Here is a 217608-nt window from a genome sequence, read left to right on the forward strand (position 1 = left end):
GTGGCGCCGGTTGGGCAAGATGACCCTGATCAAGCGCATCAATCTCTATCGCGACATGCGCAAGGTGAACCAGGCGGCCGCCAAGAACATGGTGCAGGCCGGCTTCGTGGTCCGCGACAACCTGCGCAACCGCAGCACCATCCAGCGCGCCTACTTGCAGGCGCTGGGCCGTGCGCGCAAAAGCGTGCTGCTGGCCAATCCGTATTTCGCGCCGGGCCGCAAGTTCCGCCACGCGCTGGCCAACGCTGCCGAGCGCGGCGTCGATGTCACGCTGTTGATCGGCGTGGGCGAAATCTGGCTGCAGGATGCCGTGGCCCATTCGTTCTATCCGAAGCTGCTGGCCGCCGGGGTCAAGATCGTGGAATACCGCAAGACGCAGCTGCACGCCAAGGTAGCGGTGATCGACGACGACTGGGCTACCGTGGGCTCGAGCAATGTCGATGGCCTGTCGCTGTTTTTGAACCAGGAAGCGAACGTGGTAATCAAGGACGCCGCCTTTGCGCAAAGCCTGCGTGAACATATCGAGGCCGCTGTCGCCGATGGCGTGCCGATTCATTATGCCGACTTCGAGCACGTCGGCCGTTTTCGCCGCATCGGTTACGAGATCGCGTTCGTGTTCTACCGGACCGTGATGCGCCTGTTCTCGGTAGGAAAATATGCATGAGTGACACTGTACGACTCGACAAGTGGCTGTGGGCCGCGCGCTTCTTCAAAACACGTACCCTGGCTACCGACGCCATCGACAGCGGTAAAGTCAAAGTCAACGGCGACAAGGTCAAGCCGGCACGCAACGTGCACATCGGCGACCAGCTCGACATCGACAACGGCTCGGACCGCTGGGAAGTCGATGTGATGAATTTGTCCGACGTGCGCGCTGCCGCGCCGATCGCGCGCAACCTGTACGAAGAAACCGACGCCAGCGTGCAACGGCGGGCGCTGGTGGCGGAAAACCGCCGCCTGTTCCGCGAGCCGACCGCCGACTTCAAGGGCCGCCCGACCAAGCGCGACCGCCGCCAGATGGGCAAACTCTGAGCATTCCCTCCTGAGCCAACGTCCGCTGGCTTTTTTGCGCCATGCTGCGCCGCAGCAATAGAACCTCGACTCTAAACGTAGCGTTTGACTTTTGTCACGCGCTGGATAATAGTACGAGCGTTCGCAATTCTTTTCACACGGAGTAAATTTAAGTGGCGCAGAATACTTTGCTCCACGCACGAATTCACTTTGGGATCCTTTCTTATTAATACCTCAACTAAATTTATGCGCAAGGGCGAACTGACACGGGCGGCGATACTCGACGTGGCGCTGGACCTGGCCAGCCGGGACGGCCTCGAAGGCCTGACCATCGGCCTGCTCGCTGACAAGATGAACATGAGCAAGTCCGGCGTGTTCGCGCATTTCGGCTCGCGTGAAGATTTGCAGTTGGAAGTACTGAAGCTGTATCACCACCGTTTTGAGCAGGAAGTGTTTTTCCCCAGCGTGAAGGAACCACGCGGCATCGCACGCTTGCGTGCCATGTACGCGCGCTGGGTCAAGCGCGTGAGCGTGGAGGTGGCCTCGGGCTGTATCTATATCAGCGGTGCGGTCGAGTACGACGACCGCCCGGGTCCGATCCGCGAAGAGTTGATGGCCATGGTCGGCGCCTGGCAGGCCGCGCTGCTGCGCTGCGTGCAGCAATGCATCGAAGTCGGCGACTTGAAAGCCGGCAGCGATGCCCAGCAGATGGTCTACGAGATGTACGGCCTGATCCTGGCGCTGCACCACGATGCGCGCTTCCTGCGCATCCCCGGCAGCCTGGAGCGGGCCGGCAACGGTTTTGAACGTTTGATCGTGTCGTACAAGAATTAGAAGTTCGCAATATCGCAACGCAAGCCACCATTTTTGCAGTCAATAAAAGTCATCAGGAGAAAACCATGGGTCAATACGTCGCGCCAATCCGGGATATGCAATTCGTGCTGCACGAACTGCTCAACGTGCAGGAAGAACTGAAAGCGCTGCCGGACTACGCCGAAATCGATGCCGACATCATCAACCAGGTACTGGAAGAGGGCGGCAAGTTCACGTCGGAAGTGCTGTTCCCGCTGAACCATTCGGGCGACCGCGAAGGCTGCAAGCTCGACGTGGCGACCAACTCCGTGACCACGCCTAAAGGTTTCAAGGAAGCCTACAAGCAGTACGTCGAGGGCGGCTGGGCGGCGCTGGCGTGCGATCCGGAATACGGCGGCCAGGGTCTGCCGGTGCTGCTGAACAATTCGTTCTACGAAATGCTGAACTCGGCCAACCAGGCCTGGACCATGTACCCGGGCCTGTCGCACGGCGCTTACGAGTGCCTCAAGGAACACGGCACCGACGAACAGAAATCGACCTACCTGCCGAAGCTGGTATCGGGTGAATGGACCGGCACCATGTGCCTGACCGAACCGCACTGCGGCACCGACCTGGGCATGCTGCGCTCGAAAGCGCTGCCACAGGAAGACGGCTCGTGGCTGATCACCGGCAACAAGATCTTCATCTCGGCCGGCGAACACGACATGGCTGAAAACATTGTGCACCTGGTGCTGGCCCGCGTGCCGGACGCTCCGGAAGGCTCGAAAGGCATTTCGCTGTTCCTGGTGCCGAAGTTCCTGCCCAATGCAGACGGCACCGTCGGCGCGCGCAACCCGATCACCTGCGGCGCCATCGAAGAAAAAATGGGCATCCACGGCAACTCCACCTGCCAGATGAACCTGGACGGCGCAAAAGGCTGGATCATCGGCCAGCCGAACAAGGGCCTGAACGCCATGTTCGTGTTCATGAATGCGGCCCGCCTGGGCGTGGGCATGCAGTCGCTGGGCCTGACCGAAGTGGCGTATCAAAACGCCCTGGTCTACGCCAAGGACCGCATCCAGATGCGTTCGCTGTCGGGCGTGAAAGCACCGGACAAGCCAGCCGATCCGATCATCGTGCACCCTGACGTGCGCCGCATGCTGCTCACCGCCAAGGCGTACGCCGAAGGTGGCCGTGCGTTCACGTCGTACGTGGCGCTGCAGATCGACCGCGAACTGCACCACCCGGACGCCGACGTGCGCAAGGAAGCTGCCGACGAAGTCGCGCTGCTGACCCCGATCGTCAAGGCCTTCATCACCGATAACGGCTGGATCGCCACCTCGGAAGCGATGCAGGTGTTCGGCGGCCACGGCTACATCGCCGAATGGGGCATGGAGCAGTACGTGCGCGACGCCCGCATCAACATGATCTATGAAGGCACCAACACCATCCAGTCGCTGGACCTGCTGGGCCGCAAGATTCTGGGCGACAACGGCGCCAAGCTGCGCAAGTTCGGCGAGAAGATCAAGAACTTCGTCGAAGAAAACGGCACCGATGAAGCGATGAGCGAATTCATTACCCCGCTGGGCGACCTCGGCGACAAGGTCACCAAGCTGACCATGGAAATCGGCATGAAAGCCTTCCAGAACCCGGACGAAGTCGGTGCTGCCTGCGTACCGTACCTGCGCGTGGTCGGTCACCTGGTGTACAGTTACCTGTTCGCGCAAATGGCCAAGATCGCACTGGCCAAGGAAGACAGCGGCGACAACTTCTACAAGGCAAAACTGGCCACGACGCGCTTCTACTTCGCCCGTCTGCAGCCAGAGACCGCCACCCTGATCCGCCAGGCTCGCTCGGGTTCCGCCAACCTGATGGCTCTCGACGCCGACCTGTTCTAAGAGACTAGAGGATAAGACATGACCAATTTCATCGTTAAAAAAGTAGCCGTGCTGGGCGCCGGCGTGATGGGCGCGCAAATCGCCGCCCACTGCGTCAACGCCAAAGTGCCTGTCGTGCTGTTCGACCTGCCGGCCAAGGAAGGCCCGAAAAACGGCATCGTCCTCAAGGCCATCGAAGGCCTGAAGAAACTGTCGCCGGCACCCCTGGGCAACAAGGACCACGCCGCGCTGATCGAAGTGGCCAACTACGAAGACGACCTGGCCAAGCTGGAAGAGTGCGACCTGATCATCGAAGCGATCGCCGAGCGCATGGATTGGAAGCATGACCTGTACAAGAAGGTCGCACCGCACATCGGCGCCAACGCCATCTTTGCCTCGAACACGTCTGGCCTGTCGATCACCACGCTGTCCGAAGGTTTCGACGCCGACCTGAAATCGCGCTACTGCGGCGTGCACTTCTTCAATCCGCCGCGCTATATGCACCTGGTCGAGATCATTCCGACCGAGTCCACCCGCCCTGAAATCGCCGACCAGCTCGAAGGTTTCCTGACCACTACGCTGGGCAAGGGCGTGGTTCGCGCCAAGGACACGCCGAACTTCATCGCCAACCGCGTGGGCGTGTTCGGCATCCTGGCCATCGTCCACGAAGCCGAGAAATTCGGTTTGTCGGTGGACGTGGTCGATGACCTGACCGGCGCCAAGCTCGGCCGCGCCAAGTCGGGCACGTTCCGTACCGCCGACGTCGTGGGCCTCGACACCATGGGCCACGTGATCAAGACCATGCAGGACAACCTGCCAAACGATCCGTTCGCATCCGTGTACAAAACCCCGGAAGTGCTGGCCAAGCTGGTGGAAAAGGGCGCCCTGGGCCAGAAGTCCGGCGCCGGTTTCTACAAAAAAGTCGGCAAGGACATCCTGCGCCTGGATTTTGCCACCGGTGAATACGTGCCCGGCGGCGGCAAGGCTGCCGACATCATCGGCCGCATCCTGAAGGAAAAAGATCCGGTCAAGAAAATGAAAGCGCTGCGCGAATCGACCAATCCGCAGGGCCAGTTCCTGTGGGCGATCTTCCGCGACGCCTTCCACTACATCGCCGTGCACCTCGACACCGTGGCCGACAATGCCCGCGACATCGACTTCGCCATGCGCTGGGGCTTCGGCTGGACCGTCGGTCCGTTCGAGACCTGGCAGGCTTCGGGCTGGTCGCAAGTGGCGCAGTGGGTCAAGCAAGACATCGACGCCGGCCAGGCTTTGAGCACCGCACCGCTGCCGGCCTGGGTATTCGAAGGCCCGGTCGCCGACAAGGGCGGCGTGCACACGCCGGAAGGTTCATGGTCGGCTGCATCGCAATCGTTCGTGCCACGCTCCAACCTGGCGGTGTACGAGCGCCAGGCGTTCCGTGCACCGGTGGTTGGCGCTGGCGCCATCGATGGCCGCACGGCCGGCACCACGTTCCACGAGGACGACTCGGTGCGCATCTGGCACATGGACGACGAAGTGCTGGTCATTTCGCTCAAGACCAAGATGCACGTGATCAGCCCGGACGTGATCACCGGCTTTAACAAGGCACTGGCTGAAGCGGAGAAAAACTTCAAGGGCCTGGTGATCTGGAATGCGGACGCAGCCGAAGGCGGCGCCTTCTCGGCCGGCGCCGACCTGCAATCGGCACTGCCTGCGTTCATGCAGGGCGGCGCCAAGGCGGTCGATCCGATCATCAAGGACTTGCAGGATGCGTTCATGTCGCTCAAGTACGCCAACGTGCCGGTGGTCGCTGCGGTCGCTGGCCTGGCGCTGGGCGGCGGTTGCGAGCTGGTGCTGCATGCATCGAAGCGCGTGGCCTCGATCGAGTCGTACATCGGCCTGGTGGAAGTGGGCGTGGGCCTGATTCCTGCCGGCGGCGGCCTGAAGGAAGCGGCAGCGCGCGCTTACAAAGAGGCTAAAGGCAACGACATCCTGCAATTCCTGAAAACCGGTTTCACCAATGCGGCGACTGCCAACGTGTCGAAGTCGGCACTGGAAGCGCAGGCCATGGGATACCTGAAGGAAGACGACGTGATCGTGTTCAACGCCTACGAGCTGCTGCACGTGGCCAAGGTGGAAGCGCGCGCCATGTTCGACAAGGGCTACCGTCCACCGGTGAAGGCGCCGATCCAGGTCACCGGCCGTTACGGCTGGGCCACCATCAAGGCGCAGCTGGTCAATATGCGCGACGGCGGCTTCATTTCGGCGCACGACTTCAAGCTGGGCGACATGATCGCCGAGATCGTCTCTGGCGGCGACATCGACCAGGGTTCGTTCGTCAGCGAGCAGTGGATACTGGATCGCGAACGCAAGGCCTTCCTCGAGCTGTTGAATCATCCAAAGACGCAAGAACGGATCATGGGCATGCTGCAGACCGGCAAGCCGGTACGCAACTAATCTAGGAAGAACATAATGACCAAACAACTTCAAGACGCATACATCGTCTCTGCCACCCGCACCCCGATCGGCAAGGCGCCGCGCGGCATGTTCAACAAAACCCGCCCGGACGACCTGCTGGTGCGCGTGATCCAGTCGGCGCTGGCGCAAGCGCCGGGCCTCGATCCGGCCCTGATCACCGACGCCATCATCGGTTGCTCGTTCCCGGAAGCGGAGCAGGGCTTCAACATCGCGCGCCAGGCCGTGCTGCTGGCCGGCCTGCCGAAAACCGTCGGCGGCGTCACCATCAACCGTTACTGCGCCTCGGGCATCACCGCCCTGGCCATGGCAGCCGACCGCATCCGCGTGGGTGAAGCGGACGCCATGATTGCCGGCGGCGTGGAATCGATGTCGATGGTGCCGATGATGGGCAACAAGCCATCGATGAACATGAATATGTTCTCGGACGAAAACGTGGGCATGGCCTACGGCATGGGCCTGACCGCTGAAAAAGTGGCAACCCAGTGGAAAGTCTCGCGTGAAGCGCAGGACGCGTTCGCCGTGGAATCGCACCGCCGGGCTATTGCTGCGCAGCAGGCCGGTTTCTTCAAGGATGAAACCACCCCGGTCGAGATCATCACCCGCACGCCTAACCTGGCCACCGGCGAAATCGACATCAAGACCCGCACCGTCGATACCGACGAAGGCGCCCGCGCCGATTCCACCGTGGAATCGCTGGCCAAGCTGAAACCGGTGTTCGCTGCCAAGGGTTCGGTTACCGCCGCCAACAGCTCGCAGATGTCCGACGGCGCCGGCGCGCTGCTGGTCGTGTCCGAGCGCTTCCTGCGCGAGCACAACCTGACGCCGCTGGCGAAATTCTCGTCGTTCGCGGTCAAGGGCGTGCCGCCGGAAATCATGGGTATCGGTCCGAAGTTCGCGATTCCCGACGCCTGCAAGGCAGCCGGCATCACCCAGGACCAGCTGGACTGGATCGAGCTGAACGAAGCGTTTGCAGCGCAAGCACTGGCTGTGATCGGCGACCTGGGCCTGGATCCGGCCAAGGTCAACCCGATGGGCGGCGCGATTGCCCTCGGTCACCCGCTGGGCGCCACCGGCGCCATCCGCGCCGCTACCGTGGTGCACGCACTGCGTCGTAACAACCTGAAGTACGGCATGGTCACGATGTGCGTGGGCGCCGGCATGGGCGCGGCAGGTATCATCGAACGCGTGTAACCCCAAGCATCTTTTAGCGATACGCACCCCTTACCACTTGGGGTCGGACCCTGTAAAGGGTCCGACCCCGGCTGGCGGTGCGGGTCAGGACAGGGCGCCGCAAGGCGCCCTCATCACATGGAGACAAAGATGGACATACTGAGCACCAAGCAAGACGGCATCCTGACCCTGGAATTCAACCGCCCCGAGCGCAAGAACGCGATCACCGCCGCCATGTACCAGGCCATGGCCGACGCCATCATCGACGCCGAAGCCGACGTAGCGGTGCGCGCCATCCTGATCACCGGCAAGCCCGAAATCTTCACGGCCGGCAACGACCTCGAAGACTTCATGAAAAACGCGCCCACCAGCGGCGACCTGGAAGACCGCGCGGTCTATAAATTCATGCTGGCGCTGTCCGGCGCGACCAAGCCGGTCGTCGCTGCCGTTTCGGGCGCTGCCGTGGGCATCGGCACCACGCTGCTGATGCACTGCGACCTGGTGTACGCGGCCGACAACGCCAGGTTCTCGATGCCGTTCGCGCAGCTGGGCCTGTGCCCGGAATTCGGCTCGAGCCTGTTGTTCACGCAAATTGCCGGCTACCCGCGCGCGGCCGAAAAGCTGATGTTGGGCGAAGCGTTCCTGGCGCCCGAGGCGCTGGAAATGGGACTGGTGTCGAAAGTGGTGCCAGCCGATGAACTGCTGGCCTTTGCCCAGGGCCAGGCCGCCAAGCTGGTGGCCCTGCCAGCGAGCTCGATCCGCACCACCAAGCAGTTGATGAAAGCCAGCCGCAACAACGCGATTGCCGACACCATCGCGGCCGAGAACAAGCATTTCGGCGCGATGCTGTTGTCACCGGAAGCGCGCGAGGCGTTTACGGCATTCTTCGAGAAGCGCAAGCCGGACTTTACCAAGTTTGCTTGAGGCAGCCAGCTGTGTGCGGAGCTCCCGTCGTTGAGTGTCACATAAGTTGAGATTTTCTCGCATAAGATGAGATTAGAATTTCCTCAATGAACTTCTTGGACCTCTGCGACAAATATATCGACGAACATGACCGGGCGCCACTAACCACGCCTCCTCGGAGTAAAGATAATGCGCTCGTGATCATTAGGGGCACTCCGGCGACCGCGCGGCTTGACCGGCTAACGCGATAGGCGTGGCTCGTGAGCAGCTTCAGGTCCATCCTGGACGTCGCGGCGCCGGCCACCCACTGGTGCTTCCTGCGCGATGCGCTCGCCACGGCGGCGCGGGCCTGCGGCCGCCGCAGGCCTGGCCGGCTAGCAGCGGCAGGATCAGGAGGGTGCCTGCGGCGCCGGCTAATAACTGGTTTGTCTCAACACCAAATGCCGGACACCGAGGCGACCGCCCGGGCCTACGAACGCTGCGGGCCGAGGCTGTGAGCACCTCCAAGGCGAGACGGCGCCGGCTGCGCGTTCGGCGCTACATTACCAAGCGCTGGACAGAGCGGGCTTGGCCCGATCGCAGCCGCAGAACGACCAGTGCGCCGGCGGTGCCTGCCACCAAGTGGAGGCACCGGATTTGCATGAATACGGCTTCAATCCAATCACCATGCTGGCAAAAAACCTCCAGGTCAGGGCAGCCTTTCACGGCCACCATCACCGGGATCGTGCATATCCTGGAGACGTCTGGCACGGCGTTGCCATGCGACAGATCGTCCTCTATGAATGGGACTGATCTTTGGGACTTGCGGCGATTCGGATATAGGTTCAAGCACTAAGGATCGGCTCTGCATATGATCGAGCAATCACAATTCTTCTACCCTAATGGTTGATTAAAGAAAAAGTGATCGCTTGCTCATATTTTGGAGCTTTAAAAAATAATAAGTTAAAATATGATCGGTCGATCACATTGAGGCAGATATGTCTAGTTTAAATTATCAGATTGTGACTTCAACAGTTCAGCTTGGCGCAATCGCGCGCGCCGCTCGAAAAAAGCAGGGTCTTACCCAGCTGGACGTGGCTGGACTTGCTGGTAAAAGCAATCGCTTCCTTATTGACTTGGAGCGGGGCAAAGAGACGTTGCAGATGCAGATGGTGATCGATGTGCTGGCCCTTCTTGGACTTGAGCTCGTGATCAAGGAGAAATCGTGAGTTCGAAAGAAGCATCTGGTAAGCGCATCCCCGACGCTCTCTGGGTGCACGGCCCAGACGGGCAGGTCGGTACGCTTCACAACACTGATCCCCTGTCGTTTAGCAGCGGCAGCTTCAAGATATGGGAAGTAGCCGTCGAGCCTAACGGTCTCTGCCATTTGCCCTGGTAGAAAAGCAGCGCCGTTTTTTCCTGTGCACCGGCGATGGAAATGCGGAACGCATCGTTGTCATCATCGCTCGCGCCCAGTATATTTTGCGGTGTAACGGTCGCCTGCAGAATACGTGCGACCTCGCCTTCATCCAGCGCGGTGGCCTGTACCCGGCCCGGGCCGGCGGGTACTATCCCGGCCGGCATGAGCTGTAATGCGCCGACGCAGTCACGGCCAATCTCGGCGAGCAGATCGAAGGCGCCGGTCGATGCGGTGTGGTATCGGCGTGCCACCCGCTCACGAATCTCTTTGCTGCTGGCAGCAGATTTTCGAACCAGGCCTCTACGGCTGGTCCGGAATAAGGCAGGTTTCCCGGCCTGAATGGCAGAGATCGGGAGAGCGGTCGGCCACCCTGGTGCTGGACCCATTCATCTGCGTACTGCAAGGTTTCGCCATGTGACGTCCACGTGCCTACGAAGAACCCGTTCATCCACAGGCCAGATGACTGCGAGTGAGATTTGCGGCCCATTGGTCACCAGGGCAAAGTGTTGCTGCCGGCGTCAGAAGGCGCAGCATTCCCGGGGCGCCTGAGCACCAACTCCACGCCCAGCACACTCAGCAGGGCTAGTACACGCTCGGCACTGGCGCTGCTGGCGTTCAGTTCCAGATAAGACAGTTTCTGTTGTGTCAGTCCCATGCGGGAGGCGACCTCGGTTTGCGACAAGCCCGATTCCTTGCGAAATGCCTGTAGCACGCCAGGCAATTGGTCGGCAGTGCGAATAGGAAATTCTGTACTCATACTTATATTCCTTGGTAATCTCAATTTACCAAAATATATTGGTAAATTGAGATTGCCAACATAATCCGGTAAAGTCAGACTACCAAGAAATTCAAGTACCAAGAACACCCGATCCGGTTGCCGATTTCATCGTCACGTCATATAAAAATCCTAAGCTTGCCAGCTCATAAATGATCGGAGCAAGCATGACTTCATCGATTTCGCGTCGCAGTTTTCTGGCCCAGGGTGGGGCATTGGTCGGCAGTTCGGCATTGGGCAGCTCGCTGCTGCTGGCCGGGTGCGGCGGCAGCAGCAACAGCCAAGCGGCCATCGGGGTCAGTGACAAGGAACGGCCCAAAATGCCGTCGGGAATCCAGTTCGGCGATATTACCGATAACCGGGCGATCATCTGGAGCCGCAGCGACCGCAACGCGCAGATGATCGTCGAATACGATACCAGTGAGCGTTTCAACAACGCCAGCCGCATTGTCGGTCCCGTTGCCAGCGACGCCACCGATTTCACCACCCGTGTCGATTTGAACGGCTTGCCCACCGGCCAATCGGTCTTCGTGCGGGTGCGCTACGTGGATCCCGAGAATTCGAGAATCGAAAGCGAAACCATCGCGGGACAATTTCGGACCACGCCGGCTCCCGATGCAACCCGCGCCGTGCGCTTTCACTGGAGCGGCGACCAGTGCGGCCAGGGCTGGGGTATCAACACCGATTTCGGCGGCATGAAAATCTATGAGGCGATGCGCTTGCGCGACCCGGACTTTTTCATCCACAACGGCGACACGATTTATGCCGACGGCCCGATCCTGGCCCAGGCCACGGCGGAAAACGGCCAGGTGTGGCGCAACCTGGTCACGGAAGAGGTGAGCAAGGTCGCGGAAACGCTCAAGGAATTCCGTGGCCGCCATGCCTACAATATGCTCGATGCGAACTTTCGCAAGTTTGCCACCCAGGTGCCGCAGGTCTGGCAATGGGACGATCACGAGGTGACCAATAACTACAGCGCGTCCAAGGATTTGTCGGCCGATGCGCGCTACACCGAAAAAAGCATCGCCACCCTCACCACCCGTGGCCGGCGCGCCTTCCTCGAATATGCGCCCATGCGCTATTACAAGCAAAGCGAACCACAGCGTATTTATCGCACCATCTCGCACGGTCCGCTGCTGGACGTGTTCATGGTGGACATGCGCAGCTACCGGGGGCCGAACAGCACCAACCTGCAAACCGCGGAAGACGCCAGCTCGGCCTTCATGGGGCGCGACCAGGTGGAGTGGCTGATCGCCGCGCTGAAAGCCTCGACCGCGACCTGGAAAGTCATCTCGGCCGACATGCCCATCGGCCTGAACGTCGGCGACGGCAAGAACGCCCAGGGTGAGGCGTTATGGGAAGCGCTGGCCAACGGCAACGACGGCGTGCCGCTCGGGCGCGAACTGGAAATGGCCCGCCTGCTCAGCAGTATCAAGGCAGTGCCCAACGTGGTCTGGATAACCACCGACGTCCACTACTGCGCCGCCCATTACTACGATCCGGCCCAGGCCCGGTACACCAACTTTTCGCCGTTCTGGGAATTCGTCGCCGGCCCGATGAATGCCGGCGCCTTCGGTCCGGGCGTGCTCGACAAAACCTTTGGCCCCACCGCAGTATTTTCGAAAGCGCCGCTGATCCAGAACTCGTCGCCGTTTGCCGGGTACCAGTTCTTCGGTGAGGTCAATATCGACCCACGCACCAAGGCGATGAAGGTCGAGCTGTTCAACCTCGACGGCGTTTCGCAATTTGCCCAGACGCTGCCGGCGGTGGGTGTGTAAAGCGTCGGCCGTCTGCTAAGGCTCGGCGGCTTCGCCCAGCGCAGCCTGGGCATGGGCAGACGCTGAAATAGCCGCTGGAAAGCCTGCATAAAATGCCAGGTGCGTGATGGCAGCGGCCAGTTCCTTGCGCGTGACACCATGCTCGATGGCGCGGTGCAGGTGGGCGGGCAGTTCGTCCATGTGGTTGAGTGCAACCAGGCAGGCGATGGTGATCAGGCTGCGATCGCGCGGCGCCAGGTCGGGGTCGGCCCAGACTTGCGAAAACAGCGGCTGCTCGACCAGGTCCGCCAGCTTGGGCGTGAAAGGCCGGGCAGCGGCGCGGGGGCTGGTGAAATCGATGGCTGGCATGGATTACTCCTGGAAGTATGAAACGCGGCCGCAGCACGGCTGCAACCGCCAAGCTGAAGTGTTGCCGGTCAGGCCGCGCGTGCTGCGCGGGCGATGCTCTCGGCAAACAGCGGGGTTTCGCGGCGGTTATGGTCGCCCGACGACTCCTGGCGGTCGGCGCACGCTTTTTCCCACGAAATGCCGTGCTCCTTGATAAAGGCCAGGAATTCCTCGGTCGGGTGCGACACCACGCCGTTGGTGTACTCGCAGCGGTGGTCGTCGATCTTCTTCACGCTCAAATCCCAGATCACCTGTACCTTGGTGCGGCCGTTGGGCGTGAACACGTCCGAGGTGGACACCATGCGGCAGTGCGATGCTTCGGTGATCTCGCCCACGTAGTGCTGCACTACCAGGCCGGTGCCGATCATCTCGACGTTGATCGACATGCGGCGGCCGTCGTCGGTAAAGGTGGCGCCGGCGGCGATGTGGTCGGGCGGGGCGCAGCGCTGGTACTCGGCGTCGGGCAGCGTGAACAGCCACTTGGCGATATCGACTTTCTCGAACGGCACGTCGATGATGTGGCTGAATGCGGATTGCGACAGAATCAGGTCGGAACGGATGGTGGTCATGGCAAAACTCCTATAGTCAGTGAGGCTCGCGGCAGCTGGAAATGTGCTGCAAGCGTGTAGTGAGAATAGCGAGATCGCCGCGTGGCGAAAACTGTCCAGGAGAGTCGGTTCGGGGCCAACTTTTGGCAAAACCAGCGCACTTGTCCCTGCGCACGATTGAGTCCCTGCATTTATGCAAGTAAATGAAATGTATTCCATAATACAATCAATATGAAACTTGGTTCATATAACCTAACTTTGACCATCATGAAAATACCGTTTGCAATGATCAAACTGGCCGCCGTTGCATCCGCACTGGTGGCAGTCTCCACCGCACAGGCGACCACCAACAGCTCTGCTCCGCAGGACTGGCGGCTGGTGCCGGGTCAGTTCTTCAATGGCGTGGCCGGTGCGATGGACGGCGTCGGCCGGCTGAGCATTACCACTTCCGGCGGCGTGTCCCTGTGCTCCGGCTCGCTCCTGTCGGGCGGCCAGTACATGGTCACGTCGGCCCATTGCGTGACCGATCTGAAGTCGGTCAACGTGTCGTTTGGCTGGGCTGGCGGCAGCGTCAGCGAGACGCGTAAGGTGTTGCCCTCTGGCGTGTATGTGCATCCCAAGTGGACCGGCGACAACGTCGATAGCGGCGCCGATATCGCGCTCATCAAGCTCGATCATGCCGTCACCGACATCAAGGGCTACAACCTGAGTACGAGCAACGATGTGGGCAAGGAGTTCCTGCTGGCCGGCTATGGCCGCTCCGGCCTGGGCGGCAGCACTACCCAGCCCGATTCGGGTGACCGCTTGTGGGGCCACTACGGCTACAACACCTACGACGTGGACAGCAAAACCTTCAACCAGGTCAGCGACAAGGCGGTGCCCGGTTTTGGCTACGATGCGGCCTTCTACGCGCCAGGCGTGACCTATCGCAGCGATTACGATGACGGTACCGCCGCCCACAATACCCTGGGCCGCATCGCCGACGCTACCGGCCACGCCTGGACCAGCGGCACCGGGCTGGGCGCGCGCGAAGCGATGGGCACGGACGGCGATTCCGGCGGTGGCGAGTTCGTCTGGAGTGGCAAGGAGTGGCTGCTGTCGGGAGTGCACGAGTGGAACTTGCCGGGGGATTTTTCTTGCGTCGATTACAAGCTGACCGGCTGCGATGCGCGCCCCACCAACGACTTCAGCTACGGCGATCTGTCCGGCTCCACCGCGACGTTTTCGCACGTCGCCTGGATCCGCTCCATCACGGCCGTGCCGGAGGCCGATACCTCGGCGCTGATGTTTGCCGGTCTGGCGCTGATGGGCACGATCGCGCGCCGTCGTCGTCAGGCTGCCTGACCGGGCGCGCGCCGCCTGGACAGGATGAACCGCTCCAGGTCGCGGCTGGCATGTTCGATATGCCGCTTGAGCAGGCTTGCTGCGCCGCGCACGTCGCCGGCGCGGCACAGCCCGACCAGTTCTTCGTGCTCCTGCTGGGCCTGGCGAATGCTGTCGGCGCTGAGCGACAATTGCATGCGCGTATAACGGTCGGTTTGCTGCAGCAGGGTGGCAACGATGGCGGCCGTCCTCGGCTGGTCGGCGCGTGACAGCAGCACGTCGTGCAAACGCGTGTTGAGTTCGCCCCAGCGGGTGGTGTGCTGGGCCAGCAATTCCACCTTGTAGTCGGCCAGGATGGCGTCGAGCCGGGCGTAGTCGTCCGGCGTGAGCTTTGGCGCCGACTTCTTCAACAGCAGGGGTTCCAGCACGCTGCGCAGCATGAACAGCTCGCTGATCTCGTCGATCGACAAGCCCGCCACCACCGCGCCCTTGTGGGCGACGATCCTGACCAGCCCTTCGCCCTCGAGCTGCACCAGCGCCTCGCGCAGCGGGATCCGGCTGATGCCGAACTCGGCGGCAAGCGCATCCTGGCGTAAGGAACAACCTTCGGCCAGCTCGCCCGACATGATCTTGCGGCGCAGCGCGTCTGCCGCCTGGTCGGCAACGGTGGTCACCGCCAGGCTTGCCTGTTTCACGCAGCCACTTCCCGGCTCCAGTCGGCGTACCAGTCGCGGAACAGCGTGTATTGCGTTTCGGCGTAGCGGCGCTGGCTGGCGCTCAGGGCGTCGGTCTCGTTGAAGTGCAGCGTGTACTCGGTGTCGCCGTTGAGCACCATCAGGTACTTGTAGAACAGCACCAGGTCGGTGCCCTCGTCGAACGACGACAGCACCAGCAGCGCCGCTTCCAGTTCGCGGGCCTGGCGGCGCGCTACGGCGTTGCCGGCGGCGGCCTGGCGCGACAGGTCCACCAGTTGCAGCACTTCGCGCGGCAGCGCATTGCCGATGCCGGTAATGGCGCCGGTGGCGCCGCAGTTGACGAAGCCGTGCACCACCTGGGTGTCCACGCCCACCATCAGGGTGACGTTATCGTCCTGGCTGGTGATGTGTTCGGCCGCATAACGCAGGTCGGCGGCGCCGCCGAATTCCTTGAAGCCGATCAGGTTGGGATGCTGGGCGCGCAGTTCGAAGAACAGGTCGGCGCGGGTGGCAAAGCCGTAATACGGGCTGTTGTAGATCACGGCCGGCAGGGCAGGCGCAGCCTGCAAAATGGCCGAGAAGTGGGCCTTTTGCGCCGCCGGCGACGACCCGCGCGACAGCAGGCGCGGAATCACCATCAGGCCTTGCGCGCCGACGTTGGCGGCGTGCGCGGCATGCGACACCGCCTCTTTCGAATTGACCGCGCCGGTGCCGACGATGGTCGGCACCCCGGCCGCCACCAGGCGCGCCACGCCTTGCTGGCGCTGCGCTTCGGTCAGCAGCGGCCAGTCGCCCATCGAACCGCAATACACCACGGCGCTCATGCCGGCATCGACCAGCTCGCGGCCCTTGCGCACCAGGGCGTCGAAGTCGGGCGTGCGGTAGGCGTTACAGGGAGTCATCAGGGCCGGGATGGTGCCGGTGAAAATATTGTCGCTCATGGGGTTTCCTTCAGTTCAAGAGGGGCGGAGGGCATGGGCGACAGCATACTGCGGTTTTGGATATTTTATACAATCTGACCGGGGGTTATGCCGATTTCGTCGTCGAAGGTGCGCAGTTCCAGCGCGCCTGTCGCACGCAGCATGGCGATGCCGGCAGCGATGCGCGCAGGGGCGCCGGCTACAATCGCCGCCACCGGCTCGCCCAGCATGGCGCGCAGCAGCAACGGCGCCAGCACCGTGTCGATGAACTGGTCGGCAACATTCATCGCCATGGCCATGGCCGCAGCACCAGGCTCGTGCAGCGCGATCACCTGCGCGACGCGCCGCACGCCCGACTGCCAGAACAGCTTGTCCGCGCGGGCGCCGTCACCGAGCCGGGGCAGCTCGGTTACCAGCAGGCGCAGCAGCGCCAGCGCGTCGGGCGCCAGCGCATCCTCGACGACCTGCATGCCAACCGCAGCGAGCCGCTCATCGAGGCTGCGGTCTTCGGCAACCGTGTCTTGCGCCGGTGACCCCGTCAGCAGGCGATCGATCACTGCCGAAAACAGCGCCGCCTTGTTGGCGTAGCGGGCATAAATGCTGGCCTTGCCCGCGCCGGCGTCGAGCGCAACCTGGTCGCAACTGGTGCCGTCATAGCCGCGCTCGAGGAACAGCCGGGTGGCAGCCGCCAGCAGGCGCGCTTCCACGTCGCCTGCGCTATCGGCTGGCGGCCTGCCGCGCCGCCTGGGCATTTGTCCTGCTTCCACCATACCGCTTCTTTCCCATTTCAATCGAATCCGCTTTACAAATGACGTGTTGATGATTAATCTAGACTTGTCAGTTCATTTAAATCATCCGGTGTACGCCGGTCCGTAACATAGCATGCCCGGGAGGCATTTTGTCCGATACCACCATCCATCCATTTCACCTGGCCATCCCCGATGCCGCCCTGGCCGACCTGCAGGCGCGGCTTGCCCTCACGCGGTGGCCAGATGCCGAGACGGTGGCCGACGCCAGCCAGGGGCCGCAACTGGCCAAGCTGCGCGCCCTGGTCGCACGCTGGCAGGACGGCTACGACTGGCGCCGGTGCGAGGCGCTGCTCAACAGTTTCAACCAGCACCACACCGAGATCGACGGCGTGGACATCCACTTCCTGCACGTGCGTTCGCCCGAGGCTGGCGCCATGCCACTGCTGCTCACGCACGGCTGGCCCGGTTCGGTACTGGAATTTCGCGACATGATCGGCCCGCTCACCGACCCGGTGGCCTACGGCGGCCAGGCCAGCGATGCGTTTCACCTAGTGATTCCATCGCTGCCCGGCTTCGGCTTTTCCGGCAAGCCCGCGGAGGCCGGCTGGAACGTCAACCGCATTGCCGACGCCTGGATCGCACTGATGGCCCGCCTGGGCTACGACCGGTATGCGGCGCAGGGCGGCGACTGGGGCGGCGCGGTGACGACCACCATCGGCTACAAGGCGCCGCCGGGCCTGGCTGGCATCCACCTGAACATGCTGATGTTCCAGCCCACCGACCAGGAGCGGGCCGAGGCCACGCCGCACGAGCAGGCCATGCTCGACGATGCGCAGCGCTACGACCAGCAGTTTTCCGGTTACTTCAAGGTGCAGGCCACGCGGCCGCAATCGGTGGGTTTTGCGCTGGCCGATTCGCCGGTGGGACTGGCAGCGTGGATTTACGCCTTGTTCCAGGATGTGTCCGACAATGACGGCGACGTGGAGAGCGTGTTCGCGCTCGACGCAATCATCGACGACATCATGCTCTACTGGCTGCCCAATACCGGCGCCAGTTCCGCGCGGCTGTACTGGGAAACCATGCAGGCCATGCGCCACGGCGGCATGCCGGCGGCGCCGATGACCACGCCGGCCGGCATCAGCATGTTCCCCGGGGAGCAGGTGCGCGTGTCGCAGCGCTGGGCGCAGCGGCGCTTTGCCAATCTCGTGCATTTCAATGAACTCGACCGTGGCGGGCACTTTGCGGCCATGGAGCAGCCGGCGCTGCTGGTCGAGGAGGTGCGGACCACGTTCCGCAAGGTGCGGTAGCCGTCAGCGAGCGGTGGGCGGGCTGTCATCGGCCTGCGCTATCAGATCGATAAATGCCCGCAACGTGGCCGGCATCAACCGGCTCGGGAAATACAGTCGCGGCCCGTCGAACTGCTGCCACCAGTCCGGCAGCACCGGCACCAGTTCGCCGCTGGCGAAATGCGGTGCGAGCCAGTTGCCGAAGGTGCAGATCATGCCGTGGCCGGCGCGCGCCAGGCTGATCGCCGCCGGCGCCGCTTCCACGCCGATGGTCAGCCGGCTCGGTGGATCGATGGTCACGCGTTCGCCGGCGTGCTCGAATTCCCACGCGGTGAGGGCGCCGCTGGAAAAGCGCATGCGGATGCAATCGTGGTCCAGCAAGTCGCGCGGATGGGCCGGGTGGCCGCGCCGCGCCAGGTAGGCCGGCGCGGCGGCCAAGGCCAGCTGCTGGTAACGGGGCCCGATCGGCACGGCAATCATGTCCTGGGCCAGGCGTTCGCCGTAGCGGATGCCGGCCGTGCAACCATCGGCAATGGCGTCGACAAACCGGTCATCCACCACCACTTCAACCTGGACGGCAGGGTAGGCCGCAAGAAACCGGTCGATCAATGGCGGCAGGATATCGACCATCACGGCGCCGGCCACGTTCAGTTTCAGCAAACCCTGGACTTCGCGCCCGGCATCGACCACGTCGTGCAGGGCGGCGCGGGTTGCGGCAAACAGGGGCGTGAGGCGCGCTGCGAGGGCCTGCCCGGCCTCGGTGGGCACCACGCTGCGCGTATTGCGGGTGAGCAGCGGCACGCCCAGCATGGTTTCGATGCGGGCAATGGTGTCGCTCACGTTCGACGGCGACATGCCCAGCCGCGTGGCGGCAGCCCGAAACCCGCCCGCCTTGCAGACGGCCAGGAACACGGCCAGGTCATCGAGTGACGGTTCGCGATTGTTCTTCATGCGCGACAGTCTACGCGAACCTGGCAGCAAGTTAAGCTGGCACGGCCGCCGGCATCGCGCGCCGCTCCATCAGCACCGACACCCCCAGCACCACAATCCCGCCCAGCGCCAGCATGGCGCCCACCAGCCCGGTCGATTGCAGGCCCAGGCCGTGGGCGATCGCCATGCCGCCGAACCAGGCGCCAGCTGCGTTGGCGCAGTTGAAGGCGGAGTGGTTCAGTGCTGCGGTGACGGTCTGGGCGTCGCCTGCCACGTCCATCAGGCGGGTTTGCACCGCTGGCGCCACGGCGATGCCGCAGCCGATCAGGAACAGGTTGATTGCCACCGCCCAGACGTTGGCGCTGGTGTAGTAAAAGGCGGTGAGCGCCACCACGTTCCACACCAGCGCACCGAAAATGGTCCACAGGCGCGAGCGGTCGGCCAGCCAGCCGCCCACCAGGTTACCGAGTGTCATGCCGACGCCGATCAGGGCCAGCAGCACCGCCACCATGTTGGGCGAGACCTTGGTAATTTCCAGCAGCGTTGGCGTGACGTACGTGTACACCGCGAACAGGCCGCCAAAGCCCACCGACACCATCAGCAACGTCACCCACACCTGGGCGCGGCGAAACACGCCGAGCTCGCGGCGCACGCTGGCGTCGCCGGCGGCGATGAAGGGCACGTAGCGGCGCACCATCAGCGCAGTGACCACGCCCAGCACGCCGACGACCAGGAACGCCGAGCGCCAGCCGAAGGCCTGGCTCAGCCAGGTGGCCAGCGGCACGCCGAAGATGTTGGCAATGGTCAGACCCAGCAGCACACGCGAGACGGCCTGGCCGCGTTTTTCCGGCACCGCCATGGCGGCGGCTACCAGCGCGGCCACGCCGAAATAGGCGCCGTGCGGAATGCCGGCCACGAAGCGCGCCAGCAGCAGCGAGCCGTAGGCCGGTGCGGCGGCGCTAAGCAGGTTGCCGGCCGCGTACAGCGCCATCAGCATCACCAGCATGGCTTTTTTCGGCATGCGTGCCAGGAAGATGGCGATCAGCGGTGCGCCGAATACCACGCCCAGCGCGTAAGCGCTGATCATGTGGCCCATGTGCGGCAGGTCGGTGTGCAGGTCGGCAGCGACGATCGGCAAGATGCTCATCGAGGCGAATTCGCCGGTGCCAATGGCCAGGCCGCCGATGGCCAGGGCGAAGTTGGCCATGCCGGCGCCATGCGGCGCGGCAATCGGAACCGGGGGGAGGGAGGTGCTGGAAACAGGGTCGGAATGCATCGGGAGTGGCTCGAAAATCAGTGGCAAAAAGGGTCCACCTTAGCATGTCTGGCCAACTTTCGTTGGTCACGGCCCGGACTGCGTAGTGCTACTTAGATGCTGAGAGCAAAAAAAACGGCAGGCGTTATGCACGCCTGCCGTTGATCGATGTGAAACTGGTATTGCTTAGAACTTGTAGCGCAGACCGATCGAAACCATGTTGGCTTTCAGGTTGTCATCGCTGTCTTCGAACTTGGCGATCTTGCCGAAGTATTCGTACTCAGCTACAACGCTGAAGTTGGCGTTGATCGCGTATGCAGCGCCAACCGACAGGTAAGCGGAGGTACGGTTGGCTTTGTCGTTGACGTTGAAGCCACCGGCCGAAGCGTTGGCTTTCACGTCGGAACGGACTGCACCGGCTTTACCGATCAGCGAGAACTGCGCGTCCAGCGGCACGGTGCCGGTGGCAGCGAAATACACGGCGGTTGGCTCGAACGAAGCGCGTGCGCCGAAGCCCGAGCGTTCCAGCTTGCCCATATCGACGTAGCCGCCTTCGAGGCCGAAGTTCTGGTTGAAGTTGTAGCCTCCGAACAGCTTGAAGCCCGTGTCGTGGTCTTTGGTCGAACCGATCGACAGTTTTTGTTCTGCACGGCCGACGCTGCCGCCGACGTAAGCGCCTTGCGATTGAGCGGCGGCGGTGCCGGCCAGTGCTGCCAGCATGGCGAACAAGATGGTATTTTTCATATTTACTCTCAAAAGTGGGTCAAATCACGAAGTGGTTTAGTTGGTATTTCGTGAACGCAATATTATATATATAAATCAATGCTTGCGCCGGAATTGCTTCAATCTGGTGCGCAATCGTGCGCGTTCCTGGTGCGCTCGGCATGCCTGGTCATGTTTCTGATAACATTTCTATCGAGTAAATTATTGAAAGGTAGTGATGCATTCCTTCATCAAAAGTGCAGTGACCGCCGTGGCGCTCTCTATCCTGGGCGCCATGCCCGCGCAGGCCCAGGAACGCCCGCTGTGTGTCGAGCAAGCTTGCCTGGGCATGACCCTGGCCGAGGCCGCATCGCTCAAGCTGGCGCCGGCCGGCATGCTGGCCTTCAAACTCGACGATCAGCATGGGCAAAGTTATGGCCTCGACGGCGCCGGCCAGCGCGTCAGGTTCGCCGACCAGGGCGATATGGATGGCGATGTAATCCGGCAGTTCACGGCACGGGTGAAAACCATCTGCCGCTTCGAGAGCGCCGGCGCGCGCCTCAAGGTGGGCGACGACCAGCACGTGCTGGTGTTCAATCCGGTGATGCGCAACGGCAAGGGCCAGCTGGTGCTGACCGAAATCGCGCGCATGCTGCCCAAGAAAATGACCAGCGAGCAGGTACAGCAAGCGGTGGCACAGGCGCAAAAGCAGTATGGCGGCGCCTACACTGCGCAATGGACCAAGACGGTTACCCGGCCCAACGTGGCCTTGTACGACGAAATGATCATGGCCCGCTCCATCGTGCTGCGCATTCCCACCGAGAATGTGGCGGACGCCCTGATGGCGCAACCGGGCTGCGCCGGAAAATAAGGCCGCAGGTGGGCATCGTCCGTGCGTCTGTGCGTGTGTGTTGCCACAGACGCCGGGCGATAATTTCTGCATGATGGCAACGTCAGCCAACCAGCCAGCAGGATACCACCATGGATTTTCCCACCCGTCATCTGAAGCAACCATTGCCCTACGATCCCTCCTACGAAGTACTGGAGGAGGACGAGGCCGAAACCATCGCCGGCTTGCAGGAGCAGATGCGCGATATTGCCGGCACCGTCCACCAGGACAGCGGCCACGCGCCGCGCGGCGTGCACGCCAAGAGCCACGGCTTGCTGCGCGGCACCCTGCGCGTGCTCGACAACCTGCCACCCGATTACTCGCAAGGACTGTTTGCCGCCAGCGGCGACTACCCGGTCGTGATGCGCCTGTCCACCACGCCGGGCGACCTGCTCGACGATAAGGTATCGACCCCGCGCGGCATGGCCATCAAGGTGATCGGCGTGCCCGGTGAGCGCCTGGCCGACGGCCAGGGCGACGTCACCCAGGATTTCATCATGGTCAACGGCCCGACCTTCCAGGCGCCCACGGCCAAGAAGTTTCTCGGCAGCGTCAAGCTGCTTGCCGCCACCACCGACAAGGCGCCCGGTTTGAAAAAAGCCTTGTCGGCCGCTTTGCAGGGCGCCGAAAAAGTGATCGAAGCGGTGGGCGGCGAAAGCGCCACCCTGGTCAGCCTGGGCGGCCACCCGCAAACCCACATCCTGGGAGAAACCTTCTTCAGCCAGGTGCCTATCCTGTTCGGCCGCTACATGGCCAAGCTGCAACTGGTGCCGGTCTCGCCCGAACTGGCCATGCTCAAGGACCAGACGGTCGATCTCGACCACAAGCCCAACGGCTTGCGCGGTGCGGTGGTCGACTTCATGACCGAGCACGCGGCCGAGTGGGAATTGCGGGTGCAACTGTGCACCGACCTCGACGAGACGCCGATCGAAGACCCGACCGTGGAATGGACCACGCCGTGGGTGGCGGTGGCGCGCATCGCAGCCCCGGCCCAGGCCGGCTGGACGCACGGCCTGTCGGTGCTGGTGGATGACGGCATGCAGTTCAGCCCGTGGCATTGCATCGCCGCGCACCGTCCGCTCGGTTCCATCATGCGCGTGCGCCGCGCCGTGTACGCAGCCTCGGCCCGCTTCCGCGCCGAACGCAACGGCACGCCGTTAGCCGAACCGCACCATCTCGATCACTGGAAAGAGCACTGAGCTAGGCTAGCTTCAGTACGGCATCGACCAGTTGCTGGCGGTCCAGTGGACTGTCCGGCAGCACGATGTCCGGCTGCAGCAGGTCGGGCAACAGCGCGGCCGATGGGCGGTTGAAAATCAGGCGCGGCACGCCCAGCGCCAGGCCGGTATTGGGCAGGACAAAATTCTGCGTGCCGCCGCTCTGGCGCACGCGCGCCACGCCCGCTGCGCCCACCAGTTTGCCGAAGCCGAAATCCTGCATCACGTTGGCCAGCAGGATGGCCGACGAATACGTGTTCGATCCCACCAGCAGGTAGCTGGCGCCCTTGAAACGCAGCGCTTCGGACAGCGCTGGTTGCACCCACTTGTCGATGGTGCCGTCGATTACCGCGCCCAGCGGTTCGCCCGGGCTGGTACGTCCGGCGATCACCTTTTTCTTGTAGCCCGAGGCCCACCGATAGGGTTTGTCGGCGATGTAGCGCAGCAGGCCGTCGATCCAGAAATCGTCGTTGCCGCCGCCGTTGTCGCGCACGTCGATCAGCAGCGTACGTACCCCGTGCTCGCGGATACGGGTGAACGATTGCGCCATGAAGGCCAGGAATTGCTGCTTGTCCGGCCAGGCGAAAGTACCCAGCGTGAGCAGGGCGGCCTGATCCGGCAATAGGCGTAACGCGAACTGATGATCGAATTGCGCTTGCGCTGCAAGGTAAGCAGGCAGGCGCGCAGCCGCAGCAACGCGTAGTGTGCGTCCGTCTGCCGTCGTCAGTTCGAAAACAGTCGGGGCGCCGAACATTTTCCAGTACAGGAACGGCCAGCGCATGGCCAGCAGGCTGGCGCGGAAGGCCGGCGTGTCGCCGTGGCAGCGCGCCAACAACTCTGCCGCCACCCGCTGCGCCGGCATGCCATTGATGGCGTTGACCGCCATGCCGGCCAGCTCGCTGGCGCCGCCGCCCAGTTCGGCACGAATGGTGACGGCGCCGCCAGCGTCCACCACCACTTCGTACGGGAACAAGGCGCCGCCGCCATCGAACAGCGTGCGGCACTGGCCAGCCCCGTCCGGCATGGTGATGGCCAGATGGGCGTCGGCAAACACCGGGTTGAGCGTGGCCAGCAGGCGCCACACCTGGTCGCGCGTGAGCGGTGCGCGCAGCTGCGCAGCAATATCGCGGTACGCTGCCTGCAGCTTTGCGGGATCGGTGGAAAAACCGGGATCGGGGTGGGTGGCGGCAATCGCCTGCTCGATGAAGCGAAGGTCGGCGCGCACCTGGTCGGTCGTGTAGCGAGTGGCTGATGGCTGCGCCCTGACAACGCCAGCGGCGCCCAGCAACAGCGATAAAGCGAGGAAGGAGCGGCGGTGCAGGGGCATGGAATTCCCGATCGTATCAAAGCACCTACTGTAGCTTTGCCACGAGGCCGCCGGGCCCGCCATGCGCCAGGCGGCGGAAATCGCGGCATGAACTGCGCGATTCCGCCCTTCTGCTTAGTACTTGTAGTTCATCCCCACTACGAAAGTCCGGCCCGAATGCACATACAGCAGCGTGTCGTTGCGCTGGCTGTCGCGGCCGTAGCGCAGCGGCGTGTCGTTGAGGTTCTGGCCCTCGAAGCTCAGGCGCAGTTGCGGCGTGAGGTTGTACGACATGCTGAAGTCCACGTTGGTCGAACCATCGACGGTGGTGAAATCGTGGCCCTGCACGTCGCCGAGCACGTTGAGCAGGTAGGCCGAACGGTGCGCAGCGGACACCCTGGCGCTGAACTTCTTGTCCTCGTAGAACAAGGTCAGGTTGTGCGCTTTTGGCGACAGCCCGGTGAAGTTGGCGCGCTTGGTCAGCTGCTCGTTGGCTGGCGTGTTCGGATTGTCCACCCGCGTGATGTAGGTGATCTTCGAATCGACGTAGGTGTAGTTCGCCAGCAGGCCGAAGTTGCTCCAGATGCCGGGCAGGAAGCTGAACGGCGCCTGCAGGTTGAACTCGTAGCCGGTCAGCGGACCGCCCGGGGTGTTCACTTGCCGGTTCACCACCACCGTGGTGTTGGGCAAGGTGGCGCAGGCCGGCGTGCCGCCGGTGATGCTGCAGCCGCCGCCGAGCAGGACCGATTCCGGCAGGCCCAGGCTCGAGAACACGGCGCGGTCCGACACGCCCTGGATGAAGGTGCCGATCTTCTTGTGGAAAGCGCCCACCGAGACCATGGCGTTCTTGTCGTAGTACCACTCGGCCTGCAGGTCGAAGGTCTTGGCGCGGATCGGCGACAGGTTGGGGTTGCCGATGGTGACGGTCTGCACCTGCGTGTTGAGCGTGCTCGACGGCGCCAGGTCGGTGTACTCGGGCCGCGCCAGGGTTTTGCCGGCCGAGAAGCGCAGCATCACGTCCTTGTGCAGGGTGGCCGAGACGTTCAGCGCCGGCAGGTAGTCGTTGTAGCGGTTGCGCCCGCGCACCCGTTCCAGCGCGCCATTGGCGTTGACCAGCGCGAACGAGTTCATCTCGGTGCGCGCGTGGCGCACACCGACGTTGCCGCGCAGCGGGATGTTGAACAGGTCGTAATTAAAATCGGCCATCAGGAAGGCGGCATCGATCTTTTCCTCGACACCGCGGTTGGCCTGGTTCAGGTAGTTGTACTCGGAACCGGGAACGGCAGCGCAATGGCACTCGATGTTGTACACGGACAGAAACTTGTCCAGGTCCACCGCCGCCCACGAGCCCGGCACCCCGGAACCGCCGAGGCCTTTGCCGAAGCCGCTGATCTGGCGCGAGATGGCATCCATGGTCACGCCGGCCGGCAAGGTGAGGCCGTTGCCGCCGGAGCCGATTTCCACGTTGGTCCAGCTGTTGTTGCGGCGCGAGAGGCCGGTGCGCAGGGTGAGGTTGTCGCTGGCTTCGTACGCAGCGGTGACCTGGTTGGTTTTCAGCGTATTGCGGGTGTGCAGGTAGCGGCCCACGAACTGGCCGTGGAAGGTGCCGTCCGCTTCCTGCGGCGCGAACGAGAAGTTGTTCGGGTTGGTCACGTCGATGCCGAAGTTAATCGTCGGCACGTTGCGGTTGTTGCGGAAGTCGAAAGAGTAGCCGTTGGCGTTGGGCGCGTCGAACTGCACCGTGGTGCGTTGCGGCTCGTCCAGGTCCGAGCGCGACCGGCCGCTCAAAAAATCGAGTTTGAGGCGGTCGGTCACGTCGTGGCGGCCCGACAGCACGTATTGCTTGAACGTGGTCGAGTACACGTCGAGCAGGCCCTCGGTGCGGATGTCGACCGCGTTGAAGCGGCCGTAGTCCCAGCTGCCGTTGTCGTTGAAGTGGGCATCGACGATCGAGGTCTGCGGCTTGCCGTTGGACTGGCCCATGCTGCGCCCGAACGAGATCGCCGAGATGTAGTTGTCGTAGCGCTTGTTGTTGAACTTTCCGCCCATGAGGTCGAGGTTCAACTCGGTGGCGCTGCTCGGGCGCCATTGCAGCGCGCCGGTCAGGCCGGTGCGCTCGTACTCGGTGAGCGAGCGGCGAAAGCGCGGAATGCGCGGTGCGAACGCGCCCGAGCCGGGCAGCGGATTGGCCACCGTGCCGCCATAGTTATCGGTGCGGCCCATGACGTCGTTGTAGGCGGTGGGGTTCGACGTGCGCGGCACGCCGAAGCCGCAGCTGGCGGCGGTCACGCCCTTGACTGCATTGTTGGCCGGATTCTGCACGGACGCACCCAGCGGCGAGCAGAAACCGCCGTCGTTGCTGGCGCTGAGCAGCTCCACTGCTTCGTAGCCTTCTTCCTGCGCGGTGCGCTTGGAGTAGGCACCCGAGATCAGCGCGCCGAACTGGCCGTACGATGTCTTCCAGCGGTCCGAGTACAAGGCAGTGACGCGCGGGTCGCGGGTCTTGGAGACCGAGTTGTGCATGCCCTGGGCGCCGATGCTGAAGGTGCGGCCCTTGAAGTCGAACGGCCGGCCGGTGCGCAGGTCGACGGTGGCGCCGAGTGAGCCTTCCTCCACGGCCGCTTCCGACGTCTTGCGCACTTCCAGGCTATTGAACAGTTCCGAGGCGAACACCGAGAAGTCGAAGCCGCGGCCGCGATTGGTGCTGCCGTTGATGTCGGACGCGCCGGTGGCGGTTACGCCCTCGATGCCGTTGATGCGCACCCGGGTAAAACCGGCGTTCAGGCCGCGCACGGTGATCTGCTTGCCTTCGCCGCCGTCGCCGCGCGTGAGCGAGACGCCGGGCACCCGTTGCAGCGATTCGGCCAGGTTGGCGTCGGGGAACTTGGCGATGTCTTCGGCCTTGATCACGTCGACGATGCCGTCGCTGGCGCGCTTGGTGTTGAGGGCGCTGTTCAGGCTGGCGCGAAAGCCGCTCACGACCACGACCTGTTCTTCGGCGCTCTTGCCGTCGGTGGTGGTGGCGGGCGCGGTGGTTTCCTGTGCCTGGGCGCCGATGGCGGCCAGCACGCCGATGACGGCCAGCACGGACGGCTTGAGCGGACTGCGATGGTTGCGGTTCTGCATGCTTATCCTCTTATAGTATGTTTCGTCTCCCCCTTGCGGGTGAACCGATCATATCGAGGCATCCGGACCCGCAACCGCAGCTGCGGGAAACAGTCACGCAGTTGATTTTATTGATACTGCTTTTGGCATGAGCTCCTCCATGGATGAGCCCGGTCGTTGCGCGCTCACGACAGTTGCGCAGCCGGGCCGGTTAGGACGCCAGCTAACATGCCATAAAAGCAATGAAAAATCATGCAGCCGAACAGCTGATTCTCCACGGATAACGACCCGCCTATCGTGCGCCGCGCCAGTACCCAATTGCTACACTTCTGCTTTCCTCAGATAAATAGATCATGACGGCCCTACCCGTTTCCTCCCTGCCGGCAGTACCTTCGCACCGCTTCATCGGCGCCGGTACGCCGATGCGCGACCTGGTGCGCGCCTACCCGTGGCACACCACGGCGCTCGGCGCCATCGACAGCTGGCCGGCGTCGCTGCGCACCTGCGTGGGCGTGGTGCTGCACGCGGCGCAGCCGATGTTTTTGTACTGGGGCGAGGAACTGGTGCAGGTGTATAACGACGCCTTCGTGCCGTGCTTTGGCGCCGACAAGCATCCGGCCGCGCTGGGCCAGAGCGGTCCCGCGTGCTGGGCCGAAGCTTGGCCCACGGTCGGCCCGCAAATCGAGCACGTGCGGCGCGGCGGCGAGCCGCAGCTCTATGCCAACCAGCTGGTGCCCATCGTGCGCAACGGCCGCCTGGAAGACGTGTACTGGAATTACAGCTACACCCCGGTGTTCGACGACCGCGACCGCGTGGGCGGCGTGCTGGTGGTGTGCACCGAAACCACTACCCAGGTGCTGGCTGAACGCCGCCGCCATGCGCTCGACCTGCTGGGCCGGGCCTTGCTGGCCTGCCGCACCGATGCCGACGTGGCTGCCGCCATTGCACGCTGTGCGGCCGACCATCCGCGCGATCTGCGCGGCGTGGAGATGCTGCGCGGGGAGTCATCCGCCACGGTCGTTTCCGACCTCGATGCCGGCCTGGTCGTGGTGCAGGGCGCCGAGCTGCAACCGTGCGCCGAGCTGGCGCTGGTGTTCGACGTCGCGCCGCAGGTGCCGGTGGATGGCGCCTGCCGCCAGTTCCTGGCGCAGTTCACCGCCAGCGTGTGCGCCACGCTCAGCCGGCTGGAGGCCGACCGCGCGCTGGCGCTGGCCATGGCCGAAAGCGACCGCCTGCACGGCGACCTCGATGCCACGGCGCGCATCAAGGATGAATTTTTGGCCGTGCTGGGCCACGAGCTGCGCAACCCGCTGGCGCCCATCGTCACCGCGCTCAAGCTGATGAAGCTCGGTGCCGCCCATGCCGCCGATACCGGCCACCAGCAGGACGTGATCGAGCGCCAGGTCGATCACCTGGTGCGGCTGGTGGACGACTTGCTCGACGTCTCGCGCCTGGCGCGCGGCAAGGTCGAGCTGCGCAAGCAAACCACGCCGCTGGCCGACATCCTCAACCGCGCGATCGAACTGACCGCACCGCTGATCGAGCAAAAGCAGCACCGCCTGCTGGTGGACGTGCCCACCGTGGGCTGGCATGGCGATCCGGCGCGGCTGGCGCAGGTGGTCGCCAACTTGCTCAACAACGCCGCGCGCTACACGCCGCACGGCGGCCACATCACCGTCTCCACGCGGGTGCGCGGGGCCGACCTGCACATCCAGGTGACCGACGACGGCAACGGCATCCCGGCCAGCCTGATGCCGCATATTTTTGACCTGTTCGTCCAGGGCAGCCGCAAACTCGACCGCGCCAAGGGCGGCCTCGGCATCGGGCTGGCGCTGGCGCACAACCTGGTGCGCATGCACGGCGGCGCCATCCAGGCCTACAGCGGCGGCGAAGGGCGCGGCAGCACCTTTACCATCCATCTGCCCGATTCGGTGGTGGTGGAGGCCGAACCGGTAGCGGTGGCGGCACCCGCAGCGCCGGCCGCGCAGGCAGCGTCCGCATCGCAACCGGGCGCCAGCGTGCGCGTGCTGGTGGTGGACGACAACCAGGACGCCGCCGATTCCCTGGCCGAGCTGCTTGGCGCACTCGGCTACGAGGCCAGCGTGGCCTACGATCCGGCCCAGGCGATTGCCGCCGCCAGCGTCGCGATGCCGCAAGTGGCCATCCTCGACATCGGCCTGCCCGGCATGGACGGCTTCGAGCTGGCCGGCCGCCTGCGCGCCTTGCCGCACGGCGCGGCGGTCACCCTGATCGCGCTGTCCGGCTACGGCAGGGCGGACGACAAGGCGCGCAGCAGTGCGGCCGGTTTCAACGCCCACCTGGTCAAGCCGGTCAATCTCGGCGACCTGCAAACCGCGTTGCCCTGAGATGGTATTGTTGCCATAAAGCGTTAACTTCTGCCAGCGGCTTCCAGCGACACGGTGTCCGAGGGATACCCGGTATCGGGGCCGCGCTATTGCGTTCACGCCCCGCCTGGACGAGAATAAGCGCGTGCTCTGGCGTTGCAGCGGCGAAGACCTTCCAGCCGCCGTGCTGCCAGCCTATTGCCGCGACTGACCTCAGCCGCCTGCCTGCCGCCCGAAGGAACCCTTTGACCTCTCCGCTGGAAATCGCCGCCAATGCCGTCATGACGGTTTCTATCTTTCTTGCCGGGCGCAACAATGTGCATTCGTGGTGGCTGGGCATCATCGGCTGCGTCCTGTTTGCCGTGCTGTTCTACGAATCGCGCCTGTACGCCGACGTCACCCTGCAACTGTTCTTCATCGTCACCTGCGTGATCGGCTGGTGGCGCTGGCTGCGCGGCGGTACCGGCGCGCCGCTGCCGATCACGCGCGCCCGGCCGCAGGCCCTGATCTGGATGGGTTCGCTCGGCCTGGCCGCCACCGTCATCTACGGCCTGCTGCTGCAAGCCTACACCAACGCCTACGCGCCGTTCATCGACTCGGGCGTGCTGATGTTCAGCGTGATCGCCCAGTTGCTGCTGATGGGCCGCCGCCTGCAAACCTGGCAATTCTGGCTGCTCGTCAACACCATCGCGGTGCCGCTGTACGCCAGCCGCGAGCTGTACCTGACGTCGGTGCTCTATGGCGTGTACTGGTTCAATGCGCTGGCATCGTGGTTCTTCTGGCGGCGCAAGATGCAGGAGACCGGGCCGCAGCAGCCCGCCTGAGTTTCCGTCCTCACGTCCTCAATTCAACGGCGAGCGCCGCTGCTGGATCGCCTGCCGGAACGCCGTTGGCGTCACGCCCAGCCGTTCGCGGAAGGCGGTGGCGAAGTTGCCGGCGTTGTTGAAGCCGATCAGCAGGGCAATGTCCTGCACGTCGATATCGGTGTCCCTGAGCAGCTCCTCGCCGCGCCGGATGCGCGCCTCGCGGATAAATGAAAACACCGTCATGCCGGTCTGTTCGCGGAAGACCTGCGACAGTTTTTCGCGGTAGGTGCCCACGCTGCGGGCGATTTCGGCCAGGCCCGGCAGCGAGGCCAGGTTGTCGGCGATCAGGCGCTTGACGGCCGCCACGGTCACGGCATCGGGATCGACGCCGTAGGGCGAGGCCGATGCGTGGTGGTCGGCCGGATCGTTGGCGCTCGCCAGCGACGGCGCTGCCGCAGCGCCGGCAGTGGCCGACCCCGAAGCGCCCTGGGCGCGCTGGGCCAGCGCCAGGTGGACCTGGATGCGCGCGGCCAGTTCGCCCGGCGAAAACGGTTTGGACACGTAATCGACGCCGCCGATCGACAAGCCCATGATGCGTTCCTCGTCGGCGTCGGCGCCGCTGAGGAAAATCACCGGGATGTCCTGGGTGGCCGGGTTGGCCTTGAGCAGCCGGCAGGCGGCGTAGCCGTCCATGTCGGGCATGCGCACGTCGAGCAGGATCAGGTCGGGATGGTTGGCCAGCGCCAGGTGATAACCCTGCAGGCCGTTGAACGCCACCGAGACCTTGTACGGCATCTCGCTCAGCAGGTCGACCAGCAGGCGCTGCTCGAATGCCGAGTCGTCGACGATGAGGATCTTGCTCATGGTGCTGTCGGCCATCTGCATGAATCACCTTGAGTGTTGGTAATCTTTTGATATGGAGTGTTGCGCGTCTGTCGTCATTATGCCCATGTTTGGGATTTTTTTTGGCAGATTTCTACGCGCACAAAACCTTCCTCTCCTCCAGCAAAAGCAGGGTTTTTTTAGATCAACAATAATTGAATCAAGTATTGGGAATGGGCAAGTTTTAAGGCCCCCGACCTCAACTTTTCGTTCACTTATCCCTGAAGGAGGTTATATGCGCACCCGTAAAAATGGCCTTGCCGCGCTTGCCACGGTCGTCGCTACCACCCTGACTGTCGCGGCGCCGCTGGCCGATGCAGCCGTGTATTCCAACGGCAGCAAGACCTCGAACTTCGATGTCACGCTCAAGATCATCGCCGACTGCACCATCGCCACCCAGCCGCTGGACTTCGGCCAGAGCCAGGGCGTGCTGGCGACCACGGTCAGCGTCAATACCACGCTCAACGTTACCTGCACCAACACCACGCCGTACAACGTGGGCCTGAGCGCGGGCACCGGCACCGGCTCCACCATCGCTGCCAGAGTGATGAGCGGTACCGGCGCCAACACCAGCACCGTCTCCTACAACCTGTTCCAGGCTTCCGGCGCCACCAACTGGGGCAATACCCAGGGTACCGATACCCTTTCCCGTACCGGTTCGGGCAGTTCGCAAGCGCTGACCGTGTATGGCGCCATCCCGGCCCAGGCCACGCCGCAGCCGGACACCTACAAGTCGACCATCACGGCCACGGTGTATTTCTAAACGATGACCTTGTCCGCGCGCCTTGGGTGCTGGATGAAACTCGGTATGCTCGTGTTGATCGGGATGCTGGGGCTTGAAGCGAGCGCTGCTAATTTGCAGATTTCGCCAGTGATGATTATTTTGCGTGCAGGCCAGGGTGCCACCGGCATCACCATGCAAAACATGGGAGACACTCCCGTGTACGGCCAGGTCAGGGTGTTTTTGTGGGATCAGAACAACATGGAAGATGTGTTGACCCCGACCCAAGAAGTAGTAGCGAGTCCCCCCATATTGCAGATCGGGCCTAAAAGCAGCCAGATCATTCGCCTCGTGCGACGCAGCAGTCAACTCCCCAGCCGCGAGTTGAGCTACCGGATCCTCATCGACGAAATTCCCCGCGAGGGCGAAGGCCCCGCCAGTGGCGTCGATATCCGCCTGCGCTATTCCGTTCCCATGTTTGTCCAGCCTGCCGATGAGCGCATGGCGCCGGCGTTGGCCTGGGCGGTTTACCGCCAGGATGACCACTGGCGGCTCAAGGTGCGCAACAGCGGCGCCTTGCGTGCGCAGATCGGTTCGTTCGAACTGCGCAACGCCGCCGGAAAAAATTTCACGATCGCCGAGGGCCTGTTCGGCTACGTGCTGGCCGGCCGCGAGCGCGAGTGGCGCCTGCCCGTGCCGGGCGACGCCGACCTGCGCGGCACGCTGGCGGTCAAAGCCAATATCAATGCCAAGCCTGCGACTGCCAGCACCGTGGCGGTACTGGAGTAGCCGCGCCATGTGGCGGCGGCTGCCTTGCCTGAAGGTGACGATGACGGTGCTGGCAGTCCTCGCTGGCGGCGCCATGGCCGGCGCGCGCGCGCAAATTCCGGTGGCGCCGCCGCTGCCGGCGCTGGCGCCCGCAGCAGCGCCAGCAGCGGCAACCCCGGCAACCTTGGCAACAGCAGAGGAAGAATTATTTTTGGAGGTGACCTTGAACGGCCAGGAGACCGGTTTGATCTTGCGCTTTACGCACCAGCCCGGCACGGTGCTGGGCAGTACAGGACTGAACAGCACCGTGCAAAACCTGCGCGACCTCGAGCTCGACCCGCAGCGGCTGGGTGTCGCCGACCGCGAGTCCGTCAACCTCGACGACGTGCGCGGACTGCGCTATACCTACGACCCTGCCACCCAGCGCATTGCGCTGCGCCTTGACGACGCGCTGCGCACGCCGGTGGCGCTGAACGCGCGCAGCCTGCGCCAGCCGGGCGAGGCCAGCGTCACGCCTGGCGCCGTGTTCAGCTACGACGCCTTTGCCCGTCGCGGCGACGAGCGCTACCTGTCGGTGGCCAACGAGCTGCGCTATTTCAACGCCAGCGGCGTGTTCAGCACAACCGGCGTGTTCAATAGCAGCAACCTGCTCACGCAATACGTGCGGCTCGACTCATCGTGGGTGCGCTCCGATCCGCACACGCTGGAAACCTGGCAGGTGGGCGACCTGATTTCCTCGTCGCTGACCTGGAGCCGGTCGCTGCGCATGGGCGGCGTGCAGTGGCGCAAGAGTTTCGATTTGCGGCCCGACTTGCTGACCTTCCCGGTGGCCTCGCTGGCGGGCTCGTCGGTGGTGCCGAGCGCGGTCAGCCTGTATGTCAACGGCGTGCGCCAGATGGAGACGGCGGTGCCGTCCGGCCCGTTCGTCATCAACCAGGTGTCGGGCCTGACCGGCGCTGGCCAGGCCACCCTGGTCACGCGCGACACGGCCGGGCGCGCCGTCACCACGGTGGTGCCGCTGTATGTCGATACCCGCCTGCTGGCCGAGGGGCTCACCGATTACTCGGTGGAGCTGGGCGTGCTGCGGCGCGACTACACCAGCAAATCGTTCAGCTACGACAATTCGCCGGCGCTGAGCGGCTCGATGCGGCGCGGCGTAACCGACCGCCTGACCGTGGAAGCGCACGGCGAGGCCGGCAACGGCGTGGTCAACGGCGGCGTGGGCGGCATGTGGCGCATGGGGCAGATCGGCGTACTGACCGGCTCAGTTGCCGGCTCAGTTGCCGGCGCTTCGGGCGGCACCGGCAAGGGCGCCCAGGCCAGCATCGGCTACCAGTACCTGAGCCCTGGCTTCAGCATCGACATGGAATCGCTGCGCGCCAGCCGCCATTACAGCGACCTGGGCACGGCCGACGGCGGGCCCGGCATCCGCGCCAGCAACCGCGTCAATGTCAACCTGGGGTTGTTCGGCGGCCAGACCCTGGGCCTGTCGTTCATCAGCCAGCGCGTAGCGATCACGCCGCCAGCGCGGGTGGCGGCGCTGTCGTACGCGGCCACGCTGGGCGCCGGCCTGTACCTGAGCGTGAGCGCCTACCGCGATTTTCGCGATGCCAACACGCGCGGCGTGTACTTCAGCTTGAGCGGCACGTTCGGCGAGCGCCTGTCGGCCAATGCCAGCAGCAGCCGCCAGAACGGCGTGCAATCGAAAAACCTCACCCTGGGCCGCGCGGTCGACTACGCGGGCGGCTTCGGCTGGGGCTTGCAGTCGCTGGAAAACAACGGCGCCACCTTGCGCCAGGCCCAGGGCACCTACCTGGGCAATTACGGCCAGGTGGGCGCCTTCCTGCAGGAAAGCGGCGGCAAGCGCGAAACCGCGTTCAGCGCGTCCGGCTCGGTGGTGGTCATGGAGGGCAGCGTGCACGCGGCGCGCCAGGTGGGTGCCGGCTTTGCGCTGGTGTCGGCCGGCGTCGGTGGCTTGCCGGTGCTGCAGGAAAACCGGCCGATCGGCACCACCAGCAGCAGCGGCTATTTGCTGGTGCCCAACCTGACGCCGTACCTGTCGAACCAGATCTCGATCGACACCAGCAGCCTGCCGCTGGACGCGCGCATCGCCCGCACCACGCTCACCGTGATCCCGGCGGGGCGCTCGGGCGTGGTGGCCGATTTCCCGGTCGAGACCTATGCCGCCGCCAGCGTGATCCTGCACGACGCCGCCGGTCTGCCGCTGGCGGCCGGGCTGGAAGTGCTGCACGTCGAAAGCGGCACGACCACCGTCACCGGCTTCGACGGCCTGGCCTTCATCGACAACCTGGCCCCGCTCAACCATCTGCAGGCCGTGCTGGAAGGGCGGCGCTGCATCGCCGAATTCGCCTACGTCAAGGAGCCGGGCAACGCCATGCCCACCATCGGACCGGTCGTGTGCCGGAGCGTGCAATGATGGCCGCGCCATGGCGCCGCTGCGCCGCAGGGCTGGTGGCGCCGCTGTTGCTGCTGCTGTTGCTGCTGTGTTGCGGTCAGGCGCGCGCCGACAGTTGCGCCATCACGCCGGCCAATGTGACGTTCCCCAGCGTGAGCTCGATCAGCCCCGGGCCCGTGTATGCGTCGTCGTCCTTCAAGATCACCTGCACCTGGACCGATATCCTCGGTACCCTGCTCACGCCCAACGTGACCATCTGCCTGAACCTGGGCGCCGGCAGCGGCAACGCCACGACCACCAACACCACCATGCGCCAGTTGTCGAGCGGTGCACTGCGCGTCAACTACAACTTGTACACGGACGCCACCTACACGGCAGCCAAGATCTGGGGCGGGGTGGGAGGCACCACTACATCGGGCAATGGCATCGTGCTGACCATGAACAAGAGCGGCGGATTGGGCAGTCTTGACCGGATCGTCGATATCTACGGCAAGCTCGAGGCCGATACCGCCTTGTCCGGCCTGTCGGTGGGGCCGGACAACCTTAACTTCGCTTCCAGTTTCGGCGCCGGCAGCGCGGTGATGAATTACCAGTTCTCGCTGCTGGGATTGCTCGGCTGCCTGGCCCCGCAAACGGTCGCCATTCCGTTCACGGTCAGCGCCCCGGTGATCAACGACTGCAACATCAATATCGGCAACCTGGCGTTTCCACAGTCGCGGCTGCTTACCAGCGCGGTGCGCACCACATCCAGCCTGTCGGTCACGTGCAGCAAGAACACCGCCTACCGCATCACGCTCGGCGCCGGCACCTATGGCGCCAGCACCAGCGCGCGGCGCATGCGCAATACCGGGACGGCGGAGACGGTCGACTACGTGGTGTCCAGTGGGCTCGACGGCGCCAGTTGGGGCGATGGCAGCGGTGGCACGGTGGCAGTGACGGGCACCGGCACCGGGGTGGCGCAGGCGTTGACGGTGTACGGGATGGTGCCGGCGCAGACCACGCCGTCGCCGGGCGACTACAAGGATACCGTGACAGCCACCGTGTCTTTCTGATTGCACCCGAGAAAGCCACCATGGCGGCGTTGCAGCGTCCCGCCCTGCGTTCGTACTGTCTTCGGCGCCGCGCCTTGCCCTGGCGGCTTTCTCAAGCGCTCAGAAGTAGATGGTCCAGTCTTGCCTGGTTGCGGTGCCTGGGGCGGCAGCGGAGATCGCGGTGGCGGCGGCTGGCTGGGTCGGGGTGGTCAGGTGCGGGGCGTTGAGCTGGCAGGCCACGGTGGGCGCCGTGGCGGCGGTAGCGCCGGCTTGCACGGTGCAGGCGTCGGTGACGGTGAAGCTCACTTGCATGGAGGCGGACTTGGTGCCGGCGGTGGCCAGCAGCGGCAACGTGATCAGGGCCAGGCCAAGTGCTTTAACAAGAAGTTTCATTTTCGTCAGATTTGTGGAATCAGCATCAATCGGAAGTGCCTGTTTTTCGGTGCAACCATGAAACTAATTTTAACCTAGATCAACATTCTATCCAATATACACAATTCAGCCACGATCAACTTCTCTTCAAATAGTGGAATTTGGATAGTTTGTAAGCCCTGTTTTTAGCCTATTTTTGAGGGGTGTCACGCGAGTATAAAAAATGGAGTTTTCATAGAGAAACATCCGGGTCATGTATCACAACAGGAGAAGAGAATTGAGACAACAAAATACGCACAATGTCACGCATCATCCACCGCCGGCAAAGTTCACACATTTTCACCTCAAACATGCTAGTCACTAATTCTCACCGAACTCGACTTAGTAACTATCTGGCAGTATTTTCCGATGTAAAACCTGGAACCGAGGAGTAAACAATGAAACATACCGACTTTGGACGCATGCCTTGCCCGATCGCCCGCAGCCTTGGCAAAGTAGGCGAGTGGTGGAGCATCCTGATCCTGCGCGACGCCTTCTATGGCCTGAGCCGCTTCGACGAGTTCGAAAAAAGCCTCAAGATCGCTCCCAATATGCTCACCCGGCGCCTGAACGGCCTGGTCGAGGGCGGCCTGATGGAACGGCGCCAGTACAGCGCCCGGCCGCCGCGCTACGAGTACGTGCTGACCAAGTCCGGACGCGATTTCAAGCCGGTGCTGCTGGCCTTCATCGCCTGGGGCAATGACCACCTGGCCCCGGAAGGCGCCAGCCTGCTGGTGGTGAGCCGCGAAACCGGCAAGCCGGCCGACCAGGTGCTGGTGGACGCCAATAGCGGCCTGGCCATCAACGACGAAGACTATATGTTCGCGCCCGGCCCGGCAGCCACCGACAGCATGCGCATCCGCCTCAACGAGATCAGCAAGCACGCCTCCTGATTGTCGTTCGCAGCAGCGCTAAAACGCCGGCCGGCAACGCCCGGCGTTTTTTTTCGCCCCAAGCTTGTACCGGGGTTGACCCAAGAAAAGAACAATAATTGCAAATTGGAAACTGTGTTGTCTGGAAACTGTGGAATAATGCAGCGACGGGCAGGCATCCAACGCCCCCACAGCAGGAGGAATCACCGAGTGGACATGTTCGTGTGCGACGCAGACCTGGCGCAATGGGAAAACACCTTGCCGGAATTGACCGGCAAGGCGCGCCTGCCGGCGTTGACGGCGCTGGCCTGGCACCTGCGCCAGCGCGATCCCGTGCGCGCCCGCCAGCTCGGCAGCGAGGTCCTGGCCCTGCTGCCGGCGGTGGCGCCGCAGGATGTGCCGGTCCTGCGCGCGCGGCTGCTGCTGGTGGCGGCCGAAGGCGCCTGGGTCGGCGGCGAGCTCGATACCGCCCAGTACCAGGCCGACCAGGCGCTGCAACTGCTGGCCCACGGCGCCGGTGCGCCTGCCGGTGCGCCCGCCCCTGAACCTGCATCGCTGCAGGCCCGCGCCGACGCCTGCTGGGTGCAGGCCTGGGTGGCCAACGACCGCGGCAACAGCATGGCTGCCAGCGGCTGGTTGTCCCAGGCCGCCGCAGCGGCGCACGCTGCACCCGATCCGGTGCGCATCGACATCATCGGTGCCGCCGCCGGCATTTGCGCCGCCTTCACCGACAGCGCCGGCTTGCAGCCGCCGTGGCGCCCGGCCGCAAACGCCGAGCTCGACGCCATGCCCGCCATCGCCGCCGGCTGGATCAGCGATTTCTTCGGTGCCCGCGCCTTCCAGCGCAGCGAATACGGCCGCGCCATCGGCCACCTGATGCGCAGCTTCGACACGGCGCGCTCGAGTGGCCAGGTGCGCCGCGCCATCATCATCGCCACCAATATCGGCAATGCCTTCACCTGCCTGAACGCCCACGAGGCGGCGCTGGACTGGATGCAGCGTGGCCAGGACCTGGCGCGCCCCACCGGCTGGCCGCTGTCGGTCGGCATGTGCCTGATGCAGACCGCCGAAACCTTGCGCCAGCTGGGCCAGCGCGAGGCCGCGCAAACCCTGCTGCGCGAGGCGCTGGCAGTGCTGGCGCCACTGGCCGGGTCGCGCGCCTACGCGGTGGCGCTCGAATACGAGGGCGACCTGGCGCTTGACCTGGGCAACCACGCGGCGGCGCTCGACAGCTTCACCCGGCTGGCTGCGCGCGGCGACGCGCTGGGCCAGGGCGACTTCCAGAGCAGCGCGCGGCGCGGCCAGGCGCACGCGCTGGCACACCTGGGCCGGCCCGGCGAGGCGCTGTTCGTGGCGCAGGGCGCGCTGGTGCTGGCGCGCGCCAAGGGCGACACGCTGGCGCAGATTGCCGCGCTCCAGGTGCTGGCCGACATCCACGCCCTGCCGGCTCGCGCAGGGGCCCCCGCGCTGGCACCGCCCCCCGAAATGGAAGCATCCTGCGGGACAGCGCCCAGCGTGCCGCTGCACTACCTGTTGCTGGCGCTGGACATCGCCGTCACCATCGACGGCTATACCGTACCGGGCGCGCTGCTCGACGCCACCGCGCGCGAATACGCGGCCGTGGGCGATTTCGAGCGCGCCTACGCGATCGCGCTGCGGGCCGGCGCCGCGCGCGACCTCACCCAGAGCCGCGACGCCACCAACCGCGCCATCGCCATGCAGGTGCAATACCAGACCGAGCGCGCCCAGACCGAGGCCGAGCACCATCGCCAGCTGGCGGCCGCCGAGGCGCGCCGCGCCGAAGTCCTGCAACGCACCAGCGCCACCCTGGCGCACCTGGGCGCGGTGGGTCAGGAGATCACCGCCCAGCTGGAATCGGCGGCCGTGTTCCGCGCGCTGGACCGCCACGTCCACGGCCTGCTCGACGCCACCCTGTTCTCCGTGTTCCTGATCGAACCCGACGGCGAATGGCTGGCCAGCGCGTTCAGCGTGGAAGCGGGCCGCCCGCTGGCGCCGCTGCGGGTGGCGCTGAACGACCCCCATGCCGATTCCGCGCGCTGCGTGCGCGAGCGGCGCGAACTGCAGGTCGCGCTGCAAGAGGGCGAAGTCAACGTCAACCTGATTCCGGGTACCTTGCCCACGCTGAGCATGCTGTTTGCGCCGCTGGCCGTGGGCGACCGGGTGCTGGGCGTGATGACGGTGCAGTCGATGCGCGCCAACGCCTACGGCGAACGCGAACGGCTGATCTTCCGCACCCTGTGCGCTTACGGCGCCATCGCCCTCGACAACGCCAACGCCTACCGCCAGGTGGCCGCCACCCAGCAGCAACTGCTGGACCAGAACCTGGAACTCGAACGCGCCTACCAGGCGCTCGAAGAAGTGAGCCTGACCGACCAGCTGACCGGTCTGCGCAACCGCCGTTTCTTCCTGCGCCACGTCGATGCCGACGTTGCCATGAGCTTGCGCGGCTACGACGACCTGCAGCACCGCCCCCGGCCGACTGGCGATGGCGACCGCCAGGCGCCCAACGACCTGGTGTTCTACATGGTCGATCTCGACCACTTCAAGCACGTCAACGACCGTTACGGCCACGCCGCCGGCGACTCGATCCTGGTGCAGATGCAGGCGCGCCTGCGCGAAGTATTCCGCGAATCGGACTACGTGATCCGCTGGGGCGGCGAGGAATTCCTGGTGCTGGCGCGCGCCACTCACCGCGACGACGCCAGCGTGCTGGCCGAACGCATGCGCCGCGCCGTGGGCGAACGCGACTTCGTGCTGCCCGACGGCGAACTGCTGCGCAAGACCTGCTCGATCGGCTTCGCCTGTTTTCCGTTCCTGCCCACGCAACCGCGCCTGCTGTCCTGGCCGCAGGTGGTGGAACTGGCCGACCAGGGGCTGTACATCGCCAAACGTTCGGGCCGCGACGCCTGGGCCGCGCTGCACGCCACCGGCGCGGGCAACGCGGTGGACCTGTTCCCGCGCCTGATGCATGCGCTGCCGCAAGCGCTGGCCGACGGTGTCGTGCGCGTGGTGAGCAACCTGGCCGGCCCGCTGGATCTGGACGGCGAACGGCGCCGCACCGGCCTGTCGATCGACCTGGAGCTGTAGCACAGTTGCTGCAGTTGCGTGGTTGTATACTGCGGGATCGCTTTGCAACCGGTACCACCATGACCATTATTCGCTGCAGCTGGGCCAAACCCGCCAACCCGCTCTATCTCGACTACCACGACACCGAGTGGGGCGTGCCGTGCCACGACGAACTGCGCCTGTTCGAGATGCTCAACCTCGAGGGCGCGCAGGCCGGCCTGTCGTGGGAGACCGTGTTGAACAAGCGCGCCAGCTACCGCGCCGCTTTTGACGGCTGGGACGCCGAAAAAATCGCCGCCTACGGCCCGGACCAGGTGGCCGAACTGCTGGCCAACCCCGGCATCGTACGCAACCGCCTGAAAGTGGCGGCAGCCATCACCAACGCCCAAGCTTACCTGCGCCTGCGCGCCGGCGGCGACAGCCTCGATCGGCTGCTGTGGTCTTACGTCGATGGCCAGCCCATCGTCAACAATACCGGTGAACGCATCATCAAGACCGCGCTGTCGGACCGGCTGTCAAAGGACCTGGCCAAACTGGGCTTCAAGTTTGTCGGTTCGACCATCGTCTATGCGTACATGCAGGGCATCGGCATGGTGGACGACCACGATGCCGACTGCTTCTGCCGGCACCGATGACGGCGCCGATGACAGCACTGATGACGCAACCACATGTGGTACTCGATACCGACTTCGGCGATGGCGCGCGCTTTGCGCAGGCGCGCGCGCAGCATCCCAGGCTGCACTACCTGGCGCTGACGCCGCGCGTGGCCGATGTTGCGGTCAGCGCCGACCCGCAACTGCGCGCGCTCTGGCCGCTCGACGTGCCGGGTGTTCACCGCATCATCCTCGACGACGGCCGCGTCACGCTCGACCTGCTGGCCGGCGCGCTGGACGCGGTGCTGCCTCAGGTGGCGGCCCGTGTCGATGCGTTTCACGTCGGCGTGCTGGCGCCGGGCCACGCGCGTACCTTGGCGCGGCTGGCTGCACCCGGCGCCACGCTGCATGCGCGTGCGCCCGATGAGCTGCTGGTGTGGGCGCTGGCCGCCGCCGGTTTCGCCTGCCGCCGGGTGGATGGCGGTGACGATATCGCTGCCGAGTACCGGGGCCTTCGCTCGCCATTCGTCGGCCTTGCCGCCCCACCGCTGCGCGAGCGCCGTGCGGTGGTCATCGGCGCCGGCCTGGCCGGGGCCAGCGCCTGCCGCCGCCTGTGCGCGGGTGGCTGGGACGTGACCCTGGTCGAGCGCCACGCGCAACCGGCGCAGGAAGCGTCTGGCAACCTGGCCGGCATCTTCATGCCGCTGCTGTCAAAAGACGACAATATTCCCACGCGCCTGTCGCGTGCCGCCTACCTGTTCGCGCTGCGCGAGTGGCGCCGGCTCGGTGGCGTGGGCCAGGCTTTCACCGGCGCCGCTTGCGGTGTGCTGCAACTGGCGCGCGACGCCGGCCACGCCGAGGTCCAGCGCGCGGTGCTCGAGCACTGGCACTACCCGCCGGCGTACGCGCGCTGGGCCGACGCGGCCGAGGCGGGGGCGCTGCTGGGCGGCCTCACGCCGCACGGCGGCTGGGTGTTCGAGCAGGGCGGCTGGGCGCGGCCGTCGTCGTTGTGCGCGGCCATGCTGGACGCGTGCGGTGAGCGCCTGCAGCGCGCATTTTGCAGCGCGGCGATCACCTTGCGCCGCACCGATGCCGGTGAATGGCTGGTGCAAGGCGAGGGTGGCGCGGTGCTGGCGCAAGCGCCCACGGTGATCCTGGCCAACGGCGCCGGCGCGGTCCACATCGCGCAAGCTGCGCAACTGCCGTTGCAGTCGCTGCGCGGCCAGGTGACGCACCTGGCGGTGGCGACCAGCCCTCCGCAGTTGCCGCTGGTGGTGTGCCGCGAAGCGTACGTTACGCCGGTCGCCGACGGCATCGTCTCCGCCGGCGCCACCTACGACAATGACGACGGCCGTGACCTGCGGGCCGGCAGCCAGCAGGAAAACCTGGCGCGGCTGGCCGAGATTGTGCCGGGCGCCCATGTGGCGGCGCTGATCGACACCGCGCCGCTGGCCGGCCGGGTGGGCTTTCGCAGCGCCGCGCCGGACCGCCTGCCGCTGGCCGGCGCGCTGCCCGATGTCGAGTCGGCCGGCCGGCTGGAACACTTGCGCGATGTGCCGCGCCATGCGGGCCTGTATGGACTGCTCGGTTATGCGTCGCGCGGCCTGATCTGGGCGCCGCTGATGGCCGAGCTGCTGGTGTCGCAGCTGGAAGGCGCGCCGGCGCCGCTCGAGGCTGCGCTGGTCGATGCGCTCGACCCGGGCCGCTTCCTGCTCAAGCAGCGGCGCCGCAGCCAGTAGCCGCGCTTTACGGTTGCTGCCGTGCGCTATAATCCCGGTTTGAATCCACGGAGCGCGACGCGATGGATGACGACTTGTCCCAGCACTACCAAGGCTCGCCCGAACTGCTGATGTTCCTGGCATCGACCGTGCACGACATGAAAAATTCGATCAGCGTCTTGAGTGGCACGCTCGAACACTTGCTGGCCACGCCCCCTGCGGCGCAAGCCGCTGCCGCCGCCGCCGAGCCGGCGCAGTACCAGGAACTGGGCCAGATGCTGTACCAGACGCGCCGCCTGAACGACAGCCTGATCCAGTTGCTTGCCTTGTACAAGGAAGTGGGCAAACCAGGCTACCCGTTCGATCCCGCTCCGCGCAGCGTGCGCGAACTGGTCGAGCAGGTGGAAGGGCAGGCGCGCATCCTGCTGCACTCGCGCGGCATCGCCTTCGAGACCGACTTCGCACCCGACGCCATCTGGACCTTCGACGAAGAACTGGTGATCGGGGTGCTGGTCCACGCGATCAACAACGCCATCCGCTACACGCGCGACCGCATCCGCCTGTCGGTGCGGAAGGACGGCGACTTCCTGGAACTGCGGGTGGAAGACAATGGCAGCGGCTTCCCGCAGGCCATGCTGGACGCCGGCGCCAACGCCATGGATACCCGCGAAGTGCGCGTGCGCTTCTCCAGCAACAGCAGCGGCCTGGGGCTGTATTTTTCCAGCGAGGTGGCGCGCATGCACCGCCACCGCCAGCGCACCGGCGCCATCGCCCTGGAAAATGGCGGTAGCCTGGGCGGTGGCTGTTTCGTACTGCGCCTGCCATGACGGCCATGGTGCAGAGCGACGGCGAGATCGATTGGGGCGAGAAGCGCTACCTGATCGTCGACGATTTCGTGGGCATCCGCCAGTTGCTGCGCGAATCGCTGCGCAACCTGGGCGCCAAGCATATCGACCAGGCGGCCAGCGGCGGCGAGGGCATGATGTTGCTGGCCAAAACCCGCTACGACGTGGTGCTGTGCGATTACAACCTGGGCGACGGCAAGAACGGCCAGCAGGTGCTGGAAGAAGCGCGCATCCGCAACCTGATCCTGCCCAGCAGCGTGTGGCTGATGGTCTCCGCCGAAAAAAGCGTGGAGTCGGTGATGGGCGCGGCCGAGCACCAGCCCGATGCCTACATCATCAAGCCGATCACCGAGGGCGTGCTGCTCACGCGCCTGAACCGCGTGTGGCTGAAAAAGCAGATTTTCCGCGAGATCGACCAGGCCTATGCCGACAAGGACTACCTGCGCGCGGCGCGCCTGTGCGAGCAGCAGATTCCCGTCAACCCGCTGCACGAAATCGACCTGCTGCGCATGAAGGCCACCTTGCAGCTCAAGGCCGGCGACCCGATCGGCGCGCGCAAGGTGTACGAGCATGTGCTGCAGGAGCGCGACTACAACTGGGCGCGCTGCGGCCTGGCCAGGATCATGATGCACGACGGCGAGGTGGAAGAAGCGCAGAAGATGTTCCAGGCGGTGATCGCCGACAACCGCTTCTATATCGACGCCTTCGACCAGCTGGCGCGGGCGTTTCAGTTGCAGGGAAAGCACGAGGAAGCGTTCGACGTGCTGCAAAAGGCGGCCAAGCTGTCGCCCAATTCGGTGCCGCGCCAGCGCACCCTGGGCCAGACTGCGCTCCGGCTCGAGAACATCCCGGTGGCGGAAAAAGCGTTCCGCAAGTGTATCGACATCGGCGAATACTCGGTGGCCAAGACAGTTGACGCCTACTTCGGCATGGCGCGCGTGTGCGGCAAGAAGAACGACACCAAGGAAGCGATCCGCCTGCTCAACGCGGCGGTCCACCAGTTCGGCGGCGACCAGGTCACCTTGCGCGCCAAGATCACCGAGGGCCTGGTACACCACGAGACCGGCGACTTTCGCCGCGCGCGCAAATCGGGCGACGAACTCGAAGCGATGCTGGCCGACGAAAGCCGCCACCGGCCCGACACCGCCACCTGCCTCGACATGGCGACCCTGCTGTTCGCGGTGGGCGTGAAAGAGGCGCCGGTGGGACTGCTGTGCTACATTGCGCGCAACAACCATGATAACGTGCCGCTGATGGACGAAGTGCAGAAGATCTTCGACAAGGCGCGCATGGGCGACGAGGGCATCGAACTGATACGCTCTGCGCGCAAGGAAGCGGCCGACATGATGAACAAGGGCGTGCTGCTGTGGAAGTCCGACCGGCTGGGCGAAGCCATCGACTGGATGCGCGTGGCGCGCAACGCGTTGCCGCACAATATGCGCATCCTGTTCAATTCGGCGCAGATCCTGATCTCGCGCCTGCAGCAAACCGGCTACGTGCGCGAACTGGCCGACGAGGCGATCGAGGTGCTCATGCATGTCGACGCCATCGCCCCCGGCCAGCCGCGCTTTGCCCAGTTGATGGAGCAACTGGCGATGCTGGCGCCGGTATCCGGCGTGGTGGCGGCAGTTGCGGCCAGCGAGTACGAGGCCGCCAACGGCGCGGTCCCGGATCGTTAAACCATTTATATTAATAATATTAAAACAGGTGCGGCCATCAAGACCGTGCCACCAGAGAGAGGATGTAAATTTATGCGCGATATCGCAAAAGAAGTCTATACGAAAATGAAGGTCGGCAGCGTAGCCTGGGTAAAACCGGTCGCCGCCAAGGGTGACACCATCGAGAGCTTCCAGGGCGCCCTCGACAGCGCCAAGCTGCTTGAAGAAGAAGGTTTGATCGACGTCCAGAAAGTCCAAAAACAAGCTGACGGGCTGGTCGATGCCATCCGCATTCTGCGCCTGGCATAGCGCTGATAAAGCCTCCATAGCTTCGTTGCAGCTCCTCGCCGTACATTCGTACTGTCTTCGTCGCTGCGTCTCGCTCTGCAGGTTTCTCAGGCGCTTGTAACGTTTACTTCCCGGCGGCTGGCTTGGCTGGTTTCGGCGGTGCGCGCTTGGCGGCGGGTTTCTTGTCCTCCGCTGGCGCCGCTGCTTCTGCCGCCGGTTGCGCTGCATCGGCTGCCGGCTTGGCCGTCGCTGCGGCGGCAAACTTGGCTGCCGTCTCGGCCATCATCGACTCCGACGCCGCGGCAGTCGATACCGCCTGCTTGAACTGATCCTGCAACAGATTCCACCACAGCGCGGCTGCGCCGGCGGTGGGGTCGGTCTGTGGCTTGGCCTGGTCCGGTGCCGGCGCCGCTGCGGCGGCCTTGGGGTCCGGCGCCGGTGGTGGCGCTGGCTGTGCCGCAGCCGGCTTTTGCTTGTCGGCTTCGCGCGCATGCTGGAAGAAGGCCGAGGTGTACGGGGTGGCGTCGAAGATCGACTTGTGATCGGCGCCTGGCGCCGGAGCCTGCGCAGTATTCTGATTGACGGCGGCAGCCAGGCTGGCGCCCACCGACTTGAGCGTGGCGATGGTGTTGCGCTGCACTTCCAGCGCCTGGATGCTACCGCGCAGCATGCTCATGTTCAGGTTGAGCCACGCCTCGACCGCCTTCAGGTCGTTGATCTTCTTGTCCAGTTCTTCGACCGACAGGGTGGGCGTGGTCAGGCCGGGTACGCCCATGCTGCCCCACAGGTTTTTAACGAAGTCCAGTGTGTCGTTCATCACTGCTGCGCCGGGAATGTGCGGCATCTGTGGTTGGGCCATGAAAGTCTCCTGTAGTAGTTGGTTCAGCGTAGCAGATAACGCGTGGCCGATCAAAGTTTTCTGGCAACGTTGCTGCCGCCGGAAGCATTTGGCCGAACACGTTAAACTAGCGCCATGACGATCGCCTCCTTCCTTTCCCAACGCCGCCGCATGGTGCTGTTTTGCGCCGCCACGGTGGTGCTGCACGGACTGGCGATCGACTGGGCCGCCAGCCACCTGGCGGCATCGGCCACCGTCAACGCCAAGCCGGCGGTGGTCACTGCCCAGGTGCGCCTGACGCTGCCGCCGCGCCTGGCCAGTGCGCCGCTGCAGGAGATTGCACCGCTCGATGCCGCCGCCAAGCCGGCGGTCAAGCCGAACGGCAAGCCGAACGGCGAGCCGAAAGCCGATACGCCAGCCAAGCCGGTCTTCGCCCGCCCGCGCCCAGCGCTGCCGGCGCCGACGCAGGCGGGAGCGGCCATCACGGCGGTGGACAGCGCAGCGCCGGCGCCGGCCCTCGATGCCGCCGACCTCGATCTGGCGGTGGCGCCCAACTCTGCTGGGGCTGCGGCCCCGGTCCCGCCCGCAGCCGCGCCAGCGCCGGACAAGGCCACCGGCGACCCCGCACCCGCCGTCGTCGAACCGGCCCCGCAGGGTGGGCGCCGCTACAAGGTGAATCTGCCGCCATCGGCCACGTTCGACATGGACGTGGCGCGGGTGGACGCCGACGGCGCCAAATGGACAGGGTCTGCCGTGATGACATGGCATACTGACGGCAGCCGTTACCGGGCGTCGGTCGAAGCGGGCGTGAGCCTGCTGGTCACCCGCCTGAACCTGCTGGTGCTGCGCAGCGAGGGCGCCATCGACGACTATGGCATCGCGCCCGAGCGGGCTACCGAAAAACGCGCGCGCCGGTCCGAGACCGCCACCCATTTCAATCGTAACGGTAGCAATGGCGCCGGCGCCAACACGATCTCGTTCTCGGCCTCCGACCGCAGCTACCCGCTGCTGGCCGGCGCGCAGGACAAGGCCACGGTGCCATTCCAGCTGGCCGGCATCGGCCGCGCCGACGTCAACCAGCTGGGCGGCGACATCGACATCCAGGTGGGCGAGGACAAGGAAGCGACCTTGTTCCGCTTCCAGCTGGTGGGTGAAGATGAACTGAACACCAGGATGGGCAAGCTGGTCACCTGGCACCTGACGCGGCCACCGAAGCCGGGCACGTATTCGTCGCGGCTCGACATCTGGCTGGCGCCGGGCATGCAGTGGTACCCGGTCCAGATACGCAATACCGAAGCGAGCGGCGCGCTCACCACGCAGACCGTCTCCAAAATAACAATCACCGGACAATGACATGAAAACCAACCCTACCTTTCGCGCGCTGAACTTTGCCGCCATGCTGGCGCTGGGCGGCGCCACCTTCGCGGCTCATGCTGCCGATGCCGAGCACCCGGCCGTCAAGCGTGCCTTCAGCGCGCCGCCGTCGGCAGACCTTGTTTACGCCATCAAGGCCAAACAGCACGGCATCACCATCAACGGCACCGCCACCGTGCAGTGGCGCGCCGGCGACGGCAAGTACTCGGTCGCAGCCGAGAGCCGCGCGCCGATCTTCGGCAAGATCCTGGAAACCCGCAGCGAAGGCGCCATCGACGACTACGGCCTGGCGCCGGTGTCGTTCATGGAAAAGCGCTTCCGCAAGGAGGCCACCACCGCCTCCTTCAAGCGCGACACCAGGACCATCAGCTTCAGCGTGGGCGACGAGACCTATCCGATCAAGGGCGGCGAGCAGGATCGGGTGAGCATCCAGTGGCAGTTGGCGGCGAACGCCCGCGCCACGCCCGAGAAGTTCAAGCCGGGCAGCGAGTGGGCGTATTTCGTCGCCGCGCGCCGCAACGCCGAGCAGTGGGTATTCAAGGTGGTCAAGACCGAAACCATCAGCGTGGGCGGCAGCGACATCAGCGCGCTGCACCTGGTACGCCAGACCGCCGACGACAAGGATTCGCAGGTGGACCTGTGGCTGGCGCCAACGATGGACTGGTACCCGGTGCGCGTGGTGTTCAAGGACGCCGATGGCGACTACGTGGACCAGACACTTGATAAATTCACCAAAAAGTGAGAACGGCTTAACCGGTGATGGCAACTGCTATACTGTCGCCCCCGCGAGGACGCGGTGATTGTTGCGACCAACATGGCAAAGAATGATAGACACTATGACAACCGAGTCCGCGCCCGACCCGGCGCTGGACTCGCAACAGGATGGCCTGCAGGCCCACTTCAAGCCCAATATCTCGGCCGATGAAATCGAGCAGGTCTACCACCTGAAACGCGCGCAGCCGCTGCTGCAAGTGTTTACAGCATTGTTCCACGGCGGTTTCGACGGCGTGCTGGTGCGCCTCCTGGTGCTGCGCGAACTGGCGTCCGACACCGCGTCGGCCAGCTTTACGCGCCCGGACATCAATACCCGTCTGGCCTACCTGCTGCCCGAAAGCCTGGAGACGGTGCTCATGCGCCTGCGTACCAACCAGTTGCTGGCGTGGGATGCGCAGCAGGCCGTCTATCGTGTCACGCCGATGGCGCGCAACGTGCTGTCCGCCATCGACGCGCTGCTGGCCATGGGCAAAGAGGAAGATCCGGCCGACATGGGTTACCTGCTGTCGCAGGTGGCCGGTTCGCAGATGATGGGCGGCGTCACCGTGGAGCAGTTGCACCACCTGCTGGGCCGCCTGGTGGAACTGACCGAGGAATTCGCCGACGCGATTGCGTCCGGCTCCGAGTTCCGCCTGCGCGAGTCGCAGGCAAAATGGCACGTGGCGTGCGACTGGGTGGAGAGGGGTTCCGAGATTCTGCGGGCCATCACCAGCGACGAAAACGCCGACCACGCCACCCACCGGGCGGCGCAGGCGATCGGCCGCGCGCAGTCGTCGCTGCTGAATATGCAGGGCATGTTCTCGCGCGCCCTGAACCAGATCGAGCGCCAGCGCGTGCACCTGGGCCAGTCTGGTCTCTCCACCACCGACATCAAGCGCTGGCTGTTGCAGCACGACGACCTGGCCTCGCTGGCCGTGGGCGCCATCGACCTGCCGGTGGTGCCGCAGTTTATTACCCCGGCCGAGATGATCGACGTGGCCGAAGCCGAACTGCTGTCCGACCGCGCCGCCAGCGCGGTGCAGGGCGGCCTGCCCAGCGGCGAAGACGCGCCCACCACGATCAGCGACGGACCACCGATGCAAAAAGAACTCGACGAATGGCTGGCGCGCCTGGCCGACTTTACCTCGCCCGGGAAATTCCCCGCCAGCGTGGACGGTACGGCGCCTTCGATCCAGGTGCACGAATCGCTGCTGCCGGCGTCGTTCGCCGTGGCCTCGTACCGCGCCTCGATGCTGCCGCTCCTGGGCGACGCCGACGAAGCGCGCCTGCAAGGCGCCACCGGCGACCTGGCGCGCCTGCCCGTCACCTTTACCCCGAGCGACGAAATGGTACAACTGCCCGATCTGCACGTGGCGGCAATGTCTCTCGCTTCGCTTACCCTGTCTTTGAACCCGGAAGGCGACAAGTCCGATGAATGATGATGCACAAATCCTGATCGCGCGCCTGCTCGCGCATCAGACCCTGCGCCGCGACGACCGCCTGGTCAAGCGCGCACTGGCGGACGAACAGTTCCGCATCGAAGTGGACGCGCGCCTGCTGGCCGTGGGCCTGAAATTGCTCGACAACGTGTATGCCGACCACGTGACGGTGGCGCTCACGCGCAATATCGAACCGAAGATTTTCGGCGCCAAGGACGTGTGGCAGAACAATAACTTCGGCCTGTCGCGCGATGGCGTGGCCCTGCTGGTCGTGCTGTGGGCGCAGATCATTCTGCCCAAGCGCGAACGCCAGGAAAACCACCAGCATGCGGACGACAAGCAGAACGACATGTTCGGCACCGAGCGCCCGCTGCCGCGCGCCGAAGACACCTCGATCGGCATCGCCTACAAGGCGCTGCTGGCCGACTTCGGCGACAAGCTCGGTAAAAAGACGCGGCTGGACATGAACCTGTCCATCCTCGCCAAGCTCGGCTTCATCGAGCGCCGTGGCGACGTGGTGCTCGAAGGCCCGCTGCTCGACCTGCTGATGGATACCGACCTGCTCAAGGAACGCATCATCAACGGCGCGCTGGCCGACGTCTTCAAGCGCACACCGCCGCAGGAGATGGCCGTGCCGCGCCGGATTCCGAAGCCGCGCGCGTACGAGGACGACGCCCCCAACGCCGTGGAAACCGTGGAGCCGGAAATGGAAAACCCCGACTACGACGCCGATGGCAATGCCGTGCCGGTCTTCGATGTACCGTTCGAAGAACAGCAAGACGCCCAAGAACCACCCAAGGATTAAGCCATGTTTCATATCAAATCGCTGGAGCTGGTCCACTGGGATTACTGGCAGCGCATCAAGAACATCCCGCTCGACGCCAAGATCATCACCATCGCCGGCCAGAACGGCTCCGGCAAGACCACGCTGCTCGACGCGTTGCGCACCCTGTTCGGCCTCGATTGCTCGATGGGCCGCACCTATAAACACTATGCACGCCACAGCGGCCAGCAGACGGCCTGGCTGCGTGCGGTGGTCGACAACAAGGCGGTCGGCAAGCAGCTGTCCAATCGTCCGTTCCGCAGTTCCGGTTTTTTCAGCGATGACGAAGTCACGCTGTTCTGCCAGATCCAGAAGAACGGCGGCGACTGGAAGCGCCAGTACCTGATGCGACCCGGTAACGTGCAGATCGAAGACATCGGCGACGTTGGCAACGACTGGCTCGGCGTGGAAAACTACCGCAAGCGCCTGGCCAACGCCGGCCTCTCGCCGGCCATGGCCAAGGTGCTGGCCCTGGAGCAGGGCGAGACCGACAAGCTGTGCGAATACGCACCGCGCCAGCTGCTCGACCTGGTGTTCCAGGTGTTCGGCGACAAGGAGGTGCTCGACGCCTACGACGAAGCCAAGCGCCACCAGCGCGACACCGAGGAAGAGCTGAAACGCTTCGAGGCGGAACTCGACGCGTCCAAGACCAACCTGGAAGGCCTGCGCCTGCGCGTGGCCAATTACCACCAGTGGGAAGACCTGAACAAGGAGCGCCGCAACCTGCAAGAGGAAGCGCTGCCGACGCTGGAATACCACGAGGCGCGCGAAAAGCAGGGCAACATCAGCCGCCAGCTGCGCGAAGCTCGCAAACCGCTGCAGCAGGCCGACGCACAGCTGGCCGACAAGCGCCACGCGGTGACCAACTTCGCCCGTGCGCTGACCGAGGCGCAGCAGCACGAGACCGTGCTGGAACAGGAATCGACGTCGCTGCAATCGCGCCTGAACCTGATCAACGGCAAACTCAAACCGCTCGACAGCCTGCTCGAGCAAAAGGCGCGCCTGCAAAAGCTGGCCGCCGATTCCGGCGCCGACCTGGCCGAAGTGGCGCAGCAGCTGCAAGAGAAGGAAATCGAGCTGGCGCGCCAGCGCAACGCCCGCGATGCCGTCGCCGCGAAAATCGCCGGCGAAATGGCCACCATCTCGGCCTTGCAAGGCAAGACCGCGATGCCGGAGCCGGAAGCGCAGCGCAGCATGCGCCGCGCGCTCAACGACGCCGGCATCAGCCACGCCATGCTGTCCGACATCGTCGAAGTGACCGATCCGCGCTGGCAAGGCGCGGTGGAGGGCGTGTTGGGCGGTTACGCGTCGGTGGTGCTGCTCGATAAAGCCGGCGACGCCACGTCGGCGTACCGCCTGGCGGAAAAGGAGCGCTATCGCCACTTCATCGTCACCGACCTGGTGAACGCCCACGCCACCCGCGACGATAGCCTGATGTCGGTGGTGAAGTTCGCCGCCAAAGTGCCTTCGTGGCTGGTCGAGCAGCTCTCGCGCATCACGCGCGTGGACAGCGTCGATGCCGGCGCCAAGCTCGGTAACAACGACGAATGGATCACGCCCGAGGCCTATCACCGCGAACGCCGCGGTGGCCGCTCGCTGTTCGTGGAAGCGTCGCGCTACCGCTTCGGCACGGCCGGCCGTACCCAGCGCATGGAAGCGATCCAGAAAGCGCTGCCGGCACTGGAAGCGCAGGAAGATACGCTGACCTTGGCGGTATCGAAGCTGGCGTCGGAAATCAGCGCGCTGAAAACCCGCCTGGCCGGGGTGGACGCAGCCAAGGAACTGGCGGCGCGCCACGACGAGTTCGAGGAAGCGTCGCGCAACGCGGTACCGCTGCGTGCCGAGCGCACGGAAGTGGGCAGCCGCCTGGGCGAGCTGCAAAACCTGATCAAGACCGCCGTGGTGGCGCGTACACGGGCCGACACCACGTGCCAGAACGCGCGCTTTGCCCTGTCGGAAGCGGAAGCGGGCACGCGCTTGAACCTCAAGCGCCAGATCGAACAGCGCGCCGACCACGCGCGTGCCTTGCTCACGCTGCGCAAGAACTGGCGCCACCTGCCCAAGGGCTGGCGCCGCCTCGAGCGCCGCCTGGCGCTGGTTGCCGAGCACCAGAACACGCACCAGGTCACGCTGCGCCTGCACACGCTCGAAGCCAGTTTGGCCCGCAGCGACTGGGAGCTCGATGCCACCGTGATCGACCAGTACACGCGCCTGAGCGAGCAGCTCGGTGGCCGCCAGTCGGAAACCGACGAGCGCCGCTACCAGAACAACCGCGCCATCGAAGCGACCGGCAACGCGCGCGGGGCCTACATGGAGCGGCTGCGCTACACCATCAAGACCTATTCGAAGAACATCAAGGAGCTCGGCGAACTGGCCGGCATCGAGGTGCACGCCGATCCGGTCAAGCTGGAAAACGACGACGTGCTGCTGTCACAAGCCGGCCTGCACGTGCGCTTCAAGTTCGACGGCAAAGGCATCATCGGCATGAACGACGGCGAAGCGTCGGGCGGCCAGCAGGTGATGAAGTCGCTGGTGCTCCTGATCGCGCTGCTGAAATCGGAAGAGGGCTCCGGCGGCTTCGTGTTCATCGACGAACCGTTTGCCCACCTGGATATCCGCAACATCCAGCTGGTCGGCGAGTTCCTGAAAAACACCGACGCCCAGTACCTGATGACGACGCCGCTCACGCACAACACCGACGTCTACGATCCTTCGGAACTGACGCTCATTACGAGCAAAAAGAAGAAGGACACCCAGTGGGCGCAGCCGATCTTCGTGCTGCAACGGCGCGCGGCGGACGTGGAAGCTGGTAAAGCCGCTAGCAAAGCCGATGGCAAAGCCGGCGCCAAGGCAACCGCCAAGGCCGCCTGATCCCGCACGGGTTTCTACCCTCAACCGAAGGTGGCGTCAGATCTCGACGCCACCTTCATCTTCATCCCCACCCACCGTCCACTCGAGGATATCCCCCGGCTGGCAATCGAGCCGCTCGCAGATCTTTTCCAGCGTCGCAAACCGTATCCCTTTCACCTTGCCCGACTTGAGCAGCGACAGGTTCTGCTCGGTGATGCCCACGTACGCTGCCAGCTCGCGCGATTTGACCTTGCGCCTGGCCAGCATCAGGTCCAGGTTGATCACGATCGCCATCAGATGAAGCCCTCGTTTTCCTGCGCCAGCCGGCCGCCTTCCTGCATCATCCGCGTGACCAGGTAGAACAGGCCGCACACCAGGATCAGCATGGCCTGCTCGCCGGTCAGCCCGATTTGCAGCGGCGACTTGACGCCGGTGATCAGCCACCACCCGAGGGTGCGCAGCGGCGGCTCCACGATCGACAACAAGGTCGCCGCCAGCGTGGCGCCAGCAAACGCCCGCAGGTGCGCCACCGACTGCGGCGTAAACAGGTCCTGGCGGCGGAAGTTGAGCAACAAGCGGTCGAGCCGCCACAAGCCGTAACCGAGAACGAGCACCGGCAGCGCCGCCAACGCCGCGCCCAGCGCGCGCTGGGCGGTCGTCAAGCCCAGCTTGGTGGCGGTACTGACGCCGTTGGCGGTGACGTCGATGGTCATGCTGCCGATGGCCGGCGCGAACGTGGTCCAGGCAAAGAAAAAGAAGGCCGCTTGCACGGCCACGCACAGCCACAGCAGGCAGCGGATCAGGGTAATGTTCATATTGATTGTATTGGGTTAATTATTTATCGTTTTACAGTAAGTAATTGTTGTTGTATATTGAATTGAGTCAATTGTACCGTCAATAAAACAGGAGCAGGCATGCAGCGAGTCGTGGCAGGGATAGTGGCAATCATGGTCGGTTTATCGGGCTGCGCAATGCAGGTGGGCGAGCGTGATGTGCTGCGCGCCGACCGGCCCGAAGACCCGCCGCCCAGGACGCGGCTCGATAGCGCCAGCGCACCGGCGTGGCAAGTGGACGCGGTATCGCTGCCGGTGGCAGACGCACAATTGGGCGGCGTCGAAGCCACGCGCGCCGTTACCGGCTTGACCGTGCTGTACTTCGGCGGCAATGCCTTTCACCTCGACCGCCATGGCGCTGGCGTACTGGGTGCGTTCGAGTCCTGCACCGGCCAGGTGGCCGAGGTGACCATATTCGACTATCGCGGCTATGGCCGCAGCACCGGCACGCCCACCATCGCCACGCTCAAGGACGATGCGCTGCGGGTGTTCGATCATGTCAACGCGCGCCAGCCGGGCAGGGTGGTGGTGCATGGCCAGTCGCTGGGCAGTTTCGTCGCCGCCTACGTGGCGCAGCAACGGCCGGCCGTGCGTGCGCTGGTGCTCGAATCGACCACCACCAATGTGCGCGACTGGGGCAATGCGAGGATGCCGTGGTACGTGTGGCCGTTCGTGCGCCTGGAAATCGATCCGGCCTTGCAGGGTATCGACAACGTCGCCACGGTGGCGGGGTACGCGGGACCGGCGCTGGTGCTGGAAGGGGAAGAGGACAGGATCACGCCGCCACGGCTGGCCAGGCAGGTGTATGCAGCGCTGCCGTCGCCGTCGAAGCAGCTGTTGATGGTGGCGGGCGCCGGGCATAACGATGTACTGACCAACGCCGCCGTGCCGCCCGCCTACTGCGCTTTTCTGGGCCGGTTGCCGGCCCGATGAGTTGAATGATTTACTTGATATCGAAGATATTGATCGGCTTTGGCAGCGGCGTCTGGCTCTTGTGCCAGCGTACCAGCAGCACGCTGTAGGTCAGGTAAAAGCCGGCCAGCAGGCCGAAGACCACGGTGGTGACCGGGCTGCCGAGGAAGTCCGGGTCGAGCGCGATACCGTCGTGCATATGCAGGTAAGCCTCGAACAGGCGGTAGATCAGGCGGCTGACGAACAGCATGATGATCAACAGCGGCAGGCGGCGGTCGGGCGTGTAGAAAAAGCCTTCCGGCAGGTTGCGCAGGCGCGTCAGCGAAAACTGGCGCCGGCCCAGATACGCGCCCAGTGCGGCGCCGGCCACCAGCGCGCCCAGCGCCGGCCACTTGCCGATCGAGAGCACCAGCAGGATCAGCAGCGCGGCAGCCATGATGGCCGCCATGGTGTAGTGCTTCCACAGTTCGGACTGAGTGCGGACCAGCATGGCTTTCAGGCGCGAGTAGATGCGCCATACCGCCACCGGCACCAGCAGCAACAGCACAATAGTAGTCATTTCCATAATCTGTCCACAGCGATTTTTCGGGAACAGCGATTGTACGCCAGAGTGGTGTACCCGGCGATTGACATTCGCGGTACGATGAGCACACTCGACCTGGCAAACTGGACTTCAGCTGCTCCCACGTCGCCGGCCACTGGAAAGGACCTCCATGAATCAACCGCCCGCCAAGTTGCCCACCGCGCTACCTGCCCACCCCGGCCTGATGGCCGCCTCGCCCAACCAGGGCGCATCCGACACCGGCTACCGCCTGCCCCCCGCACCGCTGCAAGCGATCGTCGATGCGCCCCGGGCGCCGGCACTGAGCCTGAGTCCGCGCCGCGATACCGCCGCCGTGGTGCAAACCCCGGCGCTGCCCGGCATTGCCGAGGTGGCGCAGCCGGAGCTGAAACTGGCCGGCCTGCGCATCAACCCGCGCACCTGCGCCGGCTCGCGCTTTTCGTTCGGCACCGGCCTGTCCCTGCTCGATATCGCCAGCCGCGAGGAAAGCGCGATTGCCGGCCTGCCGCCGGACTTGCGCTTGTCGGACCTGAGCTGGTCGCCCGACCAGCGCCACCTGGCGTTTACCCACGTCTCGCTCGACGGCGACGCCGGCGCAGTGGAATTGTGGCTGGTCGATGTCGCCGCGCGGCGCGCCCGCAAGCTCTCGCCGCAGCCGCTGTCGGCGGTGCTCACGCGCGGCTTCAACTGGCTGCCCGACAGCAGCGGCCTGCTGGTGCACTGGCGCCCGGTCGGCATCGGCCAGCCGCCGCAGACGAACGGCGTGCCCATCGGCCCGATCCTGCAGGACAGCGAAGCCGATGGCGCAGTGCGCCAGCTGCGTACCTACCAGGACCTGCTGCGCAACGAGGACGACGCGCGCCTGTTCGAGTACTACATCACGGTGCAGATGGTGCTGCTGAGCGTCGATGGCAAGGCCCGTCCCATCGGCGAACCGGGCCAGTTCTCGCGCACGTCGGTGGCGCCCGGCGGCGAGTACCTGCTCACGCAAAGCGTGACGCGTCCTTACTCGTACATCGTCACCGCGTCGAGCTTCGGTGAACGGGTGGAAGTGCGCGACCTGCACGGCATGCTGCTGCACACGGTGGCCAACCTGCCGCTCGAAGAAGGCCTGCCGCCGGGGAACGATGCCGTATCAAGCGGCGTGCGCCACGTCTCGTGGCGGGCCGACGCGCCGGCGTCACTGGTCTGGGCCGAGGCCCAGGACGGCGGCGACCCCGCGCACGAGGTGCAGGACGGCGTGCGCGACGTCGTGTACCTGCACGCGGCGCCGTTTCACGCGCCGCCGCTGGTGCTGGCGCGCCTGACCATGCGTTATGGCGGCGTGGCCTGGGGCCGCGAGGACGTGGCGCTGGTCAGCGAACGCTGGCACAAGACGCGCCAGTACAAGCAGTGGATGATCGCCCCTGGCCACTTGTCCACGCCGCCCGAACTGATTCATTCGGGTTCGTACGAGGACCGCTACAACAGTCCCGGTTCACCGGTGATGCGCGCCGACGCCAGCGGTTTTCCGCGCCTGCTGATCGGCCCCAATACCACCATCCTGCTCGACGGCGCCGGCGCCACGCCCGACGGCGACCGCCCGTTCCTCGACCGCCTGAGCCTGACCACGCGCGAAAAGACCCGGCTGTTCCAGAGCCAGGCGCCGTACTTCGAAAACGTCGCGGCAGTGCTCAATGACGACGGCACGCTGCTGCTCACCACGCGCGAGTCGCCGCTCGAACGCCCCAATTACTACCTGCGCGACCTGACCCGGCCCGACGACCGCCAGCTGCGCGCGCTCACCAGTTACCCGCACCCCACGCCGCAACTGCGCGACATCCACAAGGAGCAGATCCGCTACCCGCGCCACGACGGCGTGGAGCTGACCGCCACCCTGATGCTGCCACCCGGTTACGACGCGGTGCGCGACGGTCCGCTGCCGCTGTTGATGTGGGCGTACCCGCAGGAGTTCAAATCTGCCGGCGCAGCCAGCCAGACCACCGGCTCGCCGTACCGTTTCAATGCGGTCAGCTACTGGGGCCCGGCTGCTTACCTGGCGATGGGTTATGCGGTGCTCGACAATCCCTCGTTCCCGATCATCGGCAGCGGCGACGACGAGCCGAACGACACTTACCTGGCGCAGCTGGTGGCGGACGCCGAAGCGGCGGTGGAAGAAGTGGTGCGGCGCGGCGTGGGCGACCGCGCGCGGCTGGCCATCGGCGGCCATTCGTACGGCGCCTTCATGACGGGGAATTTGCTGGCGCACACGCGGCTGTTCCGCGCCGGGATCGCCCGCAGTGGCGCCTACAACCGCACCTTGACGCCGTTCGGCTTCCAGTCCGAGGAGCGGCCTTACTGGCAGGCGCCGGCCGTGTACCAGGCCATGTCGCCGTTCAATCACGCCGACCGCATCAAGGATGCGATGCTGCTGATCCACGGCGCCGAAGACAGCAACTCGGGCACGTTCCCGTTGCAGAGCGAACGGATGTTCCAGGCGATCAAGGGACTGGGCGGGACGGCGCGGCTGGTGATGCTGCCGAACGAATCCCACGCCTACCGGGCGCGGGAGTCGATCATGCACATGCTGTACGAGACCAATGCGTGGCTGGACAAGTACGTCAAGAACGCCACACCTTAATCGAACGCCCAGCTATACAGCACATCGAGCGCATTATTGGTCCCGGTCTGGAACTGCAGCGAGATGCGCGGATTGAGCTTGTACCGCAGTTTGACCAGGCTGGTGGCCGTGCCGGCGCCCTGCTCGAAGCTCAGGTAGGCGCGCGACGAAATCCGCTTGCCCACCGTGACCACGGTGTTTTGCAGTCCGGTGGCAGCGCCCGCAGCCGTGCCCGACCCCGAAGCCTGGCCCACGCCCAGTTCGTCGAGGCCCAGCGAGTTGGCCAGCTTGCCCTGGCCCTTGCCGCCGAACAGCGCGCCGGCAGCGGTGCTTAACAGCGCCATGTCGTTGCCCTCGGTGTTTTCGATGCCATGGCCCAGCACCAGCCAGGACAGCTTGTCGCTGTCGGGTACCGTCGGCGTGGAGATCAGCTTGGCCGATGGCGCCAGCGCCGTGCCGCGCACTTCCACGCCGGCTTCCACGTTGGTCAAGGTCAGCGGCTCGCCTTCGGGACGGCGGCGCACGGCCACGATGTTCAGGCCAGGGTTGTCGTAGGCGCCGGTGAAGTTGATCACGCCCCGGTCGATCGCCAGCTTCTGGCCATACGCCGCGTACGTGCCGCCCACCACCCGGATCGAACCGTTCACGCGCGGCGGCCGGCGGTCGGTAATGCGCACCCGCACCGCGCCGGCCAGTTCGGTTTCGATGCCCATGCCCTTGAGTTTGAAGGCGTCGCCGAGGTCGGCCTCGACGTCGATATTGAGCGGCAGGCCCTGGGCCGGCTTGGTGGCCGGTGCGGCCGCACCCTTGCCCAGCACGACCACGTCGTTCGACAGGGTAGGCGCGTTCTCGTCACCGAGCTCGATATTGGCGCGGTCGGCGCGGAACTTGCCGTCGAGCTGGAAGTGTCTGGCGTCGCGCACCAGCGTGCTCTGGCCGCTCAGCACCAGCAGGCGGTCGGGGCGCGACAGCACTTCGAGCTTGTCTGCACTCAGTTTGAGCTGCATGGTCGCCTCGTTGCCGGCGTACCGGATCCAGCCGTCGGCCTGGGCGCGGCCCTGCTGGCCCTCGAAGCTCAGCGTTTGCAGCTGTAATTGGTCGCCGGTCAGGCGCGCCTGCAGCACGCCGTTGCGCAGCTTGATGCCCTGGTCGGGCAGGTTTACCACCAGCTTCTGGCCGTTGATGTCGCCGGTCAGCTGCGGCGCGCCGATGGTGCCGCTGCCTTCCAGCGCCAGCTTGAGGATGCCGTCGATTTCCAGGCCTGGCTGGCCGGCCAGGGGCGCCAGCCACGCCAGCGAACCCATATTGGCGCTGCCGGTCACGGTGAACGGGCTGTCGTTGGCCAGGCGGCCGTTGCGCAACTGGGCGGTGCCGTCCAGGCGCGCCTGGCCCACGCGGGTGCCATCGACATTGAGCTCCACCCGCAGCGCGCCGTCGTTGACGGTGGCGCGCGCGTCCAGGGTTTTCAGGCCCAGCGGCTGCGACAGGTCGGCGCCGATGATGGTGATGTCGCCCTGTTCGCGGAACACGTGGAACGCGCCGGCCAGCACCGGTGCACTGTTCTTGGCGCCGGCTTGCAGGTTCACGCCCCAGTCGGCGCCGATGGTCATGTTGCCGCGCACGCTGTCGCGCCACGCGTCCGACAACTGGCCCAGGTACCAGACCGGTAACGCCGTGGCCTGGCCCTTGCTGCGCCAGGCGCCGCCATTCTTTTCAAGGTTGTCGATGCGCACGCTGCCGTCGCGGATCTTGATGGTGGTGGTGCCCAGTGCGATCTGCTCGGGACGCGCCAGGCCGGCCACGCCGCTGCCACTAGGCGCCGCCAGGCGCAGCGGCGCCGGCGCCACCAGCGCCAGCGCGAAGCGGCCCTTGTTCTGCAGCGCGTCGATGGCGCCGGTCCAGGTGTCGTTGGCCCAGCCGCCCTTGACGCGCAAGGTGGCGTCGAAGTCGCTGTTGTTGGCCGAGAGCGTAATGGTGTGGGCGCTGCGCGTGCCCGCCGTTTGCAGGCGCGCCTTGGCGATCTTGATCGATGGCGATTCGTAGCCGGCAATCTCGATATCGCTGACCAGGGGCACGTCCGCAGTCGTCGCGACTGCGCGATTGCCGGCGCCGGTACGTGTGGCCGATGCAGCCGGTGCCGCAGCCGTGCTGCCCAGGGTGGCGCTGCCACGGATGCTCTCGACCTGCTGCTGGCCCGGCGCGCGCAGCTTGCTGCCGTCCATGGTCAGGGAAATCGCCGGACGCGCGGTGGTACCGGACAGGGTGCCGTTGGCGCGCAGGATACCGGCAAACTGCGGACCCAATGCCGCCAGTTGCGGCGCGTCGAGTTTCCAGTCCAGCTTATCGAGCGCGCTGCCGAAGCTGCCCTTGGCGACCAGGCTGTTGGCGCCCAGGCGCAGGTCGATGTCGGCAGTGCTGATGTCTTTGGCATTGGCCGACAACTTGGCATAGCCCGACAGCGGTGCGTTCGACAGGGTCGATGGCTGCAAGGTGAGGTTCAGCCCGGCGCGCCAGTCGGCGGACAGGCGCGCGTCGGCCGTAAAGGCGGCGTTGATGGCGCCGGCTTGCGCGGCGCCGAAAGCGGCGGGGTTGAAGCGCTGCACGGTGCCGGTCATGTTCAGTTCCGGTACTTTCGCGCTGCCGGCCATGGCGACGTCGCCGCTGGCGTGGATCACGCTGTCGTTGGCCGGGCGCTTGGCCGAGGCCAGGCCCAGGCCACGGGCGTCGGCGTCAAAGCTGGTGCGCGGCGTGTCCATGGTGCCGGTGACCACGCCGGTGGCGTTGATGGCGCCGATCAGGTCGGGGTTGACGGCGGCCAGCTGGCGCGCATCGACTTTCCAGCGCAGTTGCTCGCCCGGTGCGCCGAAGTCGCCGGCGACGGTGGCGGTGTTCTGGCCCATGGCCAGGCGTGCATCGACGCCGCTGATGTGGACCGGGTCGGCATTGAGCTTGCCGGCGCCGGTGAGCGGCTGGCCATACAGCTTGCTCGGCTTGACCTGGAAGTCGGCCGCCACTTTCCATGCGGGAGCGATATGACCGGCAGCGTTGACGTCGATATTGAGGTCGCCGGCCGGGTAGCTCGGTACCAGCGCCGCCGGATCGAAGTTCTGCGTGCGCACCTTGGCGCTGAACGCCTGCTGGTCCTTCAGGCTCATCTGCCCGGTGGCGTTGATGCTGCCGCTGTTTTTACCGTTGCTGGCGACCAGGCGCAGCTGCTTCAGTTGCAGCAGGGCGTCGGCCAGCGTGGCGTCGGCGTCCAGGCGCAGGCCCTTGTCGGCCAGCTTGGCGCTCAAGGTTTGCGTAGTGGCGGTGCTGGACACGACGATGTCGCCGCCGATGGCGGTCCTGCTGGCGGCCGTGTGCAGCAGCGACAAATCGAGACGGTCGGTGTGCAGCTTGAAGCTGGCGGTGTCGATGCCGCCGTCGATGGCGGTGCGCGCGACATTGCCGCCGCCGTTGAAGTGGCCGGCAGGGCCCAGGTCGAGCAGCACGTTGTCGAGCGTGGACGCGGTGAGCGTACCGCCCAGGCGGCCGCGGAACACTTCCAGCGGCAGCAGGTCCTGGTCGAGCGGACCGGCCTTGCCCTGGTTGAGCAGTTCGAACTCGCCGGCCAGTTTCTGGTCGGGCGCGATCGAGGCCTGCACCTTGAGGTTGAACTTGGCCGGCGGCAGGCCGGCGTCGAAACCGTGCGGATCGACGTCGCGGGCCACCAGGTCGATGGCGCGCAGGATCACCGGGTCGAACGGCGCCAGCGACAGTGCAGCAGTACCGCTGGCGGCGCCGGCGTCGCCCTTGGCTTTCAGTTCCAGGAGCGCCAGGCTGCCGCCGGCCTGCAACGTCAAGGTGGCCGGGGTAGGCGCCTGACCCACTGGCGTGGCAGCGGTGCCGGGTGGGGCCGGCGTGGCGACCAGCGCCTGCGTGAGCGAGGCCGTGCCCTTGAGCGCGAACGGACGGGCGCCGGCAATCGTCAGGTCAGCCTTGGCCAGGCCGAACGGCGTCCTGGCCGAGGCGTCCTGCAAGTGCCAGCTGGTCTTGTCGCCGTACAGGGCAAAGCGCAGGTTGTCGATCACGGTGGTGCCGGTATCGCTGGCCAGCACCAGCTTGTCGAGCCGCGCATCGGACAGGCTCAAGCGGAAAGGCGACGCCAGCGAGGCGGGCATGGTGGTCGGTTCATCGGACTTGCCGGTGCTGCGCACGGTCAGGCTGACCACGTGCAGCTCGCTGATTTGCAGGCCTTCGGAAAAATACTGCAACGGCGACCAGTTGATGTCGATGCTTTGCGCGGTGACGGTGCTGTCGGGGGTTTTATAGACCAGCTGGCCGATATGCATGCGGTGGTACAGCGAGCCGGTAACGCCGGTGACGGAAATGCTGCCGCCGCTGGCGCTGGCCACGCGCTGCACCAGCTGCTGCAAGGTCGATTCGCGGCCGAGCAGCCAGAAGGCGCCGCCAAGCAGCAGCACCAGCACCATCAGCGAGATGAACACGCGGCGCGGCCAGCGGCGTTTTTTTTCCGGCGCCGGCGCAGTGTCCTGGGAATCGTGGTTAAGTTGGTCGGACATCAGAAAGTGAATCCCAGCGAGAAGTGCAAACGATATTTTTGAACCGCGTGGCCATATGCCACGTCGACATTGAGCGGACCGACCGGGCTTTTCCAGCGCGCGCCCACGCCGTAGCCGGACTTGGGATGCAGGTCCTTGACCCGGTCGCCGGCATTACCGGCGTCATAGAACACGGCCGCGCCCCAGGTGGGCTTGAACCAGTACTGGTATTCGGCGCTGGCCGTGGCCAGGTAACGCCCGCCAATGGTGGCGTCGCCTTCTTTGACGCCCAGCTCCTGGTACGCATAGCCGCGCACCGACTGGTCGCCGCCAGCGCGGAACAGGAACACCGACGGCACGCCGTTCTTGCTGCCCGAGCCGAGCGCACCGGCTTCGGCGCGCAGGATGATGTTGGAACTGGCGCCGAACGGCTTGTAGTACACGCCGCGCAGGTAGCCACGGACGAATTTTTCATCGGTGAGCACGGGCAGCACCGCGCCGCCGATCTGGGCGTTGATGGCATAGCCCTTGGTGGGCAGCAGCAGGTTGTCGAGCCGGCGCCAGGTGACCGCGTACGTGAGCGGCAAACTCTTGCTGGTGACCTTGGGCAGGGCGCCCACCGACTTGGTCTCGGACAGCAGTTCGAGCGTGAAGCTGCGCTCGAGCAGCGGCGTGCCCCAGGCGCGCTTGCCGGCGATGCTCGACACGGCGGTGACTTCGCCGGCGATGTCGCTGCGCTCGTAGGTCACGCCGATGCTGTGGTTGTAGCCTTCGGGCGTGATCGGGAAATACATGTCCGCCTTGGCGGTCTGCTTCTTGGTCTCGAGCGTGAGCGCGCTTTTCATGCGCAGCCCGAACACCTGCAAGTCGTCGTAGGTGAGCGAAGCGCGGTTACCGGTGTTGGTACTGATACCGACACCGGCGCTGACATTCTTGCGCTTGTTCTCGGTCACGCGCACCAGCAGCGGCAGTGGGTCCATCGACTTGGCGGCAGCGGCAGCGGCGACCACGGGGGCGTCGGGATCGGTGGGCGCGCCATCGGCGGTGGCCAGCTGCTGGTCGAGGACCGCACTGAGGTCGGCGCTCACTTCCACGCTGGCGAAGTAGCCGGTGTCCTGCAGCTTGGACTGGTAGGCCTGCAACGCCGCCTCGCTGTAATAGTCGCCGGGCTTGATCGGGTTGAGGTTGCGCACCACGGTGTCCGGGTAGCGCTTGAGGCCCTCGATGCGCAAGTCGCCGAAGCGCATCTCGGGGCCGCTGTCGAGCACCACGCGCAGGTTGGCGACGTGTTCTTCGGGGTCCACCGTGGCGCGGCTGTCGGTCAGTTGCGCACGCGGATAGCGGGTTTGCACCACCTGGCGCAGGATGGCGCGCTTGGCGCCTTCCCACTCGTCCTGGCGGAACACGGCGCCTTTCTTGAGCGGCCAGCTGGCCTTGAGCGTGGTGGCGTCGAACTGCTTGTCGGCCGGCTGCTCGGGATTGGGGGCAAAGCCCTCCAGGACCAGGTCGGTCTCGCCCACGCGTACCGGTTCGCCCGGCACTACCTTGACATCGACCACCGCCGGCGTGGCTGCGCGGTCGAACGTCACCGAGACTTCGGGCGTGTAGTAGCCGCTGGTGGAGACCAGCGTGCGGATCTGCTCGGGCGCGGCGCGCACCAGGCGGAACAGTTGTTCGCGCGTCATGCGCGGGCTGTCGCGGAAGCGTTCGAGGTCGAGGTTATCTTCCAGCAGTTCTTTCAAGTCGCCGGGCGCATCGACGCGCACGGTGTACTTGATGATGACCGGCGCGGCGTTGGCGGCCACGGTGGCGTCGCTGGCAGGGACTGCGGCGGGGGGCGTGGCAGAGTCATTGGCAGGGATAGCGGCAGGGGCGGTTTGCGCGTCCTGGGCCAGCGCCAACGAGGGAACCACGGCCGTAACTGCGGTTGTTGCAAGCAGCACGGATACTTTTGTCACAAGATGTGCCAAAATTCGTGGTCTTGCCGATTTATTTGCGGGCGATGCCGGTAACATGAGACTCCATCAGGGGTAGTGCGTTCACCGCATGGTACCGGAATGCCCCGAATCATGGCGTACTAATAATAGTTGATACATCTGGAAAGAAAAGCAATGTTGCCAACCGATTCCGCCCTGGTCCTGTTTAGCGGTGGACAAGATTCCACCACCTGCCTGGCCTGGGCGCTCAAGCATTACGCGCGGGTTGAAACCATCGGTTTCGATTACGGCCAGCGCCACGCCGTCGAACTGACCGTGCGCCCGCAACTGATCGCCAGCCTGCGTGCGCTCAACCCGGCGTGGGACGCCAGGCTGGGCGAAGACCACATGATCGACCTGTCGCTGATCTCCAGGATCTCGCAGACCGCGATGACCCACGATATCGCCATCGAAACCCAGGCCAACGGCCTGCCCAATACCTTTGTGCCGGGCCGCAACCTGCTGTTCATGACGGTGGCCGCCACGGTGGCTTACCGGCGCGGACTGACGGTGCTCGTCGGCGGCATGTGCGAGACCGATTTTTCCGGCTACCCGGACTGCCGCGACGACACCATGAAGGCGCTGCAAGTGACGCTCAACCTGGGCATGGACACCCGCACCAAGCTCGAAACCCCGCTGATGTGGCGCGACAAGCGCCAGACCTGGGAACTGGCGCAGGACCTGGGCGGCACGCCGCTGGTCGATTTGATCCGCTCCGGCACCCACACCTGCTACCTCGGTGAGCGCGGCGCCCTGCACGACTGGGGCTATGGCTGCGGCACCTGCCCGGCGTGCGAACTGCGCGCGCGCGGCTACCGCCAGTTCACGGGTACCGGGAACTAAGTGGATCCGGCCGCGCCAGCGCCATTCCGCCAGCGCCGCCCGTTGGCGCCGGTGCTGGCATTGGCCCAGTCACCGCGCGTATTGTCCGCGCTGGTGCTGGCCGTGAGCCTGGGCGTGACTGCGGTGCTGTGGCGCGACGCCCGCCACGACGCCGACCAGGAACTGCAAGCCGATTTCGAGGTACGTGTGCGCGAGCTGGTCAACCAGCTCGACCAGCGCATGCAAACCTATGTGCAAGTGCTGTACGGCGTGCAGGGGCTGTTCTACAGTTCCGACCATGTCAGCCGGCGCGAATTCCGCACCTATCTCGCCGCCCAGGGGCTGGCGCGCCACTCGCCCGGCGTGCAGTCGATCGGCTACATGCAGCTGGTGGCCGGCGGCGCCCGCGCGCAGCACGAAGCGGCCACCCGCCGCGAGCCCGACACCAATCCCGACTACCGCATCTATCCGGCCGGCGAACGCCCCTGGCATGCGCCCACCGTCTACAGCGAACCGCCCAATCCCCTCAGTCTGCGCGCGCTCGGTTTCGACGCCGCCAGCGAGCCGCTGCGCCGCGCTGCGCTCGAACGCGCGCGCGACACCGGGCTGCCGGCCATGACCGGCGCCGTGCGCCTGCTCGACGACCCGGCCGAGGCGCCGCGTTCGGCGTTCCTGATGCTGCTGCCGCTGTACCGACCCGGCCAGCCGGTGGCCACCGTGGCCGAACGGCGCGCGGCGCTGACCGGCTGGGTGTTCGCGCCGTTCCGGGTGGGGGAGCTGATGATGCGCCTGGGTACCCCGCGCACGGCCGGCTTGATGGTGGAAGTCCACGACGGCGAGCGCGCCACGTCCGACAACCTGGTCTACCGCAGTGCCGCTGGTGCCGGCGCTGTCACTACCGTACCGGCGCCCGCGCGGTCGAGTATCCAGCAAGTGTCGCTGGGCGGCCACCGCTGGACCCTGCGCATCGCCATGCCGCATGCGGCGCACCTGCTGGTCACTGACCGCATGCGCCTGGTGGCGCTGGGCGGCGCCTTGCTCAGCGTGCTGGCCGCCTGCCTGACCTGGGCCCTGGCGCGCGGCCGCGTGCGTGCCCACCAGGCGCTGGCGCGCAGCACCGCGCTGGCGGCCGAACTGAAAGACGGGCAGGGCGCGCTGCTGGCCATGGCCGACAGCGCCCGGCGCAGCCAGGCCATGTTGCGCAGCATTCTCGATGCGACCGTCGACGGCATCCTGGCCGACGACTTCAAGGGCACCATCCTGAATGCCAACCGGCGCTTTCGCGAGCTGTGGAACGTGCCCGAATATTTTGACTGGGACAGCGACGGCGCGGTGTTGATGGCGCACCTGCGCACCCAGCTCTCGCGCCCCGAGGACGGCCAGTTCGAGCTTGATCCGTTGCAGCCGGCGGCGCTGGAACCGCATGGCGGCTGGCAGATGCCGCAACAGGCGCTGCTGCGGCTGAAGGACGGCCGCGTGATCGAGCAGCACACGCGCAGTCTGCAACTGGGCAGCGAGCCGGCGCGCATCTGGTCGTTCCGTGATGTGACGGAAAGGGAGCATGGCAAGCGGCGCGAGCACACCCGCCGCCGCGTGCTCGAACTGCTGGCCACCGGCGCCCCGCTCGAGCGTATCCTCGAGAGCGTGGTGGCCGGGGTGGAGGCCGACAACGAAGACTTGCTGTGCAGCGTGCTGCTGCTCGACGAGCACGGCGAGCGCCTGCTGGTGGCGGCCGCGCCAAGTTTGCCGCCGTTCTTCAACGCCGCCATCCACGGCATGGCGCTGCACGGCACCCAGGGACCGTGCGTGGAAGCCGTGGTCAGCGGACGCCGGGTGATCATCGAAGACTTGCACCGGGCCCCTGCATGGATGGCGCACCGCGACATCGCGCTGCGTGCGGGCATCGGTTCCGGCTGGTCCGATCCGATCCTGGGGGCCGGTGGTGCGGTGATCGGCACCTTCTCGGTGTACCAGCGCGAAGTGCGCCAGCCCAGCATGGCCAATATCGCCCTGATCGAACAGGCCGCTCGGCTGGCCGGCATCGCCATCGAACAGGCCCAGGCCGCGCAGGCCGTGCGCGCCGGCGAGGCGCGTTTTCGCCGCCTGTACGATCATGCGCCGGTGGCGCTGTGGCAGCAGGACTGGTCGGCGCTGTATGCCGCGCTGGCCGAACTGACCGCCTCCGGCGTCGACGACATGGGCCGCTACCTCGACGCCAATCCGAGCCAGGTGGCGCGGCTGGCGGCGCTGGTGCGCATCGTCGACCTGAACGCGGCGGCGCGGCGCCAGGTCGGCGCCGGCCCGCACGGCCTGGCCGACATCACGCTGGCGCAAAATTTCGAGGCCGCTGCGATGCCGGCGTTTGCCCAGGCCCTGGCGGCGCTGGCGCGCGGCGAGCATTTCTTCGTGGGCGAGGGCAGCTTCCGGCGCCTGGACGGTGTGGTGCGCCACAACGAGCTGACCCTGATGGTCATGCCCGGCCACACCGACAGCCTGGACTTCGTCATCGTTTCCACCGTGGACACCACCGAGAAGCGCCGCATGCACGACGAGCTGCGGCTGCTGGCCACCACCGACTTTCTCACCGGCCTGGCCAACCGGCGCGAATTCATGCATCGCCTGGCCGACGAGGAGGCGCGGCTGCGACGCGACATCGGCGCCTGCACGGCGGTGCTGCAACTCGACGTCGACCACTTCAAGCGCATCAACGACGAACATGGCCATGCCGCCGGCGACGCCGTGCTGCGCCAACTGGGCGTATTGATGCTGGACGAGCAGCGCAAGATCGACATGGTGGGCCGCATGGGCGGCGAGGAATTCGCCATGCTGCTGCCGGGGACCACCTTGCCGGCGGCGGCCGTGTTTGCGGAACGGCTGCGCCAGCGCGTGGCGCAGAGTCCGCTGCAACTGGGCGGTGACGTGCGTTTGCACGTCACGGTCAGCATCGGCATCTCGGTGATGGGCGGCAAACTGCCCGGCGGCGATGCGGCCCTGATCCGCGCCGACCAGGCCTTGTACCGCGCCAAGCGCGCCGGGCGCAACCGGGTGGAACTGCAGGACAAGGACAGTATTGGGTCGGATCGGCACGGTTTACCCAACCCTGCCGCTTCCGATTGAAAAAGTTTAAGCGGTTGGGGCGTAGGCAGCGCGGCGCTGGCGGCGGGCGCGGGCGCGGGCGCTGAAGATCCAGTACAGGCCCACGGGGATCAGCAGCGGCAGCAGCAACGGCGACATGGCGGCCACCACGATCACCGAGGCGAGTACCAGCGCGCTGACCAGCACGATGCCGATGCCCGCGCACAGCACGCCCACGAACACGGCTGCGCACACCAGGGCCACCACCGCGATCAACATGCCGCCGCCGGCCAGCACCACGCCGAACAGCGCACCGAGCGGGCCGTCGAAATCATCGTCGCCGAGATTGACATGCAGATTGTTGGACCACATGGCATCCCACAGCGAGATGGCAAGCACGAAGACGATGGCGGCTACTAACAGTTTTTTGGCGGTGCTGGTCATGGTGGTACCCCGTTGGTGTGTTATTGGTGTGTTATTTGGTATGAGATTCCGGTGCCGTTTGGCATGATTGAACTGTACCGGGCGGGGACGGTGGCGGCCACCGGATTGCGACCAAACGCAGAAATGGCGGGTTGGAATGCGTGCCCGCAGCGACCAGCGGCGCCAGGCGGGGCGGGCGATTGTTCCTTGATTTAAAGTTATGCCGTCCTATACTTAATCTCTACCCAGTTCAGGGAGGACCACAACATGGCTAGGCTAGTCTGGTGCGAGGGGCAATCGATCCCCGACGCTTGTCCACACACAACCCGGCGCCAACGCAGCGCCACGCGCTCTTCGGGCGGCGGCCCCAAGGGCCCACCGTCGGCGCCGCCGGCGATCCCGCCCATCATCATCACGCCGTTCAGCTACCACACGCCAGAACCGGCGATCGATCCGCGCTACAAGCCACCGAAGCCGCCGCTGGTCGAGCGCCGGCCGTGCGTGGTGTGCTGATAGCTTTCTAGAAGTTGTGACGCAAGCCCAGCGACGCGCCCTGGAGCGTGGCGCCCGGGCTGGCGCCGCCGTTGGCGCCGAGGCCATTGATGGCAAAGTCCACGCCGGCGTTGCGCTCGTTCTTGATGTGGGTGTAAAACGCGAACATGGTCGTACGTTTGCTCAGCAGGTAATCGTAGCCGGCCGTGTAGTGCGTCGCGCCCGTATCCACCCCCTTGCGCACCTTGCCCATCTGGGCGCCGTCCGCCGCGCTGCCTTTGCCATCGCCTGCGCGGGCCACACCGAGCTTGAACGCATGGCGGCCCACCTGGTGCGTGACCGACACGTACGCGGCGCGGCGCTTGAGGGTGCCCGCTGCCAGCTCATACTTCAGTTGTTCGCCGATCACCGCCACCCGCGTGTCGCCCGTGCGGTAGGCCGCGCCCAGCTTGGCGCCGGTGTCGCTGGTGCCGGGGCCCTGGTACTCGTGGTGGCGCTCGATGGCCGCAGTGGCGTACCAGCTGCCGTTCTCGAACACCACCGCCCCCGAGTTCAGATACGGCTTGGCGCCGCTGGCCGGGCGTTCCTCGGCAGCCGAGCGCGCCACCCGCAGTTGCATGCCGTGCCACTCGGGCGACCAGTAATGCACGCTGTTCTGCTGGCGGCGGTCGAACGAGGAGGTGTCGCTGGTATTGCTGACGGTGGCGCCTGCGCCATTGCCCATGATGCTCATGTAGCCGGCCGTGGTCGGGTAGAACGGGTCGAGGCCGGCGGTGGCGGTGTTATAGGGCAGGTTCCAGTTGCCAATGAACAAGGTGCCGGCCGTGCCTTCCAGGCCCACCCGGGTGTCGCGCGAGGCCAGGCCGCCGGCGCCGGTGTCGAGCGCCAGCGTGCCCTCGATCTGGAAGATCGCCTTGAGGCCGCCGCCCAGGTCCTCGGTGCCGCGAAAGCCGAGCACCGAGCGATAATTGCTCAGGCGCGTGACGGTGGCGTCGGTGCTGCCGCTGTCCGAGCTGCGCAGCGACTCGAGTCCAGTATTCAGGCGGCCGTAAATGGTAACGTTGCTTTGCGCGCAAGCTGTGCCAGTGGCGGCGGTGAGGAAGAGGGCAAGGCCAAGTTTGTGCATCAGTGGTGACTTTCTATTGTTGTTCGCGTATAAGGCGCTTATTATTTCACCCCCGATGCCAAGACACCCGAGCCTAAAGTATGAGTAACGACTTCCCCGATGTACCGGACACCCCCGAAGACGACGCCCCGATCCAGGAGCCGCGCCTGTGGCAGGGCAATGGCTGGACCGCGCGCGTGATCAAGAACGACGATGACGAGGGCTGGGCCGTGGCCATGGTCAAGGATGGCGAGCCGGAACCGGCGCTGGTCGGTCCCTGGACCATGGGCCGCGACAAGAAAAACCCCAAGCCGCTCGATGTCAACGCCTTCAACACCCTGGTCAAGACCGCCAACGAGGTGATCCGCCGCCACGAGCAGCAGCTGCACGCGCAACTGCACAAGAACGTCTTCGTCAACACCGACGACGGCGGCCAGGTCAAGGTCACGCTCGACATCGTCCCCGACGAAGACGACCCGTACGCCATCCTCGCGGCGTTCGATCCGTACGGCGAAGAGCTGGCCAAGGTGCGCGTGGCGCCCACCTTCAAGCTCAGTGTGACCTCCGCGACCACATGGATCGACAACGGCTACCGCAAACCGCAATGATTGCTGGCCCTGGACCGGGCCGGCTGATAGTATTTCCTGTGCGTATTAATTACAGGAAATTGAATGGAAGAGCGTCTCGCCCGTCTTGAAGCAGTCCAGGCCATCTTGCTGGAGATCGGCCGCAAATCGGGCAGTTGCACCGATATCAGCGAATTCCTGCAATCGGTGCACGCGGCGCTGGGGCGCATCATGTATGCCGCCAACTTTTTCGTCGCGCTCAGCGACCACGAAGGGCCGGCCAACCAGGTGCGCTTCGTGTACTTCGTCGATGAAGTCGACGCGGCGCCGCCGAAGGACGAACTGTTCGAGCTGGCTGACGGCGAGTCGCCCACGGCAGCGGTGATCGCCAGTGGCCGGCCGATCGTGATGACGGCTGCCGAGCACGTCTCCAGGAGGCTGGACAATGCCGCTTTCGGCATCGGCACCATCGCCGAGCACTGGATGGGTTGTCCTCTGCTGGACCAGGACCACCAGGTGCTGGGCGCGATGGTGATCCAGAGCTACGACCGCCAGCACACGTTCAATGGCGAGGACCAGGCGCTGTTTGCGCTGATCGCCGACTACGTCTCGGCTGCGCTGCGCGGCCTGCAAAGCGTCGATCGCCTCGAGCGCGCGGTGCAGGACCGCACCGCGCTGCTGGCGCACGAAGTGGCCGAACGGCGCCGCGCCGAAGACGACATCCGCCATGCCAACGACGCCCTGGAAGAGCAGAACGCCGCGCTGGAAAACGCCCTCACGTCGCTCAAGGACGCCCAGGGCGAACTGGTACGGCAGGAAAAGCTGGCCTCCCTGGGGCGGCTGGTGGCCGGGGTGGCCCACGAAATCAATACCCCGCTGGGCATCTGCGTGACGGCAACGAGCCACCTGGTGGAAGAACTCAAGCTCACCCGCGCCGACCTGGCGGCCGGCATTCTCGACGAAGACGGTTTGAACCAGTTCTTCGACATCATCGATCAGTCGCTGCGCATCATGACCACCAACACCCAGCGCGCGGCCGCGCTGGTGCGCAGCTTCAAGCAGGTGGCGGTCGATCAGTCGTCGGACGATATCCGCAGTTTTAATTTACGCAAGTACCTCGACGAAGTGCTGCTGTCGCTGCAGCCCAAGCTCAAGGGCAAGCCGGTCACGATCGACATCGATTGCGACGACAACATCAACATGGCCAGCTTTCCCGGTGCGGTGTCGCAGGTGCTCACCAACATGGTGGTCAACTCACTGGTGCACGGCTTCGAGGAAGGGCGACATGGCCACATCAAGATCACCGGCAAGGTCGATGGCGATTTCGTCAACTTCGATTACAGCGACGACGGCGTGGGCATGGACACGTCCACCCTGGGCCAGCTGTTCGATCCGTTCTACACCACCAAGCGCGGCACGGGCGGCAGCGGCCTGGGCGCCCACATCCTGTTCAACCTGGTCACCGGCGCGCTGGGCGGCACCGTCAAGGTGGCCAGCGCCCCGGGCATGGGCTTGCACTACAAGCTGCGCTTCCCCAAGGTCAAACGCAAATAGCAGGGGGGTTATTTGGCGGCAGCGGCGGCAGCTTCGATCAGCTTGGCCACTTCGGCGGGGTGCGAGGTCATCACCACGTGGGAGGCACCCTTGATCACCACCGTGTCTTTCGACTTGGCGCGCTTGGCCATGAAGTCTTGCGATGCGGGCGGGATGTTCTTGTCGGCGGTGCCGTAGATGAACCACGACGGGATGTTCTTCCAGGCCGGCGCCGGCGACGCTTCGTTGAGCGCGGCGTCGGTGATCGGGCGCTGGCCGGATGCCATCAGTTTGGCCTTGGCGGCCGGCACGTCGGCGGCAAACTGGGCCGGGAATTTGTCTTGCTGGATGTACAGGTCCTTGCCGCCATCGGCCAGCGCCACCGGTGGCGCTAGGGTCGGGCCCAGCGTGCTGCCCGGGAATTTACCCGACAGGCCTACCGCCGTCTCGCCCGCTTCCGGCGCGAACGCGGCCACGTACACCAGCGCCTTGACATTGGCCGCACCGGCGGCGGCAGCGCTGATCACCGAGCCGCCGTACGAGTGGCCGACCAGCACCACCGAACCTGGAATGCTCTTGAGCAGCGAGGCCACGTAGGCGCCGTCGCCCTTGACGCTGCGCAGTGGATTGGCGGCCGCCATCACGGTGTAGCCGTCCTGTTCGAGCTTGGCGATCACGCCATCCCAGCTCGACGAGTCGGCAAATGCGCCGTGCACCAGCACCACGGTGGGCTTGGCGCCGGCGGCGCTGGCGTAAGGAACGGCAAAGGTGGAAGCGGCAATCACTGCGGCCAGCGCGGCGTGTTTGCTCAAGCGGGTAAAGGACGAGGACGACGTCATGACAGCTCCTGGTATCGGGTGGCGCGGCCCATGCCGCGCCTGAAATTCGATACTAGCAGCGCCGATTGTCGTTTCGAAGGAAAAAACCCCACCTCCCATCTTCAAGCAGGGCGGACGGCTGACCTTTCGGCAGGGATTTCGGCGCAAAAATGCTATCGTGCGGGTTGTCCACCTTTTCGAGCAATCTCGTTCCGTCATGTCCACTGCGCCTGCCCCTGCTGTTTTCAATCCCGACCTGGGCTTTGCCGCCGGTGGTGGCGAAATGGGCGCCGTAGTGCGCGGGTTCGACTGGACCGACACGCCGCTCGGGCCGCTGGAAACCTGGCCGCAGTCGCTGCGCACCGCCGCTGGCATGATGCTGGCCGCGCGCCACCCGATGTACGTGGCCTGGGGGCCGCAGCTGGCGCTGCTCTACAACGACAACTACCGCGAAGTGCTGGGCGCCAAGGCCGACCAGCCGCAGCAGATCCTGGGGCAGCCGTTTTGCATGGTATGGGCCGACGTGTGGCACCAGGTCGGTCCCATGCTGGCCGCCACCATGGCCGGCGAGTCGCTGTGGTACGAGGACCAGCCGTTTACGCTCACCCGCAACGGTTACGCCGAACAGGTGTACGCCAGCTTTTCCACCAGCCCGATCCGCGACGAGTCGGGCGCGATTGCGGGCGTGCTGTGCGTGTGCAGCGAAACCACCGGCAAGGTGCGCCAGGTGGAGGAACGCCTGCGCCTGCTCGACGAGATCGGCGAAGCCACGCGCCTGGCCGCCGAACCGGTCACCATCATGGCGCACAGCACCCGCCTGCTGGGCGAGTACCTGGAAGCCACCCGGGTGGCGTACGCCGACCTGGAGCCCGACAACGACCGCTTCACCATCCGCCACGACTGGACCATCGAAGGCGCGATCAGCACGGTAGGTGTGTATTCGCTGGACCTGTTCGGCTCGCGCGCGACGTCCAACCTGCGGGTGGGGCGTACCCTGCTGATCCACGACGTGGACACCGAACTGGCGCACGGTGATGGCTACGAAATGTTCAGCCAGATCGGCATCAAGGCCATCATCTGCTGCCCGCTGGTCAAGCAGGGCAGGCTGGTGGCGATGATGGCCGTGCACCAGCAGCAGCCGCGCACCTGGACCCGCGACGAGGTGGCGCTGGTGGAAGCCGTGGTGGACCGCTGCTGGGCCCACATCGAGCGGGTGCGCTCGACCGAGGCGCTGCGCGAGGCCGACCGCCGCAAGTCCGAATTCCTGGCCACGCTGGCGCACGAACTGCGCAACCCGCTGGCGCCGGTGCGCAACGCGGTCGAGCTGCTGCGCATCGGCTCTGACAAGCCGGGCCTCAGGGAGCGCATGCTGGCCACCATGGAGCGCCAGGTCGGGCACATGGTCCACCTGATCGACGACCTGCTCGACATCGCCCGCATCAGCAGCGGCAAGGTGGTGCTGCAAAACGCACGCGTGACCCTGCAGTCGGTGGTGGCCAGCGCGGTGGAAACCAGCCTGCCGCTGGTGGAGGCGGCCGGGCACGAACTGGCGCTCGATCTGCCTGCACAGGCGGTCTGGCTCGAGGGCGACGCCGTGCGCCTGAGCCAAGTGCTGAGCAACCTGCTCACCAACGCCGCCAAGTACACGCCGCAGCCGGGCCGCATCGGCGTCGCTGCCAAGGCGGTTGATGGCATGGCGGTGATCAAGGTCACCGACACCGGCATCGGCATCGCGCCCGAGGCGCTGGAAGCGGTGTTCGAGATGTTCGCCCAGGCGCCGCACAGCATCGGCATCTCCAAGGGCGGCCTGGGCATCGGCCTGTGCCTGGTGCGCCACCTGGTCACGTTGCACGGCGGCAGCGTGATGGCGACCAGCCCCGGCCCCGGCCAGGGCAGCACTTTTACCATCCGCCTGCCGCTGGCGGCGGTGGCGGCCGCGCTGCATGATGAAGGTCAGGCGCAGCCGGCGCCTGCGCGCGCATCGTTGCGGGTACTGGTCGCCGACGACAACATCGACGCCGCCGACACCCTGGGCGACCTGCTCGACGCCATGGGTTGCCAGGTGCAGGTTACCTACGACGGCGAGCAGGCCGTGAGCGCCGCCCCGGCGTTCGCGCCCGACCTGGTGTTTCTCGATATCGGCATGCCGCGCCTTGACGGCTACGGCGCGGCCCGTGCGCTGCGGGCAATGTCGGCCATGGATGGGGTAAAACTGGTGGCGCTGACCGGCTGGGGCGCCGAAGACGACCGCGCCCGTACCGGGGCGGCGGGCTTCGACCACCACCTGCTCAAGCCGGCCTCGCCGGAGCAGGTGGCGGCAGTGCTCACTACCGTCACGCCGGGCGCAAGACGCTCTTAATCCGGGAACCGCTCGTTGATGGCCAGCGCTGCATCAATATTGGCCACCAGCAGATCGACAAAGTGCGGATCGAGGTGCCGGCCGGCCACGTCGCGCAGGTGTTGTACCACTTGCGCTACCGGCCAGGCGTCCTTGTAGCAGCGCTTGTGCATCAGTGCGTCGAACACGTCGGCCACCGCCACGATGCGCGCGTACAGGTGGATGTCGTTGCCCTTGAGGCCTTGCGGGTAGCCGCTGCCGTCGTATTTTTCGTGGTGCTGGTGGGCGATCACGGCGGCCGCCTTCAGGATCGGCCGTTGCGAGCCGTCCAGGATCGACAGGCCCACCGTCGGGTGCTGCTTCATGATTTCCCACTCGTCCGGATCGAGCTTGCCCGGCTTGAGCAGCACCGAGTCCGGCGTGGCGATCTTGCCGATGTCGTGCATCGGCGCGGCATGGCGCAGCACCGCGGTTTCGTCGTCGGGCAGGCCGGCGGCGGTGGCCAGCAGGTGGCACACCTCGGCCATGCGGCGCACGTGGTTGCCGGCCTCGTGCGAGCGCGATTCCACTACGTCGCCCAGGCGCAGGATCAGCTCGGCCTGGGTGTCGGTGATTTCCTGGGTCAGCAAAATATTGTCGAAGGCGATCGCCACGCCGGAGCAGAATACCTCCAGCAGCTTGGTGTCGATCTCGGAAATTTCTTCCACGCCCTTGAGGATCAGCAGCGACGCCTTGCCGCTGCTGTTGGGGAAGTAGCCGACATAGGTGTCGCCTTCCACCCGCGAGATCTTGTTGCTCTTGGCGACATCGAGCTGGGCCAGTACGGCCGGGCTCAGCAAGGTAGCGTCGGTGTCGCCGATCTGGGCCAGGATTTCGTAGTCGTTCACGCCGCCAATCGCGGTGGCTGCGCGCAGGCGCAGCAGCATGCTGTGTTCGAGCCGCAGCAGCGCCACCACCTGCTGCAGCAGGCCGTTGGCGAAATCCTTGAGGTTGCGCTGCTGGAAAATATGGGCCGAGGCGGCGATCACGCGCTCGAGGCCTTCGCGGTAGTTCAGCTGCTGCAGGCGCGCTTCTTCCACCTTCATGATGTCGCGGTAGGCGCGCAGGGCGGCAAAGGTGGTGGTAAACAGCTTGGTGCGGTCGAGCTCGGTCTTTTCCTTGTAGTCGTTGATGTCGTAATTGACGATCACGCGCTCTTCGGGCGCCTGGCCGGGCTGGCCGGTGCGCAGCACGATGCGGGTGAACTGGTTGTCCAGGTCCTCGCGCATCCAGCGCGCCACTTCCAGGCCGCTGTCCTCTTTTTCCATCACCACGTCGAGGAACACCAGCGCGATATCGGTCTCGCGCGCCATTATCTCCTTGGCTTCGGCGCCGCTGTAGGCGTGCAAAAAGGCCAGCGCACGGCCGTCGAGGCGAAAGCGGTTCAGGGTCAGCTTGGTAATGTCATGGATGTCGGGCTCATCGTCCACCAACAGGACTTTCCATGGTGCTAACTTTGGCGCTGCAGAGGACAAAAAAGACATGGGCATTCCGCAAGAGGTGGCTACAACAAGTTTTCGATTGTAGTCCCACCCATTGCTATTGACAACAGGCAACAACAGCCAGCAAAAAAAATCACGTTAGAACATGCAACACTTCTGTCACAAAAAACCCGCAGGGCTTGCGCGCTGCGGGTAAAAGTACAACTGAAGCAGGGAGTATCAGCCCAGCAGCGGGAAACCCGTCAAGTAGCCGACTGCGGCGCCGTAGCGGTCGCGGTAATTGGCGCGGATCAGCGGGTCGAGCGTGGTGCGTACCTTGGCGTGCAGCGAGCTCGACCAGTCACCGGCGTGCTGGAAGTTGCTCATAATGTAGGCAAAGCCGTTCATGTCATCGACCGCGTGCAGGCCGGTCGATTCTGCGCCCGACGGCGTGGACAGCAGGCGCGTGAGCACCTTGGTGTCGACGTTGTAAGCCCACAGGAAGTTGTTGACGTGGGTGCCGCTGTCTTCGCCGACGAACAGGGTGCGCAGTTTTTCCGAGAACTTGATGTTGTCCGGATTGGCGACCTTCTCGGCATTGGCGGTGTTGCCCAGCGCATCCGGCGTGGCCAGGTCTTCGCTCAGCAGGCCCGGCACGGCGGCCATGTCCACCGGCACCCATTCGCTGTCGATGGCGGCGCCGCTCAGGTCTTTTTGCGCGGCCTTCATGTTCAGTGCATACACGGCGCCGGCGCTCGGGCCCTTGATCGAAATGCCGCCCGAACCGTTGGTCATGGCCGAACCGATGGCCGCAATCGCCGAGTAGGCGATCTTGTCCTTGGCGTTGACGGTCGTGCCTTCCATCTTGGTAAAGCCCATGCTGCCACCGGCCAGGGCGGCGTAGCGGTGGGTTTCCAGGAAAGCGGCGGCCTTTTCCATGCCCGGCTTGACCTTGACCCAGTTGCTGCGGCCGTTGAAGGCGATCTTGGTGAAGGTGGCGTCACTCGGATCGGCGGTGCGCACGTCCATGATGTCGGCCGCTTTCAGGGTGTCGGCCAGGGCCTTGATTTCGGCGCTGGTGGCCTTGCCCAGGCGGATCCATTGCAGGTCGGCCGAGCCGCCGTTGTCGGTGGTTTTCTGCAGCCACTTGGCCACGTACAGGGTACCGCTCGACAGGTCGCGCGCCTTGTCGGCCACGAACATGAACAGGCCGCCGTTGGTGGCGTCGTCGCCCATCAGCGCGGTGCGCTCGTCGGGCATCACCTGCACCAGCTCGTGCGAGATGCGGCCCATGCAGTAGTGCTTCTTGATGCTGCCGGTGCCGTCCGGGTTGACCGTGATTTCCGGCATGTGGCCGTAGTGGTAAGGGTTGGCGCGGGTCGCATCGCCGTACAGGCTGCGCGAAAAACCGGCGAACTGGCTGTCGGTAGCGACGAGGGTCGCATCCGGCTCGTACTCTTCGCTCGACAGGTGGGTGTTCCACGGCGAACGGCTGGCGCCGCAGGTGATCCACAGGCCGTTGACGCTGCTGGTATCGACGTTGTGGTACTTCACCAGCGTCAGTGCGCCGGTGGTCTTGTCCTGGTCCAGCGTGAGCACGGCGATCGGCGACGGCAGCATGCCGTACATCGAGTCACCCTTGAGGTTGCTGGACGCATATTCGAACTGCACCACCGCGAACACGGTGTTGCCCTTGACGCCGGCCACGGTGGGCGCGTCGAGCTTGAGCAGCGAGGTGCCGTCCGGGCAGTCGGAGAAGAACTGGCGTGGAGTGGTTCCGCTGTTGTCCATGATCGGACGGTTGTTGATGTCGTAGTAACCGCCCGACAGGACGGTGCCACCGCTGCCGTTGGGCACCATGGCGCCGGTGATGAAGAAGGTCTGGTAGGCCAGCGTATAGGCCTGGGTCTTGCCGTCGGAATAGGTGGCGTTCATGCCCGAGGCAACCGTCGTGGTGGCCATCCTGGCCGGATCGGCCAGGCTGGGGGCGGCCATGCCGGTAAAGGTGACGGACATCAGCTTGGTGGCCGGTGCGACGCTGTCGTTGCTGCCGCCGCAGGCGGTCAGCAGGGCGGCGGTGGCGCCGCCAGCCAGCGGCAGCAGCGGCATGCCGGCAAACAGTTGAACAATGCGACGGCGGGACAGATCGGGCGACTCGGTCATAAATATTCCTGGAAATAGGCCATTACTGTGCCGGCGGCGGCGCGGCATCATCCGGGATGGTGGCGCATCCCGACGGCCGAGATAGTAACTATCTGATATGACACCACCATGACATGCGGCGACGATTGGTAACAAATCGCGTCAAACCGTGCCGCGCGCCGGCAAACGGGCTATATTGTTTACCTACGAATGCAGTTCATGAAGGAGTGCGCCATGCGCTTGAAGATCACATCCACCCTGGCGGCCTTGCTGGTGCTGGCCGCCACCACCGGTGCGGCCTGGGCCCAGGTCAGTGTCAGCTATGTCAAGCCCGACGAATTCATCGATATGCCGCACGGCCAGATCGACCGCGAACGCGTGCTCAAGGAGTTTACCCAGTATTTCGCCACGTTCGATAAAAAGCTGCCGGCAGGCCAGCAACTGAAGATCGAGGTGCTTGATATCGACCTGGCGGGGCGGCTGTGGCCGCGCCGGTCGGGAGGCGAGGATATCCGCATCATGAATGGCGGCGCCGACTGGCCGCACATGAAGCTGCGCTATACGCTGGAAGAAAACGGCGCGGTGCTGCGCAGCGGCGAGAGCGACCTGTCGAACATGATGTACCAGCAGCGCGCCACGCGCCTGTCCGACAGCGATCCGATGCGTTATGAAAAGCAGATGATCGACGACTGGTTCGAAAAAACCATTTTGCCGAAAGTCGCCGCCAACTAGTCCTGGCGGCGGCACCGCGCGTCAACCTATCCGGTTGACGCGTGGGAACTTGGCAGCGAAAGCGGCCGGCATCGGCGCCACTTCGCCGGTGCGGTAGTTGAAGAACACGAAGCCATACTTGGCCATGGCCACCAGGGTCGAGTCGCGCGGACGCGTGACCCGGAACGTGATGTCGCCGCCGTAGCGGTTGAAGTCCATGACTCCCACCTCGAACAGCAAATGGTCGCGCGCATGCGCTTCCGCGCGGTACGCCGTTGCCAGGTCGGTGACGATGATGCCGGCGCCGCTGCTATCCATTTCCTGCACGCCGAATTCCGCCAGGAATTGTGCACGCGCTTCCGAAATCATCGACACCATCGAATCGTTGCCCAGGTGATTGGCGGCATTGATGTCGGTGTGGCGCACGGTAAGCTGCGTTGAAAAGTAATACTGGTCGTCCGGAAAATCGAGTGTGAGGCGGGCCATGGCGGTCCTTACAGTTGTTCGCTCAGGAAGACCAGCGTGTGGCCGTGTGCTTCGGCAGCGGCGCGCTGGTTGTACGAATCGCGGTGATTGCAGTTGAAACCGTGCTCGGCGCCTTGGTACACGTGGATTTCGACCGATTCCACGCCTTCGAAGCGCTCGGCGATGGCTTTGACCGCCTCGTTCGGGATATGGCTGTCGGCGCTGCCGAAATGCATCAGCAGCGGTACCTTGACCTGGTCCGCGCGGTCGAGGCCGTTCTGGATGCCGCCGCCGTAATAGGCCACGGCGGTATCGACCAGGCCGTCGGCAGCGGTGCGGTACGACAGCAGGCCGCCCATGCAGTAGCCGACCGAGGCGATCTTCTGGCCGGCCGTGCCTTCGTGGGCGCGCAGCGCCTTGACGCTGGCGGCGATGTCGGTCTGGGCCTTGTCGAAATCGAGTCCATTCATCAGTTCCACCGCGCGCTTCCAGCCGGCTTCGTCGTAGGCGAGTTCGATGCGGGCCTCGGCGCGCCAGAACAGGTCGGGCGCGATCACCACGTAGCCGTCGGCGGCGTACTGGTCGGCCACATTACGGATGTGCTGATTGACGCCAAAAATCTCTTGCAGCAGGACGATACCCGGACCCTTGCCGCCGCGCGGCAGCGACAGGTAGGCGCCGAATGTGCCGTCCTCGGTGGTGACATCGATCCATTGCGAATTCGTTTCCATGGTGTTCCTTGTACGTGATCGGTAAAGCGACCATCGTACCGTGTTTTCGGCGTTGTTGCCGTACGCCTTTGGATATGGATGGGACATCGGGCAGCAGGCTGCTCGATGTCCCGGATTAATAGACTTCGCGGGTGTAGATGACGGGGCCGGAGCGGTAGATACCAAAGGTGGCATTGCCAACCGTGGCGGGCAGGTAGGTGATCCAGTCGGGGCAGCTGGCGCCGGTCGGGCATTGTCCGCGCAGCGAAATGCCGACCGAGCCCGGACCGATGCCCGGACCTTGCAGGCGGAACACGGATTTGCCATTGCTAAAGGTTGGTTGGCCGGTGCCGGACAGTTTCAACTGCGCGGCGGCAGTGCAATTGCCGTTGGCGTCGGCGGCGAGCAACTTTTGGCAGTTGCTGTAGCGCAGCGAGTTGAGGTCCAGTGACGGCGCCGGCAGGGCAAAGGCGGGGTTGAGCCGGTAGCCGCCGTTGAGGTAGAACCGTGCCTCCATATGCATCGGCATGGGCGCATTGACGGCGCCGAAATTGGGGGCGATATAGAGCTGGCCGCTAATGGCAGTCAGTTCCAGCTCGGCCGGCGCGGTGCGCGCCGACGTCACGCCGTCGGTGTCTGTGGCGCGCACGACGAAGCGGGTGGGATTGCTGGGCGTGCTGGCTGCGGCAAAAGCGAAGTAGGGCAGGTTGAGCGGGTTCTGGCTGTCCTTGACCAGCGTGCCCACGCCGCCGGCAAAGGTAAAGCGCGTGGTGGTGGTGGTGGTGGTGGGCTCATCGCTCCAGCCCATGCCGTCGATCTCCACGGCTTTGACGGTGGCCGTGTCGACGGAGTTGCTCCAGCTACGCAGGGTAATGGTTCTGGCATAGACGCCCGAGTAGTTCTTCGTGAGCGCACCGGCGCTGTTGTAGGCGGACACCACGAGCTGGAACGGTTGCCGGGAATAGACCAGGCGTTTGCTACACGGTTGCACGATGCCGCCGGTCTTGGTGCAATCCATGGTGTCGCCCGCTGCGGTGTCGGTCAGCGGCTGCGGCAAGGTGGTGTCGAAATGATCGGGGATGAAGCGGCCGAGGTCGAGCGTGCCCCTGGTTTCGAAATCCGGCCTTGAAATGCCCATATAATAGGTGGGCGGCTTGGTGCCATTTGTAGTGCTGGTGCTGGGGTTGATGTTGGTCGCCGTGATCGTGATTTTACCCACCTCGTCGAAGGTGTAAGGGCCGCTGGCAGTGCCATCGGTGATGACAAAGCTGCCTGCCAGCTTCCCCACACCACCGGTCGGCTCGGTCACGCTGATAGTTTGCTGGACGCTTTCCCTGGTGCTCTCCTTGCCAAAATTCTTGGTGACATTGGCGTCCATATTGCTGGGATTGTCCGGCAGCGCGTTGACAGCCGAGATCTGCAGCGTGAACTGTTCGCCGGCGCGGGCGAACACGCCGGCGGGCAGCGCGGGGGTGGTGCCAACACGGGTAGCCTTGAGCCGGAACGCTTTGGGCGCCACCGTGAATGCGGTGCCGCCTGCCGGCGTGCTGGCGCCAAGATTGCCGCTGGTGTAGCTGGCCGACAGGCTGACTTTGCCGACCTCGGAATATTGCAGGTTGGCGGTCGCCAGGCCGTCCGCGTTGAACTTGAGCGGCACGCCGGTGCTGCCGCTGCCGCAGCTGACGCTGGTGTAGTTGGCAGCGTCGGAATTCTTGAGCGCCATCCCCGGCTTGGCGGCGTTGGCCGGGTCGATCTGGCTGCAGCTGAAGTTGACCGTGGCGGTGGTGCTGGCCACCAGCGGCACGCAGGTCTTGCCGGCATTCGGTGCGGGGGCTGACTTGAGCGCCTGCAGCGTGACGTTGGCGGCGGTCATCGAGACATGGTCGGGAACGGTCAGCGCCAGGCCGGTGTCGCTGAACACCATGTCGCACGAGGTGCTGGCGGTGCCCGAGGCGCCTACGCAGGTGGTCGGATTGGGCGCCCCGCTGGCCGACAGCGTGGCGGTACCAGCCGTGCTGCGGCTGACGCTGGCTGCGCTATTGCTGCCGCCCGTGATGGTGAACTCGGCGCCGCCCGGTTGCAAGGTGGTCTTGATGCTGCTGTTGTATAGCGTCGAACAATCGGCGTTGCTGCAGGCGGTGACAGTCACCATCTGCGGCTGGCAGGTGAGGGCGTTGCCGCTGTGGGTGATCTGGAAGTGGTGGGCGCTGGCTGGGGCAGCGGCGGCGCAGGTGGGACTGTAGTTGTAGGTTGATGAGTAGGTGACACAACTGCATTTCTGGGGATTGGGAGGATTTTTGCAGGTGATGACTTTCGACACGGTGCCGCCGTAGCCGAAATAAATGGAATTGACGGTGGCATTGCCGTTGATTCTGGCATTGGAGTCGCCGGTCTTGACGTTATTGGCATCGAGGTCGCCATTGATCACGGTGCTGTTTTCCAGCAGCGTATCACCGGTGACGGTGACATTGCCGTTGATAGTGGCGTTGGCTGAACGTAAGGTCAGCGAGCCGGCATCGACCTTGCCGGTCACCGTGTTTCCGGATGCAAAGTCGGCCAGGCCAGCGATCTTGACCGCGCCGGTGATTTTGACGTCAGAGTCGGTGCTGATCGACGCCCCGCTCAGGCCGCTGGCCACGGTGACCCTGGACTCGAGTCTGATGGCGCCGGTGGCGATCAAAGAACTGCCCAGTTTGGCATCTGCCCCGACAGTGATGTTGCCGCCGGAAACAGCTCCGGTGACCTGGGTGCCACTGACCAGATTGACGTTGCCTGTGGCGATAATCGTACCGGTAATCTTCGACGACGAACCGACGATATCAACCGTGGCGCCGATAATGTTAGCGGTGATGGTTTTGCCGTTACCCAGCGAGAAATTGCCCCCAGCCTTGATGGTCGCGCCATCGGTGCTGAAATTGTTCTGCTGCGTATTGGTGATGTCGATTTTGTAGCTGCCGGTGGTTTCCAGGCGCGCCGTTCCGGTCATCTTGATGTCCTGGAAATAGCCCATTACCAGGTCTGCGGTGACCAGCACCGTGTAGCCGCTGGCGATCTCTGCCGTGTCGTTGTCGCCGCTGAAAATCGTCGAGCAGGTGTAGGTTGTTCCGCTGAGCGTGCAGGTGGCCGGTGGCTTGCCATTGCCGGTGAATTTACTCGCCTGCGCGGGTTCGGCAAACGCTATCGTCATTAACAGGGTGCAAAAAGCTAACCACAAGACTCGCAACATTATTTCTCTCAGGTAAAAACGCCTGCCTGAATTATAGGCGCTTTACCCTGAGAAATTGCCGTGTGGCACAGTCCTGTGGCTAATAACGCACGATTACTTCGCGCGCTTCACCTTGCCGAACGCCTCGCCCGCCTTCCACGTCTGCATCGCCGGCGCATTGGCGACGTAGTAGCCGAGGTTGAGCGTGAATTGCGCCTGCTGCACCATGCCCGACAGGTCCCACTGCGGGCGGTATTCGTCGGTGACTTGGTGATAGTCCTTTTTAAAGGCCACCAGCTTGGCGCGCGAGGCTTCCAGGTCTTTGACGAAGGTGAAATGGCCGTCGCCCGAGAACACGGCCGAACCGACGTTAAAGGCCGGAATGCCCGCCTTGGCAAACACGAAGTGATCGGCGCGGAAGAATGCACCGGACAGGTCGGGGATCGCCGGCGCCAGCGTCAGGCCCATTTTTTTCGCCACCGCGCCAGAGGCTTCGTACAGGCTGCTGCGCTCGGCGCCGGCCACGCCGATGTCGGAGGTCTTGCCGACGAAGTTCATGCTGTCGAGGTTGAGGTCGGCCGTGGTTTTGTCCAGTGGCCAGGCCGGGTTTTGCACGTAGGCGGCAGCGCCCAGCAAGCCTTGCTCTTCGGCGGCCGGCCACAGGAACACCTGCGTGCGCTTGGCCGGGTGCTTGACCGCTTCGGCTGCCATCACCAGGAGGGCGGCCGTGCCCGAGGCGTTGTCGATGGCGCCGTTGTAGATGTGGTCGTGCTGGCCATTGTCCACGGGTTTGGTCCGATCCGCGGCAGAGGCCTCGTCCATGCCCATGTGGTCCCAGTGCGCCGAATAGATCACCGCCTGTTCCTTGAGGCTGGCGTCGGTGCCGGGCACGATGCCGGCCACGTTGAATTCCTCGATCTGGCGCACGCTGCTGCGCAGCTGGCCGTGGACGCGGGTGTTCAAATCCACCGGCTTGAAGTCGCGCCGCTCGGCCGCTGCGCGCAGCTTGTCGAGGTCGAAGCCGGCGGCGGCGAACAGCGAGCGCGCCGTGTCTTCCTGCAGCCAGCCTTCCACCGGGTTGCCCTTGCCCTTCAGGTGGAAGCGCTCGTGGCCGAAGCCATTGGCCGGCACGCTCCACGGGTACGATGCCGACGGCGTGGTGTGGATCAGCAGCGCACCGGCGGCGCCACGGCGCACGGCTTCCTCGAACTTGTACAGCCAGCGGCCGTAATAGGTATAAGCCTTGCCGGCGAAGCGGTTCGGTTCATCAAGCGTCGGCTGCGGGTCGTTGACCATCATGACCAGGACCTTGCCCTTGACGTCCAAGCCCTTGTAGTCGTCCCACTTTTCCTCGGGCGCCTCGGCGCCGTAGCCGACGAACACCAGCGGCGCGTCGATCGCCACGTCCTGTTTGCCGCTCATGGTGCCGATCAGGATTTCCTCGCCCACCTTGGGGGTGACGGTTTTGCCGGCGATATCGAAACTGAGGGCGCTGCCCGGCAGCAGTTTGGTGCCTTCGATTTTCACGGACTGGCGGTAGGTGCCGTCTGCCAGCGGCTTCAAGCCGATCGCGGCCGCCTGCGTTTCCAGGTAGCGTACCGCCAGCAGGCCGCCACGCTGGCCGGTGCCGCGTCCCTCGAACAGGTCGTCGGCCAGGAAGGACAGGTGGGCGCGCAGCGGCGCTTCGGTAACGACCGGCTGCCCGGCCTGGGCATGGGCGGTGGCCTGGAAAGCAAGGCCGGCGGCGAGGGCGAACATGGTAAGGCGCATGGCAACTCCGTGACGTGAAAGCGGACCATCTTACTGTAAATCGGCGCTGCTTGTAAGCAAGTGTAAGCGTGCGTAACGGTGTGTAATGATGGTCAACGCTGGGCAGGGCGGCGGCGTTTTTTGCTCATGACCGACGTAACAAGCGGCCATGAAAAAAAAGCAGGGTCAGTTACCAGAAAACTATATAAACGATTTTTACGATATTTAAGGATTTCACATCATGAACAAAATTGCCGCTACCCTGATCACCTCCCTGTTCGCCGGCGTCGCTTTCGCCCAGACCCCGCCGCCAGCACCGGCTCATACTCCAGCGCCAGCCCCGATGGCAGCGCCGGCCGCACCGGCAGCCACCCCGGCGCCTGAAGCCAAGCACACCGAAAAGCACGCCAGGAAGGCACACGACAAGAAAATGAAGCCGGCCAAGGCCCATGCTGAAAAAGACGGCGCGCCAGTGCCGCCAGCAGCACCGGCAGCACCAGCAGCACCAGCCGCACCAGTCAAGTAATACCCGAGCCGCCGATCCGTCATCCTCGCGTATGCGGGGTCCATAGGCCGCTTGTGTTCAGGCTCAGTATGGATCCCCGCCTTCGCGGGGATGACGGATTTCAGTCTAACGGTCCTTGGCCTTCTAGCGCTTCAACTCCTCCAGCAACGCCTGGTGAAACATCGCCGGATCTTCCATCTGCGGCGCATGTCCTTTGCCCGGGAATTCCACCAGCCGGCTGTCCGGTATCGCTTTCGCCGCCTGCTTGCCCAGCACCTTGTAGTTGCCGATCTTCGCTTTCACTTCCGGCGGCGCGATGTCGGCGCCGATGGCCGTGGTGTCGGCGTCGCCGATCAAGAGCACCGTGGGCACCTTCAATAGCGGGAACTCGTACACCACCGGCTGCGTATAAATCATGTCGTAGATCAGCGCCGAATTCCACGCCACCACCTGCTTGCCCGGACCGTTGGACAGGCCGGCCAGCATGTCCACCCAGCGCTCGTACTCGGGTTTCCACTTGCCGCCGTAATAGGTTTTGCTCTCGTACTTGCGGATGCTGTCGGCCGTAGTTTTCAGTTCGCGCTCGTTCCATTGATCGACGCTGCGAGGCGGCACGCCGAGCGCCTTCCAGTCTTCCAGCCCGATCGGGTTGACCATCACCAGCTTGGCCGTCGCCTGCGGGTACATCAGCGCGTAGCGGGTGGCCAGCATGCCGCCGGTCGAGTGGCCGATCATGATCGACTGTTTGACGCCCAGGTGCTTGAGCAGGGCATCGGTATTGGCGGCCAGTTGCTGGAAGCTGTACTGGTAATGTTCGGGCTTGCTCGACGCGCAAAAGCCCACCTGGTCGGGCGCGACCACGCGGTAGCCGGCGCCGGTCAACGCGGTGATGGTCGCTTCCCAGGTGGCGCCGCAGAAGTTTTTGCCGTGCAGGAGCACGGCGGTCTTGCCGTCGCCGGGCCCCTTGGCCGCAGGCGCGACGTCCATGTACGCCATCTGCAGCTTGACGCCCTGCGACGTGAAGTCGAACTGCTCGAGCTTGTGCGGATAGGTAAAGCCTTCCAGGCGCTGGCCGTAGCTGTAGTGGTCGTTGGCGGCGGCGGCCAGCAGCGGCAGGCTCAGGGTGGCCAGGGCCAGCGCCCTGGGCATGGACGAAATAATCATGTTGGCAATCTCCTATGGTGGGCAGCGGACAATATAGGTCGAGGGGGTGGTTTCCACCCTTAAACGGCACTTAAATGGCAGGTTTTCAAGCAAAATAACGCTCAAATGGCTGAGACAGAGTAAACTACGCACAAATTTCTTTCGCAATTAGGCGATTCGAACATACTTGTGAGTGACGCCATGTCTGACACCCCCACCTCCCCGATTACCCTGTTTTCCGACCTGAACCTGAGCGAGCCGCTGATCCGCTCGCTCAAGGACGTCGGTTACGAAACCCCGTCGCCGATCCAGGCCGCCACCATTCCGCTGCTGCTCGATAACCAGGACGTGCTGGGCCAGGCCCAAACCGGTACCGGCAAGACCGCCGCTTTCGCGCTGCCGATCCTGTCGCGCATCGACATTCGTCAAACCTCGCCGCAGGCGCTGGTGCTGGCCCCAACCCGCGAACTGGCGATCCAGGTCGCCGAAGCGTTCCAGACCTACGCCGCCCACATTCCCGGCTTCCACGTGCTGCCGATTTACGGTGGCCAGAGCTACGGCCCGCAATTGTCGGCCTTGCGCCGTGGCGTGCACGTCATCGTCGGCACCCCGGGCCGCGTGATCGACCACCTGGACAAGGGTTCGCTCGACATCTCCAAGCTCAAAACCCTGGTGCTCGACGAAGCCGACGAAATGCTGCGCATGGGCTTTATCGACGACGTCGAACGCATCCTGCAGGAGACCCCGGCCACGCGCCAGACCGCGCTGTTCTCGGCCACCATGCCGTCGGCCATCCGCCGCATCGCCAACACCTACCTGCGCAATCCGAAGGAAGTCACCGTTGCTGCCAAAACCGGCACCAACGAAAACATCCGCCAGCGCTACTGGCTGGTCTCGGGCATGCACAAGCTCGACGCGCTGACCCGCATCCTGGAAGCCGAAGATTTCGACGGCATGATCATCTTCTCGCGCACCAAGCTCGGTACCGAGGAGCTGGCGCAGAAGCTGCAGGCGCGCGGCTTCTCGGCCGCAGCGATCAACGGCGACATCCAGCAGGCGCAGCGCGAACGCACCATCGCCCAGCTCAAGGAAGGCAAGATCGACATCCTGGTCGCCACCGACGTCGCCGCGCGCGGACTGGACGTGGAACGCATCAGCCACGTGGTCAACTACGATGTGCCGCACGATCCGGAAAGCTATACCCACCGTATCGGCCGCACCGGCCGCGCCGGCCGCAGCGGCGAGGCGATCCTGTTCATCACGCCGCGCGAAAAAGGCCTGCTGAAAATGATCGAGCGCGCCACGCGCCAGCCGATCGACATGCTCGAACTGCCGACCATCCAGGCTGTCAACGACGTGCGCATCGCCAAGTTCAAGCAGCAGATTACCGAAACCCTGGCGCAGGGCGAGCTGGAACAGTTCCAGTCGCTGATCGAAGACTTCGAACGCGAACAGAACGTGCCGGCGATCGAAATCGCCGCCGCCCTGGCCAAGATGGCCCGTGGCGACGTGCCGCTGCTGCTCGACAAAAAGCAGGTCACCCAGTGGGAAGAGCGCCCGGCCCGCGCTACCAGCAGCTTCGACCGCCCCGAACGCGGCGACCGTTTTGACCGTGGCGACCGCAGTGACCGCTTCGATCGCGGCGACCGTCCCGACCGTGGCGAACGCCCGGACCGCAGCGAGCGCTTCCCGAAAAAGGAACGCATCGTGCGTGCCCCGGACGCCGGCATGGAAACCTTCCGCATCGAAGTGGGCTACCAGCACGGCGTCAAGCCGGGCAATATCGTGGGCGCCATCGCCAACGAAGGCGGTATCGACTCGAAGAACATCGGCCGCATCGAAATCTACGACGACTACAGCGTGCTGGACATGCCGAGCGACCTCGCTGGCGACGTGCTCGACCACCTGGCCGGCATCAAGGTAGCAGGCCAGCAGTTGCGCATCAGCCGTGACAGCGGTGGTGCGCCTTCTTCCGGTGCCGCTGCCGCTGCGCCGTCGGCACCGTCGGCGCCAGCGCCGGCATCGGCGCCGGCTCCGCGCGCCACCCTGGCCCGCGCCGCCAAGCCTGCGCCGGCCGCCGCCGCTGGTCCTGCCGCGTCGCCACTGTCGCGCACCGTGGCCGCTGCCGCCAGCGAGTTCGACGACGAAGCACCGAAAAAGAAAAAGGACAAGCCAGCCAAGGCCACCTTGCCGATGAGCGCTTTCCGCGTGGAAGTGGGCAGCGTCAACGCCGTCACCCCGGCCAACATCGTCGGCGCCATCGCCAACGAGACCGGCCTGGAAGCGCGCCTGATCGGCCGCATCGAGATCTTCGACACGTATTCGATGCTGGAACTGCCGGACGGCATGCCGAACGAGCTGTTCAAGAGCCTGGGCAAGGTCTGGGTCGGTGGTTCGCAGCTGAAGATCAGCCAGGTGGACCGCATGCCGCCGGAGTCGGGCAAATCGACGCCGCCCAAAGCGGCCGCGCCGAAAAAGAAACCGGCGCCGGGCAAGAAATACTGATCCTGTCGTCACGCAGAACACCATGAAAGGGCCGCAAGGCCCTTTTTCTATTTCCGCAGATTATTTCCGCACATCTACGGTGCTGCGCTGCACCAAGAAAAAGCTTGTGAAAGTGCAAACGTGGTGCCTGGCGCGATGTTGGCAAAGTGTTCTCATAGGAGAACGCGGGGTGGCCCGCTTATTGCATGATGACTTGGCACAAATGTGATAAACGGTGCGCTTGACGCGCCTCAACCTGGAGACAAGTCGTTGAACCGGAGCTTAGCCATGACGCCATTCAGTAAGCTGTGGAATACCTTTGTCGATGCGATCAAGCCGCCGCTGTTGCGGCAACACAGCGATGCGGGGACGAACATCATCATGATCGATACCCGGCCATTCACCATGTCGCGCAAGGATCTCTGATGTTACTGCGCAACGATCTGCTGCACTACCCGCAGCCATCGGCGCGCACCGTCCGCGTGTTGTGGATCGACCCCGGCCAGCGACACGCTTACGTGTATGACGTAGCGGCGCGCTCGGCCGAGGTGGAACTGGTTCAGTTGCCGGCGTTGCTCGCCGACTTGCGGGATGGCCGGGCCAGCGTGCTGCCGGCCGATCCCTACCTGATGGTGGTCAGCCAGGAAATGCTGCCGCCCAAATACCTGCAGCTGCGCGCGCGCGCCTGGGACATCATCGCGCCGCTGGTGGCGCAGGAGCCCGACATTTACGATGCGCGCCAGCGCGGCCAGATGATCGCCCGCGCCACCGCCGAACACCAGGTGTCGCACCCCACCATTTACCGCTACCTGCGCCGCTACTGGCAGCGCGGGCAAACCCCCAATGCGCTGCTGCCCGACTACTGCAATTCCGGGGGCAAGGGCAAGGTGCGCCAATCGTCGGAAGGCGTCAAGCGCGGCCGGCCGCGCAAGAACGGCGCCGACGACGGCCCGGGCCTGAACGCCGACGAGGACATTCGCCGCATCTTCCGGGTGGCGATCGCCCGCTATGCGGCCAGCCACGACAAGTTCTCGCGCCTGGGCGCCTACCAGCAAATGCTCGACGAGTTCTTCATCGAACGCCGCATCGACCCCGTGAGCGGCCGGGTGCAGACCGCGCCGCAACGGCGCGCCGCCATGCTGCCCACCTTCGGCCAGTTCAATTACTGGCTCGACCACGACGACGACCGCCCGCCGGAAGTGGCGCGCCGCAGCAGCGGTAGTGGTTCCCGGGCCGGCAGCGGCATCATGGCCGACGCTGCACCTGCGCTGCGCGCCACAGCGCTGTCGGCCCCCGGCCGCCCCGGGGCCAGCTACCAGCTCGACGCCATGCGCGCCGACGTGCAGCTGGTGTCGCGCGCCGACCGCGAGCAGGCCATCGGCCGTCCTCATATTTACGTGGTGCAGGATGATTACAGCCGCCTGATCACCGGCGTGCACGTGGGCCTGGGACCGGCCAACTGGCCGCAGGCGATGCTGGCGCTGGCCAACTGCGCCGCCGACAAGCAGCGTTACAGCCAGCAGTACGGCCGCCGCATCGAGGCCGGCCAGTGGCCCGGCCGCCATCTGCCCGACACGTTGTTCGTGGCCGCACCGCTGGCCGCGCTGGCCGGCGCCGAGTGGGGCGACGGCGGCACGCTGCGCACCAACTTCAACCTGCGCTGCGTGACCGCCGACCACGGACCCGGGGACTGGCAGGAAGTGCTGGCGCGGCGCTTCCGGCTGCTGGCGCCCGAGGTGGCCCATGCCGCCAACGGAGCCAACGCTCTGGTGGTTGGTGCGCCGTGCCGGCTCGACGGCGTGCTCGATGTGGCGCAGTTCACCCGTATCGTCATCGACTGCATCCTGTACTACAACCACCGCCAGCCTGCGCCGGATACGGCGGCACCGGCGACCCTGTGGGACTGGGGCGTGGAGCACCGCGGCGGGGCGCTCAAGACCTATCCGGAGCACCTGGTGCGGTGCAGCCTGATGCCGGTGGCCACTGCCATGGTGAGCTGCGACGGCATCGCGTTCGCCAACAGCAGCTATACCTGCGCGCGCGCCGTGCAGGAGCGCTGGTACGAGCGCGTGCGCCAGCGCGGCGGCTGGCAGGTGAGGGTGGCGCACGATCCGTCCAACCTCGATACCGTCTACCTGCTCGACGCCGCCGCGCCGATGCAGTTCCACGCCTGCCACCTGGCCGACGCCACCGGCGTGCGCCGCCAGCTGAGCGCAGCGGAAATGGCGCACTTGCCGCCCGCTGCTGCAACCAGTGCACCGGCGGATGCCATCATCCGCACCAGCGCTACCGCCCTGGTCAGCTTCGCCGGCTGATTCTCCTTCGCCTTTTCGATCCCTTGCACCGCAATGCACCACCGCCATCTGGTGGTGCGTGCGTTCGCGTACCGACGACTTTTCGGTAACCCGCATCGCCACAAATAAAGTCTGTTTCAGGTGAATAAAGTTTGTCGCCGGACGCGCTCTGCGACGTGCTGCAAGCGGCCGCAATGCGCTACCGAAAAAACTTTGTTCGATGCGGCAGGCGTTGCAGAACAAGGCTCGCTTTGGCGGCGAATGATGTTTATTTGGCTTTCCAATATGGCACGCTGCTTGCTATGAAGAGGACTACGGAGACGCTAGTGACTCCAGGGTTTTTTCAGCACAAAGTCGAGGAAAGCAGATGCAAAGCAAAACAGTAAAACCATTTAAACCGTTTAGCTCTTTTACCCGCAGAGACTTCCTGTACCGGGCCGCAGCGGTGGGCGGCACCAGCTTGCTGTTGACCACCATGAATGCATGGGGCATGGGCATCAACTCCACCGTGTCGGCGCCGCCGGCACTGACCGGCAGCGGCAAGGGCAAAAAAGTGGTGATCCTGGGCGCCGGCCTGGCCGGTCTCACCGCTGCCTACGAGCTGGGAAAACTGGGCTACCAATGCCAGATCCTCGAAGCGCGCGACTTTGCCGGTGGACGTTGCCAGACCGCCCGCAAGGGCTTTGCGCTGACCGAGCTCGGTGGCGAGAAGCAGACCTGCGCTTTCGACGCCGGCCAGTACATCAACCACGGCCCGTGGCGCATTCCGCTGCACCACCAGTCCACGCTGCACTACACGCGCCTGTTCGAGGTGCCGCTGGAAGTGATGGTCAATGAAAACGACCACTCTTATGTGTACTCCGAAAACGCCGGCCCGTTCGCGGGCAAGCGCATGCGCATCAAGGAGGTCAAGGCCGACATGCGCGGCCACGTCGACGAACTGCTGGCCAAGTCGATCAAGAACAAGCAGCTCGATCAAACCCTGAGCGCCGACGACCAGCGCTTGCTGCTCGACTACCTGGTGCACGAGGGGCATTTGTCCTCCACCGATCTGACTTACAGTGGCCGTCCCGGTCGCGGTTACACCGTCTATCCGGGCGCCGGCATGGAGCCGGGACCGGGCAAGGCGTCCGACCCGCTGGGTTTCAAGGACCTGCTCGAATCGAAGCTGGGCAATGTGTACAGCGCGGTGCACGACTTCCCGATGCAGGCCACCATGTTCCAGCCGGTGGGCGGCATGGACGCGATTCCGAAGGCGTTCGAAAAGCGTCTCGGTAAAGTGATCCGTTACCGCGCCGAAGTGCAGACCATCCGCCAGAACGACAAGGGCGTGACCATCGCCTTCAAGGACACTGCCAGCGGCAAGGCCGGCAGCGTCACCGCCGACTACTGCCTGTGCACGATTCCGTTGTCGGTGCTGCGCCAGATCGATACCGATTTTTCGGACAAGTTCAAGAAGGCCGTGGCCACCGTCGCCTACGCCCCGGTGGGCAAGATCGGCCTGCAAATGAAACGCCGCTTCTGGGAAGAGGACGACCAGATCTACGGCGGCCATGTGCTGACCGACCTGCGCGGGATTAACACCATCTCGCTGCCGTCGTCGAACTGGCAAAAGCAGAAGGGCGTGGTGCTCGGCTACTACCAGTACCAGACCGCCGCCATCGAGATCAGCGCCTTGAGCCCGGCCGAACGCGCCGAATTCGCGGTGGCCGCCGGCGAGAAGATCTTCCCGCAGTACCGCAAGGAATACGAGAACGCGTTTTCCGTGGCGTGGCACCGGGTGCAGTACAACCTCGGTGGCTGGGCCGAGTGGACCGACAAGACCCGCGCCGCCGCGTACCCCACGCTGGTGGAAGGCGAGGGCCGCATCATGCTGGCCGGCGAACACCTGAGCTATCTGACCGGCTGGCAGGCGGGCGCCATCGAATCGGCATGGCAGCAGATCGCCCGCATCCACGCGAGGGCCAGCGCATGAAGCCTGTGCTGACAACCGCCCTGATGAGCGCCGCCGCGCTGGCGGCCACCGCGCTGCTGGCCGTGGCGCCGGCGCGCGCGCAAGCCCCGGACGGCAAGGCGCTGTTCATGAAAAACTGCGCGGCCTGCCACCAGGCCAGCGGCAAGGGCATCCCGGGCGCTTTCCCCGCCCTGGCCGGCAGCAAGTTCGTTACCGGCGACCATGCCGAAGTGGCCGGCGTCCTGCTCAAGGGGCGCGGCGGCATGCCGGACTTTTCCGAAACCATCAGCGACCGCGACCTGGCCGCCATTCTCACCTACGTGCGCGGCGAATGGGGCAACAAGGCCGACGCGCTGACCGAAGACGAAATCCACAAGCTGCGCACCGCGCTGGGCGTGGCGCAATTCGGTACCGCCGAAATGTCGAACAAACATTAAAACCACGAGAGAGAACCATGAAAAAAATCATTGCCACCGTGTTGACCCCGATCGCCTTCGGCCTGCTGTGCAGCGCCGCCCAGGCTGCCGCGCCTGCCGCCGAGATTGTGCGCCACAAGATCCCGAACTCGGACTTCCCGATCGCGCTGGCGGTGACCATTCCGCCGACCGCCACCATTCACTTCATCAGCGGCCAGGTACCGGCGGTGGTGAACAAGGAAGTGCCGGGCGACACGCTGGCCGCCTTTGGCGACACCAAGGCCCAGACCGAGACGGTGCTCAAGAAGATCAAGGAAATCCTCGAAGGCATGAAGCTGCAAATGTCCGACGTGGTCAAGATGCAGGTGTTCCTGGTGGGCGATCCGGCCAAGGGCGGCAAGGCCGATACCAAGGGCTTCATGGAAGCCTACACCCAGTACTTCGGCGGTGCCCAGCCCAATTTGCCGGCACGCGCCGTGGTGCAGGTGGCGGGGCTGAGCAACCCTGGCTGGCTGGTGGAAATCGAAGTGGTCGCCGCAAAAAAATAATAAGCGTAGCAGGTCTTACTTTGTAATTTTTTCCAAAAATGGGGATTTAAAAATATGCACAAGACCACTCTCAAGATCGGCGTTGCCGCCGTCCTGTCCACCCTGGCGTTTGGCGCCGCCTCTGCCTACGCTGCACCGGCCGAAGCTGAAGCCGAAGTCGCTGCAGCGGCGGTCGCACCGACCGAAGTCGCCGCGACCGCCTCGGTCATCGTCACCGGCACCCGCTCGAGCGGCATGAAAGCCGAAAACAGCGCCTCGCCGATCCAGGTACTGGACGCCGCTTCGCTGCAGCGCACCGGCCAGCCGGACCTGATCCAGGCGCTGGCGCAAAACCTGCCGTCGTTCACGGCCCAGGCCTTCGGCGGCGACACCGCAAACCTGACGCTGTCGGCGCGCCTGCGCGGCCTGTCCCCGAATAACACGCTGGTGCTCATCAACGGCAAGCGCCGCCACGGCACCGCCAACCTGGCCGTGCTGGGCGGGCCATACCAGGGCGGCGCAGCGGCCGACCTGAACTACATCCCGGTCGCCGCGATCGACCATATCGAAGTGCTGCAGGACGGCGCTGCCGCCCAATACGGCTCCGACGCCATCGCCGGCGTGATCAACATCATCCTCAAGTCGAACAACCGGGGCGGCAATGCGACGGTCACCGGCGGCGGCTATTGGGATGGTGGTGGACGCAGCGCCAGCGGCGCCGTCAACTTCGGCGTTGAACCGTTCGAGAACGCGTACCTGAGCGTGACCGTGGATTCGAAATACCATGGCCACAGCGACCGTGGCGGCATCGACCCGCGCCTGGTCGATCCGCGCAACGTCGCCAACATCCCCGGCATGACGCAAATTTCCGGCTACCCGTACCTGAACAAGATCCAGGGCGACGCCGCATATCACCTCAATGTTTTGGCAGCCAACTTCGGCTGGGACATCGACGCCAACAGCCAGCTGTACTCGATCCTGACCGCCGGCCGCAAGGAAGCGAGCGCCTACGAAAACTACCGCCTGCCCAACCGCGTGCCGGGCCTGTACCCGCAGGGCTTCTCGCCGAAAGAGGCGATCAAGCAGGACGATGTGGCGCTGACCATCGGCGTCAAGGGCAAGCTGGCCGACTGGAACACCGACATCAGCACCACCTATGGCCGCGACAAGTCGCGCATCGGTGTGGAAGATTCGGTCAATGCCTCCCTGTTCGCGGACACCGGCGCCTCGCCGACCGAGTTCTCGGCCGGCGCCTTCGTCGCCACCCAGACTACCACCACGCTCGAAGCGAGCCGTGAGATCGAGGTAGGCTGGAGCAAGCCGCTGACGTTTGCCACCGGCCTCGAATACCGCGTCGACCAGTATGAAATCCAGGCGGGCGATCCGGCCTCGCGCTACAAGGAAGGCTCGCAGTCGTATCCGGGCTTCTCGCTGACCGACGCCGGCAAGCACCGCCGCACCAACAAGGCCGCTTACGTCAACATCGCCGGCAACCCGGTGAAAGACCTGACGGTCGACCTGGCCGGTCGCTACGAGCACTTCAGCGATTTTGGCAGCGCCCGCGTGGGCAAGCTCACCTCGCGCTACGAAATGACGCCGACGGCAGCCGTGCGCGGCACCATCAGTAACGGCTTCCGCGCGCCGACCCTGGCCGAATCGTACTACTCGGCTACCAACGTCGGCCCGACCAGCGCGTTCGTGCAGCTGGCGCCCAATTCGCCGGGCGCCCGCCTGGTGGGTGTGAATGGCCTCAAGCCCGAGAAGTCGAACAACCTCAGTTTCGGCCTGGTGTTCAACCCCGCCAGCAACCTCAATGTGACGGTGGACGTGTACCAGATCAAGATCCGCGACCGCATCGTCGGTTCCGGCGCCTTGTACGGTTCCGGTGGCGCGATCAACTCGCCGGCGGTGGTGTCGGCGATCCTGGCCAACGGCAATGTGCTCGACAGCACCGTCAGCCAGACCGGCATCAACATCTTCTCGAACGCGGTCAACACCCGCAGCCGGGGCATGGAGTTCGTCGCCACCCTCAACGAAAGCTATGGCACCTACGGCCGCGTGGACTGGTCGATCGCCGCCAACTACAACAAGGTGGAAGTGACCCAGATTAACCAGGCGCCCACCCAGCTGATGCCGCAAACGCTGCTCGACAAGACTTCCATTTCCAACCTGGAGACGGCTTCGCCGAAAATGCGCGTGAACCTGGGCGCGCTGTGGAAGATCGGTAACTGGACCGTCAACCTGCGCGAAGCGATCTACGGCAAGTCGAACAACTACGACAGTGAAGACGGCGCCGTGTATCACAAGAACGAGATCAAGATGCGCGCCATCACCGATCTCGAAGTGGGCTACAAGATCGACAACGCGTGGTCGGTGGCGGTGGGCGCGAACAACCTGTTCAACCTGTACCCGAACGGCATCAACCCGGCGCTGCTGGCCGACCAGCGCGCGGCGCTCGACAACGCCGCCGTCACGGTGCTGCCATCGTTCTCGCCGTTCGGCATCAACGGCGGCTACTACTACGCGCGCGCCAACTACAAGTTCTAACTTGTAGTCCGCACTGCCGTCCCTCGCGGGGTCGGACCCATCCGGGTCCGACCCCTTTTTTCGCTGTGCGGGTTGGACCGATGGTGTAGCATGGCCGCTTCCCATCCGGAGCACGCCCACCATGAGTATCACCGCCACCACCTTGCTGGCCGCCGCCATCGTCACCACGCCGATGTCGCTCGATCACTACCTGGCCTTGAGCGGCCCGGCCCCCACCGCGCACATCGCCTACGGCGCAGCGCCCTCCCAGTTCGCCGAGCTGTTCGCACCCGCCGGACCGGGACCGCACCCGGTGGCGGCCATCATCCACGGCGGCTGCTGGACCAAGCAGTTCGGCGGCATCGTCCAGATGCGCAACATGGCCGGCGCGCTGGCCGCGCAGGGCGTCGCCGTGTGGAATATCGAATACCGCCGCTACGACGAGGACGGCGGAGGCTATCCCGGCATGTACCAGGACGTGGCCACCGCCATGGACCGCCTGCGCACGCTGGCGCCGCAGTACCAGCTGGACCTGGCGCGCGTGGTGCTGGTCGGGCATTCGGCCGGCGGCCACCTGGCGCAGTGGGCCGGATCGCGCGCGCGGTTGCCCACATCGAGCCCGTTGTACGTGGCCGATCCGCTGCCGGTACCGGTGGTGATCAGCCTGGGCGGCCTGGCCGATTTGCGCAACGAGGCAAAGCTGATCCAGACCAGCTGCGACCGCAGCACCGAACAACTGGCCGGCTTGCCCAGCGCTACCCGCCCGGACGTGTATGCCGACACCTCGCCGGCCGAACTGCTGCCGGCCGGCGTGCGCACGGTGCTGATCCACGGCGAACTCGATACCATCGCACCACCGCGCGCGGGCGAGGACTACGCCCGGCGCGCGCGTGCTGCCGGCGATGCGGCCGACGTGGTGCTGCTGCCGGGGGCCAGCCATTATGACGAAGTGTCGAGCACGTCGGCGGCGTGGCATATCGTGGGCGCCGAGATACGCAAGGCGCTGGGCATGCCGGCGAACTAACCCGCAAGGCCGTCCGGGGTCGGACCCCGGACGGGGTCCGACCCCACGGGTCTCAGGGGTAAACAGCGCCCGGGGGCGGCGGGTACTTCACCGCATTGAGCGCGATCTTTTCCAGCGCCGCCGCGTGCAGGTCCACGCCGGCCTGGTCGGCCAGTTGCACCAGGTAGAGCAGCACGTCGGCCAGCTCGTGGCGGATGCCCAGGCGGGCGGCGTCGTCGAGTTCGGCGTCCACGCCGGTGGGCAGCCACTGGAAATGCTCGACCAGCTCGGCCACCTCGACCGACAGCGCCATGGCCAGGTTCTTCGGCGTGTGGAACGGCGCCCAGTCGCGGTCTTGGGCGAACTGGCGGGTGAGGGCGCGCAGGTGCGCCAGGCTGTCGGGAGGAGTGTTCATGGCCGCCATGGTAGCACTCCGGGCAAGGCGGCAAAACGCGGTTCAGGCCACGAATTTTACCGTTCGTCGCATCGCCAGCACCGTCGCCGGACATTCTGGCTACAGTGGCAACATCACCACTGACCAGGAACTCCGCCATGCGCCGTCTCGCCTTTTCTTCTTCCGCCCTTGTCCTCGCCCTGATCGCCGGCTGCGCCGTGATCGTCGTGCCCGAGGATGGCAATGCCCAGATCAAGTCCGCGTTCAGCAGCAATGCGGTGCAGGGCAATGGCCAGGTGCTGACCGAGCAGCGCGCCGTCAGCGCCAGTGTCGATGGCATCGACATCAGCGGTTCGATGGTCGTGACGGTGCGGGTGGGGCAGGCGCCGTCGTTGACGGTGGAGGGCGACAGCAACCTGCTGCCGCTGCTGATCACCGATGCCAGCGGCGGTACCCTGCGCTTGCGGACCGAGGGCAGCGTGCGCTCTTCCAACCCGCTGCGGGTCACGCTCACTTTGCCACGCTTGCGCCAGGCCGAGGCAAATGGCTCGGGGCGCCTGCAGGTGACCGGTCTGAATGGCGGCGACTTCCAGCTGCGTCTTAACGGCTCGCGCGAGGTCGAGATCGCTGGCCGGGTCGACCGCTTCGATGTGCGCCTCAACGGGTCGGGCAGCATGAACGCCAATGCCCTCGACAGCGTCACCACCGACGCCACCCTGAACGGCTCCGGGCGGCTGCAGCTGGGCCGCCTGCACGGGCAGTCGCTGGGACTCGAGTTGCGCGGTTCTGGCAGCGCCACCGCCAGCGGCAGCGTGGAACGGCTGCGGGTGCGCCTGAGCGGCTCGGGCAGCGCCGACCTGGCAGGCCTGTCCGCTCGCGATGCCGATATCTTCACCAACGGTTCGGGCAGCGCGACAGCCACCGCTAGCGGCTCGCTGGTGGCGGGCAGCAACGGCTCGGGCAGTATCACGGTCTATGGCAATCCGGCGCAGCGCAGCGTCAGCGGCAAGCGTATCACCGTGGTGCAGTAACGGATACTGCGGCGGGTGGCAGCAGCGCGATCAGCGCCGCCAGCGGCATCGGCCGCCCGAACAGGTAGCCCTGCATGCAGGCGCAATCGTGGCCGATCAAAAAGTCGGCCTGCTCACGCGTTTCCACGCCCTCGGCCACCACCTTCAGCCCCAGGTGGCCGGCCATGGCCAGGATGGCCTGCACCAGCGCCACGCTGCCGGCGTCGCCCGGCGTATCCATGATGAAGCTGCGGTCGATCTTGAGTTCATAGAGCGGCATCTGGCGCAGGTAGGCCAGGCTCGAATAGCCGGTGCCGAAATCGTCGATCGAAAAACGCAGGCCCAGTGCGGCCAGTTGCCGCATGCGCGCGATGGTGTCGGCCATGTGGTCGATCAGTACGCCCTCGGTCACTTCCAGCACCAGCATCGAGGCCGGGGCGCCGGTGTCGGTCAGCACGCCGCGCACCTGTTCCACAAAATCGGGCTGGCGGAACTGGCTGGGACTGACATTGACCGACAGCGGCAACGGCACGCCGGCGCGCGCCAGCAGCAGCACGCTTTCGCAGGCCTGGCGCATGGCCCACGCGCCCAGCGCCAGGATCAGGCCCGATTCCTCGGCCACCGGGATGAATACATTGGGCGGCACCATGCTGCCGTCGGGCTGCGGCCAGCGCATCAGCATCTCGGCGCCGACCACGCGGCCCTGGCGGTCCACCTGCGGCTGCACCACCATGCGCAGCGCGCCGCCGGCCAGCGCCGCCGCCAGCTCGCGCTCCATCGACAGCCGCTGCTCCACTGCCGCCTGCATCGGCGCCTCGAAAAATGCGACGCCGTCGCGGCCCCCGGACTTGGCGCGGTACATCGCGGTATCGGCTTCGCGCAGCAGGTCGAGCGCGCTCTGGTCTGCGCGTGCACCTGTGCTGCCATCATTGCAGCGGCGGGGCAGCATGGTGACGCCGATGCTGGCCGTGCAGCGATATCGCTGGCCGTCGATCTCGACATCCTGGCCCAGGGCTGCGCGGATTTTTTCGGCCACCAGCCGCGCCGCCTGCGATGCGGTAGCCAGGTCGTCCGCCAGGTGGCCGAGCAGCACCACGAATTCATCGCCGCCAATGCGCGCCACCGTGTCGGCCTTGCGCACCGTTTGTTCCAGCCGCGCGGCGGCCTGGCACAGCACGGCGTCGCCGACGGCGTGGCCGCGCGCGTCGTTGATGGTCTTGAAGCGGTCGAGATCGACGAACATCACGGCGCTGAAGGTGCCGCCCCGCTGCGAGCTGGCCAGCAACTGGTCGATGCGGTCCATCAGCAGGCGGCGGTTGGGCAGGCCGGTGAGCACGTCGAAGAACGCCAGCCGGTGGTTGTCTTCCGAGTGCAGGCGCAATTCGTCGAACGAACTGGCCAGCTGCTTCAACAGCACTGCGCAGCACAGCGTGAGGATGGACGTCATGAACATGAAGTTGAGCGCCAGGATGGCCGCCTTGAGCAGGCCGTAGTCTGGCATGCCGGCGATAACCATCGGTACCTCCGGCTCGATACTGAGCAGCAGCACCGTCATGCCGGTCAACAGCAGGATCCAGATCGCGGGCCACATGCCGAGCAGCAGCGCCGCCAGCACCGGCACGGCCATCAGGTAGATCTGGCTGACCGCCCCCACCTTGAGCATCAGGCCCGCGCCGACCATGAACGCCACGGTCAGGAAGTGGGCCACGCGGATGGTGTATGCCACGCGCCGCAGTACCAGGATGGCGCCGATCCATGCCACTGCAATGCAGTCCATGATGGCGACCGACCACAAGCCGGCATTGGCGGCCAGCAGGGCGCTGGGCACTGCCGTCAACAGGCCGAGCACAAATACCACTTGCAGCAGCCGCGCAAAGATCCGCGCGCGCCAGTGGGCGATGTCGTTTGCTTCAGCCACGCTGCCCCCGGTATTGTTTATTGTTTTATCGCGTTACCGCTAGCACTACGGTCGGATCAGTCGCCGGCGCTGACGTTGCCGATGCCCGATACCGACTTGTTGATGGTCTTCGGCTTGCCGTAGTAGGTCAGCGAGCCCATGCCCTTGGCCACCGCGTTGACGGTGTCGCTGGCGTACACGCTGACATCGCCCACGCCGCTGAAATTGACATCCACGCGCTCGGCGTGCAAGGCCTTGGTATCGACTTCGCCCACGCCCTTGGCATTGAGGCGCAGGTATTTGACCTTGCCGCTGGCGCTGAGCCGGCCGGCGCCCAGGTAGCCCACGTCGAGCCGGTCGCTGGCCACGCCGGTAATGATGGTTTCGCCCGCGCCTTCCACCTTGACCCGGCTGAGCGACGGCAGGGTGATGGTCACGCGCGCATCGCCCTTGTTGTTCTTGGGCTGCTTGCCGTTGACGGTGATTTGCAGTTCATTGTCCACCACGCGCGTCTCGAGTGCGGCCACGAATGCATCTTCGCCGGAGATCCTGACCGACTGCGTCTTGCCCGCTTCGACCGTCATGGCGAACGCGCCTTTTGCATTGACCGCGATGAACGGCGCCACCTGGCGGACGGATTCGGCGGCGGTTGCCGACCAGGGCAGGGCGGCGGCGAACAGGGTGGCGAACAGAAGGCGGCGCATGGGTTCCTCGATCAGATTGCATTTTTAAACATGGTCGATTTTACTGGCGCACCGCGCCGGCGGCGACAAATCATTGTGAATCCCCCGATGTGTTGCAGCATGGATACGGATTATGCAAGCCACCCGCGCCAAAGGCAGGGAAACTACCGATTTACTTTACAAATGGAATATCTATAATGGGGTGATACAGTCCGCCACTCCATTTGCAAACCCGAGGTAGCCATGTCAGCCATTCCTTCCAGTCTCCCGCACCAGCCAGCGCCCGTCGTGCAATCGCGCGCTGGCACCGTGTTCCGCGTTGTCAGCGGCAATTTCATGGAGATGTTCGATTTCTTCCTGTTCGGCTTCTACGCCAACGCCATCGCCGCCGCCTTCTTCCCGGCTGGCGACGAGATGGCATCGCTGATGATGACCTTCATGACCTTCGGCGCCGGCTTCCTGATGCGGCCGCTGGGCGCCATCATCCTCGGCGCCTATGTCGACCGCGTGGGCCGCCGCAAGGGCCTGATCGTCACCCTGGCGCTGATGGCGGCCGGCACCTTGCTGATCGCCTGCGTTCCCGGCTACGCCACCATCGGTTACGCCGCGCCGCTGCTGGTGCTCACCGGCCGCCTGTTGCAGGGCTTTTCGGCCGGCGTGGAGCTGGGCGGCGTGTCGGTGTACCTGGCCGAAATGGCGCCGCCGGGACGCAAGGGTTTTTACGTGAGCTGGCAGTCTGCCAGCCAGCAGGTGGCGATCGTGGTTGCCGCCGCCCTGGGCTTCGGCCTGAACCAGTTGCTCGCGCCCACCCAGGTGGCCGAGTGGGGCTGGCGCCTGCCGTTCTTCGTGGGCTGCATGATCGTGCCGGTGCTGTTCATGATCCGCCGCTCGTTGCAGGAGACCGAGGAATTCAAGAACCGCAAGCACCGCCCCGAGCTGCGCGAGATCTTTCGCTCGATGCTGGCCAACTGGGGTCTGATTATCGCCGGCATGATGCTGGTGTCGATGACCACCGTGTCGTTCTACCTGATTACCGTGTACACGCCCACCTTCGGTAAAACCGTGCTGCACCTGACGACCAGCGCGGCGCTGCTGGTCACGCTGTGCGTGGGCGTGTCGAACTTCATCTGGCTGCCGGTGATGGGGGCGCTGTCCGACCGCGTGGGCCGCCGTCCGCTGCTGATCGGCTGCACCGTGCTGGCCATCCTCACCGCCTGGCCGGCGCTGCACTGGCTGGTGCAGGCGCCGAGCTTTACCCGCATGCTGGAAGTGGAATTGTGGCTGTCGTTCCTGTACGCCAGCTACAACGGCGCCATGGTGGTGGCGCTCACCGAAGTGATGCCGGTGGAAGTACGTACCGTGGGCTTCTCGCTGGCCTATAGCCTGGCCACGGCGATCTTCGGCGGCTTTACGCCGGCGGTGGCCACCGGCTTGATCGAGGCGACCGGCGACAAGAGCGCGCCGGGCTGGTGGCTCACTTTTGCCGCCGTGTGCGGGCTGCTGGCGACGCTGATGCTGTACCGCCGCAAGGGCAATCTACACGCGCAGCCGAACAGCTAGCCGCTCCAGGTCGATTTCCTCGATCAGCAGGTTGCCGCCGTTGGCCTTGATCAGGCGCGGCGCCAGCGCCTGGGCATCGGTGCCCATGGGCGAGGCGGTCAGCGCGTCGTCGGCAAACTGCTGCACCGAGTGCAGGTCGTCCACCAGCAGGCCGATGGTGCCGGCGCAGGTGCTGGTGCTGAGCCTGACCAGCATTACCTGGCTGTTGTCGGTGACGACGGCGGCGCGGCCGGTGGCCAGCAGCGCCAGGTCGAACACCCACACGAACTGCTTGCTGCCGCCGCCCGGCGCCACGTCGAGCATGCCCACCCGCGCCCGGTTGTTGCCCGCCGCGCGCTGCACGCGGGCGAACGGCACTGCCTCCTGGATCGACCGCGCCGGCAGTGCCATCAGCGCCCGGCCGGCGTGGAAGATGGCGTAGTCGGTTCCAGTCCCTGCTTCCTGCATGCCTTGCGCCGATTCCACCTGCATCGCCTGCGCGCCCAGCGCCGCCAGCTCGCGCCGATCGCGCACCGGCCCGAACGACTCCAGCAGCAGCGCCAGCACCGGCTGCTCCACGCCAGCATGGGCGCGAAACTCGCGGTAGCCGGCCGCGCGCGAGCAGGCCGCGATCACGTACTGGCCGTCGTGCTCCATGATCACCGAGCCGCTGCCACGACCGTTGTGATCGGAAGCCGCCAGCAGCGCGGCCAGTTGCTCTGCCTTCAGCGCCAGCGTGGCGCCCGGGGGATGGGCGGCGTCGGTGCTGGCCAGCACCTGCCGCTCGGGCGTGATGAAGTACGCCTGCATATTGCGCCGTCCCGCCACGCCGCTGTGCAGCATGTTGGCCAGCTCCGGTCCCGCATCGAACACCACGCCAATGCCGCCCACCACGCTGGCCTGCTCAGGGTGGCGGATGGCGGCGTGGTAGATGAAGGTGGGCGCGCCGTCGTACAGGGCCGATGGCGCGAACAGTTCGACGTGGTGATCGAGTTCGCTGCGCAGCGCGCAGACGTGGCCCAGGGTGTCGGCATCGACGTGGGTGCGTGGCAGCGGCTGGGCACCGGTGGCGGCCAGGATGCGTCCCTGGCGGTCGTACACGAACAGCCGCGCGTACACGGTGTACAGGCGGTTGATCTGGGCCAGCACGGCGCCCATGGCGGCAGCGGCGGCGTCGCCCTCGGCCAGGCCGCGCCGCAGCTGGGCGGTGAGCGCCCACCAGCGGCAATCGTTGGCACGCTCGTACAGGTTGCGGTCCAGCATATCGACCAGCAGTTGCGAAGTCAGTTCGGCCTGGCCGACGCTGGCCGCCAGCACGGTCTGGTACAGGTCGCGGATCGAGCGCGAGAACAGCGCGTCGCTGCGCGCTCCGGTGCCGCTGATCTGGTCGAGGATGGTGTTGAGGCGGCTGCTGCCGGCACCAGCGGCGCCGCCTCGGTTGTCTTCAGCGTGACTGGTGACCTTGCCGTTCCAGACGATGCGGCCGATGGTGCGCGTCGTGCGCGTGACGGCGGTCATCAGCTCGTGCAGCGGCGGGCTGAAAGCCTGCGCATGCGACAGCAGTCCCTGCACCAGTTGCGCATCGACGCCCGCGATGGCATCAACGCCGCCGTTGCGGAAGGCCAGGTCCAGCGGCACCATCAATTGCGCTTTCCAGCCGGCAGGGCCGGGGTAACCCTGGTAGCCGTTGCAGCCGAAGGTTTGCACCAGGTATTCGCGGCCGCCGAACAGCAGCGGGCGTGCGCTGCCGTCCGGGTTGACCGGTACCGGCACGCCGGCCGGGATCCAGAGCGGATCGGCGCTGCTGACCACGCGGTTGTCGGCGTCGAGCAGCAGCATGTTGGCGCGGTGCGACGGATCGCGGTAGGCGGCGAAGATGGCGTCCATCTCCTGCTCGAAATTGAAGCACAGGCATAGCACCCCGACCACCTCGCCGCTCTGCGGGTCGCGCATGCGGTGCGAGTACACCAGCGCGCGCGGCTTGCCGGGCCGCAGGTCGGTGGTGCGGAAGGTCTCCACGTAGCCGTCGGTGGCCAGGGTGGCTGCCAGCAGCGGATCGACGCTGCGCGCCACCGGTGTGGCCATGTCGGCCTGCACCAGCACCCGGCCGGCAGTGTCGAGCAGCAGGATTTCGTCATACACGGTGTACTTGTCGCGGTAGGCCGCCAGGCGCCGGCGCACGGTGTCCAAGCTGGCGCCCGCGTGGTCGTCGCCGGCAACAAAGCTGCACAGGTCGGCGTCGGTGGCGAGAAAGCCCACGTCGGCGGTGCGCTCGAACAGGTTGCGCACCAGGATGTCGATGGCGTAACGGGCCTGGGTACCCAGGTTGGCCAGCACCTGGTTGACCTTCTCCTGCACCAGGTTGGCGATCAATGCCTGTTCCAGGTGCGCGAAACCGGTGCGCGTGGCCACCATCGCAGGCAGCAGCAGGCGCGCCTCCGCTGGGCAGTTCATCTTGGCGGACGACTCGATCAGTTGCCACATCTGGTTGAGTTCTCGCAGCGACAGCTCGCAGCGGGCAACGTCCGGCATGTAGGGTAGAAACATGTCCGAACGCGTTAAAGTATTTGCGTTCATTACTTGTGGTTCGATCACAAAAAGTATATCTCAAGCAATTCTTATGCCAGCATGGTAATTTTTGGCACAAAAAAAACGCCACCCGGCGCTGGTTGCGTGGGGTGGCACAGTTGGTTGGTGTTGGTGAAAGATTATCGCTTACCTGGCGCTCAGGCAGGCCTTCATGAAGACTTTGCGTTCGTCGCCTTTTTTGCCGACGGCGTCGTTATTACATTTTTTCATCTTGTTTTGCTGGGTCAGCGGAATTTCCGGCTCGGCGGCAACCGCTGGCGCCGGCTTGGCACTCAGGCACTGCTTCATGAAAGCCTTGCGCTCATCGCCTTTCTTGCCAGTGGCTTCGGCATTACAGGTTTTCATCTTGTTTTGCTGGGCGGTGGGCTCAGCAGCAAACGCCGCACTGCCAAACGCCAGCAGCATGCCGGCAAAGAACAGCTTCTTCATGGGTGACCTCGCTTATAAAGGACGTGCAACAGGGATATGTCGCCAGAGCACTATACCCCTGCTGGATTTACCTGGCAAAACATTGTTAGTTCCAGGCCGCGAGTAGCTGACTGTCAGTTTTGTGTATTGGTTTGGCGGTTGCCGGGCGACCGGTCAGGCCAGCAGCTTGAGCAGCGCTTCCGCGGCAGCTTCCGACGAGGCCGGATTCTGGCCGGTTACCAGGATGCCGTCGGTAATCGCATACGACTGCCAGTCGCCCACTTTCGAGTAGTCGCCGCCGTTTTGCTTGAGCATGTCCTCCACCAGGAATGGCACGATCTTGGTCAGCCCCACCGCTTCTTCCTCGGTGTTGGTAAAGCCGGTGACCTTTTTGCCCTTGACCAGCGGCGAGCCGTCCGGTGCTTTCACGTGGCGCAGCACGCCCGGTGCGTGGCACACGGTGGCCACCGGTTTGCCGGCGGCGATCATGGTTTCGATCAGGTTGATCGAATCGCGGCTTTCGGCCAGGTCCCACAGCGGGCCGTGGCCGCCCGGGTAGAACACGGCGTCGAAGTCTGCCGCTTTCACGTCAGCGAGCTTGCCGGTGTTGGCCAGCACGGCTTGCGCGTCCGGATCGGCCTTGAAGCGCTTGGTCGCTTCGGTCTGGGCATCGGGTTCGTCGCTTTTCGGGTCGAGCGGCGGCTGGCCGCCAGCTGGCGAGACCACCGTCAGGTTGGCGCCGGCGTTTTTCAGCGTGTAATACGGCGCAGCGAATTCTTCCAGCCAGAAGCCGGTTTTTTTGCCGGTGTCGCCCAGTTGGTCGTGCGAGGTCAGTACCATGAGGATGTTCATTGTGTGTCCTTAGTCGTTAGTGGATGGGTGGGTGGATCGGGATCAGAGTGCTGCTTGCAAAATCTTGCGGCTGCGCGCCAGGTCGATATCGCGGTGCTCGCCCAGCGCGGTCATGCCGTGCGTCTGCAGTTGTTTGAGAACCGCTTCCACGGCTTCCTCGCCCAGCTGGTAGGCGGACAGGCGGGTTGGAATGCCCAGGCCCTCGAAAAAGGCGCGGGTGCGGGCGATGGCGGCGTCGATGCGCTCGTCGTCGGTGCCGTCGGTAATGCCCCACACGCGTTCGCCAAACTGTAGCAGCTTGCCGCGCTTTTGCTCGCGCTGTACGTCCAGCAGGGCGGGCAGCACCAGCGCCAGGGTGCGGGCATGGTCGATGTCGTACAGCGCGGTCAGCTCATGGCCGATCATGTGGGTGGCCCAGTCCTGCGGCACGCCGGCGCCGATCAGGCCATTCAGGGCCAGGGTGGCCGTCCACATCAGGTTGGCGCGGGTTTCGTAGTCGTCCGGCGTGGCCACCGCTTGCGGGGCGATTTCCACCAGGGTTTGCAGCAAGCCTTCGGCAAAGCGGTCCTGCACCTTGGCGTTGACCGGGTAGGTCAGGTATTGCTCGGTGGTGTGGACGAAGGCGTCGACCAGGCCGTTGGCGACCTGGTTGGTGGGCAAGGTAAAGGTTTTGCGCGGATCGAGGATCGAAAACGCCGGGAACAGCAGCGCGCTGCGGAAGGCCAGCTTGGACTGGGTGGCCTTGTGGGTGACCACGCCGCCGTTGTTCATTTCGGAGCCGGTCGCCGGCAAGGTCAGCACCGAGCCGAACGGCAGGGCGCGTTGCACGTTGGCGCCGCCCTGTTGGGCGATTTCCCATGGCTCGCCGTCGTACAGCGCGGCGGCCGCAACGAACTTGGTGCCGTCGATCACGGAGCCGCCGCCAACCGCCAGCAGGAAATCGATTTTTTCTTCACGCACCACGTGGACGGCGCGCATCAGGGTTTCGTAGCTGGGATTCGGTTCGATGCCGCCGAACTCGCGCACGGTGCGCTCACCGAGGGCAGTGCGTACTTCGGCCAGTGTGCCGGTTTTTTCGGCACTGGCGCCGCCGAACAGGATCAGTACGCGGGCGTCATTGGGCACCAGAGTGGAGAGTTTGCCGACGGTGTCGGCGCCGAAGACGATCTTGGTCGGATTATGGAAGTCGAAGTTGTTCATTGTTGCTCCTTAATATAGAAATTATTAGACTGGTCGTCTAGATTCTGTCTCAAAAAAACGCGGACGAGGTCATCCGCGCAGGGGATACATTGCTGGCGCCAGTTGCAGCAGGTCCAACGTGGCGTGCCAGGCCGAATTCAGGGCGCTCGGCTCGCGCCGCAGCTTGGTGAGCATGGCCGCGCCCAGCCAGAGCTGGTACAGCGTTTGCGCCAGCTGGGCAGCATCGGCAGCATCTGCCACGGCCGGCAGCGAATCGTCCGCCGCGCCGCGTTCGATGGCCAATGCCAGGCGGGCGATGATATGGTCGGTGCCATCGCGCAGCGCTACACGCATGGGCTCCGACATATCGGCCACCTCGCTGCTGAGCTTGACCACCAGGCAGCGGCAATTGCAGCTGTCCGGGCTTGCGGTGGCGTCGCTGAACCAGCTGTCCCAGTAGGCCATCAGGCACGGCGCGGCCAGTTTGTCCGCTTGCTCAAGCAGGCCATCCATGTGCACCAGGTACTGCGCCACGTAATCGTCCAGCAGCGCCTCGCCGAACAGTTCCTTCGACTTGAAGTAATGGTAGAAGGAACCCTTGGGCACGTCAGCTGCGGTCAGGATCTCGTTCAGCCCCACGCCGGCAAAACCCTTGCGCGTAATAATGGCCTTCCCCTGATCGAGGATGTGCTGGCGGACGTCGGTGTATTCGGCTTTCATGAAACGTATAATAGCACAATTAGACCAGTCGTCTAGTATTTTCCACTTCGGGGTCAGTGCCGACATTTAGACACGAACTCATCTCTATGATGACCAAGACTGCGCAATTAAGTTCAAAAATGTCCGAAAGTCGGCACTGACCCCCGAAGTTTAGCGGAAGATCTCGCCAGCGCGCTCGGGCTGGTAGGGCAGGTCCAGGATGCGCAGGGTGCTCATCTGGCCGTCGGCCAGGGGCCAGTTGATGCGGTCGCCCACGGACAGGCCCAGCAGGGCGGTGCCGATCGGGGTCAGGATCGAGATGCCGTCGTCGAGTTCGGCCATGTCTTTCGGGTATGCCAGGGTCAGGCACAGTTGCTGTGGCGGTTGTTCGATCTCGAAGCTTACGCGCGAGCGCATGGTGACCACGTTCGGTGGCATTTGTTCCGGTTCCACGACCTTGGCGCGGCCCAGTTCGGCCAGCAGGCGGGCGTTGGCATTGGCGGTGGCGGTGGGCAGGGCGTCGAACAACGCTTCCAGGCGTTCGATGTCGAGCGACGAGACGGTAATCTGAGGATGCATGATGGCTCCAGTTCAGTGGTAAAGATGTGCGTGGGGATGCCGGTGATCCGGCAGCGGTGAAACAGGCGTTCAGGGATTCAGGTGGTCGGCTCGGCAGGCGCGGAACCGTGGGAGTTCTGGCTTACCGAGCGAGCGAGAGGCTGGCGAGATCCTTGGTGGACGGGCAGTAGCGTCCGGCCACAGGCGATGCGCCCTCGTTCAGGGAAGAACGTTGACTTTGCGCGAGGAGGCGTAAGGTGTTCATCGGTACCAAGTATAACCCCTTTTGCGGCAACGGCCAGCGCGTCGCCCGCGCCACCGGAGAATTGGCCCCCGGTGGCGTGATGTTACAGCGCCTGCCTAGTTGCTGGCGGTAGCAGTGGCTGGCGCGTTTTTGACGTACTTGTCGAACCAGCGCAGCATTTCATACACCAGCTGTTCGTTCGACTCGCGCGCCGCGTACCAGTGCGGCTCGTGCGGCAGCATCACCAGGCGCGTGACGCCGCCGTTGCCGCGGATCGCTTCGTACAGCTTGGTCGATTGCAGCGGCGTGGTGCCCGGATTGGCGTCGTCTCCACCGTGCACGATCAGCAGTGGCGTCTTGAGCTTGTCGGCGTAGAAGAAGGTCGAGACCTTGGTGTACACGTCAGGCGCTTCCCACACCGAGCGGCGCTCGTTCTGGAAACCGAACGGCGTGAGCGACTTGTTGTACGAGCCGCTGGTGGCCGCGCCGGCGCGGAACAGGTCCGAGTGCGCCAGCAGGTTGGCGGTCATCAGCGCGCCATGGCTATGGCCGGTCACACCTACGCGGGCCGGATCGGTCACGCCCAGGCGCACCGCTTCGTCCACCGCCGCCTTGGCGTTGGCCACCAGCTGCTCGGTGTACGTGTCGTACGCCTTGCGCGGGTCGCCCACGATCGGGAAGGCGGCGCTGTCGATGATGGCGTAGCCCGCCAGCAGCAGCAGGCGGTACTGGCGCAGGCGGGTGAACGTCGCTTGCGAGCCGGTGGTCTGGCCGGCCTGCGAGGCGTCGGCGTAATCGAGCGGGTAGGCGTTGAGGATGGTCGGCAGACGCGTGCCTTCCTTGTAGCCCGGTGGCGTGTACAGCGTGAACGACAGGTCCACGCCGTCGGCGCGCTTGTATTTGACCAGGCGCTTCTGGATCTCGCGCACCTGCGGCGCGGTGTCCTTCAGGTGCGTGAGCGCCGTGCTCGATGAATCGAATGCCGCCTCGCCCTTGACCGCGCCTGCCGCCGGCGCGCCCACGGTGCGCAGCAGCGCGTTCGGGGTGTCGGTGGTGGACTGGTACCAGGTCAGCAGGCGCCCGCTGTCGTTGCCGGCGAAGCCGATGAACTGTTCATACGAGGTTTTACTGCTGCGGAACAGGCGCTCCGACTGCTGCGTGCCCAGGCTGAACTTGTCGAGGAACGGCCGGTCGCCATCGGGCGACGAACCCATGCCCGACAGGTAGATGGTGTCGCCGTCCTGGCGCATCACCCACGAACCGTTGGCCAGCTGGCGTCGCACCGGGTTGCCCGGGTTGGCGTATTTTTCATCGGTCGACATGTCCCACACCAGGCGGCGCGAATTTTTTGCATCGTCGACATTGAGCTGCCAGGTGCGGCGCCATTTGCGGTTGACGTCGTAGTCGGTCAGCAGCGCCACGCCGGCGTTCTCGCTCCACGCCAGGCCGGCGTAGCGTTGTTCGGTGCGGGTGATTTCCACCGGGGCGCCGGTAAACGGCGCCTTGAGCATGACCAGCTTGTCGCGCTCGGCCGCTTTCACTTTCGGATCGCCGCCGTCGAGCGCTTCGGCCCATACCAGCGTAGCCGCCTCGGTCGGACGCCAGGTGAAGTTGCGCGGGCCGGTCGGCACGCCGCGATTGGGCACGCGGTCGGCCAGCGGCAGCGCGGCGATCTCACGCACGACCGGATTGGCGCCTTTTTTCACGCCGCGCTGGTTCAGGTCCCACAGGTCGATCTGCTTGGGGAAGCGGTCGAACGTGGTCACGTACGAGTACGGCGGACGGATTTCAGTGACCACCACATGGCGGCTGTCGGGCGCCACACTCAGTTCCTCGTACAGGCCCGGTTTGCCCACCGTGGTGATCTTGCCGGTGGCGGCATCGACCAGCGCCAGTTGCGAGGTGCCGTAGTAGTTGAACAGCGATTCGTCGTAGCGGTTGCGCAGGGTGTCGCGGTTTTCGTAGGTGCTACTCTGGCCGGTGCCGCCGAGCGACTCCTGGATGCCGGGACCGGCCGAGCCGGGGGCTTCCACCGGCGGCGCCTTGTCACCGGTAACCAGCTTGACCAGCAGGGTTTTCTGGTCGGGCATCCATTGCACCTGGTCGCCGAACATCTGGTTCAGGCGCACGCCGGGCAGGCGGCGCACGGCGCCGGTTTTGGCATCGCCCACCCACAGCTCGACGGCTGCAGCGGTGATGTTCTCGAACGCGAAGCGCTGGCCGTCGGCGCTCCACACGGGGCGGCGCGGGCAGGCGTCGGCCGGCAGCTTGACGGCGGTTTGCTTGCCGTTGGCCACCTGCACCAGGTCGATCGCGCTCACGCACGGTGGAATGCCGTAGCCGCCCGGGGTGTCGTGCTGGCTATGGTTGCCCGGTTCGATTCGTACGCCGGCCAGGCGCAGGAACGGCGTGGCCACCTTGGCGATCGACGGGAAGTCCTGCATGGTGACGAGCATTAGCTTGTCATGCGTCGGGCTCAGCGATGGCGACGGCGGTGGCGGCGCGCGCATGACGTCGAGGATTTCCTTCGGCGGCTGGTTGTATGCCGAAGCGGCCGAAGCGGCCGGGGTGGCGGTGGTGGGCACGGCCAGCGCGCCCGAGGTCATGCCGACGGCGAGCGTGGCGCTCACGAGACTGCGTAACAAGTATCTACCCTGCATGGTGTTTCTCCATTTTTTATCGAAATTATTTATCTACATCACTGCGCCGGCAGGATCGCCGCCCGCGCCTGTGCAGCAGAGCATTAGGCCACGAAAATATTGCATCAGCAATATCAAATCTCTGTGAGAAAACTTTTGCTACAAATCTCTCCCCGGGCGGTGACCAATAGTGTGCAAGCCGATGATTATTTTTGGGCGTCGTAATCGGCGCCATGACAGCCATCCTATACTCGCGTCAATACCAATATTTCAGTGAGACACGTTCCATGACCACCTTCATGACGTCGCGCCGCCAGTTCATGCAATCGGCAGCCAGCGCCGCCGTGATGTCCACGCTGCCATCGCTGGCGCTGGGGATCACCGCCAATGATGGCAGCGAGCCACGGCCGGTCGCCGGCACCGATTTGCGCTGGCTGGACGGCGCCGTACCGGCGCGGTTCGAAGGCGCGACCTTGGGCGTGCCCTGGCCACGCGGTACGCTGCGCCCACCGACCAAGGGGCCGCTGCAAATGCGACTGACTGGCGCCGGTAACGGTGCCCGGGCCGTGCAATCGTGGCCGCTGGCGTACTGGCCCGATGGGTCATTGAAATGGACCGCGCACGCGGTGGCGGCCGGCGCCTCGGCGGTCGGCAGTTCCGCAGAGGCGTGGCGACTGGAGCTTGGCGCGTCCGCAGCGCCGGCCGTCGGCGGCGTCGCCGTCAAACAGACCTCCGCCCTGATTACCGTCACGGTCGGCCCCACGGTATGGCGCATTCCCACCAGCGGCGAACACCTGATCGCCTCCGCCACCCGCAGCGGGCGCGCCATCGTGCAGGACGTCAAGCTGCTGGCGCTGCGCCAGGACGGACCGCAACCCGACGAAACCGGAACAGTGACACGCCAGCGCTATACCAGCCGGGTGGACCAGGTGACGGTCGAGCAGACCGGCCCGGTGCGCGCCACGCTCAAGCTCGACGGCATGCACCAGGGCCAGGGGCGCAACTGGTTGCCGTTCTCGGTACGCCTTTACTTCTATGCCGGCGCCGAGAGCGTGCGCATGGTCCATACCTTCATTTTCGATGGCGACGCCAAACAGGACTTCATCGCCGGCCTGGCCGTCACCGCCAAAGTGCCGATGACGGACCCCGCCCACGACCGCCACATCCGCTATGCCGGTGAGGGCGTAGGCGTATGGGGCGAGGCGGTGCGCCCGGTCACCGGCCTGCGCCGCGACCCCGGTGACGCCTACCGCGCCGCGCAAGTGGCCGGCCAGGCACTGCCGCCGTTGGCCGGCATGGCTAAAACGGTGCAGGACGGCCTGCAGTGGATCCCGCAGTGGAACGATTTTTCGCTGACCCAGCTCAGCGCCGACGGTTTTACCCTGCGCAAGCGCACCGCTGCCGGCCAGGCCTGGATCGACGTCAACGGCGGCACGGCCAGCAAGGGCCTGGCCTACGTGGGCGGCGCCGCAGGCGGCGTGGCGCTGGGTCTGCGCGACTTCTGGCAGCGCGCCACCACGCGGCTCGACGTGCGCAACGCCGCCGGTGAGGTAGCCGACATCACCGCCTGGCTGTACTCGCCGTCGGCGCCGGCGCTGGACATGCGGCCGTACCGCGCCGCCAACGGCATGGTTACGCACGAGCAGCAGATCGCTGGCCTGAACATCATCTACGAGGATTACGAAGAAGGGTGGGACTCGGCCACCGGCGTGGCCCGCACCAGCGAGCTGCAACTGTGGGCCTTGAGCGCCACGCCGTCACACGATGTGTTCTCGCACATGGCCGAGCAGGTGGCCAATCCGGCGCGCCTGGTGCTGGCGCCCGAGCGCATCCACCAGTGCGCGGTATTCGGCGACTGGGACGTGGTCGATACCGGTACCCCGGGCCGGCGCCTGCTCGAAGAAAAGCTGTCGGCCCAACTGGACCAGTACCTGCGCGAAGTGAAGCAGCACCGCTGGTACGGCTTCTGGAACTACGGCGACGTGATGCATGCCTACGACAACGACCGCCACATGTGGCGCTACGATATCGGCGGCTACGCCTGGGACAACTCGGAACTGTCCACCGACCTGTGGCTGTGGTACAGCTATCTGCGCACCGGCCGCGCCGACCTGTTCCGCATGGCCGAGGCCATGACGCGCCATACCGGGGAGGTGGACGTGTACCACCTGGGGCCATTCAAGGGGTTCGGAACGCGCCACGGCGTGCAGCACTGGTCCGATTCGTCGAAGCAGCCCAGGGTGTCGAACGCCGCCTACCGCCGCATCTATTATTTCCTGACCGCCGACGAACGCGCCGGCGACCTGATGCGCGAACTGCTCGACTCGGACGCAGATTTGCACAAGGTCGATATCTCGCGCAAGCTCGCGCCCAATGCCGCACGCGCGGCGCCGGATGGCATGATCAACGCATCGTTCGGCACCGTGTGGGGTTCGCTGATCGCGGCCTGGCTGGCCGAGTGGGAGCGCACCGGCAATACCCGTTGGCGCGACAAGATCGTCAACGGCATGCAGACCATCGGTGGTCTCAAGCGTGGCTGGTTCGCCTCGGCCGCGCCGTACGATCCGAAGACCGGCAAATTCGGCGGCGCTGGCGACTACTTCCAGTTCTCGAACCTGAACGGCGTGTTCGGCGTGGTGGAAATGAATTCCGAACTGCTGGCGCTGGTGGACGTGCCGGCCTACCGCAAGACCTGGCTCGCTTACTGCCGCGCCTACAACGCGCCGAAGGAAGACCTGGTGGCGCTGCTGGGGCGCGATCCCGGCGGGCGCGGCATGACCAATACCAACTCGCGCATGACCGCTTACGCTGCCTACCACGAACGCGACCGTGCGCTGGCGCTGCGCACCTGGCGCGAATTCTTCGGCGACGACTTCGCCAAAAACGCCGCCCGCGACGCGCCGCGTCATATCGACGGCACCGCCACCCTGCGCCCGCTTGACGAACAGCCCAACATCAGCACCAACGGCTCGGCGCAATGGGGCCTGGCAGCGATCCAGAACATGGCGCTGGTCGGGGACAGCCTCGACGAAGCGGCGCGGGCCGCCGGCCTGTTGCGCTAACCACTACCTGACCACGGAAACACCCATGAAAAAACTACTGATCGCCTTGTGCCTGGTGCTGTACTTCGGCGCTGCCACCGCTGCCACCGCTGCCACCGCTGCCACCGCCGCCGCTGCCGACACCGCCGCCCATGCCGAGCTGCGTCCGGCCCTGCTGCTGACCGCTTCGCAGTCGCGCGACAGCCAGGACTTGTCGGGCCAGTGGACCTATTCGAAAGACCTGTACCGCACCGGCCTGAACGACATCAATGGCTGGGTAGCCAAGTCGCGCATGCAGCGCTACCGCGACATCGACATCGCCGCTGCGGAAGCGAAGGGCGGCGTCGAGTTCTTCGAGTTCGACCTCGATCGCAGCGCGCAGATGAACATTCCCGGCGCCTGGAACGCGGCCACGCCTACCTTGCGCTACTACGATGGCCTGGTCTGGTTCCAGCGCGAATTCAACGCGCGCAAGGAGCCTGGCAAGCGCGCCTTCCTGCGCTTCGAGGCGGTCAATTACCGCGCTTACGTGTACCTGAACGGCAAGGAAATCGGCCGCCACGAGGGCGGCTTCACGCCGTTCGTGCTGGAAGTGACCGACGCCCTGCGCGCCGGCGACAACCGCCTGACTGTCGGTGTCGATTCCACCCACGACGCCCAGACCATTCCTACCCCGATCACCGACTGGGACCTGTACGGCGGCATCACGCGGCCGGTGCGCCTGATCACCACGCCCGCCACCTTCATCGACGACGCCACCCTGAGCCTGGGCCAAGATGGCCGCATCACCGGCGCCGTGCAATTGCAGGGCGCGCAGGCGGCCGGCCAGGTCGTCAAAGTGGCGATTGGCGACCTGGCCACGGCCAGCGCCACCACCGATGCCAACGGCCGCGCCGTGTTCGCGCTGGCCGCGCCAGGCAAGCTGCAACGCTGGTCGCCCGACAGCCCCACGCTGTACGACGTGCGCTTTACCACCAGCGGCGACGCTGTGCGCGACCGCATCGGTTTCCGCACCATCGCCGTCAGGGGCAACGAGATTCTGCTCAACGGCAAACCGATCTTCCTGCGCGGGATCTCGCTGCACGAAGAAGAATTCGGATCTAACCCGGCGCGCAATATGACCGAACAGGCCGCGCGCGCGCTGCTCGGTGAAATCAAGCACGGCTTGAATGGCAACTACGTGCGCCTGTCGCACTACCCGCACTCGGAAACCACGCTGCGCCTGGCCGACGAAATGGGCCTCTTGGTGTGGAGCGAAATCCCCGTGTACTGGACCGTGGACTGGGAAAATCCAGCCGTGCTGCACAAGGCCCTGGTCATGCAGGCCGAGACCGTTTACCGCGACCGCAACCGCGCCTCGGTGGTGATGTGGAGCGTGGGGAACGAGACGCCAGTGTCGCCGGCGCGCACCGCCTTCCACGGCGCCATGGCCGATAACGTGCGCGCGCTCGATCCTACCCGGCTGGTGAGCGCGGCGCTGCTGGTGGAGCGCCATAAAGTGAATGGTGAAGACGTGACCGAAATCCAGGACCCGCTGGCGGACAAGCTCGACGTGCTGGCCGTCAACACCTACGCCGGCTGGTACGGCGCCGACACGCTCGCCGCTCTACCGAACCTGAAATGGAAGCTGCCGACCGACCGGCCGCTGATCCTGTCCGAATTCGGCGCCGACGCGCTGGCCGGCTACCGCAACGACAGCATGAAGAAATTCACCGAGGAATACCAGGCCGAGTACTACCGCCAGACCCTGGCCATGGCCGAACAGCTGCCGACCCTGCGCGGGCTGTCGCCGTGGATCCTGAAAGACTTCCAGTCGCCCCGGCGCGAACACCCGGTGTTCCAGAACGGCTGGAACCGCAAGGGACTGATGTCGGAGACCGGCGTGCGCAAGCAGGCGTTTGGCGTGCTGGCCGATTACTATCGCAGCAAGGCGGCCAGGTAGCCCTGGGCGTTACTTCAACGCCTCCACCAGCCCCGGCGCAAATTCGGCGCCGTACTTGACCTGCGCGGTGGACGCCTTGATGGTGCCGCCGATCGGCTCGGCGCGGCCACCGAGGCACTTGCCGAGGAAGTTCTCGGTCACCGCGTTAAAGGCGATGTTGTTGACCGGGCGCGCAAAGCCGTGGCCCTCGTCCGGGAACTCCACGTACGTCACCGGTATATTTTTCGCTTTCATCGCGTCGACGATCTGCACCGACTCGCGCACGTTCACGCGCGGGTCCTTGGCGCCCTGGCCGATCAGGAGCGGACGCTGGATGTCGGCAGCAAAGTTGAGCGGCGAGCGTTCCTTGAGCAGGGCCTTGCCTTCCTCGGTGGTGGGGTCGCCCATGCGCTTGTAGAACTGCTGCTTGCCCGCTTCCCAGTACGGCGGGATGGTTTGCAGCAGCGTAAACAGGTTGGACGGGCCCACGATATCGACGCCGCAGGCAAAGGTGGTGGGTGTAAACGCCAGGCCTGCCAGGGTGGCGTAGCCGCCGTACGAGCCGCCCATGATGGCCACCTTGTCGCTGGTGGTGATGCCGTTCTTGACCGCCCAGTCCACCGCGTCGAGCAGGTCGTCGTGCATCTTGCGGCCCCACTGCAGGTCGGCTGCCGAAATGAAGTTCTTGCCGAAGCCGGTCGAGCCGCGATAGTTCACCGACAGCACCGCGTAGCCGCGGTTGGCCAGCCACTGGTGGTAGCTGTTGTAGCCGTAGCGGTCGCGCGCCCACGGGCCGCCGTGCACCATCAGCACCAGCGGCACGGGTTTGGCGGCCTTGCCGGTGCCGGCCGCATCGACCGACTTGGGCAGGGTCAGGTACGACACCAGCGTCAAGCCGTCGCGCGACTTGATTTCTTGCGGATGCATGGCGGCGAGCGGCGCACCTTCGAGCTCGGGCCGGCTGACGTACAACTGGCTCAGTTTCTTGGCTTTGCGGTCGTACAGCCAGGTGGACGAGGGCGCGGTGACCGGATCGACCGTGATCAGCCATTTGTCGTCGGCCTCGTTGCGCGAGCTGAGGAAGAACTGGCCCTTGATGTTTTTCTTCAGGTAGGCCAGGTCGGCTTTCAGTTCCTCGGTGAGCGGTACGTACTCCTGCTTCAGGTAATCGACGCCATAGGCCAGCACGCGGCCGGTGCGTTTGTCCTGCAAGGCGTTGGAGATGTCGGCGCGCGGGTCTTCGGCCACCACCGTGGTTTTGCCGCTGGCGACATCCTGGGCCAGCAGCGCCGACGTGTTGCGGTTGCGCGAGTCGGTCCAGTACAGGGTCTTGCCGTCGGTGGTGAATCCCAGCGGCGCCGTGGTCTGCGAATCGTCAAGCCCCACCTCGGTCACCGGCGTGGTCTCGATCTTGCCATCGACGATGCGGTAGTAGGTGGCGCCGCCATCGGCGCGCGCCTTGATCGTCAGGCGCAGCTTGAGCTGCTCGTCGGCCAGGAAGCCGGCGTAGCCGTCGTTCTGCTGCACCAGGGTCAGTTTGCCGGTCTTGAGGTCGAGGCTGTGGACGTCGTGCCACTTCGGATCGCGGTTGTTGACGCCGATGAGGATGCGGTCCTTGACCTTGCTGCTGATGTTGACGATCTGTACCCGGGTCTTTTCAAACGGCGTGTAATTGGTCTGCTTGCCGGAGACGACGTCAACGCCGTAGAGCAGGAAGTTTTCATCGCCCCCCTTGTCCTGGATGAACAGCACCGTGTTCGAATCGGGCGCCCAGAAGCTGCTGCGGATCGGCCGCGATTTCTCCTCGGTGAGCGGCTTGGCCCTGGCCAGATCGGAGCTCGGCGCCACCCACACATTGAGCACGCCGTCGCGCGGCGCAATCCACGACAGCCACTTGCCGTCCGGGCTGATGTTGGCGCCCGACTTGCTGGCATTGCCGAAGATCTTGGCGCGCTCGATCAGCGGCACCTCGCTGGCAGCGGTCGCCGAGGCGGCGACATTCTGGGCGTGGACGGGCAGGGCGCCGGCCAGCAGCAAAACCGGCAGCAGGGAAGGCAGGGCGTTCAGGGCAATACGGTTCATGGATACCTCGTCGAAGTGGCGGGATGGTCAAACATGCCAGGTTTGCATGTGTGAGCCGATGGTAGCGGTAATTGCCCGCCGCGGGGAATTCTTGCGATGGACGGTCGCTGGCGCGGCATGAACGGCGAAAATACAGTACTGCGAATTTGTTGTTGCGGTGCAAAACAGTCCGTCGGAGTGTCACTGCATTCATTGCGCTGCGTAAATTAAATGTATAACATCTTTGCGCGACACCAGTCGTTGTCGTGCCACGTCAGCTAAGTCCCTGTCCCCAGCCCCGCCGGAGATTCACCATAAACCAGATCGTCCAGCAATCACGCGCAGGGAGCAGGCATGAGCATTCAGGATCTTAAAATTGGCACCCGGCTGGGTTTGTGCTTCGCGGCCGTGCTGTTGATGATGGCGGTGCAGTCGTTCATCTCGATCGCGCAGATCAACGGCATCGGCACGCGCAGCGAACAGATCGTTCACGAGGACATGGCCAAGGCCGACGCAGTTGCCCTGATCGACGCCACCACCCGCGCCAACGCGCGCTACACGATGGAACTGTTCATGGCGCCGGACCAGGCCTACGCCGACCGCGTACGCGCGCGTATCGACAGCAACAAGAAGACCATCACCGCTGCCGTGGCCGTGCTCGACGCCATGATCACGCGCCCGGAAGGCAAGGCCTTGCTGGCCCAGTTCAAGATCGACCGCGCCGCCTACGTGAAGGCGTTTTCCAGGGTAAGCGCCTTGCTGACCGAGGGCAAGCGCGACGAAGCGACTGAGGTGCTGATGGCCACCACCTTGCCGGCGCTCGACGCCCTGCAGGCCACCATCGGCGGCTTGTCCAAGCTGCAAAAGGCACTTGCCGCCAGCGCCATGGACGATATCGCCGCGCGCATCGCGTCCACCCGCCTGACCACCATCATCCTGTGCGTGCTGGCCCTGCTGTGCGGCAGCGCCGGCGCCTGGCTGATCACGCGGTCGGTCACCCGCCCCATCGGTGCAGCAGTAACGCTGGCCGAGGCTGTGGCCGCCGGCGACCTGCGCACCCGCCAGTACCAGCCCACGCGCGACGAGACTGGCCAACTGCTGCATGCTTTGCACACCATGAGCGGCAGCCTGCAGCAAATCGTCAGCCGCGTGCGCGGCGGCACCGAGACCATCGCCTCGGCCTCTTCCCAGATCGCCAGCGGCAACCAGGATTTGTCGGCCCGCACCGAGCAGCAGGCCAGCGTACTGGAGGAAACCGCGTCGTCGATGGAGGAACTCACCTCCACCGTGCGCCACAACGCCGACAATGCCCAGGAGGCGCGCCGCAAGGCGCAGACCGCGTCCGACGTGGCCGTGAAGGGCGGCGCCGTGGTCGCCAGCGTGGTCGATACCATGCAATCGATCCGCGTCTCGTCGGGCAAGGTGGCCGACATCATCAGCGTGATCGACAGCATCGCCTTCCAGACCAATATCCTGGCGCTGAACGCGGCGGTGGAAGCGGCGCGCGCCGGCGAGCAGGGACGCGGCTTTGCCGTGGTGGCCACCGAGGTGCGCAACCTGGCGCACCGCTCGGCCGCCGCCGCCAAGGAAATCACCACGCTGATCAACGCCTCGGTGCAGCAGGTGGGGGAGGGTAGCGCGCTGGTGGAAAAGGCCGGCCAGACCATGACCGAAGTGGTGGACAGCATCCGCGACGTGACCGTCATCATGGCAGACATCGCCGCTGCCAGCGCCGAGCAGGGCCAGGGCATCGAGCAGATCAACCAGGCTGTCACCGAGATGGACACCGTGACCCAGCAAAACGCCGCGCTGGTCGAGGAAGCGGCAGCGGCTGCCGAATCGATGCAGGATCAGGCGCGCACACTGGCGCAGATTGTCAGCCAGTTCCAGCTCGATGATGACGGCCGGCCGGCCAGCCACCCGCCTGGCCGCATCGTCGCGGTTCGCGCTGCCGGCCTGACCTTGCGCAGTGGGACTTTCCCTGCCAATCGGTAAGCTTGCCTGGTAAGCACATGGGCTAGACTGGGGTGGAACGTGTTCAACGTGACGGAGAATCCACCCGATGAAAAATATCACCCTGCGCCAGTTCCGCATTTTCGAGAGCGTGGCGCGCAACCTGAGCTTTTCGCGCGCGGCCGAAGATCTGCACCTGACCCAGCCCGCCGTCTCCATGCAGATCAAGCAGATGGAAGGCCTGGCCGGCCTGCTGCTGTTTCGCCACACCGGCAAGCGCATTGCGCTGACCGACGGCGGGCGCGTGGTGCTGCGCCACTGTCAGGTGATCCTGGCTGATTTGCATGCCGCCGAGCAGTCGCTGGCCAGTCTGCTAACCGGCGCCGCCGAACAACCGCGCCAGCGCCTGCGCGTGGGTCTGATCACGTCGGGCAGCTGCTGCTTCCCGCACCTGATCCGCGTGTTTTTGCAGGACCACCCTCAGATAGACCTCGACATGACCGTACGCAGCCGCGACCAGCTGGTGGCCATGCTGCGCTGCGACGCGCTCGACCTGGCGGTGATGCTGCATCCGCCAGAGCTGCGCGGCGTGGATGCCACGCCGTTTGCCGACAACCCGTTCGTGCTGGTGGCGCCAACCGGTCACCCGCTGGCCGGCCAGGCATCCGTACCGGTCGCCTGCCTGGCGCAAGAATGCCTGATCGTCCGCGAGCACGGCACCGATACCCGGCAGGTGGCCGACGATACCTTGCTCGGTCTGGCCGCCGTTGGTCGCGAGTCTGCGCCCCGCTTCATGGAACTCGGCTGCAGCGAAGCGGTCCGCCAGTCGGTCATCGCCGGCATGGGCGTCGGCCTGCTGTCGGCGCGCGAGGTGCAGGCAGACGTCGCCAGCGGCCTGCTGTGCGTGCTCGATGTGCAGGGCTTTCCGGTGATGCAGCAGTGGCACGCCGTGCACCGTGGCGAGCATGCGCTGCCACACGCGGCGCGCGACTTCCACCGTTTCCTGCTCGACGAGGGTGCGGCGCAGCTCGATCGTTTATCACTCACCCAGCCAAAGCCTGCCACAGCAGCGTCACATTGAGCAGGACGATGGCCGCAGTGGCGAGCGCCGCCAGCACGGTCAGCTTACGGCCCGCCGTAAAGCCCTGCATCACCGAGCGCCGCGACGACAGTACCACCAGCGCGATCAGCGGCACCGGCAGCACCAGGCTCAGAACGATCTGGCTGTCGATCATGGCCGTCATCGGATTCATGGTGGCGCACACGATAAACGCCGGCACCATCGTGACCAGGCGCCGCGCCAGCAGCGGAATGTTGAAACCGACAAAACCCTGCATGATGTTCTGGCCGGCCATGGTGCCCACCACCGAACTCGAAATGCCCGAGGCCAGCAGCGACACCAGGAACAGCACCCCGGCACCTGCGCCCAGCGCCGGCACCAGCGTGTGATAGGCCGTCGCGATATCGGCCAGGCCAGGCACTGTCTCGCTGAAGGCGGCAGCGGCCATCGCCACCATCGCCATGTTGACCAGCGCGGCGGCGCCAAGCGCGATCGCCACTTCGCGGTTGGAGAACGATACGAGCTTGCGGCGCTGGGCATCGTTGCGGGTTGGCGCGCGATTTTGCGTCAGTCCCGAATGCAGGTAGATCGAATGCGGCATGATGGTCGCGCCGACGATGCCGACGGCCAGCATCAGCGCATCCTTGCCGTGCAGTTGCGGCACGAAGGTATGGAACAGCGCCGCGTGCCAGTCGGGCGGCACGATCACCAGCTCGGCCAGGTAACTGAGGCCGATCACGGCCACCAAGGCGGCAATGACGATTTCCAGCGGCCGGAAGCCCTGCGCGTCGAGCGACAGGATGGCGAACGTCACCACGCCGGTAATCACCAGCCCCCAGACCAGCGGCACATTGAACAGCAGCGAGATGCCGATGGCGCCGCCCATGAACTCGGCCAGGTCGGTGGCAATCGCGCCGATTTCGGCGGCGAGCCACATCGCCATCACCAGCGGCCGCGAAAACTCGTCGCGGCACACCTCGGCCAGGCTGCGGCCGGTGACGATACCCAGCTTGGCCGACATGGCCTGGAACAGCATCGCCACCAGGCTGGCCAGGAGCACCACCCACAGCAGCTGGTAGCCGTAGGTGGAGCCGGCCTGCAGATTGGTGGCGAAATTGCCGGGATCCATGTACGCCACCGACGCCACCACCGCCGGTCCGGCAAACGCCAGCACCGAGCGCAGGCCGCGCCGCTGGTGGTCGAGGGCGTCGCGCATGGTGGCGACGGTGTTGACAGTGGCTGCGGTGTTCATGGCGGCGGTCTCCTGGCGTTACATCACGCGATCACGTCACGGCGATTTTTCAGTTTGTGGATGACGTCGAGCGTGGCGTCGTCCACCCGCAGGTGCTCCTTGACCAGCTGGCGCGGCGTGTTGGCCAGCCACTGCGACAGCGAGATTTCCGAGAAGTGGTCGGACTTGAACAGCTCGAGGAAAATCAGGTCCGACGTGCCGGTGTTCTTGATGTAGTGGCCCAGGCTTTTCTGCACATAGCCCACGTCGCCGGGATTGAAGTCAACAGTCTGCGCCACCGGCCCGGTGTTGAACACCGTCATGCGGCCGGAACCCTTGATGAAGTACTGCCATTCGTCGGCGTCCGGATGCCAGTGCATTTCGCGCAGGCCGCCGGGGCGCAAGGTCACTAGTGCCGCCGCCACCGTTTTCGAGACCGGGAAGTTGCTGCTGTCGACGATGCGCACTTCGCCGCCCGGTTGGGTGAGCGTCGGTTTCATGGAACCCATGCGGAAGATGAACGGATGGTCGGGGCGGCCGAGGCTGGAGGCCGCGTACAGCTGGTCGGCCTTGAGCTGACCGGCTTGCGCGCCCTGGTAAATCCACAGCTGCTCGAGCGGGATGTTCTCGAATTTATCGGCAGGCACGCCGAAGTTCTGCGCCAGGATGTCGGGCGGCGTGTGGGCCAGCCAGTCGCTGAGCATGAGCGTATTGAATTCGCCGGAGGCGCCGTCATCGAAAGCGATCACGAACTCGCCGCCGTTGGCGCCGATGCCCTGCAGCGAGTGCGGCAGGCCGGGCGGGAAGTACCAGATGTCGCCCATCTCGACATCGGCCACTTCGGATCGGCCCTGGCTGTCGATGGTGGTGATACGGATGCCACCCACGGTGACGATGGCCCATTCGGCCTGCTGGTGCCAGTGCAGCTCACGCACGCCGCCAGGCCCCAGGCGCATGTTGACGCCGGCGATGTCCTTCGAGATCGGAAACGCCTTGGTGGTCACCTCGCGCGCCCAGCCGCCATCCTGGATGCGCTTGTGCGCCATGTTGAACGAGTTCCACGGAATCTGCATGCCGCCCACGTCGGTGGCGGGCGGGTTGGCGAACGACGGCAGCACATCGCGCAGCGCCGGATTTTGCGGACCGGGATCGGCATTGGCCAGCGCTGACGAATTGATGGCGCCTTGCAGCGGCCGATTGGGATTGCCGAACTCGGCAGCCTTGGCAGCGGCGGCCGCGCCCAGCGCCACCGCACCAGCGGCCGCACCGGCCAGGATCCCGCGACGATGAAGGTCGGTCATGCTATTTCTCCTTGAAGAGTTTCCGCTGGTCCGGTTGGGCAACGGGTAACGCTGGAGCGGCCTGCACGGCTTGTCAATTTCGGCAGGCACTCCGATGGAGAAATAGTAGGACAGGGCGGAGGGGAAGGATATTCAGGATTTCTTTGGGTGATGCATAAGCGGGGCTGATGCATGGGCATGATGCGGCAGTGCAAACTATCTGCAGCTGGCGCTGCACGCTGGTCTGATTGAAATGACTGCGCCAAAGCGCTGAGCAGCGCCATGCCGCCCGCCGGCCGCGCCGGGCGGTCGTGTTGCACGCGTGCCGGACAGCTGTCGTGACGAACCGCCGGCGCAGCGATGACAGCTCCGAGCTGGAACACGCTCACCGCTTGCGCCTGCGAGGCGGCCTGTTCATGCGGCGCATTCGATGCTGCCGCCGCTTCTTCCACCAGCGCGGGTGCGCGAGGACAGGTCCATATTGCAGGCGGAAATTTGGGCCGAGGCCGTGGCGACGGTACCGTTGCGCACTTCCTGCACAATGTTGTACAGCGACGCATTCATGTCGCCAAGCGCCTGCATCAGTTGGCCCGTTTCATCCTTGCTGGTGACGACCACGTGGAGAAAGCAAAAAAAATGCCCACTGCAAGAGTGGGCATCGGCGTCGATACAGCGCTGAGCGGCTGTTATCGGACTGCTCTTAGCGAACTGATGTCAAGAATTCAGGAAGCTGGGCCTGGGTTGATGACCGTGCCCAGCGGCGCCCAAACCCTGCCGCCGAGCGGCATCACCGGTGTTTCTGTCGTGACCTTGCCTTCTGCCTGTAGTTGCAGCAGCGCGTCCAGCGATACCGGGCCTTGCGGGTTGCGGTCCTGGTCGAGATACGAGTACTCCATGACCTGTTGCTGCTTCATCCTGGTCTGCGCTGCGGTCATCGCAACTTTTCCGTGCTCGACGGCTTTGTTGCTGACGGTGCGCAGGACCGTCGCGGTTTGCGATCCTACCGCGCCGAGCATCTGTTTCACCCGTTCGCCGTCGTCGTTATTCATGGTGTTGAGCATCCCCATGTCCTGGGGCTCGTCGTTATGCAGTTCCAGGTAGGGGGCGTTACGGAATCCCAGCGCAGCGGCATAGAACACGTGCGGAATCGATGTGCGCTTGGTGTTGTACGCGCGCGCTGCTTCGTTGAAGCGCTCGCGTTGACGCTCCAGGTCGTTTTCGACGTTATAGATTGCTTCCATCAGGGTATTGTACTGCTGGCTTGATTTCAAATCCGGATAGCGCTGCGCCAGGCCGTTAATCGCCGACACCATCGAGTGCGACTGCTGCTGGATCTGGGCAATATTGGCCGCCGAAATGTCATCCGATATCTTCAGGTGAACGAATTTTTCGGTGTCGGCGTAACCCTTGACGGCTTCGATCAACTGGTTCGTCAGGCTGACCTGTTTGCGGGCGGTCACGCCAATATTCGAAAAGGCTGCCTTGACGGCTTCCGACAACGCGCGCAGCTGGTTGTATCCGAATAGCGCCATCACTGCGAGCATGATGGCCGCATAGATCGCAATCTTGATGATGGATCCGATGAAATCGAATATGCCCGACATGAGAGTGCCCTTTGCTCTTAATGAAAATGTAAGTAATCATAACATTGCCTGCTCTGCAAATGGGTATGCACTGAGGCAAAGGAGCAAGAATTTTTCGTTGTGGAAACAAAAACGCCAACCTGCAGAGGTTGGCGTTTTGTTTGATACTGTTCTTGGTGGCCCGGGGCGGAATCGAACCACCGACACAAGGATTTTCAATCCTCTGCTCTACCAACTGAGCTACCAGGCCAAGGCGCGCAATTATAGCAGCCCGGTTTGAAATTGCCAAATGTTTGCTGGCCGCTGCCAGATTTCATGTCGGCCCGCTGTCCGAACTTTGCTATGCTACCGGCTTGACGCCGGCGCGGCCGGCAATCCCATACACGGAGCAGAGGACATGGTCTCCTTACAAGAGCAGTTTTTAAAAGCGGGCCTGGTCGACAAGACCAAGGCCAAACTGGCCAACCAGGAAAAGAGCAAGCAAAAGAAAATCGAACGCCGCACTGGCGAACAGTCGGTGGACGAGGCACGGCTGGCGGCGCAGGAAATCCAGCGCAAGAACGCCGAAAAAGCGCGCGAGGCCAATGCCCAGCGCGATGCAGCGGCCCAGCAGAAAGCCATCATGGCGCAGATCGTGCAGATGGTGCAGTATAACCGCCAGGACAAGACCAGAAACGGCAAGGACGATATCGCCTACAACTTCACTCATGGCACCAAGATCGAACGGATCTACGTGTCGCCGGCGGTGCGCGAGCACCTGGTGGCGGGGCGGCTGGTGATCGTTGTATTGGGCGCGACGGTGGAACTGGTGCCGCGCGTGATCGCCGACAAGATCGAAGAGCGCGATCCGTCGCTGGTGGTGCGCGTCAAGCAGTCCGCTGCGGTGGTGGAAGAGGATGATCCGTATGCGGCGTTCCAGATTCCTGATGATTTGATGTGGTGAAAAAATGGCGGAACCGAGGTTCCGCCATTTTTTTTATTGCTTGGTTTTGAGCGTCCGCTCGAACAGCTGGTAAATCCGGCGGTACTGGTCATACCAGCTTTCCGCATGCACGTACGCATGGCGTTCCAGCGGGTACGAGGCCAGTTCCCAGTTGTCCTTTTTCAGTTCGATGAAGCGCTGCGCCATGCGCACCGAGTCCTGGTAGAACACGTTGTCGTCCACCATGCCGTGGGCGATCAGGATGTGGCCCTTGAGCTGGTCGGCGTATTCGATCGGCGACGAGATCCTGTACGCTTCCGGGTCCAGCTCCGGCGTGTTGAGGATGTTGGACGTGTACTCGTGGTTGTACGTGGTCCAGTCGGTGACCGGGCGCAGCGCGGCGCCGGCCTTGAACTGGTCCGGCGCGCGCAGCAGCGCCATGAAGGTCATGAAGCCGCCGTAGCTGCCGCCGTAAATACCCACGTTTTTCGCATCGCCCTGCTGGTTGGCCACCAGCCAGTTCAGACCATCGATGTAGTCTTCCAGTTCCGGGTGGCCCATCTGGCGATAGATCGCCGTGCGCCAGTTGCGGCCATAGCCGAGCGAGGCGCGGTAGTCCATGTCGAGCACGATGTAGCCTTGTTCGACCAGCAGGTTATGGAACATCTGTTCGCGGAAGTACACGGGGAAGCGCTGCGTCACATTCTGCAGGTAGCCGGCGCCGTGCACGAACATCACCACCGGGTATTTTTTACCCGGTTCCAAGGTGGCCGGGCGGTACAGCTTGGCCCAGACCGGGTCGGCGCCATGCGTCGATGGCACGGCGACGATTTGCGGCGCGACCCAGTTGCGGGCCTTGTAGTCGGCGCTGCGGGTGTCGGTCAGCTGAGTGGCGGCGCCACCGGTGGCCGGCACGGTGGCAATCTGTGTCGGCATGTACGAGGTCGAGTAGCGCACCAGCAGCTTGCGGCCGTCCGGGGACAAGGTAAAGCTCTCCACGCCGCCCAGGGTCGTCAGCTCTTTTACCGCAGCGGTGGCGGTATTGCTGGCGCAGACTTCATACGTACCCGGCAGTTTCGGGTTGCACAGGAAGTAGGCAGTCTTGCCATCTGCCGACCAGGTCACGTCGCTCGCTTCCCACTTGCCGGCCGTGATCGCGCGCGGCGCGGCGTCCGGCGTTTGCGCGTTCTTCAGGTACAGGTGGGCGTAGCCGCTTTCCTCGGACTGGAACCACAGCGTGCTGTTGTCGGGCTGCCAGCCGAAGTCGTTGCCGCGATTGTTTACCCACGCCACGTCGCTCAGGTGGTGCAGCGGTTGCAGCCTGGCCCCGGCCAGATCGATCGTGGCGATCCAGCGGTCCTTGTTGTCGATCGATTGCGCCATCACGGCCACGCGCGCGCCGTCGTCGCTCCAGCGGATCGATTCTTCGCTGCGCTCGAAGCGCAGCGGACGGTTGCCCTTGAGCGGGTCGAGCTTGCGGGCGGCACGCATCTCGGCCAGCGGGTCGGTGGCGATGCCGGGCAGGGTATCGAAGGCCAGGTCGGTCACTTTGCCGCTGGCGATTTCCAGCAGTTTCAGCTGGTGCGGCACGGGACCGGCGTCGCTCACGCGCCTGCGTTCGTCGTCGGTTTCTTCGTAGCCCGATTCGGTCACGTAGCGCGGCATCTTGCCGGTGCGGCGCTTGTCGGCATCCTTGGCGCTGGTGATGATCAGCAGGTAGCGGCCACTTGGTGACAGTGCGCTCGATTCGATTGCCACCTTCTCGCCCAGGTACACCGGTTTCGGTGCGCGGGTGGCGTCGGCGCTGCGCTCGGCGTCGCGCTGGGCACGGGTGGCATCGCGCTCTTCCTTGACCCGCGCCAGGGTGGAGATCAGGCGCAGTTGCAGGTCGCGCAGCGAGTCCGCTTCGGGCTTGGCGTCCGGGTCCTTGGCGGTGCGCAGCACGGCCACCGGCGCCACCAGGCGCTCGCTGCGGCTCCAGCTGAACCAGTCGTTACCGATGCGGAACTGCACGCTGTTGCCGTCTGCCGCGTACTGCGGATCGGCGGCGGCAGCGGTGCCGCGCACGATCTGCGTCAGCGCGCCCGATTTGAGGTCGCGCTCGAACAGGTCGCCGTTGCGCAGCACGAGGGCGCGGGTGTGGTCGTGGTTGTAGACCGGGTTGGCGGTGTCGAGGTTGGCCAGTTGCTTGTCATCGACCTGTTTGGCGGCGCCGCCGGCGATGATGAAGGTGTCGCGCAGCGGCGAGCCGGCGCGCTTTTGCTTGTAATAAACCTGGCGGCTGTCCCAGCCCCACCAGGCCGATTCGACCGGCGTGCCGATCCAGTCGGGGTTGGCCATGGTCTGGTCCAGCGTGATCGGGGTGGGAGCGGCGGAAACAGTGGCAGCGGCAGCGTGGCCACTGGCAAGCGCGGTGGCCAGGATGGCGGCCAGCACTGATGAAGGCAAGACAAAACGCATGGATGGTTCGCTTTGAAGTTGGGTGGACGGAAGCGCCGGTCGCGGGGTAGAGCGTCACTTTCCGGCGCACGGTATTCTAGCCTAACAGGTCAGGCCGATCGTCCATCCAGGTGGTCAGCGCTGGTCCGAATTGCGCGCCAGCTTGTCGCCACGCGCGCGGAGCGACGCCGGATCACCACGCCGGGGCGCCAGGCGCAGCGCCAGCAGCAGCACCAGGCCGGCCGCCAGGTACGCGCCAACCAGCGCGGCCAGCATGGCGGCGGTATCGCCCCAGGCCAGCAGTCGCGCGCCCAGCGCCGGCCCGAAGGCGCCGCCCAGCACGCCCAGGCTGGTGATGAGGGCAACGCCGATCGCCATCTGCGCCCGCGTGAGCAGGTCGGTGGCAATCGCCAGCAGCAGCGGCGTGGCCGAGGCGATGCCGATGGTGGCCAGCGCCAGCCCCGCCAGCGACCAGGCCAGGGCGCCGTCGGCGGCGATCGCCAGTCCCAGGCCGCCGGCGGCCAGCACGGTGCTGGCGACAAAGTGGCCGCGCCGCTCGCGGCGGCGGTCGGAATCGTAGCCGATCGCCACCATGCCGACGATGCCGGCCAGGCCCGGCACCAGCGCCAGCAGCGCCAGTTGCGCAGGGGGCAGCTGGGCGCCGGCGGTCCAGCGCTGCAGCAGTGGCGGCGACCAGTGAACGATGGCAAAGCCGGCGCCGGTGAGCAGCAGGTTGGCCACGCCGAGCAGCATCATGGTGCGGTCGCGCAGCAGGGCCCACAGCACGGCCAGCGCCGTCGGCGCTTCGTGCTCGTCCACATCGACATCCTTGCTGCTGCCGCCGTGGCGGCGCGCTTCGTCGCGGGCCAGGTCCTGCGCCACCATTTGCTGCTCGAAGCTCGACAGCCAGTCGGCCTCGCCGGGGCGATCATCGAGGTACCACCAGGCAAACACGCCGAGTACCAGCGGCGGCAGGGCCTGCGCCAGCAGCAGCCATTGCCAGCCGTCGAACAAGTCCAGCGGCGCGAGCGCCGGCAACATGGCGGCGGATAACGGCGCGGCCAGCAGGGCGGCAGCCAGCGTGCTGGCGGCGAACAGCGCGATGGCGCGGGCGCGCCGTCCGGACGGGAACCACCAGGTCAGGTAGAGGATCACGCCGGGGAAGAAGCCGGCTTCGAACACGCCGAGCAAAAAGCGGATCAGGTAGAACTCCAGCGGCGAGCGCACGAACGCGCTGGCGGCGGAAAACGCCGCCCAGCCCAGCATCGTGCGCAGCAGCATCTTGCGCGTGCCCAAGTGTTCGAGCAGCAGGTTGCAGGGGATGGCGAAGACGCCGTAGCCGATGAAGAACGCGGCCATGCCCCAGTTGTGCACATGGTCGCGGAAGGCCAGGCTGGCGCCGATGTGGCGCGCGACAAGATCGACGTTGACGCGGTCCAGGTAGGCGACCGCGCAGCAGAGCATGAGCAGCGGCAGCAGGCGCCAGCTGATCTTGCGGTAAATCGCATCCATGCCGGCCGCGCCGCGCAGGTGCAGAAGGGTGGCGCCTTGACTCATGGTGAGGTGGCAAGCTTGGTGGGCATGCGTCGATATTAGCCCTGCCTAATTTGTTAGGCAAGCAATCCCGGCAGTGCCACGCTCAAAACAACACGAACCCGGCTTTCTGATCAGATGCGGATATCCACCGGGCGGCCGGCGTAGGTGGCCGCATGGCGCGGGCGCAGCGATGGCTGGTTGGCGGCGCCGCTGTCTTCCTGCGCCAGCAGCTCGCGGCCGATCTCGAACCACTCGGCGCTCGAGATGACTTTTTGCGCCAGCGGCAGCAGTTCCTGTTCTTCGCGGTCGAGCCGCTTGAGCAGGTTGTGGCAATACAGGTCGATGGTGCGGCACAGGAACTGGCACTGGCTGGCGCTGCGCTGCATGGCCCGCCGCAGGCACTTGTTGACGGCGTTGAGGGTGGCGCTGCCGTGCCGGCTCAGCGATTCGAGGTCCCTGATCAGGGCGTCGCAATTGCGGTCGGTGGCGCGCGCGGCCGCGCACACGGCCGGCATCAGGCACGCTTCGACCTTGCGCTGGTGGCGCGCTTCGGCAAACGTGGTCAGTTGCCTGAGTTGATATTCGATCGTGGCAGGGTCCATTTCTTGCGGACGGCGCCGGACCGACTGCACGGTTTGCAGCAGGCGCGAGATGAACTGGCGTTCTTTTTTCTGTTCGGCGGACAGGGACAGAATCACGTAGGTGGCAGTAAGCATAGCGTTTCCCGTTTCTGACTTGAGCGTATGACTGAGGCTGCGCGGGTGGCGTTGTCGAGAGACGTCCGGCGCGGCGGAAGGGCTACATTAGCGCCGAGTCGGCCTGGTTCAACGCCGATTTACACTTGTTCACAACTGTTCAGAATTCAATGTTGTGTGCTGTTCAATTACCGGCGGGGAAAGCGCGTTATTCACATGACATGCCGGTGGTAGTCATGCAAGACTTGAACTGGTGAGCGGGAAATTATGCGCCCATTTTTGTCGGCGTGGAACCGGTAAACGCTTGTCATTGAAATATATTTTCCTATCAGTTTGCGCCGTTGCTTAGCTCGCTAAGTAGCGTAAAGTAACATTTGCCCTTGGCACCACATGATCTTGGTATGATGTTCGACGACCGGCCACCAGCCGGTACTTTTTGTTAACAGTCGGAGATCCCCGAATGAGATTACCTGTGCTGATGCTGGGCGCCGCCGTTGCGGCCTCGAGCGCCATGGCCGCGCCGCGCGGCTTTACCGTAGAAGACATGGTCAAGATGGAGCGCGTGGGCGCGCCCGTGTTGTCGCCGGACGCCACCCGCGTGGTGTACACCGTGCGCACCACCGACATGGACAAGAACCGGGGCAATACCCAGCTCTACCTGCTCGACCTGCGCAGTCCCAAGGCCGCACCGGTGCGCCTGACCCAAGCGGACGCCAGCAGCAGCGAACCTACCTGGTCGCCCAAGGGCGACGCCATCTACTTCCTGTCCGGCCGCAGCGGTTCGTCGCAAGTCTGGCGCCTGCCGCTGGCCGGTGGCGAAGCCGCCAGGGTCACCAGCCTGCCACTGGACGTGGAGAACTTCCGCCTGTCGCCGCAGGGCGACCGGCTGGCGCTGAGCGTGGCCGTGTTCCGCGATTGCGTGGACCTCGCTTGCACCAAGAAGCGTCTCGACGAGCAGGGTAAAAACAAGGCCAGCGGCAAGGTCTACGACAAGCTGTTCGTGCGCCACTGGGACACCTGGGCCGACGGCCGCACCAACGTGCTGTACGCTGCGCCGATCGACGCCGCCGGCAAGGTCAGCGCCGAGCCGGTCGCGCTGTCGGGCAAGCTCGACGGCGACGTGCCGTCGAAGCCGTTCGGCGACAACGGCGAGTACCACTTCAGCCCGGACGGCAAGACAGTGGCATTCTCCACCCGCATCGCCGGCAAGACCGAAGCCTGGTCCACCAACTTCGACGTGTACACGGTGCCTGCCACCGGGGGCGAGCCGAAGAACCTGACCGAAGACAACAAAGCCTGGGACACCAAGGCCATCTATTCGCCCGACGGCCGCACGCTGGCCTACCTGGCGATGGACAAGCCCACCTTTGAAGCCGACCGCTTCCACCTGGTGCTGATCGATGTTGCCACCGGCAAGAAGCGCACCGTCGCCGACAACTGGGACCGCTCGATCGCCGATTACCGCTGGACGCCGGACAGCAAGACCATCCTGGCCACCGCCGACGACATCGGCCAGCATCCGCTGTTTGCCATCGACGCCGCCAGCGGCAAGGTGCGCAAGCTGACCGGCAACGGTTACGTCAGCGGCTTCGACGTGGTGAAAGACACGGTCGTCATCGCCCGCAACGACCTGTCCTCCGGCGCGCAGCTGTACCAGTTCAAGCTGGGCGGCTCTGGTGAGAAGACCACGCAACTGACCAACGTCAACGAGGCCGCACTGGCCGACGTGAAATTCGGCCAGTACGAGCAGTTCTCGTTCGCTGGCGCCAACGGTGAAACCGTGTACGGCCACGTGATGAAGCCGTGGGATGCCAAGCCGGGCGTGAAATACCCGGTCGCCTTCCTGGTGCACGGCGGCCCGCAAGGCAGCTTCGGCAATTCGTGGAGCTACCGCTGGAACCCGCAGGTGTACGCCGGCGCCGGCTACGCCACCGTGTTCATCGACTTCCACGGTTCGACCGGCTACGGCCAGAAGTTCACCGATTCCATCAGCGGCGACTGGGGCGGCAAGCCGCTCGAAGACCTGCAAAAAGGACTGGCAGCAGCGGTGCAGAAATTCCCCTGGCTCGACCGCGAGAACAGCTGCGCGTTGGGCGCGTCGTACGGCGGCTTCATGATGAACTGGATCCAGGGCCACTGGTCCGACGGCTTCAAGTGCATCGTCAACCACGACGGCGTGTTCGATACGCGCGGCATGGCTTATTCGACCGAAGAACTGTGGTTCACCGAGTGGGAAAGCGGCGGCACCTATTACGACCACCCGGAAGCGCACGAAAAGTTCAACCCGGCGCTGTTCGTGAAAAACTGGAAAACCCCGATGCTGGTGGTGCAGGGCGACCTCGACTTCCGCATCCCGACCGCGCAAGGCCTGGGCACGTTTACCGCGCTGCAGCGCCGTGGCATCCCGAGCAAGTTGCTGATGTTCCCCGATGAGAACCACTGGGTGCTGAAACCGGCCAACTCGGTGCTGTGGCATCACGAGGTGATCGGCTGGCTTGATACTTACCTGAAAAAATAAGTTTGTCTTAGAAATTGGATCCCCGCCTGCGCGGGGATGACGGATTTGAAGCCTGCGGCAGGAATGCCGTCATACCCGCGCAGGCGGGTATCCAATTCCCATGCGCAGCGACGCATTCAATTCCTCCCATTTACGCCCACATGAAAAAACATCTGATCGCCGCCGCCCTGGTGCTGGCCTTTGGCGCCGCCCATCCGGCCTTCGCTGCCACCCCGGCCCCACGCGCCGAAAACGCCTTCCTGTCGCAGCAAGACGCCATGGCCCGCTCGGCCCGCGTCGCCAATGTCGATTACACCCTGAAATTCACGCTGACCGGCAAGGAGACTTTCTCCGGCACCACCACGCTGGACTTCGACTTGAAAGACACCGACCAGCCGCTGACCATCGACCTCGACAAGGCAAAAATCGCCAGCCTCACCGTCAACGGCAAGACCGTCGCGCCGCAGTACAACCAGTGGTTCATCACGGTCGCCGCCCAGGATTTGAAAGTTGGCCGCAACAGCGTCACCATCGCCTACGAGCGCCTGCACAGCACCAACGGCGAAGGCTTGCACCGCATGGTCGATCCGGTCGATGGCCGGGTGTACACGTACTCGCACTTCGAACCGGCCGCCGCGCACCAGATGTTCGCGCTATTCGACCAGCCCGACCTGAAAGGCACGTACCAGGTCACCGTCACCACGCCGGCCGACTGGGTGGCCGTGTCCACCATGCGCGAGAGCGGCGTCAAGGACGTGGCCGGTGCAAAAGAATGGACCTTCCCGCGCACCAAGAAACTCAGCCCATACAATTTCTCGATGCACGCCGGCCCCTACAAGGTATGGGAAGACAATAGCGGCCCGTACCCGATGCGCCTGTTTGCGCGGCAGTCGGTGGCGGCGCAAGTGTCGCCCAAGGACTGGTTCACCTACACCGCCCAGGGCCTGAAATTTTTCGACGAATACTTCGGCGTGCCGTACCAGTTCGCCAAGTATGACCAGCTCCTGGTGCCGGACTTCCTGTACGGCGCCATGGAAAACGCCGGCGCCATCACCTTTGCCGAAGGCCGGTTCCTGCACAAGGAAACCATGACCGCCGCCCAGCGCCAGAGCCTGGCGTCGGTGATCATGCACGAGATGGCGCACCAGTGGTTCGGCGACCTGGTTACCATGAAATGGTGGAACGGCCTGTGGCTGAACGAGAGCTTCGCGTCGTTCATGGGCACGCTGGGCACGGCCGAAGCGACCGAGTTCAAAAACGCCTGGCAGAGTTTTTACTCGACCGGCAAGCAGGCCGCCTACGTGATGGACGAGCGCGTCACCACGCACCCGATCGAAACCCCGGTGCCCTCGACCGCCAACGCGTTTGACAACATCGACGCCATCACCTACTCGAAGGGCGCCTCCACTTTGATGCAACTGCGCCACCTGCTGGGCGCGGAAGTGTTCCGCAAGGGCGTGCACAATTACCTGGTCAAGTATTCGTACCAGAACGCCGAGCTGAAGGACTTCATCGGCAGCCTGGGCGAGGCCGCCAACCGCGACCTGACCGGTTGGACCAAAGAGTGGTTGTACGAGCCGGGCGTCAATACCATCCAGGCGTCGCTCAGCTGTGCCGGTGGCAAGGTCAACAGTTTCAAACTGCTGCAAACCGCACCGAGCAAGGACATGCCCACGCTGCGCGAACAACGCGTGCAGGTGGCCCTGTTCAAGCAGGGCAAGGACGGCATGGCGCTGAGCCAGAACGTGGCGGTCACCTACAAGGGCGCCGAGACGGCGGTGCCGGAGCTGGTGGGCGCGGCCTGCCCGGACCTGGTGTATCCGAACTACCAGGACTGGGGTTTTGCCAAGGTGGCGCTGGACCGTAAATCGTTTGCCACCGCGCAGGCGTCGCTGGGCAAGGTGGACGATCCGCTGCTGCGCGCGATGTTGTGGCAGAGCCTGTGGGATAGCGTGCGCGACGGCAAACTGCCGCTGAACGCCTTCCTCAAGACCGTGCTGGCCAATGCGCCCGCCGAAAAAGACTACACGCTGCTCGGCGACATCGTCGGCAAGATTGGCCAGTCGAAGTATTACCTCGACAAGATGGGGCCATCGGCTGCCAGGTACCGCAACAAGGTGGGCGTGCAGCTCGAAGACATGGCGTTCAAGGCCACCGAGGCGGCCAGCGGCGACAGCAACTTCCAGCGCCGCTGGTTCGCCACCTATGTCAACCTGGCCAGCAGCCCGGCCGCGCTCAAGCGCCTGGCCGACATCCTCGACGGCAAGCTGGTGGTACCGGACCTGAACGTGAGCCAGGATGCGCGCTGGGACATCGTTGGCCGCCTCAACCGCTACAACTACCGTGGCAGCGCGGCGCTCCTGGATGCCGAACAGGCGCGCGACAAGTCCGACAGCGGCCAAGCCGCCGCGCTGGCTGCAACCGTTTCCCGTCCGGAAGCCAAGGTCAAGGCCGAATGGCTGGCCACCATCGGCGACCTGCAGACCAAGCTGCCGTTCTCGCGTATCCGCACCGCCATGTTCGGGCTGTACCCGGCCGAGCAGGGCGCGCTGGCGGAACAGAGCGCCAGTGCGCGCCTGGACAGCCTGGCGCATGTAGACCAGGCCGCCGGCCCGGTCTACATGCGTGCCTACGCGGCTGCGCTGATTCCGTCTGCGTGCACACCGGCCAGCGTGGCGCGTCTGCAGGCGGCAGTGGCGGCGCAGACTGCGCTGTCGGCCGGTACCCGTCGCGCCTTGCTGGTCACGCACCAGGAAGATCAGCGCTGCGTTGCTATCAAGAAAGCACTGACGGAATAATCTATTCCCTGTTGGAAGTAGGGCTAAGGCCGGCGCTTGCGCCGGCTTTTTTTATGCATGTCATCAAACTGTCACGAACCCGGAAGATGGGCTGACATTGTCAGCGCGAAGGCCGACGATAACAAGATATTTTCAATAAGAATGTTAAATTTCTTGGTGGGAAATTTGTTTGCTTACAACGCTCAGCAAACTCATCAAGATGATTCGCGGACGAGTGGCAAGCCTATGATTTCATAGGGGAATCTGCATATTATTCAGTTCTTATCAATATAAATAAAATAATAAATTGTAAGAATAGGTAACTGCGCAGAGAGTTGTTTGTTTATATTCATTGTTACTTCTCAAATTCCGGGCAACCTGCGCTCACCACTTAACCACAAGGGCACCAGAAATGACATTCTTCCAATCGCAACTGCGCCAACTGAGCGTCGCCACCGTGGGCGCCCTGGCTGTGATGTCGGCCACGCCGGCAATGGCCGAGGTGATCAATTTCGAGTCGGCCACGCCGAACATCTATGGCGGCACCGAAGTCATCACCGAGTCCGGCTACAACCTGACCGTGATCGATAGCCCGGCCGCCGGCCCGTCCGGCACCGGCTTCGCCGGCGCCATCGGCAACGGCAGCGATCCGTTCCTGTGCACGGTGGCCGCCTGCCCCACCGGCAATGCCAGCCAGTTCTACCTGGGAGTCAACGACGGCAGCCTCAAGCTCGAGCGCAGCGACAACCGCCTGTTCCAGCTCACCGGCCTCGACTACGCTTTCCTGGCCCCGGTAGGCGGCCTGGCCAGCTACACCTATGGCCAGCTGACCCTGGTCGGGGTGCTGTCCAGCGGCGCCAACGTGTCCTACGCCTACAATTTCCCAGTGCTCAACAGCCTCGGTTACTCGCCATTCGAGAGCCTGTCGCTGACAGCTTTCGGCGGTAACTATTTCAGCAGCGTGACCATTGGCTCGTGCCTGTTCGACGGCAACGGCGGCTGCTCGAACCCGCTGGCCGGCGCCGAGAACCAGTCGCAGTTCGCCATCGACAACCTGCAAGTGGCCCCCGTGCCGGAGCCGGAAACCTATGCCCTGATGGGCCTGGGACTGGGCCTGGTGGGGTGGATGTCGCGCCGCCGCGCGCGTGCTGCCCGTGCTGTTGCCGGTACTGCCGCCGCCCCCACTATCGCCGCCTGATCGAGGAACCGTCCCATGAAACTTCGTCCTATCTGCTCCGCCATCGTCCTGCTGGCCGCACTGTCCGGCGCCGCCCACGCCGCCGAACAGGTGCGCCGTTCCTACATCGTGCAACTGGTCGATAAACCGGTTGCCACCTACACCGGCCAGGTGGCCGGCCTGGCCGCCACCCAGCCGGCCTCTGGCCAGCGCCTCAATGTCGATGCCGGTAATGTGCAGGCCTACATCAACTACCTCGAGTCCAAGCAGAACGACGTCATCAGCACCCTGGGCAGCGCCGAGATCACCCACAAGTACGACGTGGTGTTCAATGGCTTCGCGGCCCTGCTGACCGACGCCGAAGTGCGTGCCCTGAAGAAAAACACTGCCGTCGCCGCCATCACGGCCGACTCCGAAATGATCCTCGACACCAGCTACACACCGACCTTCCTGGGCCTGGACCAGCCGGGCGGCCTGTGGTCGCAACTGGGCGGCCAGAAACTGGCAGGCGAGGACATCATCGTCGGCATCGTCGATAGCGGCATCTGGCCTGAAAACCCCAGCTACGCCGATCGCGTGGACGAGAACGGCAGCCCCACCCACAGCGGCGGCACGCTGGCCTACGATGCGCCTCCCGCCAGCTGGAAGGGCGGCTGCGATATCGGCGAAGGATTTACCGCCGCCAATTGCAACAACAAGCTGATCGGTGCGCGCGCCTACAAGACCGCCACCCAGCAACTGCATTGGACCGAGTTCGCTTCCCCGCGCGACTCGCTGGGCGGCTCGGTAGGCGAGGGCGGCCACGGCAGCCACACGTCCACCACGGCTGCCGGCAATGGCGGCACCACCGCCGTCATCAACGGCGCCAGCCTGGGCAAGATTTCCGGCATGGCGCCGCGCGCCCGCATCGCCTCGTACAAGGTGTGCTGGACCGATCCTACCCGCCGCAACGGCTGCGCCACGTCCAACAGCGTTTCGGCGATCAACCAGGCCGTCAAGGACGGCGTCAACGTGATCAACTTCTCGATCGGCCCGTCGGCCGGCGGCGGTTCCTTCGACGAAGCCACCGAGCAGGCCTTCCTCGGCGCGGCGGCAGCCGGCGTGTTCGTTGCTGCCTCGGCCGGCAACTCGGGCCCGACCGCCACAGCGCCGGCGCCAGCGAGCCACATCAGCCCGTGGTTGTCCACGGTCGGCAACTCCACCCACAACCGCCTGTATGTCGGCGACGTGATCCTGGCCACCGGCGTCAAGCTGACCGGCGCCTCGAGCAACGCCAACACGCCGTCCTCGCCGCTGATCCTGGCCAAGGATGCGGGCGTGGCCGGCATTACGCCGGCCCAGCAGGTCTCGCTGGCGCAGTGCTTCGGCCCGGCCGACACCGTCGCGCCCCTGCTCGATCCGGCCAAGGTGACCGGCAAGATCCTGGTCTGCGACCGTGGCAACAACGTTCTGGTCAACAAGAGCGCCAATGCCAAGACCGCCGGTGCGGTGGGCGCGATCATCGCCAACGTCGATGGCGGCGCCGCCACCATCCTCAACCAGGCGCACTCGCTGCCCACCGTCCACATCACCAAGGAAAACGGCGCCATCCTCAAGAGCTATATGGCGGGCAATACCGGCGCCACGGCTGCGCTGGGCAACCTGAAGGCCATCGTCGATCCGACCGTGGTCGCGCCGGTGATGAGCGGCTCGTCCTCGCGTGGTCCGAACGTGGCCAACGCCAACATCCTGAAACCGGATATGACCGCACCGGGCACCGACATCCTGGCCGCGCTAACCCCCGACCTGACCCAGGCCCAGCGCGACGCGATCGCCGCCGGCAGCCCGGCGCAGGCGGTCGAATTCGGCTTCCTGTCGGGCACCTCGATGGCTTCGCCGCACGTGGCCGGCGTGGCCGCGCTGCTCAAGCAGCGCCATCCGACCTGGAGCCCCGCCGCCATCAAGTCGGCGTTGATGACCACCGCCTACGATACCTTCAGCGATGGCCAGGGCGCCAAAGTGCCATGGGATACCTCGGCCACCTACGCCGGCAACCGTTCGTTCGGCCAGGGCGCCGGCCACATCGCGCCGACCTCGGCCGCCGATCCGGGCCTGGTGTACGACATTGCCCCGGTCGAGTACGCACGCTTCCTGTGCGGCCAGGGCCTGGTGTACAGCGCGGCGCAGTGCAACGCCTTTGGCGGCGGCATCGCGGCCTATAACCTGAACCTGGCGTCGCTCACCGCCTCCAACGTGCTGGGCGCGCAAACGCTCACCCGAACCGTTACCAACGTCGGTGGGACCACCGCCACCTACAACGCCACGGCCACGCTGCCGGGCTTCACGGTAGCGATCTCGCCAGCCACGCTGACGCTGGCGCCGGGCGCCAAGGCCACCTTCACGGCGCGCCTGACCCGCACCACCGCGCCGCGCGACACCTGGTCCTACGGTTCGCTGACCTGGACCGACGGCGTGCACACGGTGCGCAGCCCGCTGACCGCGCGCGGCACCGGCATTGTCGCCGCCGCCAACGTGTACAGCGAAAACGCCGCGGGCGCCAAGGTGGTCACCGTCGGTACCGGCTTTGCCGGCGCCTTCGGCACCGCCAAGGGCTTGCTGCCAGCCACGCAAGTGTCCCGCACCATCGGCCAGGCCGGCGGCGCGGACAATGCCACGCTGTGCCGCAACGGCGCCTCCGCTGGCGTGAACGTGCATAACTTCACGGTGCCGGCCGGCACCTTGCTGGCGCGCTTCGCGCTGTTCGATTCGGACAACACCGGTGCAGCTGCCGGCGACTCCGATCTCGACCTGATCCTGTTGCGCGGCACCACCCTGGTGGACCAGAGCGGCGAGCTGACGTCGAACGAACGGATCGAGGTGGTGGCGCCAGCGGCAGGCACGTACACCCTGTGCGTGATCGGTTACGCCCCGGCCGGCGGCCAGGCTACCTACAAGCTGTCGAGCTGGCTGGTGCAGCCGACCTCGACCGCTGGTAACTTCAAGGTGATGTCACCAAGCTCGGCCACCCTGGGTGGCACGGCGTCGGTCGGCATGAGCTGGAGCGGACTGGACCTGGGCAAACGCTACGTCGGCGCGGTGGACTACCTGGTGGGCGGCGTCAAGCAGGGCACCACGGTGATCGATATCGATACCACCGATCCGCTGCCACTGTTCAAGAGCTCGTCTGACAAGGGCAAGCTGGCTTACTAAGCAGTAGTTGCCTGGTTAAAAAACCTGCGGCAGCCTTCGGGCGCCGCAGGTTTTTTTTCGTTGCTCGTGTCGGGCGACGCAACAAGTGAAAAATCGGGTACTGATTGCAAACGCTTTTTTCACTATCCCTGTCACACCGGGCATAGTGAAGCGACAGAGAAAGTGAAAATTTTCGGCTGATGTGCCTTGAATAATGAAAAATTCCGTCAGGCTGGCGGGACCTATCGACAGGCCGCTTTCGCCCCAAAGCTGCCGTACAAATGAAATACTAGCCGATGGAGCTCAGTACTTACGACGCCAGTCAAGGTATTCAAACTCGCTGTCGTCCCGGCCCAATTCCACGCGGTAATAGGAACGCTTCGCCATCTCGCTAGGAGTCTCGTGCCAGTAAAGCTCGGCAATCTTCTCAACTGTTAGACGTTCAAGCAACCGGTTGTAATAGGAACCTGTAATCTCCTGAGCGCGCTGACTCGGCACCCCAAACCACTTCTTTACATCATCGACAGTCTGCTCTAGCAGATACGGCATCGTGCATTCCATCGGCTCGTCTGAGTCACGAAAAGCGGTGACTAGCTGCTTCAACGCCGAGTCTAGAATGTATCTCGCTACGTTGGAACTAGCGTTCGTTGTGAGAACGAGTTCGCCCTGTTGCTCCAGCTCGATGAGAGACTGCAAAATTTTCTTTACGAGCTGCTCGTCGTCCATATTGAAATTCCGTTAATTATGAATTCGCGGTGAGCCCGATGCTGTCAGTCAGCGAGGGTCCGCTCATGGCCGAAACCAGAAGTTCGACCAGTGTACGGCAACCGTTGCCTTTGCCGCAACAACCGGCCCGACCAGAAGTTTTTTTCAGTACCCGTGGCACGCGGTTTTCACTAACTTGTCACAGTTTTCATTTTCTGTGTCACCCGACAGCTCGCCCCCGGATTTAACGCATCTCCGGCGCGTTGCCGACCTTACCCGGGTTGAGCACGCAGCGGTTGGCCTGGCAGCTGGCGCCGGGGGACGAGACTACCGAGCAGGTGGACATCATCGCTTCGCGCGCGTCGCGGGCACGCAGCGCGGCGGCGTGCTGCGCCACCAGTTGTTTGAGGGCGGCGCCGTCGTCCTGCTTGCTGGACCAGGGCAGGTAGCTCTCCGGTCCGCCGCAAGCCTTGGCGCCGATGCCGATCGTATGGCACTGTCCGCTGTTGTCGCAGGTGGCGTTGGCGCTGGCAGCCTGGATCTGCTGCCACAGGCTGTCGGCCGATGCCGATGCCGCTGCAGACGAGGGAGGGGCAGATACCGGTGCTGGCGGACTGGCGCAGGCACTGGTCATCAGCAACAGCAGGCTGGCCGCAGCCAGGCGCGCAGGCAGTGACAGGGACGGGGACAGCTTCATGGTGGCGCTCCTGGTAGGGGAAACTACAGCGGCTCGGTCAGGCGCGCCTTGCGGGCCACGCCGTCCGGGCCGAACAAAATAACGAACTCGGCAAACGCCGGCGGGCCGTCGCTGCCCTTGCCGCTGCCCTGGCTGGTAGCCTGCGGGTAGCGGTAACGCCACACCTGCATGCCGGTGTCGAATTGTAGCGCGGTGGCCGGTCCCAGTTTGGCGCGCACGTCGGCCGTGTTGCCGTAGCCGGGCGCGAGCATGGTGGCGGGCGGGTCGTCCATGTACTCGAAGGCCAGCAGGGTGTCGTCGGGCCAGGACGTGTCCCACAGCGGCGCATAGTAGCTGCGGTCGAGCAGGACCTGGCAGTCGCAGTAGGGCAGGGTGGCCGGGGTTTGCGCGCCGCCCGCGTACAGCAGGTCGAATGGCAGCGCGGCAGTGCGCGCGCCATGGCGCGCGGTGACGCCGAACAGGGGCCGCTCGGCGAAGAACAGGTAGTTGCCGTCGGCCGAGCCGCAGACGCTGTCGGGGTGGGTGAGCAGCCCGTCCAGCCAGGCAAAGGCCTGGGCGTTATTCGACAGCAGGCCGGCAGCTACCCCCACCTGGCATTCGAGCCGCAGGTCGCCCAGCCGGCGCATGCCGGCCGGCACGCCGGGACTGCGCACCTGGGCGCGCCAGGTCATGGTGCTGGTCTTGCGGCTGGCGATCAGCGACGCGTCCTGCGCCAGCGCGCGGGCGTCGCGCGGCAGCGTGAACGTGTGGTCGGGCGCCACCGTCACCGGCAGCGAGACGCTTTCGCCGGCCACCCGCAGGGTGATACCGTCGAGCACGGTGGTGGGCAGGCGCGGCAGCAGCTGGAAACGCAAGGTTGCCTGCGGCGCCAGCGCATGCAGGCGCTCGAAGCGGTCCATGCCCTCGATCATCTTGCGGTAGGACTTGTCGACCGGATCGCGGGTGGTGGCGACGGTGACGCGGGCGGGCTCCTGGCCAGCGGCCAGCGCGGAGGTGGCAACGCAGCACAAGGTCAACATGCAGGCGATCAAAGGACTGGCGACAGACATCGGGTTCTCCGGCAGATGAAGACAGGGTAGGCCCACCAGGCCGGGCGCACGCTACTGTTATTGGCAAGCCTATAATGCTGCCTTTATTCTAATGAGCAATCGGCGCCACAGGCCACACGCTTCATCCTATGACCACAGCACCAGCTCCCCATTCCACTCGCTACCTCCCCGAAATCGATGGCTTGCGCGCCTTGGCCGTGGTGCTGGTGCTGTTATGCCACGCCCGGTTCAGTGCGGTGGCCGGCGGGTACATCGGCGTGGACGTGTTCTTTGTCATTTCCGGCTACGTCGTGTGCCGGTCGATCCTGGACGGCCAGCAGGCCGACACTTTCAGTCTCAAGCAATTTTATACTCGGCGGCTCAAGCGCCTGGCGCCGGCCCTGCTGCTGGTGATGGCGGCAACCCTGGTGTTCTGCCTGGTGTACAACTTCCCGGGTAGCAATCTCACCCTACTCAAGAGCATTCGAGCGGTGTTGCTGTTGAACGCGAATATCTTCCTGGCCAGACAGACCGGCTATTTCGACTTGCAGGCCGATAAGCACCCGTTGCTGCACACCTGGTCGCTATCGGTCGAGGAACAGTTCTACCTGGTCGTGCCGCTGCTGCTGATCCTGGTGGCCCGGCTGCGCGCCAGCGTCAAGCTGGCATTGGTAGCCGGGTTGTGGGCCGCCGCCCTGGCCTGGTCGTGGTCCGACGTAAGCCGCGCCACCCCAGGCGCCTACTTTTACCTGCAGGGACGGCTGTTTGAATTGCTGTGCGGCGTGGTGCTGGTGTTTGCCTTGCGCAGTTTTCCGGTCACGGCCCGGCGCGCGTGGTACGACGTGCTGCTGCTGGCAGGACTGGCGGTCATCCTGGTATGTGGCTCGCGCTACCACGCCAGCACGACCATGCCGGGGATAAACGCCTTGTGGCCGTGCTTGGGCGCGGTGCTGGTGATCGTCGGTATCGAGGGCGCCCGTTACTGCCGCGGCCTGCTGAACAACCGCGTGGCTGTGTTCTTGGGCAAGATCTCGTACGTGCTGTACCTGTGGCACTGGCCGGTCATCTTTGCGTTTGGCCGCCTCGGCTGGCATTCGGCGGGGGCAATGACCGCTGCACTGGGCTTGTCGCTGGTGCTGGCCGTGGCTACCCACTACTTGGTGGAAAACCCGCTTCGGCGCGCGCGCTGGTCGCCGTTGAAAACCTTTGTTTTGCTGTTCCTGCTGCCGGTGCTGACCGTGGTAGTGCTGCTGCAGGTGGCCCGCAAGACCGACAATTTCATGGCCTGGTATCCGGCGCGCTACCAGCAGGACAATGCCGAGGCTGGCAGCACCGTGTTCGACCGGCCGCGCGCCAAACAGTGCTGGAGCCAGGTTGGCGTGACCCCAGCCGCGCAGTGCACGGTGGGCAACGCTGCGTCACCGCGCAAGGCGGTATTGCTCGGTGACAGCCACGCCTACCACCTGATCGATTTCATGGATCAACTGGGTCAGGAACATGGTCTGGCCATTCACGACATGACTTTTACCATGTGCGCGCCGATCGAGAACAGTCCCGCCCGGGCCGGTGATCCCGGCTTCCAGCAACACGCCGAGGAATGCCGCGAACATGGCCGCAACACCATCGCCTGGGTGTTGTCGCAGCCGGAGATCTCGTTGGTCTTCATGTCGGCAGTGTGGGATTTGTACCATAACACCGGTACCGGCGCCGGAGTGCAACCGACCGGCCACGGTTTCATGCCGGGCCAGATCAACACCGAGCTGGCGCTCACGATCAGCAAGCTGCAAGCGGCAGGCAAGCGCGTGGTATTCCTCGACGACCTGCCGCTGCTTCCCGTGCAACTGGAAAACTGCGTATCGAACCGCGTGTACCTGCCCGGTCATGCGCACGACGATTGCAGTTTCCCGCGCGCCGAGGCGGACGTGCGCTACCGCGACATCGATGCCATCCTGTCCGACCTACGCGCGCGCTTTCCGCTCACCGCCAGGCTGCATACCTACGACGTGCCGTGCGATGCGCAGCGATGCCATGCGGACATCGCTGGCACCGGCCTGTATGCCCACAACGATCGCGGCCATCTGGGGGCCGGCGGCAGCGCCATCTACTACCGCGCTTATCGCAAGCGCCATCCGGGCGAGCTCGAACAGGCGCTGTCAGAACTTCCTTAGCCTTGCTGTTGCGCGGCTAGCAGCCTGCCGGACTTGGGATCTTCAGTTGCAAAAATACCTGGATCGCTCCATATTTGGCCGCTTTCTCGGCCCATAGCCCGCTATGAGCGCTGCGAAATCGACAAGGTCGGCCCTCGACCAGCTATTTTTTCGCTCTGACGCCCCAAGTCCCACAGGCTGCTAGTGCAGGATATCGATGCGCGTCTTGCGCCCGCCCCGGTAGGTGTACAAGGTGACGGCCGGGTTGGCCAGGTCGCCGTAGCGGTCGAAGCCGATGGCGCCGGTCACGCCCTGGTATTTGATCCTTGCCAGTTCGGGCAAGTACTGTTTCGGCACGGCGGTGCCGGCTGCCTGCATCGACTTGGCCAGCAGCATCACGGCGTCGTAGGCATACGGCGCATAGGTTTGCAGGGGCAGCTTGTAGCGCTGCTGGTACCGGTCCACGAAGGCGCGGTAGCCCACGTCGTAGTTGCCGGTCACGCCGCCGGCCACCGCGCAGGTGAGCTGGTTGTCGGCCAGGGCGTCGCCAGCCAGTTCGGGCAGGCGCTCGGAGCAGATGCCGTCGCCGCTGAGGAACCGCAGGTTCATGCCCAGCGCCTTCATCTGCTTGAGCATGGGACCGGCCACCGCGTCCATGCCGCCAAAAAAGATCAGGTCGGGCTGGCGCGCCTTGATCTGGGTGAGGATGGCGTTGAAGTCGGTGGCGCGGTCGGTGGTGTACTGGCGGCTGACGGCGTCCGCCGCCGTGCCCTGGGCGCGCACGCCTTTCAAAAATGCATCGGCCAGGCCCTGGCCGAACGCGGTACGGTCGTCGATCACGGCAATGCGGCGCGCCTTGAGCGTGTGCACCGCGTAGCGGCCCAGCACTTCGCCGATCTTGTTGTCGTTGGCCACCAGCCTGAACGCAGTCTGGAATCCCTGGCGCGTGTAGAGCGGCGTGGTGGCGGCCGGCGTAATTTGCGGGATGCCGGCGGCGGCGTAAATGCGCGAGGCCGGCACGCTGGTGCCGGAATTGAGGTGGCCGACCACGCCGGCCACCTCGGCATCGACCAGCTTTTGCGCCACCGCCGTGCCCTGCTTGGGATCGGCGCCGTCGTCCTCCACCTGCAACACGAAGCGCACGTTGCGACCGCCGATTTGCGGGCCGGTGGCGTTGAGGTCGTCAACTGCCATGCGGGCGCCGTTTTCGATGTCCTTGCCCATGTGGGCGCTGGCGCCGGAGAGCGGGGCGGCAACGCCGATGCGGACCTGGTTGACGGGGGCCTTTTGTGCATGAGCGTTGAGGCTGGCGAGTAACAGCAGTAGGGGCAGGCGCATAGGAGTCCTGTGGCGTTCTATGGATTCCCGCCTGCGCGGGAATGACGGATTGATGGATCGCAGTGTTGTTTTGCTGAGGCGGTTGTCGACTAATTATTGCATGGCTGGCGCTTTACGCCGATGAGCTCGTTGCTTTTAAGACTAGAATGTTCGCAGACCAATATTTCTACGGAGGCGGCATGTCGTTCCTGATTGTTCTTGCAGCACTAGGTTTCTTGATGTTGGCCGCCTATCGCGGCTACAGCGTGATTTTATTTGCGCCGATTGCCGCGCTGGGTGCGGTGTTGCTGACCGACCCTGGCGCAGTGGCGCCGGTGTTTTCCGGCATCTTCATGGAAAAGCTGGTCGGCTTCGTCAAACTATACTTCCCGGTGTTTTTGCTTGGCGCCGTGTTCGGCAAGCTGATCGAGATCTCCGGCTTTTCCGAGTCCATCGTGGTGGCGGCGATCCGCTACATCGGCCGCACCCGCGCCAATGCCGTGATCGTGCTGGTGTGCGCGCTGCTGACCTACGGCGGCGTCTCGCTGTTCGTGGTGGTGTTTGCGGTGTACCCATTTGCTGCCGAACTCTACCGTCAAAGCAATATTCCCAAGCGGCTCATGCCCGGCGCGATTGCGCTCGGCGCGTTCTCGTTCACCATGGACACCCTGCCGGGCACCCCGCAAATCCAGAACATCATTCCCACCACCTTTTTCAAGACCACCGGCTGGGCCGCGCCGTGGCTCGGTGTGATCGGCAGTATCGCCATGCTCACGGCCGGCCTGCTGTACCTGGAATGGCGCCGCCGCAAGGTGATGGCCACCGGCGAAGGCTATGGCGGCAGCGCTGCCGAAGCCAAGGCGGATAACCAGCCGGCAGTTGCCCGCACCGGCCTGCCGCACCCGCTGCTGTCGATCGCGCCGCTGGTGCTGGTTGGCGTGGTCAACTTCGCGCTCACCAAGATGATCCCGCACTGGTACGGCGACAACTACGCGCTCACGGCAGACGCCTTGCCAGGCCTGCACACCGCCATCACGCTACCCATCAAGACCGTGATCGGCATCTGGGCCGTCGAGGGCGCGCTGCTGCTCGGTATCGTGTTTGTGCTGGTCACCGCGTTTAACCGCGTGCGTGACGCCTTTGCCGAGGGCACCAAGGCCGCTGTCGGCGGCGCCTTGCTGGCAGCGATGAACACCGCGTCCGAGTACGGTTTCGGCGGCGTGATCGCGGCGCTGCCGGGCTTTCTGGCGGTGAGCAGCGCGCTCAAAAGCGTGCCCGATCCGCTGATCAACGCGGCCGTGTCCGTCACCACGCTGGCCGGCATTACCGGCTCGGCGTCGGGCGGCATGAGCATTGCACTGGCTGCCATGTCGGACCAGTTCATCCGCGCGGCGGAAGCGGCGCAAATTCCGCTCGAAGTGCTGCACCGGGTGGTGTCGATGGCCAGCGGCGGCATGGATACCCTGCCGCACAACGGCGCCGTGATCACGCTGCTGGCGGTCACGGGCCTGACCCACAAGCAGTCGTACGGCGAGATCTTCGGCATCACCGTGATCAAGACGCTGGCGGTGTTTTTCGTGATCGCGGTGTACTACCTGACCGGGGTGGTGTAAGCGGATATTGCAACTGGCAGCGGGCGCAGTAAAAGCTGCGTCGCGCGGTCTTGCCCAGGTGCCCGCGCAGGAACGAGATATTGCAGCGCGGGCAGATTTTCCTGGTGTGCGCCAGCCAGTGCTGCTTGAGCGTGCCGGCTTTTTTCCATTCCAGAAAATCGAAGCTGTACTCGCGCGCCTGCGCCAACAGTTCGCGTAATTTGGCCGCCGGGATGTCGCCGACCGTCGACAGTGGATGGATGCGCACCCGGAACAGCACTTCGTTCTTGATGATGTTGCCCACGCCGGCAAAAATGGTTTGATCGAGCAGGGCGTCGCACGCCAGCGTACCGGGTTGCGTGCGCAGTTTTTTCAGCGCCAGCGCCGCCGACCAGGCGTCGTTCATGACGTCGCCGCGCCAGTCGTATTCGTTGTCGAGGTCGTCGGAGATGGTCTTGATCGAGCACGTATAAAAATGCAGCGCGCTGCCGTCGTCAAAGAACAGGCTCAGGCGCGGCCCGGCGCGGCCGGCAGCCTTGGTCTCGTTGATCAGGTACGTGCCGAACATCAGCAAATGGATGCGCAGTGCGCGGTCGCCCAGCCGTATCAAAAAATGCTTGCCGAAGCTGCGCAGCGCCAGGACTGGCTGGCCGGCCAGCTCGTCCATCGCGACATCCTTGCTGCTGCCTTCGGCGCGCACGATGGTGCGGCCTTCGAATTGCGCGACCTGCTCGCGCAGGATGACGATCGATGGTCCTTCGGGCATGGCGGTTCTCCACGTTGACGTAGCGTCCAGTGTGCACCGCGTCGGTCACGCGGGCTGTACGCTGCTGCACTGACACCAATACGGCCCACCATTGCGACCACAAGTATTTCATGTCATATTCGTTCTTCGTTGCAAACTACCGAGGAGCCAGATTTGAAACACACGCTGATCATTGCCGCACTGCTGTCTGCCGGCATCGTCCATGCCGCCAACGGCCCCGAGTTCGATGCCAAGCGCCTGTCGCAGGACGTCAAGGTGCTCTCGTCCGACAAGTTCGAAGGACGCGGCCCCAACACCGCCGGCGAGACCCTCACCGTCGACTACCTGGTGCAGCAGTTCAAGGCGGCCGGCCTGCAGCCTGGCGGCGATCCGGTCAAGGGTAAACCGGGCGAGCGCGCCTGGACCCAGGACGTGCCGCTGGGCCGCTTCGAGATCAAGGGCCCGGTCGCGCTGTCCGTGCGCGACGCCAAGGGCACGCACGCGCTCAGGCAGGGCGACGACCTGGCCGTGCGTGCGTCGATGAGCGGCAGCAAGCTGGTGGACTTCAAGGATGCGCCGCTGGTGTTTGTCGGTTACGGTGTGACCGCGCCCGAGCGCAAGTGGGACGACTTCAAGGGTGTCGATTTGAAGGGCAAGCTGGCCGTGGTGTTGATCAACGATCCCGATTTCGAGACCGGCCAGGGCGAGTTCGGCGGCAAGGCCATGACCTATTACGGCCGCTGGACCTACAAGTTCGAGGAAATGGCGCGCCGCGGCGCATTGGGCACCATCATCGTGCACGAAACCGCACCGGCCTCGTACGGGTGGGCCACGGTGAAAAACTCGAATACCAACGTCATGTACGACATCGTGCGCAAGAACCCGGCCGAGGCGCATGCCCCGGTGGAAGCGTGGATACAGCGCGACCTGGCGGCAGACCTGTTCAAGCGCGGCGGCCAGGATTTCGAGGCGCTGAAAAAACTGGCGCAAACGCGCGACTTCAAGCCGGTGCAACTGAAGGACGTGACGCTGTCGGGCAAGTACGCGGTGGACGCGCAAGTGATCACGTCTAAAAACGTCGCCGCGCGCGTGGTAGGCGCCAGCCACCCGGACCAGAGCGTCATCTACAGCGGCCACTGGGACCACCTGGGCGTGGGCCAGCCCGACGCCAAGGGCGACAAGATCTACAACGGCGCGGTGGACAACGGCACGGGTCTGGCCGCCATGCTGGAACTGGCGCGCGCCTACGGCAAGGCGCCCAAGCCCGCCCGCAGCGTGCTGTTCCTGGCCGTGACGGCCGAAGAGAAGGGCCTGCTCGGCTCCGAGTACTACGCGTCGTACCCGCTGTACCCGCTGGCCACCACGGTTGGCGTGATCAATATGGATGCATTGAGCCCGCACGGTTTGTCGCGTAACTTCACCATCTCGGGCAGCGCCAGGCTCGACCTGCTGGACCAGCTGGTGGCCAAGGCCAGGCAATGGAACCTGGCGTATTCGCCCGATCCGAAGCCGGAAGCCGGCTACTTCTTCCGCTCCGACCACTTCCCGTTCGCCAAGCGCGGCGTGCCGGCGTTCTCTTACGGTTCGGGTAACGACTGGGTGGACGGCGGCATCGCCGCCGGCAAGAAGACCGAGCAGGCCTACACCACCGACAACTACCACCAGCCGTCCGACGAGTGGAGCCCCAAGTGGGAGTTTACCGGCATGGCGCACGACCTGGGCATGTTGTACGCGCTGGGCCGCGACCTGGCCGACGGCAAATCGTGGCCGAACTGGGCCAGCGACGCCGAGTTCCGCGCGGCGCGCGACAAGACTGCCGCTGAGAGAAAATAATCGGTTTATATTATTTCTAACTTTTTCCGATTTGCAATAGAATAAAAGCGCGCCGGCACTGATGCCGGCGCGCTTTTTCTTTCAGGAGCCAGTGCATGACCATTTCGCTTCGCCGCACCATCCTTGCGGCGTCCATCGCCGTCTTCTCCGCTGCGTCCGTCCATGCGGCCGACGTCAAGCCTGTCGCCAAGGCCGATATCGCCATTCCCGATATTCCCTACAAAAAGTTTGTACTCAAGAACGGCCTGACCCTGCTGGTGCACGAAGACCACAAGACGCCGGTGGTGGCGATCAACACCTGGTACCACGTGGGTTCCAAGAATGAAAAACCGGGCAAGACCGGCTTTGCCCACCTGTTCGAACACCTGATGTTCAGCGGCAGCGACAATTTTAACCAGACCTACCTGAACGCCTTGCAGCGCATCGGCGCGACCGACCTCAACGGCACCACCAATCCCGACCGCACCAACTACTTCCAGAACGTGCCGACCTCGATGCTCGACTACGCGCTGTTTGCCGAGAGCGATCGCATGGGCCACCTGCTCGGCGTGCTCGACCAGAAGAAGCTCGACCTGCAGCGCGGCGTGGTGCAAAACGAAAAGCGCCAGGGCGAGAACCAGCCGTACGGCGTGACGCGCCAGCTGCTCACCGAAAACACCTGGCCGGTCGGCCACCCGTACTCGTGGACCACGATCGGCTCGATGGCCGACCTCGACGCGGCCAGCATGGCCGACGTGACCGAGTGGTTCAAGACCAACTACGGTCCCAACAACACCACGCTGGTGCTGTCGGGTGACATCACACCCGAAGACGCGTTGAAAAAAGTCGAACAATACTACGGCGACATTCCGGCTGGCCCACCGCTGGCCAAGCACAGCGAGTGGATCGCCAAGCGCACCGGCACCCATCGCAGCACGGTGCAGGACCGCGTGCCGCAGGCGCGCATCTACCGCGTGTGGAACGTGCCCGGCGCCAAGAGCCCGATCGAGCCGCTGCTGGACCTGGGCGGCTACGTGCTGGGCGAGGGCAAGACCTCGCGCCTGTACAAGCGCCTGGTGTACAAGGAGCAGCTGGCCACCAGCGTGGACACCAGCAACTCGACGTCCGAGATCGCCGGCCAGTTCTACATGGTGCTCACGGCCCGTCCCGGCGCCGACTCGGGCAAAATGGAACGCCAGGCCGACGAGGAACTGCAGGCGCTGCTCAAAAGCGGTCCCACCGCCGCCGAGCTGGAGATTGCCAAGACCAAGATCCTGGCGCAATACACCCGCATTGTCGAACGCGTGGGCGGCTTCGGCGGCAAGAGCGACTTGCTGGCCAGCTGCCAGACCTACACCGGCAATCCCGACTGCTACAAGGATTACCTGAAGGCGGTCAAGGCGGCCACGCCGGCGTCCGTCAAGCAGGCCATGAACGCGTGGCTGGCCGACGGCGACTATGTGCTCGACGTGCAGCCGTTCCCGACCAACTACACGACCACCGCCAAGTTCGACCGCAGCAAGCCGCCGGCGCTGGGCAAGGCCGAATCGTTGAAGCTGCCGGCCATGCAAAAAGCCACCTTGTCGAACGGCCTGAAAGTGGTGCTGGCCGAGCGCCACGCCGCGCCCGTGGTCAACCTGTCGATGATCGTCGATGCCGGTTATTCGTCGGACTCGCATGAACTGCCCGGGGTGGCCAGCCTGACCTTGTCGATGCTCGACGAAGGCACGCAAAAGCGCAACGCCGCAAAAATCAGCGAGGAAGTCGAATCGCTGGGCGCGCAGATCTCCAGCAACAACAACCTCGACAGTTCGTTCGTGCAGCTCAACACGCTCAAGGCCACCTTGCCGCAAGCGCTGAACGTGTATGCCGACGTGGTGCTGCATCCGGCTTTCGAACAGAAGGAACTGGACCGCCTGCGCAAGGATCAGCTCGCTGCCATCGGCCGGGAAAAAACCAATCCGTCGGCCATGGCGCTGCGCGTGATTCCGGGCCTGGTCTACGGCAAGCAGCATGCCTATGGTTTGCCGCTGTCGGGCAGCGGTAACGAAGCGTCGGTGCTGCGCATTACCCGTGACGACCTGGTCAAGTATCACCAGAGCTGGTTCAAGCCCAACAACGCCACCTTGCTGGTGGTGGGCGACACCACCCTGGCGGAAGTGTTGCCGCAGCTGGAAAAAGCGTTTGGCGGCTGGAAGGCTGGCGACGTGCCGAAGAAAAATATCGCGCAAGTGGCGCAGCCGGAGAAAACCAGCGTGTACCTGATGGACAAGCCGGGCGCGCAGCAAAGCATGATCTACGCGGTGCAACTGGCGCCGCCACGCAATGCCCCGGAAGCGGTGCAACTGAGCGTGGTCAACAACATCTTCGGCGGCAACTTCGGTTCGCGCATCAATATGAACCTGCGCGAGGACAAGCACTGGTCGTACGGTGTGCGCTCGAGCGTGCTGCCGGCGCGTGGCCAGGGCCTATACCTGAGCACGTCGCCGGTGCAAGCTGACAAGACCAAGGAAGCGTTGCAGGAACTGGTGCGCGAGTATGGCGACATCGCCGGCGCCAAGCCGATCACCCAGGCCGAGCTGAGCGAAGCCCAGGACAATTCAACCTTGTCGCTGCCGGGCTCATTCGAGACCGCCGGCCAGCTGGGCGGCGCCTACAGCACCATCCTGCAATACCAGCTGCCGGAAGACTACTACAACACCATTACCGGCAAGATCACGTCGATGACGCCGGCCGACGCCAATGCGCTGGCCAAGCGCGTGATCGAGCCGGGCAAGCTGGTGTGGGTAGTGGTGGGGGACGTTAAGAAGATCGAGGCCGGCGTGCGCGAACTCAAGCTCGGTGAGGTGCGCAAGGTCGATGCCGATGGCAACGTACAGTAAGGGTTACCTGTAAGCGCTGCCTGCAGCGTCAGGCGCCGGCGCTTTCCTTGATGAATCGCGACTCCGCCGACCACATGGCGCAGGCGCGGGCCAGCAGGGTGGCTTCGGCGTCAGCCAGCACGCCGTCGGCGTCGGCAATTGCCCACATTGCCCGCAGCAGGCGGCGGCGCAGGTCGGGCTCGGTCACTTCGGCCAGCAGGCTGTCGATGGTGGCCGGTTCCAGTTCCACGTGGCCCTGCTTGACCGAGCTGGTGAGCAAGTCGTTGCACAGGTCTTCGAGCAGGCCGTGGAAGGTATCGATGTCGATGTCGATGTGTTCGAGCAGGTGCGAACGGGTGAGGGCGCGCAGTTCGGACGGCGCCAGCGCGCCATCGACCACCATCGCCAGGGCCACGATACGGCCAGCGGCGCTGGCACTGTTTTCTTCATAATGTCGCATAGTCTTTTCCTTTGATGTGCCGGGCAAGCTGGACTTGCCCGGCATGTTGCAATGATTACTTCTTGCGGGTGGCGTACAGGCTGGCGATCACGCTACCAGCAATCAGCGACGCCACCACGGTCAGCGAGATGTGCACCGGGATGTGGATCCACGGCAGCAGCAGCATTTTCAGACCGATGAAGCAGAGCACCAGAGCCAGGCCATACTTGAGCAGGTGGAAACGGTCAGCCACGTCTGCCAGCAGGAAGTACAACGCCCGCAAGCCCAGAATCGCAAACATGTTCGACGTGAACACGATGAACGGATCGGAGGTGATCGCGAAGATCGCCGGGATCGAATCGACTGCGAAGATCAGGTCGGTCACTTCGATCAGGATCAGCACCAGAAACAGCGTGGTCACGTAGCGCTTGCCGTCCTTGGTCACGATGAACTTCTCGCCGTGGTCAGCTTCCGACACCGGCAACACCTTGCGTGCCCATTTCAGCACCGGGTTGTTCTTGACGTCCGGTTCTTCATCGACCGCCTTGAGCATTTTCAGGCCCGTGAACAGCAGGAACGCGCCGAACAGGTACAGTATCCATTTAAACTCGTTGACCACCCAGGCGCCAGCGAGAATCATCACGGCCCGCATGACGATCGCACCGAGCACGCCGTAGATCAGCACGCGGCGCTGGTATTCGGGCTTGACGCCGAACGCGGTAAAGATCAGCAGGAAGATAAACACGTTATCGACCGACAGCGCTTTCTCGATCAGGTAGCCGGACAGGAACTCGAGCGACTTTTGCTCGGCGATTTCCGGGCCAACGGTCCCTTTCAGGTAGTACCAGAGGCCTGCATTGAACAGCAGCGCCAGGCTGAACCAGCCCAGCGACCACGCGCCCGCTTCCTTGATCGACACCTTGTGCGCCTTGTTGCCGCCAAAGACCCACAGGTCCAGCGCCAGCATCACCAGCACGAACGCCACGAACCCGGCCCACATGGGCGCCGTGGCAATATTTTCTAATCCGGTCATTGACGGTCCTCCTTGCATGAAAATAGATGAATGTTATCGATCAACCCGTAGCCATCATAAGAGCGTACGATTGTTCGTACAATTCGAATATACTTTACTAATTCATCGTAAATTTCGATGTATTGGAAAGCTTGGGAGAAAAGCATGGCGACGGTATCTGCCCTGAACTACAAACACTTACGCTATTTCTGGATGGTGGCGCGCAGCGGCAGCATCGCCAAGGCGGCCGAACAGTTGCACCTGACGCCGCAGTCGATCTCGGGCCAGTTGACGGAGTTTGCCGACACCCTGGGGGTGGAATTGTTTCGCCGCGTGGGCCGGCGCCTGGAACTGACCGAGACCGGCAACCGCGTGCTGCGCCACGCCGAAGATATCTTCAGCGCCGGCGACGCCCTGCTCGACGTGGTGCGCGACCAGTCCACCACCACAGTCGGCAGTTTCCGGGTGGGCGTCTCCGATTCGGTGTCGAAAGCGGTGGCGTGCCGGCTGGTGGCGCCGGCGCTGTCGCTCGCCGAACCCACCCGGCTGATCTGCCGCGAAGGGCGGCTGGCGGCGTTGCTGGCCGACATGGCGATCCACCGGCTCGACATGATCATCGCCGACCGCCCCATGCCCAGCCACCTGAGCGTGCGCGGCTACAACCACTTGCTGGGGGAGAGCGAGCTGGGCGTATTCGCGGCGCCGTCGCTGGCGGCCACGCTGGTCGGTGATTTCCCAGCCTGCCTGAACAATATGCCGCTGCTGCTGCCGGGCGAGGATTTCGCCGTGCGCGCCAAGCTGATGCAGTGGCTGCACACCCACGTGCCGCGCCTGCACGTGGTGGGCGAGTTCGACGACAGCGCCATGATCAAGGCCTTCGGCGAGTCGGGCGCGGGTCTGTTCTTCGCCCCGGTCGCGATTGCCGAAACCCTGACCGACGCCCACAACGGCCAGTCCGGCATGGTGCTGGTGGGGACGATACCGGCGCTGCGCGAGCAGGTGTACGCGATTACGACCGAGCGCCGCTTGAGCCATCCGGCCACGCAGGCGATCAGCCAGGCGGCGCGGCAGACGCTTACCGCGTGAGTGGCCGGGCCGGGCGCGAATGTCTCGCCCTCGTCATCTTCCTGGTCGGGCGTCGGCCGGTTGCCCAACAGAACCGTACGACTCCTCCCAGGGTTGATGTGTAAGATCAACGCATTCATCAGCAAGAAGAAGTGTCTCGGAGTTGCAGTTGTTAACTGCACAGAGAAATTTTTCGTCGTGCATAACTTTTTAAATTTGAGGACTTTATGAATATTGGAATCATTGGTGCCGGTCATATCGGCAGCGCGCTGGCAGTGCGACTGGTCAGCCTGGGACATTCGGTGCATATCGCCAACTCCCGCGGGCCAGAAACGCTGCAAGACGTGGCGCAAAAAACAGGCGCAAAGCCTGTGACGATTCAGGAAGCTGCCCGGCATGGCGACATTATCGTGGTCACCATTCCACTCAAAAATATTCCCCAGTTACCCAAAGATCTGTTCACCGGCATTGCCGCCGACGTGCCAGTCATCGATACGAGCAACTACTACCCCATCCTTCGCGACGGCCACATGCCGGAGCTGGAGTCCGGTTCCCTCACGGAAAGCGAGTGGGTGCAGCAACATCTGGGCCGTCCGGTGATTAAGGTCTTCAATAACATTTTTGCTGAACATATTCGAACCAAGGGCTTGCCCAAGGGTGTTGCCGGTCGTATTGCACTACCGGTCGCCGGCGACGATGCTGGGGCCAAGCAAAAAGTGATGGCGCTGGTCGAAGAAATGGGCTTTGACGCCGTCGATGACGGCAGCCTGCACGAATCCTGGCGTCAGCAACCGGGGACGCCATGTTACGGTGCGGATCTGCCGGCCGATCAACTGCGCGAGCTGTTCAGCAAGCTGGGGTCACAACGCAGCGAAGCGCAACACGCCGAATACCTGGCAAATCACGCCAAGCTCGAACGTGAAATGGCTGAAAAGGGCTTCACCTGAGCAAGGTGTCGCAGCCTAGCCAGGTAGTGTGCCAGGAATAATCGCGGGGCTGTGCAAAGCGGCATGCGCCGTACTCCGCGACCCTGGCTGTTAAATCACAGCGCCTTGGAGCACAACCGGAAATCCGGATCATCCTCGTACGGCCGGATCTGGAACCCCAAGCTGGCCATCAGTTTCAGCATGCCGCTGTTCTTCACCAGCACCAGCCCGTTGAGCTCCTTCAGTCCTTTATCGCGCGCCACGTCCATGATCGCCAGCATCAGCCGCGTTCCCAGGCCCTGGCCGCTGAAGCGGTCGTCCACCACCAGCGAAAACTCGCCGCTGCTGTCGTCCGGGTTGGCGATGTAGCGCGATACGCCCAGGATGCGCTCCGCTTCGACGAAGCCGCCGTCGGCGCCCGGCGTGCGCAGCGTCTGCACGGCAACGAGCGCCATTTCGCGGTCGTAGTCGATCAGCGTGTACTTGGCCAGCATGGGCACCGACAGTTCGCGCAGCGACGAGGCGAAGCGGTAGTAGCGCGATTTTTCCGACAGGCCGCGCACGAACTCCTGCAGCATGAAGGCGTCGTCGGGCTGCACCGGGCGCAGCGTGTACAAGCCGCTGCCGCGCAGCGGCCATTGCTGGGTGTAGGCGGCCGGGTAGGGCAGGATGGCCAGGTGGTCGTACTTGTGCGACGACGGCGGCGCCGCATCGATGACGATGCGCGCATCGACTGCCAGCGCGCCGTATTCGTCGACGATGAGCGGGTTGATGTCCACCTCGCGCAGCTGCGGCAGTTCGCACACCATTTCCGATACCCGCAGCAGAATGTGTTCGATCGCTTCGCGCTGGGCTGGCGGTGCGCCGCGCCATTCGCCCAGGGTGTCGGCGGCGCGCACGCGGCCGATCAGGCGCTGCGCCAGGAACTGGTTCAGCGGCGGCAGTTCGGTGGCGCGGTCGGCGATCAGTTCGATCATGGTGCCACCGGCACCGAAGCTGATCGCAGGGCCGAACAGGCGGTCGGTGGAGACGCCGATGAACAGCTCGCGGCCATGACGCTTGCCGGCCATCTTCTGCAAGGTCACGCCGTTGATGGTGGCGTCGGGCCGCAGCCGGCGCACGGTGGCCAGCATGTCGTCGTAGGTGTCGCGCACGCCGGCGGCGGTGAGCACGTTCAGCGCCACGCCCTGCACGTCGGACTTGTGGCTGATATCGGGCGAGTCGATCTTCATCGCCACCGGGTAGCCGAGCTGGCTGGCGATCAGCACCGCCTCGGTGGCGCTGCGCGCCAGCATGGTGGGCGTGATCGGGATGTGAAACGCGGCCAGCAAGGCTTTGGATTCCATCTCGGTGAGCACCTTGCGCCGCTCGGCCAGCACGCTTTCGATCAAGAGGCGCGCGCCGTCCAGGTCCGGGTCGGCCAGCTGCGACAGCGGCGGCGGGGTTTGATGCAGCAGTTGCTGGTTCTGGTAGAACGAGGCGATGTTACTGAAGCCATCGACCGCCGCCTCGGGCGTGCGGAACGTCGCGAGGCCAGCGGTATTGATCACCTGGCGCGCTTCGATTACCTGGCTGTCACCCATCCAGCAGGTGAGCAGCGGCTTGCCCAGGCCCGCGTTCAGGGCGCTCACGGCACGGGCCACGCCGGCCGGATCGCCGCCCAGCTTGGGCGAGTAGATGACCAGGATGCCATCGACCTGGCTGTCGCGCGCGCAGGCCAGCACCGCTTCGCGGTAGGCGTCGGCGCTGGCGTCTTCGCCCAGGTCGAGCAGGTTCGATAACGTGGCGTGTTCCGGCACCAGCGGGCGCAGTGCGTCGATGCTGGTGGTGGACAGGCGCGCGAGCTGCAGGCCCAGTTCGTGGATCCAGTCGGCCGCCAGCACGCCGGGGCCGCCGCCGTTGGTGACCACGGCCAGCCGAGGGCCCACCGGCCGGTAACGCGATGCCAGGCATTTGGCGGCCGAGAACAGCTGCACGAACGATTTCACCCGCACAGCGCCGGTGCGGCGCAGCGCCGCATCGAAGACCACGTCGCTGAGCACCATCGCCCCCGAGTGGGTGAGCGCCGCCTGCGAGGCGGCGGTGGCGTTGCCCGCCTTGAGCACGATCACCGGCTTGGTGTTGGCCGCACCGCGCAGCGCCGAGAGGAAGCGGCGCGCATTGGTCAGCCCCTCCATGCAGATGACGATGCTTTGGGTAGCCGGATCGGTGGCAAGAAAATCGAGGGTTTGCGCCAGGTCCACCGCCGTGTTGGGGCCGAGCGAGACCACGGCCGACAAACCGACGGCGTTCTTGTCGGCCCAGTCGAGAATGGCGGTGGTCAGCGCGCCCGATTGCGAAATCAGCGCCAGGCTGCCGGGGCGGGCCAGCGGGCCGGCCACGCTGGCGTTCAGGTGCAGGCGCGGGCGCTGGTAACCGAGGCAATTGGGGCCCAGCAGGTGGATCTCGTGGCGCTTGGCGATGGCAACCAGTGCCGCAGCCAGCGCCGGATCGACACTCGACGACAGGATCAGCGCTGCGCGGCACTGGATGCGGCCGGCCACCTCGAGCGCGAACGCCAGCTGGTCGTGCGGCAGCGCGATCACGGCCAGGTCGGCGCGCGACTGCGCCAGGTCGGCCAGGGTGCCGGTCATGCCGATGTCGAGATAGCTGACCGGGCCGGTGAAGCCGCCTTGTTCAAGCTGGGCGCGAATGCTGCGGCCATAGCTTGTCTGAGTCTGGGTCTGGCTGTCCGGCTGGTCATCGCGGCCGGCGAAGACGACGATGGACTTGGGAGCGAACAGCGGGGTGAGGTAGTGGTTATCCATGCGGCGATGATAGCGCAAAAGCCCTGGTTCACAGCTCCCATAAAAAAACGCCACCCGGTGGGTGGCGCAAGCGCTGCGGAGAGGAACCTGCGGTTTCCCTGGTCCTGCTACGGGATTACTTCGGCATCAGCACGGTATCGATCACGTGGATCACGCCATTGTCGGCGGCGATGTCGGTCTTGGTCACGTGGGCCTTGTCGACCATGACCTTGTCGCCCTTGACGGCCACTTTTACCGAGGCGCCTTCGACGGTCTTGACGTCGCCGGACTTGACGTCGGCGGCCATCACTTTACCTGGCACCACGTGGTAGGTCAGCACCTTGGTCAGCGCGGCCTTGTCTTTCAGCAGTGCGTCCAGCTTGGCTTTCGGGATCTTGGCGAAAGCCGCGTCGGTCGGCGCGAACACGGTGAACGGGCCCGGGCCTTTCAGGGTGCTTTCCAGGCCGGCCGCCTGCACTGCCGTGACCAGGGTGTTGAAGGAACCGGCCGCTTTCGCGGTATCGACGATGTCTGCTGCCTGGGCGGCGCCAAAGGCCATGGTGAACGCTGCTGCCATCAAAAATTTCTTCATTTTCCTGCTCCTCGGAGTGGTGGTTGAACCGGTCTTTGAACCGGCATGTGTGTCACATTATCGGCCAAACTGAAACATGTATACTGTGCGCTGCTCCCGTGTTTGCTTATATCGGTTCAATGACGGTTCAATGTCTGTGGTGAATCGTCCTATTGCTAATGGGAAAAATGGGGCTTTTCGTTTATATTGGCTGTCTAACCTCATACGGAGCAAGTCATGGCAAGTGCAGGGATCACCTTCGACGCGGTTGCGGCAGCGGCTGCAGGTTTGCAGGGCAATGGCCAGCCGGTCACCATCGAGGCCGTCAGCGGCGCGCTGGGCGAGCCGGCATCGATTGCCATGCACAAGCACCTGGCTGCCTGGCGCAGCGCGCAAGCACAATCGACGCCGGCGCCCGCGCCGGAGATGCCGGCCGAACTGGTCGCCGCGCTGGCCGGTTGGGCCAAACAATACGCGGACGAGGCGGGCGCGGCCAACCGCGCCGGCCTGGAGCAAACCGGCGGCGACCTCGATGCCTTGCTCGACGCCAGCGCCCGGCTGGAGGCCGAACGCGACAGCGTGACCGCCGCCCGCGACGAGGCGCTGGAAATCCTGGCCGAGCGCGACGAACAGATCGAACGCCTGCAGGCCGAACTGCGCAACGCGCGCCAGATCGCCACCGACGCGCTGGTGGGCAAGGCCAAGGACCACCTGGCCATCGAAGGCAAGGACAGCCAGCTGGCCGACCTGCGCCATCAGCTCGAACGCAACGTGGCCGCTGCCGCCGCCGATTCCGACCGTCGCCTGGCCGCCGAAATGGAACTGGTGGGCGCGATTACCGCGCGCGACAATTTCGCCGCCGAGATCCAGGAACTGCGAGCACGCCTGGATGCCCGCCAGGTACGCGGCGGCGGCTAAGCTGCATTAAGATTCGCTTCATCTTCGATCCTCACACTCGCCCGCCATGCGCATACTGTTAGTCGAAGACGACACCTCTCTTGGCGAAACCATCCTGGCCTGGCTGCGGCTCGACCAGCACGCGGTCGACTGGGTGCGCCGCGGCGACTCGGCGCAGACCGCGCTCATGACCCACCGCTACGACTGCGTACTGCTCGACCGCGGCTTGCCCGGCATGACCGGCGACGCCCTGCTGGCCGAGCTGCGCGGCGCCGGCAACCGGGTGCCGGTGATCCTGATCACCGCCTTCAACGCCCTGTCTGACCGCGTGGAAGGGCTGGACCTGGGGGCCGATGACTACCTGGTCAAACCGTTCGAACTCGAGGAAATGTCGGCCCGCATCCGCGCTGCCGTGCGACGCGGCGCCGACCAGGTCAGCAACGCGCTGGTGCACGACGACCTGGCGCTCAACCTGGAAACCAAGCAGGCCAGCCTGGCCGGCCAGCCGGTGGCGCTCACCGCGCGCGAATACAACGTGCTGTACGCGCTGATGCTGCGCAAGAACAGCATCGTCTCGCGCGCCCAGATCGAAGAAACCCTGTACGGCTGGGGCGACGAAGTGGAGAGCAACGCCATCGAGGTGTACATCCACAACCTGCGCAAGAAGCTCGGCGGCGAGCGCATCGTCACCGTGCGCGGCCTCGGCTACCGGCTCAAGCACGATGGTGAGTGAACCATCGTGGTCGCTGCGGCGCCGCCTGCTCGTCGCCATCGTTGCTGCCAGCACCGTGCTGTGGCTGGCCAGCCTGGGCATCGTCACCTACATCGCCTGGCACGAAACCAACGACGTGTTCGACGACGCACTCGAGGAATCGGGCTATATGCTGCTGGCCGCCACCACCGACTGGAATGAACGCGGCCTGCTGCCACGGGCCCAGGCTGGCCGCACCAGCGAGCGCAAGGTCGACATGCAGTACCAGATCGTGGTCGATGGCCGCGTTCTGCAACGCACCAGCGGCGCGCCGGCCACGCCGTTCGTGGCCGGCTTCGACGACGACCACGGCTTTGCCGATCCGCGCCTGGGCCAGCAGCGCTGGCGCGTGTTCCTGGTGCGCGACGACGCGCGCCGCTTCGAGGTGCAGGTGGGGCAATTGCACAAGAAGCGGCTCGACATCCTGGAAGAACTGGCCGAGCACCTGTGGCTGCCCATCGCCGGTTTTCTGGCCTTGCTGGCGCTGGTGTGCTGGCTGCTGATCCACCGCGTGCTGAAACCGTTGCGCCAGACTGCGTCCGCGATTGCCGCCAAGACGCCGCACGATCTGGCGCTGGTGGCGGTCGATGACCAGCCGCGCGAACTGCTGCCCATCGTACAGGCCCTCAATGGCGTGCTGGGGCGCCTGGACGCCGCCCTGCAGGCCGAACGCCGCTTCACCGCCGACGCCGCGCACGAGCTGCGCACGCCGCTGGCCGGCCTGCACATGCACGTGCAGCTGCTGCAGCGCCAGCACCCGGACGCCGCGCTGGCCACGCCCTTCAAAAAACTGCGCGACGATATCGCCCGCGTGACAGCGCTGGTGGACAGCCTGCTGGCGCTCGCCCGCCTTGATCCGGTCACGCGTGAACAGCTGGCCACCGAGCCGGTGCCGCTGCCGCCGCTGTGCGAGCAATTGCGCGCGACGCTTGCCGACACCGCCGCCCGGCGCGGCATCACGCTGGTGCTGCGCTGTACCGGCGCGGTGGCCCAGGCCAATCCGGCCATGCTGCAGATCGCCGTGCGCAACCTGCTCGATAACGCGGTGCGCTACTGCCCGGACGGCGCCCGCATCGAGCTCGACGCAGTGCGTGCCGCCGGGCGCATCGTCATCACCGTGCGCGACAATGGCCCCGGCGTGGATGCAGCGAGCCGCCAGCGCCTGTCCGAACGGTTCTTCCGCGTGCTCGGGCACGAGGCAGGGCAGGGCGGCAGCGGGCTGGGACTGTCGATCGTCAGGCGCATCGTGGAATTGCATGGCGGCGCGCTGGTCTTCGGCGCCGGCCTCGAAGGGCAGGGTCTCGGCGTGACCATGGATCTGCCGGCGCATTAAGCCCACCAAACCATTAAGCATCCGATATTAAGATCCGGTTAATGTCCGCTCGGTGTAATACGTCCAAGCCCACCACGAAAGGACCACGCCATGAAACGTTTTATCCAGGTCACCTGCCTGACCGCATTACTCGCCGGTTCCACCTTTGCCATCGCCCAGTCGGGCGGCTACACCGGCCCGACCACCAAGCCTGCCGCCACCGGTTACACCGGCCCGTCCAGCGTGGCGATGAGCACCGCCAAGGACCTGCTGGCCAACGGCAAGGACGACCAGTACGCCAAGCTCAAGGGCAAACTGACCAGCCACAAGGGCGGCGAAGACTACGAGTTCACCGATGCCAGCGGCAAGATCACGGTGGAAATCGACGCCAAGCATTTCCCGCAAGGCGTCAACATCGACCAGAACACGCTGGTGGAACTGACCGGTGAGTTCGACAAGGAAACCTTTGGTGAATCGACCTTCGACGTCAAGCAGGTCAAGGTTGCCCAGTAATTTGCCGAATAAACAAGCGCAATTCTGCGCGATCTGTCTCATTTCCGCAGCAGGAACCGGAGCGCCTGTGCGCTCCGGGTTTTTTTTGCGCGCCCGGCACGCCCCCGGTTTATCCCGAAAACAGCACAGGATCTGCTGCCGACATAATAGTTTCGGTATCAGGTCGCGCAAAAATGTGATTGGTTCACCGATTGCGCGCTCTCTAAGATGGCACCGGTTGCATTGGGTCTTCGGTTCAGTGCACCGACAAAAAATATAACACTGGAGAGAGATATCATGAGCGCACACCCCTTCGGGCGTCACGCAGCATCCCCACGCCTGCAAATCAAACTGACCGTTGCCGTGCTGGCCGGCGCCGGCATCCTGAGCAGTGCTTCGGTCTGGGCGCAGGACGCCCAGGTTGTGGCCGAGCAAGAGGCCGCCAAGCCGGTGACCTCGGTCGTCGTGACCGGCGTGCGTCGCGCGGCACAGAGCGCCCAAAACATCAAGAAAAACGCCGACGACGTGATCGATTCCATCGTCGCCGAAGAAGCCGGTAAATTCCCCGACAAAAATGTCGCCGAAATCCTGGGCCGAGTAACCGGCGTGCAGATCCGTCGCGAAGGCGGTGAGGCCAGTTCAGTGATCATCCGCGGCCTGCCCGGCCTGACCACGCTGCTGAACGGCCGCGAAGTCTATACGTCCAATAACCGCAACCTGTACCTGGCCGACATTCCAACCACCATGCTCTCGCGCATCGACGTCTACAAGACACAAAGCGCCGAGATGGTGGAGGGGGGCACCGCCGGCGTGATCGACGTACGCACCGCGCGTCCGTTCGACTTTGCCGGTTTTTCGGGCAACCTGGCCGCGCGCGTGGAAGACCGCGACAAATCGAATACGCGCGACCCGCAGGTATCGGGCATGGTCTCGAACCGCTGGAAAACCTCGTGGGGCGACTTCGGCGCGCTATTCGGCCTGTCGTACCAGCTGGGACGCTACCACGATGAGGTGGCGTGGAATTCGCCGCCATCGAATACCATCACCAGCGACCCGACTGTCACCGGTCCGTTCGACCTGGGCCACACCAACGCCCGTGGCGACCGCACGCGCTACGCCGGCAACTGGGCCTTCCAGTGGCGGCCATCGAACACCGCGGAGCTGTACGCGGAGGGCTGGTCCACCCGCATCGACCATGACATGGAACGCCAGTTCATGATCAGCAGCATGGGCTGGAATGCCGACAGCAAATACACGCTGTTCCCCGGCACCAAGCAGGTCGATACCATGACCTCTACCGGCAACCTGGGTGCATTGAGTTCCAACCAGACGCCGCAGGATGATTCCGAAACCCACCAGGGCGCCATCGGCGGCCGCTGGAACGTCACGCCGTCGCTCAAGGTCAGCAGCGAATTCGTGCGGACCTACAGCAAGTGGAAGCAGGAAATGCCGATCATGGAAATGTCGGCCCATCCGACCACGATCACCGCCAGCACCTACCGTGACGGCGGCGCCTACTACAACTACCCCGGCTACAACATGCTGGACCCGAACAACTACACGCTGGGCGCTTTCATCGACAACTGGTCCAGTTCGCGCGGCAGCTCGAACGACTGGCGCGGCGACGTCACCTGGAACGCTGGCGAGGAACACTTCTTCCGCGAATTTTCGGGTGGTGTGCGGCTGGCCAAGCGCAAATCGTCGTACCAGCACGAGAGCCTGAATTTCCTGCCGGCGCCTGCCAACCTGCCGGCCGTCTCCTCGTTGCCAGGCCTGACCTGCCCGTCGATGCCGCTGGCAAACGACTACGGCATGAACCGCTGGCTGGTGATCTGCGAGAAGTACCAGCACGCCAATATCGACGCCTGGCGCAAGCTGTACGGCCGCGATGGCAAGACGCCGGCCGACCCGTACTCGCTCTACACCAACAGCGAAGACACCACCGCCTTTTACGGCAAGACCCGCTTCGGCTTTGACGCCGGCAAGGTGCCGGTCGAAGGCACGCTGGGCGTGCGCGTGGTCAAGACCGAACTGGACGTGAACGGCTTCAGCAACATCAACGGCGTGCCGGTGCCTGTGAACCGCAACGTGTCGGACACCGACGTGCTGCCCAACCTGACCGTCAAGGCCAGTCTGACCGACAAGCTGATCGCCCGCTTCAACGCCGGCAAGGCGATCCAGCGTCCGGCCTTCGGCGACTTCAACCCGGGCGTATCGCTGGGCGCGACGCCTGACGGCGAGGGTATTTATGGCGGTAGCGGCGGCAACCCTGACCTCAAACCGGTGACCGGCAAGAACGCCGACCTTGCGCTGGAATGGTATTTTGCGCCAACCGGCAGCCTGACTGCCACCGTGTTCAAGCACAAGTTCGAGAACTACATCATCCGGTCGCTGGCGCTGGAAACCATCGACGGCAACCGGTACCGCATGGATCGTCCGCGCAACGTGAACAAGGGCCAGCTCGAAGGCGTGGAATTCGGCTACCGCCAGTTCTTCGATTTCCTGCCGGGCTGGCTGGGCGGCTTCGGCATGGAGGCAAACTACACGTACCTGAAGGGCCACCTGGTCGATGACGGCAAGGAAGTACCGTTCGCCGGTCTGTCGAAAAACTCGTACAACATCGTCGGCCTGTACGAACGCGGCCAGTGGTCGGCACGCGTGGCCTACAACTGGCGCAGCAAGTTTGTCGATACCTTCAACTACCGCACCCTGGCCGCGCCGGTGGGGCCGCTGGACCTGATCGTCGATCCGATCAAGACCGCCGATGCCTCGATCTCGTACCGCGTGACCGACAACCTGGGCTTCACGCTGGACATGGAAAACCTGCTCGATCGCACGTACCACGACTACCACGGCATCGCCAGCAACCCACGCGATATCCGCCGCTATGACCGGGTAGTTGGACTGACCATGCGCCTGAAGTTCTAACCACGCATCTGCCTCAAACCCGCGCACTGTGCGGCCTTCGGCCCACAGTGCGTTTTAATTTGCTTGCCACTCAACCACTTTTAAATGATAATAGTTCTCATTTAATTCTGGATGGGCAGGGCCTAGCGTGGATGTCAGTGTAGAAAGTCTGTATCGCGAACACCGGCCGTGGCTCACCGCCTGGTTGCGCGCGCGCCTCGGGCATTGCTCCGACCGCGCGGCCGACTTTGCGCAAGACACCTTCGTGCGCATCCTGCAATCGGGCGCCTGCGTGGCCGAGGTGACGCAGCCGCGCTCCTACCTGGCCACCATCGCGCGCGGGCTGATGATCGACCACTTTCGCCGCCACGACATCGAGCAGGCGTACCTGGCCGAACTGGCGCTCGTGCCGCCGCCGCTGCAACCGTCGCTCGAAGAGCGCGCCATCCTGCTCGAAACCCTGCTGACCATCGACCGCCTGCTGGCTGACCTCGGCCCAAAGGTGCGCCAGGCCTTTTTGCTGGCGCAGGTGGAGGGGCTGGATCAGGCCACCATCGCCGCGCAGCTGGGCGTGTCGGTAAGCAGCGTTAAAAAATACATGCAGCAGGCGGTGGTGCAATGCCTGAAGTGCCTGTGACCACAAACAACGACGACCTGCCGCTGGCAGCGGCTGCCGACTGGTTCCTGCTGCTGGCCGAGGACGACTCGTCCGAAAACCGCCGCCGCTGGCAGCACTGGCACGACGCCCATCCGTCCCACCGCTGGGCATGGGAAAAAGTAGAGAAGCTGCAAAGCCTGCTGGCGGCGGCGCCGCGCCAGGCGCCGCACGTGTTGCAGCAGGCCGAACGCAATCAGGCCGAGCGCAAGGTCCACCGCAGCCAAAGTGCCCGGCGCCAGGTCCTCGCCATGCTGGGTGTCATCGCCACCGGCGGCATCGGCTACCGCTTGGCCTCCACCTGGCAGCAGGCCCCGGCCGCGCCGCAGATCGACTGGATCGTCGCCGCCAAAGGCGAGCGGCGCGAAGTCAGCTTGCCCGACGGCGGCCGCCTGTGGCTCGCGTCCGGCACCCGGGTGGGCATCGCCTACGACGCCGGCCACCGCGACCTGTACCTGGACGCCGGTGTGCTGCAACTGACCAGCGGGCGCGATCCGCAAGGGCGCAAGCTGCGCATCCTTGCGCGCGACGGCGTGATCCGCCCGCTCGGCACACGGCTGACCGTGAGCCTGTTCGCCACCCACACGGTGCTGGCGGTGCAGCAGAGCGCGGCCGAGGTGCAGCCGCTGTCCGGCTCCCGGGTGCGGGTGGAAGCAGGGCAGCGCGTGCTGTTTTCAGGCACCGCCAGCGGCCGCCCGGAGACCGCGCTGTTCCCGGAAGACGCCTGGACCCGGGGGCTGCTCACCGCGCTCAATATGCCGCTGACCGAATTTGCCGAGCGCTTCGCACTGTACTCGGGCCAGCACATCGAGGTGGCGCCGGCGCTGGCGGTGCGGCGCGTTTCCGGCACCTTCCGCATCGACGCCGCCGAGCGCTCGCTGCGCACCCTGGCGGACGGCCTCGGGCTGCGGCTGGACCCGGCCGGCGACGGCTGGCGCTTGCGGCCCCGCTAGGCCAGTACCACCGTCGCAAAAATATTTTGCCAGAAGACGGTACTTTTTCAGTTGTGGTCCGGCCTACAGGCAAGTCGATCACTTTTCCATCAAAAATGAACCTTGTCCTCCAGAGTGCCGTAACAGGCCGAGCGCGCAATCGTCAACTGCGTATCCGCCCCTTGCTAGTCGCCTTGCTCAGTGCTGGCATCCTGCTGCCGGCCACCGTCGCCATCGCCGCCGACGATGCGGGTGGCGCTGTCCGCAGCCAGCTCACCAAGGCTTACGCCATCGCCTCGGCGCCGCTGGCCGAGGTGCTGAACCGCTACGCTGCCGAAGCGGGCGTGGTGCTGGTGTTCGACGCCGGCAAACTGGGCGGCGCGCGATCGCAGGGCTTGCAGGGCAAGTACGATGTGCAGGGCGGCTTCCAGGCGCTGCTGGCCGGTACCCGGTACGATGCGGTGATGAACAGGTCGGGCGGCTTCGTGCTGCGCGAACGGCCGGCAGTTGCTCCTGCTGCTGCCACTGCTGGGGGCGGCAAGACCGCGGCCAGCGACGCACCATCGACCCTGCAGGCGATTCACGTGCAGGCGTCCACGCTGGGGACGGTGGACAAGCTGGACCGCGAAATGATCAGCAATGCGGCCGCCATCAACGGCGACCTGACCAGCATGTTGCGCATCAATCCGAACGTGCAATTCGACGAATCGCTGCTCTCGTCGGCCACCGGTGGTGAAATTGCGCCGGCCGAGATCAGCATCCACGGCGCCAAGCCGTACCAGAACGAGATTTTGCTCGATGGCGTGTCGATCTCCAACAGCATCGATCCCGGCAACAAGATCATCAGCGGCAGCCCGGATTTCGTGCCGGGCGCGTCGCAGTCGCTGGCGGTTGACGCCAGCATCCTGTGCGAGATCGAGGTGCTCGACTCCAACGTATCGGCCGAGTATGGCCGCTTTACGGGCGGCGTAGTCAAGGCGAAGATCTGCTCGGCGCGCAAGCAGTTCGGCGGCAAGGTCGCTGTCGGCTACAGCTCGTCGAGCTGGAGCGAACTGCTGATCGATCCGGCCCAGCGCGAGGACTTCGAACAGTCGTCCAACGCCGACTTGCAGCCGCGCTTCAAGAAATGGACCTACAAGACCACTGCCGAAGCGCGCATCGGCACCGATTGGGGCGTCCTGGTGAGCGGCGTAAGACGCAAGTCGGAAATCCCCCTCAAGCGCTTCGATACCGCGAACGAAAGCACCACCGTCAGCCGCGAAGTCACGCAGGAGCGCAAGCAGGATACGCTGGTTGTCAAAGCCGATTACACGCCGGTGCAAGGCATCCACAAGGGCGAGTTGACCCTCGCTTACGCGCCATCGGACAACAGCTATTTTCTCGAAAACTTTCGTGACAGCGATTACACCATCAAGTCCGGCGGCTTGAATTTGAGCGGCCGGCTGGAGTCGCGCTTCGACCTGGCCAGGGTGACCAACCAGCTGTCCTGGTCGCGCAACCGGCAATCGCGCCGCGGGGAAGCGAACCTGTACCGCAGCTGGCGCTGGTCGGAGGCGAAGAACTGGGGCGACCCCACCGGCACCAACCCGACCAGCGGCGAAGGCGCCTGGGGCGATATCGACCAGGAGACCAAGTCGCTCGAGTACAAGCTGGGCGCCGCTTTCACGCCGTTCAAAACCGGCGCCGTGACGCACCGCGTGGCCGGCGGCCTGGAACTGCGCAAGCAGGAGGGCACTTACGCCCGCCTCAAGGACCAGTACCACTACCTGACGCCGGCCAACCTGGCCACCACCGGCGCCATCTCGCGCTGCGAGATGGCGGACGGCACCGTCGATACCGAGGCCTGTTCGACTTCGCCGACGCTCACGCGCGGACAGGGCGATTATTTCCGCAACCTGATCATTTACAACACCGGCGGTTTTACCGTCGATGCGCACTCCACGTCCGCCTACCTCGAGGATGAAGCGACCTGGGGCGGCTTCTCGCTGCGCGCCGGCGTGCGGGGCGACCGCGATTCGCTGGCGGGCCAGACCAACTTCGCACCGCGCATAAAACTCGGCTGGCAGGTCAGCGATCCGCTGTCCCTCGACCTGGGCGCCAACCGTTACTATGGCCGCAACCTGTTCGGCATCGCGATGCAGGAAAAGGTCAACCTGCTCAAGACCACCCGCCAGCGTATCGGTACCACGCTGACCTGGGGCCCGATCACCGCCAGCAAGCCGCTCAACCGCCTGGAAGACGTGAACTCGCCGCATGACGACGAGCTGACGGCCGGCCTGACCTACGAGTCGGACCTGCTGGCCGGGCCACTGAGCGTGCGTTACACCCATCGCGACGGCAAGGACCAGATCGTGCGCCGGCTGCTGACCGGGCAGGCCGATTGCAATGCCAATCAGTGCTACGTGTTTACCAACAACGGCGCCAGCGAAACCAGGGACTGGACGGTGAGCTGGTCGAACGCCCGCGCGTTCAAGCTTGGCAGCACCGTCAACCGCATGTGGGTAGCGGCCAACAAGAGCGATACCAATTCCAACTACTCGACCTACGCCGAGACCTACAGCAGCGCTTTGCTCACCGACGAGCTGATCAACTACGGCGGTACCGTGATGCGTTATTCGCAAATGCCTGCCGACAATTACAACCGCCCGTGGACTGTGCGCGTTGGCGCCATGACCACCTTGCCGGCCCGGCACCTGACCGTCAACAACATGTTGCGCGTGCGCGGCAGCTACGACAGTTACACGCGCCGTGGCACGGCGCAGTACGAGGGCGCGGCTATCCCGAACTTCGAGCTCACCCGGTTGCCGACGTCGCTGGCGATCGATACCGTGGTGCATTGGTCGCCGCGCATTGGCAAGCGCCAGGAGCTGGACGTGAAACTGACCATCGAAAATCTCACCAACCGCAAGAACAAGATGACCGTCAGCGAAGCGTACGTGACCTACGAACGTGGTCGCACCATCGCACTGGAGATCGGCTATGACTTCTAAATTCAAACTCATCGCTGTCATCGGCGTGTGGTTTACCGTGTCCGCCGCCACGGCGGCTGAAGCGTTCCGCTGGGATCAACGGGTGCAGCGCGGCCAGCTCGCTAACGGATTTACGTACTACATCGTCGATGGCAAAAGCCTGGGCAACACGGTCTCGCTGCAACTGGTGGTGCGCGCCGGTTCGCTCGATGAGCGCGACGACCAGTCCGGCGTGGCGCACATGGTCGAGCACATGGTGTTCAAGGCGTCCACCGCCCACCCCGAGGGCGTGGGCAAGTACCTGGAAAGCCAGGGCTGGCGCATCGGCAAGCACTACAACGCGCAAACCAATTTCGAGCGCACCCTGTACCAGCTGATGGCCGCCAACAAGCCGGCCAGTATCGCGGCCGGCGTGGGCGCGCTGGCGCAAATTGCCGGCGGCGCGCAGATTCCTGCGGATGCACTGGAGCGCGAGCGCCAGGTGATCCTGGAAGAGTGGCGCGGCAAACTCGGTGTGCGCGAGCGCATGGACCGCCAGCGCCGCGCCATGCTGCGCGAAGGCTCGCTGTATCCGCAGCGGCCCACCATTGGCACCGAAGCGAGCATCCGCACTCAGCCAGCCGAAGCGCTGCGCAAGTTTTACCAGGACTGGTACCGCCCCGGCAATATGGCGCTGGTGGTCGTGGGCGATGTCGATGCGAAAGCCCTGCGCACGCAGATCGCCGCCGCCTTCAGCGGTTTGACGCCGGGCGCGCTGCCAGAGCGCAACTCTGCCGACCCGGTATTGCGCGACCAGCTGCAAATCCTGCGCTTGCAGGATTCGGAAAGCGGCACCAGCCAGGTGGGTTTCATCAACCGCTTTACCGTGGACCAGCGCCAGGACGACGACGGCTTGCGTGCGCGCCTGGTGGACCGTGTTGCCGAACGCAGCCTGCGCGCGCTGGTGCGCGAGGCTGCCGGCAACCTGCCGGCAGGCGTGTCGTCGCTTACCAGCAGCAAGGGCGAGCTCGGTGACGCTACCGCATCGCTGGGCTTTTCGTCGAGCGTGGCGGTGGGCAGCCACCAGGCCGGCCTGCGCCAGATTTTGCTGATGCGCGAGCGTGTTCGCCGCGACGGTTTGCGCGACGACGACATCCGCGCCGAGATTGAAGAGATCCGCCGCATCAACGCCAAGGGCCCGCAGCAGCAGGCCGCGCGTGATTTCCAGGGCTGGCAGCAAATGCTGGTCGGCGCGGTGCAGGCCGCCCGCGTGCTGCAAGATCCGCAGCAAAAGCAGGCGCAGATCGCCCGCATCGCCGACGCCATCACGCCGGCCGAAGTGAACGCCCGCGTGCGCGCGTGGATAGACGCGCCCGACCGCGCCGTGTTCATGCTGGCGCCGGGCCTGAGCCCGCTCACCCTGCCGACTGCCGCTGAAGTGCTGGCATTGCAAAAGACGCTCGCTGCGCAACCATTGCCGGCGCTGGTCAAGGTGCACAAGGAGGCGCTGGCCGCCTTGCCGGCCGTGGTGCTGCCCGAGATCGAATCGGCTGGCGCCGTGCTGCGCCAGGACGACCTGGGCGGGGGCGTGCAGCGCTGGACCTTGGGCAATGGCGACGTGGTGGTGTGGCGCCACGCCCCGAACGACGCGGTGATGCGCTTTGCCGCCCAGTCAGGCGCCGGCTACCGGCTGCCCGGCGCGCCCGGCTGGCAGTGGCAACTGGCCGCGCAACTGGGCAACATCGCCGACCTGGAAGGCCAGGAGCTGGGGCAACTGGCGCGCTGGAGCGCGGCGCACAAGGTGCGGCTGTCGCAACAGCAGACCGAAACCCAGCTGACCTACAGCGCACAAGTGCCGGCGCCGCAGCTTGATGACTTGTTGCAGCTGTACGCGGCCGGCCAGGTGCAGTCCGATATTTCGCAGGCCGCCCTGAGCGACGCCAGCGAACAGCTGGCGCGCCAGAGTGCACGCCGTCCCGACAGCGCCGGCGAGCGCGCCGGCCGCGAGATGAGCCGCCTGCGCTATGGCGAACAGTTGCCGGGCGACGCCATGCCGGACCTGGCGGCGGTACAGGAACTCGACAGCCAGGCCGGTTTGCAACGGGTGCGCCGCCAGTGGCAGCAACTGCGCGCGTTGCCGGTGACGTATTTCGTCAGCGGCCCGGTTGATGAAGCGACCGTGAAGGCGCTGGTGGAGCGTCACCTGGCCGGCATTGTGCGTCAAGCTACAGCTACAGCTGCAGCGGCAACCGCAACCGCAATGGTATCCGCACCGGTACCCGCATCGGCCTTTTCCGGCCCAGCATCCACATCTGCGTCTGCCACGGCGCTGCAGCAAGCAGGCGGCTATCGCGAGACCCGGTTGGCGATCGGCATCGAGCCGCAGGGCAGCGTGCGCGCCCACGGCAGCCAGCCCCTGGCCTGGTCGCCCGAGCGGGCCATGCGTACGGCCATCGTCTCGCGCATCGTGTATCGCCAGTTGCGCACGGAGTTGCGCGAAAAAGAGGCGGGCATCTATCGGCTTAACTACAAGCTGAGCCTGGAGCCGCAAGGGCGCCTGGCCAGTGAGCTGTCGTTCACCGCCGCACCGGAACGGCTCGATGCGCTGTGGGCATTGGCCAAGACAGTGCTGGAGCAGCTGCCAGCCCGGATCGACACGGCCATGCTGGAAGAAGAAATCCGCCAGATGCGCAGCGACGAGGGCAAGCGCAAGACCGACGCCACGGCCCAGTTCAACCGCCTGCAACTGAGCTACAACCGCTACGGCGACGCGCGTTACCTGAAGGAGAGCGCGCAACTGGCGGCAGGCCTGACGCCCGAGAGCGTGCGCGCACTGGCGCAGGAGTTCAGGCTGGTCGGCGACCTGGTGGTGGTGAAGGTGTTGCCGAAACCAGCTGTACAGCCGTAAGTGCCCCGCAGGCTCTTATTTCGTTCCCAAGTACTCACGCAATTCCTGTTCGTTGGCTTGCGTGTAGTCCTTGTTAATCTCACGTTCAATGAACGACTTCACGTGCGGATCGAGCACCGCGCGCAGCGCCCCGAGAAACTGTGGCGAGGCGCAAAGCACCAGGCGCTGAAACTGGCCTTGTTGCTGCGCCTCGCGCAGTCGGGCGGAGATATCGCGGGCGAACTGTTCGGCTTCCTGTTCGGCTGGCGTATGGGCCGGCTGGTAGGCCTTGTTGGGCGCGCCGGCTTTGGCGTTGTGGGCCAGGCTGACGCCCTGGGTGCCGCCGATATTGTGGCCGGTGTTGGTGGCAGCCGTGGGGCCTATCTTGTCCGGCTCGGTCTCGGTCACCCGCAGCCGCATGGCCGGATTGACCATGTCTTCGAGCTCCTGCAGCGGCTTGGCCGGATCTTGCGCGCTGAAAATTCTGGCCCGTCCGGCGTTGGCGGTGACTATCCATGTGGTGTGCATATCGATCTCCTTTCAACGTAGTGTCAACGTTTTACGCGTGGAGATCCAGTATAGGCACGGTCCTGTAAATGAGGCGCACCGTCGCAGCGACGACCAGCCAGCCGACACCGCTCCGAACAATACTTCACCTGCTCCCAGTCACGCTCCCACTTCTTGCGCCACGTAAACGGCAGCTGGCAATGCGCGCACAGCTTGGTCGGCAGCTCTGATTTCTTGCGCATCTTGGCCATGTGGTGCTTCCTTCAAATGTTCTTTCCCAGTCTCGCCAGGAATGGTTACGGCCCCTCCAGCAACCTTGCCTTGTATTTGATCACTATTTAAGCAACACTGCCCGTGGGCTTACTTCTTCAGCGGGGCGTACTGGTCCAATCAGGATTGGCACCGCTCACCTCGAGAAATCGAAGCGACTGTAGATCATTACACAATTGCCTGACATTTACTGTGACTGTATCCAACGATGAATCTCCACCGACTTGATCTGGTATCGCTCTCCCTGTTTACCCTAGTGGTGCGTACCGGGAGCATCAGTAAGGGAGCTGTATTGGCCAATCTTGCAGTTGGCGCTGCCAGCAAGCGTATCTCCGACCTGGAGCTGATGACAGGTACGCCGCTACTCGAACGTCATTCGCGGGGAGTGATCCTCACGGTAGCTGGCAAGGCGCTGCACGGCCATGCCCAGAGGATACTGAGCGACGTGGACTTGCTGGCGGCCGATCTTTCGGACTATGCATCAGGCCTCGTCGGGGTCGTGCGCCTGTGGGCGAATACGTCGGCCGTTACCCAGTTCCTGCCCAACGATTTAGCCTCTTTCACGGCGGCGAACCCGGGTATCAGGATCGAATTCGAAGAGGGCGACAGCAGGGAGATCGTGGTGGCGGTGCTCGATGGCCGTGCCGACCTAGGCATTTTCGCTGACCGCACGCCTGCGTTGGGGCTGGATCTGGTAACTTATCGAAGAGACCGGCTAAGCCTGGTGGTACCACGTGCGCATGTTTTGTCCGAAAGGCAGTCCGTCTATTTCGAAGAAGTGGTCGACCATGACTTCGTCAGTCTTTCGGCAGGCACGTCCCTGGCAGAGCGGCTGCAAGCCGAAACGGAAGCGCTGGGCCGTAATCTCAAGCTGCGCATCCGCGTGCGCAGCTTCGATGCGATGTGCAAGATGGTTTCCGCCGGCATGGGGATTGCCGTATTGCCGTCAGAGGCGGTGCAGGAACTTGCCGGATCGCTCGATCTGCGCCAGATCGCGCTCAAGGATGCGTGGGCAGAGCGCAGCCTGCTCATAGGCCTGCGCGACGCTGGCGCCATACCACGCCACGTGCGATTGCTGGTGGACCATCTCGCGGACGCGCCGCCCGGCCGCTAACGCACGAGGACAAGACTGCTGCGCTCCGAGCTTTCGCGTTCCGCGAAAGCTCGCTTCTCTCCTTTCGGCTTCTTCCATCGGCTGCACGGGGTCAGAATCGCATTCATCCGCCGACAAGAGCGCCCAAGTCCAGTGCTGCAAACATGCAGCTAAAAAAACTACAGTAGGAGACACGTATGACAACCTCAGGTTCCATTCCTATCGGCTCGTCCATCGCTGCTGGTGCGCTTGAAGAAGCGCGCATCGTGCGCAAGGTCGCCTGGCGCATCATGCCGTTGATCATGATCTGTTATCTCTTTGCGTTTTTCGATCGCATTAACGTCAGCTTCGCCAAGTTTGCCCTGCAAACCGATCTCGGTCTCAGCGATACTGCCTATGGCTTCGGCGCGGGCCTGTTCGTGGTTGGTTACGTGCTGTTCGAAGTGCCCAGCAACCTGATGCTCTACAAGGTCGGTGCACGCCGCTGGATCGCCCGCATCATGGTGTCCTGGGGAATTGCGACAGCGTTGATGGTTTTCGTCCAGACGGAATGGCAATTTTATGTACTGCGATTCCTCATTGGCGCCATGGAAGCCGGTTTCGCCCCGGGCGTGCTGTACTACCTGACATTGTGGTTTCCGACCTCGTATCGTGGCCGCATCACGTCGATGCTGTTTCTGGCGTCGGCTTTTGCCGGCTTGTTCGGCGCACCTGTTGCCGGGCTGGTGTTGAGCCACATGGATGGACTGCTGATGTTGCGCGGCTGGCACTGGCTGTTCATCGTCGGCGGCATACCGTGCGTATTCCTTGGCTTTGTCGTTTTCAACGTGTTGAAAGACCGGATTGAAGACGCCGGCTGGCTGACGCGCGACGAACAGGCGCTGCTATCGGAGCGTATTGCCAGCCAAAATCGTTCGATCGGCGGTCACGGCGAATCCCTGCTAGGTGCACTGAAGACCCCCGGTTTTCTGATGCTGGCACTGGTCTATTTCCTGATTCAAATGAGCTCCTATGGACTGAATTTCTGGGCGCCCCACCTGATCCGCGCTTCGGGCATCACCGACTCGGCCATCATCGGTTACCTGACTGCGATCCCCTATCTGTGCGGTGCCATCACCATGGTCATCGTCGGCCGCCTCTCCGACGTGTCGGGCGAGCGAAGGAAATATGTCATCGGGCTGATGTTGCTGGCTTCGGTCGGCTTCTTCAGTGCCGGCCTGTTCGACAAGCATACCGGACTGCTGATCGTTGCCCTCGGCCTCATGGGGGCGGGCGTGGTTGCCTCGATCCCCGCATTCTGGGCGCTGCCGCCAAAGCTGGTCACCGGGGCGGGCGCTGCGGGCGGCATTGCCCTGATCAATACGCTCGGACAAATGGGCGGCATCGTCAGCCCCGTGGTCGTCGGGCGCATCAAGGACGTGTTTGGCAGCACCACGCCGGCCCTGTACCTGATCGGTTGCCTGAGCCTTATTTGTGCGGCAATCCTCATCTACGGCATGCCTGCGGCGCTGCGGGACAAGGAAGCATCCGCGACGCCGCGCGGTTCCTGAGCTTGCAGCCGGTAGCGGCATGGATCGATGAAGACAGCACTTTGACAGGACTGAGGGAGATTAATCATGAATTCAGGTAACAGCATCGCGGACGGCGCATTGCGCGGCGTCCGTGTGATCGAAATGGGGCAACTTATCGCCGGACCGTTTGCCGGTAAAACGCTCGGCGAATTCGGTGCCGACGTCATCAAGATCGAAGCTCCCGGCTCGGGCGATCCATTGCGTAACTGGCGCATGATCAAGGACGGTACGTCGGTCTGGTGGCAAGTTCAATCGCGTAACAAGCGCTCGATCGCGCTGGACCTGCGCAGCCCTGACGGCCAGGACATTGCCCGCAAGCTGATTGCCGAGGCCGATGTGCTGATCGAGAACTTCCGGCCAGGGACCCTGGAAGCCTGGGGCATGAGCTGGAACGACCTTTCCGCACTCAATCCAGGGTTGGTGATGCTGCGCATTTCGGGTTACGGCCAGACCGGCCCGTACCGCGACCTGCCCGGGTTCGGCGCAATCGGCGAAGCGATGGGCGGATTGCGTCACCTGACCGGTGAGCCGGACCGGGTTCCGGTACGGTGTGGCATTTCGATCGGCGATACCCTGGCCGCCCTGCATGGCACCGTCGGCATCCTCACGGCCCTGTACCACCGCAAGGTCAACGGCGGCAAGGGGCAGGTGATCGATGTAGCCCTGCATGAGGCCGTGTTCAACGTGATGGAAAGCCTGATCCCGGAATACAGCGCCTTTGGCGTGGCGAGGGAAGCCGCAGGCAGTGCACTGCCAGGCATTGCGCCGTCGAACGCTTATCGATGCCTCGACGGTTACGTGCTCATTGCCGGTAACGGCGACAGCATCTTCAAGCGCCTGATGCAGACCATTACACGAGACGACCTGGCGGCCGATCCGGAACTGGCCAACAATGCCGGCCGTGTTGCGCGCGTTGCGGAACTCGACGCGGCCATTGGTGTCTGGACCGCCACGCGCCCGGTGGCCGACGTGCTTGAAATTCTCGGCCAGGCAAGGGTTCCGGCTGGCAAGGTGTACACCGCCAAGGACATTGCCGAGGATCCGCACTACCGGGCCCGCGACATGATTCTGTCGCAGCGCACGCGCGATGGTTATGAGCTGGAGGTGCCAGGCGTGGTGCCCAAGCTGCTGGGCACACCAGGATCGGTGCGCTCCTCCGCGCCAGGACTCGGTGACGACACCGATGGTGTTCTGGGTGAACTGGGATTGACCGCGCAAGACATCGCGGCATTGCGCGAAAAGGGAGTGGTGGCATGAATATCTGGAATGGTGCAGGCCGCCGAATTTACCTGCAGGAAGTGGGCACCCGCGATGGCTTGCAGGCGGAATCCGTCTTCGTGCCGACTACGGAGAAAATTGCCCTGGTTGACAGCCTGTCCCGGGCCGGCATGGCCAAAATCGAGGTGACCGCTTTTGTCTCGCCGAAAGCCATCCCGGCCCTTGGCGACGCCAGGGAAGTGATGCTTGGAATCGAACGCGTACCCGGTGTGATCTACAGCGCACTGGTGCCAAATGTGCGAGGCGCCGAAGGCGCCATCGTCAGCCGGGTCGATGAACTCAACCTCGTCATGTCGGCCAGCGAAAGCCATAACCTGTCCAACCTGCGCATGACACAGGCGCAATCGTTCGCAGGCTTGTGCGAAGTTGCCGCGCTCGCCCGGCAGGCATCGCTTGCAGTGAATGTCTCCCTGTCATGCGCGTTCGGTTGTCCGATGGACGGCGAGGTAGCGCAAGAAACGGTGCTGGAATGGTGCGCGCGCTTTATCGGTGAAGCCGGTGCGGGCGGAATTACCCTGTGCGATACCACGGGCATGGCATTCCCTACCCAGGTCAATTCGTTGACGCGTCGCTTCCGTGACGCCTGGCCGGACATCGAACTGAGCCTGCATTTCCACAATACCCGGGGCATGGGCCTGTCCAATGTTCTCGCCGGTATCGAGGCGGGAGCGGACCGTTTCGATGCTTCACTCGGTGGCATCGGTGGCTGTCCTTATGCACCGGGGGCATCTGGCAACGTCTGCACCGAAGAGGTCGCGCATGCGCTGCAGTTGATGGGCTATGACATCGGCGTCGATCTGGAGAAATTGATCGCCGCGTCGAAGCGCCTGCCAGCCCTGATCGGCCATGACACGCCGAGCCAGATCGTCAAGGCCGGGCGTCGGCTTGACCTGCATCCGCTGCCCAGGGATTTCGAGGTGATACGAGAGCGTGCGCTTTCGCGCGAAATTTGAGGTCAGTGAAGCGCGTTCAGCAACGCATCGGTGCATTCTACCGCACCCATTTTAACCAGATGGAGCCGGACCATGGAATCCTTATCCCTGTTTGACAAACTCTGGAAAAAACATGTGATCGACGAAGTAATCGACGGTCCCAGTTTGATCTACATCGATAAACATCTGATTAACGAAGTCACCAGCGCGCAAGCGTTCGACGGATTGCGCGCCGCCGGCCGAAAACCCTGGCGTACCGGCTCGATCATTGCCACTGCCGACCACAACGTGCCTACCGTCGCCCGGGCCGCCGGCATCGTCGACCCCGTATCCAGGTCGCAGGTGGATACGCTGTCACAAAATTGCGCAACGCACGAGATTACCTACTTCGATCTCGCTGACCTGCGCCAGGGAATACTGCATGTCGTCGCGCCGGAGCAAGGCATGACCTTGCCTGGCATGACGATCGTATGCGGCGATTCACACACCTCGACGCACGGCGCGTTTGCCGCGCTGGCCTTCGGCATCGGTACTTCCGAAGTGGAGCAGGTGCTTGCCAGTCAGACTCTGTTCATGCCCAAGCCCAGGTCGATACGTATTTGCATCGAAGGCGCGTGCAATCGGGGTGTCACCGCCAAGGACTTGGCCCTGGCAGTTATTGGCCGCATTGGCACGGCAGGCGGAACCGGTAGCGTGATCGAATTTACCGGTGCGGCAGTGCGTGCCCTCAGCATGGAGGGCCGCATGACCCTGTGCAATATGGCAATTGAGGCCGGTGCCCGCGCCGGCATGATCGGGGTAGACGAGACGACACTCGGTTACCTGAAGGGGCGTCCAGGCAGTCCCACCAGCGCGGCATGGACGGAAGCCGAAGCGTACTGGCGCACATTGGTCAGCGACACGAGTGCGCGGTTTGATCAGGAGTTGACGCTCGATGCCGCCGCCGTGCGTCCGCTGGTCACCTGGGGCACCTCGCCGGAGATGGTGGTGAGCATCGACGAACTGGTACCCGATCCGGCATGCGAACTCGACCCGGTACGGCGCGAAGGAATGGCGCGGGCATTGACCTACATGGGGCTGGCGCCGAATACGCCGATCAAGGCCATCATGCTCGATACGATTTTTATTGGCTCATGCACTAATTCGCGGCTGGAGGATTTGCGTGCCGCTGCGGCGATTGTGCGCGGACGGCACATTGCATCGACCATTCAGCGCGCCCTGGTCGTGCCGGGCTCAGGACTGGTTAAGCGCCAGGCCGAGGCCGAAGGATTGGATCGGGTGTTCATCGCGGCTGGCTTCGAGTGGCGCGATGCCGGTTGCTCAATGTGCCTGGGCATGAATGACGACCGGTTGCGCGCTGGTGAGCGCTGCGCATCGACCTCCAATCGCAATTTCGAAGGACGCCAGGGACCCGGCGGCCGTACCCACCTCGTGAGCCCGCAGATGGCTGCCGCCGCTGCCATCGCGGGACATTTCACTGATCCGATGTAATTATCCTCATCCACTGAAAAAAGGCTAGCAATGGAACCCTTCCTTCGCCACCGTGGCCTCGTCGCGCCCATTGATCGTGCCAACGTGGATACCGACGCGATCTTGCCCAAGCAATACCTGAAGATGACGCAACGCAGCGGCTTTGGCCGCTACCTGTTCGACGACTGGCGCTACCTCGATCCCGGCCATCCGGGCGACGACTGCAGCGCTCGCCGGCGAAACGCCGACTTTGTACTGAACCAACCACGCTACGACGGCGCATCAATTCTGTTGGCGCGCGCAAACTTCGGCTGCGGCTCGTCTCGCGAGCATGCCCCTTGGGCAATACGCGAGTTTGGGCTGCGTGTGATCATCGCCCCCAGCTTTGCCGATATTTTCGCCAACAACTGCACCAAGAACGGAGTGGTGCCTGTGACGCTGCCCGCCGAGGTGGTCGATGCGCTGTTTCGCGATGTTGACGGCAGCCACGGTTTTGCGGTCTCGGTTGACCTGGACCAGCAAACAGTGACGACTCCGGATGGGCAGATCCACACCTTCGAGTTTGACGCCTTCAGGAAGCGCTGCCTGCTTGACGGTGTCAGCGAGATAGACCTGGCGCTGCGCCGGGCCGACGACATTGTCGCCTACGAACGGCAGCGCCACTTGCACGAGCCTTGGGTGTTCTCATGAAGTAGCAGTTTCGCTAAACCGCGAGTTCGCCGTACAGCGCCAGGTATTCCTGGCTCAGCTTGTGATTCCGGTCGAGATGAATCATCGGCAGGTTGCGCTCGTGCGATTCACGAATACGGATTGAGCTCGACAGCTTGTTCTCGAACACCGGCAAGCCTTCTTCGGTCAGTTGCTCGACCATCCTGCGCGGCAAGCTGGCGCGCGGCTGGAACTGGTTGACCACGATGCCCTCGATGGCCAGGTCGGCATTATGGTCGGCCTTGATTTCCTTGATGTTGTTGATCAGGGTGTAGAGCGCCTGGCGCGAAAAATCGTCGCAGTCGAACGGAATCAGGCAACTGTCCGCACCAATCAAGGCAGCCTGGCTGAAGAAATTATAGGCGGGCGGCGTATCGATAAAGATCTGGTCGTATTCCTTGCCCAGTTCGCGCAGCAGGTCGCGCAGCTTGTAGATCTTGTTGCGCGATTCGAGCTTCGATTGCAGGTCGCCCAGCTCCGGGTGGGCGACGATGATGGACAGGTTGTCGAACGGCGTGGGGTGGACGTAGTGCCCGGCCGGCTGGGCAAACTGGCTGAAGCTGAGCACCTGCTCGAAGTAATCTTTTAGTGTCGGCGTGGCGTCGTGCGCTGCCGCGCCCAGCACGTAGCGGCTGGAATTGCATTGCGGGTCGATGTCGATCAGCAGCGTGCGCTTGCCCTGGCTGGCAGCGATGGCTGCCAGGTTTACCGCGATGGTGGATTTGCCCACGCCACCTTTTTGATTGAAGATCACCCGTTTCATCGCACGCCCGTGTAGTGATGGAAATGCAACCATTCTAGATGAACTGGCGTGGGCAAGCGATATAAAGATCACTTATCGCCTTGAGCAGGCGCGCTCAACGCACGTCGGTCTCGCCCGTCGGTACCTCGATATGGGCCACCTCCACCCAGCCTTCTTCATCGAATACCGGGCAGTCCGTTGCCAGCCTGACGGCTTCGTTGAAGTCGGCAGCGGCAATCACGGAGTAACCGTGCAGGGTGTCGGCAGAGATGTTGGGACCGGTCAGTCGCGTCTTGATTTCGACGCTGCCGCTACACAGCTTGCCACGGTCGACCAGCGCGGCGCCCAGTTGCTGAAACCAGGCATGCCAGCGGTTGCCATCATGCGGCGTGGCGTCCGAGGCACCTGCGGGCGGGCCCCTGAAGACGAGCAGAAATTGTTCCATGATGATCCTCCAGTAAAGAGATCGCTGGATAAAATCCTAACAGAGCTCCCTGCTCGATGACGCACGTTGTGACATGCACTCGACGGCGCACCGGACACTACCACGGCAGTTCATCCCCGTTGTAGGACCGGAACGAACCGCTGTCGGCCGGCGTGAGCGCATCGAGCACGCGCAGCATGTCGCTGGCGGCGTCGTGCGCCGGGCGGCCGATGGCGTCACCGCGAAAGGGCCGCGACAGCTGCGAGTTGACGGTGCCCGGATGCAACGCCACCAGGACGCTGTTCTTCTGGCTGCGCGCGATTTCGATGGCAGCGGTCTTGACCATCATATTGAGCGCGGCCTTCGAGGCGCGATAGCTGTACCAGCCGCCGAGCCGGTTGTCGCCGATGCTGCCCACCTTGGCAGACAGCATGGCCACGACGGCACGCTGGCTGTCCAGCAATGGCGCGAAGTGGCGCAACAGCAGCGCCGGCCCGAACACGTTGGCCTCGAACGTGGCCTGCATTTGCACGGTGTTGAGGTCGGCGAGGCGCTTTTCCGGCATGAACGCTGGCGTGTGCAGCAAGCCGGCGGCGTTGATGATCAGGTGCAAGCGCGGGCCAGCCGCGAGCTGGCGCGCGGCCTCGGCCACGCTGTTTTCATCGGCAAAGTCGAGGCTAGGCGACGAGTGGCGATGCAGTCCGTGCACCGATGCGCAGCGCGGTGAGGCGCGCAGCAACGCGACAAAGGCGGCGCCGATGGTGCCGGAGGCGCCGATCACCAGCGCGTGAAACTGGTCGGGAAGACTGTCCATCATGGCGGGCTCCTGGTGCATGTTGAATTGGTTCAGTGTTCAAATCGCGAAGGGCAGGGCAGCAGCTGTTTCAGTGTATCGCCAATGAGCAGCAGTTGCGGTGTGTCGGGTGCGGCGTTGTCGCTGGTGTCGTTGATGCAAAAAAAGTCGAGCTTGCCGAAGCTGGCGCGCAGTTCGCCGAATTGTTCGGTGGCGTCGGCCGCCCCGCTCGACAGGTAGGCCGACGCGCATTCGCGCACGATCGCGCGGCCGAGGTGCACCATCCAGCGCGGCACCAGGTCGGGAATCAGCGGCGGCACCGCCCACGAACGGAAGACGGTGCTGCGCACGGCATGGAACAGTTCCGGCGCTTCGTGCTCGAGCTGGCGCATCGCGCTCACCAGCATCGGCCGCGGCGAGTGGGCGAAGATGCGGGGAACGTGGCGGTAGTGCGGATCACGCGCGGACAACCAGCTGCGCGACAGCAGCGACGCATTCACCAGCGCGCTTTCATGCGGCTGCGGCGCCGGGTAATCGGGCAGCAGTGCCGCTTCCTTGAAGACCGCCAGGCCAGCCTCGGAAAACCACCATGCCGCATCGAAAGGCGCGCCAAGAAACACGTCGTCATTGAAATAGATAAAGCGTTCGGACAGGCCGGGCAGGTGGTGCAGATAGCTTTCGATATGGCCGGAGTCGAACACCGGCAGTGCGGCGGCCGGCATCAGGGTGCGATGATCGACGACGCTGACGCCCGGTCCTGCCCGCAGCCAGGCCGGGCACTGGCCATCGGTGACGATGTACACGTGCCCGTGTTCCGGGAAAAAGCGCTGCAACGCGCGCAGGTTGTACCGCAGTTCGCCATTGTCGCGGTAGCGGCCCGACACATCGGCAAAGCGCGCCGCGCCGGTCGTAGCACCGCTGCGTGCCTGCGCTGCGCGCCGGTTCGCCTGCCAGCGCGGATCGGCCCCGTCCACCCACAGGTACACGACGTCGATGCGGTCGGCGTCTGGCGTCGGGGTGCCTGCGTGGCTCAGGCAGGGCAGCCTGGCGTGATGCGCGGCAGTGCAAGGCGCCAACGGAGCAGACGGCACGCTTGGGGTCAACATGGGGATTCTTTCTCGATCGGTAACCCCCGATTGTAGTTACTTTCGACAATTCTCTGTGCTTTAAGAATATATTTTTGCGGGACAAGTGGCTGCTGGGGTGGTGGTTGTCCCGCTATCGTTGCCGTAACGGGCCGGGCGTAAGCGGCCGACCGCTGCCGATGGCGGTACAATCGGACCGTCCGACCGTTTCCGCCAATGGGCCCATCCATGTACCGACGCCATTTTCTCGCCGCACTGGCGGCATGCGCAGCGCCTGTTGCCCAGGCCGCCCAATCGCCGTGGCCGCTGCTCCAGCGCGGCGGCTACGTTATCCTGATGCGCCATGCCGCCACGGTGCCTGGCATTGGCGATCCGCCCGGATTCAGGCTAGCTGCGTGCGCCACCCAGCGCAACCTGTCGCAGGTCGGCCGCGCCGATGCGGTCAGGATCGGCGCGGCCTTGCGCAAGAACGCGGTGCCGGTCGGACCCGTGCTGTCGAGCCGCTGGTGCCGCTGCCTGGACACTGCCCGGCTGGCGTTCGGACGGGTCGAAGCCAGTCCGATGATCGATTCGATGTTCCAGGATGACGAAGCGGCGCGCGCGCGAAAACTCGCGCAGCTGCGCAGTTATCTGGCGCGGTACAAGGATGCCGCCAACTTGGTGGTGGTGACCCACGACGTGAACATCCGCGCGCTCGTTGGTCAATACGTGGAGCAGGGCGAGTTTGTCATCGCCGCGCGCAGGCCCGATGGGCGCCTGGTCATCGAAGCGACGGTCTCTCCGGCGCAGCTGGAAAGCTGAATGTCAGATAAGGAAATCGACCGGGCGCGAGGCTTTCTGTTCCGGAAACAAAAACGCCGATCTGCAGGGATCGGCGTTTCGTTTAAGACTGTTCTTGGTGGCCCGGGGCGCAACCAAAAACACCGCCATTTTTCGAATACAGGCCGCCATTGCAGAAACTCTTGCGCATGGGTCGGCTAGAAAGTTGCCCCTCCAGTTGCCCCGCGCAGTGCAATATTTGTTGATTGGATTCACGTTTCTACTCCTCGAACAGAGGTTCCAGCGTAGCTGTGCGCATATCGATTTTCAAGCGCACGCAAGTACTGTTGACGGTCCTGCAGACAAGATTTGCGGCCGGGGAGGGTGGGTCGCCGGTGAGAAGCAAGCCATGTTTTCGTTGCACTTAAACTGTCTTGCCCTGCGGGGCCACCCAACCCGTTTGACGCCAGGAGAGGTGGCGGACCACGCTCCCTGGCGTCAAACGGGGTGATCAAGCATCGCCCAGGCGCAGCCGTTCGAGGTAATCGGCCCACAGCTGCATCATCGCAACGCGCTCCGGCAGATGGGCGGTGCGGTTATACGCCCGACCATGCGGATCGCGTACCGCGTGCGCCAGCTGATGTTCGATCAGGTCGGCACGCACGCCAAGCACCTCGTCGAGGATGGTGCGCGCCATGGCACGGAAGCCGTGGCCGGTCATGGTGTCGCGGTCGATGCCCATGCGCCGCATGGCCGCTAGGATGGCGTTGTCGCTCATCGGACGCTGGGCGGTGCGGGCGCACGGAAACACATACTGGCCGGTGCCGGTCAGCGGTTGCAGCTCGGCGAGGATAGCGATGGCCTGGCGCGCCAGCGGCACGACGTGGGCGGTCCTGGTCTTGCTCACGGTGAAGCGCCACTCTCCCGCAGCCAGGTCGATGTCTTCCCATTTTGCCATGCGCAGCTCACCCGGGCGCACGAACACCAGTGGCGCCAGCCGCATCGCGCATTTGACGACGAAGCTGCCCTCGTAATCGTGCAGAGTGCGCAGCAGTACGGCCACCTGTTTCGGTTCGATCACGGCCGGGAAATGACGCACCTTGGCCGGCGGAATCGCACCGCGCAGATCGGCGGTGAGGTCGCGCTGGGCGCGTTGCGTGGCCACGGCATAGCGAAACACCTGGCTGCAGTTTTCACGCGCCCTGTGGGCCGTTTCGATGGCGCCGCGCTCCTCGATCCGGCGCAGCACCTCGAGCACCATGGCGGGCGTGATCCTGGCCAGGTGGTGCGCACCAAGCCAGGGAAAGACATCGCGCTCGAGGCGACGGATGATGCGGGTGGCATGCGACTCGGCCCAGGTGGGCGAGAACCTGGCAAACCACTCGCGTGCCACGGTTTCGAAGCTGTGCGGATCGCCGGTCTGGCATAGCGGGTTCTTTTCGGCCTGGCGTTGGGCGCTGGGATCGATGCCCTGGGCGAGCAAGCCAAGGGCATCGCCACGCCTGAGACGCGCTTCCCTGAGTCCAACCTTGGGATAGACGCCCAGTGACAAGCGCTTTTCCTTGCCGTGGAAGTGGTACTTGAAGCGCCACCATTTGCCGCCACTGGGCGCGACCTCGAGATAGAGGCCGGCACTGTCGTACAGCCGGTAAAGTTTTTGTGCAGGCTTGGCCGTGCGAATGATGAGGTCGGTCAGAGCCATGGCAGGCCTCCTTTCGGGGCAACTCTAACCCCGGCAGGGCAACTCTGGCTTGATGTTGCCCTGCCAGGTGCGTGGCTGTAGGCGGACTGTAGCGGATTGCATGGGACGTAAAAAAACCGCAGTCTCCTATGAAGAATGCGGTTTTTTAGACTGCTCAAGACGAACTGAGCGTTGTTCTTGGTGGCCCGGGGCGGAATCGAACCACCGACACAAGGATTTTCAATCCTCTGCTCTACCAACTGAGCTACCAGGCCAAGGACCAGAATTATAGCAGGCTCCGGAAAAAGCGCAAGCGTCAATTTCTATTCCGCACAAACGCTATAATGGTCGGATGAATAAATCCACGTCCCCGTCCACCTCCGCCGCTTCTACCTTAAGCGTCGAGATTTGTATCGTCGGCAATGGTGCGATTGCCAAGACCACGGCATTGGGGCTGGCGAACGCCGGCCTCAAGGTGATTCTGCTGGGGCCGCCGGCGGCGCCGGTAACTACTCCAGCCGAAGGCTGGGATGCGCGCGTGTATGCCCTCAATCACACGGCGCACCGGCTGCTGTCGTCGCTCAAGGTGTGGGGCGCGCTCGATGCCGCGCGCGTCACGCCCGTCGATGCGATGATCATTCACGGCGACGGTCCCAAGCCGGGCGGCCTGGCTTTCGACGCCTACGGCGCCCATACCGATACGCTGGCCTGGATACTGGAAGAGCGTAACCTGAACCAGGCGCTCGACGCGGCGCTGCGCTTTGCCCAGAACGTCACCATCGTCGGTGGCCGTGCGGCGGCGCTGCAGCGCGGCGACGACCTTGCCACCGTCACGCTGGCCGATGGCAGCAGCATCGAAGCGCAACTGGTGGTCGGCGCCGACGGCGCCGAGTCGTGGGTGCGTGGCCAGTGCGATATCGGCCTCGATTACCGCCCCTATGGTCAGCGCGGCGTGGTGACCAATTTTGCCTGCGAAAAGCCGCACCACGGCGCCGCGCACCAGTGGTTCACGGGCGAGCAGGGTATCGTCGCGCTGCTGCCGCTGGCGGGCAACCAGGTGTCGCTCGTCTGGTCGGCGCCCGATGCGCTGGCCGATACCCTGCGCGCCGAAGCGGCGCAGCAGATCGCCGACCGCCTGACCGTTTATGCGGCCGACACACTCGGCGCACTGACGCCATTGCAGCCGGAACTGGTGCGCGATTTTCCGTTGCGCCTGATCCGCCCGCACGCCATGACGTCGCCGCGCGTGGCGCTGGTGGGCGACGCCGCCCACGTGGTGCACCCGATGGCAGGCCATGGCATGAACCTGGGCTTTGGCGATGTGGCGCAACTGATCGAAACGCTGGCCGCCCGCGAACCGCAACGCGGCGTGGGCGACGCGCGGGTGCTGGCGCGCTACGAGCGCGCGCGCAAGGAAGACGTGCTGCTGATGCAGGTCACCACCGACGGCCTGGCGCGCCTGTTTGGTGCCGACGCCGAGCCGCTGCGCGCGGTGCGCAACCTGGGCTTGAATCTGCTCGACAAAATACCGGTGCTCAAGCGCCGTTTGATCTCGCACGCCATGGGCAAGTGAGTCTGTCATGTTTATCGGAGAAGTTATGAGAAAGAGTAAGTTGGCGTTGGTCCTGCTGTCGGTATTGATGGCGTCGTGCGGCAATGCGCAGGATGCGCAAAAAGCGCCGTCGGAAGAAGAGCTGCGCAAGATCGTCGAGCCGCGCCTGGGCGAAGGCGTCAAGGTCGATTCGATCAAGGCCACGCCGTACGGTGGCCTGTATGAAATCCGCATGGGCAGCGACATCCTGTACACGGATAAAACCGGCACCTATGTGTTCAACGGCCATGTCTTCAACCTCACCACCGGCGTCGATCTCACGCGCGAGCGCATCGATGAAATGACCCGCGTGAAGTTCTCCGATCTGCCGCTCGACAAGGCGCTCAAGACCGTCAAGGGCGACGGCTCGCGCGTGATCGCGGTGTTCGAAGATCCGAACTGCGGCTACTGCAAGCAGTTCCGCAAGACTACGCTCACCGAGATCGACAACGTCACCGTGTACACCTTCCTGTACAACATCCTGCGCGAAGACTCGTTTACCAAGTCGGCCGGCGTATGGTGCGCGCCCGACCGCAACAAGGCCTGGGACGACTGGATGTTGACCGGCAAGCAGCCACCGGCCGCGCCGGCATCGTGCAAGACGCCCAACCAGGAAATCGTCGCGCTGGGCCGCAAGATCGGCGTGACCGGCACCCCGACCATCATCTTCACCGATGGTTCGCGTCTACCAGGCGCGGTAGATACCAAGACGCTCGAAGCAAAGTTCGCAAAATTAAAATAGCAGTCCGCCAGTCCAAAACCAGCAGGTCGTCCTCCAGGAGATTTACATGATCACTTTGAACATCAACGGCAAGGACGTACAAGTCGATGCCGATCCGTCGACGCCCATCCTGTGGGCGCTGCGTGACAACCTGAATATGACCGGCACCAAGTTCGGTTGCGGCGCGGCCCTGTGCGGCGCCTGCACCGTGCACCTGGCCGGCGAGCCGGTGCGCTCGTGCGTGATGCCGATTTCGGCTGCCGTGGGCCAGAAGATCACCACCATCGAGGCGATGGAGTCCGACAAGATCGGCAAGGCGGTGCAGGATGCGTGGGTCAAACTCGACGTGCCGCAATGCGGCTACTGCCAGAGCGGGCAAATCATGAGCGCCACCGCGCTGCTGCGCACCAACAAAAAGCCGAGCGACGCCGATATCGACAACGCCATGAGCGGCAATATCTGCCGCTGCGGTACCTATCAACGCATCCGCGCCGCCATCAAAGACGCCGCCAGCACCATCGCTTAAGGGGGACGTATGCGCATTGAATGGATCAACAAGGATAACGTGGACGCTGCGCTGGTATCACAGGCAGCTACCGCCACGCCGGCGGGCGTATCGCGCCGCGGCTTCATGAAAACCGGCGCCGCTGCCGGCGGTGGACTGGTGCTGGGCTTCTTCATGCCCGGCGCCGGCCGTTTCGCCAACGCCCAGCAGCCGCCGGCCAAGGTGTACGAGCCGAACGCGTTCCTGCACATCGCGCCCGACAATACGGTCACGGTGCAGGTCAATCGCCTGGAATTCGGCCAGGGCGTGCAGACCTCGATGCCGATGCTGATCGCCGAGGAGCTCGACGCCGACTGGTCGAAGGTGCATGGCGCGCTGGCGCCGGCCGGCGACCAATATAAAGACCCGGCCTTCGGCATCCAGATCACCGGCGGCTCGGGCAGTATCGCCCACTCGTACACGCAGTACCGTGAAATCGGCGCCAAGGCGCGCGCGATGCTCGTTGCTGCCGCTGCCGAACAGTGGAAAGTGACGCCCGCCCAGGTGAAAGCGGCCCACGGCGTGCTGACCGGCCCTGCCGGCCAGAGCGCCACCTTCGGCGCCATGGCCGATGCGGCCATGAAGCAGCCGGTGCCCGCCACCGTCACGCTCAAGGATCCGAAAGACTTCAAGATCATCGGTAAGCCTGTCAAGCGGCTGGACGCCAAGCTCAAATCCACCGGCAAGCAGCAGTTCGGCATGGACTTCAAGGCGCCCGACAGCAAGGTGGCATTAGTCGCCCGTCCGCCGGTGTTCGGCGCCAAGGTCGGCAAGCTCGATGCCAGCAAAGCCCGTGCGATCAAGGGCGTATTGGAAGTGCTGGAAGTGAAAACCGACCGTGGCGGCAGCGGCGTGGTGGTGGTGGCCGACGGCTACTGGCCGGCCAAGATGGGCCGCGACGCACTGGTCATCGCCTGGGATACCAGTGCAGTAGAAAAGGTCAGCAGCGCACAGCAGCTGAAAGACTTCAAGGCGCTGGCGCAAAAGCCGGGCGCCTCTGCGCGCAAGGCCGATACCTCCAAGCTCGCTGGCGCGCCGAACAAAATCAACGCCGTCTACGAATTCCCGTACCTGGCGCACGCGCCGATGGAGCCGCTCAATTGCGTGGTGGACCTGCGCGCGGACGGCTGCACCGTGTGGGCCGGCACCCAGTTTCAGACCGTGGACCAGGGCGCGATTGCCGCCACCGCCGGTTTGAAGCCTGAACAGGTGGTGCTGAACACCATGATGGCCGGCGGTGGCTTCGGTCGCCGTGGCGTGCCGTCGTCCGACTACCTGGTCGAAGCGATCAACGTCGCCAAGGTATGGCGCGCGGCCGGCAAGACCGATCCGGTCAAGGTGGTGTGGAGCCGCGAGGACGACATCAAGGGCGGCTACTACCGCCCGTCGCACGTGCACCGCGCCGACATCGGCCTCGATGCCCAAGGCAATATCGTCGCCTGGGACCACGTGATCGTGGGCCAGTCGATTGCTGCCGGCACCATGTTCGAGCCGATGATGATCAAGGAAGGCGTCGACTCCACCATGGTCGAAGGCATGGCCGAACCGTACGACGTGCCGCTCAACCTGAGCGCCCATATCGTCAAGGCCAATGTGCCGGTGCTGTGGTGGCGCTCGGTGGGTTCCACCCACACTGCCTACGTGATGGAAACGCTGATCGACGAAGCCGCGCACGCGGCCATGATGGACCCGGTGGCGTACCGCAAGAAGATCATGGGCGAGAAAGGCAAACGCCACGTCGCCGCGCTGGACCTGGCCGTGGCCAAGTCGGGCTACGGTAAAAAAGCGCTGCCGAAAGGGCAGGCGTGGGGCGTGGCCGTGCACGAATCGTTCAACACCGTGGTGGCATACGTGGTGGTGGCGTCGGTCAAGGACGGCGTGCCCAAGCTGCACAAGGTCACGGCTGGCGTGCATTGCAATACCGCCGTCAACCCGCTCACCATCGAAGCGCAAGTGCAGGGCGCAGCGTTGATGGGCCTGGGCATGACGATTCCCGGCGCGGCCATTACGCTCAAGGACGGCGTGGTCGAGCAGCAGAACTTCAGCGACTACTCGGTGGCGCGCATGACCGACATGCCAGCCATCGACGTCCACATCGTGCCGTCGAACGATCCGCCCACCGGCATGGGCGAACCTGGCCTGCCGCCGCTGGCGCCGGCATTTGCCAACGCGGTGTTCAAGATTACCGGCAAGCGCCTGCGCAAGCTGCCGTTCGATCTGGCTTCCGCCTAAGGCGCCATGGCGCTGACCGGTATCTTGCTGGCGGCCGGACGGGGCAAGCGGTTCGACCCGTCCGGTGTGCAAAACAAGCTGCTGCAACTGGTCGATGGCGAGCCGGTCGTGGCTAGGAGCGCGCGCAACATGCTGGCCGCACTGCCGCGCGTGCTGGCCGTGGTGCGGCCCGGCGACGACCGCGTGGCCGCGCTGCTGGGCCGTTTGGGCTGCGAAGTGCGCGTGTCCGAAAATGCCGACCTGGGCATGGGCGAATCGCTGGCTACCGCCATCGAGTACACGCGCGGCGCCGAGGGCTGGCTGATAGCCCTGGGCGACATGCCGTGGGTGCAGCCGGCCACCATGCGGTCGCTGGCCGCAGCGATCAACAAAGGCGCCAACATCGCCGCGCCTGTCTATAAAGGCAGACGTGGCAACCCGGTCGCGTTCAGCGGTTATCATTTACCCTTGTTGCTGGCGCTGGACGGCGACCAGGGCGCACGCGCCATCGTCAACAGCCATCCCGTGCGCGAGGTGGTGGTGGACGACGACGGCGTGGTGCGCGATATCGATACGCCTGCCGATTTGACAGAGTAATTACCAGGACTCAGATGAAGAAAACGACTAAAACCCCGGCCATCGTCTACACCATCGTGGGCCATGACCTGGCGGCCCATTTGTTCCACGTGACCGTGACCGTGGCGGCGCCGTCCGAAGTGGGGCAGGTGTTTGCACTGCCGGCCTGGATCCCGGGCAGCTACATGATCCGCGAATTCTCGCGCAATATCGTGCGCATCCGCGCCGAGTCGGACGGCCAGCCGGTCGAATTGACCAAGCTCGATAAACACTCGTGGCAGGCAGCGCCGCTGAAAAACCACGCGGCCTCGCTTACGCTGCATTACGAAGTCTATGCCTGGGACCTGTCGGTGCGCGCCGCCCACCTGGACCAGAACCACGCCTTCTTCAACGGCACCAGCGTGTTCCTGCGCGTACTGGGCCAGGAAGAAATGCCGCACGTGGTGGACATCCAGCGTCCCGCTGACGAAGCTGCCAAAACCTGGCGCGTGGCCACCGCACTGCCGGAACTCAAAGCCAAACGCTATGGCTACGGCACCTACATCGCCTCGAATTACGACGAATTGATCGACCATCCGGTGGAGCAGGGCGACTTTGCGCTGGCCACCTTCAAGGCGCACGGCATTGCGCACGACGTGGTGGTCACCGGCCGTGTGCCGAACCTCGACCTCGCGCGCCTGTGCACGGATCTGAAACGCATTTGCGAGACGCAAATCACCTTCTTCGAGCCGAAGTCGAAAAAAGCGCCGATGGACCGCTACGTGTTCATGACCATGGCGGTGGGTGACGGCTACGGCGGGCTGGAACACCGGGCCTCGACCGCGCTGATTTGCAATCGTGGCGATTTGCCGACGACTGCGGCCACCACGAAAGATATCGGCGACGGCTACCTGCAATACCTGGGCCTGTGCAGCCACGAGTATTTCCACACCTGGAACGTCAAGCGCATCAAGCCGGCCGCGTTTGCGCCGTACAACCTGCAAGTGGAAAATTACTCACCGCTGCTGTGGCTGTTCGAGGGCTTTACCAGTTACTACGACGACTTGATGCTGGTCCGTTCCGGCCTGATTGCGGAGCCGACGTACTTCAAATTGCTGGGCAAGACCATCGGCAGCGTGTTGCGCGGCAGCGGCCGTACCAAGCAAAGCGTGGCCGAATCGAGCTTCGACGCCTGGGGCAAGTACTACCGCCAGGACGAAAACGCACCGAACGCCATCATCAGCTACTACACCAAGGGCTCGCTGATCGCGCTGGCGCTCGACCTCAGCATCCGCGCCAAGACCGGCGGCAAGAAGTCGCTCGACGACGTGATGCGCGCCTTGTGGGAGCGGTATGGCCGCGACTTCTACCAGGGCGCTGGCCGTGGCGTGACCCCGGCCGAGGTGGAAGCGCTGTTTGACGAGATCAGCGGTGGGCGCTTCAAACCGTTCTTCGACAAGTACATCCGCGGCACCGAGGACGTGCCGCTGGCCAAGCTGCTGGCGCCGTTCGGCGTCAAGTATGTGGACGACCGCAAGTCGTCCAAGCCCAGCCTGGACGCCAACCTGGGCCGCGACGGCAGTGACTGCAAGTTATCTGCCGTGCACGAAAACGGCGCGGCGCACCTGGCCGGTTTGTCGGCCGGCGACGTGCTGGTGGCGGTCGATGGCTTGCGTGTTACTGCGGCCAACCTGGACAGTTTGCTGTCGCGCTACGCGGTGGGCAGCACGGTGGAAATCCATGCGTTCCGGCGCGACGAGTTGATGACTTTTAGCGCGATCCTGCAGGGTGACCGGGTGCCCGGCATTACCTTGTCGCTCGATCCGGTGGCGAAAAAATCGGCCGGGCCCCTGCGTCCGAGCGCTGCGCGCTAGGCTTTTTTTACCCGCAAAGCCAACCAGACCCGCAACGCCAACCAGGGTCGGACCCCGTATGGGGTCCGACCCTACGTGGTCACGTCTGCGTATCGCAAATCCTGATGGCCGGGTTACGCTCTTCTCATGCCAAATTTCGGCATATTTACGCCATCATCCGGCACAAAACTCCGTTATCGGCCCCATCCGCTGCCACTTTTGGCAGAAACCTGCTCACCAAGCCGCGCACAATGCTGCTATCATGCGAATAATTCTCATTCGCTAAATTGCGCTCATCATGGCCACTGCATCGATTTCCCGCCGCGACATCGTCTCGCGAACGCTGGCTGCCGTCCTCGGCGGCTATGCCTTTACCTGGGGGCTGGTCGCGTTCGGCATGGCCGCCATGGTGGCCGCCGACATGGAATTTCATGATGCCGAACACCTGTCCGCCATCATCGGCTTCCTGGTGTTTTTGATCATCTTCCTGGCCGCTTTTGCTGCCCGCAACATCAATCGCGTGTGGCTGGTGCTGGTCGCTGGCGCCGTGATCCTGGCGGCAGCGGCCACCGGCATCCAGAGCCTGGTCGTCTAAATAGCCGAGCAACTGAGCAACCGACACTTACGGAGTTTTTCCAATGCTGCAGAATTTCAGACAGTCGATGGCCTGGGTACACACCTGGTTCGGACTGGCCCTGGGCTTTGTCCTGGTGGTGGTATTTTTCTTCGGTTCGCTGTCGGTGTTCGACCGCGAGATCGACCGCTGGGCGATTCCCGCTTCGCGCTTCGAGCCGCAACCGATGCCGTCGTTCGACAAGTTGATGCGCCCGATTTTCCAGGACATGCAGCCGCTGCCCGAAGCGCGCGCGTTCACCGAGCCGCTGGTCAACGGGCCGCTGCCTGAACATTTCGACAAGGTTCGCAGCTGGTCCGCCTACACCACCCACCGCGATCCGGTGCTGACCTTGTACGCCGGCTACGAGGTGCCGAACGCCAAAGATCCGGAAACCCTGATTTACGCCCAGCGCACGGTCGATCCGCGCACCGGCGCCGCCTTGCCCGACGACCGCCTCAAGGTCGGCAGCGGCTTTTTCTACCCGCTGCATTACAGCCTCACGTTGAACTGGAAAGGTGTCGGCTACTGGATCGTCGGCTTTGCCGCGCTGATGATGCTGGTGGCCCTGGTCACCGGCGTGGTCATGCACCGCAAGATTTTCCGCGAGCTGTTTACCTTTCGGCCTAAAAAGACCACCCAGCGCAGCATGCTCGATCTGCACAACCTGACCGGCGTGGTCGCGCTGCCGTTTCACTTCTTCTTCGCCTTTACCGGCCTGGTGATTTTTGCCGGCATCTACTTCCCGATCGGCCACACCCAGCTCGAAGCCTTGCACGACCAGCACGAAAAACACGAGGCGCTGGAAACCGGCCTGCCGCACGACCCGGCCGGCATCCCGGCCAAGATGGCCTCGGTCGACGCCATGGTCAAGGAAGCGCAGCGCCGCTGGGCCGAAAAAGGCATGGCTGGCGATGTCGGCTTGCTGTTCATGCAGCACGTGGGCGACGCCAACGGTTATGTCAGCGTCTATCGCGCCGGTACCGACCGCATTGCGCTGACGGGCGAGGGCATCCACTTCAAGGCATCCACCGGCGTCGTGATGCGGGAAGATCCACCGCCCACCGCTGTCGGCCGCATCAACGAATTCCTCACCGGCCTGCACTTGCAGCACTTCCGCCATTGGCTGTTGCGCTGGCTGTATGTGCTGGGCGGGCTGCTCGGCTGCGCCTGTATCGCCACCGGTTTCCTGTTCTTTGTCGAAAAGCGCAAGCGCCAGCACGCCAAACAGGGCAGCAGTGGCGCCCGCATTGTCGATGCGCTGGGCGTGACCACGCTCACCGGCATGATGATCGCCGCGCTGGGCATGTTGATTGCCAACCGCCTGCTGCCTGACGTGATGCCGTCAGGCTGGCCGCTGCGCGGCGACATGGAACAATACTGCTTCTGGGCTACCTGGGTGGTGGCGATGGCGCATGCGTTCTGGCGCACCGCGCCGGTGGCCGAGGGCCACATTGCCCCGGCCTGGCGCGAGCAATGCCTGGCCATCGCGGTGCTCGGCGTGGCTGCGCCGGTGCTGAACTGGATCACCACCGGCGACCACCTGCTGCGCACCATCGGTAACGGTTACTGGCCGGTGGCCGGCGTTGACCTGTTCATGCTGACCGGCGCGGTGCTGGCCGCGATGGCCGCGCGCAAGCTGCAACTGCGCGCCGAGAGCACGATGACAGTCAACACCCCGGTGATGGAGGCAGGTCATGCCTGATGCATTGATGTCGTTGGTGGCGCTGGTCGTCACCGTGATGGGCATGGGCTGGCTGGCCCTGTCGATGGAAAACCACTGGGAACAGGTGCGCGGCAAAGCGGCCTGTCCACCGGCCACGGTCAGGTCGCTGCGCTTGCTGGGCGCGGTGGCGCTGCTCACTTCCCTGGTGCTGTGCCTGATGGTCGACTCGGCGTCGATGGCGTCGCTGGTGTGGGTGATGAGCGTGGCGGGGGCGGCGGTGATCGTGGCGTTTACGCTCACCTGGAAAGCCAGCGCGCTGGCCCCCCTGGTGTTCTGGACTAAGGCTTAAATTTTCGGGCTAAAGCTTATTTAAACAGGCGCGCCAACTCTGCGCCCGGATCTTCCGCGCGCATGAAGGCTTCGCCGACCAGGAACGCGTGCACGTTTGCCGCGCGCATGCGTTCCACGTCGGCCGGCACCATGATGCCCGATTCGGTGATCACCAGCTTGTCCTCCGGGATGCGGTCCAGCAGCCCCAGAGTATTGTCCAGCGAGACTTCGAACGTGCGCAGGTTGCGGTTATTAATCCCCAGCAGCCGGGTTTTCAGGCGCAGCGCGGCAGTCAGTTCGTCGCCGTCGTGGGTTTCCACCAGCACGCCCATGCCCAGTTCGTGGGCAACCGCTTCCATTTCCGCCATCAGGCCGTGGTCCAGCGCCGAGACGATCAACAGGATCGCATCGGCTCCCATCGCGCGTGCCTGGTAGATCTGGTAGATGTCGATCATGAAGTCCTTGCGCAGCGCCGGCAGCGCGCACGCGGCGCGCGCCTGCTCCAGGTACGCGGCCGACCCCTGGAAAAACTGTTCATCGGTCAGCACCGACAGGCACGCCGCGCCATGGGCTTCGTAGGTTTTGGCGATATCGGCCGGGTGGAAGTCGGCGCGGATTACGCCTTTCGACGGTGACGCTTTCTTGATCTCGGAGATCACGCCGGGTTTGCCGGCGTCGATCTTGGCGCGCAGGCCCGCTTCGAAGCCGCGCAGCTGGGCGCGCAGCTCGGTGTGCGATTCGACGTCAGCGCGCAGGCTGGCAAAGCTGCGGTGTTTTTTTGCGGCGGCTACTTCGTCGGCTTTGACAGCCAGGATTTTATTGAGGATGTCGGACATGGTTTGCGGTTCACTTATTCGGGCGTTTTATGGATCCCCGCGTTCGCGAGGATGACGGATCGGCGCGCGGCGGCGTTGTTGATAACGCTGCCTGGTCTGCGTTTATTCCCTGTTACCGGCACCAAGGTTCTGTGTAACCTGCACAAATTGTTCAACTTTTTTCAAGGCGTCGCCGGAGGTAATCGCCGCGCGCGCGCGTTGCAAGCCGTTGTCTATCGAATCGGCCACCCCGGCAGCATACAACGCGGTGCCGGCATTGAGCGCCACGATGTCGAAAGCCGGACCCGGTTCACCGCGCAGCGCTTCCATCATCTTCGCTTTCGATTCGGCGGCGTCGCCCACTTTCAGGTTGCGGCTGGCGATCATCGGCAGGCCGAAGTCTTCCGGGTGGATTTCGTATTCGCGGATTTCACCGTTGACCAGTTCACCGATCATGGTGCCGGCGCCCAGCGATACTTCGTCCATATTGTCGCGGCCATAGACCACGATGGCGTGCTGCGCACCCAGGCGTTGCAGTACCCGCACCTGGATCCCGACCAAATCCGCGTGAAATACGCCCATCAGGATGTTCGGTGCGCCGGCCGGGTTGGTCAGCGGGCCCAGGATATTGAAGATCGAGCGCACGCCGAGCTCCTTGCGTACCGGCGCCACGTGGCGCATGGCCGCGTGGTGGTTCGGTGCGAACATGAAGCCGATGCCGGTTTGCGCGATCGATTGGGCGATCTGTTCCGGCTTGAGGTTGATGTTGGCGCCCAGCGCCTCGATCACGTCCGCGCTGCCCGACGACGACGACACGCTGCGACCGCCGTGCTTGGCCACGCGGGCGCCAGCCGCCGCCGCCACGAACATGGCGGTGGTGGAGATATTGAAGGTGTGGGCGCCGTCGCCGCCGGTGCCGACGATGTCGAGCAGGCCGGTGGTGTCGGCCATGGGCACCTTGGTGGAAAATTCGCGCATCACTTGCGCAGCAGCGGCGATCTCGCCGATGGTCTCTTTTTTCACGCGCAGGCCCATGGTCAATGCCGCGACCATGGTGGGCGACATTTCGCCGGACATGATCTGGCGGAACAGGTGCAGCATCTCGTCGTGGAAAATCTCGCGGTGTTCGATACAGCGCAGCAGTGCTTCTTGATGGGTGATGGCCATGGCAATACCTTCTTTAATTTTTTGAGTGCGGACCCCGCACCCCGCGCAGCATGGGGTCGGACCCGGAAGGGTCCGACCCCGGGTTGGGGTGCGGGTTTGCTTAACGAACCAGGAAGTTCTTCAGCAAGGCGTGGCCGTGTTCGGACAGGATCGACTCGGGGTGGAACTGCACACCCTCGATGTCGTAATCCTTGTGCCGCACGCCCATGATTTCGCCGTCATCCGTCCATGCCGTCACTTCGAGGCAGGCTGGCAAGGAGCTGCGCTCGATGGCCAGGGAGTGATAGCGGATCACCGTAAACGGCGAGGGCAAGTCCTTGAAGACACCCACGCCGGTATGCGCGATAAGAGAGGTTTTGCCATGCATGACCTGCTTGGCGCGGATCACCTTGCCGCCGAACGCTTCACCGATGGCCTGGTGGCCCAGGCAGACACCCAGGATCGGCTTCTTGCCGGCGAAGTGTTTGAGCACGGCGATCGAAATGCCGGCCTGCGCCGGGTCTTTCGGACCGGGCGAGATGCAGATGCGGTCGGGATTGAGCGCTTCGATTTCTTCGAGCGTGATTTCGTCGTTGCGGTATACGCGCACGTCTTCGCCCAGTTCGCCGAAGTACTGGACGATGTTGTAGGTGAAGGAGTCGTAGTTGTCGATCATCAGCAGCATGTCAGAACTCCCCATCCAGGCCATCTTGTACTTGTTCGGCAGCGCGCAGCACGGCGCGCGCCTTCGCTTCGGTTTCCTGCCATTCCATTTCTGCGATCGAGTCGGCGACGATGCCGGCGGCAGCCTGCACGTACAACATGCCGTCCTTGATCACGCCGGTGCGAATCGCAATCGCCACGTCCATTTCGCCGCCGAACGACAGGTAGCCGCAGGCGCCGCCGTAGATGCCGCGCTTGGAAATTTCGAGCTCGTCGATCACTTCCATGGCCCGCACTTTCGGCGCGCCGGTGAGCGTGCCGGCCGGGAAGGTGGCGCGCAGTACGTCCAGGTTCGACAGGCCGCTTTTCAGCTTGCCCTCGACGTTGGAGACGATGTGCTGCACGTGCGAGTATTTTTCGATGACCAGGCGGTCGGTGACCTTGACGGTGCCGGTCTCGGAGATGCGGCCCAGGTCATTGCGCGCCAGGTCGATCAGCATCACGTGTTCGGCGATTTCTTTCGGATCGGCCAGCAGTTCGGTGGCCAGTTCGGCGTCGCGCTCGGGCGTGGCGCCGCGCGGGCGGGTGCCGGCGATCGGGCGCAGCGTGACCTTTTTTTCGCCGTCCGCCAGGGTCTCGTTGCGCACCAAAATTTCGGGCGACGCGCCGACGATCTGCATGTCGCCGAAATTGTAGAAGTACATATACGGCGACGGGTTCAGCGAACGCAGCGCGCGGTACAGCGACAGCGGCGAATCGACGTAAGGCTTGCGCAGGCGCTGGCCGATCTGCACCTGCATCAAATCGCCGGCCATCACGTATTCGTGGGCGCGGGCGACCGCCTTCAGATAATCTTCCTTGGCGAAGTCGCGCGTGATCTCGGTGCGGACCGAGGCGCTGGTGACCGGTGCTTCCACGCCCCGGCGCAGCATCATGCGCAGGTCCTTTAAACGCTGGCGCGCTTTGCTGAACGATTCGGGCTGGGTGGTGTCCGCATACACGATCAGGTAGAGCTTGCCGGACAGGTTGTCGATCACCGCCAGTTCCTCGGTCACCATCAGCTGGATGTCGGGCAGGCCCAGGTCATCTTTTGGCTGGTTGGGCGAGTTGGCCAGGGTTTTTTCGATGTGGCGCACGGTGTCGTAGCCGAAGTAGCCGGCCAGGCCACCGCAAAAGCGCGGCATGCCGGGACGTACAGCTACTTTAAAACGCTTCTGGTAGGTTTCGATGAAGTCGAGCGGGTTGCCGTCATGGGTTTCGATGACAGCGCCATTCTTGACGATCTCGGTGCGGTTGCCAAACGTGCGCAAAACGGTGTTGGCCGGCAGGCCGATGAACGAGAAGCGGCCGAAACGCTCGCCGCCCACCACCGACTCGAGCAGGAAGGTATTCTTGCCGGTGTTCTGGGACTGCGCCAGTTTCAGGTACAGCGTGAGCGGGGTTTCGAGATCGGCAAAGGCTTCGGCGATCAGCGGGATGCGGTTGTAGCCTTCGTTGGCCAACGATTTGAATTCGAGTTCGGTCATGTGTGCTCTCCATGGCGCCGCGCGGTCACTGGTGTGAGGAGAGGGCGGCGCTGTTCAAAAAACCTGCCGTGCACCAGCGGTGCGGACGGCAGCAATACGGCTCAGAGGTTAGTCTTGCCAGGATTGCCAGCGTCGCCAAAGCCAGGCCTCAATCGAGCCTGGTTGGTTGACGGTGAGTTTTTTGGTGAGAGACATTTCGGTCTTTGTTCTGCTAAGTTGGTGTAGTTTGCGAACGTATCAGGCGCGCCGCGTCCAGCAGCGAGATAACTATACCATCGGAATCAATATTCTGTACAGATTCACCGTGGTTGTAACCGTACGGTACCGTCAACACCGGGCAACCCGCAGCCCGGGCCGCTTGCGCGTCGTTGGACGAGTCGCCAATCGCCACCACCTGCGCCGGTTGCAGGCCGAAGTCGGCGCACACGGTCAGCAACGGCAGCGGGTCCGGTTTCTTGCGCGCCAGCGAGTCGCCGCCGTACACCACCTCGAAGAAACCATCGAGACCCTTGAGCTTCAACAGCGGGGTGGTGAAGGCGATCGGCTTGTTGGTCACGCAGGCCAGGCGCAGGCCGTCGGCCTGCATCGCTTGTAATCCTTCGAGCACGTCCGGGTACAGCGCGCTGTGCTGACCGTTAATCGCCAGGTAGTGGCGCTGGTACGCTTCCATGGCCACGTTGAAGCGCGCTTCCACCGGCGGCGAATACGGGTCTTCTTTTAACTGCAGTGCCAGCACGGCGCGGATCAGGTTTTCCGATCCCTTGCCCACCATGACGGCGATCTGCTCGCGCGCCACCGGTGGCAGTTCCAGTTCCGCCAGCATGCCGCTCAAGGCCACGTGGAAGTCGGGGATGGTGTCGAGCATGGTGCCATCGAGGTCGATGATTGCTGCGCGTACGCCGGCCAATACGGTCACCATGGTCATATCAGGCTCCGACCTTGGCCAGGTTGGCGCGCATGGCGTCGATCACGGCCTTGTAGTCTGGCTTGCCGAAGATGGCCGAGCCGGCGACAAAAGTGTCGGCGCCGGCAGCGGCAGCGGCAGCGATGTTGTCGATCTTGATGCCGCCATCGACTTCGAGCATGATGTCGCGGCCTGATTCATCGATCAGGCGGCGCGCGTCGGCGATTTTTTTCAGCGCGTGGGGAATGAACGACTGGCCACCAAAGCCCGGGTTGACCGACATGATCAGGATGATGTCGATCTTGTCCATCACGTGCTCGAGGTAGCTCAGCGGCGTGGCCGGGTTGAACACCAGGCCGGCCTTGCAGCCGTGGTCGCGGATCAGTTGCAGCGAACGATCGACGTGATCGGACGCTTCCGGGTGGAAGGTAATGATGTTGGCGCCAGCCTTGGCAAAGTCGGGGATGATGCGGTCCACCGGCTTGACCATCAGGTGCACGTCGATCGGTACTTGCACGTGCGGACGGATCGCTTCGCACACCAGCGGGCCGATGGTCAGATTGGGAACATAATGGTTGTCCATCACGTCAAAGTGAATGATGTCGGCGCCAGCGGCGACGACATTGCGCACTTCCTCGCCCAGGCGGGCGAAATCGGCGGACAGGATGCTCGGTGCGATGCGGTATTGGGTCATGGCAGGGGGCCTTCATGGGCCTGGCGTAAAAAAGATGCGTCATTTTACGCTGGTCGTGGCCGGTCTGCCTAATTAGAGAGCAGATCGGGCGCATTTCTCCCAAGTCGTCCTTGCGTACCTTGCCGATTTGCGGTGCAATGAAGGACTTGCATTCAAAGACAATATTAAGGGAAGTTTGATGGCCACTTACGAATTCACTGTATCAGTCAGAACCCAGTACCTGCCTGAGCAGTCGGACCCGGAGCGCACGAGTTTCGTGTTCACCTATTCCATCACCATCAAGAACACCGGCACGGTGGCGGCGCAGCTCATTTCGCGCCACTGGGTTATTACCGATGCCAACAACCATATCGAGGAAGTGCGCGGCCTGGGGGTGGTCGGCCACCAGCCGCTGCTGCAACCGGGCGAACAGTTCGAATACACCAGCGGCTCGGCGCTGCAAACACCGCAGGGTTCGATGGTCGGCGAATACTTCTGCGTGGCCGAAGACGGCCACCAGTTCGAGGCCAAGATTCCCGAATTCGTGCTGTCGCTGCCGCGTACCTTGCACTGATTAACGTTTGTCCTTGCGTTTATTCCTGGTCCGGCCGTGGAACATCGTCCACCAGACCAGGAACACCAGCAGGCCCAGCGCCACGCACACTTCCAACAACAATATCCACATAGCGATTCTCCATGAACTTTTCCCGCCGTAGTCTACTCGTTCCGGCGAGTGTTGCCATGCTTGCGCTGGCCGCTTGTACCACGACTCCCATTCCATCCGACCAGTCCGCCAAGCCGGCGCCGACCGTGAAGCCGCCGGTCGTGCCGCCCGCCACCACGCCAACCACCCCGGCCACGCCGCCAGCCAAGCTGCAACTGGTACCGAGCACCTTCTCGGCCTTGCCTGGCTGGGACCGCGACGACGTCCGCGCCGCCTGGCCCGCCTTCATGGCCTCGTGCACCTCGCTGGCCAAGCAGGCCAACTGGAAAGAATCGTGCAACATCGCCCGCACCGTAAACGGCAACGACGACAAGGCCATCCGCACCTTCTTCGAGGCATTCATGGTGCCGAACCAGGTGGTCGCGCCCGATGGCGCCACCGACGGCCTGGTTACCGGCTATTACGAGCCGCTGCTGCGCGGCGCCCGCAAGAAGGGTGGACCGTACCAGACGCCGCTGTACAAGGTGCCGGACGACATGATCACCGTGGACCTCGCCAGCGTCTATCCCGACTTGAAGGGGATGCGCCTGCGTGGCAAGCTGGTGGGCAAGAAGCTGGTGCCATATCCTACCCGCGCCGAGATCGATACCGGCGAGATCAAGGGCAAGGAATTGCTGTGGGTCGATGATCCGGTGGAAGCATTCTTCCTGGAAGTGCAGGGCTCGGGCCGGGTGCAGCTGACCGATACCCAGGAAACCGTGCGCGTGGCGTACGCCGACCAGAACGGCCATCCGTACAAGTCGATCGGCAAGTACCTGGTGGAAAAGGGCGAACTGCGGCTGGACCAGGCGTCGGCGCAAGGCATCAAGGCCTGGATTGCCGGCCATCCCACCCGCATGCAGGAACTGTTCAACGCCAATCCGAGCTATGTGTTCTTCAAGGAAGAGCGCTTGCCCGATCCGAAGATCGGCCCGAAAGGCGCAATGGGCTTGCCGCTCACGCCGCAGCGCTCGGTAGCGATCGATCCCACCCAGCTGCCGCTGGGCGCGCCGATTTTCTTGAGCACCACGCAGCCCAACACCGACATTCCGATGCAGCGGCTGGTCATGGCGCAGGATACGGGCGGCGCCATTCGTGGTGCGATCCGTGTCGATTACTTCTTCGGCTTCGGTACCGAGGCGGCAGAAAATGCCGGCCGCATGAAGCAGCGCGGCAATGTGTGGGTGCTGCTGCCTAAATAATCAGCGGAGCACGAGGACCGGCAAGGTGGTGTTTGACAACACCTTGTCGGTCTGGCTGCCCAGCAGGAATTTGTCCAGCCCCGTGTGGCCGTGGGTGGCCATGATGATCAGGTCGCAGTTGAAGCGTTTCGACGCTTCGATGATTTCCTCGAACGGCACGGTGGACGTCGAGATGATGCCTTCGAACGGCACGCCGGCGATATTGGCGGCGGCGGCCAGCTTGTCGATGTGCTCGCGTGCGGCTTCCTGCATCTGCACCGAGAAGTCGCCCACGTCCACGACCACGCCGGTGTCGCTGATCGGGGTCATGGCGACCGGTTGCACGACCGTGATGCCGACCATGCGGGCCTGGTGCAACATGGCGAACTGCACGGCGGTGGCCGTGGCTTTTTCCGACAGCTCGGAACCATCGGTAGGGAAAAGAATCGATTTGAACATGGTGCACTCCAGTTGGCGGTTGATGGGAGTGAGCCTAATGTCTTGGCGCGATTCCTGTCGCACGCTACTACAACGACCACGATCATGCCCCGGCCCGGGATAGACGCTACAATCGACGCCATACCTATGCCACCGTGGAGGAACATCATGCAACAAGCACCGTATGCAGACCTGATCGTCGAAGTACACGGCAAGACCGCGCTGATCCGCCTGAACCGTCCCAAGGCCCTGAACGCCCTCAATGACAACATGATGGACGAACTTGGCGACGCCTTGCGCAGCTTCGATGCCGATCCGGCCATCGGCTGCATCGTCTTAACCGGCAGCGAAAAGGCATTTGCCGCCGGCGCCGACATTGCCGCCATGGTCGACTACACGTATGCCGACACCTACCGCGACAACTACATCAGCCGCAACTGGGAGCACATCCTCAAGGTGCGCAAGCCGGTCATCGGCGCCGTGGCAGGCTTTGCTTTGGGCGGCGGTTGCGAGCTGGCCATGATGTGCGACTTTATCGTCGCCGCCGACACCGCCAAGTTCGGCCAGCCCGAAATCAAGATCGGTGTGCCGCCCGGCGCCGGCGCCACCCAGCGCCTGCCGCGCGCCATCGGCAAGGCCAAGGCCATGGACATGCTGCTCACCGCGCGCACCATCGACGCCGCCGAGGCCGAGCGTATCGGCCTGGTCTCGCGCGTGGTGCCGGCCGAAAAACTGATCGAGGAAGTGCTGGCGATCGCCGCACAGATCGCCACCATGCCCACCTCGGTGGCGATGATGGTCAAGGACGCCGTCAACCGCGCTTTCGAGACTCCGCTGACCGATGGCGTGGCCTACGAGCGCCGCCTGTTCCAGGCCGCGTTCGGCACGCCAGCGCAAAAAGAGGGCATGCAGGCCTTCCTGGCCAAGCGTCCCGCCAACTTCGACGGACTGTGACCGGCCTTCCATGCGGATCTTGATTATCGAAGACAATCCGGACATCCTGGCCAACCTGTACGCGTTCCTGGAGCCGAAGGGCCACGTGCTCGACTCGGCCGCCAACGGCTACGCCGGCCTGGCGCTGGCCGCCCAGCACGAGTACGACGTGATGGTGCTCGACGTCATGCTGCCGGGGATGACGGGGCTGGAGCTGTGCCACAAGATCCGCACCGAGCTGCGCCATGCCACGCCTGTGCTCATGCTCACCGCGCGCGACACGCTGCAGGACAAGGTGGCCGGCTTCGACAGCGGCGCCGACGATTACCTGGTCAAGCCGTTCTCGCTGGTCGAACTGGAAGTGCGCCTGAACGCGCTGGTGCGCCGCGCGCGCGGCCAGACTGCCGGCGCCGCCGTGCTGGCGGTGGGCGACCTGCGTTTCGACACTGAAAAATTCGAGGTGCACCGCGCCGGCACGCCGCTGGTGCTCACCAGGACCGGCTACATCATCCTCAAGTGCCTGATGACCCAGGCGCCCAAGCTGGTCCCGCGCGACATGCTGGAACAGCAAGTATGGGGCGAGGACCGCCCCGACAGCGACGCCCTGCGCACGCACATCCATGCGCTGCGCCAGGTGCTCGACAAACCCTACGACTTTGCCATGCTGCGCACCGTGTCCGGCATAGGCTACAAATTACTCGCCTCCGATGCCCCCCTTTAAGTCCCTGCGCCGCCGTATCGTCGTTGCCTACCTGCTGTTTGCCGCCGTCGCCAGCCTGTTTTTTGCCATCATTGCCGCCGTGGCGGTCGAAGGGATCGAGGTCAAGCTGGTCGATGAGCGCCTTGAGGAAGTGGCGGCCTGGGCGTCGCCGCGCCAGGCGGGCGGCCTGCCGGTTGAAATGCCGGCCGGCCTGAGCTTCTTCCATGACGCCGAAATTCCGCAGTCGCTGCGCGGCCTGCCGCAGGGCGCCAACGAAATCACCGTCGATGGCGTGGATCTGCACGTGCTGGCCGGGCGCGATGCTGCCGGCGACTACGTGGTGGTGGACCACGCCAGCGCCTATGAAAAAATCGAGCTGGTGGTCTACAGCATGTTTGCCATCGGCTTTGCCGGTTTCCTGGTCTCATCGTTGATGTTCGGGGCGTTTATCGGCAACAGCGTGGTACGCCCCATCATGGACCTGGCCACGGCCGTGCAGGCGCGCCGCACCGACCTGCCGCTGCAGGACAGTCCCGACGAGCTGGGCATCCTGGCGCGCGCCTTTGCCGCCCGCACCACCGAGCTGACCGAGGTGCTGGACCGCGAACGTTTCTTTACCGGCGACGTCAGCCACGAGCTGCGCACGCCGCTCACCGTCATCAGCGGCGCGGCCGAGGTGATCATGGCGCAGGCGCCGGGCAACCCGGCGATCCAGGCCGCCTCCGAGCGCATTTACCGCGCCGCGCGCGACGCGTCCGATTCGATCACGGTGCTGCTGCGCCTGGCCCGCTCGCCCGAGCAGCTCGAAGCAGCGCCGGTCTCGATGGCTGCGCTGGCTGCCGAGGAGTGCGCGCGCAGCCAGCCGCTGCTGGGCGCCAAGCCGTTGAGCTTGCGCTACGCCGGCGGCTTCGACTTCCTGGTCACCGCGCCGCGCGAGCTGATGATTGCCGCCGTCGGCAACCTGGTGCGCAACGCCTGCCTGTATACATTGGAGGGTGAAGTGGTGGTGGTGCTGCAAGACCGGTCGCTGTTTGTCGAGGATACCGGCCCCGGCCTGCCACCGGCCGCGCGCGCCAGGGTGCTGCACGAGGCCGCGCCACCTGGCGCCAGCGGTAGCGGCTCTTCCGGCACCGGCCTGGGCCTGGGACTGGTGCAGCGCATCTGCGCCTACCTGGGCGCCAGCCTGCATTACAGCGAGAGAGCAGGGGGCGGCAGCGTGTTCGAGATTCGCTTTCCATAAAACTAATCACAAAATTAAGTTGGTTTAACGCAATCTTAACGCCGCCGTGACGGCGATTTGACCGGCAGGTTTGTAAGGTAGAGGCTAGACTTCTGGAGCCTCGCGTGAACGTTCACAACCTGACCATGCAGTTGCCACAGGCACTGCGCACCAACATCCTGCCGCGCCTGCGCCAGCTGACCTTGCATCCTATGCAACTGACGCTGGCCGCCGCGGTGTTCCTGGTCCTGGCCTACAACTTCAGCTTCTGGAAAACTTTCGTGGTCGCCACCGGCGGCTTGCAGGCTTCCAATATTCCGCTATACCTGGGGGCGTTTACCATGCTGGCGCTGGTGTTCAACGCCTTTTTGAGCCTGGTCGGGTTCCGCTACCTGCTCAAACCGGTGCTGATCGCGCTGTTCTTCATGACTGCCGGCGCCAGCTACTTCATGAACCGTTACGGCATCGCCATCGACGCCGCCATGGTCCAGAACGTGATGGAAACCGATCCGCACGAAGCCCAAGAGCTGCTGAGCTGGGATTTGCTGTTCACCATGGCCATGTTGGGCGTGTTGCCGTCGCTGCTGGTCTACCACGTCAAGCTGCGCTATCCGTCGATTACCCGCAGCGTGGTCACCAATGCCATCGTGTTCCTGCTGTCGGTGTGCGCAGCGGGGATCTTGATGATGACATTCTTCAAGACCCTGGCCCCGGCCGTGCGCGAGTACCGCGAAATGCGCTTCCTGCTCACGCCCACCAACGTGATCCAGGCCACCAACTCTTATTTCAAGCACCACTTCGCCAAGCCGCTGGTGGTGGAACCGATGGGCCGCGACGCCATGAAGGGCAAGCTGTGGTCGCAACCGCCCGACCACCCCACGGCAGGCGCGCAGGCGCCGCGCCGCACGGTGACCATCATGGTGGTGGGGGAAACTGCGCGCGCCATGAATTTCTCGCTCAACGGCTACAGCCGCAACACCAATCCGCTGCTGTCGCACCAGGCCGGCCTGATCAATTTTAAGAATGTACACTCGTGCGGCACGGCGACGGCGATTTCCGTGCCTTGCTTGTTTTCCGGCATGACGCGTGAAAATTATTCGGAAGACAAGGCCAAGGCGCAGGAGGGCTTGCTCGACGTAATCAGTCACGCCGGCATTGACGTGCTGTGGCGCGACAACAATTCCGGCTGCAAGGGCGCCTGCGACCGCGTCACCTACGAAGACATGTCCGAAGTGAAAGCCGGCGATCCGTTCTGCGGCAAGGACGAGTGCTACGACGAGCGCATGCTGCAAGGCTTGCCGGACATCATCCGCAACGCCAAGCGCGACCTCGTGATCGTGCTGCACCAGAAGGGCAGCCACGGCCCGGCTTACTGGAAGCGGTATCCGCCGGCATTCCAGCGCTTCGGTCCGGTGTGCACCAGCAATGAACTGGAAAAATGTTCGCGCGAGTCGATTGTCGCCGCCTACGACAACACCATCCTGTACACCGATTATTTCCTCAGCAAGACCATCGACTTGCTGCGTGCGGCCGGCGCCGAGAACAACGTCGAGACCGCGATGATGTATTTCTCCGACCATGGCGAATCGCTGGGCGAGAAGAATATGTATTTGCACGGTGCGCCGTACATCATCTCGCCGGAAGAGCAGCGCCACATCCCGTTCATGCTGTGGCTGGACCAGAATTTCCGCGACCGCTTCAATATCGACCAGCGCTGCATGGAAGCGCGGCGCGACCAGGAGTTCTCGCACGACAATGTGTTCCACTCGTTCCTGGGCATGTTGAACATCAACACCGCCGTCTACAACCCGCAACTGGATATGTTCCATGCCTGTACCCTTGCCAACCAGCCCTGATATTCCTGCCAAACGTCGCATCGCCCTGTTGCGGCCGGTGGAGTGGGCAATGCTGGTCGCCGGCCTGCTGATCTTGTGGATCGGCAATAACACCGATCTCGACCTGGCCCTGGCCGACGCCATGTTCGACCGCGCCCATAACGTCTTTCCCTGGCAGCACGCCTGGCTGGCCGAGCGCTTCAACCACGAAATTCTGAAGACCGTGCTGCAGGTGCTGGGTTTTGCGGTGGTGGGCGTGGCCAGCTGGGATTGCTTCAAGCCGATCCGTCGCTGGACTGCTGCGCGCCGCACCGGCATGCGCGTGCTGGCGCTGTCGGCGCTGCTGGTGCCGGCGGCCATCAGCCTGCTCAAGCGTTTCAGCGATTCGCACTGCCCTTGGGATTTGCAGCGCTACGGTGGCGACGAGCCGTATGTGCGCTTACTGGAAATGATGCCGGCCGGTATACCTTCCGGTCACTGCCTGCCGGCTGGCCACGCCTCGAGCGCGCTGTGGCTGCTGGCGCTGGCCGTGTTCTGGCTGCCGGCGCGTCCGCGCATGGCCGCTGCCGTGGGTGCGCTCATGCTGGCGTTCGGCTTTGCCGTGGGCTGGATGCAGCAGTTGCGCGGCGCCCATTTCCTTACCCACACCCTGTGGTCGATCTGGATCGCGGTGCTGATCGTTTATTTGCTGTATCGGATACTCGGCTCACGTAAGGGGCGTGCAGCGTTGGCCTGATTTCATAAAGTACGTCACAATCCCCGCTATCAGGTTGTTTAACTTATAACGGGGATTCCATGAACGAGCAAATCGCGAGAGATGTGGTGATGGTCCGCGCCATCGAAACCACCGACCAGAAGCAGGAAATTCTCAGCGAAGACGACCGCTTGTACGCCAGCCGCAGCGCGCGCGAACTGGCGCAGTGGCAAGCCTCGGGCAAGCACGCCGAGGTGACCGGCGACGATTTCCTGCAGCAGCGCTCCGACCTGCTGCTCAAGCGCCTGGCTGAGCGCAATCCCGCGTTTGCCAGCTTTTCCAAGCGCCGCTACGGCTTGCAAGGGCTCACCTGGGCGCTGCCGTTGCTGGCCCTGGTATTGGGCGTGGCGCTCGACCGCATTACCGATCCGCACCGCGTCGATCTGCTCTCCGCGCCCTTGTTGCTGATCCTGGCCTGGAACTTCGTGGTCTATATAGGATTGCTGATCAGCCTGGTCATTCCATCGCGTGCGCCGGGCTGGCCCAAGGATGGCATGGTGCGCCGCCTGAGCGTGGGCAAGCTGGTCCTGCCGCGCAAGATGCCGCCGGTACTGGCCACCGCCTTGCTCAGCTTTATGGGGGAGTGGGCGCAACTGAGCGCCAGACTGACGGCCGCCCGGCTCAACCGCACCATTCACTTGAGCGCGGCGCTGTTTTCCCTCGGCGCCGTCGCCTCGCTGTATGCGCGCGGCCTGCTGGCGCAGTATGGCGCCGGCTGGGAAAGCACCTTCCTCAATGCGTCGCAAGTGCATGGCCTGCTGTCGTTCCTGTTCGCGCCGGCGATGTTCATATTTAATTTGCAAGGTTTTACCCTGGCCGAGATCGAGGCGCTGCGCTTCCCGCAGACCACGCTGGCCGAGGGCGGGGCGCGCTGGGTGCATTTATATGCGGCGACCATCTTCCTGTTCGTGGTGCTGCCGCGCATGTTGCTGGCGCTGGCCTACAACCTGCGCGCCGCGCATTTCGCCAGGCGCTTCCCGCTTGACCTCGACCATCCGTACTTCCGCCGCCTGAATGACACCATCGGCGTGTCCACCGGCGGCCTGCTGCGCGTGCTGCCGTACAGCTTTACGGTGGACGAGGTGCGCCACCAGGGCCTGGTGCAGGTCGCGGTGATGGCGTTCGGCGAGCAGGGCCGCATGATGTTGCGGCCATCGAGTGCGTACGGCGAAGAAGCGCGCGAGATCCTGCGCGAAGTCGATCTGACCGACCCCAACGTGAACATCACTGCGGTGCTCTTTAATATTACCGCCACTCCGGAGAAGGAAAACCACGGCGCCTTCCTCGACTACCTGGTCAAGTCGTCGCCGCGCGGCATTGCCGTGCTGCTGGACGAATCAAGCTACGTCGAACGCATGGGCGACCACCCCGACGACCGCGCCCGCCTGGCCGAGCGCGTGGCGCTGTGGCAGCAGTTCTGCCACTTCCATCATACCAGGGCCACGGTGGTCAACTTGCTCAACCCTGGCACCCATCCGCTCGAAGCCGGGCTGCCACTTTCGTCCCCACAATGACCGTTTCCATGCAAAAAGACGGTGTACAGATCCAGTTCGCGCTGATTTCGCACACCAATAATGGCAAAACCACGCTGGCTCGCACCCTGGTTGGTGTCGATATCGGCGAGGTGCGCGATGCCGCCCATGTCACCATCTTCGCCGAATCGCACACCTTGTTGACCACGCCGCAAGGCGACGCGCTGCAACTGTGGGATACGCCGGGCTTTGGCGACTCGGTGCGCCTGCTCAAGCGCCTGGGACAAGCGGGCAACCCGATCGGCTGGTTCCTGCGCGAAGTGATCGACCGCTACCGCGACCGGCCATTCTGGCTCAGCCAGCAGGCGATGCGCACCGCGCGTGAATCGGCCGACCTGGTGCTGTACCTGGTCAATTCGTCAGAAGATCCGCGCGACACCGGCTACCTGCCGGCGGAAATGAAAATCCTCGAATGGCTCGACAAGCCGGTCGTGGTGTTGCTCAACCAGGTGGGCCGGCCACGCCCGCTGGGTGAAGAACACGCCGAGCAGGAGCGCTGGCGCCAGCACCTGCGTCAGTATCCGGCCGTACGCGAGGTGCTGGCGCTGGACGCCTTCGCGCGCTGCTGGGTGCACGAGCGGGTGTTCTACGACACCGTCGGCAAGCTGCTCGATCCTTCTCTGCAGGCCGGTTATGGCCGGTTGTTCGCCACCTGGCAGGCGCGCAATGCCGAGCGCTACGACCGCGCCATCCATCTGCTCGCTGACCAGTTGGCCACTGCCGCGCGCGACAGCGAACAGGTAGTGGAAGAAAGCAGGAGCATGCTCAAGTCCGCGCTCAAGGTGGTGGGCATCGGCAAGAACGAAGAGCAGCAGCGCCAGGACCGGGCGATGGCTACCCTGGTCGCGCGCCTCAATCAACGCTCGATCGAGAGCACGCGCGAGCTGCTGATCCTGCACCAGCTTGACCCCACCGACGCCGGCAAGATCAACGAGCGCGTGCGCGAGAGCTTTGCCGTGCGCGCACCGATCGACAAGGCGCAAGCCGGTTTGCTGGGCGCCATGTTGTCTGGTGCCGCCACCGGCTTGTCGGCCGACGTAATGGCTGGCGGTCTGACGTTAGGCGGCGGCGCCATCATCGGCGGGGTGGTGGGGGCGCTTACCTTTGCCGGCGCCGCCTGGGGTTTCAACGCCAGCACCGACCGCAACGTCGCTGCCGTGCAATTTACCGACGCTTTCATGCGTAACCTGGTCGTGGTCGGCGTGCTGCGCTACCTGGCCGTGGCGCACTTTGGCCGTGGTCGCGGCAATTTCGTCGAAAACGAAGCGCCGGCGTTCTGGCAGGAAGAAGTGGAACAGGCCGTCAGCGCGCACGATGCCGACCTGGCCGAACTGTGGAAAGACCTGCGCCGCGAGAAGGCAGCGCTGAGCGGCGACCGTGCAGCATTGCTCATCAAGCAAATCGTTTCCGCTACCCTGGCGCGCCTGTATCCCGACGTCGCCGGCAGCCTGTAAAAAGCCTCTTGCCAAGCCCCTGGTGGCCGGCCTATAATTCGCCCCCTCGCAGAACAACGCATGCAAATGCAGAGTGAAACGAGAAAAAAGAAGGTTGACGAAACGAGCTAAACGCTTCATACTCTTTCTTCTTCGCGGCTGACAAAACGATCGCAGCGAAACGCAGTACCGAATACAGTTCTTTAAAAATTAACAGTCGATAAGTGTGGACGTTTGATGAAAGTGCACGCAGCACTAGTTGCTGTGATACTTAAAATATCAAATGTTCACAAGAAGTAATGAAATAGGCGCTATGAAAATAGTGGCCTGTCAGTATTTTGAGTGAGCGACCCGTC

172 protein-coding genes and 2 tRNA genes (1 of these 174 only partly in view) are annotated in these 217608 nt (G+C 64.4%); 100 read left to right on the forward strand and 74 right to left on the reverse strand.

Annotation, left to right across the window (positions count from 1 at the left end):
• The 8 genes from clsB to J2X54_RS03815 all read left to right on the forward strand — a co-directional run.
• A protein-coding gene (gene clsB, locus J2X54_RS03780) for a cardiolipin synthase ClsB (RefSeq protein WP_070249722.1) crosses the window boundary here: on the forward strand, positions 1-664 show its 3' portion. It extends 503 nt beyond the left edge of the window; 664 of the gene's 1167 nt are visible here — the last part of the coding sequence; the start codon falls outside the window, past its left edge; the stop codon is at positions 662-664.
• Positions 661-1032, forward strand: coding sequence for an RNA-binding S4 domain-containing protein (locus J2X54_RS03785; RefSeq protein WP_070249721.1), 372 nt, complete (start codon positions 661-663; stop codon positions 1030-1032). The genes clsB and J2X54_RS03785 overlap by 4 nt, the downstream gene beginning before the upstream one ends.
• 225 nt (positions 1033-1257) lie before the next feature.
• Positions 1258-1845: a TetR/AcrR family transcriptional regulator gene (locus J2X54_RS03790; RefSeq protein WP_310178016.1), complete on the forward strand. Its 588-nt coding sequence runs from the start codon at positions 1258-1260 to the stop codon at positions 1843-1845.
• 65 nt (positions 1846-1910) lie between these two features.
• Positions 1911-3701, forward strand: a complete 1791-nt coding sequence (locus J2X54_RS03795) for an acyl-CoA dehydrogenase C-terminal domain-containing protein (RefSeq protein ID WP_070249719.1) — start codon at positions 1911-1913, stop codon at positions 3699-3701.
• 18 nt (positions 3702-3719) lie between these two features.
• Positions 3720-6119: a 3-hydroxyacyl-CoA dehydrogenase NAD-binding domain-containing protein gene (locus tag J2X54_RS03800; RefSeq protein ID WP_310178019.1), complete on the forward strand. Its 2400-nt coding sequence runs from the start codon at positions 3720-3722 to the stop codon at positions 6117-6119.
• 15 nt (positions 6120-6134) lie between these two features.
• Positions 6135-7331: an acetyl-CoA C-acyltransferase gene (locus tag J2X54_RS03805; RefSeq protein WP_070249717.1), complete on the forward strand. Its 1197-nt coding sequence runs from the start codon at positions 6135-6137 to the stop codon at positions 7329-7331.
• Positions 7332-7460: 129 nt separating this feature from the next.
• The gene (locus tag J2X54_RS03810; protein WP_310178022.1) at positions 7461-8234 is read left to right on the forward strand and encodes an enoyl-CoA hydratase; all 774 of its coding nucleotides are present in this window, start codon (positions 7461-7463) and stop codon (positions 8232-8234) included.
• 956 nt (positions 8235-9190) lie between these two features.
• Positions 9191-9421 carry a helix-turn-helix domain-containing protein gene (locus J2X54_RS03815; RefSeq protein ID WP_310178024.1) on the forward strand — a complete coding sequence of 77 codons (231 nt, stop codon included), beginning with the start codon at positions 9191-9193 and terminating at the stop codon, positions 9419-9421.
• Between the two features lie 76 nt (positions 9422-9497).
• On the opposite strand, the gene J2X54_RS03820 is transcribed toward J2X54_RS03815, so the two are convergent.
• Genes J2X54_RS03820 through J2X54_RS03830 form a run of 3 tightly spaced genes read right to left on the reverse strand, consistent with a single transcriptional unit; the run spans position 9498 to position 10369 of the window.
• Complete coding sequence (locus J2X54_RS03820; RefSeq protein WP_404990877.1) at positions 9498-9863, reverse strand: hypothetical protein; 366 nt, start codon at positions 9861-9863, stop codon at positions 9498-9500.
• The gene (locus J2X54_RS03825) at positions 9761-10099 is read right to left on the reverse strand and encodes a HipA N-terminal domain-containing protein (RefSeq protein WP_310178028.1); all 339 of its coding nucleotides are present in this window, start codon (positions 10097-10099) and stop codon (positions 9761-9763) included. Before J2X54_RS03825 ends, J2X54_RS03820 begins: the two co-directional genes overlap by 103 nt.
• A gap of 3 nt (positions 10100-10102) precedes the next feature.
• Positions 10103-10369, reverse strand: coding sequence for a helix-turn-helix transcriptional regulator (locus J2X54_RS03830; RefSeq protein ID WP_070249714.1), 267 nt, complete (start codon positions 10367-10369; stop codon positions 10103-10105).
• Between the two features lie 185 nt (positions 10370-10554).
• Here J2X54_RS03830 and J2X54_RS03835 point away from each other — a divergent pair, with 185 nt between their 5' ends.
• Positions 10555-12165 (forward strand): alkaline phosphatase D family protein, encoded by a 1611-nt coding sequence (locus J2X54_RS03835; protein ID WP_310178033.1) that lies wholly within the window; start codon positions 10555-10557, stop codon positions 12163-12165.
• A 15-nt stretch (positions 12166-12180) separates the two neighbouring features.
• Here J2X54_RS03835 and J2X54_RS03840 read toward each other — a convergent pair whose 3' ends face one another.
• Positions 12181-12513 (reverse strand): carboxymuconolactone decarboxylase family protein, encoded by a 333-nt coding sequence (locus J2X54_RS03840; protein WP_070249712.1) that lies wholly within the window; start codon positions 12511-12513, stop codon positions 12181-12183.
• Positions 12514-12581: 68 nt separating this feature from the next.
• Positions 12582-13121 carry a hypothetical protein gene (locus J2X54_RS03845; protein ID WP_310178038.1) on the reverse strand — a complete coding sequence of 180 codons (540 nt, stop codon included), beginning with the start codon at positions 13119-13121 and terminating at the stop codon, positions 12582-12584.
• A 246-nt stretch (positions 13122-13367) separates the two neighbouring features.
• On the opposite strand from J2X54_RS03845, the gene J2X54_RS03850 reads away from it, so the two are divergent.
• Complete coding sequence (locus J2X54_RS03850; protein WP_310178041.1) at positions 13368-14444, forward strand: trypsin-like serine protease; 1077 nt, start codon at positions 13368-13370, stop codon at positions 14442-14444.
• Here the strand turns inward: J2X54_RS03850 and J2X54_RS03855 are convergent.
• The 3 genes from J2X54_RS03855 to J2X54_RS03865 all read right to left on the reverse strand — a co-directional run bounded on the left by J2X54_RS03855 (position 14432) and on the right by J2X54_RS03865 (position 16790).
• A complete protein-coding gene (locus J2X54_RS03855) occupies positions 14432-15118 on the reverse strand; it encodes a GntR family transcriptional regulator (RefSeq protein ID WP_310178042.1) in 687 nt (228 codons plus the stop codon). The two genes, J2X54_RS03850 and J2X54_RS03855, sit on opposite strands and share 13 nt — an antisense overlap.
• Positions 15115-16059, reverse strand: a complete 945-nt coding sequence (locus J2X54_RS03860; protein WP_310178044.1) for a dihydrodipicolinate synthase family protein — start codon at positions 16057-16059, stop codon at positions 15115-15117. Before J2X54_RS03860 ends, J2X54_RS03855 begins: the two co-directional genes overlap by 4 nt.
• 65 nt (positions 16060-16124) lie before the next feature.
• A complete protein-coding gene (locus J2X54_RS03865) occupies positions 16125-16790 on the reverse strand; it encodes a helix-turn-helix domain-containing protein (RefSeq protein ID WP_310178047.1) in 666 nt (221 codons plus the stop codon).
• 146 nt (positions 16791-16936) lie between these two features.
• On the opposite strand from J2X54_RS03865, the gene J2X54_RS03870 reads away from it, so the two are divergent.
• Positions 16937-18094, forward strand: a complete 1158-nt coding sequence (locus J2X54_RS03870; RefSeq protein ID WP_310178050.1) for an epoxide hydrolase — start codon at positions 16937-16939, stop codon at positions 18092-18094.
• Between the two features lie 3 nt (positions 18095-18097).
• On the opposite strand, the gene J2X54_RS03875 is transcribed toward J2X54_RS03870, so the two are convergent.
• The 3 genes from J2X54_RS03875 to J2X54_RS03885 all read right to left on the reverse strand — a co-directional run bounded on the left by J2X54_RS03875 (position 18098) and on the right by J2X54_RS03885 (position 21002).
• Positions 18098-19024: a LysR family transcriptional regulator gene (locus tag J2X54_RS03875; protein ID WP_310178054.1), complete on the reverse strand. Its 927-nt coding sequence runs from the start codon at positions 19022-19024 to the stop codon at positions 18098-18100.
• A 31-nt stretch (positions 19025-19055) separates the two neighbouring features.
• A complete protein-coding gene (locus J2X54_RS03880) occupies positions 19056-20279 on the reverse strand; it encodes an MFS transporter (RefSeq protein ID WP_404990878.1) in 1224 nt (407 codons plus the stop codon).
• A 165-nt stretch (positions 20280-20444) separates the two neighbouring features.
• Positions 20445-21002: an outer membrane beta-barrel protein gene (locus J2X54_RS03885; RefSeq protein ID WP_070249706.1), complete on the reverse strand. Its 558-nt coding sequence runs from the start codon at positions 21000-21002 to the stop codon at positions 20445-20447.
• Positions 21003-21198: 196 nt separating this feature from the next.
• Here J2X54_RS03885 and J2X54_RS03890 point away from each other — a divergent pair, with 196 nt between their 5' ends.
• Both J2X54_RS03890 and J2X54_RS03895 read left to right on the forward strand, forming a co-directional pair.
• Complete coding sequence (locus J2X54_RS03890) at positions 21199-21831, forward strand: hypothetical protein (protein WP_310178060.1); 633 nt, start codon at positions 21199-21201, stop codon at positions 21829-21831.
• Positions 21832-21941: 110 nt separating this feature from the next.
• Positions 21942-23048: a catalase family protein gene (locus tag J2X54_RS03895; protein ID WP_310178062.1), complete on the forward strand. Its 1107-nt coding sequence runs from the start codon at positions 21942-21944 to the stop codon at positions 23046-23048.
• A gap of 1 nt (position 23049) precedes the next feature.
• Here J2X54_RS03895 and J2X54_RS03900 read toward each other — a convergent pair whose 3' ends face one another.
• A complete protein-coding gene (locus J2X54_RS03900) occupies positions 23050-24393 on the reverse strand; it encodes a S41 family peptidase (RefSeq protein ID WP_310178064.1) in 1344 nt (447 codons plus the stop codon).
• Positions 24394-24507: 114 nt separating this feature from the next.
• Positions 24508-27498, reverse strand: a complete 2991-nt coding sequence (locus J2X54_RS03905) for a TonB-dependent receptor (RefSeq protein WP_310178066.1) — start codon at positions 27496-27498, stop codon at positions 24508-24510.
• A gap of 332 nt (positions 27499-27830) precedes the next feature.
• Here J2X54_RS03905 and J2X54_RS03910 point away from each other — a divergent pair, with 332 nt between their 5' ends.
• Both J2X54_RS03910 and pnuC read left to right on the forward strand, forming a co-directional pair.
• Complete coding sequence (locus J2X54_RS03910; RefSeq protein ID WP_310178069.1) at positions 27831-29843, forward strand: ATP-binding protein; 2013 nt, start codon at positions 27831-27833, stop codon at positions 29841-29843.
• A gap of 224 nt (positions 29844-30067) precedes the next feature.
• A complete protein-coding gene (pnuC, locus tag J2X54_RS03915; protein WP_310178071.1) occupies positions 30068-30646 on the forward strand; it encodes a nicotinamide riboside transporter PnuC in 579 nt (192 codons plus the stop codon).
• Positions 30647-30664: 18 nt separating this feature from the next.
• Here the strand turns inward: pnuC and J2X54_RS03920 are convergent, their stop codons facing one another.
• Complete coding sequence (locus J2X54_RS03920; RefSeq protein WP_070247315.1) at positions 30665-31513, reverse strand: response regulator; 849 nt, start codon at positions 31511-31513, stop codon at positions 30665-30667.
• A gap of 232 nt (positions 31514-31745) precedes the next feature.
• Here J2X54_RS03920 and J2X54_RS03925 point away from each other — a divergent pair, with 232 nt between their 5' ends.
• The 4 genes from J2X54_RS03925 to J2X54_RS03940 are packed head-to-tail and all read left to right on the forward strand — an operon-like array spanning position 31746 to position 36467.
• Positions 31746-32273, forward strand: coding sequence for a spore coat U domain-containing protein (locus tag J2X54_RS03925; protein ID WP_310178076.1), 528 nt, complete (start codon positions 31746-31748; stop codon positions 32271-32273).
• Between the two features lie 45 nt (positions 32274-32318).
• Entirely contained in the window at positions 32319-33020 is a 702-nt protein-coding gene (locus J2X54_RS03930) for a molecular chaperone (protein ID WP_310178077.1), read from the forward strand.
• A gap of 7 nt (positions 33021-33027) precedes the next feature.
• The gene (locus tag J2X54_RS03935; protein WP_310178079.1) at positions 33028-35436 is read left to right on the forward strand and encodes a fimbria/pilus outer membrane usher protein; all 2409 of its coding nucleotides are present in this window, start codon (positions 33028-33030) and stop codon (positions 35434-35436) included.
• Positions 35433-36467 (forward strand): spore coat U domain-containing protein, encoded by a 1035-nt coding sequence (locus J2X54_RS03940; protein ID WP_310178082.1) that lies wholly within the window; start codon positions 35433-35435, stop codon positions 36465-36467. The genes J2X54_RS03935 and J2X54_RS03940 overlap by 4 nt, the downstream gene beginning before the upstream one ends.
• Positions 36468-36566: 99 nt before the next feature.
• On the opposite strand, the gene J2X54_RS03945 is transcribed toward J2X54_RS03940, so the two are convergent.
• Positions 36567-36839, reverse strand: coding sequence for a hypothetical protein (locus tag J2X54_RS03945; protein WP_070247319.1), 273 nt, complete (start codon positions 36837-36839; stop codon positions 36567-36569).
• A gap of 416 nt (positions 36840-37255) precedes the next feature.
• On the opposite strand from J2X54_RS03945, the gene J2X54_RS03950 reads away from it, so the two are divergent.
• From J2X54_RS03950 to J2X54_RS03980, 7 genes are all read left to right on the forward strand, one after another.
• Positions 37256-37750 (forward strand): helix-turn-helix domain-containing protein, encoded by a 495-nt coding sequence (locus J2X54_RS03950; protein WP_019923340.1) that lies wholly within the window; start codon positions 37256-37258, stop codon positions 37748-37750.
• Positions 37751-37945: 195 nt separating this feature from the next.
• Positions 37946-40837: a sensor domain-containing diguanylate cyclase gene (locus tag J2X54_RS03955; RefSeq protein ID WP_310178088.1), complete on the forward strand. Its 2892-nt coding sequence runs from the start codon at positions 37946-37948 to the stop codon at positions 40835-40837.
• A gap of 59 nt (positions 40838-40896) precedes the next feature.
• Positions 40897-41451: a DNA-3-methyladenine glycosylase I gene (locus J2X54_RS03960; RefSeq protein WP_310178090.1), complete on the forward strand. Its 555-nt coding sequence runs from the start codon at positions 40897-40899 to the stop codon at positions 41449-41451.
• Between the two features lie 20 nt (positions 41452-41471).
• Positions 41472-43148 (forward strand): FAD-dependent 5-carboxymethylaminomethyl-2-thiouridine(34) oxidoreductase MnmC, encoded by a 1677-nt coding sequence (gene mnmC, locus J2X54_RS03965; RefSeq protein WP_310178093.1) that lies wholly within the window; start codon positions 41472-41474, stop codon positions 43146-43148.
• A 62-nt stretch (positions 43149-43210) separates the two neighbouring features.
• Positions 43211-43954: a HAMP domain-containing sensor histidine kinase gene (locus J2X54_RS03970; protein ID WP_310178095.1), complete on the forward strand. Its 744-nt coding sequence runs from the start codon at positions 43211-43213 to the stop codon at positions 43952-43954.
• A complete protein-coding gene (locus tag J2X54_RS03975; protein ID WP_310178096.1) occupies positions 43951-45651 on the forward strand; it encodes a tetratricopeptide repeat protein in 1701 nt (566 codons plus the stop codon). Before J2X54_RS03970 ends, J2X54_RS03975 begins: the two co-directional genes overlap by 4 nt.
• A 72-nt stretch (positions 45652-45723) precedes the next feature.
• A complete protein-coding gene (locus J2X54_RS03980; protein ID WP_070247325.1) occupies positions 45724-45939 on the forward strand; it encodes a hypothetical protein in 216 nt (71 codons plus the stop codon).
• Positions 45940-46042: 103 nt separating this feature from the next.
• Here the strand turns inward: J2X54_RS03980 and J2X54_RS03985 are convergent, their stop codons facing one another.
• Positions 46043-46777, reverse strand: coding sequence for a PhaM family polyhydroxyalkanoate granule multifunctional regulatory protein (locus J2X54_RS03985; protein WP_310178100.1), 735 nt, complete (start codon positions 46775-46777; stop codon positions 46043-46045).
• 114 nt (positions 46778-46891) lie between these two features.
• On the opposite strand from J2X54_RS03985, the gene J2X54_RS03990 reads away from it, so the two are divergent.
• The 5 genes from J2X54_RS03990 (at position 46892) to J2X54_RS04010 (ending at position 54016) form a co-directional block, all read left to right on the forward strand.
• Positions 46892-48109 (forward strand): DUF3108 domain-containing protein, encoded by a 1218-nt coding sequence (locus J2X54_RS03990; RefSeq protein WP_310178103.1) that lies wholly within the window; start codon positions 46892-46894, stop codon positions 48107-48109.
• A 1-nt stretch (position 48110) separates the two neighbouring features.
• The gene (locus J2X54_RS03995; RefSeq protein ID WP_070247328.1) at positions 48111-48872 is read left to right on the forward strand and encodes a DUF3108 domain-containing protein; all 762 of its coding nucleotides are present in this window, start codon (positions 48111-48113) and stop codon (positions 48870-48872) included.
• Between the two features lie 94 nt (positions 48873-48966).
• Positions 48967-50322, forward strand: a complete 1356-nt coding sequence (locus J2X54_RS04000; protein ID WP_404990879.1) for a hypothetical protein — start codon at positions 48967-48969, stop codon at positions 50320-50322.
• Complete coding sequence (locus J2X54_RS04005) at positions 50315-51127, forward strand: hypothetical protein (RefSeq protein ID WP_310178112.1); 813 nt, start codon at positions 50315-50317, stop codon at positions 51125-51127. Before J2X54_RS04000 ends, J2X54_RS04005 begins: the two co-directional genes overlap by 8 nt.
• A gap of 3 nt (positions 51128-51130) precedes the next feature.
• Positions 51131-54016, forward strand: coding sequence for an ATP-binding protein (locus J2X54_RS04010; protein ID WP_310178114.1), 2886 nt, complete (start codon positions 51131-51133; stop codon positions 54014-54016).
• A gap of 36 nt (positions 54017-54052) precedes the next feature.
• Here J2X54_RS04010 and J2X54_RS04015 read toward each other — a convergent pair whose 3' ends face one another.
• Both J2X54_RS04015 and J2X54_RS04020 read right to left on the reverse strand, forming a co-directional pair.
• On the reverse strand, positions 54053-54289 hold the full coding sequence (locus J2X54_RS04015) for a helix-turn-helix transcriptional regulator (RefSeq protein ID WP_070247332.1): 237 nt from the start codon (positions 54287-54289) through the stop codon (positions 54053-54055).
• Entirely contained in the window at positions 54289-54810 is a 522-nt protein-coding gene (locus tag J2X54_RS04020) for a DUF2975 domain-containing protein (protein ID WP_310178120.1), read from the reverse strand. The genes J2X54_RS04015 and J2X54_RS04020 overlap by 1 nt, the downstream gene beginning before the upstream one ends.
• Before the next feature lie 99 nt (positions 54811-54909).
• Here J2X54_RS04020 and J2X54_RS04025 point away from each other — a divergent pair, with 99 nt between their 5' ends.
• On the forward strand, positions 54910-55761 hold the full coding sequence (locus tag J2X54_RS04025; protein WP_310178123.1) for an alpha/beta fold hydrolase: 852 nt from the start codon (positions 54910-54912) through the stop codon (positions 55759-55761).
• Positions 55762-55771: 10 nt separating this feature from the next.
• Here J2X54_RS04025 and J2X54_RS04030 read toward each other — a convergent pair whose 3' ends face one another.
• Positions 55772-56299: a hypothetical protein gene (locus tag J2X54_RS04030; protein WP_310178127.1), complete on the reverse strand. Its 528-nt coding sequence runs from the start codon at positions 56297-56299 to the stop codon at positions 55772-55774.
• Between the two features lie 154 nt (positions 56300-56453).
• Here J2X54_RS04030 and J2X54_RS04035 point away from each other — a divergent pair, with 154 nt between their 5' ends.
• Complete coding sequence (locus J2X54_RS04035) at positions 56454-58922, forward strand: prolyl oligopeptidase family serine peptidase (RefSeq protein WP_310178130.1); 2469 nt, start codon at positions 56454-56456, stop codon at positions 58920-58922.
• On the opposite strand, the gene J2X54_RS04040 is transcribed toward J2X54_RS04035, so the two are convergent.
• Positions 58919-63463, reverse strand: coding sequence for a translocation/assembly module TamB domain-containing protein (locus J2X54_RS04040; RefSeq protein WP_310178133.1), 4545 nt, complete (start codon positions 63461-63463; stop codon positions 58919-58921). The genes J2X54_RS04035 and J2X54_RS04040 overlap by 4 nt on opposite strands.
• Positions 63463-65355 carry an autotransporter assembly complex family protein gene (locus tag J2X54_RS04045; RefSeq protein ID WP_310178136.1) on the reverse strand — a complete coding sequence of 631 codons (1893 nt, stop codon included), beginning with the start codon at positions 65353-65355 and terminating at the stop codon, positions 63463-63465. Before J2X54_RS04045 ends, J2X54_RS04040 begins: the two co-directional genes overlap by 1 nt.
• Before the next feature lie 198 nt (positions 65356-65553).
• On the opposite strand from J2X54_RS04045, the gene queC reads away from it, so the two are divergent.
• A complete protein-coding gene (queC, locus tag J2X54_RS04050; protein ID WP_310178139.1) occupies positions 65554-66261 on the forward strand; it encodes a 7-cyano-7-deazaguanine synthase QueC in 708 nt (235 codons plus the stop codon).
• On the forward strand, positions 66262-69357 hold the full coding sequence (locus tag J2X54_RS04055) for a CHASE domain-containing protein (protein ID WP_310178142.1): 3096 nt from the start codon (positions 66262-66264) through the stop codon (positions 69355-69357).
• A 6-nt stretch (positions 69358-69363) separates the two neighbouring features.
• Here J2X54_RS04055 and J2X54_RS04060 read toward each other — a convergent pair whose 3' ends face one another.
• Positions 69364-69759, reverse strand: a complete 396-nt coding sequence (locus J2X54_RS04060) for a hypothetical protein (RefSeq protein WP_310178144.1) — start codon at positions 69757-69759, stop codon at positions 69364-69366.
• Between the two features lie 246 nt (positions 69760-70005).
• Here J2X54_RS04060 and J2X54_RS04065 point away from each other — a divergent pair, with 246 nt between their 5' ends.
• Positions 70006-70251 carry a hypothetical protein gene (locus tag J2X54_RS04065; RefSeq protein ID WP_141749472.1) on the forward strand — a complete coding sequence of 82 codons (246 nt, stop codon included), beginning with the start codon at positions 70006-70008 and terminating at the stop codon, positions 70249-70251.
• 7 nt (positions 70252-70258) lie between these two features.
• On the opposite strand, the gene J2X54_RS04070 is transcribed toward J2X54_RS04065, so the two are convergent.
• Positions 70259-71356, reverse strand: coding sequence for a porin (locus tag J2X54_RS04070; protein WP_310178147.1), 1098 nt, complete (start codon positions 71354-71356; stop codon positions 70259-70261).
• Positions 71357-71436: 80 nt separating this feature from the next.
• Between J2X54_RS04070 and J2X54_RS04075 the strand changes: the two genes are divergently transcribed.
• Together J2X54_RS04075 and J2X54_RS04080 are read left to right on the forward strand one after the other, a co-directional pair.
• Complete coding sequence (locus J2X54_RS04075; RefSeq protein WP_310178149.1) at positions 71437-71943, forward strand: hypothetical protein; 507 nt, start codon at positions 71437-71439, stop codon at positions 71941-71943.
• Between the two features lie 63 nt (positions 71944-72006).
• Positions 72007-73455 (forward strand): GAF domain-containing sensor histidine kinase, encoded by a 1449-nt coding sequence (locus J2X54_RS04080; RefSeq protein ID WP_310178151.1) that lies wholly within the window; start codon positions 72007-72009, stop codon positions 73453-73455.
• 8 nt (positions 73456-73463) lie between these two features.
• Here J2X54_RS04080 and J2X54_RS04085 read toward each other — a convergent pair whose 3' ends face one another.
• Positions 73464-74273: an alpha/beta fold hydrolase gene (locus J2X54_RS04085; RefSeq protein WP_084640613.1), complete on the reverse strand. Its 810-nt coding sequence runs from the start codon at positions 74271-74273 to the stop codon at positions 73464-73466.
• 196 nt (positions 74274-74469) lie between these two features.
• Here J2X54_RS04085 and J2X54_RS04090 point away from each other — a divergent pair, with 196 nt between their 5' ends.
• Positions 74470-76611, forward strand: coding sequence for an ATP-binding protein (locus J2X54_RS04090; RefSeq protein WP_310178155.1), 2142 nt, complete (start codon positions 74470-74472; stop codon positions 76609-76611).
• On the opposite strand, the gene J2X54_RS04095 is transcribed toward J2X54_RS04090, so the two are convergent.
• Positions 76608-78113 carry an HD domain-containing phosphohydrolase gene (locus J2X54_RS04095; protein ID WP_310178157.1) on the reverse strand — a complete coding sequence of 502 codons (1506 nt, stop codon included), beginning with the start codon at positions 78111-78113 and terminating at the stop codon, positions 76608-76610. The genes J2X54_RS04090 and J2X54_RS04095 overlap by 4 nt on opposite strands.
• A gap of 177 nt (positions 78114-78290) precedes the next feature.
• Positions 78291-80213, reverse strand: a complete 1923-nt coding sequence (locus tag J2X54_RS04100) for an alkaline phosphatase PhoX (protein ID WP_310178160.1) — start codon at positions 80211-80213, stop codon at positions 78291-78293.
• Positions 80214-80426: 213 nt separating this feature from the next.
• Here J2X54_RS04100 and J2X54_RS04105 point away from each other — a divergent pair, with 213 nt between their 5' ends.
• Positions 80427-80924 (forward strand): DUF3016 domain-containing protein, encoded by a 498-nt coding sequence (locus tag J2X54_RS04105; protein ID WP_310178162.1) that lies wholly within the window; start codon positions 80427-80429, stop codon positions 80922-80924.
• Between the two features lie 21 nt (positions 80925-80945).
• On the opposite strand, the gene J2X54_RS04110 is transcribed toward J2X54_RS04105, so the two are convergent.
• From J2X54_RS04110 to J2X54_RS04125, 4 genes are all read right to left on the reverse strand, one after another.
• Positions 80946-81389, reverse strand: a complete 444-nt coding sequence (locus J2X54_RS04110; RefSeq protein WP_070247349.1) for a thioesterase family protein — start codon at positions 81387-81389, stop codon at positions 80946-80948.
• Positions 81390-81397: 8 nt separating this feature from the next.
• Positions 81398-82099 (reverse strand): dienelactone hydrolase family protein, encoded by a 702-nt coding sequence (locus tag J2X54_RS04115; protein WP_310178165.1) that lies wholly within the window; start codon positions 82097-82099, stop codon positions 81398-81400.
• 115 nt (positions 82100-82214) lie between these two features.
• Positions 82215-85265, reverse strand: a complete 3051-nt coding sequence (locus tag J2X54_RS04120) for a DUF6701 domain-containing protein (RefSeq protein ID WP_310178167.1) — start codon at positions 85263-85265, stop codon at positions 82215-82217.
• Between the two features lie 132 nt (positions 85266-85397).
• Positions 85398-87053: a M28 family peptidase gene (locus tag J2X54_RS04125; RefSeq protein WP_310178168.1), complete on the reverse strand. Its 1656-nt coding sequence runs from the start codon at positions 87051-87053 to the stop codon at positions 85398-85400.
• A gap of 220 nt (positions 87054-87273) precedes the next feature.
• Between J2X54_RS04125 and J2X54_RS04130 the strand changes: the two genes are divergently transcribed.
• On the forward strand, positions 87274-87558 hold the full coding sequence (locus tag J2X54_RS04130) for a hypothetical protein (RefSeq protein WP_310178170.1): 285 nt from the start codon (positions 87274-87276) through the stop codon (positions 87556-87558).
• A gap of 123 nt (positions 87559-87681) precedes the next feature.
• On the opposite strand, the gene J2X54_RS04135 is transcribed toward J2X54_RS04130, so the two are convergent.
• The gene (locus J2X54_RS04135) at positions 87682-88701 is read right to left on the reverse strand and encodes an alpha/beta hydrolase (protein ID WP_310178172.1); all 1020 of its coding nucleotides are present in this window, start codon (positions 88699-88701) and stop codon (positions 87682-87684) included.
• A gap of 180 nt (positions 88702-88881) precedes the next feature.
• On the opposite strand from J2X54_RS04135, the gene J2X54_RS04140 reads away from it, so the two are divergent.
• The 8 genes from J2X54_RS04140 (at position 88882) to J2X54_RS04175 (ending at position 99905) form a co-directional block, all read left to right on the forward strand.
• Positions 88882-91185, forward strand: coding sequence for a DEAD/DEAH box helicase (locus J2X54_RS04140; protein WP_310178175.1), 2304 nt, complete (start codon positions 88882-88884; stop codon positions 91183-91185).
• A gap of 267 nt (positions 91186-91452) precedes the next feature.
• Entirely contained in the window at positions 91453-91590 is a 138-nt protein-coding gene (locus J2X54_RS04145; RefSeq protein ID WP_167359063.1) for a hypothetical protein, read from the forward strand.
• Positions 91590-93479, forward strand: coding sequence for a Mu transposase C-terminal domain-containing protein (locus J2X54_RS04150; protein ID WP_310178178.1), 1890 nt, complete (start codon positions 91590-91592; stop codon positions 93477-93479). The genes J2X54_RS04145 and J2X54_RS04150 overlap by 1 nt, the downstream gene beginning before the upstream one ends.
• A 346-nt stretch (positions 93480-93825) precedes the next feature.
• Positions 93826-95433: a flavin monoamine oxidase family protein gene (locus J2X54_RS04155; RefSeq protein WP_310178180.1), complete on the forward strand. Its 1608-nt coding sequence runs from the start codon at positions 93826-93828 to the stop codon at positions 95431-95433.
• Positions 95391-95849: a cytochrome c gene (locus J2X54_RS04160; RefSeq protein WP_229255341.1), complete on the forward strand. Its 459-nt coding sequence runs from the start codon at positions 95391-95393 to the stop codon at positions 95847-95849. The genes J2X54_RS04155 and J2X54_RS04160 overlap by 43 nt, the downstream gene beginning before the upstream one ends.
• Before the next feature lie 17 nt (positions 95850-95866).
• Positions 95867-96376: a RidA family protein gene (locus tag J2X54_RS04165; protein ID WP_070248422.1), complete on the forward strand. Its 510-nt coding sequence runs from the start codon at positions 95867-95869 to the stop codon at positions 96374-96376.
• Positions 96377-96430: 54 nt separating this feature from the next.
• Positions 96431-98902, forward strand: a complete 2472-nt coding sequence (locus J2X54_RS04170) for a TonB-dependent receptor (RefSeq protein WP_310178183.1) — start codon at positions 96431-96433, stop codon at positions 98900-98902.
• A gap of 121 nt (positions 98903-99023) precedes the next feature.
• Positions 99024-99905 carry an alpha/beta hydrolase gene (locus J2X54_RS04175; RefSeq protein WP_310178185.1) on the forward strand — a complete coding sequence of 294 codons (882 nt, stop codon included), beginning with the start codon at positions 99024-99026 and terminating at the stop codon, positions 99903-99905.
• Between the two features lie 52 nt (positions 99906-99957).
• Here J2X54_RS04175 and J2X54_RS04180 read toward each other — a convergent pair whose 3' ends face one another.
• Positions 99958-100299 carry a nucleotide pyrophosphohydrolase gene (locus J2X54_RS04180; protein ID WP_404990882.1) on the reverse strand — a complete coding sequence of 114 codons (342 nt, stop codon included), beginning with the start codon at positions 100297-100299 and terminating at the stop codon, positions 99958-99960.
• 137 nt (positions 100300-100436) lie between these two features.
• Between J2X54_RS04180 and J2X54_RS04185 the strand changes: the two genes are divergently transcribed.
• Complete coding sequence (locus tag J2X54_RS04185; protein ID WP_310178188.1) at positions 100437-101309, forward strand: head GIN domain-containing protein; 873 nt, start codon at positions 100437-100439, stop codon at positions 101307-101309.
• On the opposite strand, the gene J2X54_RS04190 is transcribed toward J2X54_RS04185, so the two are convergent.
• The gene (locus tag J2X54_RS04190) at positions 101293-103206 is read right to left on the reverse strand and encodes an EAL domain-containing protein (RefSeq protein ID WP_310178191.1); all 1914 of its coding nucleotides are present in this window, start codon (positions 103204-103206) and stop codon (positions 101293-101295) included. The two genes, J2X54_RS04185 and J2X54_RS04190, sit on opposite strands and share 17 nt — an antisense overlap.
• Positions 103207-103262: 56 nt before the next feature.
• On the reverse strand, positions 103263-103889 hold the full coding sequence (locus J2X54_RS04195) for a GIN domain-containing protein (RefSeq protein WP_070248429.1): 627 nt from the start codon (positions 103887-103889) through the stop codon (positions 103263-103265).
• A 222-nt stretch (positions 103890-104111) separates the two neighbouring features.
• Here J2X54_RS04195 and J2X54_RS04200 point away from each other — a divergent pair, with 222 nt between their 5' ends.
• Entirely contained in the window at positions 104112-105428 is a 1317-nt protein-coding gene (locus tag J2X54_RS04200; protein ID WP_070248431.1) for an MFS transporter, read from the forward strand.
• On the opposite strand, the gene J2X54_RS04205 is transcribed toward J2X54_RS04200, so the two are convergent.
• The 7 genes from J2X54_RS04205 to J2X54_RS04235 form a co-directional block, all read right to left on the reverse strand.
• On the reverse strand, positions 105405-107954 hold the full coding sequence (locus J2X54_RS04205) for a chemotaxis protein CheW (protein WP_310178196.1): 2550 nt from the start codon (positions 107952-107954) through the stop codon (positions 105405-105407). The two genes, J2X54_RS04200 and J2X54_RS04205, sit on opposite strands and share 24 nt — an antisense overlap.
• Before the next feature lie 168 nt (positions 107955-108122).
• Positions 108123-108425 carry a PsiF family protein gene (locus tag J2X54_RS04210; protein ID WP_310178199.1) on the reverse strand — a complete coding sequence of 101 codons (303 nt, stop codon included), beginning with the start codon at positions 108423-108425 and terminating at the stop codon, positions 108123-108125.
• A 153-nt stretch (positions 108426-108578) separates the two neighbouring features.
• On the reverse strand, positions 108579-109256 hold the full coding sequence (locus J2X54_RS04215; protein ID WP_070248436.1) for a type 1 glutamine amidotransferase domain-containing protein: 678 nt from the start codon (positions 109254-109256) through the stop codon (positions 108579-108581).
• Positions 109257-109298: 42 nt separating this feature from the next.
• Positions 109299-110456: an iron-containing alcohol dehydrogenase gene (locus tag J2X54_RS04220; RefSeq protein ID WP_310178202.1), complete on the reverse strand. Its 1158-nt coding sequence runs from the start codon at positions 110454-110456 to the stop codon at positions 109299-109301.
• Between the two features lie 69 nt (positions 110457-110525).
• Entirely contained in the window at positions 110526-111155 is a 630-nt protein-coding gene (locus J2X54_RS04225) for a TetR/AcrR family transcriptional regulator (RefSeq protein ID WP_310178204.1), read from the reverse strand.
• A 150-nt stretch (positions 111156-111305) separates the two neighbouring features.
• Positions 111306-111713, reverse strand: coding sequence for a nucleoside diphosphate kinase regulator (rnk, locus tag J2X54_RS04230; RefSeq protein ID WP_310178206.1), 408 nt, complete (start codon positions 111711-111713; stop codon positions 111306-111308).
• A 339-nt stretch (positions 111714-112052) separates the two neighbouring features.
• On the reverse strand, positions 112053-114581 hold the full coding sequence (locus tag J2X54_RS04235) for a prolyl oligopeptidase family serine peptidase (protein WP_310178209.1): 2529 nt from the start codon (positions 114579-114581) through the stop codon (positions 112053-112055).
• Positions 114582-114862: 281 nt separating this feature from the next.
• Here J2X54_RS04235 and J2X54_RS04240 point away from each other — a divergent pair, with 281 nt between their 5' ends.
• Both J2X54_RS04240 and J2X54_RS04245 read left to right on the forward strand, forming a co-directional pair.
• Positions 114863-117637 carry a Tat pathway signal sequence domain protein gene (locus J2X54_RS04240; RefSeq protein ID WP_310178211.1) on the forward strand — a complete coding sequence of 925 codons (2775 nt, stop codon included), beginning with the start codon at positions 114863-114865 and terminating at the stop codon, positions 117635-117637.
• A gap of 25 nt (positions 117638-117662) precedes the next feature.
• Positions 117663-119558 (forward strand): glycoside hydrolase family 2 TIM barrel-domain containing protein, encoded by a 1896-nt coding sequence (locus tag J2X54_RS04245; protein WP_310178214.1) that lies wholly within the window; start codon positions 117663-117665, stop codon positions 119556-119558.
• Between the two features lie 9 nt (positions 119559-119567).
• On the opposite strand, the gene J2X54_RS04250 is transcribed toward J2X54_RS04245, so the two are convergent.
• Positions 119568-121619 carry a S9 family peptidase gene (locus J2X54_RS04250; protein ID WP_310178215.1) on the reverse strand — a complete coding sequence of 684 codons (2052 nt, stop codon included), beginning with the start codon at positions 121617-121619 and terminating at the stop codon, positions 119568-119570.
• 333 nt (positions 121620-121952) lie between these two features.
• Between J2X54_RS04250 and J2X54_RS04255 the strand changes: the two genes are divergently transcribed.
• Positions 121953-123593, forward strand: a complete 1641-nt coding sequence (locus J2X54_RS04255; RefSeq protein ID WP_310178218.1) for a methyl-accepting chemotaxis protein — start codon at positions 121953-121955, stop codon at positions 123591-123593.
• Positions 123594-123660: 67 nt separating this feature from the next.
• The gene (locus tag J2X54_RS04260) at positions 123661-124632 is read left to right on the forward strand and encodes a LysR family transcriptional regulator (RefSeq protein ID WP_310178220.1); all 972 of its coding nucleotides are present in this window, start codon (positions 123661-123663) and stop codon (positions 124630-124632) included.
• On the opposite strand, the gene J2X54_RS04265 is transcribed toward J2X54_RS04260, so the two are convergent.
• From J2X54_RS04265 to J2X54_RS04285, 5 genes are all read right to left on the reverse strand, one after another.
• Positions 124595-125863 (reverse strand): Nramp family divalent metal transporter, encoded by a 1269-nt coding sequence (locus J2X54_RS04265; RefSeq protein ID WP_310178223.1) that lies wholly within the window; start codon positions 125861-125863, stop codon positions 124595-124597. The genes J2X54_RS04260 and J2X54_RS04265 overlap by 38 nt on opposite strands.
• Before the next feature lie 23 nt (positions 125864-125886).
• Positions 125887-127143, reverse strand: a complete 1257-nt coding sequence (locus tag J2X54_RS04270; RefSeq protein ID WP_310178228.1) for a cupin domain-containing protein — start codon at positions 127141-127143, stop codon at positions 125887-125889.
• 393 nt (positions 127144-127536) lie between these two features.
• The gene (locus tag J2X54_RS04275) at positions 127537-127740 is read right to left on the reverse strand and encodes a hypothetical protein (RefSeq protein ID WP_310178231.1); all 204 of its coding nucleotides are present in this window, start codon (positions 127738-127740) and stop codon (positions 127537-127539) included.
• Positions 127741-127844: 104 nt separating this feature from the next.
• Complete coding sequence (locus tag J2X54_RS04280; RefSeq protein WP_310178234.1) at positions 127845-128726, reverse strand: LemA family protein; 882 nt, start codon at positions 128724-128726, stop codon at positions 127845-127847.
• Positions 128727-128879: 153 nt separating this feature from the next.
• A tRNA-Phe gene (locus J2X54_RS04285) sits at positions 128880-128955 on the reverse strand.
• 147 nt (positions 128956-129102) lie between these two features.
• On the opposite strand from J2X54_RS04285, the gene J2X54_RS04290 reads away from it, so the two are divergent.
• Positions 129103-129648 carry a DUF2058 domain-containing protein gene (locus tag J2X54_RS04290; RefSeq protein ID WP_310178237.1) on the forward strand — a complete coding sequence of 182 codons (546 nt, stop codon included), beginning with the start codon at positions 129103-129105 and terminating at the stop codon, positions 129646-129648.
• Between the two features lie 33 nt (positions 129649-129681).
• Here the strand turns inward: J2X54_RS04290 and J2X54_RS04295 are convergent, their stop codons facing one another.
• The 3 genes from J2X54_RS04295 to J2X54_RS04305 all read right to left on the reverse strand — a co-directional run bounded on the left by J2X54_RS04295 (position 129682) and on the right by J2X54_RS04305 (position 134318).
• Positions 129682-132087, reverse strand: a complete 2406-nt coding sequence (locus tag J2X54_RS04295; protein WP_310178240.1) for a S9 family peptidase — start codon at positions 132085-132087, stop codon at positions 129682-129684.
• Between the two features lie 114 nt (positions 132088-132201).
• Positions 132202-133623, reverse strand: coding sequence for an MFS transporter (locus J2X54_RS04300; RefSeq protein WP_310178242.1), 1422 nt, complete (start codon positions 133621-133623; stop codon positions 132202-132204).
• Positions 133624-133733: 110 nt separating this feature from the next.
• Positions 133734-134318 (reverse strand): hypothetical protein, encoded by a 585-nt coding sequence (locus tag J2X54_RS04305; protein ID WP_310178245.1) that lies wholly within the window; start codon positions 134316-134318, stop codon positions 133734-133736.
• A 439-nt stretch (positions 134319-134757) separates the two neighbouring features.
• Between J2X54_RS04305 and J2X54_RS04310 the strand changes: the two genes are divergently transcribed.
• The 4 genes from J2X54_RS04310 to J2X54_RS04325 all read left to right on the forward strand — a co-directional run bounded on the left by J2X54_RS04310 (position 134758) and on the right by J2X54_RS04325 (position 143937).
• Positions 134758-136815, forward strand: coding sequence for a S9 family peptidase (locus J2X54_RS04310; protein WP_310178248.1), 2058 nt, complete (start codon positions 134758-134760; stop codon positions 136813-136815).
• Between the two features lie 140 nt (positions 136816-136955).
• Positions 136956-139592, forward strand: coding sequence for an aminopeptidase N (gene pepN / locus J2X54_RS04315; protein ID WP_310178251.1), 2637 nt, complete (start codon positions 136956-136958; stop codon positions 139590-139592).
• Positions 139593-139983: 391 nt separating this feature from the next.
• A complete protein-coding gene (locus J2X54_RS04320) occupies positions 139984-140769 on the forward strand; it encodes an NF038120 family PEP-CTERM protein (RefSeq protein WP_310178253.1) in 786 nt (261 codons plus the stop codon).
• Positions 140770-140784: 15 nt separating this feature from the next.
• Positions 140785-143937, forward strand: coding sequence for a S8 family serine peptidase (locus J2X54_RS04325; protein ID WP_310178257.1), 3153 nt, complete (start codon positions 140785-140787; stop codon positions 143935-143937).
• Between the two features lie 282 nt (positions 143938-144219).
• Here the strand turns inward: J2X54_RS04325 and J2X54_RS04330 are convergent, their stop codons facing one another.
• From J2X54_RS04330 to J2X54_RS04340, 3 genes are all read right to left on the reverse strand, one after another.
• On the reverse strand, positions 144220-144642 hold the full coding sequence (locus J2X54_RS04330; protein ID WP_310178260.1) for a hypothetical protein: 423 nt from the start codon (positions 144640-144642) through the stop codon (positions 144220-144222).
• A 223-nt stretch (positions 144643-144865) separates the two neighbouring features.
• Complete coding sequence (locus J2X54_RS04335; RefSeq protein ID WP_310178262.1) at positions 144866-145318, reverse strand: hypothetical protein; 453 nt, start codon at positions 145316-145318, stop codon at positions 144866-144868.
• 23 nt (positions 145319-145341) lie between these two features.
• Positions 145342-146367 (reverse strand): hypothetical protein, encoded by a 1026-nt coding sequence (locus J2X54_RS04340; RefSeq protein ID WP_310178264.1) that lies wholly within the window; start codon positions 146365-146367, stop codon positions 145342-145344.
• A gap of 128 nt (positions 146368-146495) precedes the next feature.
• On the opposite strand from J2X54_RS04340, the gene J2X54_RS04345 reads away from it, so the two are divergent.
• Positions 146496-148514, forward strand: coding sequence for an acyltransferase family protein (locus tag J2X54_RS04345; protein ID WP_310178266.1), 2019 nt, complete (start codon positions 146496-146498; stop codon positions 148512-148514).
• Between the two features lie 180 nt (positions 148515-148694).
• Here J2X54_RS04345 and J2X54_RS04350 read toward each other — a convergent pair whose 3' ends face one another.
• The gene (locus J2X54_RS04350; protein ID WP_310178268.1) at positions 148695-149831 is read right to left on the reverse strand and encodes a branched-chain amino acid ABC transporter substrate-binding protein; all 1137 of its coding nucleotides are present in this window, start codon (positions 149829-149831) and stop codon (positions 148695-148697) included.
• A 179-nt stretch (positions 149832-150010) separates the two neighbouring features.
• On the opposite strand from J2X54_RS04350, the gene J2X54_RS04355 reads away from it, so the two are divergent.
• Positions 150011-151423: a GntP family permease gene (locus J2X54_RS04355; RefSeq protein ID WP_070248554.1), complete on the forward strand. Its 1413-nt coding sequence runs from the start codon at positions 150011-150013 to the stop codon at positions 151421-151423.
• Here J2X54_RS04355 and J2X54_RS04360 read toward each other — a convergent pair.
• Entirely contained in the window at positions 151365-152168 is an 804-nt protein-coding gene (locus tag J2X54_RS04360) for a DNA-formamidopyrimidine glycosylase family protein (protein ID WP_310178271.1), read from the reverse strand. The genes J2X54_RS04355 and J2X54_RS04360 overlap by 59 nt on opposite strands.
• Positions 152169-152321: 153 nt before the next feature.
• On the opposite strand from J2X54_RS04360, the gene J2X54_RS04365 reads away from it, so the two are divergent.
• Positions 152322-153980 carry a M28 family metallopeptidase gene (locus J2X54_RS04365; RefSeq protein WP_310178272.1) on the forward strand — a complete coding sequence of 553 codons (1659 nt, stop codon included), beginning with the start codon at positions 152322-152324 and terminating at the stop codon, positions 153978-153980.
• 95 nt (positions 153981-154075) lie between these two features.
• Positions 154076-156841: a pitrilysin family protein gene (locus J2X54_RS04370; protein WP_310178273.1), complete on the forward strand. Its 2766-nt coding sequence runs from the start codon at positions 154076-154078 to the stop codon at positions 156839-156841.
• Positions 156842-156869: 28 nt separating this feature from the next.
• On the opposite strand, the gene J2X54_RS04375 is transcribed toward J2X54_RS04370, so the two are convergent.
• Positions 156870-157280 carry a TerB family tellurite resistance protein gene (locus J2X54_RS04375; RefSeq protein WP_070248483.1) on the reverse strand — a complete coding sequence of 137 codons (411 nt, stop codon included), beginning with the start codon at positions 157278-157280 and terminating at the stop codon, positions 156870-156872.
• 55 nt (positions 157281-157335) lie between these two features.
• Positions 157336-158292: a TerC family protein gene (locus J2X54_RS04380; RefSeq protein ID WP_070248485.1), complete on the reverse strand. Its 957-nt coding sequence runs from the start codon at positions 158290-158292 to the stop codon at positions 157336-157338.
• Between the two features lie 144 nt (positions 158293-158436).
• On the opposite strand from J2X54_RS04380, the gene nhaR reads away from it, so the two are divergent.
• Positions 158437-159357, forward strand: a complete 921-nt coding sequence (gene nhaR / locus J2X54_RS04385) for a transcriptional activator NhaR (protein ID WP_310178274.1) — start codon at positions 158437-158439, stop codon at positions 159355-159357.
• A 206-nt stretch (positions 159358-159563) separates the two neighbouring features.
• Positions 159564-160283: an NAD(P)-binding domain-containing protein gene (locus J2X54_RS04390; RefSeq protein WP_310178276.1), complete on the forward strand. Its 720-nt coding sequence runs from the start codon at positions 159564-159566 to the stop codon at positions 160281-160283.
• Between the two features lie 95 nt (positions 160284-160378).
• Here J2X54_RS04390 and J2X54_RS04395 read toward each other — a convergent pair whose 3' ends face one another.
• Both J2X54_RS04395 and J2X54_RS04400 read right to left on the reverse strand, forming a co-directional pair.
• A complete protein-coding gene (locus J2X54_RS04395; protein ID WP_310178278.1) occupies positions 160379-163069 on the reverse strand; it encodes a bifunctional acetate--CoA ligase family protein/GNAT family N-acetyltransferase in 2691 nt (896 codons plus the stop codon).
• Positions 163070-163184: 115 nt separating this feature from the next.
• The gene (locus J2X54_RS04400) at positions 163185-163640 is read right to left on the reverse strand and encodes a fasciclin domain-containing protein (RefSeq protein WP_056147126.1); all 456 of its coding nucleotides are present in this window, start codon (positions 163638-163640) and stop codon (positions 163185-163187) included.
• A 216-nt stretch (positions 163641-163856) separates the two neighbouring features.
• On the opposite strand from J2X54_RS04400, the gene J2X54_RS04405 reads away from it, so the two are divergent.
• From J2X54_RS04405 to J2X54_RS04445, 9 genes are all read left to right on the forward strand, one after another.
• Positions 163857-164537 carry a DNA-binding protein gene (locus J2X54_RS04405; protein ID WP_070248493.1) on the forward strand — a complete coding sequence of 227 codons (681 nt, stop codon included), beginning with the start codon at positions 163857-163859 and terminating at the stop codon, positions 164535-164537.
• A 46-nt stretch (positions 164538-164583) separates the two neighbouring features.
• Positions 164584-165249 (forward strand): response regulator, encoded by a 666-nt coding sequence (locus J2X54_RS04410; RefSeq protein WP_310178282.1) that lies wholly within the window; start codon positions 164584-164586, stop codon positions 165247-165249.
• Positions 165239-166600, forward strand: a complete 1362-nt coding sequence (locus J2X54_RS04415) for an ATP-binding protein (RefSeq protein ID WP_310178284.1) — start codon at positions 165239-165241, stop codon at positions 166598-166600. Before J2X54_RS04410 ends, J2X54_RS04415 begins: the two co-directional genes overlap by 11 nt.
• Before the next feature lie 90 nt (positions 166601-166690).
• On the forward strand, positions 166691-167092 hold the full coding sequence (locus tag J2X54_RS04420) for a NirD/YgiW/YdeI family stress tolerance protein (protein WP_310178285.1): 402 nt from the start codon (positions 166691-166693) through the stop codon (positions 167090-167092).
• A 276-nt stretch (positions 167093-167368) separates the two neighbouring features.
• Complete coding sequence (locus tag J2X54_RS04425; RefSeq protein WP_310178287.1) at positions 167369-169999, forward strand: TonB-dependent receptor; 2631 nt, start codon at positions 167369-167371, stop codon at positions 169997-169999.
• Positions 170000-170126: 127 nt separating this feature from the next.
• Positions 170127-170615, forward strand: coding sequence for a sigma-70 family RNA polymerase sigma factor (locus J2X54_RS04430; RefSeq protein ID WP_310178289.1), 489 nt, complete (start codon positions 170127-170129; stop codon positions 170613-170615).
• On the forward strand, positions 170612-171586 hold the full coding sequence (locus J2X54_RS04435) for a FecR domain-containing protein (RefSeq protein WP_310178291.1): 975 nt from the start codon (positions 170612-170614) through the stop codon (positions 171584-171586). The genes J2X54_RS04430 and J2X54_RS04435 overlap by 4 nt, the downstream gene beginning before the upstream one ends.
• Positions 171587-171747: 161 nt before the next feature.
• A complete protein-coding gene (locus J2X54_RS04440; RefSeq protein WP_310178293.1) occupies positions 171748-174555 on the forward strand; it encodes a TonB-dependent receptor in 2808 nt (935 codons plus the stop codon).
• Positions 174545-177421 carry an insulinase family protein gene (locus J2X54_RS04445; protein WP_310178295.1) on the forward strand — a complete coding sequence of 959 codons (2877 nt, stop codon included), beginning with the start codon at positions 174545-174547 and terminating at the stop codon, positions 177419-177421. Before J2X54_RS04440 ends, J2X54_RS04445 begins: the two co-directional genes overlap by 11 nt.
• Positions 177422-177436: 15 nt before the next feature.
• On the opposite strand, the gene J2X54_RS04450 is transcribed toward J2X54_RS04445, so the two are convergent.
• Together J2X54_RS04450 and J2X54_RS04455 are read right to left on the reverse strand one after the other, a co-directional pair.
• Positions 177437-177928: a host attachment protein gene (locus J2X54_RS04450; protein WP_310178297.1), complete on the reverse strand. Its 492-nt coding sequence runs from the start codon at positions 177926-177928 to the stop codon at positions 177437-177439.
• Between the two features lie 23 nt (positions 177929-177951).
• A complete protein-coding gene (locus J2X54_RS04455) occupies positions 177952-178158 on the reverse strand; it encodes a DUF2256 domain-containing protein (RefSeq protein WP_071651629.1) in 207 nt (68 codons plus the stop codon).
• A gap of 227 nt (positions 178159-178385) precedes the next feature.
• On the opposite strand from J2X54_RS04455, the gene J2X54_RS04460 reads away from it, so the two are divergent.
• The 6 genes from J2X54_RS04460 to leuD all read left to right on the forward strand — a co-directional run bounded on the left by J2X54_RS04460 (position 178386) and on the right by leuD (position 185211).
• Positions 178386-179291: a LysR substrate-binding domain-containing protein gene (locus tag J2X54_RS04460; protein WP_310178298.1), complete on the forward strand. Its 906-nt coding sequence runs from the start codon at positions 178386-178388 to the stop codon at positions 179289-179291.
• Positions 179292-179467: 176 nt separating this feature from the next.
• The gene (locus J2X54_RS04465; protein WP_310178299.1) at positions 179468-180820 is read left to right on the forward strand and encodes an MFS transporter; all 1353 of its coding nucleotides are present in this window, start codon (positions 179468-179470) and stop codon (positions 180818-180820) included.
• A 66-nt stretch (positions 180821-180886) separates the two neighbouring features.
• Positions 180887-182098 (forward strand): CoA transferase, encoded by a 1212-nt coding sequence (locus J2X54_RS04470; RefSeq protein WP_310178300.1) that lies wholly within the window; start codon positions 180887-180889, stop codon positions 182096-182098.
• A complete protein-coding gene (locus J2X54_RS04475; protein ID WP_310178302.1) occupies positions 182095-183072 on the forward strand; it encodes a hydroxymethylglutaryl-CoA lyase in 978 nt (325 codons plus the stop codon). The genes J2X54_RS04470 and J2X54_RS04475 overlap by 4 nt, the downstream gene beginning before the upstream one ends.
• A gap of 72 nt (positions 183073-183144) precedes the next feature.
• Positions 183145-184542, forward strand: coding sequence for a 3-isopropylmalate dehydratase large subunit (gene leuC, locus J2X54_RS04480; RefSeq protein ID WP_310178303.1), 1398 nt, complete (start codon positions 183145-183147; stop codon positions 184540-184542).
• 30 nt (positions 184543-184572) lie between these two features.
• On the forward strand, positions 184573-185211 hold the full coding sequence (gene leuD, locus J2X54_RS04485; protein ID WP_310178304.1) for a 3-isopropylmalate dehydratase small subunit: 639 nt from the start codon (positions 184573-184575) through the stop codon (positions 185209-185211).
• Positions 185212-185224: 13 nt separating this feature from the next.
• On the opposite strand, the gene J2X54_RS04490 is transcribed toward leuD, so the two are convergent.
• From J2X54_RS04490 to J2X54_RS04505, 4 genes are all read right to left on the reverse strand, one after another.
• Positions 185225-185992, reverse strand: coding sequence for a ParA family protein (locus J2X54_RS04490; protein ID WP_310178306.1), 768 nt, complete (start codon positions 185990-185992; stop codon positions 185225-185227).
• Positions 185993-186086: 94 nt separating this feature from the next.
• A complete protein-coding gene (locus tag J2X54_RS04495; RefSeq protein WP_070248514.1) occupies positions 186087-186416 on the reverse strand; it encodes a hypothetical protein in 330 nt (109 codons plus the stop codon).
• Positions 186417-186513: 97 nt separating this feature from the next.
• Positions 186514-187209: an SDR family NAD(P)-dependent oxidoreductase gene (locus J2X54_RS04500; RefSeq protein WP_310178409.1), complete on the reverse strand. Its 696-nt coding sequence runs from the start codon at positions 187207-187209 to the stop codon at positions 186514-186516.
• Positions 187210-187241: 32 nt separating this feature from the next.
• Positions 187242-188294, reverse strand: a complete 1053-nt coding sequence (locus J2X54_RS04505) for a Stealth CR1 domain-containing protein (protein WP_310178310.1) — start codon at positions 188292-188294, stop codon at positions 187242-187244.
• A 207-nt stretch (positions 188295-188501) separates the two neighbouring features.
• On the opposite strand from J2X54_RS04505, the gene J2X54_RS04510 reads away from it, so the two are divergent.
• Complete coding sequence (locus tag J2X54_RS04510; RefSeq protein WP_310178312.1) at positions 188502-189074, forward strand: histidine phosphatase family protein; 573 nt, start codon at positions 188502-188504, stop codon at positions 189072-189074.
• Positions 189075-189543: 469 nt separating this feature from the next.
• Here the strand turns inward: J2X54_RS04510 and J2X54_RS04515 are convergent, their stop codons facing one another.
• Both J2X54_RS04515 and J2X54_RS04520 read right to left on the reverse strand, forming a co-directional pair.
• Positions 189544-190734, reverse strand: coding sequence for a phage integrase central domain-containing protein (locus tag J2X54_RS04515; RefSeq protein WP_310178314.1), 1191 nt, complete (start codon positions 190732-190734; stop codon positions 189544-189546).
• Positions 190735-190912: 178 nt separating this feature from the next.
• Positions 190913-190988, reverse strand: a tRNA-Phe gene (locus J2X54_RS04520).
• A gap of 77 nt (positions 190989-191065) precedes the next feature.
• On the opposite strand from J2X54_RS04520, the gene J2X54_RS04525 reads away from it, so the two are divergent.
• The 9 genes from J2X54_RS04525 to J2X54_RS04565 all read left to right on the forward strand — a co-directional run bounded on the left by J2X54_RS04525 (position 191066) and on the right by J2X54_RS04565 (position 200816).
• On the forward strand, positions 191066-192286 hold the full coding sequence (locus J2X54_RS04525) for an FAD-dependent monooxygenase (RefSeq protein ID WP_310178316.1): 1221 nt from the start codon (positions 191066-191068) through the stop codon (positions 192284-192286).
• A gap of 25 nt (positions 192287-192311) precedes the next feature.
• Positions 192312-193046: a DsbC family protein gene (locus J2X54_RS04530; protein ID WP_070248517.1), complete on the forward strand. Its 735-nt coding sequence runs from the start codon at positions 192312-192314 to the stop codon at positions 193044-193046.
• A 46-nt stretch (positions 193047-193092) separates the two neighbouring features.
• Positions 193093-193551 (forward strand): 2Fe-2S iron-sulfur cluster-binding protein, encoded by a 459-nt coding sequence (locus J2X54_RS04535; protein ID WP_310178320.1) that lies wholly within the window; start codon positions 193093-193095, stop codon positions 193549-193551.
• Between the two features lie 9 nt (positions 193552-193560).
• Positions 193561-195801 carry a xanthine dehydrogenase family protein molybdopterin-binding subunit gene (locus J2X54_RS04540; RefSeq protein ID WP_310178321.1) on the forward strand — a complete coding sequence of 747 codons (2241 nt, stop codon included), beginning with the start codon at positions 193561-193563 and terminating at the stop codon, positions 195799-195801.
• A gap of 6 nt (positions 195802-195807) precedes the next feature.
• Positions 195808-196377, forward strand: coding sequence for a nucleotidyltransferase family protein (locus tag J2X54_RS04545; RefSeq protein WP_310178325.1), 570 nt, complete (start codon positions 195808-195810; stop codon positions 196375-196377).
• Between the two features lie 14 nt (positions 196378-196391).
• Positions 196392-198209 (forward strand): PDZ domain-containing protein, encoded by a 1818-nt coding sequence (locus tag J2X54_RS04550; protein ID WP_310178326.1) that lies wholly within the window; start codon positions 196392-196394, stop codon positions 198207-198209.
• Between the two features lie 277 nt (positions 198210-198486).
• A complete protein-coding gene (locus J2X54_RS04555; protein WP_070248527.1) occupies positions 198487-198783 on the forward strand; it encodes an iron uptake protein in 297 nt (98 codons plus the stop codon).
• Between the two features lie 43 nt (positions 198784-198826).
• Positions 198827-200506, forward strand: a complete 1680-nt coding sequence (locus J2X54_RS04560; RefSeq protein WP_310178327.1) for a PepSY-associated TM helix domain-containing protein — start codon at positions 198827-198829, stop codon at positions 200504-200506.
• Positions 200499-200816, forward strand: a complete 318-nt coding sequence (locus tag J2X54_RS04565) for a DUF3325 domain-containing protein (protein WP_310178328.1) — start codon at positions 200499-200501, stop codon at positions 200814-200816. Before J2X54_RS04560 ends, J2X54_RS04565 begins: the two co-directional genes overlap by 8 nt.
• A 16-nt stretch (positions 200817-200832) precedes the next feature.
• On the opposite strand, the gene trpC is transcribed toward J2X54_RS04565, so the two are convergent.
• The 6 genes from trpC to rpe form a co-directional block, all read right to left on the reverse strand.
• Complete coding sequence (gene trpC / locus J2X54_RS04570) at positions 200833-201633, reverse strand: indole-3-glycerol phosphate synthase TrpC (RefSeq protein ID WP_310178330.1); 801 nt, start codon at positions 201631-201633, stop codon at positions 200833-200835.
• A 102-nt stretch (positions 201634-201735) separates the two neighbouring features.
• On the reverse strand, positions 201736-202779 hold the full coding sequence (gene trpD / locus J2X54_RS04575) for an anthranilate phosphoribosyltransferase (protein ID WP_310178332.1): 1044 nt from the start codon (positions 202777-202779) through the stop codon (positions 201736-201738).
• A gap of 100 nt (positions 202780-202879) precedes the next feature.
• Positions 202880-203443: an aminodeoxychorismate/anthranilate synthase component II gene (locus tag J2X54_RS04580; protein ID WP_070248535.1), complete on the reverse strand. Its 564-nt coding sequence runs from the start codon at positions 203441-203443 to the stop codon at positions 202880-202882.
• Between the two features lies 1 nt (position 203444).
• Positions 203445-204947 (reverse strand): anthranilate synthase component I, encoded by a 1503-nt coding sequence (gene trpE / locus J2X54_RS04585; RefSeq protein WP_310178335.1) that lies wholly within the window; start codon positions 204945-204947, stop codon positions 203445-203447.
• A 211-nt stretch (positions 204948-205158) separates the two neighbouring features.
• The gene (locus J2X54_RS04590) at positions 205159-205872 is read right to left on the reverse strand and encodes a phosphoglycolate phosphatase (RefSeq protein ID WP_310178338.1); all 714 of its coding nucleotides are present in this window, start codon (positions 205870-205872) and stop codon (positions 205159-205161) included.
• Position 205873: 1 nt separating this feature from the next.
• Complete coding sequence (gene rpe, locus J2X54_RS04595; protein ID WP_070248538.1) at positions 205874-206545, reverse strand: ribulose-phosphate 3-epimerase; 672 nt, start codon at positions 206543-206545, stop codon at positions 205874-205876.
• 178 nt (positions 206546-206723) lie between these two features.
• On the opposite strand from rpe, the gene apaG reads away from it, so the two are divergent.
• Both apaG and J2X54_RS04605 read left to right on the forward strand, forming a co-directional pair.
• Positions 206724-207098, forward strand: coding sequence for a Co2+/Mg2+ efflux protein ApaG (gene apaG / locus J2X54_RS04600; RefSeq protein WP_070248540.1), 375 nt, complete (start codon positions 206724-206726; stop codon positions 207096-207098).
• A 167-nt stretch (positions 207099-207265) separates the two neighbouring features.
• The gene (locus tag J2X54_RS04605; RefSeq protein WP_141749527.1) at positions 207266-208429 is read left to right on the forward strand and encodes a murein transglycosylase A; all 1164 of its coding nucleotides are present in this window, start codon (positions 207266-207268) and stop codon (positions 208427-208429) included.
• On the opposite strand, the gene J2X54_RS04610 is transcribed toward J2X54_RS04605, so the two are convergent.
• The gene (locus J2X54_RS04610) at positions 208430-208867 is read right to left on the reverse strand and encodes a universal stress protein (protein ID WP_310178346.1); all 438 of its coding nucleotides are present in this window, start codon (positions 208865-208867) and stop codon (positions 208430-208432) included. It lies immediately after the preceding gene.
• A 147-nt stretch (positions 208868-209014) separates the two neighbouring features.
• Here J2X54_RS04610 and J2X54_RS04615 point away from each other — a divergent pair, with 147 nt between their 5' ends.
• From J2X54_RS04615 to J2X54_RS04645, 7 genes are all read left to right on the forward strand, one after another.
• Entirely contained in the window at positions 209015-209800 is a 786-nt protein-coding gene (locus J2X54_RS04615; protein ID WP_070248545.1) for an enoyl-CoA hydratase, read from the forward strand.
• A 10-nt stretch (positions 209801-209810) separates the two neighbouring features.
• Positions 209811-210500 carry a response regulator transcription factor gene (locus J2X54_RS04620; protein WP_310178350.1) on the forward strand — a complete coding sequence of 230 codons (690 nt, stop codon included), beginning with the start codon at positions 209811-209813 and terminating at the stop codon, positions 210498-210500.
• Positions 210487-211719: a HAMP domain-containing sensor histidine kinase gene (locus J2X54_RS04625; RefSeq protein ID WP_310178352.1), complete on the forward strand. Its 1233-nt coding sequence runs from the start codon at positions 210487-210489 to the stop codon at positions 211717-211719. Before J2X54_RS04620 ends, J2X54_RS04625 begins: the two co-directional genes overlap by 14 nt.
• 104 nt (positions 211720-211823) lie before the next feature.
• Positions 211824-213554: a phosphoethanolamine--lipid A transferase gene (locus tag J2X54_RS04630; protein WP_310178355.1), complete on the forward strand. Its 1731-nt coding sequence runs from the start codon at positions 211824-211826 to the stop codon at positions 213552-213554.
• Complete coding sequence (locus J2X54_RS04635) at positions 213526-214269, forward strand: phosphatase PAP2 family protein (RefSeq protein WP_310178358.1); 744 nt, start codon at positions 213526-213528, stop codon at positions 214267-214269. Before J2X54_RS04630 ends, J2X54_RS04635 begins: the two co-directional genes overlap by 29 nt.
• A 59-nt stretch (positions 214270-214328) precedes the next feature.
• Positions 214329-215801 carry a DUF2868 domain-containing protein gene (locus J2X54_RS04640; RefSeq protein WP_310178360.1) on the forward strand — a complete coding sequence of 491 codons (1473 nt, stop codon included), beginning with the start codon at positions 214329-214331 and terminating at the stop codon, positions 215799-215801.
• 8 nt (positions 215802-215809) lie between these two features.
• Positions 215810-217273 carry a GTPase domain-containing protein gene (locus J2X54_RS04645; RefSeq protein ID WP_310178363.1) on the forward strand — a complete coding sequence of 488 codons (1464 nt, stop codon included), beginning with the start codon at positions 215810-215812 and terminating at the stop codon, positions 217271-217273.
• Positions 217274-217608 lie beyond the last annotated feature (335 nt).

It is taken from the genome of Duganella sp. 3397 (genome assembly GCF_031456625.1).
Taxonomy (GTDB): Bacteria; Pseudomonadota; Gammaproteobacteria; order Burkholderiales; family Burkholderiaceae_D; genus Rugamonas; species Rugamonas phyllosphaerae.

Bases quoted from the DNA above. Each gene is read 5' to 3' on its own strand.
- J2X54_RS03785 (WP_070249721.1), top strand. From the start codon at position 661: ATGAGTGACACTGTACGACTCGACAAGTGGCTGTGGGCCGCGCGCTTC.
- J2X54_RS03790 (WP_310178016.1), top strand. From the start codon at position 1,258: ATGCGCAAGGGCGAACTGACACGGGCGGCGATACTCGACGTGGCGCTG.
- J2X54_RS03795 (WP_070249719.1), top strand. From the start codon at position 1,911: ATGGGTCAATACGTCGCGCCAATCCGGGATATGCAATTCGTGCTGCAC.
- J2X54_RS03800 (WP_310178019.1), top strand. From the start codon at position 3,720: ATGACCAATTTCATCGTTAAAAAAGTAGCCGTGCTGGGCGCCGGCGTG.
- J2X54_RS03805 (WP_070249717.1), top strand. From the start codon at position 6,135: ATGACCAAACAACTTCAAGACGCATACATCGTCTCTGCCACCCGCACC.
- J2X54_RS03810 (WP_310178022.1), top strand. From the start codon at position 7,461: ATGGACATACTGAGCACCAAGCAAGACGGCATCCTGACCCTGGAATTC.
- J2X54_RS03815 (WP_310178024.1), top strand. From the start codon at position 9,191: ATGTCTAGTTTAAATTATCAGATTGTGACTTCAACAGTTCAGCTTGGC.
- J2X54_RS03825 (WP_310178028.1), bottom strand. From the start codon at position 10,099: ATGGGCCGCAAATCTCACTCGCAGTCATCTGGCCTGTGGATGAACGGG.
- J2X54_RS03830 (WP_070249714.1), bottom strand. From the start codon at position 10,369: ATGAGTACAGAATTTCCTATTCGCACTGCCGACCAATTGCCTGGCGTG.
- J2X54_RS03835 (WP_310178033.1), top strand. From the start codon at position 10,555: ATGACTTCATCGATTTCGCGTCGCAGTTTTCTGGCCCAGGGTGGGGCA.
- J2X54_RS03840 (WP_070249712.1), bottom strand. From the start codon at position 12,513: ATGCCAGCCATCGATTTCACCAGCCCCCGCGCCGCTGCCCGGCCTTTC.
- J2X54_RS03845 (WP_310178038.1), bottom strand. From the start codon at position 13,121: ATGACCACCATCCGTTCCGACCTGATTCTGTCGCAATCCGCATTCAGC.
- J2X54_RS03850 (WP_310178041.1), top strand. From the start codon at position 13,368: ATGAAAATACCGTTTGCAATGATCAAACTGGCCGCCGTTGCATCCGCA.
- J2X54_RS03860 (WP_310178044.1), bottom strand. From the start codon at position 16,059: ATGAGCGACAATATTTTCACCGGCACCATCCCGGCCCTGATGACTCCC.
- J2X54_RS03865 (WP_310178047.1), bottom strand. From the start codon at position 16,790: ATGCCCAGGCGGCGCGGCAGGCCGCCAGCCGATAGCGCAGGCGACGTG.
- J2X54_RS03875 (WP_310178054.1), bottom strand. From the start codon at position 19,024: ATGAAGAACAATCGCGAACCGTCACTCGATGACCTGGCCGTGTTCCTG.
- J2X54_RS03880 (WP_404990878.1), bottom strand. From the start codon at position 20,279: ATGCATTCCGACCCTGTTTCCAGCACCTCCCTCCCCCCGGTTCCGATT.
- J2X54_RS03885 (WP_070249706.1), bottom strand. From the start codon at position 21,002: ATGAAAAATACCATCTTGTTCGCCATGCTGGCAGCACTGGCCGGCACC.
- J2X54_RS03890 (WP_310178060.1), top strand. From the start codon at position 21,199: ATGCATTCCTTCATCAAAAGTGCAGTGACCGCCGTGGCGCTCTCTATC.
- J2X54_RS03895 (WP_310178062.1), top strand. From the start codon at position 21,942: ATGGATTTTCCCACCCGTCATCTGAAGCAACCATTGCCCTACGATCCC.
- J2X54_RS03900 (WP_310178064.1), bottom strand. From the start codon at position 24,393: ATGCCCCTGCACCGCCGCTCCTTCCTCGCTTTATCGCTGTTGCTGGGC.
- J2X54_RS03905 (WP_310178066.1), bottom strand. From the start codon at position 27,498: ATGCAGAACCGCAACCATCGCAGTCCGCTCAAGCCGTCCGTGCTGGCC.
- J2X54_RS03910 (WP_310178069.1), top strand. From the start codon at position 27,831: ATGACGGCCCTACCCGTTTCCTCCCTGCCGGCAGTACCTTCGCACCGC.
- J2X54_RS03920 (WP_070247315.1), bottom strand. From the start codon at position 31,513: ATGCAGATGGCCGACAGCACCATGAGCAAGATCCTCATCGTCGACGAC.
- J2X54_RS03925 (WP_310178076.1), top strand. From the start codon at position 31,746: ATGCGCACCCGTAAAAATGGCCTTGCCGCGCTTGCCACGGTCGTCGCT.
- J2X54_RS03930 (WP_310178077.1), top strand. From the start codon at position 32,319: ATGCTCGTGTTGATCGGGATGCTGGGGCTTGAAGCGAGCGCTGCTAAT.
- J2X54_RS03935 (WP_310178079.1), top strand. From the start codon at position 33,028: ATGTGGCGGCGGCTGCCTTGCCTGAAGGTGACGATGACGGTGCTGGCA.
- J2X54_RS03940 (WP_310178082.1), top strand. From the start codon at position 35,433: ATGATGGCCGCGCCATGGCGCCGCTGCGCCGCAGGGCTGGTGGCGCCG.
- J2X54_RS03945 (WP_070247319.1), bottom strand. From the start codon at position 36,839: ATGAAACTTCTTGTTAAAGCACTTGGCCTGGCCCTGATCACGTTGCCG.
- J2X54_RS03950 (WP_019923340.1), top strand. From the start codon at position 37,256: ATGAAACATACCGACTTTGGACGCATGCCTTGCCCGATCGCCCGCAGC.
- J2X54_RS03955 (WP_310178088.1), top strand. From the start codon at position 37,946: ATGTTCGTGTGCGACGCAGACCTGGCGCAATGGGAAAACACCTTGCCG.
- J2X54_RS03960 (WP_310178090.1), top strand. From the start codon at position 40,897: ATGACCATTATTCGCTGCAGCTGGGCCAAACCCGCCAACCCGCTCTAT.
- mnmC (WP_310178093.1), top strand. From the start codon at position 41,472: ATGACGCAACCACATGTGGTACTCGATACCGACTTCGGCGATGGCGCG.
- J2X54_RS03970 (WP_310178095.1), top strand. From the start codon at position 43,211: ATGGATGACGACTTGTCCCAGCACTACCAAGGCTCGCCCGAACTGCTG.
- J2X54_RS03975 (WP_310178096.1), top strand. From the start codon at position 43,951: ATGACGGCCATGGTGCAGAGCGACGGCGAGATCGATTGGGGCGAGAAG.
- J2X54_RS03980 (WP_070247325.1), top strand. From the start codon at position 45,724: ATGCGCGATATCGCAAAAGAAGTCTATACGAAAATGAAGGTCGGCAGC.
- J2X54_RS03985 (WP_310178100.1), bottom strand. From the start codon at position 46,777: ATGGCCCAACCACAGATGCCGCACATTCCCGGCGCAGCAGTGATGAAC.
- J2X54_RS03990 (WP_310178103.1), top strand. From the start codon at position 46,892: ATGACGATCGCCTCCTTCCTTTCCCAACGCCGCCGCATGGTGCTGTTT.
- J2X54_RS03995 (WP_070247328.1), top strand. From the start codon at position 48,111: ATGAAAACCAACCCTACCTTTCGCGCGCTGAACTTTGCCGCCATGCTG.
- J2X54_RS04000 (WP_404990879.1), top strand. From the start codon at position 48,967: ATGACAACCGAGTCCGCGCCCGACCCGGCGCTGGACTCGCAACAGGAT.
- J2X54_RS04005 (WP_310178112.1), top strand. From the start codon at position 50,315: ATGAATGATGATGCACAAATCCTGATCGCGCGCCTGCTCGCGCATCAG.
- J2X54_RS04010 (WP_310178114.1), top strand. From the start codon at position 51,131: ATGTTTCATATCAAATCGCTGGAGCTGGTCCACTGGGATTACTGGCAG.
- J2X54_RS04015 (WP_070247332.1), bottom strand. From the start codon at position 54,289: ATGGCGATCGTGATCAACCTGGACCTGATGCTGGCCAGGCGCAAGGTC.
- J2X54_RS04020 (WP_310178120.1), bottom strand. From the start codon at position 54,810: ATGAACATTACCCTGATCCGCTGCCTGCTGTGGCTGTGCGTGGCCGTG.
- J2X54_RS04025 (WP_310178123.1), top strand. From the start codon at position 54,910: ATGCAGCGAGTCGTGGCAGGGATAGTGGCAATCATGGTCGGTTTATCG.
- J2X54_RS04030 (WP_310178127.1), bottom strand. From the start codon at position 56,299: ATGACTACTATTGTGCTGTTGCTGCTGGTGCCGGTGGCGGTATGGCGC.
- J2X54_RS04035 (WP_310178130.1), top strand. From the start codon at position 56,454: ATGAATCAACCGCCCGCCAAGTTGCCCACCGCGCTACCTGCCCACCCC.
- J2X54_RS04040 (WP_310178133.1), bottom strand. From the start codon at position 63,463: ATGTCCGACCAACTTAACCACGATTCCCAGGACACTGCGCCGGCGCCG.
- queC (WP_310178139.1), top strand. From the start codon at position 65,554: ATGTTGCCAACCGATTCCGCCCTGGTCCTGTTTAGCGGTGGACAAGAT.
- J2X54_RS04060 (WP_310178144.1), bottom strand. From the start codon at position 69,759: ATGACCAGCACCGCCAAAAAACTGTTAGTAGCCGCCATCGTCTTCGTG.
- J2X54_RS04065 (WP_141749472.1), top strand. From the start codon at position 70,006: ATGGCTAGGCTAGTCTGGTGCGAGGGGCAATCGATCCCCGACGCTTGT.
- J2X54_RS04070 (WP_310178147.1), bottom strand. From the start codon at position 71,356: ATGCACAAACTTGGCCTTGCCCTCTTCCTCACCGCCGCCACTGGCACA.
- J2X54_RS04075 (WP_310178149.1), top strand. From the start codon at position 71,437: ATGAGTAACGACTTCCCCGATGTACCGGACACCCCCGAAGACGACGCC.
- J2X54_RS04080 (WP_310178151.1), top strand. From the start codon at position 72,007: ATGGAAGAGCGTCTCGCCCGTCTTGAAGCAGTCCAGGCCATCTTGCTG.
- J2X54_RS04085 (WP_084640613.1), bottom strand. From the start codon at position 74,273: ATGACGTCGTCCTCGTCCTTTACCCGCTTGAGCAAACACGCCGCGCTG.
- J2X54_RS04090 (WP_310178155.1), top strand. From the start codon at position 74,470: ATGTCCACTGCGCCTGCCCCTGCTGTTTTCAATCCCGACCTGGGCTTT.
- J2X54_RS04095 (WP_310178157.1), bottom strand. From the start codon at position 78,113: ATGTCTTTTTTGTCCTCTGCAGCGCCAAAGTTAGCACCATGGAAAGTC.
- J2X54_RS04100 (WP_310178160.1), bottom strand. From the start codon at position 80,213: ATGACCGAGTCGCCCGATCTGTCCCGCCGTCGCATTGTTCAACTGTTT.
- J2X54_RS04105 (WP_310178162.1), top strand. From the start codon at position 80,427: ATGCGCTTGAAGATCACATCCACCCTGGCGGCCTTGCTGGTGCTGGCC.
- J2X54_RS04110 (WP_070247349.1), bottom strand. From the start codon at position 81,389: ATGGCCCGCCTCACACTCGATTTTCCGGACGACCAGTATTACTTTTCA.
- J2X54_RS04115 (WP_310178165.1), bottom strand. From the start codon at position 82,099: ATGGAAACGAATTCGCAATGGATCGATGTCACCACCGAGGACGGCACA.
- J2X54_RS04120 (WP_310178167.1), bottom strand. From the start codon at position 85,265: ATGACGATAGCGTTTGCCGAACCCGCGCAGGCGAGTAAATTCACCGGC.
- J2X54_RS04125 (WP_310178168.1), bottom strand. From the start codon at position 87,053: ATGCGCCTTACCATGTTCGCCCTCGCCGCCGGCCTTGCTTTCCAGGCC.
- J2X54_RS04130 (WP_310178170.1), top strand. From the start codon at position 87,274: ATGAACAAAATTGCCGCTACCCTGATCACCTCCCTGTTCGCCGGCGTC.
- J2X54_RS04135 (WP_310178172.1), bottom strand. From the start codon at position 88,701: ATGATTATTTCGTCCATGCCCAGGGCGCTGGCCCTGGCCACCCTGAGC.
- J2X54_RS04140 (WP_310178175.1), top strand. From the start codon at position 88,882: ATGTCTGACACCCCCACCTCCCCGATTACCCTGTTTTCCGACCTGAAC.
- J2X54_RS04145 (WP_167359063.1), top strand. From the start codon at position 91,453: ATGACGCCATTCAGTAAGCTGTGGAATACCTTTGTCGATGCGATCAAG.
- J2X54_RS04150 (WP_310178178.1), top strand. From the start codon at position 91,590: ATGTTACTGCGCAACGATCTGCTGCACTACCCGCAGCCATCGGCGCGC.
- J2X54_RS04155 (WP_310178180.1), top strand. From the start codon at position 93,826: ATGCAAAGCAAAACAGTAAAACCATTTAAACCGTTTAGCTCTTTTACC.
- J2X54_RS04160 (WP_229255341.1), top strand. From the start codon at position 95,391: ATGGCAGCAGATCGCCCGCATCCACGCGAGGGCCAGCGCATGAAGCCT.
- J2X54_RS04165 (WP_070248422.1), top strand. From the start codon at position 95,867: ATGAAAAAAATCATTGCCACCGTGTTGACCCCGATCGCCTTCGGCCTG.
- J2X54_RS04170 (WP_310178183.1), top strand. From the start codon at position 96,431: ATGCACAAGACCACTCTCAAGATCGGCGTTGCCGCCGTCCTGTCCACC.
- J2X54_RS04175 (WP_310178185.1), top strand. From the start codon at position 99,024: ATGAGTATCACCGCCACCACCTTGCTGGCCGCCGCCATCGTCACCACG.
- J2X54_RS04180 (WP_404990882.1), bottom strand. From the start codon at position 100,299: ATGAACACTCCTCCCGACAGCCTGGCGCACCTGCGCGCCCTCACCCGC.
- J2X54_RS04185 (WP_310178188.1), top strand. From the start codon at position 100,437: ATGCGCCGTCTCGCCTTTTCTTCTTCCGCCCTTGTCCTCGCCCTGATC.
- J2X54_RS04195 (WP_070248429.1), bottom strand. From the start codon at position 103,889: ATGCGCCGCCTTCTGTTCGCCACCCTGTTCGCCGCCGCCCTGCCCTGG.
- J2X54_RS04200 (WP_070248431.1), top strand. From the start codon at position 104,112: ATGTCAGCCATTCCTTCCAGTCTCCCGCACCAGCCAGCGCCCGTCGTG.
- J2X54_RS04205 (WP_310178196.1), bottom strand. From the start codon at position 107,954: ATGTTTCTACCCTACATGCCGGACGTTGCCCGCTGCGAGCTGTCGCTG.
- J2X54_RS04210 (WP_310178199.1), bottom strand. From the start codon at position 108,425: ATGAAGAAGCTGTTCTTTGCCGGCATGCTGCTGGCGTTTGGCAGTGCG.
- J2X54_RS04215 (WP_070248436.1), bottom strand. From the start codon at position 109,256: ATGAACATCCTCATGGTACTGACCTCGCACGACCAACTGGGCGACACC.
- J2X54_RS04220 (WP_310178202.1), bottom strand. From the start codon at position 110,456: ATGAACAACTTCGACTTCCATAATCCGACCAAGATCGTCTTCGGCGCC.
- J2X54_RS04225 (WP_310178204.1), bottom strand. From the start codon at position 111,155: ATGAAAGCCGAATACACCGACGTCCGCCAGCACATCCTCGATCAGGGG.
- rnk (WP_310178206.1), bottom strand. From the start codon at position 111,713: ATGCATCCTCAGATTACCGTCTCGTCGCTCGACATCGAACGCCTGGAA.
- J2X54_RS04240 (WP_310178211.1), top strand. From the start codon at position 114,863: ATGACCACCTTCATGACGTCGCGCCGCCAGTTCATGCAATCGGCAGCC.
- J2X54_RS04245 (WP_310178214.1), top strand. From the start codon at position 117,663: ATGAAAAAACTACTGATCGCCTTGTGCCTGGTGCTGTACTTCGGCGCT.
- J2X54_RS04250 (WP_310178215.1), bottom strand. From the start codon at position 121,619: ATGAACCGTATTGCCCTGAACGCCCTGCCTTCCCTGCTGCCGGTTTTG.
- J2X54_RS04255 (WP_310178218.1), top strand. From the start codon at position 121,953: ATGAGCATTCAGGATCTTAAAATTGGCACCCGGCTGGGTTTGTGCTTC.
- J2X54_RS04260 (WP_310178220.1), top strand. From the start codon at position 123,661: ATGAAAAATATCACCCTGCGCCAGTTCCGCATTTTCGAGAGCGTGGCG.
- J2X54_RS04265 (WP_310178223.1), bottom strand. From the start codon at position 125,863: ATGAACACCGCAGCCACTGTCAACACCGTCGCCACCATGCGCGACGCC.
- J2X54_RS04270 (WP_310178228.1), bottom strand. From the start codon at position 127,143: ATGACCGACCTTCATCGTCGCGGGATCCTGGCCGGTGCGGCCGCTGGT.
- J2X54_RS04280 (WP_310178234.1), bottom strand. From the start codon at position 128,726: ATGTCGGGCATATTCGATTTCATCGGATCCATCATCAAGATTGCGATC.
- J2X54_RS04290 (WP_310178237.1), top strand. From the start codon at position 129,103: ATGGTCTCCTTACAAGAGCAGTTTTTAAAAGCGGGCCTGGTCGACAAG.
- J2X54_RS04295 (WP_310178240.1), bottom strand. From the start codon at position 132,087: ATGCGTTTTGTCTTGCCTTCATCAGTGCTGGCCGCCATCCTGGCCACC.
- J2X54_RS04300 (WP_310178242.1), bottom strand. From the start codon at position 133,623: ATGAGTCAAGGCGCCACCCTTCTGCACCTGCGCGGCGCGGCCGGCATG.
- J2X54_RS04305 (WP_310178245.1), bottom strand. From the start codon at position 134,318: ATGCTTACTGCCACCTACGTGATTCTGTCCCTGTCCGCCGAACAGAAA.
- J2X54_RS04310 (WP_310178248.1), top strand. From the start codon at position 134,758: ATGAGATTACCTGTGCTGATGCTGGGCGCCGCCGTTGCGGCCTCGAGC.
- pepN (WP_310178251.1), top strand. From the start codon at position 136,956: ATGAAAAAACATCTGATCGCCGCCGCCCTGGTGCTGGCCTTTGGCGCC.
- J2X54_RS04320 (WP_310178253.1), top strand. From the start codon at position 139,984: ATGACATTCTTCCAATCGCAACTGCGCCAACTGAGCGTCGCCACCGTG.
- J2X54_RS04325 (WP_310178257.1), top strand. From the start codon at position 140,785: ATGAAACTTCGTCCTATCTGCTCCGCCATCGTCCTGCTGGCCGCACTG.
- J2X54_RS04330 (WP_310178260.1), bottom strand. From the start codon at position 144,642: ATGGACGACGAGCAGCTCGTAAAGAAAATTTTGCAGTCTCTCATCGAG.
- J2X54_RS04335 (WP_310178262.1), bottom strand. From the start codon at position 145,318: ATGAAGCTGTCCCCGTCCCTGTCACTGCCTGCGCGCCTGGCTGCGGCC.
- J2X54_RS04340 (WP_310178264.1), bottom strand. From the start codon at position 146,367: ATGTCTGTCGCCAGTCCTTTGATCGCCTGCATGTTGACCTTGTGCTGC.
- J2X54_RS04345 (WP_310178266.1), top strand. From the start codon at position 146,496: ATGACCACAGCACCAGCTCCCCATTCCACTCGCTACCTCCCCGAAATC.
- J2X54_RS04350 (WP_310178268.1), bottom strand. From the start codon at position 149,831: ATGCGCCTGCCCCTACTGCTGTTACTCGCCAGCCTCAACGCTCATGCA.
- J2X54_RS04355 (WP_070248554.1), top strand. From the start codon at position 150,011: ATGTCGTTCCTGATTGTTCTTGCAGCACTAGGTTTCTTGATGTTGGCC.
- J2X54_RS04360 (WP_310178271.1), bottom strand. From the start codon at position 152,168: ATGCCCGAAGGACCATCGATCGTCATCCTGCGCGAGCAGGTCGCGCAA.
- J2X54_RS04370 (WP_310178273.1), top strand. From the start codon at position 154,076: ATGACCATTTCGCTTCGCCGCACCATCCTTGCGGCGTCCATCGCCGTC.
- J2X54_RS04375 (WP_070248483.1), bottom strand. From the start codon at position 157,280: ATGCGACATTATGAAGAAAACAGTGCCAGCGCCGCTGGCCGTATCGTG.
- J2X54_RS04380 (WP_070248485.1), bottom strand. From the start codon at position 158,292: ATGACCGGATTAGAAAATATTGCCACGGCGCCCATGTGGGCCGGGTTC.
- nhaR (WP_310178274.1), top strand. From the start codon at position 158,437: ATGGCGACGGTATCTGCCCTGAACTACAAACACTTACGCTATTTCTGG.
- J2X54_RS04390 (WP_310178276.1), top strand. From the start codon at position 159,564: ATGAATATTGGAATCATTGGTGCCGGTCATATCGGCAGCGCGCTGGCA.
- J2X54_RS04395 (WP_310178278.1), bottom strand. From the start codon at position 163,069: ATGGATAACCACTACCTCACCCCGCTGTTCGCTCCCAAGTCCATCGTC.
- J2X54_RS04400 (WP_056147126.1), bottom strand. From the start codon at position 163,640: ATGAAGAAATTTTTGATGGCAGCAGCGTTCACCATGGCCTTTGGCGCC.
- J2X54_RS04405 (WP_070248493.1), top strand. From the start codon at position 163,857: ATGGCAAGTGCAGGGATCACCTTCGACGCGGTTGCGGCAGCGGCTGCA.
- J2X54_RS04410 (WP_310178282.1), top strand. From the start codon at position 164,584: ATGCGCATACTGTTAGTCGAAGACGACACCTCTCTTGGCGAAACCATC.
- J2X54_RS04415 (WP_310178284.1), top strand. From the start codon at position 165,239: ATGGTGAGTGAACCATCGTGGTCGCTGCGGCGCCGCCTGCTCGTCGCC.
- J2X54_RS04420 (WP_310178285.1), top strand. From the start codon at position 166,691: ATGAAACGTTTTATCCAGGTCACCTGCCTGACCGCATTACTCGCCGGT.
- J2X54_RS04425 (WP_310178287.1), top strand. From the start codon at position 167,369: ATGAGCGCACACCCCTTCGGGCGTCACGCAGCATCCCCACGCCTGCAA.
- J2X54_RS04445 (WP_310178295.1), top strand. From the start codon at position 174,545: ATGACTTCTAAATTCAAACTCATCGCTGTCATCGGCGTGTGGTTTACC.
- J2X54_RS04450 (WP_310178297.1), bottom strand. From the start codon at position 177,928: ATGCACACCACATGGATAGTCACCGCCAACGCCGGACGGGCCAGAATT.
- J2X54_RS04455 (WP_071651629.1), bottom strand. From the start codon at position 178,158: ATGGCCAAGATGCGCAAGAAATCAGAGCTGCCGACCAAGCTGTGCGCG.
- J2X54_RS04460 (WP_310178298.1), top strand. From the start codon at position 178,386: ATGAATCTCCACCGACTTGATCTGGTATCGCTCTCCCTGTTTACCCTA.
- J2X54_RS04465 (WP_310178299.1), top strand. From the start codon at position 179,468: ATGACAACCTCAGGTTCCATTCCTATCGGCTCGTCCATCGCTGCTGGT.
- J2X54_RS04470 (WP_310178300.1), top strand. From the start codon at position 180,887: ATGAATTCAGGTAACAGCATCGCGGACGGCGCATTGCGCGGCGTCCGT.
- J2X54_RS04475 (WP_310178302.1), top strand. From the start codon at position 182,095: ATGAATATCTGGAATGGTGCAGGCCGCCGAATTTACCTGCAGGAAGTG.
- leuC (WP_310178303.1), top strand. From the start codon at position 183,145: ATGGAATCCTTATCCCTGTTTGACAAACTCTGGAAAAAACATGTGATC.
- leuD (WP_310178304.1), top strand. From the start codon at position 184,573: ATGGAACCCTTCCTTCGCCACCGTGGCCTCGTCGCGCCCATTGATCGT.
- J2X54_RS04490 (WP_310178306.1), bottom strand. From the start codon at position 185,992: ATGAAACGGGTGATCTTCAATCAAAAAGGTGGCGTGGGCAAATCCACC.
- J2X54_RS04495 (WP_070248514.1), bottom strand. From the start codon at position 186,416: ATGGAACAATTTCTGCTCGTCTTCAGGGGCCCGCCCGCAGGTGCCTCG.
- J2X54_RS04500 (WP_310178409.1), bottom strand. From the start codon at position 187,209: ATGGACAGTCTTCCCGACCAGTTTCACGCGCTGGTGATCGGCGCCTCC.
- J2X54_RS04505 (WP_310178310.1), bottom strand. From the start codon at position 188,294: ATGTTGACCCCAAGCGTGCCGTCTGCTCCGTTGGCGCCTTGCACTGCC.
- J2X54_RS04510 (WP_310178312.1), top strand. From the start codon at position 188,502: ATGTACCGACGCCATTTTCTCGCCGCACTGGCGGCATGCGCAGCGCCT.
- J2X54_RS04515 (WP_310178314.1), bottom strand. From the start codon at position 190,734: ATGGCTCTGACCGACCTCATCATTCGCACGGCCAAGCCTGCACAAAAA.
- J2X54_RS04525 (WP_310178316.1), top strand. From the start codon at position 191,066: ATGAATAAATCCACGTCCCCGTCCACCTCCGCCGCTTCTACCTTAAGC.
- J2X54_RS04530 (WP_070248517.1), top strand. From the start codon at position 192,312: ATGAGAAAGAGTAAGTTGGCGTTGGTCCTGCTGTCGGTATTGATGGCG.
- J2X54_RS04535 (WP_310178320.1), top strand. From the start codon at position 193,093: ATGATCACTTTGAACATCAACGGCAAGGACGTACAAGTCGATGCCGAT.
- J2X54_RS04540 (WP_310178321.1), top strand. From the start codon at position 193,561: ATGCGCATTGAATGGATCAACAAGGATAACGTGGACGCTGCGCTGGTA.
- J2X54_RS04545 (WP_310178325.1), top strand. From the start codon at position 195,808: ATGGCGCTGACCGGTATCTTGCTGGCGGCCGGACGGGGCAAGCGGTTC.
- J2X54_RS04550 (WP_310178326.1), top strand. From the start codon at position 196,392: ATGAAGAAAACGACTAAAACCCCGGCCATCGTCTACACCATCGTGGGC.
- J2X54_RS04555 (WP_070248527.1), top strand. From the start codon at position 198,487: ATGGCCACTGCATCGATTTCCCGCCGCGACATCGTCTCGCGAACGCTG.
- J2X54_RS04560 (WP_310178327.1), top strand. From the start codon at position 198,827: ATGCTGCAGAATTTCAGACAGTCGATGGCCTGGGTACACACCTGGTTC.
- J2X54_RS04565 (WP_310178328.1), top strand. From the start codon at position 200,499: ATGCCTGATGCATTGATGTCGTTGGTGGCGCTGGTCGTCACCGTGATG.
- trpC (WP_310178330.1), bottom strand. From the start codon at position 201,633: ATGTCCGACATCCTCAATAAAATCCTGGCTGTCAAAGCCGACGAAGTA.
- trpD (WP_310178332.1), bottom strand. From the start codon at position 202,779: ATGGCCATCACCCATCAAGAAGCACTGCTGCGCTGTATCGAACACCGC.
- J2X54_RS04580 (WP_070248535.1), bottom strand. From the start codon at position 203,443: ATGCTGCTGATGATCGACAACTACGACTCCTTCACCTACAACATCGTC.
- trpE (WP_310178335.1), bottom strand. From the start codon at position 204,947: ATGACCGAACTCGAATTCAAATCGTTGGCCAACGAAGGCTACAACCGC.
- J2X54_RS04590 (WP_310178338.1), bottom strand. From the start codon at position 205,872: ATGACCATGGTGACCGTATTGGCCGGCGTACGCGCAGCAATCATCGAC.
- rpe (WP_070248538.1), bottom strand. From the start codon at position 206,545: ATGACCCAATACCGCATCGCACCGAGCATCCTGTCCGCCGATTTCGCC.
- apaG (WP_070248540.1), top strand. From the start codon at position 206,724: ATGGCCACTTACGAATTCACTGTATCAGTCAGAACCCAGTACCTGCCT.
- J2X54_RS04605 (WP_141749527.1), top strand. From the start codon at position 207,266: ATGCTTGCGCTGGCCGCTTGTACCACGACTCCCATTCCATCCGACCAG.
- J2X54_RS04610 (WP_310178346.1), bottom strand. From the start codon at position 208,867: ATGTTCAAATCGATTCTTTTCCCTACCGATGGTTCCGAGCTGTCGGAA.
- J2X54_RS04615 (WP_070248545.1), top strand. From the start codon at position 209,015: ATGCAACAAGCACCGTATGCAGACCTGATCGTCGAAGTACACGGCAAG.
- J2X54_RS04620 (WP_310178350.1), top strand. From the start codon at position 209,811: ATGCGGATCTTGATTATCGAAGACAATCCGGACATCCTGGCCAACCTG.
- J2X54_RS04625 (WP_310178352.1), top strand. From the start codon at position 210,487: ATGCCCCCCTTTAAGTCCCTGCGCCGCCGTATCGTCGTTGCCTACCTG.
- J2X54_RS04635 (WP_310178358.1), top strand. From the start codon at position 213,526: ATGCCTGTACCCTTGCCAACCAGCCCTGATATTCCTGCCAAACGTCGC.
- J2X54_RS04640 (WP_310178360.1), top strand. From the start codon at position 214,329: ATGAACGAGCAAATCGCGAGAGATGTGGTGATGGTCCGCGCCATCGAA.
- J2X54_RS04645 (WP_310178363.1), top strand. From the start codon at position 215,810: ATGCAAAAAGACGGTGTACAGATCCAGTTCGCGCTGATTTCGCACACC.